The 226,609-nt window shown below is 72.2% G+C and carries 199 protein-coding genes, 1 tRNA gene and 2 pseudogenes (2 of these 202 only partly in view); 96 read left to right on the top strand and 106 right to left on the bottom strand.

Annotated features, from left to right (window positions below; translation table 11 throughout):
- The 4 genes in view from AB0I79_RS13410 to AB0I79_RS13395 are tightly spaced (at most 29 nt apart) and all read left to right on the top strand, a layout consistent with a single transcriptional unit that may run on beyond the window.
- On the top strand, positions 1-2,036 hold the 3' portion of the coding sequence (locus AB0I79_RS13410) for a family 78 glycoside hydrolase catalytic domain (protein WP_357871431.1). The gene continues 508 nt to the left of window position 1, outside the view; only the last 2,036 of its 2,544 coding nucleotides appear in the window; its start codon lies off the left edge, out of view; the stop codon is at positions 2,034-2,036.
- Complete coding sequence (locus tag AB0I79_RS13405) at positions 2,033-3,073, top strand: hypothetical protein (RefSeq protein WP_357871429.1); 1,041 nt, start codon at positions 2,033-2,035, stop codon at positions 3,071-3,073. The genes AB0I79_RS13410 and AB0I79_RS13405 overlap by 4 nt, the downstream gene beginning before the upstream one ends.
- Before the next feature lie 29 nt (positions 3,074-3,102).
- Positions 3,103-4,518: a glycoside hydrolase family 28 protein gene (locus tag AB0I79_RS13400; protein WP_357871426.1), complete on the top strand. Its 1,416-nt coding sequence runs from the start codon at positions 3,103-3,105 to the stop codon at positions 4,516-4,518.
- Positions 4,519-4,530: 12 nt separating this feature from the next.
- Positions 4,531-4,686 carry a hypothetical protein gene (locus AB0I79_RS13395; protein ID WP_357871423.1) on the top strand — a complete coding sequence of 52 codons (156 nt, stop codon included), beginning with the start codon at positions 4,531-4,533 and terminating at the stop codon, positions 4,684-4,686.
- Here the strand turns inward: AB0I79_RS13395 and AB0I79_RS13390 are convergent.
- The 3 genes from AB0I79_RS13390 to AB0I79_RS13380 form a co-directional block, all read right to left on the bottom strand.
- A complete protein-coding gene (locus AB0I79_RS13390) occupies positions 4,683-5,324 on the bottom strand; it encodes a hypothetical protein (protein ID WP_357871421.1) in 642 nt (213 codons plus the stop codon). The genes AB0I79_RS13395 and AB0I79_RS13390 overlap by 4 nt on opposite strands.
- Positions 5,325-5,414: 90 nt before the next feature.
- A complete protein-coding gene (locus tag AB0I79_RS13385) occupies positions 5,415-6,701 on the bottom strand; it encodes an ArsB/NhaD family transporter (RefSeq protein ID WP_357871418.1) in 1,287 nt (428 codons plus the stop codon).
- A gap of 145 nt (positions 6,702-6,846) precedes the next feature.
- Entirely contained in the window at positions 6,847-7,305 is a 459-nt protein-coding gene (locus AB0I79_RS13380) for a CBS domain-containing protein (RefSeq protein WP_357871415.1), read from the bottom strand.
- 165 nt (positions 7,306-7,470) lie between these two features.
- Here AB0I79_RS13380 and AB0I79_RS13375 point away from each other — a divergent pair, with 165 nt between their 5' ends.
- The 3 genes from AB0I79_RS13375 to AB0I79_RS13365 all read left to right on the top strand — a co-directional run bounded on the left by AB0I79_RS13375 (position 7,471) and on the right by AB0I79_RS13365 (position 9,957).
- Positions 7,471-8,517: a sensor histidine kinase gene (locus AB0I79_RS13375; protein WP_357871412.1), complete on the top strand. Its 1,047-nt coding sequence runs from the start codon at positions 7,471-7,473 to the stop codon at positions 8,515-8,517.
- Complete coding sequence (locus AB0I79_RS13370) at positions 8,514-9,164, top strand: response regulator transcription factor (RefSeq protein WP_357871409.1); 651 nt, start codon at positions 8,514-8,516, stop codon at positions 9,162-9,164. Before AB0I79_RS13375 ends, AB0I79_RS13370 begins: the two co-directional genes overlap by 4 nt.
- A 220-nt stretch (positions 9,165-9,384) precedes the next feature.
- On the top strand, positions 9,385-9,957 hold the full coding sequence (locus AB0I79_RS13365) for a hypothetical protein (RefSeq protein WP_357871406.1): 573 nt from the start codon (positions 9,385-9,387) through the stop codon (positions 9,955-9,957).
- Between the two features lie 53 nt (positions 9,958-10,010).
- On the opposite strand, the gene AB0I79_RS13360 is transcribed toward AB0I79_RS13365, so the two are convergent.
- The 4 genes from AB0I79_RS13360 to AB0I79_RS13345 form a co-directional block, all read right to left on the bottom strand.
- The gene (locus AB0I79_RS13360) at positions 10,011-10,808 is read right to left on the bottom strand and encodes an alpha/beta hydrolase (RefSeq protein WP_357871403.1); all 798 of its coding nucleotides are present in this window, start codon (positions 10,806-10,808) and stop codon (positions 10,011-10,013) included.
- Between the two features lie 222 nt (positions 10,809-11,030).
- Positions 11,031-12,236: an amidohydrolase family protein gene (locus tag AB0I79_RS13355; RefSeq protein ID WP_357871400.1), complete on the bottom strand. Its 1,206-nt coding sequence runs from the start codon at positions 12,234-12,236 to the stop codon at positions 11,031-11,033.
- Positions 12,233-12,655, bottom strand: a complete 423-nt coding sequence (locus tag AB0I79_RS13350) for a GAF domain-containing protein (RefSeq protein WP_357871397.1) — start codon at positions 12,653-12,655, stop codon at positions 12,233-12,235. The genes AB0I79_RS13355 and AB0I79_RS13350 overlap by 4 nt, the downstream gene beginning before the upstream one ends.
- Positions 12,652-14,028, bottom strand: coding sequence for an MFS transporter (locus AB0I79_RS13345; RefSeq protein WP_357871394.1), 1,377 nt, complete (start codon positions 14,026-14,028; stop codon positions 12,652-12,654). Before AB0I79_RS13345 ends, AB0I79_RS13350 begins: the two co-directional genes overlap by 4 nt.
- Before the next feature lie 147 nt (positions 14,029-14,175).
- On the opposite strand from AB0I79_RS13345, the gene AB0I79_RS13340 reads away from it, so the two are divergent.
- Positions 14,176-15,048: a MurR/RpiR family transcriptional regulator gene (locus AB0I79_RS13340; protein ID WP_357871391.1), complete on the top strand. Its 873-nt coding sequence runs from the start codon at positions 14,176-14,178 to the stop codon at positions 15,046-15,048.
- A 23-nt stretch (positions 15,049-15,071) separates the two neighbouring features.
- Here AB0I79_RS13340 and AB0I79_RS13335 read toward each other — a convergent pair whose 3' ends face one another.
- On the bottom strand, positions 15,072-15,788 hold the full coding sequence (locus AB0I79_RS13335) for an alpha/beta fold hydrolase (RefSeq protein ID WP_357871388.1): 717 nt from the start codon (positions 15,786-15,788) through the stop codon (positions 15,072-15,074).
- A gap of 391 nt (positions 15,789-16,179) precedes the next feature.
- Between AB0I79_RS13335 and AB0I79_RS13330 the strand changes: the two genes are divergently transcribed.
- Positions 16,180-16,758: a hypothetical protein gene (locus AB0I79_RS13330; protein ID WP_357871385.1), complete on the top strand. Its 579-nt coding sequence runs from the start codon at positions 16,180-16,182 to the stop codon at positions 16,756-16,758.
- Between the two features lie 158 nt (positions 16,759-16,916).
- Here the strand turns inward: AB0I79_RS13330 and AB0I79_RS13325 are convergent, their stop codons facing one another.
- Genes AB0I79_RS13325 through AB0I79_RS13315 form a run of 3 tightly spaced genes read right to left on the bottom strand, consistent with a single transcriptional unit; the run spans position 16,917 to position 20,166 of the window.
- On the bottom strand, positions 16,917-17,579 hold the full coding sequence (locus tag AB0I79_RS13325) for a GntR family transcriptional regulator (protein WP_357871383.1): 663 nt from the start codon (positions 17,577-17,579) through the stop codon (positions 16,917-16,919).
- Positions 17,576-18,736 carry a CoA transferase gene (locus AB0I79_RS13320; protein WP_357871380.1) on the bottom strand — a complete coding sequence of 387 codons (1,161 nt, stop codon included), beginning with the start codon at positions 18,734-18,736 and terminating at the stop codon, positions 17,576-17,578. The genes AB0I79_RS13325 and AB0I79_RS13320 overlap by 4 nt, the downstream gene beginning before the upstream one ends.
- Positions 18,733-20,166, bottom strand: coding sequence for an aldehyde dehydrogenase family protein (locus AB0I79_RS13315; RefSeq protein ID WP_357871378.1), 1,434 nt, complete (start codon positions 20,164-20,166; stop codon positions 18,733-18,735). The genes AB0I79_RS13320 and AB0I79_RS13315 overlap by 4 nt, the downstream gene beginning before the upstream one ends.
- Positions 20,167-20,231: 65 nt before the next feature.
- On the opposite strand from AB0I79_RS13315, the gene AB0I79_RS13310 reads away from it, so the two are divergent.
- Positions 20,232-21,395, top strand: a complete 1,164-nt coding sequence (locus AB0I79_RS13310) for an acyl-CoA dehydrogenase family protein (RefSeq protein WP_357871376.1) — start codon at positions 20,232-20,234, stop codon at positions 21,393-21,395.
- A gap of 4 nt (positions 21,396-21,399) precedes the next feature.
- On the opposite strand, the gene AB0I79_RS13305 is transcribed toward AB0I79_RS13310, so the two are convergent.
- Genes AB0I79_RS13305 through AB0I79_RS13290 form a run of 4 tightly spaced genes read right to left on the bottom strand, consistent with a single transcriptional unit; the run spans position 21,400 to position 24,565 of the window.
- Positions 21,400-22,464: a C45 family peptidase gene (locus tag AB0I79_RS13305; protein WP_357871374.1), complete on the bottom strand. Its 1,065-nt coding sequence runs from the start codon at positions 22,462-22,464 to the stop codon at positions 21,400-21,402.
- Positions 22,461-22,970: an FMN-binding negative transcriptional regulator gene (locus tag AB0I79_RS13300; RefSeq protein ID WP_357871655.1), complete on the bottom strand. Its 510-nt coding sequence runs from the start codon at positions 22,968-22,970 to the stop codon at positions 22,461-22,463. Before AB0I79_RS13300 ends, AB0I79_RS13305 begins: the two co-directional genes overlap by 4 nt.
- 30 nt (positions 22,971-23,000) lie before the next feature.
- Complete coding sequence (locus tag AB0I79_RS13295) at positions 23,001-24,158, bottom strand: FAD-dependent oxidoreductase (RefSeq protein WP_357871371.1); 1,158 nt, start codon at positions 24,156-24,158, stop codon at positions 23,001-23,003.
- 29 nt (positions 24,159-24,187) lie between these two features.
- A complete protein-coding gene (locus AB0I79_RS13290; RefSeq protein WP_357871368.1) occupies positions 24,188-24,565 on the bottom strand; it encodes a hypothetical protein in 378 nt (125 codons plus the stop codon).
- A gap of 161 nt (positions 24,566-24,726) precedes the next feature.
- On the opposite strand from AB0I79_RS13290, the gene sigJ reads away from it, so the two are divergent.
- Positions 24,727-25,629, top strand: a complete 903-nt coding sequence (sigJ, locus tag AB0I79_RS13285) for an RNA polymerase sigma factor SigJ (protein ID WP_357871365.1) — start codon at positions 24,727-24,729, stop codon at positions 25,627-25,629.
- A gap of 20 nt (positions 25,630-25,649) precedes the next feature.
- On the top strand, positions 25,650-26,843 hold the full coding sequence (locus tag AB0I79_RS13280; protein WP_357871362.1) for a cytochrome P450: 1,194 nt from the start codon (positions 25,650-25,652) through the stop codon (positions 26,841-26,843).
- A 60-nt stretch (positions 26,844-26,903) separates the two neighbouring features.
- Here AB0I79_RS13280 and AB0I79_RS13275 read toward each other — a convergent pair whose 3' ends face one another.
- On the bottom strand, positions 26,904-27,566 hold the full coding sequence (locus tag AB0I79_RS13275; RefSeq protein WP_357871359.1) for a lytic polysaccharide monooxygenase: 663 nt from the start codon (positions 27,564-27,566) through the stop codon (positions 26,904-26,906).
- A 297-nt stretch (positions 27,567-27,863) separates the two neighbouring features.
- On the opposite strand from AB0I79_RS13275, the gene AB0I79_RS13270 reads away from it, so the two are divergent.
- A complete protein-coding gene (locus AB0I79_RS13270) occupies positions 27,864-28,439 on the top strand; it encodes a Uma2 family endonuclease (protein WP_357871356.1) in 576 nt (191 codons plus the stop codon).
- 57 nt (positions 28,440-28,496) lie between these two features.
- On the opposite strand, the gene AB0I79_RS13265 is transcribed toward AB0I79_RS13270, so the two are convergent.
- The 3 genes from AB0I79_RS13265 to AB0I79_RS13255 are packed head-to-tail and all read right to left on the bottom strand — an operon-like array spanning position 28,497 to position 31,449.
- A complete protein-coding gene (locus AB0I79_RS13265) occupies positions 28,497-29,198 on the bottom strand; it encodes a response regulator (protein ID WP_357871353.1) in 702 nt (233 codons plus the stop codon).
- Positions 29,168-30,286 (bottom strand): hypothetical protein, encoded by a 1,119-nt coding sequence (locus AB0I79_RS13260; protein WP_357871350.1) that lies wholly within the window; start codon positions 30,284-30,286, stop codon positions 29,168-29,170. The genes AB0I79_RS13265 and AB0I79_RS13260 overlap by 31 nt, the downstream gene beginning before the upstream one ends.
- Positions 30,283-31,449 (bottom strand): hypothetical protein, encoded by a 1,167-nt coding sequence (locus tag AB0I79_RS13255; RefSeq protein ID WP_357871347.1) that lies wholly within the window; start codon positions 31,447-31,449, stop codon positions 30,283-30,285. Before AB0I79_RS13255 ends, AB0I79_RS13260 begins: the two co-directional genes overlap by 4 nt.
- A 314-nt stretch (positions 31,450-31,763) precedes the next feature.
- On the opposite strand from AB0I79_RS13255, the gene AB0I79_RS13250 reads away from it, so the two are divergent.
- The 3 genes from AB0I79_RS13250 to AB0I79_RS13240 all read left to right on the top strand — a co-directional run bounded on the left by AB0I79_RS13250 (position 31,764) and on the right by AB0I79_RS13240 (position 34,471).
- Positions 31,764-32,564 carry a SpoIIE family protein phosphatase gene (locus tag AB0I79_RS13250; protein ID WP_357871345.1) on the top strand — a complete coding sequence of 267 codons (801 nt, stop codon included), beginning with the start codon at positions 31,764-31,766 and terminating at the stop codon, positions 32,562-32,564.
- A 25-nt stretch (positions 32,565-32,589) separates the two neighbouring features.
- On the top strand, positions 32,590-33,381 hold the full coding sequence (locus tag AB0I79_RS13245; RefSeq protein WP_357871342.1) for an SAM-dependent methyltransferase: 792 nt from the start codon (positions 32,590-32,592) through the stop codon (positions 33,379-33,381).
- A gap of 100 nt (positions 33,382-33,481) precedes the next feature.
- Positions 33,482-34,471 (top strand): endonuclease/exonuclease/phosphatase family protein, encoded by a 990-nt coding sequence (locus tag AB0I79_RS13240; RefSeq protein ID WP_357871340.1) that lies wholly within the window; start codon positions 33,482-33,484, stop codon positions 34,469-34,471.
- Between the two features lie 75 nt (positions 34,472-34,546).
- Here AB0I79_RS13240 and AB0I79_RS13235 read toward each other — a convergent pair whose 3' ends face one another.
- From AB0I79_RS13235 to AB0I79_RS13225, 3 genes are all read right to left on the bottom strand, one after another.
- Entirely contained in the window at positions 34,547-36,046 is a 1,500-nt protein-coding gene (locus AB0I79_RS13235; RefSeq protein WP_357871337.1) for a glycoside hydrolase family 43 protein, read from the bottom strand.
- 2 nt (positions 36,047-36,048) lie between these two features.
- Positions 36,049-38,427 carry a glycoside hydrolase family 3 N-terminal domain-containing protein gene (locus AB0I79_RS13230; protein ID WP_357871334.1) on the bottom strand — a complete coding sequence of 793 codons (2,379 nt, stop codon included), beginning with the start codon at positions 38,425-38,427 and terminating at the stop codon, positions 36,049-36,051.
- A 255-nt stretch (positions 38,428-38,682) separates the two neighbouring features.
- A complete protein-coding gene (locus AB0I79_RS13225; protein ID WP_225272985.1) occupies positions 38,683-38,874 on the bottom strand; it encodes a hypothetical protein in 192 nt (63 codons plus the stop codon).
- A gap of 414 nt (positions 38,875-39,288) precedes the next feature.
- Here AB0I79_RS13225 and AB0I79_RS13220 point away from each other — a divergent pair, with 414 nt between their 5' ends.
- Positions 39,289-39,603 carry a hypothetical protein gene (locus AB0I79_RS13220; protein WP_357871331.1) on the top strand — a complete coding sequence of 105 codons (315 nt, stop codon included), beginning with the start codon at positions 39,289-39,291 and terminating at the stop codon, positions 39,601-39,603.
- A gap of 168 nt (positions 39,604-39,771) precedes the next feature.
- Here AB0I79_RS13220 and AB0I79_RS13215 read toward each other — a convergent pair whose 3' ends face one another.
- The 7 genes and pseudogenes from AB0I79_RS13215 to AB0I79_RS13185 all read right to left on the bottom strand — a co-directional run.
- Complete coding sequence (locus AB0I79_RS13215; protein WP_357871329.1) at positions 39,772-40,500, bottom strand: class I SAM-dependent methyltransferase; 729 nt, start codon at positions 40,498-40,500, stop codon at positions 39,772-39,774.
- Between the two features lie 38 nt (positions 40,501-40,538).
- Positions 40,539-41,561 (bottom strand): LacI family DNA-binding transcriptional regulator, encoded by a 1,023-nt coding sequence (locus AB0I79_RS13210; protein WP_357871326.1) that lies wholly within the window; start codon positions 41,559-41,561, stop codon positions 40,539-40,541.
- Between the two features lie 76 nt (positions 41,562-41,637).
- A complete protein-coding gene (locus AB0I79_RS13205) occupies positions 41,638-42,330 on the bottom strand; it encodes a cupin domain-containing protein (RefSeq protein ID WP_357871323.1) in 693 nt (230 codons plus the stop codon).
- Positions 42,327-43,229, bottom strand: a complete 903-nt coding sequence (locus AB0I79_RS13200) for a PmoA family protein (RefSeq protein WP_357871321.1) — start codon at positions 43,227-43,229, stop codon at positions 42,327-42,329. The genes AB0I79_RS13205 and AB0I79_RS13200 overlap by 4 nt, the downstream gene beginning before the upstream one ends.
- On the bottom strand, positions 43,226-44,320 hold the full coding sequence (locus AB0I79_RS13195) for a Gfo/Idh/MocA family oxidoreductase (RefSeq protein WP_357871318.1): 1,095 nt from the start codon (positions 44,318-44,320) through the stop codon (positions 43,226-43,228). Before AB0I79_RS13195 ends, AB0I79_RS13200 begins: the two co-directional genes overlap by 4 nt.
- Before the next feature lie 129 nt (positions 44,321-44,449).
- Positions 44,450-45,259 carry a substrate-binding domain-containing protein gene (locus tag AB0I79_RS13190; protein ID WP_357871652.1) on the bottom strand — a complete coding sequence of 270 codons (810 nt, stop codon included), beginning with the start codon at positions 45,257-45,259 and terminating at the stop codon, positions 44,450-44,452.
- A gap of 111 nt (positions 45,260-45,370) precedes the next feature.
- Positions 45,371-45,472, bottom strand: a pseudogene (locus tag AB0I79_RS13185) (LacI family DNA-binding transcriptional regulator); the annotation flags it as partial.
- 185 nt (positions 45,473-45,657) lie between these two features.
- On the opposite strand from AB0I79_RS13185, the gene AB0I79_RS13180 reads away from it, so the two are divergent.
- Together AB0I79_RS13180 and AB0I79_RS13175 are read left to right on the top strand one after the other, a co-directional pair.
- A complete protein-coding gene (locus tag AB0I79_RS13180; RefSeq protein ID WP_357871315.1) occupies positions 45,658-46,926 on the top strand; it encodes a serine hydrolase domain-containing protein in 1,269 nt (422 codons plus the stop codon).
- 122 nt (positions 46,927-47,048) lie between these two features.
- Positions 47,049-47,468, top strand: coding sequence for a hypothetical protein (locus AB0I79_RS13175; RefSeq protein WP_357871312.1), 420 nt, complete (start codon positions 47,049-47,051; stop codon positions 47,466-47,468).
- Positions 47,469-47,497: 29 nt separating this feature from the next.
- Here AB0I79_RS13175 and AB0I79_RS13170 read toward each other — a convergent pair whose 3' ends face one another.
- The 6 genes from AB0I79_RS13170 to AB0I79_RS13145 form a co-directional block, all read right to left on the bottom strand.
- Positions 47,498-48,475, bottom strand: a complete 978-nt coding sequence (locus AB0I79_RS13170) for an aminoglycoside phosphotransferase family protein (RefSeq protein WP_357871310.1) — start codon at positions 48,473-48,475, stop codon at positions 47,498-47,500.
- Positions 48,476-48,529: 54 nt separating this feature from the next.
- Positions 48,530-49,738, bottom strand: coding sequence for an amidohydrolase family protein (locus tag AB0I79_RS13165; RefSeq protein WP_357871308.1), 1,209 nt, complete (start codon positions 49,736-49,738; stop codon positions 48,530-48,532).
- Positions 49,739-49,872: 134 nt separating this feature from the next.
- Positions 49,873-52,767, bottom strand: a complete 2,895-nt coding sequence (locus AB0I79_RS13160) for a M36 family metallopeptidase (RefSeq protein ID WP_357871305.1) — start codon at positions 52,765-52,767, stop codon at positions 49,873-49,875.
- Positions 52,768-53,037: 270 nt separating this feature from the next.
- Positions 53,038-53,988 (bottom strand): DUF6569 family protein, encoded by a 951-nt coding sequence (locus AB0I79_RS13155; RefSeq protein WP_357871302.1) that lies wholly within the window; start codon positions 53,986-53,988, stop codon positions 53,038-53,040.
- Positions 53,988-55,277, bottom strand: a complete 1,290-nt coding sequence (locus AB0I79_RS13150) for a vWA domain-containing protein (RefSeq protein WP_357871299.1) — start codon at positions 55,275-55,277, stop codon at positions 53,988-53,990. The genes AB0I79_RS13155 and AB0I79_RS13150 overlap by 1 nt, the downstream gene beginning before the upstream one ends.
- Before the next feature lie 101 nt (positions 55,278-55,378).
- Positions 55,379-55,954 carry a TetR/AcrR family transcriptional regulator gene (locus tag AB0I79_RS13145; protein ID WP_357871296.1) on the bottom strand — a complete coding sequence of 192 codons (576 nt, stop codon included), beginning with the start codon at positions 55,952-55,954 and terminating at the stop codon, positions 55,379-55,381.
- A 99-nt stretch (positions 55,955-56,053) separates the two neighbouring features.
- On the opposite strand from AB0I79_RS13145, the gene AB0I79_RS13140 reads away from it, so the two are divergent.
- Positions 56,054-57,241: an MFS transporter gene (locus tag AB0I79_RS13140; RefSeq protein WP_357871293.1), complete on the top strand. Its 1,188-nt coding sequence runs from the start codon at positions 56,054-56,056 to the stop codon at positions 57,239-57,241.
- A gap of 66 nt (positions 57,242-57,307) precedes the next feature.
- Here the strand turns inward: AB0I79_RS13140 and AB0I79_RS13135 are convergent, their stop codons facing one another.
- The 4 genes from AB0I79_RS13135 to AB0I79_RS13120 all read right to left on the bottom strand — a co-directional run bounded on the left by AB0I79_RS13135 (position 57,308) and on the right by AB0I79_RS13120 (position 59,987).
- Positions 57,308-58,501 carry an endonuclease/exonuclease/phosphatase family protein gene (locus tag AB0I79_RS13135; protein WP_357871290.1) on the bottom strand — a complete coding sequence of 398 codons (1,194 nt, stop codon included), beginning with the start codon at positions 58,499-58,501 and terminating at the stop codon, positions 57,308-57,310.
- Between the two features lie 82 nt (positions 58,502-58,583).
- Complete coding sequence (locus AB0I79_RS13130; protein WP_357871288.1) at positions 58,584-59,105, bottom strand: NAD(P)H-dependent oxidoreductase; 522 nt, start codon at positions 59,103-59,105, stop codon at positions 58,584-58,586.
- Positions 59,102-59,236, bottom strand: a complete 135-nt coding sequence (locus AB0I79_RS13125; protein ID WP_357871285.1) for a hypothetical protein — start codon at positions 59,234-59,236, stop codon at positions 59,102-59,104. The genes AB0I79_RS13130 and AB0I79_RS13125 overlap by 4 nt, the downstream gene beginning before the upstream one ends.
- A gap of 1 nt (position 59,237) precedes the next feature.
- The gene (locus AB0I79_RS13120) at positions 59,238-59,987 is read right to left on the bottom strand and encodes an ABC transporter ATP-binding protein (RefSeq protein ID WP_357871282.1); all 750 of its coding nucleotides are present in this window, start codon (positions 59,985-59,987) and stop codon (positions 59,238-59,240) included.
- Between the two features lie 115 nt (positions 59,988-60,102).
- Between AB0I79_RS13120 and AB0I79_RS13115 the strand changes: the two genes are divergently transcribed.
- On the top strand, positions 60,103-60,432 hold the full coding sequence (locus AB0I79_RS13115) for a putative quinol monooxygenase (protein ID WP_357871279.1): 330 nt from the start codon (positions 60,103-60,105) through the stop codon (positions 60,430-60,432).
- A 52-nt stretch (positions 60,433-60,484) separates the two neighbouring features.
- Here AB0I79_RS13115 and AB0I79_RS13110 read toward each other — a convergent pair whose 3' ends face one another.
- Positions 60,485-61,507 (bottom strand): BtrH N-terminal domain-containing protein, encoded by a 1,023-nt coding sequence (locus tag AB0I79_RS13110; protein WP_357871276.1) that lies wholly within the window; start codon positions 61,505-61,507, stop codon positions 60,485-60,487.
- A gap of 339 nt (positions 61,508-61,846) precedes the next feature.
- Here AB0I79_RS13110 and AB0I79_RS13105 point away from each other — a divergent pair, with 339 nt between their 5' ends.
- The 8 genes from AB0I79_RS13105 (at position 61,847) to AB0I79_RS13070 (ending at position 70,738) form a co-directional block, all read left to right on the top strand.
- The gene (locus AB0I79_RS13105; RefSeq protein ID WP_357871274.1) at positions 61,847-63,064 is read left to right on the top strand and encodes an ROK family protein; all 1,218 of its coding nucleotides are present in this window, start codon (positions 61,847-61,849) and stop codon (positions 63,062-63,064) included.
- Positions 63,061-63,870, top strand: a complete 810-nt coding sequence (locus AB0I79_RS13100) for an ABC transporter permease (protein ID WP_357871271.1) — start codon at positions 63,061-63,063, stop codon at positions 63,868-63,870. The genes AB0I79_RS13105 and AB0I79_RS13100 overlap by 4 nt, the downstream gene beginning before the upstream one ends.
- Positions 63,867-64,646 (top strand): ABC transporter ATP-binding protein, encoded by a 780-nt coding sequence (locus tag AB0I79_RS13095; protein WP_357871268.1) that lies wholly within the window; start codon positions 63,867-63,869, stop codon positions 64,644-64,646. Before AB0I79_RS13100 ends, AB0I79_RS13095 begins: the two co-directional genes overlap by 4 nt.
- A 31-nt stretch (positions 64,647-64,677) precedes the next feature.
- Positions 64,678-65,646, top strand: coding sequence for an aliphatic sulfonate ABC transporter substrate-binding protein (locus AB0I79_RS13090; RefSeq protein WP_357871265.1), 969 nt, complete (start codon positions 64,678-64,680; stop codon positions 65,644-65,646).
- Entirely contained in the window at positions 65,643-67,109 is a 1,467-nt protein-coding gene (locus tag AB0I79_RS13085; RefSeq protein ID WP_357871262.1) for a sulfatase-like hydrolase/transferase, read from the top strand. Before AB0I79_RS13090 ends, AB0I79_RS13085 begins: the two co-directional genes overlap by 4 nt.
- A 201-nt stretch (positions 67,110-67,310) precedes the next feature.
- Entirely contained in the window at positions 67,311-68,174 is an 864-nt protein-coding gene (locus AB0I79_RS13080; RefSeq protein ID WP_357871259.1) for a hypothetical protein, read from the top strand.
- Positions 68,141-68,470 (top strand): hypothetical protein, encoded by a 330-nt coding sequence (locus AB0I79_RS13075; protein WP_357871257.1) that lies wholly within the window; start codon positions 68,141-68,143, stop codon positions 68,468-68,470. Before AB0I79_RS13080 ends, AB0I79_RS13075 begins: the two co-directional genes overlap by 34 nt.
- Before the next feature lie 282 nt (positions 68,471-68,752).
- On the top strand, positions 68,753-70,738 hold the full coding sequence (locus AB0I79_RS13070; RefSeq protein WP_357871254.1) for a glycosyl hydrolase family 28-related protein: 1,986 nt from the start codon (positions 68,753-68,755) through the stop codon (positions 70,736-70,738).
- A gap of 36 nt (positions 70,739-70,774) precedes the next feature.
- Here the strand turns inward: AB0I79_RS13070 and AB0I79_RS13065 are convergent, their stop codons facing one another.
- The 4 genes from AB0I79_RS13065 to AB0I79_RS13050 all read right to left on the bottom strand — a co-directional run bounded on the left by AB0I79_RS13065 (position 70,775) and on the right by AB0I79_RS13050 (position 74,818).
- Entirely contained in the window at positions 70,775-71,659 is an 885-nt protein-coding gene (locus AB0I79_RS13065; protein ID WP_357871252.1) for a LysR family transcriptional regulator, read from the bottom strand.
- A gap of 183 nt (positions 71,660-71,842) precedes the next feature.
- Positions 71,843-72,709 (bottom strand): fumarylacetoacetate hydrolase family protein, encoded by an 867-nt coding sequence (locus tag AB0I79_RS13060; RefSeq protein WP_357871249.1) that lies wholly within the window; start codon positions 72,707-72,709, stop codon positions 71,843-71,845.
- A 97-nt stretch (positions 72,710-72,806) separates the two neighbouring features.
- Positions 72,807-74,405: a multicopper oxidase domain-containing protein gene (locus AB0I79_RS13055; protein WP_357871246.1), complete on the bottom strand. Its 1,599-nt coding sequence runs from the start codon at positions 74,403-74,405 to the stop codon at positions 72,807-72,809.
- Complete coding sequence (locus tag AB0I79_RS13050) at positions 74,402-74,818, bottom strand: hypothetical protein (RefSeq protein ID WP_357871243.1); 417 nt, start codon at positions 74,816-74,818, stop codon at positions 74,402-74,404. Before AB0I79_RS13050 ends, AB0I79_RS13055 begins: the two co-directional genes overlap by 4 nt.
- A 152-nt stretch (positions 74,819-74,970) precedes the next feature.
- Here AB0I79_RS13050 and AB0I79_RS13045 point away from each other — a divergent pair, with 152 nt between their 5' ends.
- Both AB0I79_RS13045 and AB0I79_RS13040 read left to right on the top strand, forming a co-directional pair.
- Complete coding sequence (locus tag AB0I79_RS13045; protein ID WP_357871241.1) at positions 74,971-76,182, top strand: sensor histidine kinase; 1,212 nt, start codon at positions 74,971-74,973, stop codon at positions 76,180-76,182.
- The gene (locus tag AB0I79_RS13040) at positions 76,179-76,856 is read left to right on the top strand and encodes a response regulator transcription factor (protein ID WP_357871239.1); all 678 of its coding nucleotides are present in this window, start codon (positions 76,179-76,181) and stop codon (positions 76,854-76,856) included. The genes AB0I79_RS13045 and AB0I79_RS13040 overlap by 4 nt, the downstream gene beginning before the upstream one ends.
- A gap of 696 nt (positions 76,857-77,552) precedes the next feature.
- Here the strand turns inward: AB0I79_RS13040 and AB0I79_RS13035 are convergent.
- On the bottom strand, positions 77,553-78,746 hold the full coding sequence (locus AB0I79_RS13035) for an Ig-like domain-containing protein (protein WP_357871237.1): 1,194 nt from the start codon (positions 78,744-78,746) through the stop codon (positions 77,553-77,555).
- A 164-nt stretch (positions 78,747-78,910) separates the two neighbouring features.
- Here AB0I79_RS13035 and AB0I79_RS13030 point away from each other — a divergent pair, with 164 nt between their 5' ends.
- The 3 genes from AB0I79_RS13030 (at position 78,911) to AB0I79_RS13020 (ending at position 82,670) form a co-directional block, all read left to right on the top strand.
- The gene (locus tag AB0I79_RS13030; protein WP_357871235.1) at positions 78,911-79,564 is read left to right on the top strand and encodes a hypothetical protein; all 654 of its coding nucleotides are present in this window, start codon (positions 78,911-78,913) and stop codon (positions 79,562-79,564) included.
- Positions 79,565-79,650: 86 nt separating this feature from the next.
- On the top strand, positions 79,651-81,090 hold the full coding sequence (locus AB0I79_RS13025; RefSeq protein ID WP_357871232.1) for a cytochrome b N-terminal domain-containing protein: 1,440 nt from the start codon (positions 79,651-79,653) through the stop codon (positions 81,088-81,090).
- 68 nt (positions 81,091-81,158) lie between these two features.
- Positions 81,159-82,670: a ubiquinol-cytochrome c reductase cytochrome b subunit gene (locus AB0I79_RS13020; protein WP_357871229.1), complete on the top strand. Its 1,512-nt coding sequence runs from the start codon at positions 81,159-81,161 to the stop codon at positions 82,668-82,670.
- Between the two features lie 100 nt (positions 82,671-82,770).
- Here AB0I79_RS13020 and AB0I79_RS13015 read toward each other — a convergent pair whose 3' ends face one another.
- Entirely contained in the window at positions 82,771-83,268 is a 498-nt protein-coding gene (locus tag AB0I79_RS13015) for a hypothetical protein (protein WP_357871226.1), read from the bottom strand.
- An 83-nt stretch (positions 83,269-83,351) separates the two neighbouring features.
- Between AB0I79_RS13015 and AB0I79_RS13010 the strand changes: the two are divergent.
- From AB0I79_RS13010 to AB0I79_RS12990, 5 genes and pseudogenes are all read left to right on the top strand, one after another.
- Positions 83,352-83,591 (top strand): annotated as a pseudogene (locus AB0I79_RS13010) (LysR substrate-binding domain-containing protein); the annotation flags it as partial.
- 103 nt (positions 83,592-83,694) lie between these two features.
- Positions 83,695-83,889 (top strand): hypothetical protein, encoded by a 195-nt coding sequence (locus AB0I79_RS13005; RefSeq protein WP_357871660.1) that lies wholly within the window; start codon positions 83,695-83,697, stop codon positions 83,887-83,889.
- A 142-nt stretch (positions 83,890-84,031) separates the two neighbouring features.
- Complete coding sequence (locus AB0I79_RS13000) at positions 84,032-84,934, top strand: polysaccharide deacetylase family protein (protein ID WP_357871224.1); 903 nt, start codon at positions 84,032-84,034, stop codon at positions 84,932-84,934.
- 90 nt (positions 84,935-85,024) lie between these two features.
- Positions 85,025-85,693, top strand: a complete 669-nt coding sequence (locus AB0I79_RS12995; protein WP_357871221.1) for a hypothetical protein — start codon at positions 85,025-85,027, stop codon at positions 85,691-85,693.
- Positions 85,694-85,997: 304 nt separating this feature from the next.
- Positions 85,998-87,452, top strand: a complete 1,455-nt coding sequence (locus AB0I79_RS12990; RefSeq protein WP_357871218.1) for a PepSY domain-containing protein — start codon at positions 85,998-86,000, stop codon at positions 87,450-87,452.
- A gap of 115 nt (positions 87,453-87,567) precedes the next feature.
- Here the strand turns inward: AB0I79_RS12990 and AB0I79_RS12985 are convergent, their stop codons facing one another.
- The 6 genes from AB0I79_RS12985 to AB0I79_RS12960 form a co-directional block, all read right to left on the bottom strand.
- Positions 87,568-89,523, bottom strand: a complete 1,956-nt coding sequence (locus AB0I79_RS12985) for an endo-1,3-alpha-glucanase family glycosylhydrolase (protein WP_357871215.1) — start codon at positions 89,521-89,523, stop codon at positions 87,568-87,570.
- A gap of 233 nt (positions 89,524-89,756) precedes the next feature.
- Positions 89,757-92,519, bottom strand: coding sequence for a DUF5682 family protein (locus tag AB0I79_RS12980; RefSeq protein WP_357871212.1), 2,763 nt, complete (start codon positions 92,517-92,519; stop codon positions 89,757-89,759).
- On the bottom strand, positions 92,516-93,631 hold the full coding sequence (locus AB0I79_RS12975; RefSeq protein ID WP_357871209.1) for an AAA family ATPase: 1,116 nt from the start codon (positions 93,629-93,631) through the stop codon (positions 92,516-92,518). Before AB0I79_RS12975 ends, AB0I79_RS12980 begins: the two co-directional genes overlap by 4 nt.
- Before the next feature lie 12 nt (positions 93,632-93,643).
- The gene (locus AB0I79_RS12970) at positions 93,644-94,981 is read right to left on the bottom strand and encodes a VWA domain-containing protein (protein ID WP_357871207.1); all 1,338 of its coding nucleotides are present in this window, start codon (positions 94,979-94,981) and stop codon (positions 93,644-93,646) included.
- Positions 94,982-94,986: 5 nt separating this feature from the next.
- A complete protein-coding gene (locus tag AB0I79_RS12965; RefSeq protein WP_357871204.1) occupies positions 94,987-96,372 on the bottom strand; it encodes a hypothetical protein in 1,386 nt (461 codons plus the stop codon).
- Between the two features lie 37 nt (positions 96,373-96,409).
- Complete coding sequence (locus AB0I79_RS12960) at positions 96,410-96,901, bottom strand: hypothetical protein (protein WP_357871201.1); 492 nt, start codon at positions 96,899-96,901, stop codon at positions 96,410-96,412.
- Positions 96,902-97,108: 207 nt separating this feature from the next.
- Here AB0I79_RS12960 and AB0I79_RS12955 point away from each other — a divergent pair, with 207 nt between their 5' ends.
- Positions 97,109-97,750 (top strand): GntR family transcriptional regulator, encoded by a 642-nt coding sequence (locus AB0I79_RS12955; RefSeq protein ID WP_357871198.1) that lies wholly within the window; start codon positions 97,109-97,111, stop codon positions 97,748-97,750.
- A gap of 4 nt (positions 97,751-97,754) precedes the next feature.
- Here AB0I79_RS12955 and AB0I79_RS12950 read toward each other — a convergent pair whose 3' ends face one another.
- Positions 97,755-98,615 carry a DUF1932 domain-containing protein gene (locus tag AB0I79_RS12950; RefSeq protein WP_357871195.1) on the bottom strand — a complete coding sequence of 287 codons (861 nt, stop codon included), beginning with the start codon at positions 98,613-98,615 and terminating at the stop codon, positions 97,755-97,757.
- 140 nt (positions 98,616-98,755) lie between these two features.
- Here AB0I79_RS12950 and AB0I79_RS12945 point away from each other — a divergent pair, with 140 nt between their 5' ends.
- From AB0I79_RS12945 to AB0I79_RS12935, 3 genes are read left to right on the top strand one after another with little or no spacing between them, the layout of a single operon-like run.
- Entirely contained in the window at positions 98,756-99,487 is a 732-nt protein-coding gene (locus AB0I79_RS12945) for a PIG-L deacetylase family protein (RefSeq protein WP_357871192.1), read from the top strand.
- The gene (locus tag AB0I79_RS12940) at positions 99,484-100,176 is read left to right on the top strand and encodes a 4-carboxy-4-hydroxy-2-oxoadipate aldolase/oxaloacetate decarboxylase (protein ID WP_357871189.1); all 693 of its coding nucleotides are present in this window, start codon (positions 99,484-99,486) and stop codon (positions 100,174-100,176) included. The genes AB0I79_RS12945 and AB0I79_RS12940 overlap by 4 nt, the downstream gene beginning before the upstream one ends.
- The gene (locus tag AB0I79_RS12935; RefSeq protein WP_357871185.1) at positions 100,166-100,474 is read left to right on the top strand and encodes a PrpF domain-containing protein; all 309 of its coding nucleotides are present in this window, start codon (positions 100,166-100,168) and stop codon (positions 100,472-100,474) included. Before AB0I79_RS12940 ends, AB0I79_RS12935 begins: the two co-directional genes overlap by 11 nt.
- Here AB0I79_RS12935 and AB0I79_RS12930 read toward each other — a convergent pair.
- The 4 genes from AB0I79_RS12930 to AB0I79_RS12915 all read right to left on the bottom strand — a co-directional run bounded on the left by AB0I79_RS12930 (position 100,461) and on the right by AB0I79_RS12915 (position 103,371).
- On the bottom strand, positions 100,461-100,877 hold the full coding sequence (locus AB0I79_RS12930; RefSeq protein ID WP_357871182.1) for a cupin domain-containing protein: 417 nt from the start codon (positions 100,875-100,877) through the stop codon (positions 100,461-100,463). The two genes, AB0I79_RS12935 and AB0I79_RS12930, sit on opposite strands and share 14 nt — an antisense overlap.
- 14 nt (positions 100,878-100,891) lie before the next feature.
- Positions 100,892-101,707: a phosphoenolpyruvate hydrolase family protein gene (locus AB0I79_RS12925; RefSeq protein ID WP_357871179.1), complete on the bottom strand. Its 816-nt coding sequence runs from the start codon at positions 101,705-101,707 to the stop codon at positions 100,892-100,894.
- Positions 101,704-102,966: a Tm-1-like ATP-binding domain-containing protein gene (locus AB0I79_RS12920; RefSeq protein ID WP_357871176.1), complete on the bottom strand. Its 1,263-nt coding sequence runs from the start codon at positions 102,964-102,966 to the stop codon at positions 101,704-101,706. The genes AB0I79_RS12925 and AB0I79_RS12920 overlap by 4 nt, the downstream gene beginning before the upstream one ends.
- Before the next feature lie 66 nt (positions 102,967-103,032).
- Entirely contained in the window at positions 103,033-103,371 is a 339-nt protein-coding gene (locus AB0I79_RS12915; protein ID WP_357871649.1) for a luciferase family protein, read from the bottom strand.
- Positions 103,372-103,611: 240 nt separating this feature from the next.
- Between AB0I79_RS12915 and AB0I79_RS12910 the strand changes: the two genes are divergently transcribed.
- The gene (locus tag AB0I79_RS12910; RefSeq protein ID WP_357871174.1) at positions 103,612-105,573 is read left to right on the top strand and encodes a glycosyl hydrolase family 18 protein; all 1,962 of its coding nucleotides are present in this window, start codon (positions 103,612-103,614) and stop codon (positions 105,571-105,573) included.
- Positions 105,574-105,625: 52 nt separating this feature from the next.
- Here AB0I79_RS12910 and AB0I79_RS12905 read toward each other — a convergent pair whose 3' ends face one another.
- The 6 genes from AB0I79_RS12905 to AB0I79_RS12880 all read right to left on the bottom strand — a co-directional run bounded on the left by AB0I79_RS12905 (position 105,626) and on the right by AB0I79_RS12880 (position 111,964).
- Positions 105,626-106,471, bottom strand: a complete 846-nt coding sequence (locus AB0I79_RS12905) for an aldo/keto reductase (protein ID WP_357871171.1) — start codon at positions 106,469-106,471, stop codon at positions 105,626-105,628.
- A 148-nt stretch (positions 106,472-106,619) separates the two neighbouring features.
- The gene (locus AB0I79_RS12900; RefSeq protein WP_357871168.1) at positions 106,620-107,990 is read right to left on the bottom strand and encodes a sulfatase-like hydrolase/transferase; all 1,371 of its coding nucleotides are present in this window, start codon (positions 107,988-107,990) and stop codon (positions 106,620-106,622) included.
- Between the two features lie 13 nt (positions 107,991-108,003).
- Positions 108,004-108,813: a carbohydrate ABC transporter permease gene (locus AB0I79_RS12895; RefSeq protein WP_357871165.1), complete on the bottom strand. Its 810-nt coding sequence runs from the start codon at positions 108,811-108,813 to the stop codon at positions 108,004-108,006.
- The gene (locus AB0I79_RS12890) at positions 108,813-109,685 is read right to left on the bottom strand and encodes a sugar ABC transporter permease (protein ID WP_357871162.1); all 873 of its coding nucleotides are present in this window, start codon (positions 109,683-109,685) and stop codon (positions 108,813-108,815) included. Before AB0I79_RS12890 ends, AB0I79_RS12895 begins: the two co-directional genes overlap by 1 nt.
- On the bottom strand, positions 109,682-110,947 hold the full coding sequence (locus tag AB0I79_RS12885; RefSeq protein ID WP_357871160.1) for a sugar ABC transporter substrate-binding protein: 1,266 nt from the start codon (positions 110,945-110,947) through the stop codon (positions 109,682-109,684). The genes AB0I79_RS12890 and AB0I79_RS12885 overlap by 4 nt, the downstream gene beginning before the upstream one ends.
- Positions 110,948-110,962: 15 nt before the next feature.
- On the bottom strand, positions 110,963-111,964 hold the full coding sequence (locus tag AB0I79_RS12880) for a LacI family DNA-binding transcriptional regulator (protein ID WP_357871157.1): 1,002 nt from the start codon (positions 111,962-111,964) through the stop codon (positions 110,963-110,965).
- A gap of 348 nt (positions 111,965-112,312) precedes the next feature.
- Between AB0I79_RS12880 and AB0I79_RS12875 the strand changes: the two genes are divergently transcribed.
- Positions 112,313-113,731 carry a multicopper oxidase family protein gene (locus AB0I79_RS12875; protein ID WP_357871154.1) on the top strand — a complete coding sequence of 473 codons (1,419 nt, stop codon included), beginning with the start codon at positions 112,313-112,315 and terminating at the stop codon, positions 113,729-113,731.
- A gap of 105 nt (positions 113,732-113,836) precedes the next feature.
- Entirely contained in the window at positions 113,837-114,553 is a 717-nt protein-coding gene (locus AB0I79_RS12870) for a TetR/AcrR family transcriptional regulator (protein ID WP_357871151.1), read from the top strand.
- 111 nt (positions 114,554-114,664) lie between these two features.
- Here AB0I79_RS12870 and AB0I79_RS12865 read toward each other — a convergent pair whose 3' ends face one another.
- The gene (locus tag AB0I79_RS12865) at positions 114,665-115,309 is read right to left on the bottom strand and encodes a GPP34 family phosphoprotein (protein WP_357871148.1); all 645 of its coding nucleotides are present in this window, start codon (positions 115,307-115,309) and stop codon (positions 114,665-114,667) included.
- A 117-nt stretch (positions 115,310-115,426) separates the two neighbouring features.
- Here AB0I79_RS12865 and AB0I79_RS12860 point away from each other — a divergent pair, with 117 nt between their 5' ends.
- The 6 genes from AB0I79_RS12860 (at position 115,427) to AB0I79_RS12835 (ending at position 122,097) form a co-directional block, all read left to right on the top strand.
- Positions 115,427-116,830, top strand: a complete 1,404-nt coding sequence (locus AB0I79_RS12860) for an APC family permease (RefSeq protein ID WP_357871145.1) — start codon at positions 115,427-115,429, stop codon at positions 116,828-116,830.
- Positions 116,830-117,378 (top strand): GPP34 family phosphoprotein, encoded by a 549-nt coding sequence (locus AB0I79_RS12855; protein ID WP_357871143.1) that lies wholly within the window; start codon positions 116,830-116,832, stop codon positions 117,376-117,378. Before AB0I79_RS12860 ends, AB0I79_RS12855 begins: the two co-directional genes overlap by 1 nt.
- 97 nt (positions 117,379-117,475) lie before the next feature.
- A complete protein-coding gene (locus tag AB0I79_RS12850; protein WP_357871140.1) occupies positions 117,476-118,729 on the top strand; it encodes a lamin tail domain-containing protein in 1,254 nt (417 codons plus the stop codon).
- A 210-nt stretch (positions 118,730-118,939) separates the two neighbouring features.
- Positions 118,940-119,887 carry a hypothetical protein gene (locus tag AB0I79_RS12845; protein ID WP_357871137.1) on the top strand — a complete coding sequence of 316 codons (948 nt, stop codon included), beginning with the start codon at positions 118,940-118,942 and terminating at the stop codon, positions 119,885-119,887.
- A gap of 130 nt (positions 119,888-120,017) precedes the next feature.
- Entirely contained in the window at positions 120,018-120,608 is a 591-nt protein-coding gene (locus tag AB0I79_RS12840; protein ID WP_357871134.1) for an SRPBCC family protein, read from the top strand.
- A 157-nt stretch (positions 120,609-120,765) separates the two neighbouring features.
- Entirely contained in the window at positions 120,766-122,097 is a 1,332-nt protein-coding gene (locus AB0I79_RS12835; protein WP_357871131.1) for a glycoside hydrolase, read from the top strand.
- Between the two features lie 39 nt (positions 122,098-122,136).
- Here AB0I79_RS12835 and AB0I79_RS12830 read toward each other — a convergent pair whose 3' ends face one another.
- The 4 genes from AB0I79_RS12830 to AB0I79_RS12815 all read right to left on the bottom strand — a co-directional run bounded on the left by AB0I79_RS12830 (position 122,137) and on the right by AB0I79_RS12815 (position 126,315).
- Entirely contained in the window at positions 122,137-122,952 is an 816-nt protein-coding gene (locus AB0I79_RS12830; RefSeq protein ID WP_357871128.1) for a carbohydrate ABC transporter permease, read from the bottom strand.
- A complete protein-coding gene (locus tag AB0I79_RS12825) occupies positions 122,945-123,847 on the bottom strand; it encodes a sugar ABC transporter permease (RefSeq protein ID WP_357871125.1) in 903 nt (300 codons plus the stop codon). The genes AB0I79_RS12830 and AB0I79_RS12825 overlap by 8 nt, the downstream gene beginning before the upstream one ends.
- Before the next feature lie 14 nt (positions 123,848-123,861).
- The gene (locus AB0I79_RS12820) at positions 123,862-125,115 is read right to left on the bottom strand and encodes a sugar ABC transporter substrate-binding protein (protein ID WP_357871123.1); all 1,254 of its coding nucleotides are present in this window, start codon (positions 125,113-125,115) and stop codon (positions 123,862-123,864) included.
- An 81-nt stretch (positions 125,116-125,196) separates the two neighbouring features.
- Entirely contained in the window at positions 125,197-126,315 is a 1,119-nt protein-coding gene (locus AB0I79_RS12815; protein ID WP_357871120.1) for an ROK family transcriptional regulator, read from the bottom strand.
- Positions 126,316-126,388: 73 nt separating this feature from the next.
- Between AB0I79_RS12815 and AB0I79_RS12810 the strand changes: the two genes are divergently transcribed.
- Positions 126,389-127,636: a Gfo/Idh/MocA family oxidoreductase gene (locus AB0I79_RS12810; protein ID WP_357871117.1), complete on the top strand. Its 1,248-nt coding sequence runs from the start codon at positions 126,389-126,391 to the stop codon at positions 127,634-127,636.
- Positions 127,637-127,654: 18 nt separating this feature from the next.
- On the opposite strand, the gene AB0I79_RS12805 is transcribed toward AB0I79_RS12810, so the two are convergent.
- Complete coding sequence (locus AB0I79_RS12805) at positions 127,655-130,525, bottom strand: AAA family ATPase (RefSeq protein WP_357871114.1); 2,871 nt, start codon at positions 130,523-130,525, stop codon at positions 127,655-127,657.
- Positions 130,526-130,697: 172 nt separating this feature from the next.
- Between AB0I79_RS12805 and AB0I79_RS12800 the strand changes: the two genes are divergently transcribed.
- The gene (locus AB0I79_RS12800; RefSeq protein WP_357871112.1) at positions 130,698-131,915 is read left to right on the top strand and encodes an epoxide hydrolase; all 1,218 of its coding nucleotides are present in this window, start codon (positions 130,698-130,700) and stop codon (positions 131,913-131,915) included.
- Positions 131,916-132,043: 128 nt separating this feature from the next.
- Here AB0I79_RS12800 and AB0I79_RS12795 read toward each other — a convergent pair whose 3' ends face one another.
- On the bottom strand, positions 132,044-132,637 hold the full coding sequence (locus tag AB0I79_RS12795) for a TetR/AcrR family transcriptional regulator (protein ID WP_357871109.1): 594 nt from the start codon (positions 132,635-132,637) through the stop codon (positions 132,044-132,046).
- Positions 132,638-132,705: 68 nt separating this feature from the next.
- On the opposite strand from AB0I79_RS12795, the gene AB0I79_RS12790 reads away from it, so the two are divergent.
- On the top strand, positions 132,706-133,473 hold the full coding sequence (locus AB0I79_RS12790; RefSeq protein ID WP_357871106.1) for an alpha/beta fold hydrolase: 768 nt from the start codon (positions 132,706-132,708) through the stop codon (positions 133,471-133,473).
- Between the two features lies 1 nt (position 133,474).
- On the opposite strand, the gene AB0I79_RS12785 is transcribed toward AB0I79_RS12790, so the two are convergent.
- The 3 genes from AB0I79_RS12785 to AB0I79_RS12775 all read right to left on the bottom strand — a co-directional run bounded on the left by AB0I79_RS12785 (position 133,475) and on the right by AB0I79_RS12775 (position 136,918).
- Positions 133,475-134,581 (bottom strand): 5-methyltetrahydropteroyltriglutamate--homocysteine S-methyltransferase, encoded by a 1,107-nt coding sequence (locus tag AB0I79_RS12785; protein ID WP_357871103.1) that lies wholly within the window; start codon positions 134,579-134,581, stop codon positions 133,475-133,477.
- A 3-nt stretch (positions 134,582-134,584) separates the two neighbouring features.
- Positions 134,585-136,024 (bottom strand): long-chain fatty acid--CoA ligase, encoded by a 1,440-nt coding sequence (locus tag AB0I79_RS12780; protein ID WP_357871101.1) that lies wholly within the window; start codon positions 136,022-136,024, stop codon positions 134,585-134,587.
- Between the two features lie 87 nt (positions 136,025-136,111).
- Positions 136,112-136,918 (bottom strand): PaaX family transcriptional regulator C-terminal domain-containing protein, encoded by an 807-nt coding sequence (locus AB0I79_RS12775; protein WP_357871098.1) that lies wholly within the window; start codon positions 136,916-136,918, stop codon positions 136,112-136,114.
- A gap of 86 nt (positions 136,919-137,004) precedes the next feature.
- On the opposite strand from AB0I79_RS12775, the gene AB0I79_RS12770 reads away from it, so the two are divergent.
- The 8 genes from AB0I79_RS12770 to AB0I79_RS12735 all read left to right on the top strand — a co-directional run bounded on the left by AB0I79_RS12770 (position 137,005) and on the right by AB0I79_RS12735 (position 146,137).
- Complete coding sequence (locus AB0I79_RS12770; protein WP_357871095.1) at positions 137,005-138,198, top strand: ABC transporter substrate-binding protein; 1,194 nt, start codon at positions 137,005-137,007, stop codon at positions 138,196-138,198.
- 6 nt (positions 138,199-138,204) lie between these two features.
- Positions 138,205-138,960, top strand: a complete 756-nt coding sequence (locus tag AB0I79_RS12765; RefSeq protein ID WP_357871093.1) for an ABC transporter ATP-binding protein — start codon at positions 138,205-138,207, stop codon at positions 138,958-138,960.
- Positions 138,957-139,616 (top strand): ABC transporter ATP-binding protein, encoded by a 660-nt coding sequence (locus AB0I79_RS12760; RefSeq protein ID WP_357871090.1) that lies wholly within the window; start codon positions 138,957-138,959, stop codon positions 139,614-139,616. Before AB0I79_RS12765 ends, AB0I79_RS12760 begins: the two co-directional genes overlap by 4 nt.
- A 28-nt stretch (positions 139,617-139,644) precedes the next feature.
- Positions 139,645-140,505 (top strand): branched-chain amino acid ABC transporter permease, encoded by an 861-nt coding sequence (locus AB0I79_RS12755; protein ID WP_357871087.1) that lies wholly within the window; start codon positions 139,645-139,647, stop codon positions 140,503-140,505.
- Positions 140,502-141,482 carry a branched-chain amino acid ABC transporter permease gene (locus AB0I79_RS12750; protein WP_357871084.1) on the top strand — a complete coding sequence of 327 codons (981 nt, stop codon included), beginning with the start codon at positions 140,502-140,504 and terminating at the stop codon, positions 141,480-141,482. Before AB0I79_RS12755 ends, AB0I79_RS12750 begins: the two co-directional genes overlap by 4 nt.
- 62 nt (positions 141,483-141,544) lie before the next feature.
- Positions 141,545-144,406: an AAA family ATPase gene (locus AB0I79_RS12745; RefSeq protein WP_357871081.1), complete on the top strand. Its 2,862-nt coding sequence runs from the start codon at positions 141,545-141,547 to the stop codon at positions 144,404-144,406.
- Positions 144,407-144,584: 178 nt separating this feature from the next.
- A complete protein-coding gene (locus tag AB0I79_RS12740; RefSeq protein ID WP_357871647.1) occupies positions 144,585-145,394 on the top strand; it encodes an alpha/beta hydrolase in 810 nt (269 codons plus the stop codon).
- 233 nt (positions 145,395-145,627) lie between these two features.
- Positions 145,628-146,137 (top strand): GNAT family N-acetyltransferase, encoded by a 510-nt coding sequence (locus AB0I79_RS12735; protein WP_357871078.1) that lies wholly within the window; start codon positions 145,628-145,630, stop codon positions 146,135-146,137.
- On the opposite strand, the gene AB0I79_RS12730 is transcribed toward AB0I79_RS12735, so the two are convergent.
- A complete protein-coding gene (locus AB0I79_RS12730) occupies positions 146,134-146,802 on the bottom strand; it encodes a DNA alkylation repair protein (RefSeq protein ID WP_357871076.1) in 669 nt (222 codons plus the stop codon). The two genes, AB0I79_RS12735 and AB0I79_RS12730, sit on opposite strands and share 4 nt — an antisense overlap.
- A 248-nt stretch (positions 146,803-147,050) precedes the next feature.
- Between AB0I79_RS12730 and AB0I79_RS12725 the strand changes: the two genes are divergently transcribed.
- Complete coding sequence (locus tag AB0I79_RS12725; RefSeq protein ID WP_357871073.1) at positions 147,051-147,794, top strand: TetR/AcrR family transcriptional regulator; 744 nt, start codon at positions 147,051-147,053, stop codon at positions 147,792-147,794.
- A gap of 76 nt (positions 147,795-147,870) precedes the next feature.
- On the opposite strand, the gene AB0I79_RS12720 is transcribed toward AB0I79_RS12725, so the two are convergent.
- From AB0I79_RS12720 to AB0I79_RS12710, 3 genes are all read right to left on the bottom strand, one after another.
- Positions 147,871-148,644: a class I SAM-dependent methyltransferase gene (locus AB0I79_RS12720; RefSeq protein ID WP_357871070.1), complete on the bottom strand. Its 774-nt coding sequence runs from the start codon at positions 148,642-148,644 to the stop codon at positions 147,871-147,873.
- Positions 148,645-148,754: 110 nt separating this feature from the next.
- Positions 148,755-149,537 carry a DUF899 domain-containing protein gene (locus AB0I79_RS12715; RefSeq protein WP_357871068.1) on the bottom strand — a complete coding sequence of 261 codons (783 nt, stop codon included), beginning with the start codon at positions 149,535-149,537 and terminating at the stop codon, positions 148,755-148,757.
- A gap of 122 nt (positions 149,538-149,659) precedes the next feature.
- A complete protein-coding gene (locus AB0I79_RS12710; protein ID WP_357871065.1) occupies positions 149,660-150,838 on the bottom strand; it encodes an MFS transporter in 1,179 nt (392 codons plus the stop codon).
- 82 nt (positions 150,839-150,920) lie between these two features.
- Here AB0I79_RS12710 and AB0I79_RS12705 point away from each other — a divergent pair, with 82 nt between their 5' ends.
- Together AB0I79_RS12705 and AB0I79_RS12700 are read left to right on the top strand one after the other, a co-directional pair.
- A complete protein-coding gene (locus tag AB0I79_RS12705) occupies positions 150,921-151,514 on the top strand; it encodes a TetR/AcrR family transcriptional regulator (protein WP_357871062.1) in 594 nt (197 codons plus the stop codon).
- A 184-nt stretch (positions 151,515-151,698) separates the two neighbouring features.
- Positions 151,699-152,868, top strand: coding sequence for a hypothetical protein (locus AB0I79_RS12700; RefSeq protein ID WP_357871059.1), 1,170 nt, complete (start codon positions 151,699-151,701; stop codon positions 152,866-152,868).
- An 8-nt stretch (positions 152,869-152,876) separates the two neighbouring features.
- Here the strand turns inward: AB0I79_RS12700 and AB0I79_RS12695 are convergent, their stop codons facing one another.
- Positions 152,877-153,326 (bottom strand): Lrp/AsnC family transcriptional regulator, encoded by a 450-nt coding sequence (locus AB0I79_RS12695; RefSeq protein WP_357871056.1) that lies wholly within the window; start codon positions 153,324-153,326, stop codon positions 152,877-152,879.
- A gap of 164 nt (positions 153,327-153,490) precedes the next feature.
- Between AB0I79_RS12695 and AB0I79_RS12690 the strand changes: the two genes are divergently transcribed.
- The 3 genes from AB0I79_RS12690 to AB0I79_RS12680 all read left to right on the top strand — a co-directional run bounded on the left by AB0I79_RS12690 (position 153,491) and on the right by AB0I79_RS12680 (position 158,962).
- Positions 153,491-156,841, top strand: a complete 3,351-nt coding sequence (locus AB0I79_RS12690) for an indolepyruvate ferredoxin oxidoreductase family protein (protein ID WP_357871054.1) — start codon at positions 153,491-153,493, stop codon at positions 156,839-156,841.
- A gap of 10 nt (positions 156,842-156,851) precedes the next feature.
- Positions 156,852-157,991, top strand: a complete 1,140-nt coding sequence (locus AB0I79_RS12685) for an acyl-CoA dehydrogenase family protein (RefSeq protein ID WP_357871051.1) — start codon at positions 156,852-156,854, stop codon at positions 157,989-157,991.
- Between the two features lie 581 nt (positions 157,992-158,572).
- Positions 158,573-158,962, top strand: a complete 390-nt coding sequence (locus tag AB0I79_RS12680; protein ID WP_357871048.1) for a helix-turn-helix transcriptional regulator — start codon at positions 158,573-158,575, stop codon at positions 158,960-158,962.
- A 77-nt stretch (positions 158,963-159,039) separates the two neighbouring features.
- Here AB0I79_RS12680 and AB0I79_RS12675 read toward each other — a convergent pair whose 3' ends face one another.
- From AB0I79_RS12675 to AB0I79_RS12650, 6 genes are all read right to left on the bottom strand, one after another.
- Entirely contained in the window at positions 159,040-159,393 is a 354-nt protein-coding gene (locus AB0I79_RS12675; protein ID WP_357871046.1) for a carboxymuconolactone decarboxylase family protein, read from the bottom strand.
- Between the two features lie 222 nt (positions 159,394-159,615).
- Positions 159,616-160,086: an alpha/beta hydrolase gene (locus AB0I79_RS12670; RefSeq protein WP_357871044.1), complete on the bottom strand. Its 471-nt coding sequence runs from the start codon at positions 160,084-160,086 to the stop codon at positions 159,616-159,618.
- Between the two features lie 422 nt (positions 160,087-160,508).
- Complete coding sequence (locus tag AB0I79_RS12665; protein WP_357871041.1) at positions 160,509-161,024, bottom strand: hypothetical protein; 516 nt, start codon at positions 161,022-161,024, stop codon at positions 160,509-160,511.
- Positions 161,025-161,540: 516 nt separating this feature from the next.
- On the bottom strand, positions 161,541-161,933 hold the full coding sequence (locus tag AB0I79_RS12660) for a hypothetical protein (protein ID WP_357871039.1): 393 nt from the start codon (positions 161,931-161,933) through the stop codon (positions 161,541-161,543).
- Between the two features lie 87 nt (positions 161,934-162,020).
- Complete coding sequence (locus AB0I79_RS12655; RefSeq protein ID WP_357871036.1) at positions 162,021-162,476, bottom strand: hypothetical protein; 456 nt, start codon at positions 162,474-162,476, stop codon at positions 162,021-162,023.
- 277 nt (positions 162,477-162,753) lie between these two features.
- Positions 162,754-163,542 carry a hypothetical protein gene (locus tag AB0I79_RS12650; protein WP_357871033.1) on the bottom strand — a complete coding sequence of 263 codons (789 nt, stop codon included), beginning with the start codon at positions 163,540-163,542 and terminating at the stop codon, positions 162,754-162,756.
- Between the two features lie 176 nt (positions 163,543-163,718).
- Here AB0I79_RS12650 and AB0I79_RS12645 point away from each other — a divergent pair, with 176 nt between their 5' ends.
- Positions 163,719-164,372, top strand: a complete 654-nt coding sequence (locus tag AB0I79_RS12645; RefSeq protein WP_357871030.1) for an HNH endonuclease family protein — start codon at positions 163,719-163,721, stop codon at positions 164,370-164,372.
- A 91-nt stretch (positions 164,373-164,463) separates the two neighbouring features.
- Here the strand turns inward: AB0I79_RS12645 and AB0I79_RS12640 are convergent, their stop codons facing one another.
- On the bottom strand, positions 164,464-165,132 hold the full coding sequence (locus AB0I79_RS12640; protein ID WP_357871029.1) for a nucleoside monophosphate kinase: 669 nt from the start codon (positions 165,130-165,132) through the stop codon (positions 164,464-164,466).
- 151 nt (positions 165,133-165,283) lie between these two features.
- On the opposite strand from AB0I79_RS12640, the gene AB0I79_RS12635 reads away from it, so the two are divergent.
- From AB0I79_RS12635 to AB0I79_RS12625, 3 genes are all read left to right on the top strand, one after another.
- Positions 165,284-166,534 carry a peptidase C39 family protein gene (locus AB0I79_RS12635; RefSeq protein ID WP_357871026.1) on the top strand — a complete coding sequence of 417 codons (1,251 nt, stop codon included), beginning with the start codon at positions 165,284-165,286 and terminating at the stop codon, positions 166,532-166,534.
- The gene (locus AB0I79_RS12630) at positions 166,531-166,980 is read left to right on the top strand and encodes a hypothetical protein (protein WP_357871023.1); all 450 of its coding nucleotides are present in this window, start codon (positions 166,531-166,533) and stop codon (positions 166,978-166,980) included. The genes AB0I79_RS12635 and AB0I79_RS12630 overlap by 4 nt, the downstream gene beginning before the upstream one ends.
- A 163-nt stretch (positions 166,981-167,143) precedes the next feature.
- Entirely contained in the window at positions 167,144-171,631 is a 4,488-nt protein-coding gene (locus AB0I79_RS12625; RefSeq protein ID WP_357871020.1) for a hypothetical protein, read from the top strand.
- On the opposite strand, the gene AB0I79_RS12620 is transcribed toward AB0I79_RS12625, so the two are convergent.
- Positions 171,583-173,106, bottom strand: coding sequence for a glycoside hydrolase family 43 protein (locus tag AB0I79_RS12620; protein WP_357871017.1), 1,524 nt, complete (start codon positions 173,104-173,106; stop codon positions 171,583-171,585). The genes AB0I79_RS12625 and AB0I79_RS12620 overlap by 49 nt on opposite strands.
- 200 nt (positions 173,107-173,306) lie before the next feature.
- Here AB0I79_RS12620 and AB0I79_RS12615 point away from each other — a divergent pair, with 200 nt between their 5' ends.
- Together AB0I79_RS12615 and AB0I79_RS12610 are read left to right on the top strand one after the other, a co-directional pair.
- Positions 173,307-173,603 (top strand): hypothetical protein, encoded by a 297-nt coding sequence (locus tag AB0I79_RS12615; RefSeq protein WP_357871014.1) that lies wholly within the window; start codon positions 173,307-173,309, stop codon positions 173,601-173,603.
- Between the two features lie 157 nt (positions 173,604-173,760).
- On the top strand, positions 173,761-174,753 hold the full coding sequence (locus AB0I79_RS12610) for a DNRLRE domain-containing protein (protein WP_357871011.1): 993 nt from the start codon (positions 173,761-173,763) through the stop codon (positions 174,751-174,753).
- Positions 174,754-174,808: 55 nt separating this feature from the next.
- Here the strand turns inward: AB0I79_RS12610 and AB0I79_RS12605 are convergent, their stop codons facing one another.
- Positions 174,809-177,715 (bottom strand): endo-1,4-beta-xylanase, encoded by a 2,907-nt coding sequence (locus AB0I79_RS12605; protein ID WP_357871008.1) that lies wholly within the window; start codon positions 177,713-177,715, stop codon positions 174,809-174,811.
- Between the two features lie 241 nt (positions 177,716-177,956).
- Here AB0I79_RS12605 and AB0I79_RS12600 point away from each other — a divergent pair, with 241 nt between their 5' ends.
- The gene (locus tag AB0I79_RS12600) at positions 177,957-180,197 is read left to right on the top strand and encodes a pectinesterase family protein (RefSeq protein WP_357871005.1); all 2,241 of its coding nucleotides are present in this window, start codon (positions 177,957-177,959) and stop codon (positions 180,195-180,197) included.
- Between the two features lie 105 nt (positions 180,198-180,302).
- Here AB0I79_RS12600 and AB0I79_RS12595 read toward each other — a convergent pair whose 3' ends face one another.
- Entirely contained in the window at positions 180,303-180,521 is a 219-nt protein-coding gene (locus AB0I79_RS12595; RefSeq protein WP_357871003.1) for a hypothetical protein, read from the bottom strand.
- Positions 180,522-180,556: 35 nt separating this feature from the next.
- On the opposite strand from AB0I79_RS12595, the gene AB0I79_RS12590 reads away from it, so the two are divergent.
- Positions 180,557-181,375: a helix-turn-helix transcriptional regulator gene (locus AB0I79_RS12590; RefSeq protein ID WP_357871000.1), complete on the top strand. Its 819-nt coding sequence runs from the start codon at positions 180,557-180,559 to the stop codon at positions 181,373-181,375.
- A gap of 127 nt (positions 181,376-181,502) precedes the next feature.
- Positions 181,503-182,228 (top strand): SDR family oxidoreductase, encoded by a 726-nt coding sequence (locus AB0I79_RS12585; RefSeq protein ID WP_357870998.1) that lies wholly within the window; start codon positions 181,503-181,505, stop codon positions 182,226-182,228.
- A 3-nt stretch (positions 182,229-182,231) separates the two neighbouring features.
- Here AB0I79_RS12585 and AB0I79_RS12580 read toward each other — a convergent pair whose 3' ends face one another.
- The 3 genes from AB0I79_RS12580 to AB0I79_RS12570 all read right to left on the bottom strand — a co-directional run bounded on the left by AB0I79_RS12580 (position 182,232) and on the right by AB0I79_RS12570 (position 189,118).
- Positions 182,232-184,349 (bottom strand): ATPase, encoded by a 2,118-nt coding sequence (locus tag AB0I79_RS12580; RefSeq protein ID WP_357870996.1) that lies wholly within the window; start codon positions 184,347-184,349, stop codon positions 182,232-182,234.
- 153 nt (positions 184,350-184,502) lie between these two features.
- Positions 184,503-187,733, bottom strand: a complete 3,231-nt coding sequence (locus AB0I79_RS12575; RefSeq protein WP_357870994.1) for a hypothetical protein — start codon at positions 187,731-187,733, stop codon at positions 184,503-184,505.
- Positions 187,730-189,118 carry a glycoside hydrolase family 43 protein gene (locus AB0I79_RS12570; RefSeq protein ID WP_357870992.1) on the bottom strand — a complete coding sequence of 463 codons (1,389 nt, stop codon included), beginning with the start codon at positions 189,116-189,118 and terminating at the stop codon, positions 187,730-187,732. The genes AB0I79_RS12575 and AB0I79_RS12570 overlap by 4 nt, the downstream gene beginning before the upstream one ends.
- A 300-nt stretch (positions 189,119-189,418) precedes the next feature.
- On the opposite strand from AB0I79_RS12570, the gene AB0I79_RS12565 reads away from it, so the two are divergent.
- On the top strand, positions 189,419-190,192 hold the full coding sequence (locus AB0I79_RS12565) for a hypothetical protein (RefSeq protein ID WP_357870989.1): 774 nt from the start codon (positions 189,419-189,421) through the stop codon (positions 190,190-190,192).
- A gap of 98 nt (positions 190,193-190,290) precedes the next feature.
- Positions 190,291-191,169, top strand: a complete 879-nt coding sequence (locus AB0I79_RS12560) for a hypothetical protein (RefSeq protein ID WP_357870986.1) — start codon at positions 190,291-190,293, stop codon at positions 191,167-191,169.
- Here the strand turns inward: AB0I79_RS12560 and AB0I79_RS12555 are convergent.
- Positions 191,166-193,217: a translation factor GTPase family protein gene (locus AB0I79_RS12555; protein ID WP_357870983.1), complete on the bottom strand. Its 2,052-nt coding sequence runs from the start codon at positions 193,215-193,217 to the stop codon at positions 191,166-191,168. The two genes, AB0I79_RS12560 and AB0I79_RS12555, sit on opposite strands and share 4 nt — an antisense overlap.
- A gap of 205 nt (positions 193,218-193,422) precedes the next feature.
- Here AB0I79_RS12555 and AB0I79_RS12550 point away from each other — a divergent pair, with 205 nt between their 5' ends.
- From AB0I79_RS12550 to AB0I79_RS12540, 3 genes are all read left to right on the top strand, one after another.
- Positions 193,423-195,405 carry an amino acid transporter gene (locus tag AB0I79_RS12550; protein ID WP_357870980.1) on the top strand — a complete coding sequence of 661 codons (1,983 nt, stop codon included), beginning with the start codon at positions 193,423-193,425 and terminating at the stop codon, positions 195,403-195,405.
- A gap of 195 nt (positions 195,406-195,600) precedes the next feature.
- Positions 195,601-196,176, top strand: coding sequence for a TetR/AcrR family transcriptional regulator (locus tag AB0I79_RS12545; RefSeq protein ID WP_357870977.1), 576 nt, complete (start codon positions 195,601-195,603; stop codon positions 196,174-196,176).
- A complete protein-coding gene (locus AB0I79_RS12540) occupies positions 196,173-197,390 on the top strand; it encodes an FAD-dependent oxidoreductase (RefSeq protein WP_357870975.1) in 1,218 nt (405 codons plus the stop codon). Before AB0I79_RS12545 ends, AB0I79_RS12540 begins: the two co-directional genes overlap by 4 nt.
- Positions 197,391-197,699: 309 nt before the next feature.
- Here the strand turns inward: AB0I79_RS12540 and AB0I79_RS12535 are convergent, their stop codons facing one another.
- The 4 genes from AB0I79_RS12535 to AB0I79_RS12520 form a co-directional block, all read right to left on the bottom strand.
- The gene (locus AB0I79_RS12535) at positions 197,700-197,840 is read right to left on the bottom strand and encodes a hypothetical protein (RefSeq protein ID WP_357870972.1); all 141 of its coding nucleotides are present in this window, start codon (positions 197,838-197,840) and stop codon (positions 197,700-197,702) included.
- 50 nt (positions 197,841-197,890) lie between these two features.
- A complete protein-coding gene (locus tag AB0I79_RS12530; protein WP_357870970.1) occupies positions 197,891-200,380 on the bottom strand; it encodes a PEP/pyruvate-binding domain-containing protein in 2,490 nt (829 codons plus the stop codon).
- 12 nt (positions 200,381-200,392) lie between these two features.
- Positions 200,393-201,100: a helix-turn-helix domain-containing protein gene (locus AB0I79_RS12525; protein ID WP_357870967.1), complete on the bottom strand. Its 708-nt coding sequence runs from the start codon at positions 201,098-201,100 to the stop codon at positions 200,393-200,395.
- A gap of 93 nt (positions 201,101-201,193) precedes the next feature.
- Complete coding sequence (locus AB0I79_RS12520) at positions 201,194-206,257, bottom strand: tetratricopeptide repeat protein (RefSeq protein WP_357870964.1); 5,064 nt, start codon at positions 206,255-206,257, stop codon at positions 201,194-201,196.
- Between the two features lie 123 nt (positions 206,258-206,380).
- Here AB0I79_RS12520 and AB0I79_RS12515 point away from each other — a divergent pair, with 123 nt between their 5' ends.
- Complete coding sequence (locus AB0I79_RS12515) at positions 206,381-206,926, top strand: hypothetical protein (protein ID WP_357870961.1); 546 nt, start codon at positions 206,381-206,383, stop codon at positions 206,924-206,926.
- Here AB0I79_RS12515 and AB0I79_RS12510 read toward each other — a convergent pair.
- Entirely contained in the window at positions 206,923-207,426 is a 504-nt protein-coding gene (locus AB0I79_RS12510; RefSeq protein ID WP_357870958.1) for a DinB family protein, read from the bottom strand. The two genes, AB0I79_RS12515 and AB0I79_RS12510, sit on opposite strands and share 4 nt — an antisense overlap.
- Before the next feature lie 68 nt (positions 207,427-207,494).
- On the opposite strand from AB0I79_RS12510, the gene AB0I79_RS12505 reads away from it, so the two are divergent.
- Both AB0I79_RS12505 and AB0I79_RS12500 read left to right on the top strand, forming a co-directional pair.
- Positions 207,495-207,848, top strand: a complete 354-nt coding sequence (locus tag AB0I79_RS12505; protein ID WP_357870955.1) for a hypothetical protein — start codon at positions 207,495-207,497, stop codon at positions 207,846-207,848.
- A 79-nt stretch (positions 207,849-207,927) separates the two neighbouring features.
- Positions 207,928-208,599, top strand: a complete 672-nt coding sequence (locus tag AB0I79_RS12500; protein ID WP_357870952.1) for a DUF6766 family protein — start codon at positions 207,928-207,930, stop codon at positions 208,597-208,599.
- Here the strand turns inward: AB0I79_RS12500 and AB0I79_RS12495 are convergent.
- Positions 208,572-209,372: a pyridoxal-phosphate dependent enzyme gene (locus AB0I79_RS12495; protein WP_357870950.1), complete on the bottom strand. Its 801-nt coding sequence runs from the start codon at positions 209,370-209,372 to the stop codon at positions 208,572-208,574. The two genes, AB0I79_RS12500 and AB0I79_RS12495, sit on opposite strands and share 28 nt — an antisense overlap.
- Positions 209,373-209,415: 43 nt before the next feature.
- On the opposite strand from AB0I79_RS12495, the gene galK reads away from it, so the two are divergent.
- Positions 209,416-210,531 (top strand): galactokinase, encoded by a 1,116-nt coding sequence (gene galK / locus AB0I79_RS12490; RefSeq protein ID WP_357870947.1) that lies wholly within the window; start codon positions 209,416-209,418, stop codon positions 210,529-210,531.
- A gap of 3 nt (positions 210,532-210,534) precedes the next feature.
- Here the strand turns inward: galK and AB0I79_RS12485 are convergent, their stop codons facing one another.
- Entirely contained in the window at positions 210,535-211,320 is a 786-nt protein-coding gene (locus AB0I79_RS12485) for an enoyl-CoA hydratase-related protein (RefSeq protein ID WP_357870944.1), read from the bottom strand.
- Between the two features lie 42 nt (positions 211,321-211,362).
- Between AB0I79_RS12485 and AB0I79_RS12480 the strand changes: the two genes are divergently transcribed.
- Complete coding sequence (locus tag AB0I79_RS12480) at positions 211,363-212,127, top strand: tyrosine-protein phosphatase (RefSeq protein ID WP_357870941.1); 765 nt, start codon at positions 211,363-211,365, stop codon at positions 212,125-212,127.
- On the opposite strand, the gene AB0I79_RS12475 is transcribed toward AB0I79_RS12480, so the two are convergent.
- From AB0I79_RS12475 to AB0I79_RS12465, 3 genes are all read right to left on the bottom strand, one after another.
- On the bottom strand, positions 212,035-213,177 hold the full coding sequence (locus tag AB0I79_RS12475; protein WP_357870938.1) for a nitric oxide synthase oxygenase: 1,143 nt from the start codon (positions 213,175-213,177) through the stop codon (positions 212,035-212,037). The two genes, AB0I79_RS12480 and AB0I79_RS12475, sit on opposite strands and share 93 nt — an antisense overlap.
- A 238-nt stretch (positions 213,178-213,415) precedes the next feature.
- Positions 213,416-213,835 (bottom strand): hypothetical protein, encoded by a 420-nt coding sequence (locus tag AB0I79_RS12470; RefSeq protein ID WP_357870935.1) that lies wholly within the window; start codon positions 213,833-213,835, stop codon positions 213,416-213,418.
- 441 nt (positions 213,836-214,276) lie between these two features.
- Positions 214,277-214,348 (bottom strand) — tRNA-Asn (locus AB0I79_RS12465).
- Between the two features lie 127 nt (positions 214,349-214,475).
- Here AB0I79_RS12465 and AB0I79_RS12460 point away from each other — a divergent pair.
- On the top strand, positions 214,476-214,793 hold the full coding sequence (locus tag AB0I79_RS12460) for a YtxH domain-containing protein (RefSeq protein ID WP_357870932.1): 318 nt from the start codon (positions 214,476-214,478) through the stop codon (positions 214,791-214,793).
- 133 nt (positions 214,794-214,926) lie between these two features.
- On the opposite strand, the gene AB0I79_RS12455 is transcribed toward AB0I79_RS12460, so the two are convergent.
- From AB0I79_RS12455 to AB0I79_RS12445, 3 genes are read right to left on the bottom strand one after another with little or no spacing between them, the layout of a single operon-like run.
- Positions 214,927-215,400, bottom strand: coding sequence for a hypothetical protein (locus tag AB0I79_RS12455; RefSeq protein ID WP_357870929.1), 474 nt, complete (start codon positions 215,398-215,400; stop codon positions 214,927-214,929).
- Entirely contained in the window at positions 215,397-216,671 is a 1,275-nt protein-coding gene (locus AB0I79_RS12450; RefSeq protein WP_357870926.1) for a hypothetical protein, read from the bottom strand. The genes AB0I79_RS12455 and AB0I79_RS12450 overlap by 4 nt, the downstream gene beginning before the upstream one ends.
- Positions 216,672-216,703: 32 nt before the next feature.
- Positions 216,704-216,862, bottom strand: a complete 159-nt coding sequence (locus tag AB0I79_RS12445; protein WP_357870923.1) for a hypothetical protein — start codon at positions 216,860-216,862, stop codon at positions 216,704-216,706.
- Between the two features lie 176 nt (positions 216,863-217,038).
- Here AB0I79_RS12445 and AB0I79_RS12440 point away from each other — a divergent pair, with 176 nt between their 5' ends.
- From AB0I79_RS12440 to AB0I79_RS12410, 7 genes are all read left to right on the top strand, one after another.
- Positions 217,039-218,205 carry a hypothetical protein gene (locus tag AB0I79_RS12440; RefSeq protein WP_357870920.1) on the top strand — a complete coding sequence of 389 codons (1,167 nt, stop codon included), beginning with the start codon at positions 217,039-217,041 and terminating at the stop codon, positions 218,203-218,205.
- 224 nt (positions 218,206-218,429) lie between these two features.
- Positions 218,430-220,409: a tetratricopeptide repeat protein gene (locus AB0I79_RS12435; RefSeq protein ID WP_357870917.1), complete on the top strand. Its 1,980-nt coding sequence runs from the start codon at positions 218,430-218,432 to the stop codon at positions 220,407-220,409.
- A gap of 68 nt (positions 220,410-220,477) precedes the next feature.
- Positions 220,478-221,326 (top strand): protein phosphatase 2C domain-containing protein, encoded by an 849-nt coding sequence (locus AB0I79_RS12430; RefSeq protein WP_357870914.1) that lies wholly within the window; start codon positions 220,478-220,480, stop codon positions 221,324-221,326.
- Complete coding sequence (locus AB0I79_RS12425; RefSeq protein ID WP_357870911.1) at positions 221,319-222,605, top strand: VWA domain-containing protein; 1,287 nt, start codon at positions 221,319-221,321, stop codon at positions 222,603-222,605. Before AB0I79_RS12430 ends, AB0I79_RS12425 begins: the two co-directional genes overlap by 8 nt.
- A complete protein-coding gene (locus tag AB0I79_RS12420; RefSeq protein ID WP_357870908.1) occupies positions 222,605-223,330 on the top strand; it encodes an FHA domain-containing protein in 726 nt (241 codons plus the stop codon). Before AB0I79_RS12425 ends, AB0I79_RS12420 begins: the two co-directional genes overlap by 1 nt.
- 2 nt (positions 223,331-223,332) lie before the next feature.
- On the top strand, positions 223,333-224,703 hold the full coding sequence (locus AB0I79_RS12415) for a hypothetical protein (protein ID WP_357871645.1): 1,371 nt from the start codon (positions 223,333-223,335) through the stop codon (positions 224,701-224,703).
- Positions 224,700-225,506 (top strand): transporter substrate-binding domain-containing protein, encoded by an 807-nt coding sequence (locus tag AB0I79_RS12410; RefSeq protein WP_357870905.1) that lies wholly within the window; start codon positions 224,700-224,702, stop codon positions 225,504-225,506. Before AB0I79_RS12415 ends, AB0I79_RS12410 begins: the two co-directional genes overlap by 4 nt.
- Positions 225,507-225,627: 121 nt before the next feature.
- Here the strand turns inward: AB0I79_RS12410 and rpoD are convergent, their stop codons facing one another.
- Positions 225,628-226,609: the 3' portion of an RNA polymerase sigma factor RpoD gene (rpoD, locus tag AB0I79_RS12405; RefSeq protein ID WP_043627522.1), read on the bottom strand. The gene runs 155 nt beyond the window's last position; only the last 982 of its 1,137 coding nucleotides appear in the window; its start codon lies beyond the right edge, outside the window — the gene reads right to left on this strand; its stop codon occupies positions 225,628-225,630.

Raw genomic sequence — 226,609 nt, 5'->3', positions numbered from 1 at the left:
ACTCGGACTTCACCAAGCGGGTGGTGTACGCCACGCACGACGTGACGGCGCTGCTGCGCGAGGGCCGCAACGCCATCGGCATCGCGCTGGGCCCCGGCATCGCGCACGTGTTCCCGCACCAGGACCGCTACATGAAGTTCTTCGGCTCCAAGGCGGCCCCCAGGGCGATCGCGCAGCTCGAGGTGCGCTACGCCGACGGGACGACCGGCCGCTTCCGCACGGGTGCGGACTGGCTGGCCACCGAGGGCCCGACGACGCGCTCGCACTGGTACGGCGGCGAGGACCACGACGCCCGCCTGGAGATCCCCGGCTGGGACGCCCCCGGCACTGACCGCTCCGGGTGGCGCCCGGTGACCGTCCGGCCCGAGGGGACCGCGATGTTGCGGTCGAGGGCCTGCCCGCCGATCCGGGTCACAGAGGAGCTGCCGGCGGCGCGGAAACTGGTCGCCACCGACGGCACGGCGGTCTTCGACGTCGGCGCGGTCACGGCCGGCTGGGCGGAGCTGCGGCTCGACCTGCCGGCGGGCCGCTACCTGCGGCTGCTGCCCGGCGACCAGCTCGACGCGTTCGGCCGCGTGGTCCAGTCGAAGCCCACGACCGGCGCGCCGATCTTCAACACGTACGTCACCAAGGACGGCCCGCAGACCTGGCACCCCGCCTTCCGCTACGACGGCTTCCGCTACGTCGAGGTCCAGGGCCTGCCCGGGCACGTCGGCGCGGAGGCCCTGACGGCGCTGGTGCTGCGCGCCGGCAACGAGCACATCGGCCGGTTCGAGACCTCCGACCCGCTGCTGAACGACATCCACCGGATCATCGACCGCGCGGTGCGCGGCAACATGTACAGCGTCCTGACCGACTGCCCGCACCGGGAGAAGCTGGGCTGGCTGGAGCAGGCCCACCTGCTGTTCGACGTCGTGGCCTACAACTACGACGTGGCCGCCTACTGCCGGGAGCTGCTGGTCGGCATCGCGGAGGCGCAGACCGAGGACGGGCTCGTCCCGGACACCGCGCCCGAGTACGTGGTGTTCGACGGCGCGTTCAGGGACGACCCGAACTGGGGCGGCGCGCTGATCCGCATGCCGTGGCAGATCTACCGCTGGTACGGCGACACCACCGCCATGGAGCGGCACTACGACGCGATGGGCCGCTACCTGGACTACCTGACGGGCAAGGCCGAGGACGGCATCCTCGGGCACGGGCTCGGCGACTGGTTCGGCCTGGACACCTCGACACCGGTGCCGCTGGTGTCCACGTGGGGCTACTGGCGGGCGGCGGCCACGATGGCCAGGGTCGCGGGCGTGCTCGGCCGCGACGACGACGCCAAGCGCTACCGGGCGCTGACCGACGCGATCTCGGCCGCGTTCACCGGCGCGTTCCGCCGGGAGGACGGCGGCTTCGGCGGGCAGGCCTCGCAGGTGTTCGCGCTGGACATGGGCGTGGTCCCGGACGAGCTGGCGCCGGCCGCGCTGGACCGGCTGAGCCGGGACGTGCGCGAGGGCGCCATCACGGTCGGGGAGATCGCGCTGCCCGCCCTCTACCAGGTGCTGACCAGGGCGGGCCGGCACGAGGCGCTGTGGGGGTTCGCCACCTCGACCAGCCATCCGAGCTACGGCTACCAGGTGCGGCACGGCGCCACCGCGCTCACCGAGGCCTGGGACGGGCCGACGCGCGGCCTGTCGCAGAACCACTACATGCTGGGCGCCATCGACGCCTGGTTCTACCGGGGTCTCGGCGGCATCGGCCAGGCGCCGGGCTCGAACGGCTTCCGCAGGCTGCTCATCACGCCCGCCGCGCCGGGCGACCTGGAGTCGGTGCGGGCGGCCACGCGGACGCCTTACGGGCCGGTCGGCGTGTCGTGGCAGCGGTCGGACGGCGCGTTCGCGCTGGAGGTGGAGGTGCCGCCGGGCTCGTGGGCGGAGGTGCGGCTGCCGGACCTCGGCCTGCCCCGGCACGCGGCCCCCGAGGGGGCGGTCTCGGTCGGGGAACGGGCGTGGCAGGTGCCTGCCGGACACTGGACGTTCGGAGCGGCCACATGAGCGGCCCCGTGAGCGGCCCCGTGAGCGGCCACGTGAGCGGCCACGTGAGCGGCTACGACCCGGTGCGGATCAGAACCCCGCACAAGGCGGGCCGCCTGCTGATCGGCCCGTCCGGCGAGCCCGGCCGCTTCGACAGCCTCTTCGTGGACTGCCCGTTCGTCTGCTCCGACGCCGGCGAGTACCTGATGACGTACGTCGGCTTCGACGGCACCGGCTACCAGACCGCCCTGAGCCGGTCACCCGACCTGGAGACCTGGAGCCCGGGCGAGGTGATCTTCCCGCGCGACCCCGGCCACCCGTACCGCCGCTACAACGCCGCGCTCACCTCGATCGTCCGCGACAACCGGCTCGGCTCCCGCGGCCAGGTGACCTGGGTGGACGGGCGGGCGGTGGGCACCTACCACGCCTATCCGGAGCCCGGCATGGAGGCGGGCGCGGCGATCATCGGGTTCTGCGTCAGCGACGACCTGCGGAGCTGGACGGACACCGGCTCGGTGCTGCGCCCGCAGGACGGCGGGCAGTGGGAGCGCGGCGGCCTGTACAAGTCGTGGCTGCTGCGCCACGACGGCCTCTACTACTGCTTCTACAACGCCAAGAACCGCACCTACGACGGCTGGCGCGAGCAGATCGGCTACGCCGTCTCCCCCGACCTCGAACGCTGGGAACGTCCCCGGCGCACGCCGGTGATCCCGAACGGCGGCGCGGGCGCGTTCGACGAGCGCTTCGCCTCCGACCCGTGCGTGCTGCGCGACGGCGACTGGTGGGTGATGTTCTACTTCGGGCTCTCCTTCGACGGGCACGCCCGCGAGGGCTACGCGGTCTCGCGCGACCTGCGTACCTGGGAGAAGAGCGACGAGATCCTCGTCGACGTGGGCCCGCCCGGCTCCGCCGACGACACGTACGCGCACAAACCGGCCGTCGTGACCCGCGACGGCCGCCTGTACCACTTCTACACGGCGGTGCGGCGGGCCGAGCCGTACCGGGTCGGCGAGCACCCCATGGCCGAGCGGCGCGGAATCTCCGTGGCCCGGTCGTGACCCCCCAGCCCACGCAACGGAGGACATCCATGCAGCCCTTACCTCGCAGGAGTTTCCTGGCCCTGGCGGCGGCGGGCGCCGGCGGCGCCCTGGTGAGCGCGCCGGCGGCGTACGCGCAGGCCACCGGAGCGGCGGGCCCGGCGGTTCGGGCCGCCGCGGCGTGGGCGCGCGTGCCCGCCATCCGGCGGCGCATCCGGCCGCCCCGCTTCCCCGCCCGCACCTTCCCGATCACCGGCCACGGGGCCGTCGGCGACGGGACGGCGAAGTGCACCGAGGCGTTCAGGCTGGCCGTGGAGGCGTGCGCGGCGGCGGGCGGCGGGCGCGTGCTGGTGCCCGCCGGCACGTGGCTGACGGGCGCGATCCACCTGGCCGACAACGTCGAGCTGCACCTGGAGGAGGGCGCGACGATCCGCTTCAGCCGTGACCCGGCCGACTACCTGCCGGTGGTGTTCACGCGGTACGAGGGCATCGAGCTGATGAACTACTCCCCGTTCATCTACGCCCACGGCCGCACCAACGTGGCGATCACCGGCGCCGGCGTGATCGACGGTCAGGCCGACGCCACCCACTGGTGGGACTGGTCGAGCGACCCGGCGCCGTCGGAGGGCCCCGACAAGAAGCTGCTGGCGCAGCAGGCCGAGGCCGGCGTGCCGGTGGCGGAGCGGGTCTTCGGCGAGGGCCACCACCTGCGGCCGAACCTCATCCAGCTCTACCGCTGCCGCAACGTGCTCATCGAGGGCGTGACGGTCAGGGACTCCCCCATGTGGAACATCCACCCGGTCCTGTGCGCCAACGTCACGATCCGCGAGGTCACCGTGGACAGCCCGCACGGCCCCAACAACGACGGCTGCGACCCGGAGTCATGCGTGGACGTGCTGATCGAGCGGTGCGAGTTCAACACCGGCGACGACTGCGTGGCGATCAAGGCGGGCAAGAACGCCGACGGCCGCCGGGTGAACGAGCCGTCCATGAACGTGCTGGTCGACTCGTGCGTGATGCGCGACGGCAACGGCGGCGTGACGGTCGGCAGCGAGACGACCGGCGGCGTGCGCTGGGTGTTCGCGTGGAACTGCACGATGAGCAGCGCCCGCCTGGAGCGGGCGATCCGGATCAAGACGAACCCGGAGCGCGGCGGCTACGTCAGGGACCTGTACTTCAAGGACATCACGGTGGGGCAGGCCGCCGACTCGGTGGTGGAGGTGGCGCTCAACTACGAGAACAAGCACACCGGCCCCTACTTCCCCGACGTCGGCACGATCGACATCCGGGGCCTGCGGGCGGGGAAGGCGCCCAGGGCGTTCTACCTGATCGGCAACCCGGGCAACCCGATCGAGGGCGTGACCGTGCGCGACAGCGTGTTCGAGGAGATGGCCGAGGCCGACGTGGTGACCGAGGTGAACGGCTTCGAGCTGCGTAACGTGTGGGTGAACGGGCGGCGCGTGTAGGTCCCCGACCAGATGGCCGCCGCGGTCATCCAACCTGTCCTGGGGAACGCGCTCATCGACGGGGATCCGCAGCGGCTCGGCGGCTACTGGCCGGCCGGTCGCCTCGGGGCGGGCGACTGGCCGCCCGACCGGCCCTTCCAGCGGACCTATCCGGCGGCCGGGTCCTAGCCCTGGGGACTGGGTGACGGCGCGGCCGCGCCCAGGCCGCCGGACCTGCCCCGGCCCAGCAGCAGCGTGCCCAGCCACAGCACGGCCATGCCCAGAGCGACCAGGGCCGAGCCCCTGCCCTCCTCGAACGTGGCCACCGCCAGCAGCACCACACCCCCCGCGGTGACGGCGGCGCTGACGGGCGTGACGCGGCGCAACACGGCCAGGACGATCGCCTGCGCGAGCACCGCGGCGTAGAAGAGCTGCACCCCGGGCCCGTACACGACCGGCTCGACCCCGGGATACGCCTTGACGTCGTCCAGCAGGCCGCGCAGGGCCTCGCCGTCCACCGCGGCGAACCCGGTGTACAGGTCGATGACGAGCTGGGTGAGGTTGGCCGCCACGCTGAACAGCGCCAGGCCCGTCACCACCTGCACGGCCACCCGCGCCCCGCCCGTCACCGGCTCCGCCAGGCCGCGCATGGCCAGCGTCATCAGGCCGAACATCACGAAGGCCGCCAGCCAGACCGCGTGCGCGGCCGTCCACCAGAGCCCCGGTTCGAGGTCGCCGTGGATGGGGCGCATCAGGAACCAGCCGGCCAGCAGGGCGGCTGGTCCGGCGGTGAAGGAGATCTGGGCCAGGCGGTTCGCGGGGTTCATACTGCCACGATGCCTTCCGGTGGCCGCCCGGCTCATCGGTGATCGTCCCTGATTTCCCCCTGGCCCGGGATCAGGGACGAGCTCGGGTCGTCACAGGAAATACCGCATCCAGACGTACAGCCAGGCCAGCAGCGTGCTGAAGGCGGTGACGACGATCCCGTACCGGGTGAACTGCCAGAAGCTGATCTTGTGTCCGTTGCGGGCGGCGATGCCGAGGGCCACCACGTTGGCGCTGGCCGCGACCGCGGTGCCGTTCCCGCCGAAGTCGGCGCCCAGGGCGAAGGCCCACCACAGCGCCTGGCCGGTCTGCGGGTCGGGGGCGGCGGCGACCACGCCCTCGACGATGGGGGCGGTCGTGGCGACGTACGGGATGTTGTCGAAGAAGGCGCCCAGCACGCCCGAGCCGAACAGCAGCGCCGTCGCGGCCACGAAGTAGTCGTCGCCGAGCGTGTCCAGCGCCCACGTGCCGATCGCCGCGATCACGCCGGTGTGCACCAGGCCCGCGACCATGACGAACAGCCCCATGAAGAACACGAGCGTCGGCCACTCGACCTCGTGCAGCACCTCCGAGACGTTCGCGCGGGAGACCAGCAGCATCACGCCCGCACCCACCAGCGCCACGATCGACGGATCGACGTGCACCACGGCGTGCAGCCCGAACCCGGCCACGACCGCGGCCAGCACCACCAGGCAGCGTACGAGCAGCCGCGGGTCGGTGATGGCCCGCCGCTCCTGCAGCGCCATCACCTCGGCCACGCGGTCGGCGTTGTACTGGAAGGAGCCGGCGAACAGCCACCGGGCGCACAGCACGAACACGGCGAAGATGACGACCACGATCGGCGCCATGTGCACCAGGAAGTCGTTGAAGGTCAGCCCGGCGCGGCTGCCGATGATGATGTTCGGCGGGTCCCCGATGAGGGTGGCCGCGCCGCCGATGTTCGAGGCGAGGACCTCCGCGATCAGGTACGGCTGCGCGGCGATCCGCAGCCGGTTGCACACCACGATCGTGACCGGCGCGACCAGCATGATCGTGGTGACGTTGTCGAGGAACGGCGAGGCGATGGCGGTGATCACCATGAGCATCACCATCAGCCGGTACGGGCGGCCCTTCGACTTCTTGGCGGCCCAGATGGCGAGATAGTCGAAGACACCCGTCTGCTTGATGACGCCAACGATGATCATCATGCCGAGCAGCAGGAAGATGACGTTCCAGTCGATGCCCTCGTGCTCGGAGAAGAACACCTCGGCGCCGGGGATGAGGCCGAGCACGGCCATCAGCCCGGCGGCGATCAGCACCACCTTGACCTTGTTCGCCTTCTCCGTCGCGATGAAATAGAAGGCCACCAGGAAGATCGCCAGTGCGGCGAAGGCGCTCATCCTGCCTGCCCCGGCGGCCCGGACCGGCCTACCGCGCAGGATGAGTGCAGGGCGGGACAACAGCGGATCATGGTGACCTCCGTAGGGTGGGCATGCTTCGGCCCGGGCGGGCACGCGGCGCCCGTCCGGTTCGTGGGGAAAGGTGTCAGTCGTCCTGGCCGGAGAGCGCCAGGCAGGTCAGCAGCCGCTCCAGGGTGATCGCCCCGGCGAGCACGCCGTCGCGGCCGACGACCGCGACGATCGGGCTGCGCAGCCTGGCCATCAGGGCGGCCACTTCGAGCAGGGTCGCGTCGAGCGGCACGGTCGCCGGCGTGGCGGGCCGGCCCGGCAGGCAGTCGCCCACCGTCAGGTCGCCCAGCTCGCCCCAGAACAGGTCGGCGTGCGCCTCGTCGATCGTCCGGCAGAGCGCCGGATCCTCCTGGTACGCCCCCGGCACCGCCAGCCGCAGCACCTGCGTCCCCGGGAGCACGGCCGACGGCCGGCCCCTGCCGTCCACGACGATCAGGCCGGGCATCCGGCCCAGCGCCATGATCCGCACGGCCCTGGTGACGGGGTCGTGCGCGGTCACGGTCGGCAGGTTCACGGCGATGTTGCTGGCTTCCACGTCGCTGTCTCCCTCCGGCTCCGGTCCATCCTCCAGGCGGGCGCGGTGCGGGGGCCATCGGGTCCGGCACCCATCTGGGCAGGGATAGAACATGTAGGGACGTACTTCTTTATGGGGGTCAGACCGCATGGACAATCGCACTCTCGGACGAAGAGGCTAGAGGCGATGAACGATCGCGCGAAGGGCGGCACGGGGGACGCGCCGCCGGCCGGGACGCGTCGCGCGGGCGCGCCGCGCGGCGCGTCCCGGCCGGCGGCTCAGGGCCTGTTCCGCCGGCTGGTCGCCATCAACGGTCTGGTGTTCGCGACCGGCACGCTCGTGCTCGCGCTCTCCCCCGCCACCGTCTCCGCCCCGGTCGTGTGGGCCGAGGTGCCGGTCCTGCTGATCGGGCTGGCGGTGATGCTGGGCGCCAACGCGCTGCTGCTGCGCCGCAGCCTGGCCCCGCTGGACGCGCTGACCACGCTGATGCAGCGGGTGGACCTGCTGCGTACCGGCGACCGCCTGTCCGACAGCGGCAACAGCGACCTCACCCACCTGATCGCCACGTTCAACGCGATGCTGGACCGGCTGGAGGCCGAGCGCAGCGCCAGCAGCGCCCACGCGCTGGCCGCGCAGGAGGGCGAGCGGCAGCGCATCGCCCGCGAACTGCACGACGAGATCGGCCAGAGCCTGACCGTGGTGCTGCTGGGCCTGAAGCGGGTGGTGGACCGCGCCCCCGCCGACCTGAAGGAGGACCTGCACGGCGTGCAGGAGACCGTACGGGCCAGCCTCGACGAGGTACGCCAGGTCGCCCGCCGCCTGCGCCCCGGCGTGCTGGAGGACCTCGGGCTGCACAGCGCCCTCAGCGCCCTGGCCACGGACGTCTCCCGGATGAGCGGCATCCCGGTGACCCGCCACCTGCAACCCGACCACCCGGCCCTGGGCCCGGACGTCGAGCTCGTCCTGTACCGGATCGCGCAGGAGAGCCTGACCAACATCGCCAGGCACGCCCGTGCCACCCGCGCCGAGCTGTCGCTCGCGGACGAGGACGGCCGCCTGGTGCTGCGCATCACCGACGACGGCCGAGGCGGCGCCCTCCAGGACGGTGCCGGCATCCGGGGCATGCGCGAGCGCGCCCTGCTCATCGGCGCCCGCCTGACCGTCGACTCCCCGCCGGGCCAGGGCACCCGCGTCAGCCTCGTCATCCCTCAGGAGCGAAGGACGGCCCCGTGAACAAGACCCGGATCCTGCTGGCCGACGACCACGCGCTGGTCCGCCGGGGCCTGCGGCTGATCCTCGACGCCGAGCCCGACCTGGAGGTGGTCGCCGAGGCCGCCGACGGCGCGCAGGCCGTGGCCGCGGCCTCGGAGGAGGACGTCGACCTGGCCATCCTGGACATCGCGATGCCCCGCATGACCGGCCTCCAGGCGGCCAGGGAGATCTCCCGGCGGTCGCCCGGCATCCGCATCCTGATCCTGTCGATGTACGACAACGAGCAGTACTTCTTCGAGTCGCTCAAGGTCGGCGCGTCGGGCTACGTGCTCAAGTCGGTCGCCGACCAGGACCTGCTGGAGGCGTGCCGGGCCACGATGCGCGGCGAGCCGTTCCTCTACCCGGGCGCGATCACCGCCCTCATCCGCGACTACCTGCAGCGGGCCCGGGAGGGGGAGCGCATGCCCGAGAGCATCCTGACGCCGCGGGAGGAGGAGATCGTCAAGCTGATCGCCGAGGGCAACTCGGCGAAGGAGATCGCCGAGACGCTGGTCATCAGCGTCAAGACGGTCGATCGCCACCGGGCGAACATCCTGCAGAAGCTCGGCATGCGCGACCGCCTGGAGCTGACCCGGTACGCCATCCGCGCCGGCCTCGTCGAACCCTGACGACCCCGCCCTCCCCCTCCGAAGACGGCACCGGCCCCGCCGAATCCCGGTCACACCTGAACGCTGGAGATGGCCGCCGCGTCAGGTAGCGCTGCTGCGGCCGGCCGCCGATCCACCGCCGGCGTTGCGGCGTGACCATCCACAGCGGCATATCGCGGACGCCGCCCGCGATGCGGCCTTGATCGTCCGGTGGGCCTCGGTGTTACGTTGAGGGTGAGGCGTGCCCGACACCTGCGCGAAGGACGTGGTCACCGTGCTCTACCTCTTCGGCTTCGATCGGATCGGCGTGGCCGTGAGTGACATCTACTTCGTCGACCCCAACCCCCTCGAAGGCCAAGAGGGCGCCGAGCGCGGCGTCCGGCTGGAGCTGCGCCGGCTGGAGACCGGCGAGCTCAAGGGCTCGATCTACTCCTCCCGGCCCATCACCGTCGACCGGCCGATCTGGCGCGTCGACCTGCTCGAGTCGGTCACCGGCACGCCGGGCAGCTTCGACCGCACCCACCACCACCCCGGCGTCAAGGGGTGGGAGCCGGGGCGGCGGGTGTTCGACGAGCGGCTGTCGGAGGAGCCGCTGAAGTGGCTCGGTGAGCGGCTGGCCGATCTGGAGGGGGTGCTGGAGGAGTCCGGGGTGGGGCGCGACGAGGCCAGCCCGGCCGACGTGACCGGCCTGCGCGACCGGGCTCCGGAGATCGTCGAGACGGTCGCCCGCCTGCTCGACACCGTACGCGCCGCCGACCCGAACGGCCCGGTCGGCGCCGAATCGGCCACGAGCGTGCGGGCGAGCTGGTTGTAGCCGAGACGTCTTCGGACACGGGCTTCCCGCCGGCGTCGCACGCCCGCGGGGTGTCAGCTCGCCTTGCTGACGCGTTCGGCCAGCTCGACGACCGCGCCGACGAGCTCCCGGCCGTTCAGCAGGACCAGGTCATTGTGCCCCGCCCCGGCCACCTCCACGGTCGTCGCCCGCGCGGCGCCGGCGACCGCGCGGCTCAGGTCAGGAGGGACGATCGTGTCGCCGGTGCCGTACACGACCACGACCGGGGCCCGTACCGAGGCGATGCCGTCGGCGACGGGGAAGCGGTCGCGCAACAGCGCGCGCACCGGCAGGAACGGGTAGTTGGCCTGGCCGGCGGCGGCCAGGTCGGTGAACGGCGAGCGCAGCACCAGCCCGTCGGGCGGGTGCTCCAGCGCGAGCCTGGTCGCCACCGCCGCGCCGAGGCTCTCGCCGAAGTAGATCACCCGCGGGCTGCGGATGGCGTCGCGAGCGGCCAGGGCGTCGAGGTGGAGGCCCTCCTCGGTGGGGCTGCCGGGGTTGCCGCCGTAGCCGCGGTAGTCCATGAGCAACACCGGCAGCCCGTACGCGGCCAGCGCCCTGGCCAGCGGCGCGCGGTGCAGCCGGTTGCCCGCGTTGCCGCCGGTGACCAGCACGGTCACGTCGTGGTGGCCGGGCACGTACCAGGCGGCGAGCCGCAGCCCGTCGCGGGTCGTGAGCGTGATGTCGCGCGCCCCCGGCAGCACCGAGGCGGCCGGGGGCACGGGGGCGCTGTCGGGCAGGTAGATGAGCCGCCGCTGGAACACCCACAGCAGCCCCAGCAGCAGGATGAGCACCACGCCGACGACCAGGGCGGTGCGCGCGAGCGTCGTCACGACGACCACGGTACGCACGACGGCGCGCCGTGTCGCCCAGCACCCGGCGTCAGGCGTGCCCCCGGCACCTCAGCCGGGCACACCGCCCGACGTCACGCACGCCCGCCACGCACGAGCCGGGCGCACCGCCCGACGTCACGCGTGCCCGCCACGCACGAGCCGGGCGCACCGCCCGGCATCAGGCGCGCCCGTCGCGCATCCGCCAGGCGCACCGCCCGTCGATCACACGAGCGCGCCCGCCTGGACGACGTGACGCACGTGCCCGGGGTCGGCCAGCACGCCGATGTCCTCCAGCGGATCCCCGTCGAGCACGAGCAGGTCGGCGTGCGCGCCCACGGCCAGCGTGCCGATCTCGCCCGCCAGCCCGACCAGCTCCGCCGCCCCCGTGGTGGCCGCCCGCAGCACGTCGATCGGCCGCTGCACCTCGGCCCTGAGCCGGAACTCCTGGTTCTGGTGCCGGTGCATGCCGCCGAGCAGGTCGGTCCCGTACGCGAGCCGCACCCCGCCCCGCGCCGCCCGCTCCAGCGCGACGAGCCCCGCGCCGAGCACCTCGTCCACCTTGCGCCAGCTCCGCTCGGGCAGGCCGAACTCGCGGCCCTCCTCCTTGAGCGCCCAGTACGTCACGAGCGTCGGCACCAGGTACGCCTCGTGCCGCAGGAACAGCTCCACGCTCGTGTCGTCGATCAGGTTGCCGTGCTCGATGGAGCGCACCCCCGCCTCCAGGGCCCGGTTGACGGCGCGGGCGGTGTAGGCGTGGGCGGCGACGTACCGGTTGGCGGCCTCGGCCTCCTCGACGGCGGCGCGCAGCTCGTCCATCGAGTACTGGGTCGAGTCGATGCGGTCGGTCGGCGAGGCCACGCCGCCGGAGGCCATCACCTTGATGTGGTGGGCGCCCTTGCGCAGCTCGTCGCGGGCCGCGGCGCGGACCGCGTCCACGCCGTCGGCCACCCGGCCGACTCCGGCGCAGCACGGGTGGTCGTCCTTGAGGTGCTCACCCCTGCCGCGGAAGTCGGCGTGCCCGCCGGTCTGGCTCAGGCCCTTGCCGCAGAACAGCAGGCGCGGGCCGCGTACGAGGCCCTCCGCCTGCGCGTCGGCGAGGCCGAAGTCGGCGCCGGACGCGTCGCGGACCGTGGTGAAGCCACGGCTCAGCATGTCGCTCATGATGCGGGCGCTGTGGGCGGTCACGTACGCGGGCGACATGGAGCCGAGCGTGCCGAGGTTCGCGGTGGAGGCGGTGACGTGGACGTGCGCGTCGATCAGGCCGGGCACGACGCGGGCGCCCGCCAGGTCGAGCACCCGCGTGCCGTCGGGGGCGGTGAGCCCGGAGCCGGTCTCGGCGATGCGGCCGTCGGCACACCGCAGGTCGCTCTCGGCGTACTCACCGGTCCGCACGTCGAGCAGCAGGGCGTTCTTGAGCAGCAGGCTCATGCCGCACCGCCCCTGAGGCAGGCGGCGGCGTCCTTGGCGATGGCCTGGGCGGCGGCCACGGACGTGTCGTCGTAGGTCCCCTCGGCGTCGAGGATGTTGAGCACGCCGAGGACCTCACCGTCGTCCCCGAGTACGGGCACGTTGATGATGGACCCGCAGCCCAGGCTCTCGATCAGCTCGTGGTCGGCGAAGATCTCGCGTACGGCGGCCTTGTCCCTGCCGAAGTACGGCTGCCGCCCCTCGATGCAGGTGGCCAGCCAGTCCTGGGCCACCTCGACGGTCTTCTCGCCGCCCACCGGGTACTGCTCCGGGTGGCTGCTGTGCACGCGGCGCAGCGCCCGCCGCTCCGGCACCCAGGCGAGCACGGTGAACAACCGCACGCCCACCTCCCGGCGCACCCTCTCCTCCAGCTCGATCATCGGGTTGCCTCCTCAGTCGTCTCCGTCAGCTCTTCCAGTGATCGCCCTGCCGTGGCCAGACCGAACACGATCACGCACACCACCCCGGCCACCAGCACCGCGGTCGTCAGCCCGAACACGCCGGCGAAGCCCAGGCTCGCGGCCGACAGGCCGATGATCGTCGGGGCGAGGATGCTGCCGACCCGGCCGAACGCGCTCGACAGCCCGGTGCCGGTGGCGCGGATCCAGGTGGGGAACACCTCGGGGGTGTAGGAGTAGACGCCGGCGTACGTGCCGTTCAGGAAGAACGACAGCACCGCGCCCGCGAGCGTGATCATGACGGGCGAGTCCATCTGCGACAGCCAGAACGCGCTGACCGCCGAGCCCGCGAGGTAGAGCGCGATCGTGTTCTTGCGGTCCATCCGCTCCGACAGCCAGGCCGCGGAGAAGTATCCCGGGATCTGCGCCAGGTAGATGATGATCGAGAACTCGAAGCTCTTGGTGACCGTGATGCCGCGCTGCACGAGCAGCGTGGGGATCCAGGAGAAGAACCCGTAGTACGAGAACGTGATCACGAACCACACCAGCCAGATCACCGCCGTGCGCCTGGCCATGGCCGGGCTCCACAGGAAGCGCAGCGCGCTGAACAGGTTCACCTTCGGCGCGCCGGCGGAGGCGGGGGCGACGGCGGTCTCGGGCACCGGCGGCAGCGGCTGCCCCGTCGCCCGCTCGACGCGCCGCTCCAGGTCGGCGACCACCGCCTCGGCCTCACCCGTACGGCCCTGCTGGAGCAGGAAGCGCGGCGACTCCGGCAGCGAGCGGCGCCACCACAGCAGCATCACGATCGGCAGCGCGGTGATCACCTGGGCGATCCGCCAGCCGTCGTCGAACGTCGGCACGACGAACCGCCCGATCAGCGCCGCCATCACGAACCCGAACGAGAAGAACCCGGCCAGCGCCCCGATGAACCACCCGCGCCGCTTGGCGGGCACGAACTCCGACAGGAACGGGGCGATGATCGCGCTCTCCGCCCCGGCCCCGGCCCCGGCGAGCACCCGGGCACCGAGGAACACCTCGTAGTTCGGCGCGAACGCGGCCACCACGGAGAAGACCGCGTAGAAGGCGAGCGCGTACATCATCACCTTCTTGCGGCCGATGCGGTCGCCGAGCAGGCCCGCCACGGTCGCGCCGAACAGGAACCCGAACGGCGTCGCGGACCCGATGAAGCCGAGCTGGCCGTTGGACAGGCCCCAGGCCTCCTGCGCGCTCGGCAGCAGGAAGGCGACGACGGCCGAGTCCATGCCGTCGAAGGTGTAGCCGAGGCCGCCTATCAGGAGCAGGACGTAGTGCGGACGGCTCAGCGGGAGCCGGTCCAGACGGGCCAACAAGGTCATCGAAGCACACCTTTCACCAGGTCATGGCCCTGCAAGTCGATTGCGCAGCAACATATAGTGCAAATTGGTAAAATTGCAATGGTCTTTGCAAGTTGGCTTGGTCGCGAGCGCGTACCATGGCGACGTCCGGCCTCAGGAAGGGATCACGTGACGGAGCGCGCCACCGACAGCTTCCAGGACTGGCTGCGCGAACGCCTGCCGGAGCGCGGGCTGCGCGGCAAGGCGGCCGCCGTGCTGGAGCTCCTGCTCTCGCAGCCGCGCCGGGCCGCGTTCGGGTCCGCCGGGGAGCTGGCCCAGCTCGCGGGCGTCAACGTCGCCACCGTCACCCGTACGGCGCAGTCGCTCGGCTTCGCCGGCTGGCCCGCCCTGCAACAGGAGTTGCGCGCCCGCTACCTGTCCTCGCTCAGCGCCGGCCAGGTCGCGGCCGAGCACCGGGGCACCGGCTCGCCCTCCTCACGCTCGCTGCGCCGCGACCTCGACAGCCTGGCCCTGCTCAACCGGCGCCTGGACGAGGGCGTGCTGCTCACGATCGCCCGGGCCATGGCGGAGGCCCGCCGCACGGTGATCGTCGCCGACGGCAGTTACGCGGCCGTCGGGATCGCGCTCGCCCACAACGCCCGGCTGGCGGGCTACCCGGTGCAGGCCGTGACGGGCGGCGACGCGGAGCTGGCGAACGTGATGGCCGCGATCGGCGAGCGGGACGTGCTGATCGCGATCAGCTTCTGGCGGCTGTACGAGAGCACCGTGCTGGCCGCCAACGAGGCACGCTCGCGCGGCGTCCGCGTGTTCGCCGTCACGGACGCCGCCAGCCCCGCGCTGGCCGCCGCGGCGGAGGAGGTCGTGATGGTGCCCGCGGAGGGCGAGGCGTTCTTCCCCTCGCTGACGGCCGGCATCGCCGTGGCCCAGGCACTGGTCACCCAGCTCGCCGCCATGGACCCGGCACGCACGGGAGCCTCCATCGAGGCCGCGGAGGCGATGTGGGCCAAGTTCGGCCTCCTCCACCGCCGCCCGGTCTCCTGAGGCAGTGGTGCCCCGAACAGCCGTCAGCCTCCCGGGCTCACGGCGTCCAGGATCAGGTCGATCACCTCGGTGCGGCGCCGGGTCAGGTAGAAGTGGTCGCCGGGCAGGACGTGCAGCTTGAAGCCGGCGCGGGTCAGCTCGGCCCAGCCGCGGGCGTTCGAGGTGTCCACCTGGGGATCGCGGTCGCCGATGATGGCCGTGATGGGGCAGTCCAGCGGCTCCGCGGGGCGGCAGCGGTAGGTCTCGGCCAGGCGGTAGTCGGCGCGCACGATCGGCAGGATGTACGCGCGGATCTCCTCGTCGTCCAGCAGCTCGGGCTCGGTGCCGCCGAGCCGCCGCAGCTCGGCGGTCAGCTCCTCGTCGGTACCCAGGTGCACGATGCCGGGGCGGGGCACGTGCGCGGCCCGGCGGCCCGAGACGATCAGGTGGGCGGGGCGGACGCGCAGCGCCGTCTCGTACGCGAGCACCGAGCCCATGCTGTGCCCGAACAGCACGGTCGGGCGGTCGAGCAGCGGGCGCATGGCCTCGGCGATCAGGTCGGCCAGCACGTGCGCGTCGCCGACGGGCGCCTCGCGCGCGCGGTCGGCGCGACCCGGGTACTGCACGGCCCGCACCTCCACGCTCGGCGGGACCGACCGGTGCCAGTCCCGGTAGGCCGCGGCGGCGCCGCCGGCGTGCGGGAAGCAGAACAGCCGCATGGCGGCGTGCGGACGGGGATCGAACGTGTGGAACCAGGTCATACGGTCTCCTCGGGGGCCGGAGGCTCACGGTCGACTCCTACTGAACCAGCTCGGTTTCCGGCGCGTCACGCGGGCTCGGCCGCCGGCCCCGGCCGACACGAGCCCGCCCACCACGAGCACCGGCGACAGCAACCCCGTGACCGCGGCGCCGGTGAAGGACCCGGCCCGCTCGCGGATCCGGCCGCGACATGGTTCGGGCGTAAGCCGAAGCTCCTCCCCGGCGGCATCGCGGCGGGACCCGCACCCACGTAGGATCCGGTGGTGCCCTGCCTACACGTCGTCATCGCCGCGCCGGCGGACGCCGGGGGCACGTCCTTCACCCCACCCGAAACCACCCGGTTCGGCGGGTGCAGCGAGGTCCGTGCCAACTGACGGCGAGCCAGGAGCTCCGATGAGACCTGTGGATCGTGCCGAGTACCTGGGGTACACACCCGCCACCGAGAGCCGCCGCCTCATCGCGCACGGTCTGCCCAAGGAGCTGCCGGAGACGCTCGGTGGCCGGCACCGCTTCACCCCGCTCTCCCTGTACGTCGGCGACCGCCTGGCGGCCACGGCCTTCGCCCGGCTCGACGGGGTGGGGCTGTTCTGGCTCGACGTGTGGCTGCTGTCCCCGAAGCGCGGCGGCCGGTGGCACCTGCGTACCGGCGGCACCGTCGCGGCCGACCCGGACGACGAGAGCGTCCTGCGACCGCGCCCGGGGTGCACCGCGCTCGACGGGCACGCCCACACCGGGCAGAGCGCCCGGTTCAACGCCAGCCCGGTGCCGTGGCTGCGCCGGCCGTACCGGTGGGTCGGTTACGGGATCGTGCGGCTGTCGGCCGAGGTGGGGGTGGTGCGGCTCGGGGAGCGGGACATCATGGTCCCGGAGCACGGCCTGCAGGCGCTGGCCTGGCAGGCCGGCGGCACGGGGGTCGAGGTGGACCTGCTGGGTCACCGGGGCGAGCACCTCTCGGCCCTGACCCTGCGCTAGTTGTCAGCGACGCGCGAGACGGGCGACGCGCGGGGCGGGGTCAGCGGGGCGGGGTCAGCGGGGCGCGAGACGGGCGACGCGCGGGGCGGGGTCAGCGACGCGCGGGGCGGGCGAGGTGCACGGCGATCAGCAGCCGCCGCGCCTGGTGATCGACGATCTCAAGCATCCAGGAGCGGCTCCAGCTCGGCGACGGCGCGGTCGCGGTGGACGTTGAGCGTGGCCACGGCCTCGTCGGCGGAGCGGCGGCGCAGCGCGTCGAGTGCGGCACGGTGCTCCTTGACCACCCGCTCCCTGTTGCCCGCGTCGCCGTAGTACATCGACCGGTAGGCGTCGGTCGTGTCCCACAGTGTCCTGATCAGCCGGGCCAGGCGTGGCATGCCCGCGCAGTCGAACAGCGTCATGTGGAAGGTCCGGTTGGCCGTCGCCATGGCCGCCACGTCGCCCGCCGCGGCGGCCCGCTCGACCTCCTCCTGCGCCGCCTCGATCCGGTGGAGGTCGTCGTCGGTGAGCCTGGCCACCGCCGCGCGCACGGCCTCCTCCTCGAGCAGCTCGCGGATGCGGTAGACCTCGCGCAGGTCGTCGAGGGAGAGCATGGCGACGCAGTAGCCCTTGTGCGGCTTGTACGTGACCAGCCCCTCGCCTTCGAGCGTCTTGAGCGCCTCCCGCAGGGGGACCCGGCTGACCTGCAGCTCCTCGGCCAGCGCGTCCTGCCTGATGGGGGTGCCGGGGCGCAGCCGGCCGGTGGTGATGGCACGGCGCAGCTCACCCAGCACGAACTGCTGGGCCGTGGGCGGCCTGCGTCGTGCCTCGTCCGGACTCACCGGTCCAATATCTCACGGAGCCAGGTGTCGTCCTGCCCGAGCGCGGGCGGCGGGCGGTGGTAGGAGGGCGGGGTGGCGCTGAGGCGGATGGGGTTGGCGACCTGGCCGACGCCGTCGAGCTCGACGGCCGGCTCCAGGCCGAGGTCCTGGGCGAGGGCGAAGGCGGCGGCCAGGTCGTTGATCGGCCCGCACGGCACCCCGGCGGCGGTGAGCCTGTCGAACCACTCGTCCGCCGTGCGCCCGGCCAGGGCCGCGTTCAGGTCGGCGACCAGGGTGTCCCTGGCGGCCACCCGTTCGGCGTTGGTCGCGTGGCGGGGGTCCTGGGCGAGGTCCGGCCGGTCGAGTGCCGCGCACAGGGCCTGGAACTGGCGGTCGTTCCCGGCCGCGATGACGATCGGCCGGTCGGCGGCCCGGAACACCTCGTACGGGACGATGCTGGGGTGCCGGTTGCCCATGGCCTGAGGGACGACTCCGGCGGCGGCGTAGGCGGAGGCGTGGTTGGTCAGCGCCGACAGCAGCGACGACAGGAGCGAGACCTCCACGCGCTGCCCGGCGCCGGACGACCGCGCGGCGTCGCCCACCCGGCCGCCCTGTCCCGTGTGGTCGCGGTGGCGGAGGGCGGCCATGATGCCGAGGGCCGCGTGCAGGCCGGTGATCACGTCCACCAGCGCGACCCCGGCCTTCGTCCCCGGCCCGTCCGGCTCGCCCGTGACGCTCATCAGCCCGCCGACCGCCTGCGCGATCAGGTCGTACCCGGGCAGCCCGGCCCCGGCCCCCGACCCGAACCCGGTGATCGAGCAGTACACCAGCCCGGGGTTGAGCTCCCTCAGCGCCTCGTAGCCCAGGCCGAGCCGGTCCATCGTGCCGGGCCTGAAGTTCTCGACGAGCACGTCCGCCCGCGCGGCGAGCGCCCGTGCCACCTCCACGTCGGCCCGCAGGTCGAGGGTGATCGAGCGCTTGTTCCTGTTCACGCCCAGGAAGTACGTCGCCTCCCCGGCGGCGTACGGCGGCCCCCAGGCGCGGGTGTCGTCCCCGGTCCCCGGCCGCTCGACCTTGACCACCTCGGCCCCCAGGTCGGCGAGCAGCATCGTGCAGTAGGGCCCGGCCAGCACCCGGCTGAAGTCGGCCACCAGCAGCCCCGAGAGCGCTCCGCTCACGCCGGCGCCCCCAGGTAGACGGTGACCGTGCGGGTGTAGAACTCCCTGGCCGCCCGCCCCTGCTCCTTGGGCCCGAACCCGCTCTGCTTGGCCCCGCCGAACGGCACGTACGGGAACGTCCCCGCCGACTCCGAGTTGACGTGCAGCACCCCCACCTCCAGCCGCTCGACCGCCGACAGCGCCACCCCGAGATCCCGGGTGAAGACGGCCGCCGACAGGCCGTGTTCGCTGAGGTTGGCCAGCCCGAGCGCCTCCTCCGCGCTCGACGCCCGCACGGCGCCGACCACGGGCCCGAACAGCTCGGTACGCCAGAAGTCCACCCCGGTCCCGGGCAGGTCCAGCACGGTCGGCGGCACGAACCAGCCCTCGCGTTCCAGCGGCGAGGCGCCGGCCAGCGGCTTGGCCCCCTCGCCGACGGCCTGCCGCACCCCGGCCGACACCCGGTCCCGCGCGGCCGAGCTCACCAGCGGGCCCATCTCCACCTCCGGCGACAGCGGGTCGCCCACGACGAGCCGCGCGGCCCGCTCGGCCACCCGCTCCAGCAGCTCGTCGGCCACCTGCGTGGCCACGATGAGCCGGGAGGTGGCGGTGCACTTCTGCCCGGCCGACCGGAACGCCCCCAGGCAGACCTGCTCGGCGGCGTGGTCGAGGTCGGCGTCGGCGAGCACGACGGAGGCGTTCTTGCCGCCCATCTCGGTCTGCACCGGCTTGCCCAGCTCGCCGCATCGCGCGATGACGGCCCGCCCGACGGCCGTGGACCCGGTGAACGACACGGCGTCCACGCCCGGGTGGCCGACGATCGCCGAGCCCGCCTCGCCCTCGCCGTGGACGAGGTTGAGCACCCCGTCCGGCAGCCCGGCCTCGACCAGCGCATGCGCCAGCCGGTAGGCGAGCAGCGGCACCAGCGAGGACGGCTTCCACACCACGGTGTTGCCGTAGGTCAGGGCCGGGCCGATCTTCCAGGCGGGGATGGCGATCGGGAAGTTGAACGGGGTGATCAGCCCGGCGACGCCGATCGGCTTGCGGACGACGAGCACGTTCTCGCCGGGGCGCGGGGAGGCGAAGATCTCGCCGCTGTCCCGGTCGGCCTCGCTCGCGTAGTAGCGCAGGATGCGCGCGGCGCCCCTGACCTCGGCGACGGCCTCGGCCAGCGTCTTGCCCTCCTCGCGGGCCAGCTCCGCGCCCCACTCCACGGCGCCGGCGTCCACGAGCTCGGCGGCTCCCGCCAGCACGGCGGCGCGGGCGTGGTGCGGGGTCGCGGCCCAGCCGGGCGCGGCGGCGCGCGCCGCGACGATCGCCTCCTCCACCTCGCGCGCGGAGGCGAACCGCCCGCGCGCCACGACCTCGGCGGGCCGCGCGGGGTTGGTGTCGGCGAACTCCTCGCCCTCGCCCTCGACCCAGCGGCCATCGATGAGATTCAGAACGTCCATGGTCAACGCAGCCTAACTGTGCCATATTGGATTTTCAATATTGGATCCAAAATACGGAGAGGCCGATGATCGCACCCACCGCCCTGTTCGCCCTGGACACGCTGCTGACCGAGGAGGAACGCGAGATCAGGAGCACGGTCAGGCGCGTGTGCGACCGGGAGATCCGGCCGCACGTCGCCGGCTGGTTCGAGGCCGGCGAGCTGCCCGCGCGCGAGCTGGCCCGCACGCTCGGCTCGATCGGCGTGCTCGGCATGCACCTCGACGGCTACGGCTGCGCCGGGATGGGCGCCGTCTCGTACGGCCTGGCCTGCCTGGAGCTGGAGGCCGCCGACTCCGGGCTGCGCAGCCTCGTCTCGGTGCAGGGCTCGCTGGCCATGTACGCGATCTGGAAGTACGGCAGCGAGGAGCAGAAGCAGGAGTGGCTGCCCGCGATGGCGGCCGGCGAGCGCATCGGCTGCTTCGGCCTGACCGAGCCCGACTTCGGCTCCGACCCGGGCGGCATGCGCACCACGGCCAAGCGCGAGGGCGGCGACTGGGTACTGAACGGCACCAAGCTGTGGATCACCAACGGCTCGGTGTCGGACGTCGCGGTGGTCTGGGCGCGCACGGACGAGGGCATCCGGGGCTTCCTGGTCCCGGCCGGCACCAAGGGGTTCACCGTCAACGACGTCAAGCACAAGATCTCCCTGCGCGCGAGCGTGACCAGCGAGCTGGTGCTCGACGGCGTGCGCCTGCCGGCGCAGGCCATGCTGCCCGGCGCCAGGGGCCTGTCCGGGCCGCTCGGCTGCCTGAACGAGGCCAGGTTCGGGATCGTGTTCGGGGCGATGGGGGCCGCGCTCGACTGCCTGGAGACGGCCATCGCGTACGCCGCCGACCGCGAGGTGTTCGCCAGGCCGCTGTCGTCGTACCAGCTCACCCAGGAGAAGCTCGCGGACATGGCGCTGGAGCTGGGCAAGGGCCTGCTGCTGGCCGTGCACCTGGGCCGGCTGAAGGAGGCCGGCACGCTCACCCCCGAGCAGGTGAGCGCCGGCAAGCTGAACAACGTGCGCGAGGCGCTGGAGATCGCCAGGAAGTGCCGCACGCTGCTCGGCGCGAGCGGCATCACCCTCGAGTACCCGGTGATCAGGCACTCCGTGAACCTGGAGTCGGTGCTGACCTACGAGGGGACCTCCGAAATCCACTCGCTGGTCATCGGCAAGGCGCTGACCGGGATCGCCGCCTTCAAGTAGGCACTCAGAACGTCTGCCAGGTCGCCTCGGTGACCTGGCAGGGCCCGCCCCGGTGCACCCGCAGCCGCCCGGCCCGCAGGTCGAGCCCGATCGTCGCCACGGTCTCCCAGCGCTGGTTGATCGGCTGGGTGAGGTCGGGGTGGGCGCAGACGGGCGCGCCCTCGGGGGCGTGGCTGAGCATGGCCAGCGCCCGGCCGTTCAGCTCGGCACCGCTCAGCCCCTCGACGTTGGCCTCCAGGTGCCGCATGCGGTCGTAGGTGCCCGGCCGCTCGGTGGCGTGCCGCTCCCCCGCCGCCAGGCCGGCGTCGAGGAAGTGGTTGCAGTGCAGCAGGACGCCGTCGGGGCCCGGCGGGATGACGGCCACCCCTGCCGGGGAGATCTCGATGGAGGCCGCGTGCGACTCGGTCACCACCGTGATGACGGTGGAGGCCGACACCCGGGCCGAGCGGGCGATGTCGGCCGCCTCCTCCACGGTGGCCGCCTCGTCGAGGATGCGGCGGGCGATCAGGTGCACGGGCACGCCCAGCTCGGGGCTGTCGGACTCGTGGCGCAGGATGTTGAAGTGCACGCCGAGGCCCGCCGTGGTGGCGCCGATCTTGGCCAGCGTGCCCGCCTCGGTGAACGTGCGCACGACGCGGCCCGAGGCCTGCTCGTACTCCCACAGCACCGGCGCGTCGCGCAGGTGGTCGTGCCAGTCCCACGTCTGCACCGTGCGCGGCGGGCCGTCCTGCGGCAGCACCACCGAGGTCGAGCACTCGCCGTGCCCGACCATGTCGATGGCGGCCAGGATCTCGGTGCGGGCGTTGATCACGGCGACCTGCCACGGCTCCAGCCCGGCGCCCGCCGCGATGCCGGCGATCTCCTCGGCCAGCGCCGGCGCCCAGGCGGCGCCGGCGTCCAGCGCCCGCTCGCCCCACGCGCGCACCTGGGCGTCACCGGCTCCGGCGACCCGGAAGAGGTCGGTGTAGCCGGCGAGGTTGGCGGCGACCTGCTTGCGCAGGTGCGTGCCGAGTTCCTTGCCGCGGGCGCGGGGGTCGGTCTGGCTGGAGGTGAACGTGGGAAATGTCATGACCTGTCCATCAACTCGGCGAGTCTCGGGTTCTCAGCGCCGGCGCAGGCGCGCACGCGAGCGTACCGCTCGTCGTCGAGGTCCTGGCTCAGCTTGAACACGCTCTCCCGCGTACGGACATGTACGCGAAAGGCCACTACCCCGGGCAGCAGCGCGCGGAACCTCTCCCTGGAGGCGGGCGTCGGCTCCCAGGACGGCGAGCGCAGCGACTCCGCCGCCGCCACCGTGCGCTCGACCACCTCCAGCGCGTCGTCGATCAGCTCCACCCTGCCGGTCACGTGCACGGCCGCGTAGTCCCAGGTCGGTACGGCCGGATCCGTGCCGTACACGGTGGGCGAGACGTAACCGTGCGGCCCGGAGAAGACCACCAGCACCTCCGGCGACGACTCGAACGAGCGCCACTGCGGGTTGGCCCTGGCCAGGTGCCCGACCAGCGTGCCCGCCTCGCCCGGCAGGACGGGCGCGTGCGTGGCCACGGGCACCCCGTCCACCGTGCTGACGACCAGGGCGAGCGGTCGCCGCCCCGACCCGGCGGGTCAGACGAGGGCCGGTTCCACGGAGCGGGGGCCGCCCTTCACGTAGACCACGGAGCCCGGCTTGCGGGCCTCTCGGCGGATCCTGCCCAGCGCGAGCTTGCAGGTCGCCTCCTTGATCGCCGCGCCCGGGCGGCCGCCGATGAAGAAGTTCACCGCGGTGTCGTCCTTGCGGGCGAACTGCCGGATGCCCGTGTGCCGGCCGACGCTGACGCACGCCCCCGTGAAGCGCACGTTGATCAGCTCCGGTTCGGTGCCCGCGATGCGGCTCAGCACGGTGTCGGCGGCCTGCGCCCCGAGCGGCCCGGCGGCGTAGCAGCTCATCCGCAGCGGCCGGCCCGACGGTGCGGCGGCGTCCCCCGCCGCGACAATGCGGTCGTCGTCGATGCTGGTCAGCGTCTCGTCGGTGAGCAGGCGGCCGAGCTCGTCGGTACGCAGCCCGCTCGCGACCGCCAGTTGCGGCACGCCGAAACCGGTCGCCCAGATGGTCAGCCCGCTCGGTCGCGCCGCTCCCTCGGTGAGGACGACCGCGTCCGGCCGGACCTCGCTCACCGCGACGCCTTCGAGCACGGTCACATCGTGCCTGGACAGCCAGCTCGCGATGTACCGGCGACTCGACGCGCTGAACGTCGGCGCCAGGGCCTGACCGCACACCAGCGTGACCCTGCGCCCCTGCTCGGCCAGCTCGGCAGCCGTCTCGATGCCGGTCAACCCGCCGCCGACGACGGTGACGCGGGCATCGCGGGGCAACTCCGCCAGCCCGGCGCGCAGCCGCTGCGCCGACTCCCATTCGGCGATGTCGAACGCGAATTCGGCCACGCCGGGCACCGCCGGCGGTATCGCCCCGGTGCTGCCGACCGCGTAGATGACGTAGTCGTAGTCCAGCGCGCCCCCCGACTCCAGCCGCACCTCGCGGGCGGCGGTGTCGATGCGCGCGACGCTGTCCACGACGAGCTTGACGCCCTCGCCGAGCAGCGTGCCGTAGTCGGCCGTGGCCTCGCCGGTGCCGGCCACGTACTGGTGCAGCCGGATCCGGTCGACGAACTGCGGCCGGGGATTGACCAGCGTGATGTCGAGGTCGTCGCGCATCCGCAGGTGGTTGGCCGCGAGCGTGCCGGCGTAACCGCCGCCGACGACAACGATCTTGTGAGATGTGGACATGGTGAAGGTTCCCTTCTCGATATCAGCGATCACGAGGCCTTGAGGATGCGGCTGAGCTGGAGGAGGCTCATGCCGAACATCAGCACGCCCAGCGGGACGTGCAGGGTCGTCACGTGCGCGATGCCCAGCGCGACCTGCGCCAGCGTGGCCGCGAGGAACCCGGCCGCGTTCAGGATCGGCCTGGGCGGGCCGCCGCCCGGCCGCCACGCCAGGATCGCCGCCGCCAGGTGCACCAGGGCCACGGTGAACACGCTGTACGCCGCGGCGCTGTGCAGAACGTGCCCGCTGGGCGTGGTCAGCAGCAACCCGGCGGTGACCGGGGCGGCGAAGACGGCCAGGGTTTGCAGGGCGATCGCGACACGCAAGAACGTGAGGTTGCCCTGCTTGATGGTCGTGGGTGTGGACATGAGGTCTTCTCTTCTCCGGCTCGTGCCTTGCGCCAGGTGGCTCCGGTACGTCCGACAGCGCTGCGGCCGGGAATGTGAGGTGGCCGCCCCGGCCTCACAGTTCGCCGGGCCGTCTTGTCGAATGGGTGAAGCCCGACACGACCAAGGGAGTCAGCGACACGATGCCCACTCGACCCGATGCCGGACTGAGCGTGATCATGAGCGAGCGGCAGCACCTGATCAACCTCGGCTACCGGCTGCTCGGCTCGCTGGCCGACGCCGAGGACGTCGTCCAGGAGACCTACGCCCGCTGGTACGCGATGTCCCGCGAGGAGCAGGAGGCCATCGAGTCGCCCGGCGCCTGGCTGACGAAGGTGGCCGGCCGCCTGTGCCTCAACGTGCTCACCTCGGCCCGGGTCCGGCGCGAAACCTACGTGGGCGAGTGGCTGCCGGAGCCGCTGCCCGACCGTACGGAGTGGATGGGCGCCCGGCCGGGCGACCCGGCCGACCGGGTGACCCTCGACGAGTCGGTCAACATGGCCTTCCTCGTCGTGCTCGAATCGATGACCCCGGCGGAACGCGTCGCGTTCATCCTGCACGACGTCTTCCGCTACCCGTTCGCCGAGGTGGCCGAGATCGTCGGCCGCAGCCCGGCGGCCTGCCGCCAGCTCGCCACCTCCGCCCGTCGCCGCATCCGCGACGCGCACGCCCCCACGGCCCAGGAGACCCGGCAGGCCGGCATCGTCAGGGACTTCAAGCAGGCCTGGGAGGCCAAGGACATCAACGCCCTCGTCGCGCTCCTCGACCCCGACGCCACGGTGACCGCCGACGGCGGAGGCATCGTCAGCACCCTGCTCCACCCGGTCGAAGGCGCCGAGCAGATCGTGCGCGGGCTGACCAAGTTCACCACGCTGCTACGGGACGTGACGATCCTGGAGCGTATGGTCAACGGCCGGCCCGGCCTGATCGTCCAGCGCGACGGCGTCACCGTGACGGTGTGCGCGTTCGACATCGCGGGCGACCGGATCAAGCACATCTGGGCCGTGCGCAACCCCGACAAGCTCCGGCTCTGGACGGCGTCCTGAGCCGGTCGAAAGGACGGACAATGGCACGAACGCTGGAATCGCCGCCGCACATGCGACGCGACGGTCTCGACCCGGTCGAGGCGCTGGCCAGGGCCCGCGACGGCGAGGGGGTGGTGCGGGTCGAGACGCCGTTCGGCATGCCCGCGTACCTGGTCTGCCGCCATGAGGACGTGCGCGCGGTGCTGGCGGATCCGGCCCGGTTCAGCAGCGCGCTGACGCCGATGCCGGGCGCCGCCGCGCTGGACGCCGGCGAGCGGGAGCGGCTGCGCGCGGGCCAGCTCATCGGGTTCGACCCGCCGGAGCACACGCGGCTGCGCCGGATGCTCACCGCGGAGTTCACGGTGCGCCGGATGCGCAGGCTGGAACCGCGGATCGAGGAGATCGTGCAGGCGGCCCTGGACGATCTGGAGCGGGCGGGCAAGCCGGCCGACCTGGTGGCGCACTTCGCGTTGCCCGTGCCGTCGCTGGTGATCTGCGAGCTGCTGGGGGTGCCGTACGCCGACCGCGCCGAGTTCCACGAGCGTTCGGCCCGCATGGTGGACGCGTCGCTGCCGGCGGAGGAGCAGGCCGCGGCCCGGCGGGAGGACCGCGCCTACATGGCCGGCCTGGTCGCCCGCGCGCAGGCCGATCCCGGCGAGGACCTGCTGGGCATGCTGGTGCGCAAGCACGGCGACGACCTGTCCACCGACGAGCTGATCGGCATCGCGAGCCTGCTCCTGCTGGCCGGCCACGAGACGACCGCGAACATGCTCGCCCTGGGCACCCTGGCCCTGCTGCGGCACCCCGAGCAGCTCGCGCTGGTCCGCGACGATCCGGCGCGGGTCGAGCCCGCCGTCGAGGAGCTGCTGCGCTGGCTGTCCGTCGTACAGGCGCTGCCGCCGCGCACGACCACCACGGACGTGGAGATCGCCGGGCACACCATCCCCGCGAACTCGCTCGTCATCTGCTCCACCCCGGCCGCCAACCGCGACGGCGCCTTCATCGACGACCCCGACGCCCTCAACATCACCCGGGGAGCCGCCGGCCACCTCGCCTTCGGCCACGGCGTGCACCACTGCCTCGGGGCGCCGCTGGCGCGGATGGAGATGCGCGTCGCCTTCCCCGCCCTGCTGCGCCGCTTCCCCGGCCTCGCCCTGGCGGACCCGGACGAGCAGCCCGCGTTCCGCGCGTTCAGCATCGTGTACGGCCTGAACGCGCTCCGCGTGACCTGGTGAACGGCCGGAGCGGCCCCGCCGTGGCGCGTTGCCCGGCGGGGCCGCTCGTGGGCGGGGCGGCTAGCTAAAGTTGACGTCGCTGCAGAAGTAGTACGTCTGGTCCATGTGCGAGGCCTTCCACACCGTGAAGACCACGTGGCGGCCGGTGCGCGAGCCCTTGCTCAGGCCCGTGATCGGGTACGTGTTGGCGGGCGCGTACCTGGGCGTGGTGCGGACCAGCTCCAGGTGGTTCCAGCCGAGCCGCGTGGTCGTCGCGTCGTAACCCTGGCGGGTGATGTACACGAGGATATAGTCGGCCCCGTGGTAGGCCTGGTCGGTGAGGCGGATGTCGAACGTGCTGCCGAGGTTCGTCATCTTCCACGCGCCGGGCGTGTCCATGGAGCGGTAGCGGCCGTCCTGCGTCTGGCCGGCGCTGCAGAGCTGGCCGTTGGGGATGACGCCCTGGTGGTTGCCGCCGACGCCGTCGCGGTAGAGGCCGTTCCAGTTCCACATGGCGTTGGTGTTGTCCTGCCATGCCTGCCAGCACATGGGGTCCTGCTGCTGCATGGTGGGGTTCTGGAAGTCGCTGCCCCAGCGCAGCCAGCAGCCGTAGTTGCGGGAGGCCGGGTCGACGACCGAGCCGTGCGCCGAGGCGGTGCCGGTCAGCGGGACGGTGAAGATCATCGCCAGGGACATCAGCAGGATCAGGGCGCGCTTCGCCCGGCGGGGTGCTACTTGGGGCATGTGCGGTCTCCGTGTTTCCGGTCGGGGTTCCGGTGGTGAGGAGCGCTCCCGGTGGGGGACGGTATCTGACCGTCCGGGCGGGGCCAAGTGAGGGTGGTTGTCAGCGGCGGGCGGGACGGGGCGATGTCCCTGCTGAGCAGCGGAAAGGGCTTTCCGTGGATGGGTCACAGAGTTGAAAGTTTCAACCGGCGACCACCCCCGTCCGTTATGTAACGGCATCGAAACTTAAAGTGACGGAATTCGGGGAAGTAGCATGTGGGCGAGGGCGCGACTCCCGACAATGGGTGGGTGACAACCATGGCGACGATCGAACCGCACAGGACGAACCCGTTTCTTCCGAGCGGCCGACCGTTCACGATCGACGATCTGCTCGAGCTCCCCGACGACGGGAACCGCTACGAGCTCTTCAACGGGAGCCTACTGGTGAGCCCTTCCCCCACCATCCTGCACCAGCTGGCGATATCCAACGTGATGTTCATCCTGCAGGCCGCAGCACCGCCTGACCTGGTGACCTTGACCGCCATCAACTTGCGCGTGTCGGACAAGGATTACTACATACCCGACGTCGTCATCGTGCCGAGAAGCTCGGTGAGGATCAGGCAGCTCATGTTCACCCCGCAGGACATGCTGCTCGCGGTGGAGATAGGAAGCCCGAGCACCCGCCTGCGGGATGAAGATCTCAAAGCCAAGGTCTATGCGAAGGCCGGCATTCCCACCTACTGGCGAATCGAGCTGGACGAAGGTCCCGTTCTCTACGTTCACGAGCTCAACGGCGACACCTACGGCCCGCCGACCGCCTACAAGGCCGGCACCGTAGCGAAACTGGCCAAGCCCTTCCCTGTCAGCTTCGACCCCGCCCAGCTTCTCGAATAGACCTGGACCCCGGCTCTGCCGGCCCCCTCCTGCCGGGAGCACCGAGGTCCAGGAGCATCATTCCTGCTGGTCAGCAGGCGCCTGAGCGGCCAACGAAGTGTAGACGGTCACCTCGTCAGGGCGGACCAGGCCGTCCTGGATGGCGCAGATGAGCAGCTTCTCCTTGGTGGGCGCGGGCCTTCCGGCCGCCGCGTATTTGACCCGCGCCCGGTCTATGTACTGCCGCACCGTCCGTTCCTTGATCCCCATGCGCGCGGCCACCGACGCCTTGGACATGGACTGGAACCAGTACAGCAGCGCCGCCCGCTCCTTGTCGGACAGCTGGGGCCGGTGAGGGCCCTCGTCGGTGGCGATGGCGTGGGCCATCGGCGGCGTGACGGTGGGCCGGTCGGCGGCCACCTCCAGGATCGTCTCCACGCAGGACTCCCTGGTCGCGCGGCCCTTGCCGATGAAGGCCGAGGCGCCGGCGTCCAGCACCTTGCGGACGATCTCGGGCTCCTCGTGCTCGGAGAAGACGATCACCCGTTGCCCGCCCGCGCACAGCTCGGCGACCCGGTCCACGACCATGGTGCCGTTGAGGTTGAGGTCGAGCAGCAGCACGTCGGCGGTCGTGCCGCGGACGGACTCGATGGTGGGGCCCTGCGCGACGAGCTCGACCGGGGTGGGCGGCGCGAACCACGAGCGCACGCCGTCCACCACGACCTGGTGATCCTCCACCAGGGCGACCGTCACCGGCCCTGCCAGATGCTGTTGACCCATACCTCACCTCCAAGCCGCTGGTAGCTGACGACGACCCCGCTGGCCTCCCGGACAGGGGTGGGGCTGATGGGCAGGTCCTCGTTGTCCGCCACGACCGCCACGCTGACCATCGTGGACATGGCGGACACGGTGACCCTGGCGCGGCTCCTGGCGCCGTCCAGTGCCCTGACGGGCGCTCTGAGCAGGTCCTCGCGCACGCCGTCCGGCAGGGCGGGCAGCCGCTCGCCGAACGGCGGGGCCGTCACGAGGACCTGGCGCCGCTCGGCCGCGTCGATGCGCTCGCGCAGCACGGACACCAGCTCGTCCGGCACGTCCTCGCGCTCGGTGATGAGCCGCCGCAGGCGCATCGCGCCGGCCGTGCAGTCCTCGCGCACGCGCGGGTCGCCGGGGTCGGCGCCGTTGGCGAGCTGGGTGAGCAGCGACTCGGCGACGTCGCGGATGGCCTCGTAGCGGCGCAGGCGGTCGGCGTGGATACGCTGGGCCGACTCGCGCCAGGCGTCGTCGGCGGCGAGCCTGCGGGCCAGCAGCACGGTCTCCTCGGCGCGGGTGCGCAGCAGGTGGCAGCCCGCCATGTAGCCGAGCTGCATGGTGACGCCGCCGGCGATGACGACCAGGTACTTGGCGATGGAGACGCGGTCGAGCGCGCCCAGGACGGCCATGGCGGCCAGCATGATCCCGGCGTTCGCGGCCAGGAACACGATGATCTCGGTACGCCAGCGCGGCCGGCCCCAGGTCAGCATGACGCCGATCCAGCCGATGGAGCCCCAGCCCCAGTCGCTGATGCCGAGCAGTTCCTCGGGGCGGGAGGCCAGGATCACCGCGACGTCCACGGCGAGGGTGGCGAGGGCGAGCCCCAGGATGCGGTCCGGGCCGCGGGAGGTGTTCGACAGCGCGAGCGCGCCGACCACGAAGACGGCGGAGTAGAGCACCCAGGCGGCGAGGGCGACCCACGGCCAGCGGAAGGAGCTCCAGCCGGTGAGGGTGACGGTGAGGTCGTAGCCGAGGTGCCAGACGCCGGCGATGACGACCGCGCCGAGCGCGGTGTAGCGGGCGTAGCGGCGGGCGATCTGCTCGATCTCCTCGGTCATGGGCGCCACCACAGGCTCACCCGGGTGCCCCGGTCACCGGAGGAGATCTCCGCGCCGCCGTTCGGCAGGGAGCGCATCGTGTCGAGGATCGAGCCGCGCACGCCGAACCGGTCGGGCGGTAAGCGGTGCTGGTCGAAGCCGCGGCCGGAGTCGGCGACCTCGACCACGATCTCGCCGTCGCGCCTGCCGGAGACGAGCTCGGCCTCGCGGACGCCGGCGTGCAGGGCGACGTTCGCCAGGGCCTCGGTGACGGCGCGGGCGAAGCGCTCCGCGACGTCGCCGGGGACGGTCTCGGGGGTCAGGCGGCGGCGTACGTCGAGGCCGGCGGCCCGCCCGGCCACCTCGTCGAGCAGCGAGTCCAGGGCGATGGGAACGGAGCCGGCGTGCGGCTGGTCGCGCAGCTTCTCCAGCGCCGCCAGGTCGGTGGCGACCTGGTCGCGCAGGGTGGGCGACGGCTCGTCGTAGGTGCCGTGGCCGACCATGGTGAGCGTGTGCAGCGAGGTCTCGTGGATGCTGCCGACCTGGCGCAGCTCGTCCTCGCGGCGCAGCCGTTCCACCATGAGGGAGATCTGGGCGCGCGCGCTCTGCCGCAGGAAGGCGTCGGCCGAGGCGGCCGAGCGGCGCAGCAGCGTCATGAGCAGCACGATCGCGAGCAGCTGGACGAGGTGGATCCCGAGGGAGCCGTACGCGTCGTGGGCGGGCGAGGCCAGCCGCACGCCGGCCGCGAACGCCGCGGCCACGGCGAGCCCGACGGGGATCGCCGTCCTGGGTCGCCAGGTCACCCCGGCCATGACGACGGTCATCGTGACCAGCCCGTGCACCCAGCTCGACCCCGTGACGAGCGCCTCCACCGGCACGAGGTGGACCTGTGCCAGGCAGAGCGCGACAGTGATGGCCACATCACCGGCCACCAGCCAGTGGGGCAGCAGGTCCTTGCGCCAGAACACGCGCACGTACAGGAGCGTCGAGGCGAGGTGGATCAGCAGCATGGGTGCCAGCCACGAGGCGGAGACCGGCGCGACCGCCCCGAACAGGGCCGCCACGACCGCCACCGAGCCCACGGCGCTGCGTGCGCCCGCCCCCGTCCGCGCGACGGCCTTGGTCAGTTGCCTGGTGGCCGAGTCGTACCTCGTGTCGTATCTCGTGGAACCGGTGAGAGCCATGAGCCGTCCGCACGCGATATGGGCACAGAATGGATCTCACGATAATGGCTAAAAGAGCATGCGAAAGGGTTTCTTCCGCGCATGTCGCGGTTTTTGCGATGACGCGTGGCGTCGTGGGCCTCATTGTCGTCTTCCTCGGCTCTGCTGCGGTGGTCCCGCCCCAACCGAACCCTGTCCCGCGCCCCGCCCCGTGGCATGACGGCTGATCGGCCGTCAGGGTGCTACGACGGCCGAACGGCCGTCAGCCGCGTCCCTTCACAAGAGCGTGTACTAGGACGCGATGTGCCGCGGAGATCGCGGTGGGAGGGGACCTGATGACAGTGTTCGTGATCACGTTCCTGCTGGGCTGCCTGTCCGTGATGACGGTCAGGGGACGGCACGGGAACTGGCCGGCCGGAATGCCGGTGGCGCGACCGCGGCTGGTGGCGGTGGGGGGCACGTACGAGGGCGGGCAGGGGCGGCCGTCAGACGCGTACGTCGTCCAGGAACGGTTGATCGCGGCGGCCAGGGGTGTGGGCGGCGGGGATTCCGCCCAGGCGGCCGCCGCGCTGGCACTCGGCGCGGTCGTCGCGGCGCGCCCGCAGCACGGCGAGGAAGGGCTGGACGAGTGCGCGCGGGCGGCGCACCGCGCCGTCCGGACCGCGGCCCCGCCCGCCCCGGGCCTGACCGGTCCGACCCTGACCGGTTCGGCGGGGACCGGTTCGGCGGGGCCCGAGCCGGTCAGCACCCTGGACCTGGTCGTGCTGGAGCGGGCGGAGAACCCGCGGCTGCGCTTCGCGCACGTGGGCGACGGCGAGATCTGGCACTGCCCGAAGGGCGGGGAGCCGCGCCGGCTGACGACGCCGCACGTGTCCGGCGACGGCCCGCCGCCACGCGGGGCCGGCCTGCTCCCGGCACTGACCCCGGAGATCGGCTCGGTGGTGCTGCGCCCCGGCGACCGCGTGGCGATCGTCACCGACGGGGCGATCAAGGCGCTGGGCACGGCGCGGATGAGGGTGCTGCTCGCCGGAGGCGCGTCGCCGGCGGCCTGCCTGGACCGGATGTATGACGAGATGGCCGCCGCGGAGCCGAAGGGTGACGCGACGGTGATCATCGCCGAATTCGTGACGGCGTGACAGTCGCCTGACTTAAGATCGGCGTGTGACCGCACCGCACGGCATCAACCCGAACATCCCTCACTCCGCCCGCGTCTACGACTACTGGCTCGGCGGCAAGGACAATTTCGAGGCCGATCGCCGGGTGGCCGAGCAGACCATGGCCGCGGTGCCGGGGATCCGCGAGAGCGCCAGGAACAACCGGGCCTTCCTGGGCCGGGCGGTGCACCATCTGGCCGACCTCGGCGTGCGGCAGTTCCTCGACCTGGGCACCGGCATCCCCGGCCAGGGCAACACCCACGAGGTCGCGCAGGAGCGGGCGCCGCAGTCGCGGGTGGTCTACGTCGACAACGACCCCATCGTGATGGCACACGCCAGGGCCCTGCTGACCAGCACGCCCGAGGGCAGGACGGCCTACATCGAGGCCGACGTCCGCGAGCCGCGCTCGATCCTCGAGCACCCCGACGTGCTGGCCACCCTCGACTTCACCCAGCCGATCGCGCTGGTCATGGTCGCGATCCTCATGCACATCCCCGACGCCGACGACCCCGAGCGGCTGGTCAAGACGTACGCGCAGGCCCTGCCGCCGGGCAGCTACCTGGTGCTCAGCCATCTGACGCTCGACCTCATCCCGCGGCAGGTGGCCGACGACTACCTGGAGGCGACGCGGTCGCAGGCGATGCACCGCACGCCGCGGACCGGCGAGCAGATCGCCCGCTACTTCGAGGGGTTCGATCTGGTCGAGCCCGGCCTGGTGGCGGTCTCCAAGTGGCGCGACGAGCCGCTCTTCCCCGACGAGACGGCCTGGATGTACGCCGGGGTGGGGCGCAAGCGCTAGCCGCGAACCTGAGGGCCTTCACAGGTTGCGCGGCGCCGTCTCCTGCCGAGCCGTTTAAGGTGCAAGCTGTGTATCGGATCGGGGACGACGGGACCGCGGCGTGAGCACGGCGGTCGGCATCGAGCAGGCCGGGGCCGGCGAGCAGCGGAAACCGAAGCGGCGGCGCAGGCGATGGTTCACCTGGACGGTCGCCGTGCTGTTGGCCGTGTGGGCCGTCGTCCGGATCGGCGGCTGGGAGCAGGGCTCCTTCCCGACCCAGCTCATGACCGTGACACCGTGGGGCGCCGGGCTGGCGGCGCTGACCGCGCTGGTGTCGCTGCTGCGGCGCAACCGGTGGGCGGCGCTCGTGGCCGCGCTGGCATGCGTGGCGATGGTCGCGGTCGTGGCGCCGCGGACGATCGCCGCCGAGCAACCCGCGGCCAAGGGGCCGGCGCTCCGGGTGCTGGCGGTCAACCTGTTCGGCCGGGGTGACGCGCGGACCGTGGTGGACTACGTCCGCCGCAACGACGTCGAGGTGCTCAGCGCCCTGGAGCTGACCCATGCCGAGGCCGAGCAGCTGGACGCTGCCGGGCTGCGGCAACTCATGCCGTACCGGGTGCTGCAGCCGGAGTTCGACGTGACGGGCAGCGGCATCTACTCCAAGTATCCGGTGACGGAGCTGCCCGGCCTGTTCACGCCGATCGGGCACAACATGCCGGCCGCCGCCGTGTCGCTGCCCGGAGGCGGGAAGATCGAGTTCGTGGCCGTGCATCCCAACCCGCCCCTGGGCCGCAAGGAGGCGGAGTGGAACGCCGCCCTGCGCGCCCTCCCCTCCCCCTCCCCGTCGGTGGTGCGGGTGCTGGCCGGTGACTTCAACGCCGGCCTCGACCACCGGGCCTTCCGCGACCTGCTCGACCGCGGGTACGTGGACGCGGCCGAGCAGGTGGGCAAGGGACTGGTGCCGACGTGGCCGAACTTCCGCCCGATCCCGCCGATCATCTCCATCGACCACGTGGTGGCCGATCGGCGGGTGGCGGTGAGCCGGGTGGAGTTCCTGGACGTGCCACGCACCGACCACCGCGGCGTCTTCGCCGAGCTCCGACTGCCCTGACCCGCGTTCACCCGGCCGCGTTCACCCAGCCGCGTTCTTCCGCCGCCTGGCGGGCAAAGTACGCGGCGGGGTCCGCTAGGTGGCGGGCTCGTAGTCGAACCAGTCGAAGGCGACGCTGCCGCGCGTGACGTACATGCCGGCGACTCGCCCGGTGAAGCCGCCGGCGACCTGCGTGGCGACGTACCGGCCGTCGAGCTCGGCGAGCACCTGCCCGTCCACGGAGAAGGCGATCGTGTCGGGGCCGCCCGCGCCGACGCCGAGCGGCTCGGTGGCCGGGGCCGTCACGGAGGGCGGGAGCAGGTCCGTCGTGCGGAAGGTCAGGGTGAGCGTGACGGGCCCGGCAGGCACCGGCCGCTCGGCCACGCACTGCCGCACCGGCCCGATGCGGGCGATCACCCGGGCCGTTCCCTCGCCCACCTCCAGGTCGTAGTGGTGGGCCTCGTCCAGCCGGACCGACAGCCCGCCGGTGCCGGACCCCGGGTCGAGGCGGGCGCTGATGCGGCAGTCGGGATGCTGCTGCCGGCGGCCGATGAACGTGTACCCGGGCCGGTCGAGCGTCGGGCCGGTGGCGTGCAGGGTGAGCAGGCCCGGCCGCTCCGACAGCGACCAGGAGCCCTCGGGGCGGGTGCGGGGCGAGATCCAGTACGGGGCCAGCGTGCCGGCGTCGAAGTCGTCACGCGACGGCGCCGGCGGGAACGGGTGCCAGGCGGCGGGCGCCGGATGCCGTTCGAGCACCGGGCCCGCGACGGGCCAGCCGTCCCGCCACTCGACCGGCACCAGGAACGTCTCCCGCCCCAGCACGTGGAAGCCCGGAGTGTGCCCGCGCGGCCGGGTGCCGAGCAGCACCATCCACCACGTCCCGTCGGCGGCCTGCACGAGGTCGGCGTGGCCGGTGCACTGGATGGGCAGGTCGGTGCTGCGATGGGACAGGATCGGGTTCGCCGGCGCGGGCTCGAACGGGCCGCGCGGCGAGCGGGCGCGCGCGATCGAGACGGCGTGCCCCCGGTCGGTGCCGCCCTCGGCGATCAGCAGGTACCACCACTCGCCGATGTGGTAGAGGTGCGGCGCCTCCGGCCACTGCAGCCCGGTGCCGGACCAGGTCGGGAACGGCCCCTCCAGCACCTTGCCCGTCTCCGGGTCGATGCGCGCCAGCTTGACCCCGGACACGGCGCACCAGCACGAGCCGTCCTCGTCCCACGCCAGGTCGGGATCGACGCCCGGCAGGTCGATCCAGACCGGGTCGGACCACGGGCCCTCGGGGCGGTCGGCGCTGACGATGAAGTTGCCGCGGTCGCTCACGTTCGTGTCGACCAGGTAGAACCGGCCGTCGTGGTGGCGCAGCGTGGGCGCGAACACGCCGCCCGACGACGCGGTCCCGGGCGGGAGCCTGAGCTGCTCGGGCCGGTCGAGCGCGTTGCCGATCTGCCGCCAGTGCACCAGGTCGCGGCTGTGGAAGATCGGGATGCCGGGGAAGTACTCGAAGCTGGAGCAGGCGAGGTAGTAGTCCCCGCCGACCCGGCACACGCTGGGGTCGGGGTGGAAGCCACCGAGCACCGGGTTGTCGTAGGTCCGCACGTTCAGCCCTCCAGGAGGCGGGTTCGGGTGGTGAGGCGCCGCGCGCCACGCAGCTCGCGGGTGTCGCCGGTGAGCCGGATGACCTGGCGCAGCGGCGGCTCGTCCGCGGACGGGCCGGCGGCGAGCGTGACGATCCCCGGCTCGACGATGCGGCGCAGCTCGACGCCGGTGTAGGAGAACGCGTCCGCGGGCACGTCGAACGCCACCACGCGGCTCTCCCCCGGCGCCAGCGCCACCCGCGCGAAGCCGACGAGCTGGAGCGCGGGCCTGGCGACCTGCGCGACCGGGTCGGAGGCGTAGAGCTGCACGACCTCCTCGGCCGGCCTGTCGCCGGCGTTGCGCACGGTCACCGACACCTCGATCTCGCCGTCCACGGGGCACTCCGTGAGTCCGGTGGTCATGGCGACGTACTCGATGGCCGCGTACGACAGCCCGTGCCCGAACGCGTACGCCGGGGTCGGGTCGAGCACCGTGATGCCCTCGGCCTTCCTGCCCAGGGGCGGCTGCAGGTAGGTGGAGGGGTTGATGGCCGGCGAGGCGGGGATCTGGACGGGCAGCCGCCCCGACGGGTTCACCCGGCCGCTGAGCACGCCGGCCAGCGCCGCGCCGCCCTCGACGCCGGGGAAGAACGCCTGGATCGCCGCCGCGACCCGGTCCTTGTACACGCCCAGCGCGTACGGCCGCCCCGACACCACCACGAGCACCGTCGGCGTGCCGGTGGCCAGCACCGCCTCGACCAGGTCCGGCTGGAGGCCGGGCAGCCGCAGGTCGGCCGCGTCGCAGCCCTCGCCGGAGGTGCCGCCGCCGAACAGCCCGGCCCGGTCGCCGACGAACAGCAGCGCCAGGTCGCACCCGGCGGCCAGCTCCGCCGCCGGCCCGATGCCCGACCGGTCGTCGCCCGTCACGTCGGCCCCGGGCGCGTGGCACAGCTCCACGTGCGGGAACTCCTCCGCCAGCCGCTGCCTGACGGAGGGGATCGGCAGGCCCGTGCCGTGCTCGGGGTAGCGGTCGAGCACGTGGTTGGGGAAGGCGTAGCAGCCCAGCAGCGTGCGCGGGTCGTCGGCGCACGGCCCGATGACCGCGACGCGGAAGGTGGTGTCCGGGGGGAGGGGCAGGACGCGGGCGGTGTTGCCGAGCAGGACGATGGACCGTTCCGCGACGGTGGCGGCGAGGCGGCGGTTGCGCGGGCTGTCCAGGTCCAGCGCGTCGGCGGTGCCGGGGACCGGCGAGGGGGCCGGGCCGGCGCCGTTCCCGCCGGCCTGCGGGAGCGCCGCCGGGTCGCCGTCGAGGAGGCCGAGCTCGATCTTCTGCCGCAGCACCCGCCGCGCCGACTCGTCCACCAGCGTCTCGTCCACCCGCCCCGCGCGGACGTGGCCCACCAGGTGCTCGCCGTAGCCGTGGGTCTCGGGCAGCTCCACGTCGATGCCCGCCAGCATGGCCAGCGCTCCCGCCGCCGGCACGTCCTCGGCCACCCCGTGCATGGACGCCAGGAACGGGATCGACCAGTAGTCGGCCACCACCGTCCCCTCGAACCCCCACTCCTCGCGCAGCAGGCGGCGCAGCAGGTGCGGGTTCGCGCCGACCGGCACGCCGTCGAGGTCGGTGTAGGAGTTCATCACCGAGCGCGCCCCGCCCTCGCGCAGCGCCGTCTCGAACGGCGGCAGGATCACGTCGGCCAGCTCCCGCGGCCCGATGCTGACCGGCGCCTGGTTGCGGGCCGCGCGCGAGGCGGCGTACCCGGCGAAGTGCTTGAGCGTGGCGATGATCCCTGCGCCCTCCAGGCCGCGCACGTACGCCGCGCCGAGCTGCCCCACGAGGTACGGGTCCTCGCCCAGTGTCTCCTCGACCCGCCCCCACCGGTAGTCGCGCACCACGTCCAGGACGGGCGAGAGCCCCTGGTGCACCCCGGCCGCGCGCAGGTCGGCGCCGATCGCCGCGGCCATGCGCTCGATCAGGGCGGGGTCGAAGGTGGCCGCCCAGGCCAGCGGCGTCGGGTACGCGGTCGCCCCGTACGTGGCGAACCCGGTCAGGCACTCCTCGTGGGCGATCGCCGGGATGCCGTGCCGGTTGGCGGCCATCACCTGCTCCTGCAGCGAGCGCAGGCGGGCCGCGCCCTCGGCGGGGCTCAGCGGCGCGGTGCCGTAGACGCGGGTGAGGTGCCCGAGCCCGTAGCGCAGCCGCTCCTCCATGCCGCCGTCCACCACGAAGCGGTCCTGCAGGGGCGCGACGTTGCCGGGCTCGTCGCTCTGGATCCAGATGGATCCGAGCTGGGCCACCTTCTCCTCGAGGGTGAGCTCGGCCAGCAGGCTCTCCACCCGCTCCTCGGTCGTACGGGCGGCGTCCTGCCAGGGCGCGAGGCCCGGCACGTTGACAGATGTCATGGTTGCGACCTTCGAGAGATTCATCCCGATCATTAAGCCGGGACTTTAGGTGCCGGCCGCAAACTCGTCAAGAATATTTCGAAGCCGTACCGAAAATTTCGGTGCCACCTTTCCGGAAGACTGGACCAGATTCGTCGACCTGGGTTCTGACCAGCGATCCCCCTTCGTCGCTACCGGTGAAACTTTCAGGAAACCTGCCAGGAACGGAAGCGCCCGCCCCCTTACGGGGAGCGGGCGCCGTCGTGCTGCGGAAGGTCAGGCCACGTTGCTCTGCTCGGCCTGGCGGTTGAGCGTTTCGAGGTCGAACGCGCCGGACTTGACGGCCGCGGTGAACGCCTCCCAGTCACGGCGAGGAACTTCCAGCACCGTGTCCGGGTTGTCCGCGTGGATGACCTCCACGTGGTCGTTGATCCGCTTCGCCGCGACGCGGCTGGCGTCGTGTGACATCTGCAGCACTCCTCTCGGTGTACTTGCGGGGCTCCGCCCCGGTCACCCGTTCACAGGGGGACCGGGGCGGTTGCGGGCAGCCTCGCATCCCGGCGGGCGATCGGCCACCGGTACGTCGACCGCACCGGGTGAGGAAAACCCATCCACAGATGACGATCTTTAGACCTCGGTGGTAGAAAGGCTGACCGCCATGCCGGACACATCCGACATAGGCCGCATCCGTCACAGGGTTCGCTCCCGGCCGAGCATGGGGTCCGACGGGCCGCCGGCCGCGGCCCGGCCGGGTGCGCGGCGGCGGGCGCAATTCATCGGGACAAAGCATGGGAAGCGGGTCGGTTTCCGACTTGAGAACGATTAATGATCAGTGAATGACATCGGCACTTGACCGCGGTCGCGTGTTACAGGGTGGATGGCGTGAATCCGGATACGCGTCACGTCACCCCTGACGCCATCGGGGAGGTCCGGCGCAGCATCAGGGAAGAGCTGCTGCCGATCTTCACCGAGGTGCGCCAGATCTTCGAGGAGAACAAGGCGGTCGACTTCCCCGGCTGGGGGGCCGCGGGCGAGTGGACGGTCGGCGCGCTCTACCGGTCACTGCTCGACTCCTTCCTGCGCGACGCCGACGCCGTGCTCGCCGTGCTCGGCCGGTGGGAGGGCGAGGACCCGAAGCGCGCGGAGCAGAACTGGCGCACGGGCGAGGACCTGGCCGTCCAGCGGGCCAAGCCCTGAGCCGGCCGCTCCAGCCCGCGCCTGACCTGCCGGTGGCCGAGCTCCGGATGCCGGGAGACGTCCGGGTCAGGGGGCGTGCCGGTGCCGGTCCTCGACGGCCTGGAGTTGCTCGGCCATCGAGGCGGCGCGCGGCGCGAGCTCGACGTGCGCGAGCCGGCCCGGGGCGGGTTACCGGGCGACGGCCAGCAGGGCGAAGCGGCGGGCGGTGACCCTCAGGGGGCGGCCCCGGGCCATGTCCTCGTGGACGGCGCGCAGCCGGTCCTCGTACGCGGACACGTCGAAGCCCGGCACCTGCCAGGGGACGGCGCGCAGGAACAGCACGAGCGCGCCGATGTCGTGGAACGTGGTGGTGAAGGACGCCTCCTCGCTCCAGGTGATCTCCAGGTGGTCGAGGGCGGCCGTCGCCGAGGCGAGGTCCCAGGCGTGGTGCGGATGCGAGGGGCCGCCGAGCGCGGCATTGAGCTCCTCCAGGTCGCGCCCGGACACCTGCTGGGTGAGGTACCTGCCACCGGGGGCGAGCAGGCGGCGGACCTCGGCCGGGTCGTAGGACTCGTGGCGGTTGAGCACGAGGTCGAAGGAGGCGTCGGGGAACGGGCGCGTGTCCTCGGCGACCTCGACGCCCAGCGGCTCCAGGCGGGCCCTGGCGATCGGCAGGTTCGGCGCGTACCCCTCGGTGGCCGCCGTGCGCGGGGGCAGCGGCGCCAGGCCCGCCAGCAGCTCGCCGCCGCCCGTGCCCAGGTCGAGGAGGGAGGCGGCGTTCCGCAGGTGCTCGCGGGCCAGGCGCTCGTAGTCCCAGGGCAGCTCGCCCTCGTAGGTGACGCGGCCGCGGAGGAAGGAGAAGTCCCAGCCCTCGAAGGGGGTGGCCCGCGCCTGGTGGATCAGCTCCTCGAAGTCCATGCGCGTGATCTTGCCGCGTGGAGCCGGGAGCTCGCACCTCAATTGCGGGGCGGGGTGCTCTCCCGGAGGACGACGGTGGCCGGGAGGCGCGTCTCCTCCGGCGCGTCGTCCGACAGTGCCAGCCGCATCGCGCTCACCCCCGCCTCGCGCAGCGGCACCGCCACCGAGGTCAGCGCGGGCACGACGTCCACCGTCGAGGCGATGTCGTCGAAGCCCGCCACCCCGATGTCCCTGCCCGGCAGCACGCCGGCGTCGCGGAAGGCCGTCATCGCGCCGATCGCCATCACGTCGTTGACCGCGAACACCGCCTCCACGTCCTCGAATCCCCGCTCCACCAGCCGCCGCGCCGCCTCGTAGCCGCCCGCGCGGGTGAAGCCGGTCTCGAAGGCGAGCACGCTTCCCGCTCCGTCCAGGCCGGACAGGAAACCCTCGTGGCGGTCGCGGGAGGTGCGCAGCGAGGGCGGGGCGTGGAAGACGGCGAAGCGCCGGTAGCCCGTGCCCAGCAGGGCGCGGGCCAGGCCGGCGGAGCCGCCGTGGTTGTCGATGGTGACGGTGCCGAACGGCAGGTCGCGCTGGCTGATCAGGACGGCCCGGCCCCCGGCCGTCCGGTACGCCTCCAGCTCGTCGGCGAGCTCGTCCCTGGTGCCCGCCCCGTCGATGCGGCTGCCCGTGACGATGATGACGCGCGGGCGCTGGCCACGCAGGGTCCTGACGATCTCCAGCTCGCGCTCCGGCGAGCCGCCGGCCACCGCCATGGTGACGATGAGCCCGGCCTCCTCCGCCGCCTGGCCGACGCCGGCGGCGATGGAGGAGAAGTACGGGTCGGCCACGTCGCGCACCACCAGCGCGACGGTCCTGGTGGAGCCCTTGGCGATGGCCTGGGCCGACAGGTGCGGCTCGTAGCCGAGGCGGGCCGCCGCCGCGCGTACCCGATCGGCGTTCTCCGTCCTGACGTTGCGCGAGCTGCCGTTGAGCGCGCGGGAGGCGGTGGCGACGGACACCCCCGCCTCCCGGGCGACGTCGTGCAGGGTGGGCGCGGGCCCCTCGTCCATGGCGGTCATCTTGTCACCACGCGCAGCGGTTCGCTGCCGCGTCGTACCTGCCTTCCTCGTGGTGGGGAGCGGGCGTTGGCGAAGATCAGTGCACGACGGGGTTGGCGACGTCGTGGGCGCGCAGGTGGCCGCACATGCCCCAGCGCTCCTGCGGCGGGCTCTCCATCAGGGCGGACTCCTGGAGGTGCGTGCCGTCGCCGCGCTCCAGGGCGTCGAGGATCCCGGCGGTGCGGCGGGCCTGCTCGGCGACCGTCGACTCCCAGATCTCCCGCCAGCCCGCCACCTTCGGCCGGACCAGGGCGACCGCGCCGGCGTAGAAGCGCCGCAGCGCCTCGGGGCCGCCCTCGACCAGCCGGTGGAAGCCGTCCACGGCCAGCTCCCGCCGCCGCTCGACCGCCTGCTCGACATCGACGGCGGGCAGGCTCGCCGCGGCGGAGTAGCGGCCGGGGTCGGCCACCACCTCGGGCGGGAACGTCATGACGGCGTCCCCCGCCTCCGGCAGCCCGGCGTTCGACATCACCACCACGACCTCCAGCCCGCCGCGGTTGACCGCGCGGTGGATCGTGCCGGGCGTGAACCAGACGGTCGAGCCGGGGCCGAGCTCCGTCTCCCGCAGGCCGTTCACGTCGAGCGTCTGCAGCGTGCCGCGCCCGCCGATCACCACGTACGCCTCGGTGGAGGCCGTGTGCAGGTGCGGCGTGCCGCCTTCCAGGCCGTCGGCGCAGGCCCCGGTGTAGACGGTGAGCCGGCTGATCGACGTGCCGCCGGGGAAGCTCATCGCAGCGCGTCCCTGCCCTGCTTCGCCAGCACCGCGCAGCCGTCCTCGCCCCGGTCGCCGTCGGCGATCACGACCGCGTACCGGAAGCGGATGGTCTCGCCGCCGGGCAGCGGCACCTCCTCGCTGAAGAACGGCGCCGGGTTCAGGCAGGCGAACTGCTGCGTGCGGGCGAACCACTGCGGCGGGTGCTGCGGGTTGGCGGTGTCGTCCACGATGACGATCGTCGAGCTGTCGCCGGTCTCGTCGTGCTTGCCGCGGAAGCCGAACCACTCGGCGCGCTTGCCGCGCAGCTCGTCGCCGCCCGCCCCGTCAGGGGACTGGATGACGCCGTCGGTGAACGAGCGGGGCCCGCGCCAGAACAGGCCGCCGTAGCCGGCGTTCTCGCGGCCCTTCGTGGTCGGGGAGCCGAAGTCGATGGTGGCTCCCGACACGTTCGTCATGGCCGTCTCGAAGACCAGCGCCCAGGTCTCGCCGTCGACCAGCGTCGCGGTCAGCGCGCGCCGCTCCTCGATGACGGGCGCGCCGTCCTGGGCGGTCCAGTCGAGCGCGTGCCCGATCACGGCCCGGTCGGGCCCGGCCGTCAGGGTGGTCATCTCGCGGTGGGTGGCGCTGCCGTTGTTGTCGAGCTGGACGTACTCGCCCGCGACGTACGTGGGCCCGCCCCAGAAGTTGTGCTCGCCCACGCACGGTAGCGACCAGGCGATGCCCTTGTGCCAGACGTGGTCGTGCGGCCGGAACAGCGACACCAGCCGGCCGCCGCGGGTGCGGATCGGGTGCAGGTACGGCTTCGGCGACTCCAGCACCGGCGTGTCCGGGCGGTAGACGTAGGTGAACAGCTCGACGTCGCCCGCCGTGACGGCGATCGAGCGGCCGAGCGCGTGCGTGGCCTGCAGGGTCACTTCTCGTTCCTCCAAGGGGCGCCCGTGCCGTCCATGCGCAGGGCGAACGGGCTGTCTGCGGTGATCTGTCCGGCCTGGACGCGCTCGCCGGTGAAGGCGGAGGCGTACAGGGCGGCGATGAACTCCATCGTCCGCCGGGCGTCGGCGGTGCCGACCGGCGGCGCCTGGCCCTGGTCGAGGGCGTCGAGCACGGCCGCGAGCCAGCCGCCGTGGCCGCTGGAGGCGCTGCTGCGATCCTGGCCCCACAGCTCGGACAGGGCGTCGTGGCCGGGCGCGGGGGTGATCGTCCAGTCGTCGTCGGTGTAGCCGTACAGGTGCTCGACCTCGACCGTGGCGTGCTCGTAGTCGAAGCGCAGCTCGGAGGTCTGCCGCGGGGACAGCACCGAGTTGACCACGGTGGCGACCGCGCCGCTCTCGAACGTCACCAGCGCCATCGACACGTCCTCGGTGTCCACGTCGCGGGCCTGCCGCGCGGCCACGGCCGTGACCTCGCGCCACGGGCCGAGCACCGACAGCAGCAGGTCGAACTGGTGGATGCCGTGCCCCATCGTCGGCCCGCCGCCCTCCGACTCCCAGGTGCCGCGCCACGGGACCGCGTAGTACGCCTCGTCCCGGTACCACTGCGTGTCGCAGGTGGCCAGCAGCGCGCGGCCCAGCCTGCCCTCGCCGGCCAGCCGCCGCAGCCGTACGGCGCCCGCGCCGAAGCGGTGCTGCAGCACGGTCGCGACGCGCGCCGTGGAGCGCCCTTCCGCCTCGATCAGGGTGTCGAGCTCGGCGAGCGACAGCGTCGGCGGCTTCTCCACCAGCGCCGTCACCCCGGCCTCCAGGCACGCGAGGGCGAGCGGGGTGTGCAGCGCGGGCGGGGTGCACAGGTGCGCGACGTCGAGCTCCTGCGCGGCCAGCAGCTCCTCGGCGCTCCCGTACGCGGCCGGCACGCCGTACTTGGCGGCGAACTCGCGGGCCCGCCCGGCGTCCACGTCGGCCACGGCGACGAGCTCGGCCCGGCCGCCGGAGGCCTGCACGGCCTGGGCGTGCGCGTGGGCGATGCCGCCGGTGCCGATGATCGCGGCCCGGTATGTGCGTTGAGACAAGGTGTTCCTTCACGTCGATGGGGAGGGGGTCAGGCGCCGTCGATCCCGGCCTGGGCGGGAAAACGTATTCCGCAGTTTGCATGCCCCGTCACACGAGCGTCAAGGGTGTCGCCGAGGGAGCCGGGGCGGTTACGGGCGCCGGCGCGTGCTGTCGCGGACGATCAGGCGGCCTTCCAGAATCAGGCGCCGGGGAGCGTCCGACTTCTCCAGCGCGAAACGAATCGCCTGCACGCCCCATTGCGCGAGCGGCAGCGCCACGGTGGTCAGTCGCGGCGTCACGTCACAAGCGAGGGGAATGTCGTCGATCCCCGTCACGGAAATGTCGTCGGGCACCTTCACACCGGCTTCCCGAAAGGCCGAAAGGGCGCCTATCGCGAGCGAGTCATTGGTGGCCAGAACGGCCTGCCCGGGAGCCATTCCCCCGGCCGCCAGCCTTCGCGCCGCGTCGAATCCGCCCTGCCGGCTGACCGGGCAGCGAATGATGCGGAGATCGCGCTCGTCCACGCCTCCGGCCCGCAGGCCCTCGACGAATCCGTCCGTCCGCTCGGCCATGTTGCGCATATCAGGGCCGCCGGTCAGAATCACCGCCCGGCGGTGCCCGGTTTCCGCGACGAAAGCGCCCATCGACCGCCCGGCGCCGTGATTGTCGATGTTGATCGAATCGTAGGTCATGTCCGTATGACCGACGATCACGATCCGCCCGCCCTCCCGCTCGTACGCGGCCAGTTCCCTCGACAGCCGCTCGTCGTCGAGGTACCGGCTGGACGTCAGCACGAGCGCGCGCGGGCGCAGCGAGCGCAGCACGCGGACGGTCTCCGCCTGCCGCTCGGAGGCCGCCATGGTGGACGACACCGTGACGAACGCCCCCGCGTCGCGGGCCTCGTGCTCCATCGCGGCCACCACCATGCCCATCGACGGCGTGGTGAGGTCGTCGGCCACCAGCGCGATCGAGTCGCTGGCCCGGCGCATCGCCCTGGCCGAGGCGTCCACCGTGTACCGCAGGGCCGCCGCCGCGGCCAGCACGCGGGCCTCGTACTCCGGCGCCACCTTCCTGGAGCTGCCGCCCAGGACCCGGGAGGCGGTGGCGATCGAGACGCCGGCCGCCGCGGCCACGTCGTGCAGCGTGACCGTGGGCCTCGCCGCGTGGGGCATCCGCAGTGTCCTTCCCGAGAACGAGCCGGCCGCCGATGAGATCCGGCAATGAAGCGTACTGTCATTCCCGGCTCCGGACCCCGCGCTGTCAACAGGAGCGGCCGCACTCCGGATGACACCTGTCATACGCAGTGCATGACACGCACGACTGACCCGGAACGCCCCGTTTCCGGGAAGCTTGCGGCATGAAGATGCGAGTGTCTGGAAAGAGCACCTCCCGCCGCCTCGCGGCCGCCGCGATGACGCTCGGCGCGCTGATCGCCGCGGCCCCCGCGCCCGCCGCCGCGGACACCGGGCTCGACCGGCAGGCCCTGCGGCAGGCGCTGGATGCCGTGCACGAGGCCGGCATGTACGGCCTCTATTCCCAGGTACGCGACGGCTCGCAGACCTGGCAGGGCGCCTCCGGCGTGGCCGACGTGGCCACGAGCCGCCCCGTGAAGCCCGGCATGGCGCACCGGGTGGGCAGCATCACCAAGACGTTCACCGCGGTGGCCGTGCTCCAGCAGGTCGCCCGCGGCGCCGTCGAGCTGGACGCCCCGATCGCCCGCTACCTGCCGGACGTGGTGCCCGGCGAGCGCGGCGAGCGGATCACCGTGCGGATGTTGCTCAACCACACGAGCCACATCGCCGACCACGTCGCCCCGGCGTTCCCCTCGTTGCTGCAGGGCTCGGCGCAGAGCCTGGACGACAACCGGTTCCGCGTCTTCACCCGCCCGGAGCTGGTACGGCTCGGCCTCGACGCCGCCCCGACCGGCGAGCCGGGTGCCACGCCCGGCGTCTACTCCAACACCAACTACCTGATCGCCGGCCTGCTCCTGGAGAAGGTGACGGGCATGGGCGCCGAGGAGTACATCACCCGCAACGTCATCCGCAAGGCCGGCCTGCGGCACACGTCGTTCCCGCGCACGCCGCACATCCCCGGCCCGCACTCCAAGGCGTACGAGTCGTTGTTCGGCTGGGTCGACCCGCCCCGCGACTACAGCGTCTACAGCCCGACCTGGATCACCACGGCGGGCGCGATGGTCTCCACGATGGACGACCTCAACCGGTTCTACCGGGCGCTGCTGCGCGGCGAGCTGATCGGCGCGGCCGAGCTGGCCGAGATGAAGAAGACGGTGCCGGTGCTGGCGGGCGGCGTGCTGAACTACGGCCTCGGCCTCTACTACCTCGACCTGCCCTGCGGCCGGTTCTGGGGGCACAGCGGCAGTGTCTTCGGCATGGCCACGGAGTCGATGACCAGCGAGGACGGCGCCCGCCAGCTCTCCATGGGGGTCAACCGCACGAAGTACCAGAGCGTGGACGAGAACGGCAACGTCGTGCTGCACCCCATCGACTACGCCAGCGGCGACTACTTCCTGCTGGCGGCGTGCGGCCAGAGCACCGGAGCCCAGGCCAGGACAGCACAGCCGGCGTACGTCCCGTTCGCGGTGGACCGGGTGTCGGTCAAGCGCTGAGGTGTGTCCCTGATCACCTCCGATGTGTGGATTCCTCCACAGATGATCCCTTGCGGTCTCCGTAATGTCCCTGCTGCCGGAACAAACCCCGGCAGCACCGACAAGGGGGAGGAAACCCGATCATGCGTAAGACCCTCACGATCGCCGCTCTGGCCGGTTCGATGGCCGTCACCGGCCTGGCCCTGAGCCCGGCCGCCGCGCAGGCGGCCACGCAGACCGCCACCACCGCTTCCGCGAGCACCGTCACCCTCGTCAAGTGGGGCAAGTTCTTCTCCAGCGACGGCAAGGCCTACACCTACGGCAAGACCTGGAAGTCGGGCGGCAAGGTGTTCACGAAGTGGTACGGCGTGGACAAGGCCGGCGGCAAGAAGGCCTGGGTGTGGTTCGAGTACTACCAGAACGGCTCCTGGCACAAGTTCAACAAGGCCTGGGACGGCAAGGTCGTCGGCACCTGGGGCGGCAAGGGGATCAAGAAGGTCTACACGTTCACCTGCTGGGCCGGCAAGTTCGACAACTGCGGCAAGAAGTACCGCATCTACTAGTCGTTCCCGGGGCTGAGGCGGTGGGGGCCTCAGCCCCGTTCGTCCAGCGTGTCCAGCACCCCGGCGAGCTGCCGGGGCGCCGGCATGATGCGCAGCGCCTCGTCGATCTCGAGCTCCGCCCAGGCGCGGTGCCGCGGCTCGGCCCGGGGGTCGGTCGCGATCCGGGTCTGGAGCAGCAGGAAGTTCAGGCGGGATGCGATGAGCATCGAGAAGTCGGCCGCCGCGGCGACGCGGCCCGGCCCGCCCTCGCGCCGGTACGCCTGGTACATGCGGCTCATGGCGGCCAGGTCGGGGGCCGGGTCGCTGAACCAGTCGAACAGGGCCCTGGCCAGCTCCCGCCCCGGCTCGGCGGGGCCGAGCCCGTCCCAGTCGACGACCACCAGCGTGCCGTCGCGGCCGGCCAGCACGTTGCCGGGGTGAAGGTCGCGGTGGCAGACGATCAGCTCGCCGGGGGCCGGTGGGGTGATCGTGGCGCACAGCTCGGGCACCGCGGCCAGCCGTTCGCGCAGCAGCCCGGCCCAGGCCGCCCCTGACGCCAGCGCCGGCTCCCACGCGTGGAGGGCCGGCGGGCGGTGGAACCAGGAGGCGGGCGGCTCCCCGCCGGGCTCCGCCGTCGCGGGGGGCGCGCAGCGGTGCAGGCGGGCGAGCAGCGTGCCGAGCCGGTCCGGCGTGGCGGGCGCCGCCAGGTCGACCGGGGTCAGGTCGAGCCAGTCGTACAGGCGCAGCCACGTCCCTCCCGGCGTCCGCACCAGGTAGCGGCCGCGCAGGTCGGGATGGCCGGCGGGTGAGCGCACCCCCGCCTCGGCCGCCCGGCGCGCGAACGCGAGCTCCGCCGCGACCAGCGCCTCCGGTGGCGGCTCGCCGAAGATCTCCTTCAGCGCGTAGACGGCTCCCCCGGTCTCCACCCGCCGGATCTGCCCGAGCGCGCCCCGGCGCGGCTCGCCCACCGCGACGCCGTCACCCCACCCGAACGCCTCCCGCGCGTACGCCGTCAGCTCGTCCACCATGACGCCTCCCTCACCACAGCGTCCACCCGTGGCAGCGGAAGGGGAAGCCGACGGTCAGCGCTCGCCCTGGCGCACGCCGCGCCGCCACACGTCGGCGATGGCGCGGGTGGCGGTGATGTCGGTGGTCGGGTCCCCTTCCACGAGCAGCAGGTCGGCCCGCAGGCCGGAGGCGATCCGGCCGCGGTCGGCGAGGCCGAAGCAGCGCGCGGTGACGCCGGTCGCGGCGGCCAGCGCCTGCTCGGCCGTGAGGCCCGCCTCCGTCAGGAGCAGCAGCTCGCGGTGGAAGCCCGCCCCGTGCACCGGCCCGAACGGCGTCGCGTCCGTGCCCGCCAGCACCGGCACGCCCGCCCGCAGCAGCGCCAGCGCGGAGCGGGAGGCGTTGGCCACGCCGGCCGAGTGCATGGGGACGCCGGCGACCTGCTGGTCGAACGTGGCCTTCGACCGCTCCGACATCCGCCCGGCCACCCGGGGGTCCCGCAGCAGCTCCCCGCCGCCGGTGCCGCCGGTGACCGCCTCGATGTAGACGATCGTGCTGATCACGAAGGCGTCGTACGAGGCGATCCTGGCCGCCGTCTCCTCGGCCTCCTCCCCGGGCACGTCCGAGTAGAGGTGCGCCAGCCCGTCCACGCCCGCGTCCAGGGCGATGAGCGCCTCCCTGGCGGTCACCGTGTGGGCGATGACCTTGAGCCCGGCGGCGTGCCCGGCCTCCACGAGGGCGGCGGCGAGCTCGGGGGTGAGGACGGGGAGGTCCATGCCGGACACCGCCCCGTCGTCCACGGCGATCTTCAGGTAGTCCGCCCCCTCCGCCAGCCGGGCCTCCACGAACGCCCGGGCCTGGCCGGGGTCGGCGACCGTGTCGAGGCCCGCGCCGGAGTCGCTGCCGAGGGCCCGCAACAGGTCCGGGGTCATGAGCTGGCTGGGGTGGCCGCCCGGCGCGGTGGCGATCATGCTGGAGCTGCGCAGGTCGGCCACGTCGTCGCGCTCGGCGGCCAGCCGGCGCTGGGCGGCCAGGATGGGCGGCAGGTTGTTCATCTCCAGCTCCGTGGTGACACCGAACGTCAGCGCCTCGGCGAGGTCGCCGTCGTAGGCGTGCGTGTGGGCGTCGATGAGGCCGGGCAGCAGGGTCTTGCCGGTGCCGTCCACCTCCACGTTCACCGCGCTGCCGTCCGGCTCCGCGATGCGGTCGCCGTCGATGAGCACGTCGGTGCCGGGCACGGTCCGCTCGCCGTCGAAGACGCGGACGTTCCTGATCAGGGTGCGCATGGTTCTTCCCGTCGCTGTAGTTTGACGTCGAACTAAGTTGATTCCATCCAGAATAGTACGTCATCTAACTATCTGGCGCGCAAGAAGAGGGCCGCCGTCGCGGGGACGGCGGCCCTCAGCGAGACGTCATCGCATCAGCGGGAGAATGCCTGGAACTCCGCCGCCCTGACGTGTTCCCTGGCCGGGCTGGCCGTGGCGCAGTCCGTCGCCGAGTTCGGATCGTTGTCCTGCTCGCCGGCGTACAGCGGGTTGCCCGTGCACTGCGTGGTGAGCGCCCGCAACATCAGGTGCGTGGCGCTCGTGCTCCGCACGTCGAACGACTTGATGAGCATGTCCGCGCCGCGCGGCCGGGGCAGCGTGGTGTCGAACGCGTTCGCCTTGCTGGTGTAGATCTTCGTGAAGCTCGCCGGATCGGCGCAGTTCGCGCTGCAGGCCAGCACCTCGAAGGAGCGCAGGCTGGAGAAGCGGTTCTGCGTGCCCGGGTCCGCCGGGTCGGTGCCGGGCCGCAGCATGGCGCTGACCTGCACCCTGCGGATCCTGACCGGCTCGTCGCCCGCCAGGTCCACCACGACCGACTTGCCGGCGGGGGCGCCGGTGCGGGAGGCCCAGTTCGTGGCCTCGGTCTCGTCGATCAGCATGGCCTGGTTGACGCCGTCGCCCGTCGCGGTCGCCCCGCTCGCCGCCGAGGCGTGGTTGCGGGACAGGGCCAGCGGGAGCGGCAGCTCGACGCCGGGCAGGACCGCGTACTTCAGCCGCTTGTGGCCGAAGCCCGCGCCCGCGACGACGAAGTCGTACAGGCCGGGCGTCATCTCGACCGTGTCGCCGAGCTCGGTCGCCGGGTCGGTGTCCGCGACGGGGACGACGCGGCCCTCGTAGTCGCCCACGTACAGCCGCAGCGCCGCGCCCTTCGCCTCGCCCAGCGGCTTGAGCTGCAGGGAGCCGTTCTTGCCCGCCGGGTTGACGAAGCTCGGCGTCGCGTCGGCGTCGTTCGGGCCGTTGCTGGCCGCGTTCGCGCCCAGGCCGTGCTCGGCGAAGGCGCGCCACATGATGTCCTGGTTCGCCCCGCCGAAGCGGATCGTGTCGGCCGCCAGCAGCGCGTCACGGTGATCGACGTAGTCGACCGCGCCCGAGGCCATCAGCAGCAGGGCGTCGAACGAGAGCTGCGCCCAGCGCCGGTTGCCCGGGCACTTGTCCACGGGGGTGCTGCCCTCCGCGCACGAGCGCTGCAGCCTGGCCGAACCCTGGCCGTACCGCTTGACGAAGGCCGCCCGCACGTCGAACTGCGTGGCCGACCAGATCTCGCCGTCCGCGTGCACCTGCGTGCCGACGATGTCGTAGCCGAGGTTGCTGTAGTTGAGCGGCGACTTCGACATGTCGTAGTTCCTGATGCCGCGCGACTTGTCCCCGGTGACGTAGCCACCCGTGACGTACGGGGTGTCGCCCGCGGGGCGGTGGCCGTACTCGAAGAGCTGCTCCATGGAGAACAGGTCGGAGGTGCTCTCGTTCATGGCCCCGGCCTGGGCGCCGCTCCAGCCGGCGGTGGGGCCGCCGATCATGCGGCCGGAGATGGCGTGCGTGTACTCGTGGCCGATGACCGACATGTCGTAGTCGCCGTCCACGCAGGGCGCGTAGAACGACCCGGCGATCGGCTGCCACAGGTACATGTTGGTGATCGGCGCCGTCCCGTCGGGGCCGGTGATCTGGTTGGCGTTGTCACGTACGGTCAGGATCCGCGCCCCCGCCTGGGCGTTGCCCTGCTCGGGGTCGTTGCCGAGGCCGCCGCGCCCGCCGTTGTCGGCCTGCATGTTCCAGGCGGTCTCGGTGAAGCCGAGCCGGTAGGACCAGTCGTGCATGCGGTTGTGCATGGCGTTCAGGTTGGCGATGGCGGCTTCGAGGTCGGCCTCGCCCGGCTGGTCGAACACGGCCGGGTCGCACTTGGCCTCGTGCCAGGTGTTCTTCCAGGGGTAGGCGTAGTTCCTGCTCGGCGTGAGCACGTTGGGCCGGGTGCCGACCGTGAACGGGTCGCCGCTGGCTCGGTTCTCGAAGGTCCTGGCCGCGTTGCCGAGGCTGGTGAACGTGGGCTCGTTGGTCGCGTGGTCGACGTCCCACGCCTTGCCGGTCGCCGGGTCGCCGCCGGTGGCCTCGTCGCAGCCGGGGCCGGGCGCGTGGCACCAGGTCTGGCGGGTGTCCTTGGAGGAGTAGTCGCCGGGCGGGTTCGCCGGGAAGACGTCCCAGCGCGGGTTGTCCGGGTCCTGGTGGTGGTCGACGAGGTTCTCGCGCGTGATGATGCCGCCGCTGACCGCGTCCACGTGCGTGGTGTAACCCGCCTCGGCGCCCTGAGCCCCGCCGATCAGAACCACCTGGTACGCGCTGTGCACCCCGTCGGGCGCGGGCACGGCCACCGGCGTGGCCTGCTTGGTGACCGCCGAGGCCAGGTCGATGCCGCCGTCCCTGGCCGCGATCTCCATGGCCTGCTGGGCGCTGATCCGCGCGGCCGGCGGCGCCTCGGTGCGGCGCGACAGGGAGGACGTGACGTGCCTGACCTGCCCGCCGGACACGCCGATCGCGACGAGGCCGTCCACGCCGGCCGGCAGGTCGCCGAAGCGCTGCCGCAGCAGCACGGCGGCGCCCGTGCCGATCGGGTTGACCGCGACCGTCTCCAGCGCGTCCACGGCCTCGGCCGTCAGCCCGAAGACGGCCTCGTTGTCCTTGAGGTAGGCGCGCGCGGCCTGGACGGGGTCGCTGCCGAGGCCCTCGGCCAGCGGCTCGGCGCTGACGATGGCGGCCGGGGTGCCGAGAGCGTTCCAGCGGATCTTGCCGGTCGGGCCGGCGAGGCGCAGGTTGGCCGGGGGCTGCACCCGGCCCTGGCGGTTGTCCACATCCGGTCTGCCGGAGTTCTCCGCCTGGAAGTCGTGGATCTCCGGGGCCTGCCCGCCGGGTTCGCCCCGGGCGGCCCCGGCGAGGGGGAGGATCGACGCGGTGAGCGCCGTGACAATGAGCGTGCTGCGTAACCAGGACTTGGTCGACACGTTTTCCCTCCTGCGTGCCAGGGATGCGCAGGTTTCGCGCATCTCGCAAGAGGTAACACCGCACTCAGAGGCTGACAAGATCTTGTAAAAACGGAAATATCAGCGTATAAGCAGTTGATAAGTGCGGGACAGGCGGCCGGCGCCTCGACGAACCAGAAGAGTCGTTCTCAGCGACCATCCCTTATCTGGAATGAGGGTGTCGTCCGCCGCGCCCGGCGCAGTTCCCGCACTGATCATTAAACCGCCGCCCCCGGCGGGGCCGCAACGGATTTATCGGTCGGCGAAGACGGAGGCGTAGACGGGCCGCCCGTGCTCGGTGACCACCTGCCCCGCCAGCCCGTCGCCGGTGAGCGTGGACAGCCGCAGGTCGAGGTAGCGCTCCTCCTCGACCAGCCCCACCTCGCCACCGGGCGCGGGCAGCCAGGAGGCCACCTCGGCCAGCCGCGCCGCCCGGTCGCGCGCCAGCTCGGCGCGCAGCTCGGCCAGGCTCCCCGCCTCGTACGGCTCCGCCGCCGCCCGCTCCGGCTCGGCATGCCAGGCGGCCACGCCGTACGCGAAGCAGACCAGCGCCATCCACACCTCGGCGAAGTACGCCGGATCGGGCGCCAGCTCCAGCCCCGCGAACCGCTCACCGACGAAGAACAGCGCCCCGAGCTGCCCCGGCATCAGCTCCAGCCGGCTCTGGAACTGCGTCAGCACCGCCCGCTTGCGCGACAGGATCTGCTCCAGGTGCCCCCGCGAGGGCAACCCGTACGCGCGGTTGAGCTCGCTGATGTCCGGCCAGAGCTTGGCGTAGTCGTGGCGGCCGCGCAGCCGCATGGCCTTGCCGCGCAGCTCCAGCGGCAGCACGAAGAACCACTGGTCGCGCCCCTCCAGGTAGCCGCCCTGACCCGCCTGCACGCAGCAGGCGTCGTCGAAGCGCCTGGTCTGCCCGGCGCCCAGCAGCGCCGAGGAGCACAGGGCGTGGTTCTGGGCGGCGTCCTGGATGTAGCCGATGTGCAGCGGCACGATCGCCACGCCCTCGCGGGCGCCGTTGGTCAGCTCCACCTGCCCGTAGCCGACGACCCGCTTGAGCTTCAGCCCGGAGCGGGGCGGCACGATGCCGGGGCGGACGGGGCCGTAGACGGGCACCATCGTCAGCGCTCCGGCGCGCTGCGGGGTGCCCGCCCGGTAACCGCCCAGATCGAGCGGCGCGGGCAGGATCGTGGTCAGGCTGGTCATCACCGTCCTCCTTCCAGCCGGGTCAGCATCGCCGTACGGATCCACTCGGCGCCCGCGCCGAAGTGGGCGAACACCCACGGCAGCAGCGCGGCGAAGTCGTCCTGGTGCCAGAACGGCCGGTGCGGCAGCTCCGGCGCCGGGTCGCGCAGGGTCAGGTCGTCGCCCCGGGTGAAGGCCGCCAGGCACAGCACCACCGGCGTCGTGACACCGGCGCGCGGCAGCGTGGCCGCCACCCTCGCCAGGTCGCCGGGCAGGTGGTTCTCGTAGCCGTCGGTGACGACCACTACCAGGTCGGGGCCCGGGCCGAGCGCGTCGAGCAGGGCGCCCGCCAGGTCGGCCGAGCCCGCGGGGGCCTGCGCCGTGCCGCCGGTCTCGACGACCGTCAGCCGCTCGCAGACCTCGGACAGCACCAGCCGCAGCGCCATGGCCTGCGACATGACCGCCCATTCGCGCTCGCCGTACCCGCGCATGGAGCGGGAGGTGTCCAGCACCAGCGCCACGTTCGCGGCCAGGCGCGGCAGCCCGCGCGCCGCCTGCGCCACGTACCCCGCCAGGGCGGGGCGCAGCTCGGCGGCCGGTCCGCCCCGGTACAGGTGCACCAGCGTCGCGGCGATGTCGCCCCGGTTGGTGGGGGTGACGATCGGCGGCTGCTCGGTGACCGGGTCGAGCGGCGCCGGCGGCTCCTGCGGGGCGGGCGCGCCGTACGTGCCGGGGCCGTAGAGCGCGCGCAGCCGCACGATCGCCGCCGCCGGGTCCGCGGTGAACCGCAGCAGGCTCCTGCGCAGGTACGCCGAGCCGGCGCCGCCCTCGGAGACCAGCCGGGCGCAGGCGCGCGCGGTCGCCTTGCCGAGCGCGTGCTCCAAGCAGTCGATCAGCGCCGGGCGGCGGGCCTCGATGAGCGCGTCGGCGTCCGGGTGCTCCAGCACGAAGGTGACGATCGCCCTGGTCGTGTGCTTGTGGTTGGCACGCAGCCGCCGCAGCGCGAGCAGCGCCGTGATGGCGTACGCGGGCGGCAGCCCGAACATCAGCGCCCTGGTCACCTTGGCCAGGGTGGCCCGGGTGGCCTCGCCGAGGCCGTCCTGGGACGCGGCGAGCGTCTCCAGGAGCACCCGGGCGCGCTGCCACGGGAGCGCACCGGGCACCAGCGCGAGCAGCGCGTATCCCTCGGGGTCGCTCAGCCGGGCACTCCGGTGGAGCTCCGCGTCGTCCCAGACCGGCTCGCCGCCCCTGGAGAGCTCCAGCGGGACGTCATGAGTCCGGAAATGCGTGAGAAGAGTTGGGGTGTCCACGAAATTCGAGTTTAAGAATGATCTTCCGGAAATGACACTGATTTTTCGCCGGGTTACCGGCGCATCGCATTTCCCTTTCCCGATCCCGTGTCACCCGCATTTCACTGGGCGGCGAGCATCCGCACGGCGTAGTCGATCGTGGCGGCCAGGCGGGCGGGGTCGTGACCGGCGCGTTCCCGCACGCGCAGGCCGAGCACGGTGGTGAAGAGCAGGTCCACGGCGGCGTCGAGGTCGAGACCCGCCGGCAGCTCGCCCGTGCGGCAGCCGCGGCGCAACAACGATTCGAGGGCTCTCCTGGTGACCTCGAACGCGGCCTCGGTCCGCCGCCGCACCTCCGGGTCGGTGGCGCCGAGCTCGGTGGCGGTGTTGACGACGAGACAGCCGCGGCCGGCCTCCTCGCCGACCATGCAGGTCAGCCAGTCGCGCAGCACCTCGCGGACGGGACCGGGCCGCTCCAGCAGCTCTTCCGCCTGGGACGACTCGGTGGCCCGGTAGTGGTCGAGAGCACGCAGGAACAGCCCGCGCTTGTCATGGAAGGCTCGATAGAGGCTGCTCTGCTTGAGCTCCAGCTCGGCGCCCAGCTCCCGGACGCCGGTCGCGGTGTAACCGCGCCGCCAGAACAGCCCGGTAGCCCTGGCCACCACGTCCTGCTCGTCGAACTCCCTCGGTCGCGCCATGCCATCACCCTACCCCAGTTGTGGAGCGATCGCTCCCATACTAGGGTGAGCCGCCATACGGGAGCGATCGCTCCAAAATTGTGAACCTGAGGAGATCTCGTGACGACGACTTCCGCGGCAGAGCCGGACGCGCCGGCGAGGAGCCACTGGCCGGCGGTGGTCACGGTGACCGTGGCGACGTTCCTGGTGGTGACCGCCGAGCAACTGCCGATCGGGCTGCTGACGTCCGTCGGCTCCGCGCTGTCGGTGTCGGAGGGCACCGCCGGGCTGATGGTGACGCTGCCCAGCCTGGTCGCGGCGGTCGCGGCGCCGGTGGTGCCCGTGCTGGTCGGGCGGATGGATCGCCGGCTGCTGCTGATCGGGCTGGTCGCGCTGACCGCGCTCGCGGGGCTGGCCTCCGCCCTGGCGCCGACGTACCCGCTGCTGCTCGCCGCCCGCGCGGTGGTCGGCGTGGCGATCGGCGGCTTCTGGGCCGTCGCCGGCGGGCTGGCCGTCCGGCTGGTCCCTGCGGCGCACGTGCCGCGGGCCACGGCGGTCATCTTCGGCGGCGTAGGGGCCGCGAACGTGCTCGGCGTGCCGATCGGCGCCGTGATCGGCGAGCTCGCCGGCTGGCGGGTGGCGTTCGGCGCGCTCGGCGGGGTCGGGCTCGTCGCGCTCGTCGCACTCCTCGCGGTCCTGCCTCCCCTGACGGCCGCCCAGCCGGTCGCGCTACGGCACCTCGCCGAGCAGCTCCGCAACCCGGGCGTGCGGGCCGGGGTGGTGGCGACGTTCCTTGTCGTGATCGGCCACTTCGCCGCCTACACCTACGTCAGCCCCGTGCTGCAGGACCTGTCGGGCATCGGCGCGCAGCTCGTCGGCCCGCTGCTGTTCGCCTTCGGCCTGGCGGGCATCGCGGGCAACTTCGTGGCCGGCGCGGCGGTGGCGCGCAGGCCGCACAGGACGGTGCTCGTCATCGTCGCCGCCCTGGCCCTGACCGTGCTGCTCTTTCCGCTGGTGGGCACCGGGCCCGCCGGGGGGATCGTGCTGCTGGACGTATGGGGGCTGGCGTTCGGCGGGGTCTCGGTGAGCCTGCAGACGTGGATGATCAAGGCGGCGCCGCGGGCGGTCGAGGCGGCCTCCGCGCTGTGGGTGGCGGTGTTCAACCTCGCGATCGGGCTCGGCTCGCTGGTCGGGGGGACGATCGTCAACGCCGTCGCGCTCCGGGGTGATCTGTGGGCCGCGGGTGGCCTGCTCGCGCTGGCCGGGGTGGCGGTGTGGAGCGCCCGCCACAACCCCAGCCTGCGGTGACCGGCCTGCTCCTGGAGCGCCCATCGGGATCCCGCGGGCCTGCGGGATCCCGGCCCGTTCGCTGGGTCAGGGCGTCCTGACGTCCAGCCAGACCAGGCGGTGGTCGGAGCTCGGGAACGGGAAGACGCCGGTCAGCCGCGACAGCGGGTCGGCCGCCGGAGGCCAGAACACGCCGCCGCCCACGGTCCTCAGCCGCCTGGCCGGCAGCACGTAGTCGGCGCGCAGGTTGCCGGGCGCGGTGTCGGCGAAGTCGGCCGTGTCGTGCTTCGGGTCGCCGGTGTGCGTGGCGTTCGCGCCGCCCTGCAGCGCCGCCGCCTCGGCCGCGCCCGCGCTCGACGGGGCGGCCCTGCCGTCGATCCTCGGGTGGTCGAGGAGCTGGTGGATGGCGTCCTGGTAGCTGTCGCCGTCGCTGGGGTCGGCGTTCTGGTCGCCGGCGATCACGAAGGCCGCCCCGGCGTCGAGCCCGCCGCGCCTGCCCCGGTCGTCGTAGAGGTAGCCGCCCCCGCCGGGCCGGGTGTAGTCGGCCCAGAGCCTGATCTCGTCGTGGTTGCGGCGGCCGTTGCGGTCCTCCGCGCCGTCGAACGTGGGCGGCGTCGGATGGCTGACCAGGAAGTGCACGGTACGGTGCCCGACGCGTACGGGCAGGTCCCAGTGGCTCTTGGAGGACAGCCGCAGCACCTGCTGCTCCTCGGCCGAGTACCAGCCTGCGGGCATCGCGTTCCCCGGCATGTCCTTCCACAGGAAGTTCTGGAACGTGCGCACCCCGCGCGCGTCGATCGGGTACTTCGAGTAGACGACCATGCCGTACTGGCCGGGGAAGGCGCCGAACCCGAGCGCGTCGTCCCCGTAGCCGGGGGCGCCGGGCGTGGTCACCACGGTGCCGTCGTTGTTGAGGTCGAAGCCCGAGGCGATGCCGGTGTTGCTGGGGGCGGTGTAGCGGTACCGGTAGGTGATCGGCCGCGCGCCGCCCTGCCCGATCGACAGGTAGTTGTCCTGGAACAGGCGGGCGGCGCGGCCCGCGGCGTCGTGGTCGAACTCGTTGATGAGCAGCACGTCCGGGCGGTTGCGCTGGACGATCTCGGCGATGACCTTGGCCTGGGCGTCGCCCGGGGTGGACAGGTCGCTCACCAGCTCACCCTCGGCGGCCCGGTTGAGCGAGGCGTTGAAGGTGGCGAACCTGACCCGGCTCGTGGCGCCGGCGGGCAGCGGGGTGAGGATCGCCGCCGCCACCACGGCGGCCAGGACAAAGCGGAAGAACATCGCGTCTCCCCTCGGATGGATCTGGGCGGGATCATGGCATCCCGGGGGGCGGCGCACCACTACATCCAGGTGAAGTTTTCCCTCAGCCCAGCACTCCGCCCCCGATCGCGACCGCCGCCTGCGGCGCCACCCTGCCGGCCCAGGCCGTGACGACCTCCGCCAGGCGCGGCAGCTCGGACTCCAGCACCGCCAGGCCCGGCGTGGGCACGGTGGCGCCCAGCTCCACCAGCAGCGGGCGCAGGTGCACCTCGACCGCCAGCGCGTGCCTGGCGTCCCCCATCACGAGCAGCGGCAGCGCCGCCTTGCCCGCCAGGGCCTGCGGTGGCAGCCGGTCGAGGAACGCCTTGAGCAGGCCCGTGTAGGTGCCCTTGTAGGTGGGGCTGGCCACCACCAGCACGCTCGCCTCCGCCACCAGCTCCAGCGCCACCTCCACGCCGGCGGACGCGCCGGGTGCGAGCAGGTGCGGCCCGAGCGCCGCCAGGTCCACCACCTCGCAGGTGTCTCCTCCGTCCAGCCGCTGCCCGATCGCGCGTGCCGCCTCGACGGCCACGGTCAGCGTCCTGGAGCCCGCGCGCGGGTTGCCCACCAGCGCGACGACGCTCATCGGGCCACTCCCAGCTCGCCAGGCATCCAGCGCTCCTGCGTCCGCTCGTCCGGCACCCAGTCCTCCTCCGCCTCGTCGTCGGGCAGGTCGTACCAGTGGATGTCACCTTCGTACTCGCGCAGCCCAGCCATCTCAGGCCGCCACCTTCCGTCCCCGTGCCACCGCGATCTCCTCGCGCAGCAGTCGTCCCACGTGCCCGCGCGGGCTTCCCGTGAGGGAGCGCACGTCCACGACTTCCTTGATCCGCCCCGGCCCCGAGGTCATCACCGCGACCCGCCGCCCCACCCGGACGGCCTCCTCGACGTCGTGCGTGACGAGGAGGACGGTCGTGCCGGTGCGTTCCCAGACCCGTACGAGCTCATCCCCCACCCACTCGCGCGTGCCCCGTTCCAGCCCCGCGAACGGCTCGTCCAGCAGCAGCACCCCGGGCTCGAAGGCCAGGCTGCGGGCCAGCGCCACGAGCTCCCGCCTGCCGCCGGACAGCTCGTGCGGGTAACACTCCTCGTACCCCGACATCCCCACGATCGACAGCAGCTCACGCGCCCGCTCCCGCCTGGCCTCCGGCCTGCCCTCCAGCGCGAACGCCACGTTGCCGAGCGCGGTGCGCCACGGGAACAGGGTGTACTGCTGGACGGCCACGCACCGGCCCAGCGCGGGCCCGGTGACGGGGACGCCGTCGATGCGGATCTCGCCGCCGGTCGGCTCGGTGAGGCCGGCGATGAGGGCGAAGAGCGTGGACTTGCCGCAGCCGCTGGGGCCGACGAGCGTGAGCAGCTCGCCCGGGCGCACGTCGAGGCTCAGGCCGGACAGCGCGGTGAACGGCTCGTCGCCGTGGAACGTCTTGGTCACGTCCCTGATGCTGAGATGCGGGCCCTGGCTCATGCGTACGAAGGTACGAGCCCCCGCACCACTAAGTCAACATTTCCTACATGATAACTAGAGAATTGGCCGATAGTCTCGTCCCGTAGCGCCGCCGACCAGCCAAGGAGCGTTTCAGATGATCTTCATCACCGCGAAGTTCCGCGTCCTGCCCGAGCACGCCGACCGCTTCCCGGAGATCACCGCCGCCTTCACCTCGGCCACCCGCGCCGAGCCGGGCTGCCTGTGGTTCGACTGGTCGCGCAGCCTCGACGACCCGAACGAGTACATCCTGGTCGAGGCGTTCAGGGACGGCGAGGCGGGCGCGGCCCACGTGCAGTCGGCCCACTTCAAGCAGGCCCAGCAGGAGCTGCCGCCCTACCTCGCCGAGACGCCCCGCATCGTCAACACGACCATCGACCAGGACGGCTGGTCCGAGCTGGGCGAGATGGCCGTGCCGAAGCGCTGACCCGCCAGCCTCAGGGCCCGCGCCCTCACTTCGGCGATCAGCCGAACAAGGGTCAGGGGATCTGGGCGAGCGCCCCGGCTGCCCGCTCCTCCAGCCGCACGGCCCGCGCGACGAGCGCGGCCACCTCCGCCAGCGGCTCCCGTGCGGAGGCCGCGGCGGCCACCCGCGACCACTGCCGGCCGCACTCGCGGTAGAGCGCCGCCGCCTCGGCATGCCCGGTCTCGGCCAGGAAGTCGGCGTAGAGCGGCCTGGTGGCGCCGGGCGCGGTGTAGTCGACCTCCAGGCACTCGGCCAGCCGGTCGAGCGCCGGCCCGAGGTCGGCGAACCTGCGGGTCCAGCCCTGCCTGCCGGTGGTGTCGGCGAGCTGGGCGGCCAGCTTGCGCATGCCGGACAGCCCGAAGTTGACGTCGAAGGTGTTGCCCAGCACCGGCCCGGTCAGCCTGGCGGCGGTGTCCTTGATCGCTGCGCGCACGTCGGGCTCGCCGCCGGCGGGGCCGGTGACCTCGATGAGCAGGTGCTTGGACTTGGGGACGGCCGACCAGGCCGCCATGAAGCCGGCCAGCGGCAGCTCGCCGGGGCCGTCGTCGCGCACGCGTACGGTGTCGCCGGACAGCCCCGTCACCGCCACGTCCACGGGGTCGGGGAACGGCAGCGTCTCCCGCCAGGGCAGCAGGTGGCGGCCGACCCGGCAGATCGGCCGGCGCCCGGCGTCGAGCGCGGCCCGCAGGTTGCGCTCGGCGACCCTGGCCGAGCCCGTCCGCCGGATCTCGTGCGGGACGCCGGCCCGGGCGAGCGCGAGCGGGATCATCGGCTCGGGGTGCGCCTGGGCGACGACCGTCAGCATGGGCGGGTGGCCGGCGTACTCGAACACGAAGTACATGAACCCGATGCCGCCGCCCAGCCCGAGCAGCATGGCCTCGGACAGGCCGCCGCCCAGCACGTCACGCAGCAGCGCCGACTCGTGGTGGTGACGGCGGGCGCGGCCCGCGACGTGGCGCAGCGCGGTGGTGTAGGACTCGCCCGTCCTGGCCATGCGCTCGCGTACGCGGCGCTTGAGGTGCTTGTGATCGGTCATGGCAGTGCTCCCTGGGGCGGCCCCGTGCGCCGGACCCACGCTCCCGCACGCACGGCTCGCCGCACGTGGAAGAACCGGCACGATCGAGTCGTCGCCCCGAGGACATCGATCCCCTCTGCCTCCGCGTCGCCGCACGGCGTGGGTGTGCGGTCAGGAGGTCGGGCGCGGGACGGCGCCGGTCGTCGAAGCCTACTACCAGCACCCCGTTACGCGAACGTTACGAGTGGCGCCAATCCCCCGGCACGCCTATCCTCGCAGCTCACAGCCCTGATATCGGGACGGGTAAGTTTTTTTCCGGGTTATTGACGAAAAACACTGGGCGTCGGCAGACTCTGCGTCATGTCACAACCCCGTGGCCCCCTGTCACAACTCCGGCGCGGGCACGAAGAGCTCGTGCTGGGCCTGCTGCGCAAGCACGGCCCCCTCAGCAGGGGCGAGCTGGGCAAGCGTTGCGGGTTGTCCCGTACGACCCTCTACGACATCCTCGCCGAGCTCGTCGCCGGCGGCGCCGTGGTCACCGCCACCTCCCAGGAGGCGCCGCGCGGCCGCGGCAGGCCGGCCGAGACGCTGACCCTCAACCCCGACGCCGGCCAGGCCATCGGCATCGACTTCGCCCGCCGCGCGCTGCACGTCGCGGCCGTCAACCTGGCGCACGAGGTCGTCGGCTCTGCCAGCGAGCCGCACGACGCCGACCTGCCGTGGGAGCAGCGGGTCGAGCTGGCCGCGCGGCTCGTCGGCTCGCTCACCGGCACCGGCGCCGGCGCGCTGCGGCTGGGCGCGCTCGACGCGGTCGGCGTCGGCGTGGTCGGTGTCGTGGGGGCGCAGGCCGCGGAGGAGGACCAGAGCGCGCCGCACCCCGTGCAGGTGCTGCTTCGCGAGCGGTTCGGCGTCCCGGTGCTGCTGGACAACAACACCCGGCTGGCCGCGCTGGGCGAGGCCATCTGGGGCGCCGCCGCCGGCGGGCAGGACGTGCTGTACCTGCGCCTGTCCCACGGTGTCGGTGGCGGGCTGGTGGTCGGCGGGTCGCTGCACCGCGGCGCGTACGGGCTGTCCGGCGAGTTCGGCCACATCACGGTCGAGCCCGGCGGCGCCCCCTGCGACTGCGGCGGCACCGGCTGCCTGGAGACCGTCGCCTCGATAAGAGCCGTGCTGGACGCCTTCCGCGCCGCCGGCGGCCGGGCCGCGGACGTGCCGGAGCTGGTCAAGGCCGTCCGGGCGGGCGACCAGGCCGCGCACACCCTGCTGAGCGGCGTCGGCGCCAGGATCGGCGAGGTGCTGGCGGCCCTGTGCAACGCCATCGGCCCGAGCGTGATCGTGATCGGCGGCGAGCTGGCCGAGACGGGCGCCGCGCTGGTCGAGCCGATCGAGCGGGCGCTGCACGACCACGTCATGCCGGTCTCCCGGCACCGGGTGAGCCTGCGCCGCGCCACGCTCGGCGAGGTCGCCGGCGCCCTCGGCGGCATCGCCCTGGTGCTGCACGAATCCCCCCTGCTTTCCCGCTATCCGGGCGGCCCGGATCTCGCGGAGGACCCGATCCCCGACAAGGAGTCTCGATGACCGAGCTCACCGCGCTGGGCAAGTCGCAGGCGGCGCAGCCCGCCCGGCGCGCCCCCAGGCGCTCCCAGCGCGCCATCGCTCTCAACCTGATCGCCGTCGTCATCGGCCTGGTCGTGTGGACGTTGCTGGCCACCCTCGGCGTGCAGGGCCTGCCCGGGCCGCTCGAGGTGGCGGCCAAGGCGGGCGAGCTGATCGCCGACGGCACCCTGTTCACCGACGCGCTGGCCAGCCTGCGCAGGGTGCTCATCGGCTTCCTGCTCGGCACGCTGCTGGCCATCCCGGTCGGCTTCCTGATGGGCTGGTACGCCACCGCGCGCGGCCTGCTGGAGCCGTACGTGCAGTTCTTCCGCACGATCCCGCCGCTGGCCATCATCCCGCTGGCCATCGTGCTCATGGGCATCGACGAGCGGCCGAAGATCTTCGTGATCTTCCTGGCGGCGTTCCTGTCCAGCGTCGTCTCGACGTTCCAGGGCGTCGTGGACGTGGACAGGACCCTGATCAACGCCGCCCGCGTGCTCGGCGCCTCCGACCGCACCATCTTCCTCAAGGTCGTGGTGCCGGCCTCGACGCCGTTCATCCTGGTCGGGATGCGGGTCGGGCTCGGCTCGGCCTGGGGCACGCTGGTCGCCGCCGAGCTGATCGCCGCCCAGGAGGGCCTGGGCTTCCGCATGCAGCAGGCCCAGCTCTACTACGACCTGTCCACGATCTTCGTGGGCCTGATCACCATCGGCGTGCTCGGCCTGCTGATGGACCGCCTGCTGCTGCTCGCCGAGCGTCACCTCACCGACTGGCAGGAGCGCCGTTGAACGCCAAGATCTCGTTCAGGGACGTCGTCAAGACCTACCCCATGAAGGACGACACCTTCACCGCGCTGGACCACGTGTCGCTGGACATCGCCGACCGCGAGTTCGTCACCGTCGTGGGCCCCTCGGGCTGCGGCAAGAGCACGCTGATGAGCATGGCCGCCGGCCTGGTCGAGCCCACCTCGGGCGAGGTGCTGGTGGACGGCTCGCCGGTCGACGGGCCCGGCCCCGACCGGGGCGTGATCTTCCAGCAGTACGCGCTGTTCCCGTGGCTGACCGTGCGCAAGAACGTCGAGTTCGGGCTCAAGCTCAAGGGGCTGCCCGCCGAGGAGCGCAGGCGTCGGGCCCAGCGGGCGATCGAGCTGGTCGGGCTGGCCGACTTCGCCGACGCGCTGCCCAAGACGCTGTCCGGCGGCATGAAGCAGCGCTGCGCCATCGCCCGCGCGTACGCGGTCGACCCGCAGGTCCTGCTCATGGACGAGCCGTTCGGCGCGCTCGACGCGCTGACCCGGGTGCAGCTCCAGGACCAGCTCCTCGACACCTGGAGCAAGGACCAGCGCACGGTCATGTTCATCACGCACGACGTGGACGAGGCCGTCTACCTCGCCAACCGCGTGATCGTGATGGCCGCCAGGCCCGGCCGCCTCCACAAGGTCATCGACGTGGACCTGCCGTATCCGAGGACCGAGGAGATGCGGCTGTCGCCCGAGTTCGGGCGCATCCGCAACGAGGTCTGGCACGCCGTCTACCACCAGGCTCCGGCCGTACCCGCGGCCTAGCAACCCTCCCCCCAGAAAGGACTGATCCGCCATGCGTTCTCTTCGCCGCGTCCTGACGGCCGCCACGGCGGTGAGCCTGCTCGCACTCTCCGTGACCGCCTGCTCCGACGACGGTTCCACGGTCCGGTTCGGCTACATCAGCGACTACAACGGCGCCAGCCTGCTGGCGATCGCCCAGCAGCAGGGCCTGTGGGAGAAGCAGGGGCTCACTCCCGAGATCAAGGTCTTCACCAACGGCCCCCTCCAGATCCAGGCGCTCGGCGCGGGCGACCTCGACTTCGGCTACATCGGGCCGGGCGCCATGTGGCTGCCCGCCACCGGCAAGGCCAAGGTCGTCGCGATCAACACGCTCGCGTACGCCGACCGCGTCATCGGCCGGCCGGGCGTCAAGTCCATCGCGGACCTCAGGGGCAAGAAGGTCGGCGTGCCGGAGGGCACGTCCGGCGACATGGTGCTCAACCTGGCCCTGCAGAAGGCCGGCATGACGGTCAAGGACATCCAGAAGGTGCCCATGGACCCGGCCACGGTCGTCTCGGCCTTCGTCGCCGGGCAGATCGACGGGGCCGGCATCTGGTACCCGCTGATCGACAACATCAAGCAGAAGGTGCCGGACATGGTCGAGCTGGCCAGCACCAAGGAGTGGCCGGACAGCTCGTTCCCGACCGCCTTCGTGGGCGGCACGCAGGTGAACGAGGAGCTCACCAACAAGGTGATCAAGGTGCTGCAGGAGGCCAACGACTGGCGGGCCGCGCACTACGAGGAGTCGATCACGCAGGCGGCGTCGCTGCTCAAGCTGGACGCGGCCAAGGTCAAGGCCGACGCGGCGAACGTCACCGTGATGACGACGCAGGACCTGGTCAACAAGACCAAGGACGGCACCGTGGCCAAGTGGCTCAACAGCCTGGGCGACTTCTTCGTCAGCACCGGCAAGCTCAAGTCCCGGCCGGAGCCCGCGACGTACTACACCGGCGATCTCTACACGAAGGCCTTCACCAAGTGAACCTGCTGTTCCTGATGACCGACCAGCACCGCGTCGACACCCTGGGCTGCTACGGCAACCCGCACGTGGCCACGCCCCACCTGGACAGGCTGGCCGCCACCGGCACGCGGTTCGATCGGTTCTACACGCCAACGGCCATCTGCACGCCCGCGCGGGCCAGCCTGCTCACCGGGCAGGCCCCGTTCAGGCACCGGCTGCTGGCGAACTACGAGCGTAACGTCGGCTACCTGGAGGATCTGCGGGAGGACGCGTTCACCTTCCCCGAGGCGCTGAAGGAGCGCGGCTACAACCTCGGGCTGATCGGCAAGTGGCACGGCGGGACCAGCCGCAACGCCGCCTCCTACGGCTTCGACGGCCCCGACCTGCCCGGCTGGCACAACCCGGTCAACCACCCCGACTACCTGGCGTACCTGGAGGAGCGGGGGCTGCCGCCGTACCGGATCTCGGACCTGATCCGGGGCACCACGCCGAACGGCAACCAGGGCAACCTCCTGGCCGCGCGGCTGCACCAGCCGGTGGAGGCCACGTTCGAGCACTACCTGGCGGACCGGGCGATCGAGCACATGGAGCGGTACGCGGCGGAGGGCAGGCCGTTCTTCCTGGCCACCCACTTCTTCGGACCGCACCTGCCGTACCTGCTGCCGGACGAGTACTTCGACATGTACGACCCGAGCCTGGTCGAGCTGCCGCCGTCGATCGCGGAGACCTTCGAGGGCAAGCCGCCGGTGCAGCGCAACTACAGCGAGCACTGGACGTTCGACACGATCCCGATCGAGGTCACGCGCAAGCTGATCGCGGTCTACTGGGGTTACGTCACGCTGATCGACCAGCAGATCGGCCGCATCCTCGATCGCATGGACGAGCTGGGCCTGTCGGAGCAGACGTCGGTGTTCTTCACCTCCGACCACGGCGAGTTCACCGGCGCCCACCGGCTGCACGACAAGGGCCCGGCGATGTACGAGGACATCTACCGCATCTGCGGCATCGTCCGGATCCCCGGCGCGCCGCCGCAGGTCAGGAACGAGTTCGTGACGCTCACCGACTGCACGGCGACGATCCTGGAGCTGGCGGGCTGCGACCCGAAGCCGGCGGTGGACAGCCGCAGCCTGGTGCCGCTGGTGCGCGGCGAGCACCCCGAATGGCCGGGCGAGCTGCTCGCGGAGTTCCACGGCCACCACTTCCCCTACCCGCAGCGCATGATCCGCGACGACCGCTACAAGCTGGTCGTCAACCCGGAGTCGGTCAACGAGCTGTACGACCTGCACGCCGACCCGCACGAGCTGAGCAACCGGTACACCCATCCGGAGATGGCGCCCGTCCGGCGCCGCCTGATGCGCAGGCTGTACGACCTGCTGCGCGAGCGTGGCGACAACTTCTACCACTGGATGACCCCGATGTACGACATCGGCGCCCTCGACTACGACCCCACCCTGAGCTCCTTCGAGAAGGAAGGCACTGGATGAGGAGACCCCGCGGCGGTGAGGACATGGTGACCTGGGAGTACGCCGGCGAGGTGTTCACCGTACAGACCGGGCCCGCCTGACACGGGGACCCGGCTCCCGGTGGCTGCTGGGCCATCGGGGGCGATTCCCGTTCTGCGAAACGTGTCCCCTCCGGTACGTCGAGTGTGCTTGACTCCCGCCTGGCGACCTCTGGGAGGGTTCATGGGGGAGTTGGTGGGGATCGACCCCCGCGGCGCGCATGACCTGATCCGCCGGATGGAGGCGGTGAAGGCGTTCCTGGGCAGGACGCGGCCCGGGCTCGACGCGGCGATCGCCGAGGCGGGCCAGGACTGGGCCGGCCGCCAGGGCAGCACGGCCCTGCACCGCGCCTGGGCGTTCCTCCACGAGTCCCAGCACGACCTGAAGTGGCGCATCGACACCGTCGAGCAGCTCGTGCCGGTGCGCGAGCGCGGCATGCTCACGGCGACCTTCCCGTTCGGCGCGGAGTCCGAGGCCCGGCGCGAGGCCGAGCAGGCGGCCGCCGCCATCCGCGCGGCCCTCGACGACCCGGCGGCGGTGGAGCGGGCGGTCTCGGCCGCCGCAGGCAGCGCCGGCGACCCGGCCTACGCGGCGGCGCTGCTGACGGCCCTGAGCCCGCGGACCTTCACCCGGCTCCTGGACGGCAGCCAGAAGGAGGTCCTGGCCAGGGCCTTCGCCAGCGCCGAGCGCACCGGGCGACTCGGCGAGGAGTGGCACGACCTGGCGCGGACGGCGCCGCCGGAGGCCCTCACCGCGCTGGTCTCGCTCGCCGGGCAGTCCGGTACGTTCCTCGGCCAGGTCGCGCTCACCCTGCTCGACCGTCCGGAGCCGGGCCGGGACCTGCACGGCCTCGTTCTGGCCTACGCCGCCAACCCGCTGGCGTTCCAGCAGTTCCTGGCCGAGCATCCGCGCGAGACCGGGATCCTGCTGGCCACCGGCGACCCCGCGCTGCGGGCAGCGCTGGACGAGGCGCTCAAGCCCGGCGCCGGCGCCGACGGGCTGCGGGAGCGGGCGTGGGCGAACGTCCGGAGCCTCGGCGGCGGCTGACGATGCCGACCAAGGACCAGCTGCTCCGCGAGGCCGCCGACAAGGAGGCGCTGGCCGTCACCTTCCTGCGCTACGCCAGGACGCTGCCGGAGGCGTTGGAGGGCATCCCGGCACGGCCGGGCGACTGCGAGCCGTTCTGGCGCGGGCCGGCCGCGCAGCGGTTCGTCACCCAGGTCCGCAGGCTGCGCCGGGAGCTGGACGACCTGGAGGACGACTGCCTGGCCACCGCGGAGAGTCTGCGCCGCCGCGCCAGGCGGCTGCGTGAGCAGGCCGCCCGGGCCGCCGACCCCGCCTGAGGGGTCAGTGCGGCCGGGCGCATCGTGGCGTCCAGCACCGCCGAGTGGATCGGCCGGGTCGCCGTTCCGCGGCGAGGCCGTGTCGCCGTTCCGCGGCGAGGCGGGGTTCGACGTGCATCCGTGCGACGGGCTGCCGCTGTCGCTCGTCGCCGCAAACGACGCAAGCCACTTGCGTTCTCAACGCAAGGATTTGAGGTATCGCTGAAAGTAGTTCACAGGGCCTTGTGGAGCGGTGTGCGGGCGGCCTAAATTCGCCTCACCCCCCGAGAGAATCGAGCACGCATGCCCCGCCTCACCCTCACCGCGGCGCTCCTCGCCGCCGCGCTGGCCTGCGGCCTGCTGGCCCCGCCCGCCTCCGCCGACTCCGCCGCGCCTGTCGTGACCAGGGCGGCCCTGGATCCGGCGCTGGTCGCGGGCCGGGGCGCCACCGTGGCCTTCACCGAGCAGGAGGCGGAGAACGCCGTGACGTCCGGCACGATCATCGGGCCGGACCGCACCGCGTACACACTGCCCGCCGAAGCGTCGGGGCGCAGGGCGGTGCGGCTGGCGCCGGGGCAGCACGTCGAGTTCACGCTGCCCGCCAGGGCGAACGCGATCACCGTGCGCTACAGCATCCCCGACGCGCCCGGCGGCGGCGGCATCACCGCGCCGCTCGACGTCACCGTCAACGGCGGGCGCCGCACCACGATGACGCTGACGTCGCAGTACGCCTGGCTGTACAACCAGTACCCGTTCTCCAACGACCCCGGCGCCGGCCTGCTGCACCCCGACTGGTGGATCACCGAGTGCGCCTGCGTGCCCAGCGCGACCACGCCCCCGCCGGTGATCGCCAAGCCGTTCCGGCCGAACCACTTCTACGACGAGCAGCGCCTGCTCCTCGGCCGCGCGTACCGGGCGGGCGACCGGGTACGGCTGACCGTCCCGGCGGGCAGCAAGGCCGAGTGGACGGTCATCGACCTGCTCGACTCCGAGCTCGTCGGCCCGCCCAGGATCGAGCTGCGGGCGGCCAACGTGCTGGCGTTCGGCGCGGACCCGACCGGGCGGCGCGACTCGGCCGGGGCGATCGACCAGGCCATCGCCTACGCCAAGCGCAAGCGGCTGAAGGTGTACCTCCCGCCGGGGACGTACCAGGTGAACCGGCACATCGTCGTGGACGACGTGACGATCACCGGCGCGGGCAACTGGTACACGATCGTCAAGGGCCGCGAGGTCGCCCTCCCGAGCCCGGCGCCGGACGGCTCCGTGCACACGGGCGTCGGCTTCTACGGCAGGCCCGCCGCGGAGGGCGGCAGCCGCAACGTGCACCTGTCGGACTTCGCGATCGAGGGCGACGTACGCGAGCGCATCGACACCGACCAGGTCAACGGCGTCGGCGGCGCGATGAGCGACTCGACCATCGACGGCCTGCACATCCGGCACACCAAGGTCGGCATGTGGTTCGACGGCCCGATGACGAACCTGCGGATCACGAACAACATCATCGTCGACCAGATCGCCGACGCCATCAACTTCCACACCGGCGTCTCCGGCTCGCTCGTGGCGAACAACTTCATCCGCAACACCGGTGACGACGCCCTGGCCATGTGGTCGGAGAAGAGCGCCAACACGGGCAACACGATCGACCACAACACCGTGCAGACGCCCGTGCTGGCCAACGGCATCGCCGTCTACGGCGGCACCGACAACACGATCTCCAACAACCTGGTCGCCGACCCGATCAGGGAGGGCAGCGCGCTCCAGGTCGGCTCCCGCTTCGGCGCCGAACCGTTCGCGGGGCGGCTGGACATCACCGGCAACACCACCGTGCGGTCCGGCACGTACGAGCTGAACTGGAACATCGGGCTGGGCGCCATCTGGTTCTACGCGCTGGAGCGCGACATCTCCGCCGACATCCGGGTGACCGGCAACGACTTCCTCGACAACACCTACAACGCGATCATGCTGGTCAGCGAGTGGTCGGTGAAGGATCTGTACGCGATCACCGGCGTGCGCTTCAAGGACATCCGGGTGGACGGCACCGGCACGTCGTTGGTCAGCGCCCGGGTGAAGGGCTCGGCCACCTTCGAGAACGTCGACGCCAGGAACGTGGGCGCGGTCGGCGTCAACAACTGCGGCTCGTTCGGCTTCCCCGCCACCGGCTCGGAGTTCTCGCTCGCGGACCACGGCGGCAACGACGGCGGCTGGCTGGCCCCCTGGCTCCTGCCCAACACCATCACCTGCGACGACCGCCCACCGGTCGTCCCGCCCCCGGCCCCGTCCCCCTGGTGAACCGGCCGTGCCGCGCAGCGAGGCGCGGCGGGGCCGTCAGGGGGCGGGGAACAGGTCGCGGAAGTTGCGCACGACCGGGTTCGGGTCGCCGGTGCGCCAGGTCAGGTCCAGCGTGACGACCCTGGTCGCCGGCGACAGCGGCCGGAACACCACGTCACCCCGCCGCAACCGGGCCACCGACTCCGGCACGATCGACACCCCGATCCCCGCCGCCACCAACCCCACGATCGTCTGCATCTGCACGGCCTCCTGCACGATCACGGGCTCGAACCCGGCCGCCCTGGCCACGGCCGTGATCCGGTCGTACAGCGCGCTCCCGTACCGCCGGGGGAACATCACGAACGGCTCCCCCGCCAGCGCCGACACCGGGAGCGGCGCGCGGGCGGCGAGGGGGTGCCCGCTGGGCACGGCGGCCAGCAGCAGCTCCCGCGCCACCGTACGGGTGGACAGCACCTCGGCGGCGGGCCCGGCCAGCGGCGCGTGCAGGAGCCCCACGTCGAGCAGCCCCTGCCGCAGCTCCTCCGCCTGCTGCGCGGTGGTCAGCTCGCGCAGCTCGACCTGGACGCCCGGGTAGCGGGCGCGGAAGCGGCGCAGCACGCGCGGCAGCGTGAGGTTCGTGGCCGACCCGACGAACCCGATCGCCAGCCGCCCCGCCTCTCCCCTGCCCGCCCGCCTGGCCGCCTCGGCCGCCAGCTCGGCGTGCGCCAGGCTGGTACGCGCCTGCGCGACGAACGCCTCGCCCGCCGCGGTGAGCCGCACCTGCCTGGTGGTGCGCTCGAACAGGCGCACGCCGAGCTCCTCCTCCAGCTTGCCGATCTGCTGGCTGAACGGCGGCTGCCGGACGCCCTCGCGCAGGGCGGCCCGGCCGAAGCTGAGCTCCTCGGCCAGCGCCACGGCGTAGCGGAGCTGCTGGAGATTCATACGCCTTGTATATCAATGGCGGCCGGCTCATCTCTCGAAGCCGGGTAATGGGGGTGGTCCGGCCAAGGTGGGGCGCATGAAGGTGATGATCGCCGGACTCGCCCGTCTCACTCGTGACGTGGGCCGGGTGGTCGCCTGATCGCCTGCACCTGACACCGCCACGCGGCTTCCTGGCCCGGCCGGTCAGCCCAGGTCGGGCACGCCCCTGACCACCGTGGTCGACAGCGTGCCGATCTCGCCGATGCCGATCGTGACCGTGTCGCCGTCGTGCAGCGTGAACGGCAGGTCAGGCACCAGGCACGTGCCGGTGGCCAGCACGGCCCCGTCGGGGAAGACGTCGGCGCGATAGAGGTAGCCGGCCAGGTCGTCCAGCCGCCGGTTGAGCTGGGAGGTGCTGGCCTTGCCCGCCCACACGGTCTCGCCCGCCCTGGCGATGCTGAGCGAGATGTCCAGCGCGTACGGGTCGGCGACCTCCCACGCGGGCCTGATCGCCGGGCCGACCGCGCAACCGCCCAGGTAGATCTTGGCCTGCGGCAGGTAGAGCGGGTTGACGCCCTCGATGGTGCGCGAGCTGACGTCGTCCACGACCGTGTAGCCGACGATCTCGCCCGACGCGTTCAGCACCAGGCCGAGCTCCGGCTCGGGCACGTCGATCTCGGAGTCCTCGCGGACGGCGATGCGCCCGCCGTGCCCGGCGACCTTCCACGCCACCGACTTGAAGAACAGCTCGGGCCGCTCGGCGTCGTACACCAGCTCGTACACGTCGGCGGCCCGCTCGCTCTCCAGCACCCGCGCCTCCCGCGAGCGCCGGTACGTCACGCCGGCCGCCCACACCTCCATGCGCCCGTCCACCGGAGGCAGCAGCGGCACGGAGCCGGACGGGTGCCGCGTCCCGTCCGCCGACGCGCAGCGCTCCCGCAGCTCATCGGACGACAGGCGGAGCAGCTCTCCCACACTGGTGATCCCCGCCAGCTCCACCACCTGCTCACCGTCGTCCACACCTACCGCGTCGGCGCTGGTCAGAGGGCTGGTGAACCGTACGATCTGCATGCCTGCTCCTAGCTCCATCAGACGAGGGGGCACTTGTCATCCGATGAATGTCCCCTATGGGATCAACTTAGTAGTTCGCCGGGGTGAGCGGGAGGGCTCAGACGACCTCGAAATCGGCCATCATCGCCATGTCCTCGTGTTCGAGGTTGTGGCAGTGGAGCATGTAGCGGCCCCGGTAGCCGTCGAAGCGGGCCAGCACGTCCACGACCTCGTACGGGCGCACGTCCACGGTGTCCTTCCAGCCCGCGTCCGTGGCGGCCGGTCGCCTGCCGTTCCTGGCCAGCACCTGGAAGTGGGCCAGGTGCACGTGCACGGGGTGGTGGAAGTCGCTGGTCAGCCGCCAGATCTCGGCGGTGCCGAGCCGCGGGCGGGCCAGCGGCGCGCCGGGCCGGTAACGGTGGCCGTTGATGGTCCAGGAGTCGTTCGTCCTGCGGAAGTCGAACGTGCGGGTGGTGACCGGGCGTGGCCGTCCGGGCGGGCGGGACAGGGTGGCGGGTACGGCGGTGTCGTCGGGCGCCTTGCGGGTGACGACGAAGCGCATGACGTTGCCTGCCGGGCCGTCGGCGAGGGTGTTCAGCAGGGTGATCCTGCTGCCGGGCGGGTAGGCGGAGAAGTCCACGACGACGTCGTACCGCTCGCCGGGGGCCATGGTGATCGTGTCGTGCACGACGGGCGCGGCCAGCAGGCCCGAGTCGCTGCCGATCTGCGTGAACCGGCCGTCGGGGGACAGCCGGAGCCGGTACCTGCGGGCGTTGGAGGCGTTCACCAGGCGCAGCCGGTGCCGCGTGGCCGTCACCTCGGCCACCGGCCAGGGCGCGCCGTTGACCAGGATCACGTCGCCCTCGACGCCTTCCATGTAGTCGGCGTCGAGCGCGTACGTACCGCCGGCCGGCCCGTGCGCGCCTCCGCCGTGCCCGGCTGCGCCCCCGCCGTGCCCCGCTGCGCCTGCGCCGTGCCCCGTCGGGCCTGCGCCGTGCCCGTCCGCGTGGTGTGCGGCGTGCGGGTAGCGGAAGGAGCCGTCCTCCTCGAACGCCCGGTCGCAGATCATCAGCGGCAGCTCCCGCTCGCCCCTGGGCAGCGGCAGCGCGTCCTCCTCCTCGTCCCGGACCAGCACCATCCCGGCCAGCCCGCGCCACACCTGCGGCGCGGTGAAGTCCATCCGGTGGTCGTGGTACCAGAGCGTGGCGGCCCGCTGCTCCACCGGGTAGCGGTAGTCCCTGGCGACCTGGTGGTGGACCTCGCCCGGGTGGGCGTGCGGGGAGGAGGGGTAGCCGGCGGGCACGACGAGGTCGGTGGGGTAGCCGTCCGACTCGGGCGGGGTGACGCCGCCGTGCAGGTGGGTGGAGGTGGGCACGGGCAGCTCGTTGCGCACGCCGAGCACGGCGGGGGTGCCGCGCCGCAGCTCGAACGTGGGCCCGGGGAAGGTGCCGCCGTACCCCCACACCTCGGTACGCAGCCCGGGCAGGATCTCGGCGGTCGCCACCCGCTGCGTCACCTCGTACCGGCCGGGACTCACCGGCCGGGCCACCTCGGGGATCGGCAGCGGCACGGTGAACGGCTCGGGCAGCCGCGCCCTGCTGGCCAGCGACTCCCCCGCGCTCTCGCGCCCGCCGCCGCACCCGGCCACGGCCAGCCCGGCCCCGCCCAGCACGCCGAGGAACGCCCGCCGGGAGACTCCTCCGGACCGTGGAGTCATGCCGCACCCGCCACGCCCGCGCGGCGGAAGGCCAGCCACGTCCAGGCCGTGAAGACGGCCGACAGGCCGAAGATCGCCATCCCGAGCGGGAAGTGCCCCGCGATGATCCGGTACTGCCCCAGCACCACCTGCACCGTCTCCAGCGCCACCAGCACCGCACTGGCCAGCGCCGGCCACAGCGCTCCCCTGCCGGGCCGCCACAGCAGGACGGCCGCCAGGAGCTGCAGGTAGAGCAGGCTGTGGGTGACGCCGCCGTTGTTGCGGTGCCAGGTCAGCAGGTCGACGTCGCCGGTGACGAACAGCCCGGCCAGGGCGGCCTGCGCGAGCACGCCCGCCAGGTGCGCCGTCGCCGTCACCCGCAGCGACCACGAGATCCAGCCGGGCGGCGCCGGTGCGGAGTTCGAGGAGGTCATGCCGGGAATGCTCCTCCGGCGGGCCTCCTGGCCACATCCCACGCCGGACGGCACCACGCCGTACTCCCGGGGTCGTACGCGGCACGTTCGGAGCCGGAAACGTACGCCCCGGGGATGACGTCTCCCCGAAGGACGATCGCTACCTTGTGGGCATGGACAGCCGCAGAACGGACGCGCTCATCGCGCTGGGCAGCCTGGTGACGATCGTGCCGGCCACGTACGCGAACCTGTCGTGGACGGGCCCCTACGAGCGGCCGCTCGACCCGGCGGGGCTGATACTGATCACGATCGCGGCCCTGTCCCTGGCCTTCCGGCGCACCGCTCCGCTGGCCGCCGGGATCGTCGCGGCGGCCTGCGGCGTCGTGTACTACGCCGCCCACTACCCGGGCGTGTTCGCCGCCGCGCCGGCGCTGGCCGCGATCTACACCCTGGCCGTGCTGGGCCGGCGCGCGGACGCGATCTGGCTGGCGATCGGGCTGGCCGTGCCGGTGTACGGGCTGATGGCGCTGTCGTCCGACGACCCGGCGGCGGGCAACTGGATGACGCTGCTGAGCGGCTGGCTGGTGGCCATGGTGGTGGTCGGCGAGATGACCCGGAGCCGGCGCGCGTACCTGCACGCGGTGGAGCAGCGCGCGGAGGCGCAGGCGCAGCGGGCGAGGGCCGAGGCGCAACGGGCCGAGGCCATGACGCAGCGCGCGGAGGCCGTCGAGCAGCGGGCGCGGGAGGCCGAGCGCAGCCGGGAGGAGGCCGCGCTGCGGCGGGCGGGCGAGGAGCGGCTGTGGATCGCCCAGGAGCTGCACGACTCGCTCACCCACAGCATCTCCGTGGTCAACGTGCAGGCGGCGCTGGCCATGGAGCTGCTGGACAGGAAGCCGGAGCGGGTCAGGGAGGCGCTGGCCGCGATCAAGGAGTCGGGGCACGAGGCGATGAACGAGCTGCGCGCCACCCTGGGCGTGCTGCGGCAGGGCGAGCCGGAGGGGGCCGAGGCAGGGCTGTCGGGGCTGCCGCGCCTGGTGTCCAGGGCGGAGGGGGCGGGCCTTCGGGTGGCGCACACGGTCTCGGGCGAGCCGTACGCGCTGTCGCCCGAGACGGACAGGGCCGCGTACCGGATCGCCCAGGAGGCGCTCACCAACGTGCTGCGGCACGCGGGCGCGGCGGCGGTCACGGTGGCCGTCGAATACGATCCCTCGAAGGTCGTGCTGCGGGTGGAGAACGACGGCGAGCCGGGCACGCCGGGGCCGGGGATGGGGTTGATCGGGATGCGCGAGCGCGCGGTCGCCGTCGGCGGCTCCCTCACGGCGGGCCCCGGGGAGCGCGGCGGCTTCACGGTACGCGCGGAGCTCCCGGCCGGAGCGGTGGCATGACACCGCAACCCGTCAGGGTGCTGCTGGCCGACGACCAGCCGCTGATCCGCGCCGGTTTCAGGGCCCTGCTGGAGCTCACCGACGACATCACCGTCGTGGGCGAGGCCGGTGACGGCGCGCAGGCCGTGGAGCTGGCCAAGCGGCTGCTGCCCGACGTGGCGCTGCTCGACGTGCGCATGCCGCTGCTCGACGGCATCCAGGCCACCCGCAGGATCGGCGCCACCCCCGAGCTGAACGGCGTGCGCGTGGTGATCCTCACCAACTACGCCCTCGACGAGTACGTCTTCGCCGCGCTCAGGGCCGGCGCCAGCGGCTTCCTGCTCAAGGACATCGAGCCGGGCGACCTGCTGCAGTCGGTCAGGGTGGCGGCGCGCGGCGACGCGCTGCTGTCGCCCTCGGTGACGCGCCGCCTGATCGAGGAGTACGTCAGCACCCCGCCCCGGCCGGTCCCCGTCCCCGGGCAGGACCGGCTGACGGTCCGCGAGCGCGAGATCGTCGCCCTGGTCGCCAGGGGCCTGTCGAACGAGGAGATCGCCGAGCACCTGGTGATCAGCGCCGCCACGGCCAAGACCCACGTGAGCAGGTCGATGATCAAGCTGGGCGTGCGTGACCGGGCCCAGCTCGTGGTCTTCGCGTACGAGTCGGGCCTCGTCGTCCCCGGCACCGCCCCCTAGATGGCCAGCAGGAACTCGTAGGCGTTCAGCACCCACACCAGCAACCACAGGGCGATGGCCGGGAGCCGGTGCAGCCCCCGCCAGGCTTCTTCAGCAGGCACCCGTTATCACGTCACCTTCCCCTGTGCCCGGGAGCGCCGCCCACGCGCCCATCCGGCGAGCACAAAGCTTTTCTCCGAATTCGCCCCTCCAACGGACCCGGTTTATATGCTCAATTGAACGGGACGGCACTCCTGTTTCCCCCATGGTAAATCGCCCGGGCCGCAAAGGGAGCATTCATGGACAAAGGATTCCCCGTCCTCAGCTCCGGGCTCCACCGGGGCGAGGCGGCCGGCCGGCCCGGCCACGCGATCGCCACCTGACCCCCGCCCCCCTCGGCCTCGGCCGCTGCCGGCCGCACGGGATCGTCGATCTCCTGGGGTCGGTCAAGCTGTTCCCCGGCCCGCGTCACGTCCTCGCCATTCCGGCGGTCGCCAGGAACGCGGTCGAACCATGGCTTCGCCATGAAATATCCGGAATTCGTATTGGACGCCGCCAAAGTGCTGGAAATCGGCGATGAATGCCCGGACACAATGCTCCGGCTCCCGCTGAACCTCATGCCCGTCCACCCCGGCGGACTTCCGATGGCCGACGCGGGCCGAGCCGCGGCAGGCGACCACCGGCCCGGCGGCGCGTACCAGCCGGGCACCCGTCCGTTCACCCGTTCACGGGCTTGCCGAGCGCGCTGCCGGCCAGCCAGTCCTCCCACGACTTGGCCCACGGCGTCGGCCCGTTGCCGAACTGCAGCTTCCTCGACGTCCCGGTGACCTCGATGATGTCCCCGCGCTGGGTGAACTCGTAGAACCACTTGGCGTTGGCCGGGCTGGCGTTCACGCAGCCGTGGCTGACGTTGGAGCTGCCCTGCGCGCCGGTCGACCAGGGGGCGGCGTGGAAGAAGGTGCCGCTGTAGGTCATGCGCACGTTCCACTTGGTCTTGATGCGGTACTCGCCGGGCTCGCCGATCGTGGCGGAGTCCATGACGATGTCGGAGGCCTTCTCCTGGGCGATCATGACGCCCGAGTAGCTGTCGTCGCCGGGCTTGCCCAGGCTGACCGGGATGGTCCTGACGACCTCGCCGTTCTCGCGCACGACCGCCCGGTGGGTCCTGGCGCTGACCTTGGTGATGTGCTCGGGACCGACGGTGAAGGACAGGCTGCGGTCCTTCGTGCCCCACAGTCCGGGCCCCGCGCGCAGTCCCGCCAGGTGCGCCACGACCGTGACCCGCTCCCCCACCGGCCAGTACTCGCGCGGCCTGAACTGGACCTCGCGGTCGCTCACCCAGCTCCAGGCGCCCTCGACCGGTTGCGACATGCGCACCACCAGCGACCGCTCGATCGCGGCCCTGGCCTGCCGGGAGGTGATCGGCTGGGAGAGCAGGAGCTGGACGGGCATGCCGACGCCGACCTTCTCGCCGTCCAGGGGCGACATGCCGCTCTCCAGCACGCGTTTCGGCTTGAGCGTGGTGAAGGTGGAGGTGCCGGTCACCTGCTTGCCGTCCGTGCCCTTCGCCTCGGCGCTGACCGTGTACGCGGTGGACGGCTTCAGCGGCCACTGGGGCCGCCACTGCCCGTCGGCGCCCACGGCGCCCTTCACGGCGCGGCCCTTGGCGTCGGCGACGGCCACCTTCGTGACCTGGCCATCGGTGACCTTGACGCTGACGCCGGTGTCGGGGGCGACCTTCTTCGTGCCGTCGGCGGGCGTGATCGACAGCTTGGCCACGGGCCCCCGCTCCTGCGACGGCTCACCGGGCGCCGCGCCGCCGCCACCACCCGGGGAGGTGCATCCGGCGGTCACGGCCAGCGCCGCCGCGCAGATGGTGACGAGTGTCTTGATGGTCCGGCCGTTCCGCATCACTGATGCCTCCCGCGCCTGACAAATAGGCAATCATTCACAGTAGTCAGTTATCGGCGATCCGGCGGACTCCTTCCCGTATTGACCGAACCCATGCGAACACGGCGGCGCGGCGCGTTGCGATGATCTTGATCTGGCGTTCCGCCGCCCACAATCATGGGCCGGTGGACTACTACCTGATCTCCGCGACGGCGGGCGATCGATCGCCCGCAGGGCTCCTGGTGGAGGAGTTCGTCCTGTGCGACGACTACACGGCGGCCGGCATCGACGGCGCCGAGTGGGTGGCGGAGATCAGGGCCTGGTCCGCCTCGGCCGAGCTGAGCCGGGCCATCCGAGCCGACACCGCGCTGCGCTCGCGGGTGAAACCGGTGAGCAGGCAGGAGGCGGTCCGGGCCTTCAAGCTGCTCGGCGGCGGCGGGCTGCCGGAGGAGGCCGGGCTGCGCACGCTCTTCCAGGAGCGCCGCCCGCTGCCCACCACGGCCCCGCTCCACCTGGGCAACGGCTCCGCCAAGGCGCGCCGCTACCGCATCCTGTTCGCCGGCGAGCTGGGCGAGACCGGGCTGGCGAACGCGAGCACGGCGCTGCGCCTGGAGCCCACCGGCGACTCGCGCGTGGTCGGCACGGCCTCCGCCAGCGCCGGCGGCCACGGCTTCAGCTGGGAGCTGCGCCGGATCGGCGCGGGCATCGCCTGGTGCGTGGACGTGACCGCGCGCCTGGGCTCCGGCCCGATCACGGCCCTCGGGGCGCTGCTGCACCACCACCGGCAGGCCGTACGCGAGCAGGGCCCCATCCCCGTCACCGTGGAGCGCTTCGCCTGACGTTCCCCGGCCGGTGAGTGTCACGACTCGCCACCCCTGCCCGGTCCCTCTTGCGACGAGGCAACCGAGCCAGGTGCGGGGTGACGATGAAGGCGAGCTCACTGATCAGGGCGCTGGACGAGCGGGTCGGCGGCGCCCGGTTCCTGGACCGGGCGATGCGCAAGGCCTTCAACAACCACTGGTCGTTCCTGCTGGGCGAGATCGCCCTGTACGCGTTCGTGGTCGTGCTGGTCACCGGCGTCTTCCTGACGTTCTTCTTCAAGCCCGGCATGAAGGAGGTCGTCTACGACGGGGCGTACGTGCCGCTGCGCGGCGTCACGATGAGCGAGGCGTACGCCTCCTCCCTGGAGATCAGCTTCGACGTGCGCGGCGGCCTGCTGATGCGGCAGATGCACCACTGGTCCACGCTGATCTTCCTCGGCGGGATCGTGGTGCACCTGCTGCGCAACTTCTTCACCGGATCCTTCCGCAAGCCGCGCGAGCTGAACTGGCTGATCGGCGTGGCCCTGTTCGGCCTGGTCATGCTCAACGGGCTGTTCGGCTACTCGCTGCCCGACGACCTGCTGTCCGGGGCCGGGCTGCGGATCCTGCACGGGGTGCTGGTCTCGGTGCCGCTGGTGGGGACGTACCTGGCGATGTTCCTGTTCGGCGGCGAGTTCCCCGGCCAGGACATCATCCCCCGGCTCTACAGCCTGCACGTGCTGCTCGTCCCCGGCCTGCTGCTCCTGCTCATCCCGCTGCACGCGGTGGTGCTGACCTGGCGGCAGACGCACACGCAGTTCCGGGAGAAGGGGGTGCGCAACCACCAGGTGAGCGGGGCGCCGTTCTTCCCCGCGTTCATCGCGAAGACGGCGGCCTACCTGCTGTGGGTGGCGGGGGTGGTCGCGCTGCTGGCCACCGTCTTCCAGATCAACCCGATCTGGCTGTACGGGCCGTACGTGCCCAGCACGGTCAGCGCCGGCTCGCAGCCCGACTGGTACATGGGGTTCCTGGAGGGCGCGCTGCGGCTCATGCCGCCGTGGGAGTTCACCGTGTTCGGCCACACCGTGACCATGAGCGTGCTCATCCCCGCGCTGGTGGCGCCCGGGCTGCTGTTCACCGGGCTGGCGCTGTACCCGTTCATGGAACGGTGGATCACCCGTGACCGCGCCGTGCACAACCTGCTCGACCGGCCGCGCGACGTGCCGAGGCGGACGGGGATCGGGATCGCGGGGATCGTCTACTACGGGGTGCTCTGGACGGCCGGCGGCAACGATGTGATCGCCGCCAACTTCCACATCTCGCTGTACGCGACGACGTGGATCTTCCGGGTCGCGCTGCTGCTGGGCCCGGTGGTGGCGTTCGAGGTCACGCGGCGGCTCTGCCTGGGGTTGCAGGCCCGCGACCGGCACCTGGTCGAGCACGGCGTGGAGACCGGCCTGATCGTGCGCGGGCCCGGCGGCGAGTACACCGAGGTCGAGCGGCCGCTGACGGAGGAGGAGAGGGCGGTGATCGCCGACCCCCTGCCGAAATCCGTCGGCCGATGAGTGTCACAATTCGCCGCCCTGCGACGTCTTGGTTCTGACGAGACAACCGAGCCGTATGCGGGGTGGCAATGCAGGGCAGCTCACTGGCCAGGGCGCTGGACGACCGGGTCGGCGGCGCCGGGTTCCTGAAGAAGGCGATGCGGAAGATCTTTCCCGACCACTGGACGTTCCTGCTCGGGGAGATCGCCCTGTACGCCTTCGTGGTGATCCTTCTGACAGGCGTCTTCCTCACGCTCTTCTTCAAGCCGAGCATGCGGGAGGTCGTCTACGACGGGGCGTACGTGCCGCTGCGCGGCGTCATGATGAGCGAGGCGTACGCCTCGTCGCTGGAGATCACCTTCGAGGTGCGCGGCGGGCTGCTGATGCGGCAGATGCACCACTGGGCGACGCTGATCTTCCTGGCCGCCATCGTGGTGCACGCCCTGCGCAACTTCTTCACCGGCGCCTTCCGCAAGCCGCGCGACCTGAACTGGCTGATCGGCGTGCTGCTGTTCGTGCTGGTGATGTTCAACGGATTGTTCGGCTACTCGCTGCCGGACGACCTGCTGTCCGGGGCGGGGCTGCGGATCCTGCACGGCATCACGATCTCGATCCCGCTGGTGGGCACGTACCTGGCGATGTTCCTGTTCGGCGGCGAGTTCCCCGGCCAGGACGTCATCCCCCGGCTCTACAGCATCCACGTGCTGCTCATCCCCGCCATCCTGCTCCTGCTCATCCCGCTGCACGCGGTGGTGCTGACCTGGCGGCAGACGCACACGCAGTTCCGGGCCAAGGGGCTGAACGAGCGGGTGGTGCGCGGGGCGCCGTTCTTCCCGACGTTCCTGGCCAAGACGACGGTGTTCTTCCTGTGGGTGACCGGGGTGGTGGCGCTGCTGGCCACCCTGTTCCAGATCAACCCGATCTGGTTGTACGGGCCGTACGTGCCGGGTCACGTCAGCGCGGGCTCCCAGCCGGACTGGTACATGGGGTTCATGGAGGGCATGCTGCGGATCATGCCGCCGTGGGAGTTCACGGTGTTCGGCCAGACGGTGAGCATGAGCGTGGTGATCCCGGCGCTGGTGGCGCCCGGGCTGCTGTTCACCGGGCTGGCGGTGTACCCGTTCGTGGAACGGTGGGTGACGCGTGACCGGGCCGTGCACCACCTGCTCGACCGGCCGCGCGACGTGCCGGTGCGGGCCGGGCTCGGGGTGGCCGGGGTCGTGTACTACGGGGTGCTGTGGGCGGCCGGCGGCAACGACGTGATCGCCACCACCTTCCACATCTCGCTGTACGCGACGACGTGGATCTTCCGGGTCCTGGTCGTGGCGGGGCCGGTGCTGGGGTTCGTCGTCACGCGGCGGATCTGCCTGGGGTTGCAGGCCCGCGACCGGCACACGGTCGAGCACGGCGTGGAGACCGGGGTGATCGTGCGCGGGGCCGAGGGCGGTTACACCGAGGTGGAGCGGCCTGCCGACGAGGAGGAGACGGCGGTGCTGGTGCCCGCCGCGCGGGCCGAGCTGCCGCCGGCGGACTACGGCGACGTGCCGCCCCCGCCCAAGCGCCGGCTCCAGGACGCGTTGCAGCGTTCCTGGAACCGGTAGCCGGGAGCGCCGGTAGCGGGGCGGTGTCCGGGCCTTTCGTGGTGACCGTCCGCCCCCGCGTGCCTGTCACCCCCGCGCGAGCGTCACCCCCGCGCGAGCGTCACCCCCGCGCGGCGGGAACGGTGGCGTCCACGCCGCGCTCCAGGCGAAGCCCCCGCGTCTCCCTGAACGACGTCAGCACCACGACCAGCGACACCACCGCGATCACGATCATGTAGAAGGCCGGCGCGATCGCGCTGCCCGACGCCGGCACCAGCCCCGTCGCGACGAACGGCGCGGTGCCGCCGAACAGCGCGTACGCGGCGGTGTAGCCGCTGGCCCGCACCTTGGCGGGGTTGGTGATGCTGTAGCCGAACAGCGTGGCGATCTGCCGCCCGCAGCGCCGCACGGCCTCGCGCAGCGGCGCCGGCTCCACCTCGTCGTGCTGCTCCAGCGACCGGAACACGGGCGCGTACTCGACGATGAACGCCGACGCGCCCGTGTACTCGCCGGTGGAGAAGCCCTGGGCGCAGCGCAGCAGGAACAGCAGGATCGGCGCGGCCATGCCCCAGGAGGCGTAGGTGGGCAGGATCCCGATGAGGAACGTGGCGCCGCTCATGGTGAGCAGGGTCAGGGCCAGCATCCGGTTGCGGCCGAGGCGGTCGCCTACCGGCCGAAGGATGCACCGAGCGCGTCCCCGACGTGCTGCTGGAGCTGCACGAGCTCACCACGGCCAGCCAGCTCGCCAAGCTGCGCGCCGAGGAGCTGGACGCGGGGCTGGTGCGCCACCCCTGCGACACGGTGGGGCTGGAGTCCAGCGAGGTCGTGCACCGGCGGCTGGGCGTGGTGCTCCCCGCCGGTCACCGGGCGGCCCAGCAGGACGTGGTACGCCTGCGCACGCTCGACGGCTCGCCCCTGGTGATCTTCCCCAAGCAGATGGCGCCGCAGCTCTACGACCACGTGCTGGAGGCGTGCCGCGACAAACGGCTACCTGCCCAGCGCGATCCGGCACGCCCGCAACCCGCACTTCGTCCACGGCCTGGTCATGTCGGGGCTGGGGGCGCACCTCAACGAGGAGCCGTACGACGAGCTGCCGGCCGGCCTGGTGTGGCGGCCGATCGACGAGCCCCGGCTGACCTGGTCCACCTCCGCCGTGTGGCCGCCCGTGCAGGGCGGGGAGGTGGTGGGCGCGTTCGCCGAGGCCGCGCTGGCGGGGCTGCGCTCGGTCGGGCACGCCTGAATCCCTGTCATCCGGTTCGCATTCCGGTGCGAACCAGGAGCGGACGACGCTAGTCCAACCCTTTGGAACGATCCTGGCCTGCCTGGCGGGGGTCGTCCTTCAGGGGACATGCACCGGGGGCGGTGCTCGTACAGGGGGATTCATGGACATCGGCGCGACGTCGCGCCGGCCTGGGCCGGCCGGCGCGAGACGGGGGACCGCGGGGGCGATCGCCGCGGTCGTACTGACGGCGGGGCTGGGGGGCGCGGGCACGCTCGTCACCACCGCGGAAGCAGCCGAGGCCGCCACGGCGGCGGCCACTTCCGCGACGGTGGCGGCCACTTCCACCGCGGCGGCGGCGACCACGGCGACCACGGCGGCCACTTCCACCGCTTCCACCGCTTCCACCGCTTCGACCGCCGAGGCGGCCTTATCCGCGAGCGCCCGCGCCGCCGCCGATGCCAAACCGGTGAACTGCCGGCGCGTCAAGTGCGTGGCGCTCACCTTCGACGACGGCCCAGGCAGGTACACGGACGCGCTGCTGCGGAGCCTGGCGGCCTACCGGGCGCGGGCCACGTTCTTCGTCGTCGGGCAGAACGTCGCCGCCTACCCGGGGATCGTGCGCAGGACGTACGCGGCGGGGCACGAGATCGGCAGCCACACCTGGTCGCACCCGGACCTGACGAAGCTGCCGGCCGCGTCGGTGCGCTCGCAGTTCGCCCGTACCGACAAGGCGATCAAGAGGGCCATCGGGATCAGGCCGGAGCTCGTCCGCCCGCCGTACGGGGCGTTCAACGCGACCGTGCGGCGGCAGGCCAAGCGGCCGGTGGTCATGTGGAGCGTGGACACCCTGGACTGGCGGTTCCGCAACAGCGCCAGGGTGGCCCGCAAGGCCATCAAGTCGGTACGTCCGGGCAGCGTCATCCTGTTCCACGACATCCACCCCTCGACCGTGCGGGCCATCCCGCGGGTGCTGAAGAGCCTGTCCAAGCGCGGCTACCGGTTCGTCACCGTCAGTCAGCTCTTCAGGGGCAAGCCGCCGCGGGTGGTCTACAGCCGCGGCTAGCGGTTTCGTGAGCGGGCGCGAACTTCTCTCGCGTCCGTTGAACCCCGCACGCCGGGCCGGCGTATCCGTCCATGTGAGCGGTGATCGCGCATGAACCCCGACCGGAAAGGATGCGGCACCGGCAGCAGGGACACCGCGCAGGCCGGGCGGCCCGGCCTGCGCGGGCTGCGGGCGGCGGTGTTCGCGGTCGTGTGCGTGCTCGCCGCCCTCGGGATGCACGTGCTGGCCGGAGGGCCGATCGCCGGCCTGGGCACGGTGGTCGCGGCCACGGTCGCGACGGGTGCGGGCGCGTTCGTGCTGGCCCGGCGGCGACGATCCCCGGGGACGCTGCTCGCCGCCTCGTTCGCCGCCCAGTACGGCATGCACCAGCTCTTCACCGGCGGCGCCGGCTCCCTCACCGGCCTGCTCACCACGGTCACCGCCCCGTTCACCACGGTCACCACCCATCACCACTCCCTGGGCCCGCCCGACCACCATGGTGGCGGCCTCTACGGCGGGATGGGGATGTTGCTGGCGCATGTCCTGGTGGCCGCCGTCTCGGCGTGGTGGCTGGATCGCGGCGAGACGGCGCTGGCCACGCTGCTGCGGTTGCTGGCCTGCTCGTTCCACGACCTGTGGGTTCTGCTGGCCGCCCGCGACACTCCGCCCTCCGCCACGCTCCCCCGCCGGCTGCCGGCGACGGTGTGCGCGGGAGCCGGCGGTGTCCTGACCGCCCAGGTGCTGGCCTGGGCTCTGTGCCGGCGGGGGCCGCCCCGGTAGGTGCCAGGGAATCGACTTCTCGGCCGTTCGCGGTTCGCAGCCGCGACCCAGGTGACCGGCGCGGCGTGGCACGCGAGCGCGCCCGCCCCGGTCACGCCCGACCTTCCCATGCCCTGCACGGGACAGCCCGTGACCTCGTGACACGCGCCCGTTCGCTGTCCGCCTTCGCGCGGCACGCGCCTGTTCGCAGTCTCTGCGGCACGCGCCTGTTCGCGGGTTCGCGAGACACGCGCCTGTTCGCTTCTCGTGCGGCGGGCACGCGCCTGTCCTCGTGCATACACGCACCTCCGGAACGGAGCCCCCCATGACCTCTGTCGAAACGCGCCCGGAAGCAACCCTCCCCGCCCCCGCGAGGGCCTCGTCGTCCTCCTCGTCCCAGCGCTACCGCGCCGTGTGGCGCTGGCACTTCTACGCCGGCCTCTTCGTCGCCCCGGTGCTGCTCGTCCTGGCCGTCACCGGCGCCGTCTACCTCTTCAAGGAGCCGTTCGAGGAGTGGCGCTACCAGGACGTCCGCACGCTCGCCCAGCCCGCCGCCACGGCCCGCCCCCTGTCGGAGCAGATCGCCGCGGCCCAGCAGGCACGACCGGGCGCTGCGGTCATGTCCGTCATCCCGCCCACCTCCCCCGACCGCACGACCCGCGTCATCCTCCAGGGCGCCGACACGGGCCCCTGGGCGCAGGGCATCTCCGTGTACGTGGATCCGGGCACGGCCACCGTGGTCGGGCAGATCGACGACGGTGCCACGTTCATGCGCGTCGTCCGTACGATCCACGGCGAGCTCATGTCCGGCACGGCCGGCGACCGCGTCGTGGAGACCGCCGCCTGCTGGGCCCTGATCCTCATCGCCACCGGCACGTACCTGTGGTGGCGCGGACGGCGTACCCGCAGGAAGCCGACCCGCCCAGGACGCGGGCGGCTGCGGCGGCTGCACATCCTGACGGGGCTCGGCGGAGGTGCGGTGGTCGTCTTCCTCGTCCTGTCCGGCCTGCCGTGGTCGGGCGTGTGGGGTGACGGCCTGCAACGCCTCCAGGCCGGTACGGGCTCCACCTACCCCAGCGCCGACGACTACCCGCACACCTCAAACCCGCCTCTGTCCGGCGACCTGTCCACCAACCCGGACGCCAAGGTCCCCTGGGCGGCCGAACGCCTCCCCGTCCCGCCCTCCCAGGACGGGCACGCCGGGCACGGCACCGCGCACGGCGTCCTCCAGCCCGGCGCCCTGCCCATCGAGAACGCCCTGGCCGCCGCGAGGCCCGCGATCCGGTCGTGCCCGCCGGCCGAGTGCGACCTCAAGGTCCTGCTACCGGACGGCCCCCAAGGGGTCTACACGATCGTGACCGACCCGCGCCGCGACCCGTCGTCCGCGCAGACGCTCCACGTCGACCAGTACAGCGGCCGGGTGCTGGTCTCCTACGGCTGGGCCGAGTACGGCGTGCTGGCCAAGGCCGTCGAGCAGGGCGTCGCCCTCCACGAGGGCCGCCGGTACGGCACCGCGAACCTGATCGTGATGCTGGGAGCCTGCCTGACCATCATCACGCTGGTGGTCACCGGCGCGTGGATGTGGTGGAAGCGCCGCCCCCGAGGCCGCGCCGGCGCCCCGGCCCGCACCACGGACCGGCGCACGACGTACGGGGTGATCGCCGTGATGGCGGTGCTGGGGGTGCTGTTCCCGCTGGCGGGGCTGACCATGGTGGCGGTGCTGCTGGTGGACTGGCTCGTGGTGCGGCGGATTCCCCGGCTGGCACGCGTGTTCGGCTGACGGCGGCCAGCCGCCGGTGCGGGACCCCCGCCATGAGCCGGTCCTCAGTCCGTCCGAGGACCGGCCCACTCCGCCGGCGCTCGCTCGACGCCGCCCGGTAGGGCAGCCCGCTCCGTCAGCGCTCGCTCGACGCCGCCCGGTAGTGCAGGTCCTGCACGTACGGCGTCGCGGTGACCGGGTACGGCGAGACGACCTTCGCGACCGTGGCCGAGCTCCTGGACACGGTCGCGGACACGGCGCCGGCCTTCAGCGGGAGCGTCCTGGCGGACACCCCGGCGGGCGCGTCGTAGGTCTGCGTCGTGCCCCCGATCGTGACCGACACCTTGGCCGCCGCGGTGAGCATGCTGAGCACCTCGACCGTGTCGCGGGCCGCCGTGCTGCCGCTGCGCAGCTTCATCAGCTTGGTCTGCGCGTACGACGGCACCGCCGCCACCGGCTGGATCCGGTGCGTGAGGTAGGCCGAGTCGTTGGTGATCTTCGGGCAGCCGAGCTTGTAGCAGGTCAGGTAGTAGGCGTTGATGTCCAGGTACGTCCACCCGGCATTGCGCGACGGCGCGAACTGCGTGTTCTCCGAGTAGTCGTTCCAGGTGGTGAGCTGGACCCAGTCCGCCTTGCCGTCGATGGCGCCCTTCCAGGAGGCCCGAAGGTTCTCGGTGTTGCCTGCCTCGTCGAAGATGCCCTGGTTGGGGCGCTCGTCCTGGATCGACACCGGCTGCATCCAGATCTTGCCCATGCCGTGCGCGGTGGTGATGTTGGCGGTCAGGTTGGCGTTGGCCGCCGGGTTCCGGCCGCCCCAGTTCGCGAAGCCGTAGCTGATCGAGGCGAACGCCTCCCGGTTCTTGTTGAAGTCGAGGAAGCAGGGCACCAGGGCGACCTTGATGCCGTGCGTGGTCTCCATGGTCTTCATCCACGACGACCACCAGGCGGCGGTGCGGCCCTCGGCCTTGAAGGGCGCCACGACGAGGCGGTCGTCGGCGAGCCGGTAGACCGACTTCGACGCGGCGAGCTTGGCCATCGCGGCGGCCAGGGCGGCGCTGTCGACCGAGACCAGCCCGTTCATGTCCGGCATGAGCACGATCTTGAAGCCGGGGTCGACCGCCTCGGCGGCCTTGACGAGGTTCTGCACGCGCGTCCAGTGGGCGCTGGTCACGGAGAGGATGTCGACGGTGAAGCCGTCCAGCCCGGCCGCGATGGCCTGCTTCACCTCGGTCTTGAGGTCGGCCAGCGCGTAGTCACCGGTGATCGGCGAGCGTCCCGGCGGCCGATCGCGCAGCAGGCCGCCGTACGCGGCGTGCTTGCCGCTCTCCCCCTCGGGCTTGAGGTAGTTCCGGGCGTAGTAATCGTTTTCGGGAGCGGCGTTGTCCAGCGAGATCGGATACGGCGTGAAGTAGTGCGCGAACACCTTCTTGCCGGAGGCCCGCAGCGCCGCCGTTCCCGGCAGGGTGAAGGGCAGCGGCCCGTCGGTCTGCTCCTCGCCCGTGCCCTCGGTGTAGGTGATCGTGAGCTTCGGCCCCCGGTCGCCGGTCTCCCGCGAGGACATCAGGACCGTCGCGGTGTCGGACGTCCCCGTGAGGGCGAAGGCGTAGGTGCCGTCGCCCCCGACCGCCGCCGAGACGTCCAGCTTGGCCGTCGTGCCCGTGGTGAAGCCGGTGTGCGAGTCGAGGGCCGCCTCGCCGAGCCCGGGCCGGGTGTTCCAGGTGGTGGCGGCCTCCGTCCAGGCGCCCGTGACGGGGCGGACGGAGACGGTGGTGTCGGTCGTCCTGGCCGAGATCACGTCGAGCGTGACCTGGACGTCCTCGGCGTCCTCCGGGATGCCGGTGACCTTGAAGCGGACCAGTGCCGCCCGCTGCCCCGCCGTCGTGCTGCCGCAGCCGGAGCCGCAGACGCTCAGCCACGTCGCGGTGGCGAAGCTCTTGGCCGGCTCGGCCTGGCTGACGAACACGTCCTCGGCGGCGGCGAACGTCGCGGTGACCGGCGCGACCGCGGACGCCTGCGAGGGGGCGACGGCGGCGGTCCCCAGCGTGGCGAGGGCCGTCACCGCCGTCAGCAGCGTCCGATATCGGTTGACCATGAAACTCCCTTGGTTCCCGTGCGGCTCCGAGACGGCGGAGCCACCTTGCACGGCAAGGATGAGCCAAGATCAACCGGTTGTTCAGCACTTTGTCCCAAACCACCGTTTTGGAACGTCATCAAACTCGGTTCGTGTACGGGCGATGACTCTGTGGGTGGGCTGCGAGACCCTGACCGGGCAGCCTGATCCACCGGCCGGGCCACGGGGTACGTGACCCGGCCGATGGTGACCCCTCAGAGCAGGAGGCCCGCCACCGCGAGCACCGGCTCGGGGTGCTCCGCCAGCAGCGCGCTCACCTCCTGGTGCTCGTCCGCCACGGCGCCGGCCACGCGCCACCCGCCCTCGCACCCGAGCAGCCCCGCCACCGCGTCGCACGCGTCCGGATGGGCGGCGAGCAGCGACGCCACCGGCCCCGATACCACCGGCGCCGACGCGGCGGCGGGCTTGGGGCGGGCCGTCCACGGCGGCACCCACGAGTCGACGGCCGTCAGCGAGCCGGGGAACGTGCGCCCCGCCTCCCGGATCAGCACCGGCATCAGCTCCGCCGCCCCGTCCCGCAGCGTGGTGATCAGCTTGGGCAGCCACGGCAGCAGCACGTTGTCGGGCAGCCGCCCGAACGCCTTCGAGATCACCTCCACCACGAACCCCGACAGCCCGGGAGCGGGCTCCATGGCCTGCACGAACCCCATGATGTAGTGCGGGAACGACGGGACGACCAGCGGGTTGGCCAGCAGCTCGTCGCAGTGGGCCCGCAGGTCGGCGATCGGCAGGAGCCCGAGCTGGTGGTGGGCCGCCCACAGCAGCGCCACCTTGCCGGGCGCCTCCGGATGCGACTGCTGCACCGCCAGCTCGAGCTGGGCCCGGTCGCAGCCGAGCGCCAGCGCCAGGCTCTCCATCGTGAACAGGAAGCCCAGCATGGCCGCCACCTGCCGCACGCCCGTGTCGTCGTCCACGAAGGCCGTCGGCAGCAGCGTGCAGTAGTGCGCGTACCCGGCCGTCACGAACGACTCGCACCAGGCGGGCAGCTCGGGCTCGTTCGCCCGGTAGTAGGCGAGCAGCCGCCGGATGCGGCGCAGCACCTCGGGCGCGTCGTCCACGGTGCGCTCGGCGGCGAGCAGCTCCACCGCCCGCGCCCCCAGCTCGTCGGCGAAGCGCCGGCTGCCGAGGAACAGGATCGAGTCCTCCACCGCCGCCAGTGCGACCGCCGCCGTGGCCTTGGGGTCGTGCACCGAGCGCCGCAGCCGCTGCTCCAGCACCTGCTCGATGGTGACGCCCTCGTAGCCGAGCTCGATGATCGAGCGCTGGTACTTGCCGAACGCCAGGTCCCAGCTCTCCTGGATGGAGCGCTCGCCCAGCCTGCGCTCGCCCATGATGGGCCGCACCGCGTCGGACGGCAGCAGGTACCGCAGCATCCACAGCAGGTCGGAGCAGGGCACCAGGTCCGGCTCGGCGTTCAGGTCGAGCAGCGCCCGCTGGATGGTCCGCTTCTCCAGGTCCAGGCCGAGCGGCTTGAGCCGGTCGTAGACGTTCCTGGCCAGCGGCGGCAGCGCGTCGTAGCCGACCTCGCCGACGCGGTCGCCGCCGAGCAGGATCTCGCACAGCCGCCGGATGTCGCGCCTGCCCGGCACGGCGTCCTTCTCGATGCACGTGACGGCGGCGTCCTGGAAGTCGTACGGGGTGGGCCTGGCGCGGTTGCGCATGCCCGCCAGCAGGATCGAGGTCTCGTAGACCGCGATCGCGTCGGCCGTGCTGGCCAGGTAGCCGTTGCGGCGGGCCAGCCGGACGATGTCCACCGACCAGCCGACCAGCTCGGCGTCGTCGAGCGGGTCGAGCGCGGGCGGCCTGGACAGGAACCCGGTCAGCTTGTCGGCCACGTCCGCCCGGGGAGCGGGCGCGGGCAGCTTGGCCGCGCGCTTGCGTGCGCCCTTCTGCCCTTCGAGCTGGAACGGGGTCAGCCTGTTTCGCGTGAGCGCCTTGGTCCAGGTCGCCGCCGCGATCGACACCGAGCCCGAGGCCAGCCCGAACTGCGCCTCGATGGCCGAGTGGCTGGACGGGATGAGGCCGTACAGCCATTTCGTGCCCGTGCGCGGGCTGATCTCGAAGGGGGCCGTGGACCTCAGGCCGAACTGCTCGACGCGGCTGGCGGCGTGGAAGGCGCCGCACACGTACAGGCAGTCGGCGGGGTCGGCGCCGGACGCGGCCAGGTGCTCGCGCATCCTGGTCCACATGTAGCGCTCGCGGTCCTCGTCCACGGCCACCCGGCGGTCGTCGTCGGGGCGCAGGCGGCGGAACAGGCTGCCGATCAGCACCATGACCTGGCGGTAGGTGTCGTAGTCTGCGCCGGACAGGGGCTGCTCGACGTACTGGTCCCACCACTCCGACCAGTGGCGCACCTTGCCGTGGTGCAGCAGGTGCTCCTCCAGCTCGGCGAAGCGGGGGCGCAGGTCGCCGATCTCGACGCCGACCGCGTCGCCGTGCAGCCCGGCCCCCTCCTCCTTGGCGGCCGGAGGGCCGGCCGGCTCCTCCTTGGGCTCCCACTGGAAGACGTGGTCGGTCGAGCGGTCCACCAGCACCAGCTCGACGCCGGGGGTCTCCAGCGCGTACGAGATGGCCTGGTACTCGGCCGACGCCTCCGTGATCGGCGCCACCACGCTGAGCGGCGCCGACTCCTTGGGGAAGCCGTCGAGGTCGGTCGCGAACGCCTGCAGCGCCACCGGCAGCCGGCAGTTGCGCAGCTCGGTCAGCAGCGGCTGGAGGTCCTCGCACAGCTCCAGGTAGATGACCTTCGGCTGCTTCTCGCGCAACCTGCGCACCATCGCCAGCGCGGAGGCCGGCGAGTGGTGGCAGACCGGGAAGATCTCCAGCTCCTCGCGCAGCGCCCGGTCCACGTCGTCCACGAGGCCCGACAAAATGCCGGACACGGCGACGGGGCTGCCGGCGAACTGCTCGGCGGCGTCGAGGAGCTGCTCGCGCAGCGCGCCAAAGGGACCGTTCATGACAGGGTCGAGATGGCCTCGCGGCCGCCCTCGAGGAACTCCGGCCACTGCCCGCCGTCCTTCTTGCTGCGGGGCTCGACCACGCCGTGCCAGTACTTGTTGAGGATGGCCAGGTCCTCGGGGCTGCGCCGGGCCAGCGAGCCGACCAGCGACGAGGCCAGCGTCTGGGCGCGCAGCACCTGGTCGCCGAAGAAGTGGCTGTGCAGGATGGCGTCCTCCAGCACGCCGATCTGCTCGGCCGTGGACAGCGCCGACTCCAGCTTCTCGTCGTCGCTGGTGGCCGAGGCCGCCGCCGAGCGCAGGTCGGCGAAGCTCTGCAGCAGGATGTCGAGCAGCGTGGGCGGCAGGTCCAGCTCGATCCGATGCCTGCGCAGCAGCTCCTCGGTACGGAAGCGGACGATCTCCGCCTCGCTCTTCTTGTTCGTCACGACCGGGATGCGGACGAAGTTGAAGCGCCGCTTGAGCGCCGAGGACAGGTCGTTGACGCCCCGGTCGCGGCTGTTGGCGGTGGCGATGATGGAGAAGCCGGGCTGGGCGAAGACGATGTTGTCGTCGTCGAGCTCGGGGATGGAGACGTACTTCTCCGACAGGATCGAGATGAGCGCGTCCTGCACGTCGCTGGTGGAGCGGGTCAGCTCCTCGAAGCGGCCGATCACGCCGCGCTCCATCGCCGTCATGATCGGCGAGGGGATCATCGACTGGCGGGACTGCCCCTTGGCGATGACCATGGAGACGTTCCACGAGTACTTGATGTGGTCTTCGGTGGTGCCCGCCGTGCCCTGCACCACGAGGGTCGAGTTGCGGCAGATCGCGGCGGCCAGCAGCTCGGCCAGCCAGCTCTTGCCGGTGCCCGGGTCGCCGATCAGCAGCAGGCCCCGGTCGGAGGCCAGGGTCACGATGCTGCGCTCGACGAAGCTGCGGTCGCCGAACCACTTCTGCGGGATCTCCCGCTCGATGCCGTCGGAGCGCTCGGAGCCGAGGATGAACACCCGGATCATGCGCGGGCTGAGCCGCCACGAGAACGGCTTGGGGGAGTCGTCGATCGACTCCAGGTAGTCGAGCTCCTCCGCGTACTTCACCTCTGCGGGGGCGCGCAGCATGTCGTCACTCATTTCGCGGGTCTCCTAAGTGAGGAAGTTCTTGAGCTCGAAGACGAGCTTGTGGATGTGGCCCGAGATCACCGGGGTGCCCAGGTCCTTGAATTTCTTGCGGAACCACGGATCGACGCTCTGCACGCCCGAGCTGTTGACCGAGCCGACGGGGATGAACTTCACGCCCGAGCGGTAAACGGCCTCGATGCCCTCGTAGAGCGGCTGGGAGGCGCCGAACTCGTAGAAGTCGGAGATCCACACCATCACGGTGTTGCGCGGATCGCTGATCTTGGGGCGGGCCATGGCCATCGCCACCGGCCCGTTGTTGCCGCCGCCGAGGTTCGTCCGCATCAGCACCTCGAACGGGTCGTGCACCCAGGGCGTCAGGTCGATGGCCCGGGTGTCGTACGCGATCAGGTGCACGTCCACCTTCGGCAGGCCCGCGAAGATGGAGGCCAGGATGGTGCAGTTGACCATCGAGTCCGTCATCGAGCCCGACTGGTCGACGACCACGATGAGCCTGGCCGGCGTCGTGCGGTGGGCGGTCTGCTTGTAGTAGAGCCGGTCCACGTACAGCCGCTGGTCCTCGGCGTTCCAGTTGGTGAGGTTCTTCCAGATGGTGCGCTGGATGTCGAGGTTGCGGAAGACCCGCTTGGGCGGCACCGAACGGTCGATGACGCCGGCGCTGGTCTTCTCCACCTGCGTGCGCAGCACCTCGGCGACCTCGTCCACGTACTTGCGGATCAGCGCCTTGGCGTTGGCCAGCGCGACGCCCGACAGGTTGGACTTGTCGCGCAGGAGCTGCTCGATGAGCGACATGCTGGGCGTGAGCCGCGCGGCCAGGGCCGGGTCGGCGAGCACCTCGCGCAGGTGCATGCGCTTGATCAGGTCGCCCTCCAGGCCGGCGAGGACCTTGGCCAGCTCCTCGTTGCCCTGGCTGTGGCGCAGCCCGCCCGGCTCGCAGCCCATGCCGCGCTCGAACCAGGCGGCGTCCTGCTTCCAGCTCTCGAGCTGGGCGGCGGAGACGTTGCCCGAGCCCGTCGCGAACACGTTGAGCAGCAGCTTGGAGACCAGGGCCGCGCGGCGCACCTCGTCGCCCGCCTCGTGCTCCTTCTCGGCCATCAGGCCGTCGAACTCGGCGGCCAGCTCGGGGAAGCGCTGCACCAGGTTGTCGACCGACACCGCGGGGTCGAGCAGGGTGAGCGGCAGGCCGAGGTCACCGACGATGCCGAGGCTGGCGTTCTCCAGCGAGGGCTGCTCGTCGGTGCCGAACAGCCGGGACATCAGGCGCCAGTAGAGCACCTGGCGCCGGGTCTCGTCGGCGCTCTGCCCGGCAGTCCCGGCGCTCTGCCCGGTCGTCTCTGTGGTCATGTCGGTCATTTCCGCAGCAGCCGTCCCGCCCGCTCGCGCAGCACGGCGACCACGTCGCCGTTCTTGCTCTCGGCCTTGGCCACCTTGGGATCGGTGGGGCCGAGCGCCCAGTCGCCGTTGTGCGCGGCGACCGGCTGCTTCTTCACCGACGCCTGCACGGCGAGCGGTTGCAGCGACCACTGCCCGCCGTCCCAGCGCACCACCCCGATGCAGGCCGTGGACGCCTTGACCAGCGCCGGGGTGAGCGGGCCCGCGGACGGCAGCCGGTCGAGGTCGAGCGCCAGCTCGGCGCCGCCGAGTTTGATCGTCCGGCCGTCGGTCTTGTAACCCTCGACGAAGACGGGCTCGGCGATGCGTACGGGGTGCCGGTCGAGCGGCGTCACCGCCGGCGGCGTCGCTGCGGCGAGCTGCACCCGCGCGATCGCGAACGGGTCGGCCTCCTCCCCGGCGCGCGCCCGGTCGTCGTGCCACACCAGGTCGCCGCCGGGCAGCAGCGGCATGTCCGCGATCTCCAGGCTGCGGTGCCCGGCCAGCGCGGCCAGCAGCACGGGGTGGCCGGCGAACAGCCGCCACACGGTCGGGCCGACGATGGTGTCGACCTTGGCGGCGGCCACGCCGGTGCGGACGAGCCTGCTGGGCGCGCCGCTCCGCTCCAGGATCGCGTGGATCTGGACGCGTACGACGGTGGCGTGCTCGTGCACGTCGGCGCCCAGGATCAGCAGCCGGCCCGACACCTGCTCGGCACCGCCGCCGTGCCACGGCCCGTGCTGGGACAGCAGCATGGCCCGCGTCCACAGGTCGGCCCACCTGCGGGCGGGCAGCCGGTCCATGGTGGCCACCGGGCTGGACGCCCGAAGCTCCGTCGCCAGCCCGTCGAGCAGCACCGCCAGCCCGCGCAGCTCGGGCACCGCCAGCAGCGCCTCGATGGTCTGGTCGGCCGCGGAGACCAGGTCGTGGTCGACGCCGCGCCAGCCGACGATGGCCAGCTCGCGCAGCCAGATCCGGCAGCCGGCCAGCAGGTTGCCGGGCGCCTCCGGCTTGCCCTCGGCGGGCTCCCAGGCGGCGCGCGTGCGGCCCAGGGCCGCGTCGAGCCGGGCGAGCAGCGCGTCGTGCACCGCGCCGAACAGCGCGGCCCGGCCGCCGGCCAGCGCCGCGAGGTGCTCGTCGGCGACGGACCCGGCGGCCACCTTCTCCACGGCCTCGCCGACCCGCTCGCCGATGGGGCTGCCGGCCAGCGCGCCCGCCATGGCGGCCAGCGCCGCGGCCGGCTCCTCGCCGAGCCTGGCCAGCCCGTGGGTGAGCGCGTCGTCGAACCCCGCCACCAAGTCGAGCGCCTCGCCGGCCCCCGCGGGTTCGTCGCCGAGCAGCTCGCTCAGCTGTGCGTCGAGCATCAGCACACCGCCTTGTCTGACACGTACGTGATCGGCATCAGCGCACCGCCCCCGTCGCCGGGAACCAGTGCAGCTCGGCCAGCGGCTCGGTGCTGTCGGGCACCTCCAGGTAGGCCAGGTGGCGCAGGAACCGGCTGAACACGACGGCCGCCGGGGTGCGCTCGACGTGCCCCTTGATCTCGTGCATCAGGTGGCCGCCCTCGGGCACCTCGACCCGCAGGTAGCGGGCCACCCGGTCCAGCCCGTACTGGACGACGGCCTCGTCGGCCAGCAGGCGGATGTGTTTGCACGCGTAGCCGTGCAGCGCGCCGCACGGCCGGTTGTTGTTGGTGCTGCAGCTCAGCGCGTGGGTGCCCGCGGTGATCGACGAGACGTAGACCCGCTCGATGTCGGATCCGCTCGACACGACCCCCTGCAGCCGGCCGTCGGCCAGCTCGACGAAGGGCACCTTGGCGAGCTTGCGCGGCTCTACGGGTGATACCACCCGGACCACGCTGCGCTGCTCCCACGCGGTTTTGTCCGCGTCCACGACCTCAGAACCTCCCGCCCCGCCGGCTCGTCGGCGCAGGCGGAAGTGCCCGCGCCCGTGCGGCCGGCTGATCAATTGCTTCGGGAACTTACCGGAGGCCACCGACAGACTCGGGGCAAATGATCAAAGCGCCTGGCGGGTGAGGATGCGCACCATCCGGGAGAGATTGTCCATAATATTGTCTACCAAGACACGGAGGAGGTTCGCGTGAGCTCAGGGCCCCCGCGCGCGGAAACGCTGACCGACCGGGTCAGGGCGGCCATACTCGGCGGGGACTTCGTGCCCAACCAACGGCTGGTCGAGGCGGACGTGTGCGAGCAGTTCGGCGCGCCGCGCGCCGCCGTGCGCGAGACGTTCAAGGAGCTCGCCGGGGAGGGGCTCGTCGAGATCCTACGCAACAAGGGCGCCCGCGTCCGGGCGATCTCGAAGGCGGAGGCCATCGAGATCATCGAGGTGCGGATGGTGCTGGAGGGCCTGTCGGCCGCCAAGGCCGCCGAGCGGGTCACGCCCGAGCAGGCCGCGCGGCTCCGCGAGATCGTCGCCGGCATGCGGGTGGCTGTGGAGCGCAACGACCTGGACCGGTATTCCGAGCTGAACGCCGTGCTGCATGCCGAGGTGCGCCGGATCGCCGGGCACCGTACGTCCGCGGCCATCATCGAGCGGCTGGGGGCGCAGGTGGTGCGGCACAAGTTCCGGCTGGCGCGGCAGCCGGGGCGGGCGGCGGTGTCGCTGCCGCAGCACGAGCTGATCGTGGCGGCCATCGTGGCCCGCGACCCGGAGGCGGCCCAGACGGCCATGCAGCAGCACCTGCGCAGCGTCGCCAAGGCGCTGGAGGCCACCCCCGACTGACCTTTCACGACGGGCCGGGGACGGGCGGGACGCCGGTACGGGTGACCTCGTCGAGAGTGGCGGCCGTGGCCCGCGTCATGGTGTCCGGCACGCCGAGCGACTCCAGCATGCGCACGGCGGCCTCCATCTCGTGCACCCGCCGTACGCCGTGCTGCCCCGCGCCCTTGAGCAGCCGCACCACGAACTCCTCGTCGGCCGCCGTGACCGTCTCCAGCAGATGCCCCCAGAACCACTCCCCCAGCCCGGCCTCCTCCGCCGCGCGCTGCGACTCGATGACCAGCGCGCTCAGGCCCTTGACCAGCACGCTGCGCAGCAGCTTCCTGGCGGCGGCGTCCCCGGGCGAGCCGCCGATCGGCGTCACGGACATGCCGAGACCGCCCGCGACGGCGGCGAAGCGGCCGGCCTCGGGCCCGCTGGCCAGGATGGGGGTCGCCAGGCCGCGCAGCGGGATCGGGGCCATGATCGCGCCGTCCACGAGCGCCGCCCCGGCCGGCTCCAGCAGCTCGGCGAGCCGCCGCTTGTCGCCGGGCGCGCCGGTGGACAGGTCGGCGTAGAGCGTTCCTGGCGCGAGGTGCGGACGGGACTGCTCGCAGGCGGTGAGGCTGTCGGCGCCGGTGGTCACCGCGATGACGAGGTCCGCCATGCGCACGGCGTCGGCGTTGCACGCCACCAGCTCGCACGCGTCAGGCAGGCGCGTCTCCCCGTCCATCGGCCCGTCCATCGGCCCGTCCATCGGCCCGCCCGGCGGCCCGTCCGGCGGATACGCGGGGTCGTACACGCGCAGCGGTACCCTTCCCGCCAGTCCAGCGGCGAGAACATGACCGACCTCGCCGAAGCCGAGCAGCGCCACCCGGGGTGTCTCCATGCCGCCATCCTCTCGTCGAGGCCCTTATCGTTGACAATATTGTGCGATATTTCATGACGTCGCCACCTAACTCACCTCAGAAGCGACATTGGCAATGAAAGCGTTGACAATCTGATGGGCACGCTCCTAGCGTCAGCGGGGTGACCTCTTCTCGTACCCTGTTGGTGATCAGCGCCCACGCGGGTGACTTCGTCTGGCGCGCGGGCGGCGCGATAGCCCTCGCCACGAGCCGCGGCGAGCGCGCCAAGGTGGTGTGCCTCAGCTACGGCGAGCGCGGCGAGTCCGCGAAGGCGTGGCGCGCGGGCAGGACGCTGGAGGAGATCAAGGCGATCAGGCGCGAGGAGGCGGAGAACGCCGCGGCGGAGCTGGGCGCCGAGATCGAGTTCCTCGACGCGGGCGACTACCCCCTGGTGGAGAGCCAGGAGCTGGTGGACCGGCTGGTCCGGGTCTACCGCGACGTGGTGCCCGACGTGGTGCTGACGCACCCGCTGGCCGACCCGTACAACGGGGATCACCCGGCCGCGGCCCGCATGGCCCTGCAGGCGCGGGTGCTGGCGCAGGCCATCGGCTACGAGGCGCCCGGCGAGCCGCTCGGCGCGCCCCCGGTGTTCTTCTTCGAGCCGCACCAGCCCGAGCAGTGCGGCTTCAAGCCGGAGGTGCTGCTCGACATCACCCCCGTGTTCGGCAGGAAGCGCAAGGCGATGGAGTGCCTGCCGGCCCAGCAGCACATGTGGGACTACTACACCGACCTGGCCAAGCGCCGCGGCGTGCAGCTCAGGCGCAACGCGGGCCCGAACCTCGGCCTCGCGCACGACACGATGGGCGAGGCGTACATGCGGCTGTACCCGCAGGTCACGGACGTGCTGTCGTGAGGAACGTGGTCGTCACCGGCATCCCGCGCGCCGACCTCGGCCGTATCGACACCCTGGCCGCGTACGGCGTCGCGACCGTGCACGAGGCCCTCGGCCGCACCGGCTACCTCGGCCCCGGCCTGCGCCCCGCCTGGCCGGGCGCCAGGATCGGCGGGAACGCGGTCACCGTGCTGTCCTGGCCGGGCGACAACCTGATGATCCACGTCGCGGTCGAGCAGTGCCGCGAGGGCGACATCCTGATCGTCACCACGACGTCGCCGTCCACGGACGGCATGTTCGGCGAGCTGTTCGCGACCGCGCTGCGCCATCGCGGGGTGCGCGGCGTGGTGATCGACGCGGGCGTGCGCGACGTGGCCGAGCTGCGCGCCATGGGCTTTCCCGCCTGGAGCGCGGCCGTCAGCGCGCAGGGCACCGTGAAGGCGACCCCCGGCGCGGTGAACGTGCCGATCACGATCGGCGGGCAGCTCGTCAGGCCGGGTGACACGATCCTCGCCGACGACGACGGCGTGCTCGTCTGCCCGCGCGAGGACCTCGACCGGGCCGTCGCCGCGTCCGCCGCCCGCGCGGAGAAGGAGGCCGCCACGCGCGCGGCGTTCCTGAAGGGGGAGCTCGGCCTCGACCGGTACGGCCTGCGCGAGCGCCTGCCCGGGCTGGGCATCACCTACGAGGAGTACGACGGTGACCGATGACGGTGTGCGCTGCATGCTGACGCGCGGCGGCACCTCGAAGGGCGCGTACTTCCTGGCCGACGACCTCCCCGACGACCCGGCCGAGCGCGACGACCTGCTCCTGCGCGTCCTCGGCAGCCCCGGCCCGCGCCAGATCGACGGCATCGGCGGCGCGCACCCGCTGGCCAGGCTCATCCTGGCCCCCGACTGGCGGACCGTCACGTGGACGGAGGCCGAGCGCGCCAAGGGCCAGGCATGGGGCCTGAGGACGATCGCCTCCTTCCACACCCACGGGACGCCCCCGGTCACCCCGGCTTGACGGCCTCCCAGGTGGGATGCTCGCCGGGCGCCAACTCCAGGAAGTCGGGCAGCTCGCGCAGCGCCTCCTCGGCGCCGCCCGGCGTGTACGTGGCGATGATCCGCATGGGGCGCCACCCGGTGTTGAACGTCGAGTGCAGCGTCCCCATGGGGATGTAGACGGCGTCCCCGGCCGTGACCGCGAACTCGGGCCCGTCGCCGGCCGTCTGCCGTCCCTCCCCTTCGATGATGTAGAGCACCTCGTCGGAGAAGGGATGCTGGTGGCGGTCGTGCCCCTGGCCCGGGTTGATCACGACCTCGCCGAACGTGGACGAGGCGCCCGGCACGGTGCCGGGCGTCACGTGCCACTTGATCGAGCCCCAGCCGAACAGCATGGTCGGCACGTCGTCAGGACGGCGATGCATGGGTACTCCGTTCTCTAGAGGGCCTTGAAGGCGCGCAACTGGTCGGCGATGGCCCGCTCGGCGGGCAGGCGCTCCATGGAGGAGGCGCCGAAGAAGCCCGCGACGCCGACGGTGCGCGCCTGGATGTAGGCGACGTCGTCGGGCTCGGCGATGGGGCCGCCGTGGCACAGGACGATGACGTCGGGGTTCACGGCCACGGCGGCGTCGCGCATCTCCTGGACGCGCACGGCGGACTCGTCCAGCGTGAGGGCGGTCCTGGCACCGATGCTGCCCTTGGTCGTCAGGCCCATGTGCGGCACGATGATGTCGGCGCCCGCCCGCGCCATGGCCGTGGCCTGCTCGGGGGTGAACACGTACGGGGCGGTGAGCAGGCCGCGCTCGGCGGCCAGCCGGATCATCTCGATCTCCAGGTCGAAGCTCATGCCGGTCTCCTCCAGGTTCGCCCGGAAGACGCCGTCGATGAGGCCGACGGTGGGGAAGTTCTGGACGCCGGTGAATCCCATGGCCTTGAGCTGGTCGAGGAAGTGCGGCATGAGCCGGAACGGGTCGGTGCCGCAGACGCCGGCCAGCACGGGGGTGTCCTTGACGACCGGCAGCACCTCGCCGGCCATCTCGACCACGATCGCGTTGGCGTCCCCGTACGGCAGCAGCCCCGCCAGCGAGCCGCGCCCGGCCATCCTGAACCGGCCCGAGTTGTAGATGATGATCAGGTCCACGCCGCCGATCTCGGCCGCCTTGGCGGACAGCCCGGTGCCCGCGCCCGCCCCGATGACGAGCCGGCCGGCCTTCCGCTCGGCCCTGAGCCTGCCGAGTGCCTCGTCGCGGTTCATGCCGCCCCTTTCTGGATCAGCTCGTGCAGCCGGTCGGCGGCGGCGACCGCGAACCGGGGCTGGTTGATGTCGTCCTCGCTCTCCACCACCTGGACGTCGCCGCCCGCCACCGACTCCAGCACGGCCGCGAAGCAGGCGGCGTCGGCCTCCGGGTCGTGGAACGGGCCGCCTGCGACGTCCACGGCCGAGACGCCGCCGCGTGGCACGAACAGCGCCACCGGCCCGGTCGCCGCGGCGAGCTTCGCGCCGATCTCCCTGCCGATCGCGGCGCACTCCTGCGCCGTCGTCCGCATCAGGGTCACGGTCGGGTTGTGCACCAGCAGCCGCCGCTGCCCGAACCGCTCGGGCACGCTCTCCACCGGCCCGAAGTTCACCATGTCCACCGCGCCCAGGCTGACGACCTGCGGCACGCCGGCCGCCCCCGCGGCGGTCAGGCGCCCGGGCCCGGCCGACAGCACGCCGCCCACGAGCTCGTCGGCCAGCTCGGTGGTGGTCAGGTCGAGCACCCCGGCGAAATACCCGTCCCTGACCAGCGCCTCCATGGCGCGGCCGCCCGAGCCGGTGGCGTGGAAGACGACGACCTCGTAGCCCAGCTCCTCGAGCCGGGCCCTGGCGGCGTTCACGGCGGGCGTGGTCACGCCGAACATGGTGGCCGCGACCAGGGGCCTGTCGCCACGGGGTGCCTCGCGGCGGCGCGCGTCGCAGGCGGCGGCCATCGCGGCGATCGCCGCCGCCGCGTTGCCCAGGATCGGGCGGGAGATCGCGTTGATCCCCGCGACATCGACGACGCTGTACATGAGCGTCACGTCGCTCTGCCCCACGTAGGGCGTCACGTCGCCGCTTGCCATGGTGGAGACCAGCAGCTTGGGCACCCCGACGGGCAGCGCCGCCATGGCGGCCGCCGCGATCGAGGAGCCGCCGCTGCCGCCGAGCGCCAGCACGCCGCTCACCCGGCCGCGCTCCCACAGGTCCCGGACGATCTTCGCGGCCCCGGCGGCCATCACCCCCAGGGCAGCGCCGCGATCGCCGTCGCTCCTGAGCCGATCGAGGCTGGTGCCGCCCGCCTCCGCGACGGCCTCCGCGCCGATGTCGGGGACCGGGCCCGCGACGCCGGCAGCCGGGCCCGCGCCCGGGGCCGGATCGCCCATGACGCCCGCGTCGAGCAGCACGACCTCCTGCCCCGCCGCCGCGACGAGGTCACGGACGAAGGCGTACTCCGCGCCCTTCGTGTCGAGGGTCCCGAGCAGTAACACCGCCATGACCGACCTCCTCCGGGGTTCGCCGCCACCCAGCAACCTCCCCCACCCGGCGGGCCGTCACGCCTCTCAGGGCACGTGCGCCTTGATCGCCACACTGGTCAGCGCGAGCAGCAGCTCCAGGTCCGGCTCGGCGTCCACGTACACGGCCACCCAGGCCTGGTCCTCGCACGCCTGCACCTGCTCGCACGTGCTCAGGTAGGGCCGCAGCCGGTCGATGGCCGGGGCCGTCAGGCGCACCCGCACCTCGTCGCGGCCGGTGAGCCGGACGATCTCGGTGCCGTGCACGGCGAACGTCGTGCCGCGCCGGCCGTCGCTCACCGCCAGCGCCGGCCACGACCTCAGCTCCGCCACCGCGCGGGCGACGTACGGCCCCCGGCGTTCAGCTTCCCGCCGCCAGGCGGTCATCCCTGCCACACCCCCATGCTGAGGGATGCGCGTACGGAACGTCAGTGTCCGTTCCGCAACCGTTATCGGCGCGCACGAAGCACTACTCCGCTTTACTGGGCGATTTCACGATCTGAGCGACATGTATTGACTCGTTCCGCAGGGTGGGGATACCGTCGGCCCATAACTAAAAGGAAACTTTACTAATAGTTTCCTAGGCATCCCACCCCCCATACACCCCCCAACGGATGTCGGAGCATCATGAGACACACCATCCTGAGCAAGGTCCTCGCCGGGCTGGCGGCGCTGGCGCTGCCGCTCACCGCGGCGGTCGTCGCCCCGCCGACGGCCTCCGCCTCCTCGGCCGTGCGGATCGCCGCCGCCGACTGGGCGGCCTGGACGGCGTACGCGGCGGGAGCGCGCGTCACGTACAACGGCGTCGAGTACGAATGCCTGCAGGCCCACACCTCCCAGCCCGGCTGGGAGCCCCCGAACGTGCCGGCCCTGTGGAAGGTCGCGACCGGCGGCGGCACGGACACCACCGCGCCGACCGTGCCGGGCAACCTCCGCTCCACCAGCGTCTCCAACAGCAGCGTCACCCTCGCCTGGGACGCCTCCACCGACAACGTCGCCGTCACCGGCTACGAGATCTACCGCGGCGGCACCCTCGTCACCACCGTCACCGGCACCACCCACACCGACACCGGCCTGACCGCCAACACCGCCTACAGCTACACCGTCCGCGCCCGCGACGCCGCCGGCAACCGCTCCGCCGCCGGCAACGCCATCACCGCCACCACCACGGGCGGCGGCGGCACGGACACCACCGCGCCGACCGTGCCGGGCAACCTCCGTTCCACGGGCGTCTCGAACACCAGCGTCACCCTCGCCTGGGACGCCTCCACCGACAACGTCGCCGTCACCGGCTACGAGATCTACCGCGGCGGCACCCTCGTCACCACCGTCACCGGCACCACCCACACCGACACCGGCCTAACCGCCAACACCGCCTACAGCTACACCGTCCGCGCCCGCGACGCCGCCGGCAACCGCTCCGCCGCCGGCAACGCCATCACCGCCACGACCACGGGCGGCAACGGCGGCGGCGGGAACAAGGTGCTCGGCTACTTCGTGCAGTGGGGTGTCTACCAGCGCGGCTACCACGTCAAGAACATCGACACCAGCGGCTCGGCGGCCAAGCTCACCCACATCAACTACGCCTTCGGCAACGTGCAGAACGGCCAGTGCACGATCGGCGACAGCTACGCCGACTACGACCGCTTCTACCAGGCGGGCGAGAGCGTCGACGGCGTCGCCGACACGTGGGACGCCGGCGCGCTGCGCGGCAACTTCAACCAGCTCCGCAAGCTCAAGAAGAAGTACCCGAACCTGAAGGTGCTCTTCTCCTTCGGCGGCTGGACCTGGTCCGGCGGCTTCGGCCAGGCCGCGCAGAACCCGGCCGCGTTCGCCGAGTCCTGCTACCGGCTGGTCGAGGACCCGCGCTGGGCCGACGTGTTCGACGGCATCGACATCGACTGGGAGTACCCGAACGCCTGCGGCCTGACCTGCGACACCAGCGGCCCGGCCGCGTTCAGGAACCTGATGTCGGCGCTGCGCGCCCGCTTCGGCTCCGGCAACCTGGTCACCGCCGCGATCACCGCCGACGGCACCGACGGCGGCAAGATCGACGCGGCCGACTACGGCGGCGCGGCGCAGTACGTCGACTGGTACAACGTCATGACCTACGACTTCTTCGGCGCCTGGGCGGCCCAGGGCCCGACGGCCCCGCACTCGCCGCTCACCTCCTACAACGGCATCCCGATCGCCGGCTTCCACTCCGACAGCGCGATCCAGAAGCTCAGGAGCAAGGGCGTGCCGGCGAGCAAGCTGCTGCTCGGCATCGGCTTCTACGGCCGCGGCTGGACCGGCGTCACGCAGGCCGCGCCCGGCGGCACGGCCACGGGTCCCGCGCCGGGCACGTACGAGCAGGGCATCGAGGACTACAAGGTGCTCAAGACCCGCTGCCCGGCCACGGGCACGGTCGCGGGCACGGCGTACGCGCACTGCGGCAACCAGTGGTGGAGCTACGACACGCCGGCCACGATCGGCGGCAAGATGAGCTACTCGAAGAACCAGGGCCTCGGCGGCGCGTTCTTCTGGGAGCTCAGCGGCGACACGACGAACGGCGAGCTGATCACGGCCATGCGGAACGGCCTGGGCTAACCCGCTGAAAGACCGGGGCCGGCCCTCCGCGCCTGGGGGCCGGCCCTTCCCTTCAGCCCAGCTCGCTCAGCTGCTCGGCCGTCAGCCCCACGGTCGAGGCGCCCAGGTTCTCCTCCAGGTGCGCGATCGAGGACGTGCCGGGGATCGGCAGCACCATCGGCGACCTGGCCAGCAGCCAGGCCAGGCTGACCTGCGACGGCGTGGCGCCGAGCGCCTTGGCCACGTGCTCCACCGGGCTGCCCGGCCCCGTCAGGGCGCCCTTGGCGACGGGGCTGTAGGGGATGAAGACGATGCCCTGCTCCGTGCAGTGGTCGAGGACCGGCTCGGAGAAGCGGTTGGTGAGGTTGTAGCGGTTCTGCACGGAGACGATGCCGGTGACGCGCCGCGCCCGCTCCAGCTCCTCCACGCTCACCTCCGACAGGCCGATCTCGGCGATCTTGCCCTCGTCGCGGAGCGCGCCGAGCTCGCCGACCTGGTCCTCCAGCGGGACCTTCGGGTCGATGCGGTGGAGCTGCAGCAGGTCGAGCCGGTCCACGCCGAGCCTGCGCAGGCTCATCTCGACCTCCTGCCGCAGGTACTCGGGCCGCCCCACCGGGTGCCACTGGCTGGGCCCGGTGCGGACGAAGCCGGCCTTGGTGGCGATCAGCAGCCCCTCCGGGTACGGGTGCAGGGCCTCGCGGATGAGCTCCTCGTTGACGTACGGGCCGTACGAGTCGGCCGTGTCGATGAAGTTCACGCCCAGCTCGACGACCCGGCGCAGCACCCGGACGGCCGCGTCGCGGTCGGCGGGCGGCCCCCAGACGCCCGGCCCCGTCAGGCTCATGGCCCCGTAGCCGAGGCGGTGCACGGTCTTGCCGCCGATGGCCAGCGTGCCGGTGGACGGGAGCGAAATGGACATGCGGTTCCTCACCTCGACGTGCGACGTTCCAGGGTCCGTGATGCAACGGATACGTGGTCACTCTTCCCTACCACGTGACCCATTCATGCGTTTCGGGGCATCTGCGCCTTTGGCCTGATTCTTGGCGGAAGGGCCGTATCCCGGCCGGTCAGGAGGCGGGGCGGGGCTGGTGGCCGTACCGGACGGGCTCGGGGCCGCGGAGGCGGACCTCCGGGTCGGGCATCGCCTGCTCGCGCCCCGCCCGCACCACCGCGGGCTCGATGGCCGGCGAAGACCCCTCGGCCTCGGCGATCCGCCGCACCAGCCGCTCCCGCAGCTGCGCGGCCACCCCCACGTGCGAGGCGTACCCCGCCAGGTTCACCAGCTCGTGCGGGTCGTTCTCCAGGTCGTACAGGGCCTGCTCGCGGTAGGCGGGCGCGCCCGGGTCGTCCCAGGGGTGGGCGTCCTCGGCGACGGCGTAGTACTTCCACCGCGACGTACGGATCCCGCGCCCCACCTCCGACTCGCTCACCTGGAAGAACACCTCCTCGGGCCAGGACGCGCCCCGCGGGTCGCGCACCAGCGGCAGGAACGAGCGCCCCTGCATGTCGGAGGGCACCGGCAACCCGGCCGCCTCCAGCAGCGTGGGCGGCAGGTCGAGGGTGCTGACCGGGCGGGAGATGGCGCCGCCGCCGTCGAAGCCCGGGCCGCGCAGCGCGAGCGGCACGCGCAGGGACGCGTCGTGGCAGGAACGCTTGTACTCGCCGTTGCGCGTCTTGAAGTGGTTGCCGTGGTCGGAGGTGTACGCCACGATCGTGTCGTCCAGCAGGTCCATGCTGCGCAGCGCGTCCAGCAGCCGCCCGAGCCCTTCGTCCAGGCGCTTGACCTGCCCGAGGTAGCCGCCCATGTGCTGGTGGGCGGTGCCGCCGAGCGCGGCCAGGTCCGGCGGCATCCAGCGGCCCTGGTAGCGCTCCTCGTAGCCGTCGGGGGCCGGGTAGTTGTCCACCTCGTTCTGGTGGTGCGGCTCCAGGAACGACAGGAACAGGTAGAACGGCTCGCCGGCGTGGTCGGCCACGAAGCGGACCGCCGCGTCCACGAGCGCGTCGGAGCGGTAGCCGGGCAGCAGGACGGGCTCGTTCGCCTCGTCGTAGACGATGGTCCGGTACGCGTCGGAGGTGTGCTCCAGGGCGTTGGCGGCCAGCCACGACCGGTAGCCGCCGCGCCGGTCCTCGGGTACCGGCTCGGTGCCGGCCAGGTGCCACTTGCCGATGTAGCCGGTGGCGTAGCCGGCCGCGCCGAAGTGGTGGGCCAGCGTGCGCTCCTCGGGGGGCAGCACGCGGCCGTTGCGGTAGACGCCGGTCGTGGTCGGGTAGCGGCCCGTCTGGATCGCCGCACGGGCGGGGGCGCACACCGGCTGCGGGGTGAGCGCGACCGTGGCCTGCGTGCCGCGCCTGGCCATGGCGTCGAGGTTCGGGGTGAAGGGGCCGACGGTGTCCCACCGCTGCTGGTCGGTGAAGACGACGATCACGTTCGGGCGCAAAACGGAAGACTCCTTATTTCAGGCCGGTCAGGGCGATGCCCCGGACGAAGTATCTCTGGGTGAGGACGAACAGGACGGCGGTGGGCACGAAGAGGATCACCGAGCCGGCGGCCGTGAGGTGCCACAGCGTGAAGTACTCCTGGTTGAACAGGGTGAGCCCGACCGGGATGGTGCGCATCTCGGGCGTGGACGTGGCGACCAGCGGCCAGAGGAACTCGTTCCACTGGAAGACGAACGTGAACAGCCCGAGCACGGCCAGCGCGGGCCGCGTCTGCGGGAGGATGACGCTCCAGTAGACGCGCAGCTCGGAGGCCCCGTCGATGCGCGCCGCGTTGATCAGGTCGTCGGGGATGGGTTGGATGAACTGCCGCATGAGGAAGATGCCGAACGCGTCCATCAGGAACGGCGTGATGAGCCCCTGGTAGGTGTTCAGCCAGCCCAGGTTGGCCATGAGCACGTACAGCGGGATCATCCGCACGAAGAACGGCACCATCAGCGTGGCCAGCAGCGCCACGAACAGCGTGTTGCGCAGCGGGAAGCGGAACTTGGCGAACACGTACCCGACGAGCGGGTCGAACACCAGGTGCGCCAGCGTGATGGCCCCGGCGACGACCAGGCTGTTGACGATGAAGTCGCCGAACGGCGCCCTGGTGAACAGCTCGGCGTAGTTGCCCCACTGCGGCGACTCCGGCACGAGCACGGCCTCGGCCGACAGCGTCTCGGCCTCCGTCTGCAGGGACAGCGAGAGCATGTAGAGCAGCGGCACGACCGTGATCAGCGAGGCCAGCCCGAGCACCGTGTAGAGCAGCGGCTTGCGCAGCATCAGTACGTCACCTCCCCGCGCCGCCCGGCCCTGAGCTGGATCACGGTGAACACCACGATCACGATCAGCAGCAGCACCGACTGCGCCGAGGAGTAGCCGAAGTCCCTGGTGCGGAAGGCGACGTTGAAGATGTGGAAGACCGACAGGTCGGTGGCGTCGCCGGGGCCGCCGCCGGTGATGATGTACGCCTGCCCGAACGCCTGCAGCCCCGAGATGACCGCCATCACCGACACGAACAGCGTGGTCGGCGCGAGCAGCGGCAGCGTGATCCGCCAGAAACGGTGCCAGGCGTCCGCCCCGTCGATCTTCGCGGCCTCGTGGTACGTCTCCGGGATGCCCTGCAGCCCGGCCAGGAACAGCACCATCGTGTAGCCGACGCTCTGCCAGAGCGTGACGACGGCGATCGTGAGCAGCGGCGCGGTGTTCAGCCACTGCTGCGCGGGCAGGCCGGCCGCCATCAGCACCCGGTTCAGCACGCCGAGCTCGGGGTCGAGGATGTTGCGCCACAGCAGCCCGACGATCGCGACGGAGGTCAGGTACGGCACGAGCAGCACCACCCGGAACACCACCCGCCCCTTGAGCGGCTGGTCGATGGCCAGCGCCAGGGCCAGCCCGAGCACGATCGAGCCGATCACCACCATCACCGAGAAGCCCGCCGTGACCAGGAACGAGTGCCGCACGGCCGGGTCGGCCAGGGCCTGGGTGTAGTTGCCCAGGCCCGTCCACTGGTCGGCCATCGGCCCGGTACGGAAGCCGGTGGCCACCACGTTGCCGATCGGCAGGTAGAAGAAGGCCGCGAAGAACAGGATCGCCGGGAGGAGGAACAGGTAGGCCGTCCTGGCATGGCGGCCCTGAAGCGTGCGGGCCCTCACTTGAGGAAGCCCTCCGCCGCCTTGACGAAGGCGTCGAGCGCCTCGGCGGCCGGCTTGTTCTGGATGAGCACCTGCTGGTACATGACCTTGAGCTGCTCCTCCCACTTGCCGAGCTGCCCGGTCAGGCGCACCTCCTGGGAGGAGTCCCTGGCGGTGGGCAGCGCGTCGGCGAAGACCTTGGTGACGGGGTCGGACTGCACCTCGGGCAGGTCCACCCACGACCTGCGCGGCATGAGCATGCCGGTCTCCTTGGTGGCGGCCTGCTCGACCCGCAGGGCCGTGATGCGCTTGATGAAGTCCCACGACAGCTCGGGCCTGGTGGCCTTGGCGGGCACGAACATGCTGACGCCGGCCGCCTGGGTGGCCGCCGTCTTGTTCCTCAGCGGCGGCGCGACGCCGAGCTCGATGTCGGCGCTGGTCTTCCTGATGGGGTCGAGGTCCCACGGTCCCGTGAAGATCATCGCGGCGCGCTTGGCGGAGAACAGCTTCTGCGGGCCGGAGTAGTCGGTGCCCGCCGTCGGCACGGGGGCCACCTTGTGCTTGTGGACGAGATCGGCCTGGAACTGCAGGGCGGCGACCGCGTCCGCGCGCGGTTCCATGATCGCCTTGGTCTCCAGGTCGTACGGGGTGACGCCGGCCTGTACCATCCACGGCCACATGTAGGTGTAGTCCTGGTTGAGCGCGACGCCGTACACGCCGTCCTTGGTCAGCTTCCTGGCCGCGTCGAGGAACTCCTCCCAGGTGGTCGGCACCTCCACGCCGGCCTCGCGCAGCATGCCCTGATTGTGGACGAGGGTGTTGCAGGTCAGGTGGAGCTGGACCCCGTAGACCTTGCCCTGGTACGAGTTGCGCTCCACGGTCACCGGCTGCCAGTCGGCGGGGAAGCCCATCGCCTGGCCGTCGCGGTCGACGAAGTCCTGCAGCGAGCGCGCGTTGCCGGACACGGCGAACTCCTGCACCCACCCGCCGGGCTCCTCCACCAGGTCGGGCACGGTGCCGGAGGCGAAGTCGGCCAGCAGCCTGGTCCGCAGGTCGGGCCACTGGTACTTCTGCAGGTTGACCTTGACCTTGTTGGCCTGCTCGAACTCGGCGATCACCTTGCGGTAGGCCTGGTAGTCGTGGCCGGCGTTCCAGTAGACCGTGAAGGTGCCCGGCACGGCGCTCTGCGTGGCCGGCGCGCCCGCGCACGACGACAGGACCGGGACGGCGGCGGCGGCCCCGGCGAGGCGGAACAGGTCACGGCGTGAGGGGTGGGAGGACATCTGGGGGATTCCCTTCTAGGACGAGCCCCGCCGCACGAAGGTCCACGAGCGGACGATCTCGCGGGCGGGTGGCGGCTCCTCGGCCTGGAGGCGGTCGAAGAGCAGGCGTACGACGTCGGTGTAGTCGTGGCGGAGCGGACCGACGGTGCTGAGCTGCGGATTGCTGATGAGACCCTCGTCGATGTTGCCGACACCGACGATCGCGACGTCGCCCGGCACGCTGAGCCCGAGGTCCCTGGCGGCCCAGATCGCGCTGATCGCCGCCCGGTCGGAGGCGGCGAAGATGGCGTCGGGCCGGTCGGGCGAGCTGAGCAGCTCGGTGGCCGTCTGGTACGCGGCCACGCGATCGTCCGCGCCGCCGGTGACGACGCGCTCGGTCACGCCGTGCCGTTCCAGGGCGGTGAGGTAGCCGAGCAGCCGTCCCTCGGGTTTGTCGCTGTAGACCTCGTACCGCTGCCCCATGAACGCCACGCGCCGCCTGCCGGTGGTGAGCAGGTGCTCGACGGCCTCGGCGCACGCCTCCATCTCGGGGGTGCGGACGACGTCACAGCCCTCCAGCCCGCTGCCGTTGCTCATCACCACCATCGGCAGCCCGGTGTCGGCCAGCCCGCCGAGCAGGCCGTGCTCCAGGTTGCCGCCGGTGAGGCGGATCAGCGCGCCGTCGGCGATGCCGCCGCGCAGCACCTCGACGGCCGCCTGGGCGCGGGCCTCGTCGTAGACGGAGAGCGTGACCACCGAGTAGCCGCGCGCGTCGGCCATCTCGTGCAGGTCCGTGGCCAGCCGCGCGTCGGTGGGCACGCCACCGAACGAGCTCAGCACCAGGCAGACGCGCTGGGTGCGGCGTTTGCGCAGGCTCCTGGCCGCCTGGTTGGGGGTGTAGCCGAGCTGCCTGGCGGCGTCGAGCACCCGCTTCCTGGTCTCGGCGGCGACGGGACGGTCCTTGCCGCTGAGGACGTAGGAGACGGTCGCCACTGACACGTTCGCCAGCTCGGCCACTTGTCGCGCTGTTGGTCTCATGTTAGTCGAATAACCTAGCATTCCCTACAGGATTATGGTGGATTCTGATCGCTGGACCTCGGGATACAGGCAGGAGGAAGGGAAGTCTTCATCTGTTGGCCGCTGGCCGGTGTTAAACGATTAACACCATATTTCGCACCGGCCGCCCGATCAATAGGTGAGTTCCCGGCTCGCCGTCCCGGTGGGCCCGGCCGCCGCTTCCCCCTCCCTGCGGCCCTGGGAGTGCGCGGCTCCACGGCGCCGCCAGGACCTGGTCGATCTGCAGCGTGGCGCGCGGCATTCGTGATCACTCTCCGTTACCTTGCCAGGTGAATGGGGGGATCCGCAATGAATGGTTCGTATCGGGGCTTGTCCCGCAGGTTGTTCGTGACCGGCATGTTCGCCGCGCTGGCAGGCGCGGTTCCAGTGGCGGCAGGCCGCCCGGCGGCAGGTGCCACGGCCAGGAGGCCGCACCGGGGCGCGGTGCTGCGGGCCAAGCCCGCCAAGGTCTCGATCGGCCCGCGCACCGTCACCACCTGGACCTACGACGGCCTGCTCCCCGGCCCGCGCATCGAGGCCACGGCCGGCGGGCTCGTACGCGCCAAGCTGGTCAACGGCCTGCCCGCGGAGACCACCGTGCACTGGCACGGCATCAGGCTCGACGCCCGCATGGACGGCGCCCCCGGCTACACGCAGAAGGCGGTCCCGCCGGGCGGGACCTTCGACTACGTGTTCACCGTCCCCGACCCGGGCACGTACTTCTACCACTCGCACGTCGGCATGCAGAACGACCGCGGCCTGTACGGCCCGCTGATCGTGGCCGACCCGCACGAGCCGCTCGGCTACGACCAGGAGTTCACGGTCGTGCTCGACGACTGGGTGGACGGCGTGGGCGGCACCCCGGACGACGCGCTGCGGCGGCTGAACGCCAGCACCGCGCACGACGACACGCTGCGCAGCACCCTGCTCGGCGGCGTCGTGGGCGAGCTGCGCCATCCGTACCATCTGGTCAACGGCCGGGCGGCGGAGACGCCGGAGGTGTTCGTCAGCAAGCCGGGGCGGCTCGTCAGGTTCCGGGTGATCAACGCGGCGGCCGACACCGCGTTCCGGGTGGCGCTGGGCGGCCACCGCATGGCCGTGACGCACACCGACGGGTTCCCGTGCGCGCCGGTCGCCGTGGACACGTTCCTCATCGGCATGGGCGAGCGCTACGACTTCCTCGTCCGGCTCGACGACGGGGCGTTCCCGCTGGTGGCGGAGGCGGAGGGGAAGCGGGCGCGGGCGTTCGCGATCGTGCGCACCTCGCCCCGGGCGGCGGCGCCCCGCAGCGACGTGCGGCTGCGCGAGCTGTCCCAGCGCATGCTGCGGTACGCCGACCTCACCTCCCGGCAGGCGGACACGCTCCCGCGCCCGTCGAGGAGCGTCACCGTGACGCTCGGCATGCGACCGTCGGGCAACGAGTGGACGCTCAACGACCGCCTGGCCGCCGACCCGATGCGCCTGCAGGTGGAGCGCGGCGAGACGATCAGGATCGTGCTCGACAACCAGTCGCCCATGTGGCACCCGATGCACCTGCACGGCCACACCTTCCAGGTGCGGACGTCGTCGGGCCCGCGGGGGCCGCGCAAGGACACCGTGAACATCCTGCCGCGCGAGCGCCTGAACATCGACGTGCGCGCCGACAACCCCGGCGAGTGGATGTTCCACTGCCACAACCTCTACCACCAGGAGCAGGGGATGATGGGCACGCTCGGCTACGGCCCCGCGACGCGGAAGATGAAGCACTGAGCCAGGTGCTCACCGCAGCACGCGCAGCGGTAGGCGTAGATGGTGTCCGGTGTACGCATGTCGCGCACGCTGTACCCTAAGGTAGGGGGGAGAAAGGAGCCCCTCATGCCCGAAGACGACAAGCAGATCCCCTCGGTGTGGGCCCGCCCGCGCAAGGAGCGCCAGCAGCCGCTGCTCACCCGCGAGAGCATCGTGGCAGAGGCGGTGCGCCTGCTCGACGAGGAGGGCGCCGACAACCTCAGCATGCGCCGCCTGGGCAGCCGGCTCGGCGCCGGCGCCACCTCGCTCTACCGCCACGTGGCCAACAAGGACGAGCTGCTGGAGCTGGCGCTCGACGCCGTCCACGGCGAGCTGCCGCTGCCCGGCACCGGCGAGTGGCGGGCGACGATGAGCGAGGTGGCCCGCGCCCTGCGCGCGACGATCCTGCGCCACCCGTGGCTGGCCGCCAAGCTCGGCGAGGCGGGGCTGGCCTATCTCGGGCCCAACATGCTGCGGCAGAGCGAGTTCATGCTGGGCGTGATGGAGGACGCCGGGTTCCCGCCGGCCGAGGCCGACATGGCCGTGACCACGGTCACGGCGTACGTGGTGGGGGTCTCGACCGGCGAGGCCGCCTGGCTGTCCATGGTCGCGCGCAGCGGGCAGAGCGAGCAGGAGTGGACCGAGAGGCTGTGGCCCGCGGCCGAGCGGGCGGTCCAGGACTTCCCGCGCCTGCGTGCCCGCTACGCCGCGCAGCGCGGCGGCGACACCTCCAGCAGCAACGAGGAGACCTTCGAGTACGGGCTCCAGCGCGTCCTCGACGGCCTGCAGACCAGGCTGGGCTGATCGGGCCCGCCGGCCACGCCCGCCTGATCGGGCCTGCCGCACACGCCCGCCTGATCGGGCCTGCCACACACGCCCCCCTGATCGGGCCCGCCGGACGCGCCCGGCCGCGGGTCAGCCGGCCAGGCCACCACCCCTGACCAGCTTGCCCACGCTCTCGCCGGCGGCCTGCTCGAACGCCACCGCGACCAGGCCGCCCAGCCGGTCGCGGGCGGCCAGCTCGGCCGCCCGCCTGCGGTCCGCCTTCGGCAGCGCCTTGGCGACGAGCCGCGCGGCGTGCGCCAGCGAGACGAGCGCCACCGTGCGCCGGTCGGGCTCGGCCGCCCCCGGCTCCAGCGCGGCGAGCACGCGCCGCCGTACCGACTCGCGGGCAGCCGGGTCGGCCTCGGGGAACAGCTCCTCCTTGATCAGCTTCAGGTACGTCCGGGTCTCGGCGGTGATCGCGCCGCGCCGGGCGAGCCGCTCCAGCAGGCGCACCCGCCGCTCGGGCGTGTACATGACGGGCCACCAGTCCTCGAACGGCGGCGGCTGCTCGCGCATGGAGAGCCGGTCGAGGGTCTGGTCCAGCTCGGTGTCGCCGGCGGGAGCGGAGTCCGTCACGACGATCCGCCCGTCGCGTAATTCGATCCGGGACAGGATCATGAGCTCGGCGAGCACGCCCGCGCTGAGCGTGTAGTCAAGCAGCTCCAGGTTGACCAGCGGCTTGCCCTTCGGCGTGTAGCCGAGCAGCAGAAGTTCTTCGGCGATGAGCAGGTCCATGCCCTTCAGACTGCCGCATCGGCACGTCCGCGGCGCTCTTGCGAGGCGGCCCCGGGCTGCGAAAGGATCTCGGAATCGAACCCCCCGCCCCTTGCATGACGACTGGAGAGGCCTGTCGTGCGCACACAACAGAACATTGAGCAGTTCGGTTACCGGCAGGAGTTACGTCGCGGGGTCGGGCTGACCGACCTCGTGTTCTACGGCCTGGCGTTCATGGTGCCCATCGCACCCTTCGCGATCTTCGGCACCGTCTATGCGGAGTCCGGCGGCATGCCGGTCCTGGCGTACCTCGTCGGGATGATCGCGCTGCTGTTCACCGCCGCGTCCTACGCGCAGATGGTCAAGGCGTTCCCCCTGTCGGGCTCGGTCTACAACTACGCCGGGCGCGGCATCGCCCCGCCGGTCGGGTTCATGACCGGATGGATGATCCTGCTGGACTACATCCTCGTCCCCTGCCTGCTCTACCTCGTGGCGTCCGTGGCCATGAACGCGAGCGTGCCGGACGTGCCCGTCTGGGCCTGGCTGCTCATCTTCGTGGCCGTCAACACGGTGATCAACCTGCGCGGCATCCGGATGACGGTCAAGCTCACCCGAATCATGATCGTGTTCGAGCTGGTGGTGCTGGCGCTGTTCCTCCTGATCGGTCTCTGGGCGCTGCTCCAGGGCAGGGGCAACGGCTTCAGCCTCTCCCCGCTGTTCAACGCGGACTCCTTCTCCTGGCCGGTGGTGTTCGCGGCGGTTTCGGTGGCCGTCCTGTCCTTCCTCGGCTTCGACGGGATCAGCATGCTGGTGGAGGAGTCCACCGGCGGCTCAGCCCAGGTGGGCAGGGCCATGCGGGTGGCGCTGCTGCTGGCGGGCGTGCTGTTCATCGTGCAGGTCTGGGTCGCCGCGCTGCTCGTGCCCGACCCGGGAGGGCTGCTGAACCAGCCCAGCGACACGGCCTTCTACGACGCGGCCGCCGTGGCCGGCGGTGAATGGCTCAGGCACGTCACCTCGTTCGCCACCGCGCTGTCGTGGGGGCTGGCCAACACGATGGTCGCGCAGGTGGCGGTCTCGCGGCTGCTGTACGCGATGGCGCGCGACAGGCAACTGCCGTCGTTCCTGGCCAAGGTGTCGGTCAGGCACTCCGTGCCGGCCAACGCCATCATGCTCGTCAGCCTGCTCTCGATCGGCGTCGGCATCTGGATGTCCACCCGCGAGGACGGCGTCGCCCTGCTGTCCAGCCTGATCAACATCGGGGCCATGGTGGCGTTCATCGTGCTGCACGTGTCGGTGATCGTGCACTACTCGCTCCGCAACGGCTCGGACAAGGTGTGGTCGCATCTGGTCGCGCCGCTGGCCGGGGCCGGGATCCTGGTCTTCGTCGTGATCAACGCGAACGTGCTCGCCCAGGTGCTCGGCCTGGTCTGGCTCGGCCTCGGCGTCCTGGTGCTGATCACCCTGTACGCTCTCGGCCGCCCCCCGGCGCTGCAAGGCATGTCCGACGGGCCCGAACGCCTGAAGCGGGGCGTCCCCGACTGATGGACCGGCTGCCGCTCCACCACGACCTGTACCTGATCGCCCACGATCAGGCCGGCAGGCTGCTCATCCACCAGTCGTCGCTGGCACTCGGGCTGGCCGGCGCCGCCCTGCTCGATCTGCTGCTCGCGGGCCGGCAAGCACCGGCCGACCCCAGGTCGGAGCTCAAGCGGGCGGCGGCGGACGGCGTCTACGACCGCACCCGCGAGGGCCTGCTCGACTCGGGGGTGCTCGTCCGGGTGAGCAAGCGGCGCATGGGCGTGCTGCCGTACACGCGTTACGAGCTCGCCGACATCGCCTCGGTCGTGCGGGCCTCCTCGGGGGTGCGCTCGGCGGTCGAGGGCTGGAAACCGCCCGACGCGCGCTGCGCCGGGCTGTGCGGGCTGGTGGCGGTGCTGCGGCTGGAGTCGGAGCTCTACCTCGACCAGCCGGGGAACCGGCTGGTCGCCCGGCTGCGCGAGATCGCGGCGGCGGCGGGACCGCCTGTCGCCGAGCTGGTGGAGATCGTGGACACGCTGGTCGCCGAGGCCGCCGTCGCCGTGTACCGCTGACCGCTTTGCCGCACTACATGGACGCTGCCCCTTATGCGAGTTACGCTCCGCTGGCTACCCGTCGGGGGACCATCACCAGCTCGCATGGGGGGACTCCATGAGCTACACACTGTTACGCGGCAGCTTCGTGATCCGGTATCCGGATCTGCCGCGCCAGGGCCCCGAACCGGACGGCGACACCGTCAAGTTCCTGCCCGACTCGCCCGCCCTGGTCGAGGCGCTGCCGCGGCGCTCCGGCCGGCCGCCGAACATCAACGCCCGCGGCATCTCCGTACGGCTGGAGGCCGTCGACGCGCTGGAGACGCACTTCGCCGAGACCCACCAGGAGCTCGAAGGGGCGAACGCGGCCCGCGACGAGCTGCTGCGCCTGCTCGGCTTCACGAACGTGCGCTTCTGGGAGGACCTGCCGAACAGGGTGCGCTCGGCCGACCAGGACTCCGTCCGCGGCCACGTGCTCACCAACGGCATCGACGGCAACGGCCGGCTGATCGCGTTCGGCTACGCCGGGGATCACCAGGGGGCGGACGGCACCACCGTGTTCGTGGACGGGCCGCTGGTGGACCGTTCCGTCAACGCGCAACTGCTGGCCGCCGGGCTGGTCTACCCGGCCTTCTACGCCACGCTGCCCGCCGAGCTGCGCACGCATCTGGCGGAGGTGTCGCAGGCGGCCCGGCGCAAGGCCATCGGCCTCTGGCCCCGCTCGACCGCCGACCCCAACGGCGCGGCCACCGTACGGGATCTGAGCGGGCTGGAGCGGCTGGTGGTCTGGCCGAAGCTGTTCCGGCGCATCGTGCCGTACCTCGCGGCGGGGTTCACCGACTTCGACGGCTTCGACGCCTGGCTGCGCGCGGACCCGGTCAACCGGGACGACGAGCTGTTCCTGATCCCCCGGCTCGAACGCGGCAACCTGCACGACGTGGTCAGGGGGTCGGGGCAGCAGATCCAGCTCACGATGTGGCCCGAGGACTTCATCATCAGCCCGGACCCCGCGCCGCCGGGCGCCCCGGTGAAGCCGCCGCTCGTCGCCGCCGGGGACGTGGTCATCGTGGCCGCCCTGCCCGACCCGGCGGGCGCCGACCGCGGCAACGAGACCGTCACGCTCATGAACCTCACGCCCGGCACGTGCGATCTGAGCGGCTGGGCCCTGACGGACGCCGGCGGCGGCCGCAAGGCCCTGACCGGCACCATCGAGGGTGGCGCCGCCCTGCGGGTGAAGCTCGACTCGGCGGTGCGGCTCGGCAACGAGGGGGACACGATCATCCTGGTGGACGGCGAGGGGGCGACGATCGACCAGGTGATGTACAAGGCGGACCGGGTGAAGGCGGGCCGCACGATCTGCTTCGGCCGCTGAGGCGTCCGTGGCGGGCCGCCCGGGGCCGGGCAGGCCGCCCGGCGCTGGGCGGCCCGCCATTTCCGTGCCGGGCGAGAGCATTTGAGTGACGAGAGCGCCGGGCTCGCGTTATTTCAAATACGCTCGTCCTGACCGGAAAAGCGAGGAACTATCCACGAGTCGGGCAAACAGCATTTTGACCCATTTTCTTGGGATATTCCGGGAGGTGCTTTGGCATACGAACCGGGTTCGAACCGCTTCTGCCAGCGCTGCGGATCACACGTCGGCACCCTGGCCCAGTGTCCGCGATGCCGCGCCCAGCAAGACCCCCAGGAACAGCCCGCCGCCTCCTGGGCCCCCGGCCCGGAGCCCGCGCGGCTGCGGCGGGGGCCACCGGCCTGGCGGCGCGCCCCGGTGCTGATCAGCCTGGCCGTGGCCCTCCTCGCCTTCGTCCTGACCTGGTGGATCGTGACCGCCAACCCCTCGCAGCCGATCCAGAACACCGGCGCGGGCCAGGGCGTCGCCCCCAGCAGCCCGGAGACCGGTCCGAAGGCCGGCCCGGAGACCGACCAGAAGACCGGCTCGGAGACCGGCCCGAAGACAGGCTCTGAGACCGATCCGGAGACAGGCTCTGAGACCGGCGCGGAGACCGGCGCGGGGGACGAGCCCGAGGCCGGGGAGACCGGCGACGGCGCGGCCTCGCCCACGCCGGCGACCGGCAGCTCCTCGGGGCGGGCGGCCAGGCAGCAGGCCGAGGCGATCGAGGAGCTGCTGGCGGGCAGCAGCGACGCCCGCTCCAGCCTGCCCGACGCCATCGCCGGCGCCACCCGGTGCGACCGCGACGCCGTGGAGGCCATCCGCGAGATCACCGTCAGCCGCCGCGACCAGCTCGCCACCGCCCAGGCGCTCTCCGTGGGCGCGCTGAAGGGCGGGGCCCGGCTCAAGGACGCCCTGGTCGAGGCGCTCGACGCCTCCCACGACGCGGACGTCGCGTTCCTGGCCTGGGCCGGTCGGCAGGTGGAGTCGGGCTGCGCGGAGCCGGTCGAGGGCGACCGCGACTACCGGCGCGGCCTGGACAGGTCGGAGGCGGCGCAGAAGGCGAAAACGCGTTTCGCGGCGGCGTGGCGCCCCATCGCGGAAACGTACGGTCTCACGCTCTGGAAGCCCGGTCAGATCTGATCTCCGCCATTTCACGTGACCGGAAAATATGGTTGAGTCGGCGAAATAGCGCAATGCCGCACGATCGGCCCATGGTCACGGGTCGCTGATCGAACGTCCCCACCGGCGAAACGAAGGAGTACGCATGTTCATGCCGCGCTCTCTGTTCAGGCTGGCGGCCGGCACGGCGGCGGGTTACGTGCTCGCCGTCCGCCCGTGGCACCTGCGCTGGGGTGCCGACGACCGCGAGGTCCACGCGGACATGCCGGGCGACGACCTCGTCAGGCAGCCGCAGTACCAGGCCACCAGGGCGATCACCGTCGAGGCGTCCCCGGCCACCGTCTGGGCCTGGCTGGTCCGGCTCGGCGGCTACCAGCCCGGCTCCCCTCCCCGCCCCGCGACGAGCGGGCACGAGGAGCCACCCGCCCAGGAGGAGCGGCAGGGGCTGAAGGTCGGCGACGTGCTGCAGGGCGGGTCCGCCGGCTCCGGTTTCGTGGTGGAGCAGATCGACCCGCCGCAGACCCTGGTGCTGGCCATGCGGGGCGCCGACGCCACCACCACCTGCTCCGTCTCGCTGCGCGACCTGGAGGACGGCAGGACACGGATGATCTTCCGGGTGCGCATCCGCGCGCAGCCGGGCCTGCGCGGCACGACGTACCTCGCGATGCAGGACGTCGGCGACTTCCTCGCCGTGCGCCGGCAGATGCTGACCATCAAGGAACGCGCCGAGTCCGTCCCGTAGTCACGCGCCGGCCACGACCGCCCCCGGGCTCCGGGGGCGATCGTGGCCGATGGGCCATGGCCTGACGAATCATGGTTGACGGGAACGCCTCCGGACGCTTACGGTTCCGGCGATCGACGAAATATATCGTCACGTATCCGAAACTTTCGGAGGCGCCATGTTGCGAGGACTCGTCGCGATCGGCCTGCTGGGCTTGCCCGCGGTGCAGCCGGCACATCCCGCCGATCCCCCGGCCATCACCGTGAACGAGCGCGTCCGGCACCAGGAGATCGACGGTTTCGGCATCTCCCAGGCGTTCCGGCGCAACGAGCTGCTCGAGGCCCTGCCGGCGGACAAGCAGCGGGAGGTCCTCGACCTGTGGTTCGACCGGAACAAGGGGGCCGGGCTCAGCATCCTGCGGCTCGGCATCGGCTCCTCCCCCGCCGGCAGCCCGTACGACCACATGGTGTCGATCCAGCCCGAGAACCCCGGCGGCCCTGACGCCCCGCCGAAGTACGTCTGGGACGGCGACGACAACAGCCAGGTCTGGGTGGCCAAGGAGGCCCAGCGGTACGGGGTCAAGCGCTTCTTCGCCGACGCCTGGAGCGCCCCCGGCTACATGAAGGACAACGGCGACGACAAGAACGGCGGCACGCTCCTGCCCGAGTGGCAGCGCGCGTACGCGAACTACCTGGTCGCCTACACCAAGTTCTACGCCAGGGAAGGCATCAGGATCACCGACCTCGGGTTCACCAACGAGCCCGACTGGACGGCCACGTACGCCTCGATGCGCTTCACCCCCGAGCAGGCCGCCGAGTTCGTCAAGGTGCTCGGGCCGATCGCCAGGAACACCAGGCTGGTCTGCTGCGACTCGTTCGGCTGGAACGAGGCCAAGGCGTACACGGCGGCGATCGAGGCCGACCCCGAGGCCCGGCGCTGGGTCAAGACGCACACCGGCCACACCTACGCCAGCCCCGTGGACGGCCCGCTCCCGACGGACAGGAAGACCTGGATGTCGGAGTGGAACCCCAACGGCAACACCTGGAACGAGGCCTGGGACGACGGCAGCGGCTACGACGGCTTCACGATCGCGCAGGCCGTGCACGACGCGCTCACGCTGGGCGACGTCAGCGCCTACGTCTACTGGCTGGGCGGCTCGCGTGGCGCGACCAGGGCGCTGCTCCAGCTCGACGAGGTGGCCAGGGAGTACCACGTGTCGAAGCGGCTGTGGGCGCTGGCGGCGTACAGCAGGTTCATCCGGCCCGGCGCGGTCCGGGTGGAGGCGAGCGCGGCCGACCCGGCGCTGAAGGTCTCGGCGTTCCGCAACGCCGACGGCTCGCGCGTGATCGTGGCGCTGAACACCGGCACCGCGCCGGTCACGTGGAAGGGCGTGCACGGGCGGGCGACCGCGTACGTCACCGACAACACCAACGACCTCACCCCGTCCGCCGTGACGGGCCGCACGGTGACGCTCCAGCCGCGGGCGCTCACCACCGTCGTCATCAAGTAGCGAACGTGGGCCCGGCGAGAGGCGCAGCTCTCGCCGGGCTCAACCCTTCGTCCCGGTGTGGGCGATGCCCTGGATGAACTGCCGCTGCAGGAAGACGAAGACCGCGATCACCGGCAGCGAGGCGATCAGCGAGCCGGCCATCAGGACGGGGTAGTCGGTCTGGTACTGCCCCTGGAGCGAGGCCAGCCCGGCCGACAGCGTCATCTTCTCGGGGTCGGTGTTGACCACCAGTGGCCAGAAGAGGTCGTTCCACGCCCACAGCAGCGTGAGGACGGCCAGCGCGACCAGCCCCGGCCGGGCCAGCGGCAGCATGATCGACCAGTAGATCCGCCACGGCCCCGCGCCGTCGAGCCGCGCCGCCTCCTCGATCTCGCGCGGCAGGCCCAGGAAGAACTGCCGCAGCAGGAACACCCCGAACGCGCTGAACAGCCCCGGCACGATGATCGCCTGCATGCTGTTCAGCCAGCCCAGCGCGGACATGATCTGGTACTGCGGGATCACGAAGAGCTGCGGCGGCACCATGAGCACCGACAGGAACAGGCCGAACAGCAGGTTCCTGCCGGGGAAGCGGAGCCGGGCGAAGGCGTAGGCGGCCATCGAGCAGAACAGCACCTGCCCGGCCACCCGCCCCGCGGCCATCACCACGGTGTTGAGGAACTGCTCGCCGAACGGCAGCAGGTCGAAGACCTTCGCGTAGTTGTCCCAGCGCCCCTCGGGCAGGAACGTCGGCGGCACGGCGGTGGCGCTGCTGAGCGTCTTGAGCGAGGTGATGATCTGCCAGGCGAACGGCGCCACCATCAGCAGCGACGAGATGATCAGCACCGCGTGCACGCCCAGCGGGCGTCGCTCAGACATAGTGCACCCACCTCCGCTGGAGCCTGAACTGCAGGATCGTCAGCACCGCGATGAGCACGAGCAGCGCCATCACGATGGCGGCGGCGTAGCCACGGTCGTCGGTGACGAAGGCCCGCTCGTAGAAGAGCTGCACGACGGTCTGCAGCCGCGAGTACGCCGGGTTGGCCCGCGCCGCCTGCCCGGACCCGGTCATCACGAAGACCAGGTCGAACAGTTGCAGCGAGCCGATCACCGAGACGATCGAGATGAAGAACGCGGTCGGCGACAACATCGGCAGCGTGATCCTGAAGAACTGGCGGACGCGGCCGGCGCCGTCCATGGCCGCCGCCTCGTACAGCTCCTTGGGGATGGCCTGCATGCCGGCCAGGAAGATGATCAGGTTGTAGCCGACGCTGCTCCAGACGCCCACCACGATCAGCGCGTACAGGGCGGTGGCCGGGTCGGCGATCCAGTTGGGGCCGTCGATGCCGGCGAGCGAGAGCACCTGGTTGATCAGGCCGTAGTCGCCGTTGTAGAGCCAGCGCCAGAGCATCGCCACCGCGACCGGCATGGTCACCACGGGCAGGAAGAACGCCGTGCGGTACAGGGTCACGCCGCCCAGCCCCGGCCGGTTCAGCAGCGCGGCGAACACGATGGCCAGCGGGATGCCGAGCAGGCCCAGCACGGTGTAGGTGAGCGTGTTGAGCACCGCCTGGCCCACCTCGGGGTCGCCGAACAGGCGGGTGTAGTTCTCCAGGCCCGTCCAGGTGTGCCCGCCGAACGCGCCCCACTCGGTGAAGGAGAAGTAGGCGGTCTGCAGGACGGGCCACAGGTAGAAGATCGCCAGACCGAGCCCGGTGGGGGCGATGAACGCGTACCCCCACAGGGCCTCGGTCCACGGTTTGCGGCTCGCCACGTGTTTCCTGCGTGTCATTCCTTGGCCAGCAGGTCGTTCATCGCCGTCGCGAGGTCCGCGGCGGCCTTCTCGACCGGCACCTCACCTGTCCACGCCTTGGTGAGGTGGGTGAGCTCGGCCTCCTGCCAGGCGGCGGTGTTCTTGGAGACGGGGTACGGCACCGCGTACGCGACCGCGTCCAGGAACGTCTGCAGCTTCCACTCGGGGTGGGCCTTCACCCAGTCCTGCTGGGTGCCGTTGTAGGCCGGGATCGGGCCCTTCTTGCCGAGGAGGTCGGCGGCCTGCTTCGAGCCGAGGAACTTGACGAACTCCCACGCCTGCGCCGGGTGCTCGGTCTTGGCCGAGACCACGTTGGCGACGCCGTGGATGATCGTGGCCTGCTTCTCGCCCTTGGGCAGCGGCGCCACGTCCACCTTGTCCTTGGTGTAGTCGTTCTTGCCGAACTCGGCCACGTTCCAGGACCCGCCCCAGTACATCGCCAGCTTGCCGGCCTCGAAGAGCTGGAGCGGGGTGGTGTCGGTCATGGTCTTGAGGTCGGGCGACTGCTTGGCGGCGATGAGGTCGGTCCAGAACTTCAGGCCCGCGATCGTCTTGGGGTCGGCGTAGCCGGACTGCTTGCCGTCCGGGGAGATCACGTGGCCGCCGGCCTGGTAGATCGTGTTGTACTGGTACTCCTGGAAGCTCGTGAGCTGGGCGCCGACGGCGTAGACGCCCTTCTTGGCGTCGGTGAGCCCGGCGGCGGCCTGCTTGAAGTCCGCCCAGGTCCAGTCGTCGGCCGGGTACTTCACCTTGGCGGCGTCGAAGAGCGTCTTGTTGTACCAGACGCCGACCGTGTCCATGTCCTTGGGCAGGCCGTACAGCTTGCCCTCGTAGGTGTAGAGGTCCACCAGGGCCTTGGGGTAGACCGAGGTGTCGACCTGCTCCTCGATCGGCTTGATCACGCCGTTGGAGGCGTAGAGCTGGAAGTTGGGGCCGTTCATCCAGAAGACGTCGGGCGCCGCGCCGCCGCTGACCGCGGCCTTCATCTTCGTCCAGTAGTCGACCCAGGGGGTGAGCTGGACGTCCACGGTGATGCTCGGGTAGGTCTTGGTGAACTCCGCGGCCAGTTCCTGCATGACCGCCTGCTGGGTGGCGTCCCAGACGCCGTAGGACAGCTTCACCCTCTCCTCGGGCTGCGTGTCCGTGCCGGCCTGCTCACCGCCGCCGCACGCGGAGGCGAGCAGTGCCGCGCAGAGGAGGGCCGCACCGCTCCGTGCCGACTTCCACATCTCCCGGTCCTCTCCTAGAACGTGGGAGTAATGATGGAGTCCAGGAAAATTGTTGGCAAGAGTGGCCGTGTTACAGATGTCTCACGGGCGGCTCGCGAGCGGGGTCCGGCCGTCGAGGAGGCGCTCCTCGACGTCGTCGAGCGCGAGGCGGACGGCGCCGAGCACCACGGCCTCGTCGCCGAGCGCCGACATGCGCACCTCGGGGGTGCGGATGCACCAGCGGTCCAGCTCCCGCCTGAGCGGCTCGATGAGCACGTCGGCCGAGCGCGAGAAGCCGCCGCCGACCACCACCATCTGCGGGTCCAGCGTCAGGACCAGCGCGGACGCGCCGAGCGCCAGATCCTTGACGTAGCGGCGCACGGCCGCCAGCGCGGCCTTGTCGCCCTCCCGCGCGGCGGCGAACACGTCGCCGGCCTCGCCGCCGAGGTGCTCCTGGGCGCGGATCCAGCCGAGCACCGGCAGCGCGCCGATCTCGCCGGAGGCGTTGCCGAAGCCCCTGTGCAGCTTGCCGTCGATGACCAGGCCCGCCCCGGTCCGCAGCCCGGCCAGCAGGAACACCATGTCCTTGGCGTAGCGGGCCACGCCGCGCCAGCACTCGGCCAGCGCGGCGAGCTTGCTGTCGTTCTCGACCAGCACGGGGGCCGGGGCCAGGCGGCGCACGTGCGCGGCCAGGTCCACGCCGGTCCACTCGGGCAGCGCCTCCGACAGCATCACCTTGCCGGCCCCGTCGACCAGCCCGGTCGTGCCGACGCCCGAGGCCCACACGTCGCCGCCGGCCAGCCCGGCCCCCTCCAGGCACTCCGCGACCGCCCGGTCCACCGCCTCCAGCCGTTCGAGCCTGCCCATCGCGGGCGTGACGGTCACGCGGGCGGCGTGCAGCACGTCGCCGTCGAGGTCGGCGACCACCGCGCGGATCTTGTGCCCGCCGATGTCGACGCCGAGCACCCGGCCCGCGTCGGCCCTGAACCGGTAGCGCCTGGCCGGGCGGCCCACGCCGCCCGCGGTGGCGCCCGCCTCCGCCACCCAGCCCTTCTGCAGCAGCTCGCGCACCACGTCCTCGGTGGAGGCCCTGGACAGGCCGGTGCGCTTGGCGACCTCGGTGAGCGTGAGCGACGGCTGGCCCTGGAGCACCTTGATCACGGCCAGCGCGTTGAGCTGCCGCAGCCGCGACAGGTCGCCGCCGCTCATCTCCGCGGCCATCGGCGCCCCTTGCTGTCCGCTTTCTCAGACCGAATAATGATGGTCTCCATGATATTTCTTCGGGGAAGGTTCCATGACTGAGGTGACTCTAGCCGTCGTCGGCGGGGGCCTGCGAGGGCTGACCTACGCGCGCCACGCGCACGCCACGGGCGCGGGGCGGGTGGTGGCGGTGGCCGAGCCCGACCCGGGACGGCGGGCGGCGTTCGCGGCGGAGTTCGGGATCCGGCCGGAGCAGGCGTACGACGACTGGAAGGAGCTGGCGGCGGCCGGGCGGCTCGCGGACGCGGCGATCATCGCCACCCACGACCGGCTGCACACCGATCCCGCGGTGACGCTGGCGGATCTCGGTTACCACATTCTCCTGGAGAAGCCGATGGCGACGGACGAGGAGGAGTCCGTCATGATCGCCGATGCGGCCGAGCGCAACGGCATCATGCTCGCGGTCTGCCACGTGCTGCGGTACACGCCGTACACGCGGGTGGTGAAGGAGCTGCTGGACTCGGGGCGGATCGGGCGGCTCGTCAGCGTGCAGCACCTGGAGCCGGTGGGATGGTGGCACCAGGCGCACTCGTTCGTGCGCGGGCACTGGCGCCGCCAGGACACCTCGGCGCCGATGTTGCTGGCCAAGGCGTGCCACGACATCGACTGGCTGGTGCACCTGTTCGGCCGGCCGCCCGTCCGGGTGTCGTCGTTCGGCTCCCTGTCGCACTTCCGCGCTTCCGAACGGCCGGCCGAGGCCGCCGACCGGTGCCTCGACTGCCCGCTGGAGCCGTCATGCCCGTACTCGGCGCCGCGGCTCTACCTGGGGTGCCTCGGGGATCCCGGCAGCGAGTTCTGGCCGCTGTCGGCGGTCACGCCGGGGCGCACCGAGGAGGCGGTGCTCGACGCGCTGCGCACCGGGCCGTACGGGCGGTGCGTGTACGCGTGCGACAACGACGTGGTCGACCATCAGGAGGTGATGATGGAGTTCGACGACGGGGCGACGTGCTCGTTCACGATGAGCGCGTTCACCCCGATGGAGCACCGCCGCACCCGCCTGTTCGGCACCCACGGCCACATCGACGGCGACGGGCTGAGCCTGCGCGTGGTGGACTTCCGTACGGGCGCCGAGGAGATCGTGCACACGCAGGACCTGGCCGGGCCGTCGGCGGCGGACGGGCACGGGGGCGGCGACGAGGGGCTGACGGACGCCTTCCTCGCCGCCGTAGCCTCGGGCGACGCCTCGCTGCTGCGGTCGGACGCGGCGCAGAGCCTGATGACGCACCGCGTGGTCTGGGCCGCCGAACGCGCCCGCCACACGGCCTCCGTCGTCACGCTCTGACCGGCAACCCCGGCGTCGCTACGGACGGCGGGTCAGCGGATGGCCGCGCTGTGTGGCCGGCGGCTTCGGCGCGGCCAGCGCCGTCCGCAGATGCCGGCGGGAGCTGACCCCCAGCTTGGCGAAGACGTTGCCCAGGTGCCATTCCACCGTGCGCGGGCTGATGAACAGCCGGGCGGCGATCTCGTCGTTGGTGTGCCCCAGCCTGGCCAGCCCCGCGATCTGCGCCTCCTGGCTGGTGAGCTCCGCCGCCGTGGAGACGGTGCGCTTGCGAACGGTCTCCCCGGTCGCCAGCAGCTCCCGCCTCGCGCGCTCGGCGAAGCCGCCGGCTCCGGCGCTGCTGAACGTCTCGTGAGCCGGGCGCAGCTGGGCGCGGCTCTCCTGGCGGCGGTTGCGCCGCCGCAGCCACTCGCCGTACAGCAATCGGGCGCGGGCCAGGTGGAGCGTGACCCGGCAGCGGCCCAGATGCCCGATGGCCTCCCGGTAGAGCGCGTCGGCGTCCCGGTCGCCGCTCAGCAGCGCCCGCGAGCGGGCCGCCATGCCCAGCGCCCACTCGGTGCCGCTGACACGCGTGCGCTCGGTGAGCGACTCCAGCGCCGGCGCGGCGAGCTCCGGCTGCCCGCAGCGCACGGCGGCCTCGATGAGCTCGGCCAGCGCCCAGCCGTAGAACCCCAGATCCTCGTACTGGCAGGCACGCCTGGCGGCCGCCAGCGCGGCGTCGTAACGGCCGAGGCCGTTGTAGAGGACCGCGGTCGCGTACTCGGCCAGGCCGAGGGCGCGGCCCTCCCCTCGTGCCCCCACCTCCAGGGCGGTCGTCCTGATGTGGTCGAGCGCCTCGCCCTCCTCATCCCGCCAGGCGGCCAGCACCAGGGACGTGTACATCATGGGGGCGCCGCCGGTCGCCTCGGAGATCGCCGTGGCCTCGTCGATGAGCGCCGCCGCGGCGTCGAACTCTCCGGCGTGCAGCAGGAAACCCGCCTGGTAGGTCAGCGCCATCGGCAGGACGGACAGGGCCCCCGCCTCGCGGGCGCACGTGACGGCGCCCTCGGCCAGCTCGTGCCAGGCCTCGTCGTCCCACAACTCGGGCGCGAGAGGCTCGGGCGTCACCCGGAACGCCAGCCACAGCCAGCGCCGCTCGGCGTCCGTCACGCCGGATCTGCGCTGCTCCCGCACGACGTCCAGCGCGTGCCGGAGCGCGCGGGCGCCGGTGGCGTGACCGTCGATGATCCAGCCGGCCATGCTGTCGAGCAGGACGTCCACCATGCGCGGCGGCCCGGGCGGCGGTGGTCCGGCACGGGCCGCCTCGGCCACCTCGCGCTGCCCCGGGCCATTGCTGAGCCGGCCGGCGAAGATGGCCGCGCCGACGGCCTCCAGCAGGGTGTCACGGGCGAGGGCGGCGTCCAGCGGCGCCAGCCGGTGCGCGGCGTCGAGCAGGAGGCGGGGCGCGTCGTTCCCGCGTACCTGGGCATACACCAGCCGGGCGCGCAACCGTTCGAGCCTGGCCCTGTGCAGGTCGTCGAGCGGGCCGGCCTCGGCGGCGGCGAGCAGGGTGTCCGCCTGGGCGGGCCCGCCGGCGTCGATCGCGGCCTGGGCGGCGTCCAGCGCGCGGGCGACCCGGCGGGCGGGGTCGGGTGTCAGCTCCGCCGCGCGGCGCAGGAACGCCGCCGCCGCCGCGGCTCCTCCCCTGGCGTGTGCCCGGCCGGCCGAGCGCTCCAGGTCCTCGGCGACGCTCTCGTCGGGACGGGCGGCGGCGTGGGCACGGTGCCACGCCCGGCGGTCGGGATCGCGATCGGGATCGGTGGCCTGTGCTAGTGCCCGGTGCGCGGCCCGGCGGTCCGGGGCGGCCGCCCGCTGGTAGACGGCTGAGCGCACCAGCGGGTGGTGGAAGCGCACGCCGGCACCGAACTCGACGAGCCCCGCGGCCTCGGCCGGTACGGCGGCCTCCGCCGGTATCCCCTGGAGGCCCGCCGCGTGCCACAGCAGGCCGGCGTCGCCGGTGGGTTCGGCCGCGGCGATCAGCAGGAGCCGGCGGCTGTCCTCGGGAAGCGTGCGGAACCGCTGGTGGAAGGCGTTCTCCAGGCGGCTCGCCAGGGGCTGCCTGCCGGGGAGCCAGAAGCCACCCGCCAGCTCGGCGGGAGCGAGGGCGCGGGGCAGGTGCAGCAGGGCCATCGGGTTGCCGTGCGCCTCGGCGACGATCCGGTCGCGTACCGGCGGGTCGAGCGGCACGTGGACGGCCGAGGCCAGCAGGGCCCGGGCGTCGGCCTCGTCGAGGCCCTCGACGGTCAGCTCCGGCAGCCCGGCCAGGTCCCTCACGTCCGCGGGCTCCCGGACCGTGAAGATCAGTGCCACCTGCTCGGCCATCAGGCGCCTGGCCACGAACGCCAGCACCTGCGCGGACCCGTCGTCGAGCCACTGCGCGTCATCGACGAGGACGAGCAGCGGCCGGTCCTGGCCGGCGCGGGCCAGCAGGCCGAGCGCGGCAAGGCCCACCAGGAACCGGCTGGGCACCTCGCCCTCCCGGATCCCGAACGCGACCGACAGGGCGTCACGCTGCGGCCCCGGCAGGGCGTCGAGCCCGTCCAGCAGCGGCCCGCAGAGCTGGTGCAGGCCCGCGAACGCGAGCTCCATCTCCGACTGGATACCGGCGATGCCGGCGATCCGGAACCCGGTGGCCCGGCGCATCGTGTGCTCCAGCAGCGCGGTCTTGCCGATGCCCGCCTCGCCCCGCAGCACCAGGACCGCGCTGCTTCCCGACCGCGCCGTGGCCAGGGCCCGCTCCAGCGCGGCCAGCTCGAGGTCGCGACCTCGCAGTGCCGCTCGGGTGTCGATGGTGGCGAACACGCCCATGGGCTCGACCTTCCTGGCGCGCCGCAGAAGGCTCTGCGCGGCCACGACGGGTCATGCTCCCTTGATTTTAGTCCGATTAGAGGCGTTTCGATAGTTTCGCGAATTTGGTGCCACGGGGGCGACCCCCGGGGTTCTCCCTGGGGCGATGCCCCTCCCACCTGCGGGATCGTCATCGGGCCAGGCGGCACAGGGCCGCCTGGCGACCGAGGAGACACCCATGTCTGTCACGACCGGATCCTCCGCGATCCGCCCCTTCACGATCCCCGTCGTCCCCGAGAGCGAGCTCCAGGACCTGCGCGCGCGCATCGCTGCGACCCGCTGGCCGGAGAAGGAGACCGTCGCCGACCAGTCGCAGGGCGTGCAGCTCGCGACCATCCAGGAGCTCGCCCGCTACTGGGCCGACGAGTACGACTGGCGCAGGTGCGAGGCGAGGCTCGGCGCGCTGCCGAACTTCGTCACCGAGATCGACGGGCTGGACATCCACTTCATCCACGTCCGCTCCAAGCACGACAACGCCCTGCCGCTCATCGTCTGCCACGGGTGGCCAGGCTCGGTCATCGAACAGCTCAAGCTCATCGAGCCGCTCACCGATCCGACGGCGCACGGCGGCACCGCGGCGGACGCCTTCCACGTGGTGATCCCGTCCATGCCCGGCTACGGGTTCTCGGGCAAGCCGGCGACGACCGGCTGGGGCCCGGCGCGCATCGCCCGCGCCTACCCGGAGCTGATGAGGCGCCTGGGCTACCAGCGCTTCGTGGCCCAGGGCGGCGACTGGGGCGCGCTCGTCGTGGACCTGATGGCGGCCGCGGAGCCGGACGGGCTGCTCGGCATCCACACCAACATGCCCGGCGTCATCCCGCCCGAGATCGACAAGCTGTTCCAGGGCGACATCACCGGCGCCGGCAACGCCCTGGCGTCCCTGCCGCCCGGCCTGTCACAGGAGGAACTGCGCACCTGCGAGCAGCTCGACTTCTTCTGGAAGCACGTCGCCTACGCCCTCATGATGGCCTCGCGCCCGCAGACGCTGACGGGACTCATGGACTCGCCTGTGGGACTCGCGGCGTTCATGCTCGACCATGACGCGGCGAGCCTGGACCTGATCTCCCGGAGCTTCGCGGGCGAGGCCGTGGGCCTGACGCGCGACGACGTCCTCGACAACATCACGCACTTCTGGCTGACCAGGACGGCGATCTCCGCGGCACGGCTCTACGCGGAGAACACCGTCCCGTTCTTCGCGGTCAAGGGCGTGTCGATCCCAGTCGCCGTGAGCGTCTTCCCCGACGAGCTCTACCAGGCCCCGAAGAGCTGGACGGAGCAGGCCTATCCCCAGCTCGTCCACTACAACCGCCTGGACGAGGGCGGGCACTTCGCGGCCTGGGAGCAGCCGCGGCTGCTCACCCGCGAGCTCCGCGACGGCTTCCGATCGCTTCGGTGACCGGGCCTGCGCGCCACCGAGCGGCGACGGGAGCGGGGATCCCGCCGCCGACCGGTCGCGCCCGCTGACCGGCGGCACCTCTCGAAGCTCCGGGCTCGGGAGGTGCCGCACCCCTTCCTGCTCGCCGCCTACGCGCCGGCTCGGGCCGCTGCCAGCAGGGTGAGCGCGGCCTCGCGGGCCAGCCGCGCGGCGCCGGGCGTGCCCGGGTGCTGGTCGGCGACGACGGTGCAGCCGGTGACCAGGACGAGCCACTGGCGGGCCAGCGCCCCCGGATCGGCCGCCCCCGCCCTGGTGGCGATCTCGGCGAGCAGGCCCAGCCGGCGTTCGAGGTGACGGCCCGCCATGTCCAGCTCGGGCGCCCCGTGATGCTGGGCGGCGGCGTTGAGCAGCGCGCACCCGCGGAACCCGGGCTCGCCGTGCCACTGCGCCAGCGCGTCGAACACGGCGCCGAGCTGGTCGGCAGGCTCCTCGCCCGCCGACTCCACGGCCGCGCGCAGCCACTGCGTCACGCGTTCGCTGCGGGCCTCCAGCACCGCCTCGATCAGGCCCTCCTTGGAGCCGAAGTGCCGGTAGAGCGTCTCCTTCGACACGCCCATGGCGGCGCACAGCTCGGCCACGCCGACACCGTCGAGCCCCCGCTCGTACAGGATCGGCGTGGCTGTCTCGATGATCGCGGCCCGGGTCCGCCCGGGGTCCAGGGTGCTTCCCTTCGGTACAGGCACCCCTAGATGGTACTCATCGGTTCGATCCCTGGTATCGTACCGATCGGTTCGATCTAGGGAGGAACATCATGCGACCCGCCACCCCCGCCGTGACGTTCGAGAGCGGCGGCGTGACCCTCGCCGGGCTGCTGCACCTGCCGGCCGGGCCGGGGCCGCACCCCGTCGTGCTGCTCCTGCAGGGCTTCCCCGGCAACGAGCGCAGCCTGGACCTGGCCCAGGCGCTGCGATCGGCCGGCTACGCCGCCATCGTCTTCCACTACCGCGGCTCCTGGGGCATGGAGGGCACCTGGTCCTGGGCGAACGTGCTGGAGGACGCCGCCACCGTGGCCCGCGCCGTGCGCGCCGAGCCGTTCGCCTCGGCGCACCGGCTCGATCCGAGGCGGCTGGCACTGTTCGGGCACAGCGCCGGCGGGTTCGCCGCGCTGATGACCGCCGCCGCCGACCCGTCCGTCGCCGCCGTCGTCTCGGTCTCGGCCTTCGACTTCGGTACGGTGGCCCGCTCCCTCGGCCCGGAGTCACGTGCCCGCTACGTCGAGGCGTTCGGGGAGGACCTGCTGCCCCTGCGCGGGACGAGCGGCGAGGCGCTGGTGGCGGAGATGGAACGGGCGGGCGAGCGGTGGAGTCTGGCCGGCCTGGCGCCCCGGCTGGCCGAACGGCCGGTCCTGCTGATCGGCACCTCCGACGACCCGGTGACCCCGGCGGCCGTGCACCATCGGCCGCTGGTGACGGCGTACCCGGGGGCCGAGCATCACGAGTGGCACACCGACCACGCCCTGTCGGACCACCGGCAGCGCCTCATCGAGACCGTCCGGGGGTTCCTCGACCGCCACCTGTGAATCAGCCCCAGACCTCCCGCGCCGTCTCCACGATCAGCCGGATCTTGGCGAACTGCTGCTCCTCCGTCAGCTCGTTCCCCTCCACCGTCGAGGAGAAGCCGCACTGCGGCGACAGGCAGAGCTGGTCCAGGTCGACGAACTTGGCCGCCTCGTCGATGCGCCGCTTGAGCGCGTCCTTCGACTCCAGCTCCCCCCGCTTGGTCGTCACCAGCCCGAGCACCACCATCTTCCCCGGCGGCACGAACCGCAGCGGCTCGAAGCCGCCCGACCGCTCGTCGTCGAACTCCAGGAAGAACCCGTCCACGTTCAGCTCGTTGAACAGGGCCTCGGCGACGAAGTCGTAGCCGCCCGAGGCGACCCAGGAGGAGCGGAAGTTGCCCCGGCACATGTGCGTGGTGATCGTCATGCCCGCGGGCTTGGCCGCGAGCGCGGCGTTGATCTGCTTGATGTAGCGCAGGTGCAGGTGATCGGCGTCGTCGCCGCGCTCGGACAGCTCGGCCCGCTGCGACGGGTCGTTCAGGTAGGCCAGGCTGGTGTCGTCGAACTGCAGGTACGTGCACCCCAGCGCGCCGATCCTGCGCACCTGCTCGGCGTAGGCCGCGCTCAGGTCCCGCCAGAACTCCTCCACGTCCGGGTACACCTGAGGATCGATCGCGGCGGGCCCGCCCCGGTAGTGCACCATGCTGGGCGAGGGGATGGTCAGCTTGGGCGTGACCCCTTCCGGGGCGCTCTCGCGCAGGAACGAGAAGTCGTCGGCGAAGATCGGCTCGCTCAGCCGGATCCGGTCGTGCACGCGCAGCGCCGCGGGGGTGTACTCGAGGTCCCCCTTCTGGTTGTGGAAGCGCACCGTGATGTGCTCGTCGGCGGCCTGGCCGATGCCTTCGAGCCGGTAGATGAAGTCCATGTGCCAGGACGCCCGGCGGAACTCGCCGTCCGTGGCGCTCTGCAAGCCCGCGTCGCGCTGTTTGCGTACCACGTCCCTGATCGCCGCGTCCTCGGCCTCGCGCAGGGCGTCACCGGTGAGGGTCTGGCGGGCGCGCAGCAGCTCGGCCGGGCGGAGCAGGCTGCCGACGTGGTCGGCGCGGAAGGGCGGTGAGGTACGCATCATGGATCATCCTTCTCCGTAGAGCTTTCTCAGCGGGGCCTTGAGGAGCTTGCCCGCCGCGTTCTTAGGCAGTTCGGCCACGAATTCCAGATATTTCGGGACTTTGAAGCGGGCCAGGCGGCCGTCGAGGTGCTTCAGCAGCTCGTCGGCCAGCCCATCGGACGCCACCGTCGCACCGGGCCTGAGCACGACCAGGGCCTTGCCCACCTCGCCCCACTTCTCGTCCGGCACGCCGATCACCGCGCACTCGGCGACCGCGCCGTGCTCGTACAGGGCGCTCTCCACCTCGGCGGGATAGATGTTCTCGCCACCAGAGATGATCATGTCCTTGACGCGGTCGGAGATGCGCACGTACCCGTCCTCGTCCGCGACGCCTATGTCCCCCGAGCGGAACCACCCGTCCGCCGACAGGACCTCGGCGCTCTCCTCCGGGCGCCGCCAGTAGCCGGGCATCACGTTGGGGCCCTGCACGTACAGCTCGCCGGGCTCGCCGGGGGCGGCGGGCGAGCCGCCGGGCGCGACCAGCCGCACGTCGGAGAAGAAGCACGGCACCCCGGCCGTGCCCGCCTTGGCGGCGGAGCGGTCTGCCCCGAGGAACAGCGCTCCCGGCGCGGTCTCCGTCATGCCGTACCCCTGCATGAACGCCAGCCCGCGCTCCTGGTAGGCCTGGATCAGCGGCTCGGGCACCGGCGCTCCCCCGCACAGCAGGTGCCGCAGGCTCGACAGGTCGGCTTCCGCCCAGCGCGGCGACTGCGCGAGGAACTGGAACATCGTCGGCACGCCGGCGATCAGCGTCACCCGCTCGCGCTCGATCAGGTCGAACGCGCGCGCCACGTCGAACGACGGCTCCAGGATGGCCCGCCCGCCCTTGAGCACGGTCGGGATCAGCGCCTGGCCCATCGCCGCGATGTGGAACAGGGGCGCGCCGATCAGCGCCACCTCGTCGTGCGCCAGCGGCACGTCCACGAGCAGGTTGACCGTGTTCCAGGTGAGGTTGGCGTGGGTGAGCATGGCGCCCTTGGGCCTGCCCGTGGTGCCGGAGGTGTACATGATCAGGCACACGTCGTCCTGGCTCACGGGCTCGTCGACCGGCTCGGGCGAGCCGGACGCGAGCAGGGCCTCGTAGTCGGCGGCCCGCAGGTGGCGGCCCGGCAGCCCCTCGCCGTCCCGCTCCTCGCCCAGCACGAGCAGCGCCGGCTCTGCGTCCTCCAGGATGAAGCGCAGCTCCGGCCCGGTCAGCCGCGTGTTGAGCGGCACGAACACGGCTCCCAGCAGCCCCGCCGCGAAGAGCGTCTCCACCAGGGCGGGCTGGTTGGCCCCGAGGAACGCGACCCGGTCGCCGCGCCGCACGCCGAGCGCGCGGGCCAGCCTGTTCACACGTTCTCGCAGGTCACGGTAGGTGTAGTGACGGTCCTTGTACGACAGCGCGACCCTGTCGGGCGTCATGCGTGCCCTGCGTGCCGGCCACGAGCCAATCCCCTGATTACGCATCGGCGACTCCCGGACCCAAATTAGGCCACTATGCGATGGCTGTCACCGTTCTGCCGAACTTTCCTCGGGAACGGTGTCGAGCAACCCCGCCACGATCCGCCCCGCCTCCGGCGCGAACCGCTCGTGCAGCGTGTGGCAGACCCGCTGCGCCTTCTCCGCGGGCCAGTCGCCCGGCAGGTACCGCAGCGGCAGCCGCGGGTCGGTCCTGATGATCTGCAGCCAGCCGGTGAGCAGCATCAGCGAGCGTGCCAGGTCGTCGGGGGCCTCCGGGGCCGGGTCGGCCCGGTCCCAGCGGCGCAGGAACGCCCGGTACCGCTCGCCCAGGCCGGACAGGTCGTAGGCCTCGCCGACCAGGGCCTGCATGTCGGTGGGCCGGCGCGGCTCGGCGGCGAAGACCTTGACGTTCGCGCCCAGGTCCTCGATCACGCCCGTGGCGTCCACGTCGCCCGGAGCGATCCACAACCCGTTCTGCAACGGCCCGAACCCGGCCCAGACCAGCCGCGAGCGCAGCTCGTGCCGCTGGCGCTGCCACGACTCGGGCAGCGAGAAGCCGATCAGCGTCCACCTGTCGTCGTCGGCGTCGTTGACCACGCCGCTGTGCCAGATGCGCCGCTCGCCGTCCTTGAGGACCTCGGTGCTGGCCGGGGTGAGGCCGAAGTACATGCGCCGGCCCGAGCGCTGCCGGCGCAGCAGCCCGCGGCGCACCATCCGGGTCAGCGTCGAGCGGGTGGCCTCCTCCGAGATCCCCACCTTGCCGAAGGCCTCGATGAAACTCCGCGAGGAAACGCAGATTCCGCGGCCGTATACGTGGTCTCCAAGGAAGGTGAGAATCACCGATTGAGGCCGCATAACAGCTTGTCTCCGGAAATTAGGCATTCTATTGACAGCCGTAATGTACCTGCCTACCTTGGGGCCATCCGGCCCAGGAGGTCCTGATGCGCAGGTTTCTTCCGTCCCTGGTCTGCCTGTTGCTGGCCACGACGGCATGTAGCGGCGGCGGGGGCGGGTCGAGCGGCGGGCAGGCGGATCCCATCAAGGTGGGCCTCATCGTCTCCTTGACCGGCAACTACACGCCGCTGGGCAGCGAGGACAAGAAGGCCGTGGAGCTGGCCGTCGAGCAGGTCAACGCGCAGGGCGGCCTGCTGGGCCGCAAGGTGGAGCTGGTCACCAGGGACGACAAGACCGCCCCCGACCAGGGCATCGTGGCCTACAACCAGATCAAGGGCGAGATCGACGCGCTGATCGGGCCGGTGTTCTCCAACTCGGCGCTGGCGGTCGAGCCGCTCGCGCAGCGCGACAGGATGCCGTACCTGTCGCTGGCCCCGGCGCAGGAGCAGGTCGAGCCGATCAAGTCGTACATCTTCGTCACTCCCGCGCTGTCCAGCATGTACGCCGAGCGCTACCTGCAGTACATCCAGGCCGAGGGCATCAAGACGGTCGCCGTGGCGTGGGACTCCAAGAGCGCGTACTCGGTCTCCGGCCACGAGTCCATGGTCGAGCTGGCCCCGAAGTACGGCGTGACGATCGCCGTGGACGAGCCGTACGAGACCACCACCTCCGACTTCAGCGCCCTGTTCACGCACGTGCGCGACTCCAAGGCCGAGGCGCTGGTGTTCTGGGGCTCGGGCGCGCCCGGCGTGACGGCCGCCAAGCAGTACGTGGCCTCGGGGCTCGAGACGCCGCTGTTCCTGACCGCCTCGCAGGCCAGCAAGCTGTGGCTGGAGCCGATGGGCGCCCAGGCCGAGGGCATGACCGTGCAGAGCGCGATCGGCGTGGTCGGCGACCATCTGCCCGAGGGCAAGCAGAAGCAGGTCATCGACCAGATGGCCAAGCCGTTCCAGCAGAAGCACGGCTACCCGCCGCCGCAGTTCGCGCAGGACGGCTACAGCGCCTCGCTGCTGCTGTTCGAGGCCATCAGGAAGGCGAACAGCACCGACAAGACCAAGATCCAGCAGGCCCTGGAGACCATGGACCTGATCACCCCGAACGGCCGCTTCCGCTACTCCCCCACCGACCACTCCGGGCTGTCCCCCGAGTTCATCTCGGTCAACACGGTCAAGAACGGCCAGTTCGTCCCGACCGAATGGGCCAAGGAGCAGCTCACCAAGACCGTCAACGCGCAGGGGTAGGGGCGCGTGCTGACCGTCACCGGGGTCTCGCGCTCCTTCGGGGGCGTCTACGCCGTCCGCGACGTCTCGCTGAGCGTCGCGGACGGCGAGGTCTGCGGCGTCATCGGCCCGAACGGCGCCGGCAAGTCCACCCTGTTCAACCTGATCACCGGGCATCTGGCCGCCGACCACGGCCACATCTCCTTCCTCGGGCAGCGCGTGGACCGGCTCCCCCCGCACCGCCGCGCCCGCCTCGGCATGTCGATCGTCTTCCAGGCCGCCCGGGTCTTCCGCGGCATGACGGTCGAGGAGAACGTCAGGGTGGGCGCGCACGGGCGCACGCGGGCGGGGTTCGTCTCGGCGGCGCTGCGGCTGCCCCGGCACCGGGCCGACGAGCGCGAGATCGCCGCCGAGGCCGCCGCCGCCTTGGAGCGCGTGGGCCTGGCGGAGTGGGCGGACCGGCCCGCCGACCGGCTGCCGATCGGCCAGCAGCGGGCGCTGCAACTGGCCCGCGCCCTGTGCGCGCGGCCCCGGCTGCTGCTGCTCGACGAGCCCGCCTCCGGGCTGCGCGGCGAGGAGCGCGAGCGGCTGGCGGCGCTGGTGGAGGAGCTGCGAGCGGACGGGCTGACGATCCTGCTCATCGAGCACGACGTGGCGTTCGTGACCCGGCTGGCCGACCGCGTCGCGGTGCTCGACCTGGGCCAGGTCATCGCCGACGGCCCGCCGGCCGAGGTGCGCGCCGACCCGCTGGTGCTGGCCGCCTATCTCGGACAAGCCTCATGATCGACGTCCAGGACCTGGTGGTCTCGTACGGCACCGCGACCGCGCTCGACCACGTCACGCTCACCGTCGCCAGGGGCGAGATGGTGGCCCTGCTCGGCCCGAACGGCGCCGGCAAGTCGACGCTGGCCAACACCCTGGCCGGGCTGCTCAAGCCCACCTCGGGCACGGTCGGCGTCGGCGGGCGGCTCGCGCTCATCCCCGAGGGCCGCCAGCTCTTCCCCGACCTGACCGTCGCCGACAACCTCGCCCTCGGCGGCTGGCGCTCCGGGCAGCGCGACCCCTCGACCGTGTACGAGCTGCTGCCCCGCCTGGCCGAGCTCTCCTCGCGCAGGGCCGCGGTGCTGTCCGGCGGCGAGCAGCAGATGGTGGCCTTCGGCCGGGCCATGATGTCACGCCCCGACGCGCTCGTCGTGGACGAGCTGTCGCTCGGCCTGGCCCCCAACGTCACCGCCGACCTGGCCGCGCACCTGGCCGAGCTGAACCGGACCCAGGGGCTGACCGTGCTGCTCATCGAGCAGAACGCGCGGCTGGCCTTCGAGCTGTGCCGGCGGGCGTACGTGCTGGAGTCGGGGCGGGTGGTGACCGAGGGCGAGAGCGCCGAGCTGGCCGGCGACCCGCGGGTGGCCAGCGCGTACCTGGGCGGGGCGATCACATGAGCGGCGGCGGCGAGAGGACGGCCCGGCCGTGAGCGCATTCCTCACCTACCTCCTCAACGGGCTCGCGGTCGGCTCGGCCATCGCGCTCATCGCCAGCGGCCTGGTCGTCATCCACCGGGTCACCGGCGTGGTGAACTTCGCGCAGGGCACGTTCGCCGTGGTCGCGGGGCTGTGCACGTCCTCCCTGCTCGGGCTGGGTTTTCCGCACGGGGTCAGCGAGGTGGCCGCCGTCCTGGCCGCGGCGCTGGCGGGCCTGCTGACCGGGCTGGCCGCCGTCGGCAGGCCGGGCACCACCCCGCTGTCGTCCCTGATCGTCACGCTCGGCGTGGGCGTGCTGGCGTACGCGGTCGAGATCGTGCTCTGGGGCGACCAGCCGCGCTCGGCGCCCGGCCTGGCGGGCTCGGTGACGCTGGCGGGGGCCCGCATCCAGACCCAGCACCTGCTGGTCATCGGCGTGGCCGCGGCGACGTTCGTCCTGCTCGCGCTCTTCTTCGGCCGCACCTACCTGGGCAAGGCGCTGACCGCGTGCGCCTCCAACCCGTACGCCGCCCGCGTCGTCGGCATCGACACCCGGCGGATGGGGCTGCTGGCGTTCGCGCTGGGCGGGCTGCTCGGCGGCATCGCCGGGGTGCTGGTCACGCCGCTGCGGCCGATCTCGTTCGACACCGACGTCACGCTCATCGTGAACGGCTTCGCCGCGGCCGTCTTCGGCGCGCTCACCCGTCCCGTGATCACGCTCATCGGCGCGCTGCTGCTGGGCGTGGCCGAGACCATGGCCGCCGGGTACGGCTACGGCTCGCACCAGCTGGAGGTCGCGCTGGGTCTCATGCTCGTCGTCATGATCGTGCAGGCCGGCCGCCGCCCGGCCATCTCCCAGGAGTCCGCATGACCAGGCGGCTGAAGCTCGCGGCCGGGCTGCTGGTCGCCGTCGTGACGCTCGTCCTGCCCGCCGTGCTCGACGACAGCGCGCTGGCCGTCTACATCCTGCTCGGCCTGGCCGCCATGGTCACGGTCGGGGTGTCGCTGCTCATGGGGTACGCCGGGCAGGTGTCGCTGGGGCAGGGCGCCTTCTACGCCATCGGCGCCTACACCGCGGCCCTGCTGGCCCTGAACGGCGCTCCCCCGCTGGCGGGCCTGGTGGCCGCCCCTGTGGCGGCCGCGCTCTCGGCCCTGGTCATCGGCGTCCCGCTGCTGCGGCTGCGCGGCCACCACCTGGCCTTCGCCACGCTCGCCATGCAGCTCATCCTGCTGTCGCTGGCGGGGCAGCTCGAATTCACCGGCGGGGACATCGGGCTGCAGGGCATCCCGCAGTTCGGCGTGGGCTCGTTCGAGGCCACGAGCGCCTCGGTGTACGCCTACCTGACGTGGGCGGGGCTGGCCCTGGTGATGCTGGTCACGCACAACGTCATCACCTCCCGGCCCGGTCGCGCGCTGCGTGCCCTGGCCACCAGCGAGACGGCGGCGGCGTCCTCGGGGATCCCGGTGGGGCGGTACAAGCTGGTGGTCTTCGCGCTGTCGGCCACGTTCGCGGGGCTGGCCGGGGGGATCTACTGCTTCTACACCGGGTACCTGGCGCCGGGGTCGTTCCCCGTGCTCATCTCGATCCAGTACATCGTGATGGCGGTGGTCGGAGGGCTGGGGACGATCTGGGGCGCGGTGGTGGGGGCCACCGCGATCACGCTGCTGGTGCAGGGGCTGGACATGCTGGCGTCGCTGCCGGGGATGCCGACCTATGCGCCGAGTGTGTTGTCGTATGCGGTTTATGCGCTCGTGCTGATCGTGGTGGTGCTGTTCATGCCGCACGGGCTGGTTCCGGCCATCTCCGGCCGTCTGTCGCGAAAGCGGGCGGAGAGCCCGTATCGGTGAAATCACCGGTCTCTCCGGAACGTGCTCTTTCAGTCCTGACATCCGCGCGTAACACTGGCGTCGTGTCTTCTGACAAGCCTTTGTTACGCGGCCGGGGCGAGGAGGAACGCGCCCTGCTGCGGCTGCTCGACCGCGCCCGCGCCGGCTCCGGCGGAGCGCTGCTCCTGGTGGGCGCGCCCGGCATGGGGAAGACGGCGCTGCTCGACCTGGCCATCGCGCACGCCGTTCCCGGCTTCCGCGTCCTGCGGGTCTCGGGGGTGGAGTCGGAGTCGCGGCTGCCGTACGCCGGGCTGCACGGCCTGCTGCGTCCCGTCGCCGCGGAGGCCGCCTCCCTGCCCGGCGCCCAGGCGCACGCCCTGATGTCGGCGCTGGAGTCCGGTACGGGCGCCGGCGGGCTGACGCTGCCCGCGGCCGTGCTCGGCCTGCTGTCGGCGGTGGCCGCGGAGCGGCCGTTGCTCGCCTGCGTGGACGACATGGACCTGCTGGACGCGGACAGCAGGGAGGTGCTGTCGTTCGCGGCCAGGCGGGTGTCGGCAGAGCCGGTGGCGCTGCTGTTCACCGCGCGGGAGGGCGTGCGGGCGCCGGGCGGGCTGGAAGGCGTGCCCGTACAGGTGCTGGGCGGCTTGGACGCGGCGGCCGTGCAGGAGCTGGCCGGTGACCTGGCGGCGGGGAAGGTGGCCGAGGACCTGCTGGTGGCGCTCGACCACATCGCCCGCGGCAACCCCCTCGCGCTGGCGGAGCTGATCGGCTCGCTCACCCCCGACCAGTTCGCGGGCCTGGCCGCTCCCCCCGTGACGCTGCCCAAGGACGGACGCCTGTGGCGCGAGCACGCGAGCCGGCTCGCGGCCCTCCCTCCGGAGGTCCAGCGGCTGCTCCTGCTGATCGCCGCCGATCCCGGGCTCGACCTGCCCACCCTGATCCGCGCGGCCCGCCCCTCGTGCGCGCTCACGGTGCTGGAGCCGGCCGAGCGGGCGGGCGTCCTGCACTCCGCCGGGGACCGGTACGACTTCCGCGACCCGGCCATGCGCGGGGTCGTCTACTACGGCGCGTCCCTGTTACGCCGGCGCAGCGCCCACCGCCTGCTGGCCGGCCTGCTCGGCGACGACGAGCAGGCGGCCGAGCACGGAGCCGAGCACGGGGCCGAGCAGGCGGACGAGCACGGGGCCAAGCACGGGGCCAAGCACGGGGCCGAGCACGGGGCCGAGCACGGGGCCGAGCAGAGGGACGAGTCGCAGCGCCTGCGCCGCGCCTGGCACCGGGCCTGCGCGCTCGACGGCCCGCCCGCCTCGCTGGCCGACGACCTGGCCGCCGCCGCGCTCGACGCCCACCCCGCGCACACCCATCCCGAGCCGTACCTGGCCCTGGAACGCGCCGCCGAGCTCACCGACCCGCACGACCCGGCCAAGGCCGAGCGCCTGGCCGCCGCCGCCCGGTACGCGTGGGTGGCCGGACGCCCCCAGGTGACCCGTTCCCTGCTGGCCAGGTTGCGCAACCTCACGGCCCCCGACGAGCTGCGCGGCCACGTACAGCTCCTGCACGGCAGCCTGGAGCTGCTCGGCGGCGAGACGGGCAGCGCCCGCGAGGAGCTGCTGGCGGCGGCCACCTGGCTCCTGGAGAGCCACCGCATGCTGGGGGTGCGCGCGCTGGTGCGGGCCGCCGACGCCAGCTACCGCGCGGGCGACAACCGGGCGTTCATCGCGATAGCCCGCCAGGCGGCCGCTCTGCGCCGCCCCGACGAGACGGTGCCGACGCAGCTCATGTTCGAGTACCTCGCCGGCATGGCCTCCACGTTCAGCGGCTCCCACCAGGAGGCGGCGGCGCCGCTGCGCCGGGTGGTCGAGCTGGCCGGGTCCGTCCGCGACCCGGCCGTGCTCGTCTGGGCGTGCGTGGCCAGCATGCTGCTCGGCGAGGACGCCACCGCCCACCGGCTGTCGGCCCGCGCGGTCGAGACGGCCCGCGTACGCGGCGCGGTCTCGGCCATGCCGCAGCTCCTGGAGTACATGATCTACCCGGAGATCTGGATGGGCCGGTACGCCGCCGTCGCCACCACCGCCGCCCAGGGCCTGCGCCTGGCGCAGGAGACCGGCCAGCTCAACACGGCGGCCCAGCACCTGGCCTGGCTGGCGATCACGGCGGCCGTCGAGGGCGACCAGGAGACGTGCCGGGTGCGCGCCGACGCCGCCATCGGCCTGGCCGACGCCCACGACCTGGGCATCGCGGGCGCGGTCGGCAACTGGGCGCTGGCCTACCTGGACCTGGCCGCGGGCCGCCCCGCCGACGCGGCCAACCGGCTGCGGGCCGAGCGCCGCAACAGCAACCACGTGGTCATCCGGGTCATGGCCACGCCGCACTTCATCGAGGCGTGCGCGCGTACCGGCGACCACGAGGCGGCCGGGGCCGCGCTGCGGGTGCTGGAGCGCTGGGTCGGCAGCACGCGCAGCCCGGACCTGCGCGCGCTGGTGTCCCGCTGCCGCGCGCTGCTGGCCGGGCCCGGCGAGTCGGAGGAGCTGTTCCGGGAGGCGCTCGACCTGCACGGGCAGGGCGTGTACGAGTTCGAGGCGGCCCGTACCAGGCTCCTGTACGGCAGCGCGCTGCGGCGCGACCGGCGGCCCGGGGCGGCCAGGACGCACCTGCACTCGGCGCTGGAGACGTTCGAGCGCTACGGCGCCCGCCTGTGGACCGAGCAGGCCAGGACCGAGCTGCGGGCCTCCGGCGACCCCGTGCGCCCGGCCCTCGACGCGACCACGGGCCAGCTCACGGCCCAGCAGCTGCAGATCGCCCGCATGGTGGCCGAGGGCGCGACGAACAAGGAGGTGGCCGAGCAGCTGTTCCTGAGCCGCCGCACCGTCGAGCACCACCTCAGGAACATCTTCAGCCGCCTCGGCATCCGCTCCCGCGTCGAACTGGTAAGGCTCATGTCCTGATCGCAGGACCGGTGATTTCACCGATGCACGGCTGACTGCGCATCCGAACAATGGCGACAGACAGCAGTCACCCTCGATGAGCAGGGAGTATGACGACGTGCAGCTATCCACCCCCCGGTTCGGCGCGCGAACGTTGACCAAGCTCGCCCTCACCGTCTCACTGGTCGGCGGCGCCCTGATGGCCGCCTCCCCCGCCCAGGCCCAGGGCCCGTACGACCGCGGCCCCGACCCCACGGACGCCATCCTCGAAGCCAGCCGCGGCCCGTTCTCGACCGCGCAGACCAGCGTCTCCTCGCTGAGCGTGACCGGCTTCGGCGGCGGCACCATCTATTACCCGACCGACACCAGCCAGGGCACGTTCGGCGCGATCGCCATCTCGCCCGGGTACACGGCCAGGTGGTCCAGCCTGTCGTGGCTCGGCCCGCGGATCGCCTCGCACGGCTTCGTCGTGATCGGCATCGAGACCAACTCGCTCTACGACCAGCCCGCCAGCCGGGGCCGCCAGCTCCTGGCGGCGCTCGACTACCTGGTCGAGGACAGCTCGGCCACGGTACGCAGCCGCATCGACCCGTCGCGGCTCGCGGTCGCCGGCCACTCGATGGGCGGCGGCGGCAGCCTGGAGGCGGCCAACGACCGGCCGTCGCTGCAGGCGGCCGTGCCGCTCGCGCCCTGGAACCTGACGAAGTCGTGGTCGGGGGTGCGCGTCCCGACGATGATCATCGGGGGTGAGAGCGACTCCGTCGCCTCCGTCACCACCCATTCGGAGCCGTTCTACAACAGCATCCCGTCCTCGTCGGAGAAGGCGTACCTGGAGCTGAACAACGCCAGCCACTTCTTCCCGCAGACCACCAACACCACGATGGCCAAGTCGATGGTGGCCTGGCTGAAGCGGTTCGTCGATGACGACACCCGCTACGAGCAGTTCCTGTGCCCGCCGCCCAGCGGGCTGGCGATCGAGGAGTACCGCCACACCTGCCCCAGCTCCTGATCCGAACCCTCCCGATGGCAGCCGCGACCAGGCGGCTGCCATCGGCCTTTTCATGCTCCGGAGTTCCGGGCCTTGGCCCGCGAGCGCGGCGTCGAGGGGCGTGCCGGTCACGTCCGCGACCCGGTTCGCCATGGCCGTGAACGCGGCCCGCGTGATCACCTCCAGCACCTGGACGTGACGCCGGCCAGGAAACCGGGCGGCACCGCTGGAGGTGAACCGCATACCGTGACCCTGTGACGTTCACGACATCCCCCGCCTCCACCGCCGACGCGGACGCGGTGGGCGAGATCCACGCGGAGTCCTGGAGGGCCGCCAACGCGAGCTTCTTCGCCCCGCGGTTCTTCGCCGAGGCCCTGCGGCACCGCCGTACCAAATGGCACGGCGTGCTCGCCGCGGAGGACGGGAACACCGTCCTGCTCGCCGCCCGCGACGGCCGCCCGCTGGCCTTCTCCTACTTCGGCCCCTCATCGAGCCACCCCGACTCGGCGGAGATCTTCGGCTTCTACGGCCACCCGGACGGCTGGGGCAGCGGCATCGCGCAGGCCCTGATGACCGCGACGTTGGACCGCATCCGTTCGGCGGGCTTCAGCCACGTCCACCTGTGGACGCTGCGCGACACCCCGCAGTCGCACCGCTTCTACGCCAAGAGCGGCTTCACCCGGTCGGGCACCGTCCGTACCTACGACTACGGCGACGGCAACCCGCTCGACCAGGTCGAGTACGAGCTGACCGGCTCCCGTTAGGCGTGCTGCCTGCGTACCATCTCGTTGATCCAGATGGGCGCGAACGGAGACGTGCAGCCCGGCGACGTCGGGTAGTCCTTGAGCACCTGCAGGCGCTCGCCGATGCCGATGGCCCGGTCGCGGTGCTCGGCGTGGTCGATCCCGATCTGTGCCAGGCAGTGGTTCATCGCCCACTGCAGGCGATCGGGGGCGTCCTTCATCTCGGCCTCGATCACGTCGAGCAGCCCGGGAAGGTCGAGGCCCTCCGGCTTCTTCGTCACGCGCTCGGTCGTCAGCGCCCAGCCGGCGCTCGCGACCACCGGGTCCGGGTCGGCGGACCAGGCCAGGCGCAGCTCCTCCGCGTGCGGGCTCTTCTTCACCACGTAGTTCACGAGCCAGTCGTGCACCTTGGGCACGCGCGCCTCGCGCACCATGGTGTCCAGCTCGTCACGCGCGAACGCCTTCGGCCGGCAGATCAGGAGCGCCAGCAGTCTCGCCGCGGTGTCGCCCGTCTCCCAGAGCTGCCGCGCGAGCTCCTGCTGCGTCTTCAGCCGCTTGGCGACCGCGCGCAGCTTGCCCAGGTTCACACCGTGATCGTCACCGTGCTTCTCGTTCACCTCGCGGATCTTCGGGTCCTCGAGGGCGGCCAGCTCGGCCATCACCTCGGCCACTGTCGTCTCGGCCACCTCAGCCTCCTGTTCGTCACGCGCGAATCAGACTACGACGGAGACCGGCCTCCTGTCGTACGCGCCGGTTCGGCGGCGGGGAACGGCCGGCGCCGGCCTGACCCTCACCACCGAGGACGGGCCCGCATCGCCCCGAAGGCGGTCTCGGCGGACGGCTGGGCCGGGCCCTCCTGAACGACGTTCAACAGCCGTGAACGCCGTACAGGACAGGTGAATGCTGATCGTCAAGGAGGGAGTACGGTGTGTGGGTGCCTGTCTCAGATCCCTCCGACGGCTCGGTGTGGCTGCGCCACGAGCGGCCGCTGCGCGACCGCCAGCTCAGCCGCGACCAGATCGTCGGCGCGGCCGTGCCCGTGCTGGACACCGAGGGGCACCGCGGCCTGTCGATGCGCCGGATCGCCACCGACCTCGGCGTGACGGCCGGATCGTTGTACTGGTACGTACGCACCAAGGACGACGTGCTGGAGCTGGCGCTGGACCGGGTGCTCGGCGAGGTCAGGGCCGACCCGGACGAGCCCGACTGGCGGCGCGGGCTGGCCGGGCTGGCCCGCGACACCCGCGCGATGCTGCTGCGCCACCAGTGGGCGCTGCGGGAGCTGACCCTCAGGCCGAACCTGGGCCCCAACGCCTTCACTCTGGCCGAGACCAGCCTGCGGCTGCTGTCGCGGGCGGGGTTCACCGACGCCGACCTGGACGCCGCGATGGCGACCGTCAACGATCAGGTCGTCGGCGCGGTCATCGCCGAGGTGGCGTGGCGCGACACGCTGACCCGCATGCGCGAGAGCGGGGTCGAGTGGAGCCACCACGCCACCACCGCGTACCTGCGTGACGTCGCCGAGCGGCACCCGCTGCTGGCCCGGCGGATGGCCGCCGGCAGGAAGGTCGATGTGGAGGGGGACAGCGAGCGGCGGTTCGAGTTCGCGCTGACGTGCCTGTTGGAGGGGCTGGCGGCGACCTGTCACGCGGTGGCCGGCGCCGGCGGCGAGCCCTGACCGTCAACCCGCGGCGAGCCCTGACCGTTCAACCCGCGTCGGACACCGGCCGTCTTCCCACGGCGGGCCTTGGCCGTCAACCGATGGGCGGACCCTGGCCGTCAGCCGATGGCGGGCGCCGGCGATCAGCGTCGCCCTTGACGCAGCTCAGCACGAGGAACACGGGGAACCTGGCGGCATCCGGCCGCTTCGCCGCCCACTCGGGGGCGGGCTCGGGCTCCGCCAGCTCGTCCACCCACAGGTCGTGGTGGCGCAGCGTGTTGAGGTACGTCGAGAGCGTGCGGTGATTGGCGCCCACCCGGCGGCGCAGCGACGACAGCTCGCCGTCCGCCCGCCACCAGCCCTCGGCGTGGTAACGCGCCTCGCCCGGCCACGAGCCCGACACGCCCTGCCCGCCGGGGAAGCAGGGGTGCAGGATCGAGCAGGCGAAGACCCCGCCAGGGCGCAGGACGGCGGCGGCGGTGGCCACGGCGCCGTCCAGATCGTCGATGTCGGACAGGCCGAAGCTGCAGACCACGACATCGAACGGCCCGAAGCCCCGCAGGTCGGATGCCGCTGGACCGGCCGCGACGTCGGCGTGGAGGTAGCGGATGCCCAGCCGGGACTCGCGCTCGGCGGCCTCCGCCTTCCCGATGAGGGCGGCCGAGAGGTCGGCGCCCACCACCTCGGCGCCCCGGCGGGCCAGCGCGCGGCTGATCCTGCCGTGACCGCAGGCGATCTCCAGCACGCGTCGGCCGCCGATCGGCTCCAGCAGGTCGAGCAGGCGGCGCGAGGCCGGGTCGTCGATGTCGTCCGTCCAGCCGGCCGCGTAGAAGTCGGCGACCTCGTCGTAACGCGCAACTCCTGACATGCCTCGACCCTAAGCGCGCGACGTCCGCCGCCCGCGCGCTGTTCGTCGAGCGCGGAATCGGCTTTCGCCTCCGGGCGGAGGACCGCCTCCGGGCGGAGGACCGCAGCCGGTCAGTGGTGGTGACCGCGCCGGCCGAGGCTCTCCACGGGGGTCGCACCGGGGCGGGTCCACTGCGGCACGGGACGGCTGGTGGAGCCCCAGGATGCGTTCCCGTCCACGTCCGAGCGCCAGTACCAGCACGGGCCGCGCCCCTCGGGCCAGCCCTCGGGCTTGTCCTCCCACGCCTCGCCCCGGCCGTAGGGCGTCATGTCGAGCAGCCCCATGGACCCGTTGACGGGCTCGTTCCCGCGGCCCGTCGTGGAGTAGGTGAGGAACACGCGGTCGCCGTCGCGCAGGTAGCAGGTGAGGTAACCCATGGCGCCGCCGACCGGCCCGTCCACGCCGCGTACCGAGTACCAGGGCTGGGTGTAGCCCATGAACTCGACGTAGGAGGCCACCTCGTCCCACCGGCCCGTGGTCACGATGGCGAACGATACGCCGCGGGCGTTGAGGTAGACGGCGTCCTTCAGGTGCCAGGCCGTGGTGGTGCAGCCCTCGCACTGCCCCTGGTGCGGCGCGCCGTCGTACCACATGTGCTTGTAGATCACGAGCTCGTCGCGGCCCTGGAACAGGTCGAGGAACGGGACAGGGCCGTCGGCTCCGACGACCTCGACCGTCCCGTCGAACTCCACCATCGGCAACCGGCGGCGGGCCGCGGCGATGGCGTCACCCTCGCGGGTGTGGGCCTTCTCGCGGGCCAGGAGCTCGTCCCGGGCGGCCTGCCAGGTGGCCAGGTCGACGATGGGCGGGCGGCCGGGCAGCGTGCCGGCCGGGTCGTCCTGCTTGGTCGTCATGGTTCCTCCGTGCTGTCCGGTGCCGGGCAACGTCGTACGACGTTCACCAAGACAGACTCGCGGCCGGGCCGGAACTCATCGCGGCGGGGAACACCTTCGGCGCCGGGCTCCACGGCGGACGTTCATCCGGCGCGTCCGGCCAGCCAGAAGAGCGCGAGGGCGACCAGTACGACGCCGGCCGCCACGGCGGGCAGCCAGCCGCCGCCGTGCCCGGCGAGCACGAGCCCGCCGACCGCACCCCCGCCCGACACGCCGACGTACACGGCGCTGCTGTTGAGCGCGAGCGCCTGCGGCCCCGCGGGGCCGGCCAGGGCGAGCAGGCGGGTCTGCGCGGGCGGCGGGATCCACCAGGACACGCCTGCCCAGACGACCAGCAGGGGCAGCAGCGCCATCAGCGGCACGGGCCGCAGGAACCAGCAGGCGCTGAAGGCGGCCATCACCACCGCGAACCCCACGACCCCGGTGATCAGCGCCCGGTCGGAGCCCCACCGGTCGGCGGCCCGCCCGCCGAGCTGCCCGCCGGCGAACCCGGCGAGCCCGGCCAGCACGAACACCCACCCGAGCTCGGCCGGCCCGGCCCCCGCGAGGTCGTGCAGGAACGGCGCCAGGTAGGTCAGCACCATCATGCTGCCCAGCACGATGGCCACGATCCCGAGCAGCCCCAGCAGCACCTGGGGCCGGGCCAGCGGCGCGAGCCGGTCCCGGATCGGCATGGCGGGGACGGGCGGCGTCTCGGGCAAGGTCATCCTGATCGCCATCAGCGCGACCAGCCCCAGCGCCCCGCCGACCCCGAAGGTGGCCTGCCAGCCGAACGCGCCGCCCACCCAGGTGCCGATGGGCACGCCGAGCGCGAGTGACCCGGTCAGCCCGCCCATCACCAGCGCCAGGTAGCGGCCCTGACGCCCTTCGGGGGCCAGGGTGGTGGCGATGGCGTACGCGGCGGGCACGACGGCCGCCGCCGCGACCGCGGCCAGCACCCGCAGCCCCATGAGCACCGCGTACGAGGTGGTGAACGCCGCGGCCCAGTTGGCCACGACGAACAGCGCCAGCGCGCCGGTCATCAGCCCGCGCCGGGGCCAGGTGGCGGTCACCACGGAGGCGACGGGCGCCGCCAGCGCGAACGCCAGCGAGAAGGCGGTGACGAGCTGCCCGCCCGCGGCCTCGCTGACCCCGAGGTCCGCCGAGATGGCGGGCAGCACCCCGGCGATCACGTAGTCGTCCGTGGCGAAGGCGAACGTGGTGAACACCAGGGCGAGCAGCCACGCGGGCAGCCGGACGCGCTGCCGTACGGCGACAGGCATGGATATCCCCTCGATAAAGGTAACAAGTGTTTCCCCGTTAGGGTAACAGTCGTCACCCGAATGACGTCAAAGGGATTGCGCCATGGCCAGGACCGCCGACCCGCACCGCCGTGCGGAGCTGCTCGACCAGATCGTCGACTACCTGGCCGGCCACGGCCTCTCCACGTTGTCGATGCGCCCGCTGGCCCAGCACCTGGGCAAGTCCACGCGCGTGCTGACCCATCACTTCGCCGACAAGGAGGCCCTGCTGTCGGCGACCATGGAACGCCTGGACGAGCGGCACCGGGCCTGGCTGCGCTCGCTGCCGGGCTGGTCCGGCGCCGACAGCGTGGGCACGATCGTCCGGCGCACCTGGGACTGGCAGGCGCGGGAGGAGAACCTGCCGGTCGCCCGCCTGATCCACGAGATCGAGGGCCTGGCCGCGGCGGGCAAGCTGGCGGGGCACGTGCCCAGGCTGCTGGCGGACCGGTCGGAGTTCGTGGCGGGGCTGCTGCGCGAGCGGGGCGTCCCCGAAGCGGACGCCCTGCGCATCTCCACGCTGGCCAACTCGGCCTACACGGGGTTGCAGATCGACTATCTCACCACCGGCGACCGCGAGCGGGTGGAGGCCGCGCTGGATCAGCTCTGCGCCCTGGTGGACGAATGGGTCGCCGCCGCCGCCCGAACCGCAGGGTGACGCCGGGAGGCGCCATGGGCGAGGACTCCGCCGCGGTCCGGTAAACGCCACGGCCCGGGAAGGGCCACGGGCAAAGACTCCGCCATGGCGGCGCATGGTTGCGGTCTGACCCCACGCGCGGCCCCCGCGGCCGGTAGGAGGCTAGCCCCCGGGTCGAGCAGGCACGACGGCGCGGGGGTAGGACATGGGCGGCAGGCCCCGGATCGCGGCTCTCATCGCGCTCGCCGCGCTGGCCGGCGGCGGGGCCGCAGCTGCCACCGCCGCCGATCGTGCCCCCATGCCCCCGGACTCCCAGCCGGGGCCGGACCCGGCCGGCCCGCCGCAGGGCCCCGACCCCGCGCCCCTGCCGGAGGACCCCGTCGTGTCCCCGAGCCCCATCGGCCCCAGCCTGCGCCTCACCGCCGGCATGACCCCTGACCCCGTGATCGCCGGCACGGAGTCCGTCTACACCCTGACCGTCGCGAACACCGGCGACCAGGACGCGGACGACGTCATCGTCGCCGCCGTCCTCGACCACAACGTCACCCCCGGCGCGCTCCCCGCCGCCTGCTCGCCCACCGGCCGCACCATCACCTGCGGCGGCCCCGGCCTCACGGTCCCCGCCGGCCGCAGCACCACGTACGAGCTGCCCGTCACCACCGACCCCGCCCTCAGGAACGGCACGACCCTCACCAGCCGCGCCCGCGTCACCGCCCCCGGCGTCCCCGGCGACGCGGCCCAGCTCACCACGGAGGCCGTGACCAGGGCGGACGTCGAGCTGTCCAAGACGGCTCCACCGTCCACGGACGGCACGATCACCTACACCCTGACCGTCACCAACCACGGCCCGTCACAGGCCACGGACGTCACCATCCAGGACCCCACCCGGGCGACGATCGCCGACCGCCCCGCCGAGTGCCCCGGAGCCGGCCCGACCCTCTCCTGCCCCATCGGCCCGCTCCCCCCGAACGAGAGCAGGACGCTCACGTTCACGGTCACCCCCCGCACCACCGGCGTGGTCGAGAACTGCGCCACCGTCAGCACCGGCGACCGCGAGCAGCGCACCGCCGACAACCGCTCCTGCGCCGACACCCTGGTGGAGCCCACCCCGGCACCGTCCAGGAGCCCCAGGAAGCCCGAGCGCGCCGAAGAGCCCGAGGCCATCGCCGACGAGGGCCCGGAGCCCACCCCGGCCACCGGCAAGGCCGCCGCCGACAGGAACGACGTGCCGCCGCCCGCCCACCACACGACCCCAGAGCTGCCCCTGACCGGCACCTCCGTCTGGATGCTCGGCCTCGGCGTCGCGGTGCTGCTGGCGATCGGCCTGCTCGTACGCTACTTCTCCCGCCGCGACAAGTCAGGGCAGGAGGGCTGACGGGCCTGTCACGGCACCGGCGCGTCCCGGGTCCACGAGCCCAGCACGAGCAGCGTCTTCGTCCCGGTGACGTCCCCGGCCCTGCGCAGCCGGTCGATGACCTGCTGGAGGTGCCCGAGGTCGCGCACGCGTACGTGGATCAGCGCGTCAGGGTCCCCCGCGATCGTGAACACCTCCTGCACCTCGGGCACGTCCGTGGCGGTGCGGATGATCTCGGTGACCGGCGTGGTGCCGGGATAGCGCAGCTCGGTGAAGGCCTCGATGCCCCACCCCAGCTTGGCGTAGTCGATCTGCACGGTGAAGCCGGTGATCACGCCGAGTTCCTTGAGCCGGTCCACCCGCCGCTTGACCGCCGCCACCGACAGCCCGATACATTCGGCCATCTCGGAGAACGTCCGGCGCCCGTCCTCCCGCAGGAGCCGCAGCACTCGATGATCGATGTCGTCCAGGTCAGGCACGGAGAACACCTCCTTCAGGCGCAAATAACATCATCCACGAAGCCCATGAACTCATATTGTTTGCGTCTTCAGCCCACTTTCTCATCTAATACTTGCGCATGTCATGCCCGCGTTGCTGTGCTGGGAATCACCAAGCGAGCACGTACGACACCCAGGAGGTCCGCGTGAGCGTGAGCGAGACTCCCGCCCCCGTGTCGCTCGACGACAAGTACACCGCGCTCGACGGCCGGGTGCTCATCTCCGGCATCCAGGCCCTGGTCCGCCTGACGCTGGAGCAGCGCCGCCTGGACCGGGCGCGCGGCCTGGACACGCGCGCGTACGTCACCGGCTACCAGGGCTCGCCGCTGGCGGGCGTGGACCTGGAGATGGGCCGGGCGAAGCGGTTCCTGGACGAGGCCGGCGTGGTGTTCCAGGCCGGCCTGAACGAGGAGCTGGCGGCCACGGCGGTGGCCGGCACGCAGCTCCTGGAGCAGGTGCCGGGCAGGCGGCACGACGGCGTGGTCGGCTACTGGTACGGCAAGAACCCCGGCCTCGACCGGGCCGCCGACGCCATCAGGCACGCGAACGTGGCGGGAACGGCCCCGCTGGGCGGCGCGGTGGCCTGGATCGGCGACGACCCCGGCTGCAAGTCCTCCACGCTGCCCAGCTCGTGCGAGCCGATGTGCCAGAGCCTGTCCATGCCGCTGCTGGCGCCCGGCTCGGTGGCCGAGATCATCGAGTTCGGGCTGCACGCGGTGGCCATGTCGCGGGCGAGCGGCCTGTGGGTGGGGCTGAAGATCGTCGCGGACATCGCGGACGCCTCCGCCACCGTGGACCTGGGCCCGCTGCGCGCGGACGTCCCCGTCCCCGCCGGCGGCTCCCGGGGGCCCGCGCCGATCCTGCTCGGCCCCGCCGCCCTGGACGCCGAGCACGACATGCTCACCCGCCGCCTCGACCTGGCCCGCGAGTACGCCCGCGCGCACGGCCTGAACCGCGTCATGGCGGGCGCGGGCAACACGACCCTGGGCGTCCTCGCGTCCGGCGCCACGTACGCGGTGGTCGAACGGGCGCTGGAGGACCTGGGCCTGGACGCCGAGGAGGCCGGGCTGCGGCTGATCAGGCTCGGCATGCCGTTCCCCGTCGCGCCGGGCGAGCTGGCCGCGATGACCGCCGGCCTGGACAAGGTGCTGGTCGTCGAGGACAAGGTGCCGTTCCTGGAGGGGCACCTGAAGCAGGCCCTGTACGGCGGCGAGCGCACCCCGGCCGTCGTGGGCCGCGAGCTGCTCACCGCCCGCAGCACGCTGAGCGCCGAGGACGTGGCCACGGCCATCACCACCTGCCTCGGCCTCGAACCGCCCAGGAAGGCGGCACGGCGGCGCGGGCTGCTGCCGGTGGTGGCGGCGCGCACCCCGTACTTCTGCTCGGGCTGCCCGCACAACACCTCCACCCGCACCTCCGACGACACGCTGGTCGGCGTGGGCATCGGCTGCCACGCGATGATCGCGCTGGACGGGCACGGGCGCGGCACCCAGGTCGGCATCACCCAGATGGGCGGCGAGGGAGCCCAGTGGATCGGGCTGTCCCCGTTCACCGAGGACCGGCACTTCGTGCAGAACCTGGGCGACGGCACCTTCCACCACTCCGGCTCCCTGGCGATCAGGGCCGCCGTCGCGGCCGGGGTGTCGATGACGTACAAGCTGCTCTACAACGACGCCGTCGCCATGACCGGCGGCCAGCGCGCGGAGGGCCGCCTCGACGTGCCCGCGCTCACCCACGAGCTGGCCGTGGAGGGCGTGCGCCGGATCGTGATCACCACGCCCGAGCCCGGCACGTACCGCGGCGTGCGGCTGGCGCCGATCGCCTCCGTGCGCCACCGCGACGACCTGGCCGAGGTCGAGCGGGAGCTGGCGGCGCTCGGCGGCGTGACCGTGCTCATCCACGACGACCGCTGCGCCGCCGAGGAGCGCAGGCTGCGCAAGCGCGGCAAGCTGCCCACGCCCACGCGGAAGGTCGTGATCAACGAGCGGGTCTGCGAGGGCTGCGGCGACTGCGGCGACGTCTCGACGTGCCTGTCCGTGCAGCCGGTCGAGACCGAGTACGGCCGCAAGACCCGCATCCACCAGGCCTCCTGCAACTCGGACGAGAGCTGCCTGAAGGGCGACTGCCCGTCGTTCCTGCTGGTCGAGCCGGGCACCGTGGACAAGCGGCGCGCGGCGCCGCCGCTGCCCGCGCAGCCGCCCGAGCCGGTCCCCGCCCACGGCGACGAGGTGCTGATCAGGATGCCCGGCATCGGCGGCACCGGCGTGGTCACCGTCTCGCAGATCCTGCAGATGGCGGCCCACCTCGACGGCCTGCACGCGGCGGGCCTGGAGCAGACCGGCCTGGCGCAGAAGGGCGGGCCGGTGGTCAGCGACGTGCGGATCGGCAAGCGGGCGCCGAGCGGGTCCGTACGCGCCTCGCGGGGCAGCGCCGACGTGCTCATCGGCTTCGACGTGCTGGGGGCGGCGGCCGACACCACCCTGGACGTGGCCTCCCCCGAGCGCACGGTCGCCGTGCTGAACACCTCCGTGGTACCCACCGCCGCCATGGTCACCGGCCGGGTGCCCGTGCCGGGTCACGCCGCCGCGGTGTCGCGGGTGGAGACGGCCACCCGCGAGCAGGTCTGCGTGGACGCGCACGCGCTGGCCGAGGCGCTGTTCGGCGACCACATGCCGGCGAACCTGCTGCTGCTCGGCGCCGCGTACCAGCACGGCTGCCTGCCCGTCAGCGCCGCCTCGATCGAGCAGGCCATCACGCTCAACAGGGCCGCCGTCGAGCAGAACCTGGCCGCCTTCCGCTGGGGCCGGGCCGCCGTGTCCCATCCCGAGGCCGTACGCCGGGCCCTCCTGGGGGACACCGAGGAGGAGACCCGGAGCAGCCTGGACGACGTCATCGCCACGCGGGTGGCCGACCTGACCGGCTACCAGAACGCGACCTACGCCCGTACCTACGCCGACGACGTACAGCACGTACGGGCGCTGGCCGTCGAGCGGGCGGGCGAGGAAGCGGGCACCGCGATCGCCCTGGCCTACGCCCGCGGGCTGCACAAGCTGATGGCCTACAAGGACGAGTACGAGGTCGCCCGCCTGCACCTCGACCCCGCAGAGCAGGCCAGGCGCGAGCGCGAGTTCGGCGCGGACGCGGTCGTGTCGGTGCTGCTGCACCCGCCGGCGCTGCGCGCGATGGGCATGAAGCGCAAGATCAAGGTGCGCCGTTCGGCCGGGGTGCTGTTCCGCGGGCTGCGGGCGGCGCGGGTGCTGCGCGGGACCGCGTTCGACGTGTTCGGGCGCGCCGGGGTGCGGCGGGTCGAGCGCGAGCTGATCCCCGAGTACCGCGACCTCGTCCGTACGGCGCTCGACCGGCTCACCCCCGGCACCGCCGCCGCCGTCGAGGAGCTCGCGGGCCTGCCGGAGCTGATCCGCGGGTACGAGGACATCAAGCTCGCCCGGGTCGCCGAGTTCCGCGAACGCGCCAGGAAGGCTCTGGAAAACCTCTGAGGGAGTGAACGTGACAGTCGACCGCCTGCTGCCCGACCAGGACGCCAAGGATCTCATCGAGCTGACCAGGGAGATCGCCGACAAGGAGCTGGCGCGCCGGGTGGACGAGCACGAGCGCGCGGAGACCTACCCCGAGGGGCTGTTCGCCACGCTGGGCTCGGCCGGGCTGCTCGGGCTGGCCTACCCGGAGGAGTACGGCGGCGGCGGGCAGCCGTACGAGGTGTACCTCCAGGTGCTGGAGGAGCTGGCGATGCGCTGGGCCGCCGTCGCGGTGGCCACCAGCGTGCACACGCTCGCCTGCTTCCCCGTCTTCGCGTACGGCACGCAGGAGCAGCGCGACAGATGGCTGCCCGACATGCTGGCCGGGCACCTGATCGGCGGCTACAGCCTGTCGGAGCCGCAGGCCGGCTCCGACGCCGGGGCGCTGGCCTGCAAGGCCGAGCGGGTCGAGACCGGCTACCGGATCACCGGCAACAAGGCGTGGATCACGCACGGCGGCATCGCCGACTTCTACGCCCTGTTCGCCCGCACGGGCACCGGCTCGCGCGGGGTGTCCTGCTTCCTGGCGCCGGGGGCGGCCGACGGGCTGACGTTCGGGCGGCCCGAGGAGAAGATGGGGCTGCACGCGGTGCCGACGACGAGCGCGCACTGGGACGGCGCGCTCCTGGAGGCCGACCGGCTGATCGGCGAGGAGGGGCAGGGGCTGCAGATCGCCTTCGCCGCGCTCGACTCCGGCCGCCTCGGCATCGCCGCCTGCGCCACCGGCCTCGCCCAGGCGGCCCTGGACGAGGCCGTCGCCTACGCGAAGGAGCGGCAGACCTTCGGCAAGAAGATCATCGACCATCAGGGGCTCGGGTTCCTGCTCGCCGACATGGCGGCGGCGGTGGACAGCGCGCGGGCCACGTACCTGGACGCGGCCCGGAGGCGGGACGCGGGGCTGGGGTACAGCCGGCAGGCGAGCGTGGCCAAGCTGGTGGCGACGGATGCGGCGATGAAGGTGACTACGGATGCGGTGCAGGTGTTGGGGGGGTATGGGTATACGCGGGAGTTCCGGGTGGAGCGGTACATGCGTGAGGCCAAGATCATGCAGATCTTCGAGGGGACGAACCAGATCCAGCGGTTGGTGATCAGTCGTCACCTGGCCAAGTAGCGTCTGACCATGCGAGAGCCCCGCTTGCCTGTCCCGGGGGGCGGGGTGTCCCAAGGCTGGATTGATCACTGTTCCGTGAGCAGCATGAACCACGGCACTTCCCGCTCGGCCAGGCGCTCCAAGAGAGCATGTCGGAGGCGACTCGGCGTTTGCAGCCACCACCCCGAGGTAAAGGATTCCCTATACTCGAGGCGTGCAGGACGAGTGAAGCATCTATGTCACCGACGAGGTTGACGCCTGGATCAGCAACCTTGACCCAGAATCGCATCGGCTCGTCATCGACGCGCTCGATCGGCTCGCGGAGAACGGTCCAGCGCTGGGGCAGGCCACTCGTGGGCAAGGTGAACGGCTCGCGTATCGCCAACCTGAAGGAACTGCGCCCCCGGTCCACGCGACGTAGCGCACTTCGGCTGCTGTTCCGTCTTCGACCCAAGACGGGACGCCATCGTCCTTGTCGCCGCAGACAAGATCGAGGCGAGCCCTCGAGACCCTAACCGCTGGTACGAGGAGGCCATACCGCACGCGGAGGGGCTGTACGAAACTGACCTGAAGGAGCGTGCAGAAGCGAAAGGGCAGAACTCATGACGACATTCAAGAAGTGGGACCGCGCCAAGCATGTCGAGCAGGCCGGGGGGGAGGAGGCCCTTGCCGAGACCCGTCGCATGGTCGACGATTTCATCGATGCCTGGCAGCTTGCTCAGCGCCGCAAGAGCGCCGCTCTGACGCAGAACGAGGTGGCTGCCTTGATGGGTGTGACGAAGGCGCGTGTCTCGCAGATCGAACGTGGTGAAGTCTCGTCAGTGGATGTGATCGCCCGCTACGTGGAGGCCATCGGCGGGCATCTTGAGCTCACCGCCAGCTTCCCTGGTGGCACCTACCGGCTACACGCCGGCAGGATGAGGAAGATGTGTAAGCGTCATTTCAAGTTCCAGGGCACGCGTACCAAGCCGCGCACCACTGACGCCCGATAGCTAAAGCCTGTACGGAGTTGAGACACCGGCGATCGAAGCGCGGCCGGCCGGCGTCCTCACTTCCACTTGAACTTCACTCACGCTTTCCCTTCGCCGAGGTCCGGGAGTTTCTCCATATAGGAGACGGCCCGGCGAAGGAGCGGAATGGTGACCGACCCGCCTCCTACGAGGGCGATCTGCAGCGCCTCGAGCACCTGATCACGAGCGACCCGCTCTTCGTCACATCGTTCGAGGTGGTAGTAGACGCATTCCTCGCAGTCCTTCATCACGGACACCACGAGGCCGAGCAGTTCCTTGACCGAGACGGGCAGGGCGCCGGGCGCGTACGCTGCTCCGTCCAGCGAGAAGAAAGGATTCGAACAACGAGCCGCTGCCGCGCAGGCGCTCGTTTCCGTCGGCTCTGGCCCTGCGGAAAGCTTCCGGAGTGCCATGTGCGGCCTCGACCGTGGGTTCGCCGTCGAGCACGACGGCGTCCTCCAGCGGATTGTCCGGCGACTTGGCCGCGGTCGAGGCTCATCGCGTGTGCGGCGTCGCCGAGCAGCGCGACCCGCCCCTGTACGAGGGCCGCCGGGTCGCGTCGCCCCCGACCGCGGCGTCCGGGGCGACTCGACCGGTGGCACCCCGCGGCAGTTCATCTACCGCCCGCTCAGCCTCTATGCCGTGAAGAAGTCAACGAGTGCGCGTGCGATCTGGCCGGGCGCGTTCTCCGTGGGGATGTGTCCTGCGTCCGGGATACGTACGAGTGTGGTGTGCGGGATCTCCGGGGCGAACCGCTCGGCGTACGCCACCTTCTGAAAGCCGTCGTCCTCGCCCCAGATCAGCAGCTTGGGTGTGGTGTTCTGTCGCAGGGCGGGGACGATGCCCCGGGTGTAGCGGTTGTCGGCTGCGCCCACCATGGCCATCCAGGAGCGGCGGACCCGCGCATCGGTCCACGGGGCCAGATAGTCCGTGATCCGCTGTTCCGTGGCGGCACCGGCCAGCGCCTCCGTCACGGCTTGCCGGCGGGCGGCGAGAAGCTCGTCGGCGGTGGTAGCGGCGGCGACCACCGGGTCCCGGAACCGGGCCACGCTGGAGACCGGCCAGGAGTCGTAGGTGACCGAGTTGACCAACGCCAGCCGGAACACCTCCAGCCGATCGTGGACCAGGAGGTGCTTTCCCGTGCAGCAGGAGCACGGCCGGGCTGTCCTGCTCCACGGTCAAGTAGCTGGCCGGCTCGCCGTCGACCTGGATCTCGGTCCGCAGCACCGTCGATTCGGTGAATTCGCTCATGGCCCCACTGTGGCCGAGGCCGGCCTCCCGGCCGAGAGTCTGGAATGACACCCTGATCATGCTGGTCGCCGTCCTGGCCACCGTGCCGCGAGCCGGGGACCGCGATGCGTTGCGCCGCCCGAAGGCCTGGACGATCGGCTCGACGCCGGCCGCGGGCGGGGCACTGATCGAGCCGGCCGGGGCGCCGGAGGGCTGGTGCTCTCCGGCGCACCGACCCTGCCGCCGCTCCCGGTCGCGGCTCGCGCCGTACACGGAAGGGGCAGACTGAGGGGTGAGCTCAGCGCCTGGCGATGTTGTACTGGATGGTGTACTGCCGCGCTCCGCAGCAGCCGGGGTGACTCGGGTTGGGAGTCCGGATCCAGAGCTGCCCGAGGGTGCCGCTGCGAACTCTGACCGTCCTCATGACCGAATATGCCTTGGAGCCGCCGTCGCAGATCTTGCCGTATCTCCCTCGCTGGGCCTCCCAGTCGTTCGCGTTCGCGAAGTAGAGGTCCGGGAAGATGCATCCGCCCCTGGGGAAGCCGTTCTCGCGGATCACGATGGATCGCAGCTGTGCGGATCTGGGGGACTTGTAGGCCCAGGTACTGGTCACCTTGATCGGGTACTTCCGGCCGCGGTGGTCCTTGATCGCGACATAGGTGATCACGGACTGGACCGGCCTGACTCGCTTGACGTAGCTGATCTTCTGGTCGGGCGCGGCGTGCGCGGCAGGCGCCATGAGCAGCCCGGCTCCGAGGGTGGCGGTTAGAGCCACTCCGATCGCGGGAATCCGGAGTCGCGTGAGGGGTCGCACTGGTTCTCCTTCACCATGCAAGGCATTCATGGGCAGACGGTCATCTGACCGGTCAGAAATCCGTTGAGGAGCGTGGTCAGGCCGAAGAGCGGGCGTCGAGCCGGGTGAAGGTGGAGCCGGCCGGCCGGCCGCGGCTGCGCGGGCGCCGACACGCGGCCCTCGCATTTCCGCATCCCGGTGCCGTCCCGGCAACGACGCCAGCCGAAACGCCGAGGACGGACACAACGCTGCGATTCTCTTCCGCTTGCCGGTTATTACGATCTATTTTCCTTCCAGGCGTTTTTCAATTTTTGCGCCGACCGAACGCTATACGACCTCGGTATATCGAGAGAATATGGCCAGCATACGGGCGCTGAATCACGCTGCGTCCTGCGCACCAGGTGATGGCGGCGCGAACATGGTCGGGCCGGCGCCTGTATCAACGAGTGGAACCTGATCTCGGATTTCAGTCATCAGCAAATGATCGTCCGTCAGCGGGAGATACAACACCCGGATCGTGCTGCTCTTTCGTTTGTCCTACCAGAGGGTGGACGGTCCCGCGACGACCCAGCCGGCGTCGGTGGGCTTGACCCAAAAGCCCAAGGACACCTCGATTATCTCCGCGCGGTAGATGATCTCGACGTAGACATGGCTGCCAGTGTGGCCCCAGTGGAAGCCGCCGAGGTCGAGTTCGCGGAGCCAAGACAGGTCCCGCTCCCCCTCATCGGCGGCAAGGCTGCAACCCGCCTCGTCCGCCTCGTCGCCCGCTCCGACCGAGCCGGCCCAGAGCGACTTGAGCACATGCCGGACCGATGAGTGGTCGACGAGCTGTTCGGCCTCAGGGATTTTCCCAGCTCGGAGCAGGCTGAAGTAGCGGCCGACGACCGCTTCGACGTCGGTCCTGGAAGGGCGCTCCGTCCAGATCTTCACCCCGAGATCATAAAGGTCGGATGGATGACGCCACTCCCTCGCTCATGTCCACGGCCGGCGGCTTCAGGTTGAAGAAACCCTCACCGGTCAGGTGTCGTACATGCCGTCCCATGGTTCGTAGAAGCCGATGTTGTTCGGGTAGAACTCGGCGTGTTCTTCGCCTTCGAAGGTCTCGATGACCAGGCCGAACAGCACCCCGTCGAACGTGTGCTGGAAGGGCCGGATGGCGATGTCGTCGAAGCGAAGGCCCGGAAGCGCGTCGAGCCAGTGCTTCAGTCTCTCGTGGGCGCGGTCGACGCTTGCCCGATGGTCGTCCTCGGCGCCGGTGTGCTCGATGCGAGAGTGGAGGTGGTGGCCGGCGGCGTCGAAGGTGTGCAGAACGGCGTACCAGCGTTTGTGTGTCGGCCAGTCGTCGGTGCGGGTGTAGCCCTCGCGGAAGGCTGCGATGGCGGAGCCGAAGAACTGGCCGCCTTCCCAATGGCCGATCGTGCCGGTGTGGTAGTCGGGTTCGTAAACGATGGGGATGATCTCGGGGAGTGCCATGCACTGGAGGGTAGCCATCGGGGCCGACAACCCTTTGGGCTGTCACGATCTTGCTAACGCCGGCGCTCACGGACCGGTGGCGTGCTTGACCGCGCGAGTCCATGACGTCGCCGGAAGAGCGGCCCTCGGTTCCCACGACTCGGAGCTTGCCCCGAGCTGGAGTAGAACTGTGCCGTCCCGGTTCGGACGACCATGAAGCTGAAGGCCCGGACCATGATCTTGACAGGCATGCGTTCCAGCAGGCGGGGCGCCGGGATCGAGGGCGAGCCCAGCAGGGTCAGCCGTCGCTCGGCCCGGTGATCGAGGGCTTGTCGGTGTGCCAGGTGAGATGGACGTTCGCGGGCTCGCCGCCGGCGAACAGGATGCTGAGGTCGGCCTCGTAGACGCCGTCCTCGAGGCGGAGCGCGGGTGTCCAGATGTCGCGATTGTCCACCTCGCCGGCGGGGGCGGTGTCGTAGTTCCACGTGGCGGTCTGGCGGCCTTCCGGAGCTCTGCGGACGATCTCGAGGGAGATCGAGGCTATCCTCATGTCACGGAAAGGCGGCCGTTTCATGCTCTCATCCTTCGGCGTCAGGAATTGCGCCCATACCACCCCGCACTTGGGGTGCGGATTGTGGACCAAGGTGAAATTTCCAATGATGCCCCAGCTTCTGGCTATATCGGAGCTGGCGGAAATCTGATGGGTGCCGTTCAGATACCGGCAGCCCTGGGCGATGGGGTCGACGCCGTCGCCCGGCCTGCCCAGCACCACGACCCAGACGGACAGGGCGGCCAGCGCCGCGAAGGCGCCGCAGGCCAGGCCGACGCGGGGTCCGGTGCGCTCGATGCCCTTCAGGAGCGGCCACAGGCCGACGATCACCATCCCGGTCAGGGTCCAGCCGATGACCACCCAGGTCAGGACGGGCCCGTAGGCGTCGAGGCCGAGGCCGGAGAGGCCGAAACTGCCCACAAGGCCCAGCACGGCGGCCAGTACGGTGCCGATCGTCGCCCGAATGGCGCCGCCGCTGCGCTTCTTCGCGCCACTTCCGGGTGTTCTCTGCTCTTGGGTCGCACTGCCGCCCGTCATTTTCTGCCCCTTCTCCGCGGCTCGGACGATCCAAGGATTCCACAGAGAGCACGGCCCGAGAAATTCATTTCACCCGCGCTGACATGAGTAAAGAATTTAATTATGCAACATTTGCCGGTCAAATCATCCGAATATCCCCGCCGAATCTGGGGGACGCCGGAGGTATGGGTCCAACGATGATCTCCCTGCGGCGGGCGGCGTGCGTCGCCGTGCTCGCCCTCGTGTTCCTCCCGATCACCGCCGCCCTCACCGCGCCGCAGGCCGCGGCCGAGCCGCGCAAGCGCGCCCAGGCCGACTCCGCGGTGCTCGCCCGGCGCATGCTGGGCCAGCTCAAGGTCGCCAGGGCATTATCGATCCGCGGCTACAGCCGCAAGCGCTTCCAGTCCGCGCAGGGGCAGCGCAGGAGCAAGTGCAGCACGCGCGAGAAGGTGCTGGCCCGCGACGGCCGCAAGGTACGCAGGAACGCCGCCTGCCATCCGGTCAAGGGCACCTGGTACAGCCCTTACGACGGCAAGGTGCTGAAGAGCGAGAAGTACGTGGACGTCGATCACGTGGTGCCGCTGTCGTACGCCTGGCGTTCGGGTGCCAAGCGGTGGAGCGCGGCCAAGCGGCGCGCCTTCGCCCACGACCTCAGGCGCCCCGAGCTGATCACGGTCAGCCATTCCGCCAACATCGCCAAGGGCGGGCAGGGGCCGCAGAGCTGGCGGCCCCCGCGCCGGGCCCACTGGTGCCGGTACGCGACCTCGTGGATCACGGTGAAGCACCACTACCGGCTCTTCGTGACCCGCAGCGAGCGTACGGCCCTGCTGAACATGCTGCGCACCTGCTGAGGCCCCTGCCGGACATGTCCCGCCCCCGCTGAGGCCCCGCCGGACATGTCCCGCACCCGCTGAGACCCTGCCGGACAGGCCGCCAAGACCCCTAGCCGGACAGGCGGGCGTCCGACGGCAGGTACGGCGGAAGGTTGAAGCGGGTGCGGATGGCGCGCTGGACGGTGGTCTTGTCGGCCCGCGCGTCGATCGTCATCACGTACTCCTTCCGCCTGAACAGCTCGATCACCGGGTCGATCTTGCTGTGGTAGTCGGCCAGCCGCCGGGCCAGCGCGTCCGGGGTGTCGTCCGCCCTGGTGACCAGGTCGCCGCCGCACACGTCGCAACGGCCCTCCACCTCCGGCCGGTGGGCGATGAGGTTGTAGTCCATGCCGCATCGCGAGCACAGCCGGCGGGCCAGGACGCGGCGGCGGACCTCGTCGTCCGGCAGGTCGAGGTGGATCACGCCGTCGAGGTCGTAGCTCTCCAGGAAGAACTCCGCCTGGCGGCGGTTGCGGGGGAAGCCGTCGATGACGAAGCCGTAGTTCCAGTCGTGGAGCTGGAGGCGGTCGCTGACGACGTCCTCCACGAGGTCGTCCCCGACCAGCTCGCCCGCCGCCACCAGGCGGCGGACCTGGGCGCCGAGCTTGGTGTGGTGCTTGACGTGCCAGCGGAAGATGTCGCCGACGCTGATGTGCACCAGGTCGAGGTCGTCGGCGAGCAGGGCGCTCTGGGTGCCCTTGCCGCTGCCTTGTACACCCATGATCACGTATTTCCGCATAACCATCTCATTTCACAGCGCAAGCGGCGTAAGCCTCGTCGCCTCCCATCGAATCAGTGATGACGATCGATTACGTAGATCTCCCGATGCTTTGCCGGGGCCACCGAGCTTAGGGTCGGCCGCATCGAGCGCCTTCCTGGAAGGTGGGTTCATGCCTGCGCTGTCCATGGTCCTGTCCGCCCTGCTCCTGTTCACGTCCATGACCGACACCACCGTGGGGACGAAACCGGCGGCCCCGGCCGTCCCCGACGTCGTCTACCAGCGGGCCGACTTCTCCTCCGGCACCCCCGAGGGCACGACGGCCGGCGACGGGCTGGCGTTCGGCCAGGCCGCGGGGACGACGAGCTACACCGACGCGCTGGGCACCAAGACGTGGGAGTACGCCCGCTGGACCGGCCCCGAGCGGGACATCGGGTTCGGCGCCACCGAGCTGATCGCGTCCTGGACGGCGGACGTGCCGCAGGGGAGCTGGATCCAGGTCGAGGCCCGCGGCAGGAACGCGGAGGGCCTGACCAAGTGGTACTCGCTGGGCCGCTGGTCCTACGCCGAGGGCGACATCCTGCGCACCTCCGTGCCTGGCCAGGGTGACGCGGACGGGTCGGTGGCCGTGGACACGCTGGTCGCGGCGGCGGGCAAGCCTCTCAGCGGGTACCAGCTCCGCCTGACCCTCTACCGCACCCCCGGCTCCGCGGTGACGCCGCGCGTGCGCACGTCCGGCGTGATGAGCTCCAACGTGCCCGAGCGCAAGACCGTGCCGGTCAGCCCCGGCGGCGGCGCGTGGGGCACGGAGCTGGCCGTGCCGCGCCGCTCCCAGAACGTGCACCTGGGCCACTACCCCGAGTGGAACGGCGGCGGCGAGGCGTGGTGCAGCCCCACCTCGACCACCATGGTGCTGGGTTACTGGGACAGGTGGCCGAGCGAGCAGGACACCTCCTGGGTCGATCCCGCCGACCCGGACCCTGAGGTCGACTACGCCGCCCGCTACACCTTCGACCACGCCTACGACGGCACGGGCAACTGGCCGTTCAACACGGCCTACGCGGGGCGGTACGGCGTGGACGGGTTCGTCACCCGGCTGCGCTCGCTGACCGAGCTGGAGCTGCTGATCAAGGCGGGCGTGCCGGTCATCACCTCGCAGTCGTTCAAGAAGGGCGAGCTGCCCGGCGCCGGGTACGGCACCGACGGCCACCTGATGGCCGTCGTCGGCTTCACCGCGACCGGCGACGTGATCGCCAACGACCCGGCCTCGTCCAGCAACGCGGCCGTGCGGCGCGTCTACCCGCGCGCCGACTTCGAGGACGTGTGGCTGCGCAGCTCCAGCAGCGGCGGCGTGGCCTACGTCATCCACCCGCCGGACCACCCGCTGCCGCCGACGACTCCGGGACTGCCGGCGAACTGGTGAGCAGCGCCCTGGCGGCCCTGCGGAGGGCCGCCACGAGGCGGTCGCGGTCGCCCGCGCGGGTCGCCGGCACCACGTGGCTCGGCTCCACGCCGTGCAGCGGGATCGCGGTGATGTCGGGGCGGAAGCGGGCCACGTGCGGCGGGACGGCCGCGATGGCCACGGGCTCGCCGGTGGCGATCAGTTCGAGCTTGTCCTCGACGGACTGGATGACCGGGCCGTCGGGGGCGGGGCTGCCGTCGGGCCTGGGGCCGCCTGGCCCGACGGAGCAGGCGCCCGCCGGCGCGCGCCTGCACGCCGTCGCCGAGGAGGGCGTGCCGGTACGCGACCTCGCCGAGATCACGGGCCGGCACCTCGGGCTGCCGGTGACCTCGATCCCGATGGCGGAGGCGGGCGAGCACTTCGGCCGGCTGGGCCGTTCGTCTCGCGGGACCAGGGCCCACCAGTGACGAACGCCACTGTCATGATCTGCCCCTAAATGTGGCGATCTCTACCGAGATAGTGTCCGGTGATCTAGCAGAATGCGCCGAATCCGGCCTCGACGGTGCCACGCGGACCTGCGTAACCTGAACAACGCTGATTCGCCAAACCCCCACGCCCGTGGAGCGCCGGATGACCGAGGACGATTCGACGACGCTCGAGAGGACCCGGGTCGTACTGCCTGCCCGGCGGAACGATCCACCCCTGCTGCTGGCGTCCGAGGGCGCCAGGGTGGTGGTGGCGGGCACCGGCGCGCACCGGCCCTCGTCGCGGCTGCCCCAGGTGCCGGCCGTGCCGGCCACGGTCACCGAGCTCGGGCAGTGCCTGGTCGAGCGGGCGGGCCTGGCCCAGCAGCACCTCACCGTGCTGCTCGACCCGGCGACCCCCGCCAACCTGGGCGAGGTGCTGGAGCGGGCGGCCCGCGAGGCCACGAGCGTGCTGATGTTCCACTTCGTCGGGCACGCCCTGTTCGGCCCGGACAACGAGCTGCACCTGGCGACGCGGGCGACGGTGGACCTGGGGCAGGGGGTGCCCGGTTACCAGGCGCTGCCGTACTCGATGGTGCGCCAGATCCTCCAGTCGTCCCGGGCCGAGCACGTCGTCGTGGTGCTCGACTGCTGCTTCACCGGCGGCAACCGGCCGGTGCCCGCCAAGGCCATGGAGCAGACGTTCGACTCCTCCTGGCGCGGCGCGTACGTGCTGACCTCGGCCAGCAAGGACGAGAACTCCTGGGCGCTGCCCGGCGTCCGGCACACGGCGCTCAGCGGGGCGCTGCTCAGGCTGCTGAACGAGGGCGACCCGGCGGGGCCGGCGGCGTTCACGCTGGACCACGTGCACCACCACCTGGCGCATGCGCTGCCCGCCGCCGGGTTCCCGCGGCCCAGGCGGCAGGCGGGCGGCATGAAGGAGCTGCCGCCGCTCGCGGTCAACCCGGCCCACCAGGGCGGCCGGCGCTCCGGCCCGCCGATGAGCGCGCCGGGCGACCTGAACAGCCCCTACCGGGGGCTGGCCGCGTACGGGCGGGACCAGGCCAGGCTGTTCTTCGGCCGCGAGGAGGCGACCAGGTCGCTGGCCGCGCGGGCCCGGCAGGCGCTCAGGTCGGCGGGGCCGCCTGTGGTCATCGGGTCGCAGGCGTTCGAGGCGGGCGGCCCGCTCATCGTCACCGGGCCTTCGGGCTGCGGCAAGACGTCGCTGCTGCACGCCGGCCTGATCCCCGCCATGCAGGAGGACCTCGGCAGGAGCGTCGTGCTGACCCCCGGCGCGCTGCCGGTGGCCACGCTGGCGGGCGAGCTGGCGGCGCTGGCCGGCGGCGACCCCGAACGGCTGCGCGCGGTCATCGAGTCGGACCCCGCCGCCGCGCGGCGCGGGCTGCCCGCGCGCACGCTCGTGGTGGTGGACCAGTTCGAGGAGCTGTTCACCCTGTGCGCCGACGAGGTGGCCAGGCGGCGCTTCGTGGAGGCGCTCGTCGAGCTGTCGCGCTCGGCCGCCGTGGTGATCGCCGTGCGCGGCGACTTCTTCGCCCGCTGCGCGGCCTACCCCGGCCTGCTGGAGACGATGCGGCGGCCCGAGATCGTCGCCCCCATGACCCCGGCCGAGCTGCGCCGCGCGATCGAGGAGCCGGCCACCCGCTCCGGGCTCTCGCTCGAAGCCGGGCTCGCCGAGCTGATCCTGGAGGACCTCCAGGCCCTGTCCGGCGCCGACGACCTGCTCCCCCTGCTCTCGCACGCGCTGCTGGCCACCTGGCAGCGGCGTACGGGCGGGGTGCTCACCATGGCGGGTTACCGCTCGGCGGGCGGCGTCGCGCGGGCGGTGGCCCTGAGCGGCGAGGAGACGCTGCGGCGGCTCGGCGCGGAGTCCGAGCCGGTCGCGCGCGGGCTGCTGGTGCCGCTGGTGCACGTGGACCCGCAGGCCGGCGCCCTGCGGCGGCGCGTCCCCGTCGCCGAGCTGAGCTCCGGCTCCGCCTCCGTCGAGGGGCAGGTGCTGGCCGAGTTCGTACGGGCGCGGCTGGTCACGGTGACGGTCACCGACGGCGGCGAGCAGGCGGAGCTGGCGCACGAGGCGCTGGTGCGCGCCTGGCCCCGGCTCGGCAACTGGGCCGAGACCGCGCGGGCCGGGCTGCTCGTGCGGCGGCGGCTGGCCGAGGACGCCGAGATGTGGCAGCGCGACGGGCAGGACACCTCCTACCTCTACACCGACGACCGCCTCACCACCGCCCAGGCCGCCGTGGCCGCGCTTCCCGCCGTGAGCGTCCCCGCCGCTCCGGCTTCCAGAGCCGGGGCGCCCAGGGACGCGGGCGGCGCGATCACCCCTGTCGAGAGGGAGTTCCTCGACGCGTCCCGCCGCCGGCAGGCCCGGCGCACCCGGATCACCCGCGGCGCCATCGCCGCGCTCAGCCTGCTCCTCCTCGTGGCCGTCACCGGCGCCGTCGTGGCGCTCGTCCAGACCAGCGGGTCCACCCGCCTGGCGGGCGAGGCGGCCACCCAGCGCGACGAGGCCCTGTCCCGCCAGGTCGCCGCGGCCGCCGCCACCACCAGGGACAGCTCGCTCGGCTCGCAGCTCGCGCTGGCCGCCTACCGCCTCTCGGCCACCCCGCAGGCCCGGGGCGCCCTGCTCGGCTCGCTTGCCCGCCCGGTGGGCGCCCGGATGACCGGCCACACCGCCCCGGTCGAGCGGGTGGCCTACCGCCCCGACGGCCGCGTGGCCGTGACCGCCTCGGGCGACACCACCGCCCGGCTGTGGAACGTCACCGACGCCCTGCGCCCCAAGAGCCTGGGCGTCGTCAAGGGGCACACGGGGGGCGTGCTCGCGGTCGCGTTCAGCAAGAGCGGCAAGGTGCTCGCGACCGGGTCGGCCGACGGCACCGCCCGGCTGTGGGAGGTCTCCGACACCGCGAAGCCGCGCGCCCTGGCCACGCTCAAGGGCCACGAGGAGCAGGTCGGCTCGGTGTCGTTCAGCCCGGAGGGCAACCTGCTGGCCACCTCGTCCACCGACGGCACCATGCGGCTGTGGAACGTCCAGGACCCGGCCAAGCCCGCCCAGGTCTCCGTGGTGACGCAGGACTCCGACCCCACCAGGGCCGCCTTCAGCCCGGACGGCCGCCTGGTGGCGCTCGCCTCCACGGGCGGCACGATCAGGCTCCTCGACGTGCGCACCCCCGCCAAGCCGGCCGTCCTGGCCACGCTCACCTCGGCGGAGGGCGCGGTCAGGAGCGTGACGTTCGCGCCGAACGGCCGCTACCTGGCCTCCTCCTCCGCCACCGGCAAGGTGCAGATCTGGGACATCACCGCGACCGAGCTGGTCGGCACGGCGAGCGGGCATTCGGGCGCGGTGGACGACGTCGCGTTCAGCCCGGACGGCGCCGTCCTGGCCAGCGCCTCCGCCGACGCCACGGTCCGCCTGTGGAGCGTGGAGAACCCGCGCGAGCCCGAGGGCACCGCCACCCTGGCCGGGTTCCCCGACGCCGTGACGGGCGTGGCCTTCAGCCCGAACGGCCAGAACCTGCTCACCTCCGCCGTCGACGGCGTGGCCCGGCTGTGGAACGCCTCCAACACCTCCCGCACGTCCCCCTTCGCCCGGCTCGGCCTGCACACCGGCCAGGTCAACGGGGTCGCGATCGCCAAGGGCGGCGGCACGCTGGCCACCGCCTCCGACGACAAGACCGTCAGGCTCTGGAACATCTCGGACCCGGCGGTGGCCACGCCCGAGTCCACGCTGAGCGGGCACACCGGGCAGGTCCAGTCGGTCGCGTTCAACCCCGACGGCACCCGCCTGCTCACCGCCTCCGACGACAAGACGGCCAGGATCTGGGACGTCTCGGAGACCGCGACCCCGAAGCTGCTCGGCACGCTGACGGGCCACACGGACGGCGTGCGCTCGGCCGCGTACAGCCCTGACGGCAAGATGGCGGTGACGACCGGGCGCGACGGCCGGACGCTGCTGTGGAACGTCGCCACCCCGTCCAGCCCCAAGCAGGTCGCCACGATCGGCGCCGCCGACAGGCGGGTGAGCACGGCCGCGTTCCGGCCCGACGGCCGCGCGCTGGCGACCGGCTCCGGCACGGGGTCCGTACGGCTGTGGGACGTCTCCAAGCCGGCCGGGCCGCGCGCCCTGGCGTCGTTCGCCGCGGGCACCGGCAGCGTGCTCGACCTGCGGTTCAGCCGCGACGGCAAGACGCTGGCCACGGCGTCGAGCGACGGCACGGCCCGGCTGTGGGACGTCGCCACGCCCGCCTCCGCCAGGAAGCTGGCGGACCTGCCCGGCCACTCGGCCGCCGTGTCGGCCGTCGCGTTCAGCGCCGACGACCGCACGCTCGTCACGGCCTCCCAGGACATGACCGTCCAGGTGTGGAACGTCGTCACGCTCGCCCGTCCCACGCTCTGGGCCGTGTTCGCCGGCCGGGGCGCGGCGGGCGACGTGGAGCTGGGCCCCGACGGCACCGTGCTGGCCGCCGCGTCCGGCAGCGCCGCCCAGCTCTGGGGCCTGAACGTGGAGCAGGCGACGGCGAACGTCTGCGAGGCGTCGGGAACCTCGATCAGCAGGACGGAGTGGGCCCGGTACCTGCCCGGCCGCCCCTACTCGCCGCCCTGCGCCGCCGCCTCCGCGACACCGTCCGCCGGCTGATAGGCCGGGTCCTCGAACACGGCCTGGCAGCCCTCGCCTGCCAGGTCCTGCACCCACAGGCCGACGAACGCGCCGGTGAAGCCGAACGAGCGGATCTGCCCGTCGACGATCTCGTCGGCGTGCTCGTCCGACAGGATCGTGGCGTCCAGCTCCACGGGGATGGCGTGGCCGTCGTACGAGAAGCGCAGGATCGGCCCGTCGAGCTCCAGCTCCAGGCGGCTCGCGGTGCCGGCGGCGGTGAAGTGCACGGTGCGGGCGCCCCGGTCGCTGCCGGTCAGGACGACGCCGTCGGTGGTCAGCGCGAGGTGGTACCAGTTGCGGGAGTTGTAGTAGGCGGTGATCCCGGCGGACTGGTGCACGCTGCCCGGCTCGAACGTCACGCCCGTCCCGAAGCTGCATCTCGTGGCCGTCACCCGGCGCGCGACCAGGCTGGGGGCGCGCCGCCCGTACGGTGACTGGCCGCCGCTGACCGTCACCCTGCCGTCCTCGAACCGCACCCAGTCGGGCGAGGCCGGCCGGCGCAGGGTGCTCCATCCGCTGCCGGCGGCGGGCGACGCGTCCGGCCACGGGTGCGGCGGCAGGGCGGGAGCGGGCACCTCGACGGCGGGCACTCCCCCGGCCACCCGGGGCCAGCCGTCCTCCCACTCGACCCGCTGGATCGCGCTCTCCCTGCCCAGCACGCACCGGCCGCGCGGCGAGTAGGGCCGGGCGGCGAGGTGCGCCAGGTACCACTCGCCGCCCTGCGTCCGCACCAGGCACCCGTGCCCGGCCTTCTGCAGCTCCAGGCCGGGGTCGTGGCGCGAGGTGAGCATCGGCCCAGCCGGGTCGGCCTCGTACGGGCCCTCCAGCGAGCGGGAGCGCAGCACGCTCACGCAGTGCTCGTATCCGGTGCCGCCCTCGGCGACCATCAGGTAGTACCAGCCGTCCACCCGGTAGATGTGCGGCCCCTCGGTGATGCTCCGGTTCTCCAGGATGAGCCTCGGCGTGCCACCGCTCAGGGGTTGCAGCTCGATGCCGGAGAACCCGCGCCCCGGGCGGGAGTCGAAGACCATGTTGAGCAGGTACGTGGTGCCGTCGTCGTCGTGGAAGAGCGCCGCGTCGAACCCGCGCCCCGGCAGCCGCACCGGGTCCGACCAGGGGCCCTCGATGGCGGGCGCGGTGACGAGGTAGTTGGCGACGTCCTTGTAGCCGTGCGCGTAGGTGTCCATCACGCTGTAGACCAGGTGGAACAGGCCGTTCGCGTACGTCAGGTCGGGCGCCCACACGCCGCCCGAGTCGGGCACGCCGGACAGGTCGAGCAGCCTGCGCCCGGTGAGGACGCCGCCCTGGGAACGCCAGTTGACCAGGTCGCGTGAGTGGTGCACGAGCACGCCCGGGTACCACTCGAACGTCGAGGTGGCGAGGTAGTAGTCGTCCCCGACGCGCAGGATGGACGGGTCCGGGTGGAAGCCGGGCAGGACGGGGTTGCGGATCATCGATGCTCCATCCCAGATCTTCATGCCTGAACCCTGCCAGAGCCGCGACCGGGCGGCGCATCCCGGGTGCCCGCTCGGGCCGGCCCGGCGGAGCCGGCGCGATGAGCAGGGGTGACGCCGGGCTGCAACCGATCTGAAGCCGCGCCCTGATGGTGTGGCACGGTCAACGCGATCGACCGTCGAACGGGGAGCAGAACACGATGGGGACCAGGAGAGCACTCACGATCTTCGCAGCGGGGACGGCGCTGATCGCCGGCGCCTTCGCGGGCGCCGCCTGGGCGGGCGGCGGCCTGTCCACGCCGGCGGGCCATCACGACAGCGTGACGCCGGCCGGTTACCACGACAGCGTGACCCCCGCGGGCTACCACGACAGCGTGGCCCCGGCCGGACACGTCGACGGCGGCGTGGCCCCCGCCGGGCACATCGACGGCGGCGTCGCCCCCGCCGGGCACGACGACGGGGGCGACGCCCCTGCCGGGCACGACTGGATCGGGTGAGCACCGATCGGCCGGGTGTTCCCGCGCACCCGGCCGATCAGCACCGGCAGGCGGCACCCCGCATCAGATCTTCGCCATTACCGAAAACGATCTTTACTTCCCGTCATCTCCCGTGTGATCATCGTTTCCGTTTTGCCCAGCCAGACGGAAAGGCAGGATGAACATGCGAGAGCAGGCGTCCCGATTACGAATCATCCGTCACACCGCGCTGATCGCCGCACTGGCGCTCCCGCTCATCGCGACCCCGGCCCAGGCCGGAACCGCCGCCACCACGGTCTCCCTACCGGTACGCACCGACACCTGGATCGACGACCAGGGCGCCACGGGCCCCGACGGCGCGACCCTGTGGGCAGGCCGCTACAACACCGCCAACGAGCGCACGTACCTGGACTTCGACACCTCGTCCCTGGCAGGCAAGCAGATCACCGCCGCGACGCTGAGGCTGAGCGCCACCGCCGCCATCGGCTGCGGCGACGACGCCTCCGGCATCGTGGCCCAGCAGATCACCTCGCCGTGGAACGCCGCCACGCTGACCTGGGGCAACAAGCCGGCCTCCACGGCCACCGGGCAGGTCACCGCACGCGACCCCGCCGGCTGCGAGGAGGGCGACCCACCCTCCGGCGGCACGTGGACGTGGGACGTGACGGCCATCGCGCAGGCGTGGGCGTCCGGGCAGGCGGGCAACGGGCTGGTGCTCCGGGGGGCGGACGAGTCGCCCAGCGCCCCGCTGTACGACCGTGGCTGGCAGTCGGCGGAGGCCCCGCAGCCGCCGGTGCTGGAGGTGACGTACGAGGGCGGCACCGACCCGGGGCCGGACACCACGCCGCCGGCGGTGCTCAGCACCGATCCCTCGGCCGGCGCCGCCGGGGTTGCGCCGGACGCCCAGATCAGGGTGACGTTCAGCGAACCGGTGGACGACGTGCGCTTCCGGCTGGACAACCTGCTGATCGGCGAGCCCGAGCCCGGCTCCGCCACCTTGAGCGCCGACGGCAGGCAGCTCACGTTCACGCCCGAGTACGAGCTGTGGGGCGAGTACGGCGCCGAGGTCGAGGCCACGGACCTGGCGGGCAACACCATGACGGCCCCGTACAGCTGGGTCTTCGAGACGGTGTCGGACGCCCGGCGCGGCACTCGCGCTGACGCCTCCTGAACGCGCGCCCGGCCTGCCACGGCCACGGGAAGGACGTGGCAGGCCGGTGCGGCGCCTACCCGGCCAGCCGGAGCACGCCCCAGTGGCTGGTGTCGAGGTAGCCGCGGCCGGTCGCGTCGTTCCAGGTCACCGCGCTCGTCCTGGTCCCGCCCGTCGCGTCGTTGACCTGGACGTCGAAGCCGAGCAGCGTCCCCTCCTCCAGGGTGATGGTGGGCAGCTCGACGGCCGCCTCCACCACGTAACCGCCCGGCACCGTCACGGCCGCCGCCCGCACGTTGTCCTTGACGCCCGACGCGTCGAACGTGCCGCCCACCGTGATCCGGCCGGAGAAGCTCACCCGGTACTGGCCGTCGTCGTCCTCGTATCCCTTGGTCTTGCCGTTGCCCGGGTCCACGAAGAGCTCGACGGAGTCCTGCTCCCACGGGTTGGCGGACTCCTCGCTCAGCGCGGGGTCGGTGACCTGCGCCAGGACGTACAGGGTCGAGCCGGACCAGAGCGAGCGGACCTTGGCGGTGGCGCCCGAGTCACCCTGCATCCAGGTGGCGGTGCGGATCTCCGGGACGCCCGACCACAGCCGGTCCACGGCGCCGTCCAGGACGGGGGCCGGGCGGCGCGGGGCGCTGGCGCGCTTGACGGCGGGGACGGGGGTGAGCTCGCCCGTCCAGGTGGTGCGCGTGCCGCGGTCGTCCACCGCCACCTCGACGTCCGTGCCGCTGCCGAGCAGGGCCTCCACCCGGTAGCCGGTGGCGGTGCGGCGCACGCCGGGCGAGGTCCGGCCGAGGGCGCGCGAGCGGCCGTCCACGGTGAACGTGACCCGGTCGCCGGCGGAGACGGTCGGGTCCGTCACCTCGGCCAGCACGTACAGGCCCGCGGCGGAGGTGCGGGCCTGGAAGCCGGCCGAGACGTCGCCGACGCGGGCGAGCGGCGCGTCCGGCAGCAGGTCCCACTCCAGGTCGCGCCGGCCGTCCACCTTGACGACCGCGGCGGGCGCCTCCAGCTCGCGCACGAGCGGTTCCAGCTTGGACGGGTCCACGACGCCCCAGTACGCGGGCTTGGCCTGCAGGTCGTCGTCGAAGAGCAGCGGCGCGTTGAGCCGCGGGATCGGCCAGGAGCGCAGCCAGCTCACGTCGTCCGACTTGCCCCACACGGTGACCGAGCTCAACCGTCCGGCCTGCCGCCGGAAGACGTCGAACAACTCCTTGTACCGGTGCCCCTGCTGGACGAGCAGCTCGGGCGGGATCGTGTCGTAGGAGGAGACGAAGTCGGTGTAGATGCTCACGTCCAGCTCGGTGACCTGCTGGTCCAGGCCGAGCGTGGCGAAGCGCTCGATGGTGGCCTCGACCGCGGAGGCGGGCGGGTGCTCGATGTTGAGGTGGAGCTGGTGGCCGACGCCGTCGATCGGCACGCCCTCGTCCTTGAGCTGCTTGACCAGCTTGTACAGGGCCTCGCGCTTGCGCGGGAACTCGGTGTTGTAGTCGTTGATGAACAGCTTGGCGTCCGGGTCGGCCTCGCGGGCGACGCGGAAGGCGGTGCGGATGAAGTCGAGCCCGGCGATCTCGTACCACGGGGAGCGGCGCAGCCCGTCGGGCTGGTTCTCGTCCACGACCTCGTTGACCACGTCCCAGGCCGCGATCCGGCCCTTGTAGCGGGTGACGAGCGTGCGCACGTGCCGCTCCAGGCGCTGCAGCAGCACCTCCTTGGTGGCGTTCTCGAACACCCAGGCCGGGGTCTGGCTGTGCCAGGCGAGGGTGTGGCCGCGGACGGTCATGCCGTGCTCGGTGGCGAAGTTCACCAGGTGGTCGCCGTCGGTGAAGGTGAACTCCCCTTCGCGGGGCTCGGTGGCGTCCCACTTGAGCTCGTTGCCGGGGGTGACGCCGTTGAAGTGCTTGGCGAGCAGCTCGCCGTGCACGCCGAGCGTCTCGGGCCGGGTGAAGGCCGAGCCCATGGTGAACGGCACCTCGTCCTTCAGGGAGGGGATGCCGGTCTGGATGGGCTTGGGCTCGACGTAGGTCATCGTGAAGTCGTCGAGGTGGAAGGGGAAGGTGCCGGTGTCGGACTCGAGGTAGAGGCTGAGGAAGTCGACGTCGTGGGCGAGCGTGTACGTGCCGGAGAGCCGCACCCACTCCCCCGCGGGCACGTCCTTGGGCGCGACGACGCGCTCGTAGCTGGAGGTGCCGCCGGTGCGGCGCTCGATCGAGAGGCCGAGCTTGCCGGAGGCGGTGTCGGGGCCGAGCCTGACCCAGGCCGACAGGGCGTACTTGTCGCCCTTTCCCATGCGGCCGAGCACGTTCAGCGCGGGGCCGTCCCAGGAGGCGGAGCGGCCGGTGACGGTGAGGCCGTGGGTGCCCCCGTGGGCGGTGGTGCCGACCTGGAGGGCGGCGGCGGCGCGCGGTGACCAGTCCTGCGCGGTGCCGTCCTCGAAGTCGGTGGTGATCGGCTCGCGGGTGGGGTCACCGAGCGGGCTCAGGACGATGTCGTCCAGGTAGTACTGGGAGGTGGCGTCGGAGCTCTCGACGTAGAGCTGCACGTCGGTGGATTCGGCGGTGAACAGGTAGCTGCCCGACAGCCGCACCCAGGCGCCGTCGGTGACGGTGGCCGCCGCGACCCGCTCGTAGGTGGTCTCGCCGCCGGTCGGCGTGCGCTGCACGGTCATCGCGATCGTGCTCGCGGGCTGCCCCGCGACCAGCCTGGCGTACGCGGTGACGGTGTAGCCGACGCCCCTGACGAAGGGGCCGGGGATGGACGCGCCGTGCCAGGTGGCGGTCCTGCCGCTCACCGCGAGGCCGCCCGACCCCGCGCGGGCCGCGTCCGGCGTCACCGTGACGGAGACGCCGTCGCCGCGCGGCCCCCATCCCTGGGCGGTGCCGTCCTCGAAGTCGTACGTGAGGCCGGCCGCGTGCGCCGGGAGCACCGGCACGAGGCATAACAGGGCGGCGACCACCAGGGCTCGTAAGGTCCGCACGGTGCTCCTATGGCATCCGGAATGAAAGTTTCAGGGAAATGCCGATAAATATCAGGCGGACTGTAGAGCGGGGGCGATCACGGGTCAACAGCCCGCTTCCGCACTGCAAGCGATTGCTGGCCGATGGAGTGCAGTTTCACTGCATATCATTGACGAAGTGAGGGCAGGTGGGCGAACGTTTCATGCAACCGATTGCCGCACTCTGCCGAGGCTGCGCATGCGACTTCTGTTACTCCCCCCGATGATCGCCCTGACAGTGATCGCCACGGTGACGCCCGCGGCCCCGGCCGCGGCCAGCACCCGCGCCACCATCGTCGTGGCCGCCGACGGCTCGGGCGACCACCCGACCGTCCAGGACGCCGTGAACGCCGTGCCCCCGGGCAACACCCGGCCCGTCACCATCCTGGTCCGCAAGGGCACCTACAAGCAGCAGGTGGTCATCCCCGCCGACAAACCGCACATCACGCTGGCCGGCGACACCCGCGACCCGCGCGAGGTGGTGCTCACCTTCGACGCCTCCGCGGCCACGCAGAAGCCGGACGGCTCCGGCCCCTACGGCACCTCGGGCAGCGCCTCGTACGTGATCAGCGCCCCCGACTTCACCGCCCGCAACCTCACCTTCGAGAACTCCTACGACGAGGCCGCGAACGGCAACAGCCAGGCCGTCGCCGTCAGGACGACCGGCGACCGCCAGGTGTACGACAACGTCAGGTTCCTCGGCAACCAGGACACCCTGTACGCCAACACCGGCTCCGCCACCACCTTCGCCCGGCAGTACTTCCACAACTGCTACGTCGAGGGCGACGTCGACTTCATCTTCGGCCGCGCCACGGCCGTGTTCGACCGCTGCGTGATCAAGGCGCTGAGCCGGGGCAGCACGGACAACAACGGCTACGTCACCGCCGCCAGCACGGAGATCACCAACCCGTACGGGTTCCTGATCCACCGCAGCCACCTGGTCAGCGACGCGCCCGCCCGCACGTTCCACCTGGGCCGCCCGTGGCCGGCCGGCGGCTCCGCCACGGCGCGCGGCCAGGTGCTGGTGCGGGAGTCGTGGCTGGGCCAGCAGTTCAAGGACGCGCCCTGGACCGACATGTCAGGGCTGAACTGGCGCGAGGCCCGCCTGTCCGAGTACCGCAACCACGGCCCGGGGGCGACCGTCAACGACGACCGCCCGCAGCTCTCCGCGGAGCAGGCCAGGGCGTACACGCCGGAGAGGTACCTGGCGGGCTCGGACGGCTGGAACCCGGTGCGCCGCCCGGGACCCGCCATCAGGCCCGAGCCCGGCCGCCAGGTGCTGCCGCGCGACGACGGCTGGGCCGCGGCCACGACCGGCACGACCGGCGGCTCAGCCGCCCGCCCCGAGGACGTGCACGTCGTCTCGACCAGGGCGGAGCTGCTGGCCGCGCTGGGCGACCCGGCCGACAACACCCCGAGGATCGTCTACGTCAAGGGCGCCATCGACGCCGACACCGACGCCGCGGGCAACCCGCTGACCTGCGACGACTACGCCGTGAACGGCTACAGCCTGCCCGCCTACCTGGCCGCCTACGACCCGGCCGTCTGGGGCAGGACCAGTGTCCCCTCGGGGCCGCTGGAGGAGGCCCGCAAGGCGTCGTACGCCAAGATGGCCGAGCACGTCACGGTGACCGTCGGCGCCAACGTCACGCTGATGGGCCTGGGCAGGAACGCCGCGCTGAAGAGCTTCGGCCTGCGGATCAGCAACGCCGACAACGTCATCGTGCGCAACCTGACCATCACCGACACCGCCGACTGCTTCCCGCAGTGGGACCCGACCGACGGCGCCGAGGGCAACTGGAACGCCTCCTTCGACAACGTGGAGGTCTCCGGCTCCACCCACGTGTGGCTGGACCACAACACGCTCAACGACGGCGACAACCCCGACTCGGGCCAGCCGCTCTACTTCGGCCGCCCGTACCAGGTGCACGACGGCCTGCTCGACGTGGTCCGCGGGTCGAATCACGTGACGCTGTCGTGGAACCACCTCAGCGGCCACGACAAGGTGACGCTGATCGGCAACACCGACAGCCCGTCCCGCTACGGCGAGGAGGACAAGCTCAAGGTCACCCTGCACCACAACTACTTCGAGTCGCTCGGCCAGCGCACGCCCCGGGTCCGGTTCGGGCAGGTGCACGTGTACAACAACTACTACAAGGGCGGCCCCGGGCACGGTTACAGCATCGGCGTGGGCTTCGGCTCCAAGGTCTACGCCGAGAGCAACGCCTTCGACGGGATCGCTGCGGCGAAGGTGCTGACGGTGTTCAACGGCACGGCGATCACGGCGAAGGACAACCTCGTGGACGGCGTGGCGACCGACGTGGTGGCCGCGTACAACGAGGCCAACGGCACGGCGCTCGGCACGGAGGCGGGCTGGACCCCGACGCTGGTCCCCCGCGTGCACCCGGCCAAGGTGCTCAGGTACCTGGTGCCGGCGGGCGCGGGGGCGGGTCGCCTGCGCTGATCGGATCCCGGCGGCGGGCGGCCCCCTCACCGGCTCCCATCCGGGCCGCCCGCCCTCGGCCGTTCAGCCGGCCCCATTCAGCCAACCCCATTCAGCCGGCGTCATTCAGATGACGAAACCGTCGTGGTTGATGATGTAGAGCACGCCTCCCGCCACCATCAGCACCGCTCCTCCCACGATGGCGGCCCAGCCGCCGACCCAGGCCGCGATCATCAGCCCTACGCAGGCAATGACAATCCCGGCAAGCCTGTAGATTTCGGCATTTTTACTCATAATCAGAGATTTGCCGCTCGAAGGTGGGTGTATCCCACCCAGCTTGGGCACTCTTTCCTGTCCTCATCCTCGCCTAGCCTCGAAACATGGACACGGACAACCTGCTCGGCCAGTTCCTGCGAGCCCGCCGCGAGCTCCTCCAGCCGGAGGACCTCGGCATGCCCGCGGGCACCCGGCGGCGCGTGCTGGGCCTGCGCCGCGAGGAGGTCGCGCAGCTCGCCGGTGTCAGCACCGACTACTACGTCCGGCTGGAGCAGGGCCGCGAGCGCCACCCGTCGGCCCAGGTGGTCGACGCGCTGGCCAGGGCGCTGGAGCTGGAGGAGGACGCGGCCGCGCACCTGCACCAGCTCTCCCGCCCGGCCCCGGCCAGGCGGCGCCCGCGCCCCCGGCGTGAGCAGGTCAGCCCCAACCTGGTCCGCATGATGGCGGCCTGGCCGCACACCCCCGCCGTCGTCCTGGGCCGGTGCCTGACCGTGCTGGCCGCCAACCCGCTCGGCAAGGCGCTGTTCGACGGCCACGCCTACAGCCACGACCTGGTGCGGCTGGTGTTCCTCGACCCGGACGCCCGCGAGTTCTACCCCGACTGGGACCGGGTGGCGGTCAACACCGTCGGCGGGCTGCGCTCCGCCGCCGGCACCGACTACGACGACCCGCGGCTCATCGAGGTCGTCGGGGAGCTGTCACTGAAGAGCGAGACCTTCCGCAAGCTGTGGGCCCGCCACGACATCCGCCAGAAGACCCACGAGACCAAGCGCTTCCGCCATCCGCTGGTGGGCCCGCTGACCCTGCACTACGAGTCGCTGACCGTGAACAGCGCACCCAGCCAGCAGCTCGTCGTCTACCAGGCCGCCCCGGGCAGCCCGTCGGAAGAGGCGCTGTCGCTGCTGGGCAGCCTCACGGCCTGACCCCGAACACCTCTCGAAGCGCGCGGAGCACATTCGCCGCCGCGCCGTCCCGGCATGCTCACGACCACCTTCGACACCTGGCGCGAGCCCACGCTCAGCGCCTGCCACCCGAACAGGAGCGAACACCATGGAGAGCAAAGTCGTCCTGATCACCGGCGCGAGCAGCGGCATCGGCCGGGCCACCGCGCTGCGCCTGGCCCGCGAGGGCCACCACGTGGTGCTCGGCGCCCGCCGCGAGGACCGGCTCGCCGAGACCGCCGCGGCGATCGAGGCTGCCGGCGGCAAGGCCGACGTGCGGCGGCTCGACGTGACCGACCGCGCGGACGTGGCCGCGTTCGCCGACACCGCCGCCGAGCGGCACGGCCGGATCGACGTCCTCGTCGGCAACGCGGGCGTGATGCCGCTGTCCAGGCTGGACGCGCTGCTGGTCGACGAGTGGGACCGGATGATCGACGTCAACGTCCGCGGCCTGCTGTACGGGATCGCCGCCGCGCTGCCGCACTTCCAGCGGCAGGGTGCGGGGCACTTCATCACCGTGGCCTCCATCGGCGCCCACCAGGTGTCGCCGACGGCGGCGGTCTACTGCGGCACGAAGTACGCCGCCTGGGCGATCACCGAGGGGCTGCGCCAGGAGCTCGACCCGAGCATCCGCGTCACCACCGTCTCCCCCGGCGTCGTGGAGTCGGAGCTGGCCGAGAGCATCAGCGACCCCGTCGCGCGGGAGGCCATGCGGACCTACCGGGCGGAGAGCATCCCGCCGGACAGCATCGCCCAGGCCATCTCGTACGCGATGGGCCAGCCGGCCGGCGTGGACGTCAACGAGCTGATCATCCGCCCGGCCGGACAGCGCTGAGGGTCAGCCGAGCCCGTTGTGCAGGCCCTCGCCCTCCGGTTCGAGCGCGTACGCGATGCCCGCGTCGATGTCGCTGTCGAACCCGGTGCGGTAGGCCACCTCGAAGGCGTTGTCGCCGAGCAGGTCACGGGCTCCCGCCTCGCACGCCTTCCTGGCCGCCACCAGGGCGGGCACGCTGGCCTGCGCCTGGCCGTGGGTGCTCCAGATGCGCTGTGCCAGCCCGAGCAGCCGGGCCGCGCGGTGCGCCCGGCCGGCCGCGCCCGCCGCCAGGGCGAGCAGGTCCACCGTCAGGCCGATGCCGAAGCTGTCGTGCAGGCGCCGCTTGGTCCGCAGGGCGGCCTGCCCGTAGGTGACGGCCAGGTCGAGACGCCCGGCGCTCAGCTCGGCCTGGCCGCGCAGGAAGTCGCCGTGGGAGCGCATCGACTGCTCGCCGCACCGGTCGCACAGCGTGCGCGCGTCCTCCAGCACGGCGACGGCCTCGTCGATCCGCCCGTCCACGGTGAGGGCGTGCGCCCGGCAGTAGAGCCCGACCAGCTTGGCGATGGTGAGCGGCTCGTCGGCCCACCGGCTCAGGTACGCGGGCTCCGACTCGGCCATCGCCTGGATCAGGTTGCCGCGGATCACCCCGGCCATCGCCCTGAGCGCCCTGACACAGCTCGCCGCGTACGCGTCGCCGGCGCCCGCGGCGAGCCCGATCTGGGCGGCCCTGGCCTCGGCGGCGTCCGCGTCGCCCTGCGTGGCCGCCAGGTGGCCGTCGGACCACAGGGCCTGCACGAGCGCCGGGCCGGGCCGGGTGCCCAGGTCGAGGGCCTGCCGCAGGTAGTGGCGGCCCTCCTTGGCGTAGCCGCAGCCGTACCAGAAGAACGCCAGCGTGCCGGCCAGCTCCAGTGCGGGCAGGCCGTCCTTGGCGCCCAGCGCCACCTCCAGGGCGGCGCGCAGGTTGTCGTGCTCGCCGATCATGCGGTCGTACCAGGAGATCTGGCCGGGGCCGAGCCAGCCGGCGGCGCCCCGGGTGGCCAGCGACAGGTAGTGCTCGCGGTGGCGCTGCTTGAAGCGCTCCTCCTCGCCGAGGTGGCGCAGCCAGCTCGCGCCGTACTCGCGCAGCGTGTCGAGCATCCGGTAGCGCTCGCCCGCGCCGGTCGGCAGCCAGGTCAGGATCGACTCGTCGGACAGCGCGTCGAGCAGCAGCCCGATGTCGGCCTCCGGCAGCCGCTCGTCGGCGCAGACCTCGCGCACGGCCTCGGCGTCGAAGTCGCCGGCGAAGACCGACAGCCGCGCCCAGAGCAGCCGCTCGGCGGGCTCGCACAGCTCGTGACTCCACCCGATGGCGGTCCGCAGGGCCTGGTGCCACGGCGGGCCGGCGGTGGCGGCGGGATCGTCCTCCAGCGCCGAGAACCGGTCGTCGAGCCGGTCGGCCAGGTGCGTGACGGGCAGCTCGCGCAGCCGTGCGGCGGCCAGCTCGATGGCCAGCGGGATGCCCTCCAGCCGCCGGCACAGCCGGCCGACGGCCTCCTGGTCCTGGTCGGCGAGGTCGAACCCGGGCACGGTCTCGGCGGCGCGCTCGGCCAGCAGCGCCACCGCGTCACCGGCGGCCGGCCCCGTGGACCCGGCGGGCGGGACCGGCAGCGGATCGACCACGAACACCAGCTCGCCCGGCACCTCCAGCGGGCGGCGGCTGGTGGCCAGCACGCGCAGCCCGGGCACGGCGTCGAGCAGCGTGGTGACCGTCGCGGAGCAGGGGCCGACGAGGTGCTCGCAGGTGTCGAGGACGAGCAGGACCTCCCGGCCGAACAGGTGCTCGGCCAGCACCTCGACCATCGGCCGGGTGGTCTGGTCGGTGAGCCGGAGCGCCTCGGCGATGGCGTGCGGCAGCAGCGAGCCGTCGACCAGCGGTGACAGCTCCACGAGCCAGGCGCCACCGCCGAACTCGGGCCGCAGGTCGGCGGCGGCGCGCAGGGCCAGGCGGGACTTGCCGACGCCGCCCACGCCGGTGAGGGTCACCAGCCGGGACCGCCGGCACGCGCGGCGCACCTGGTCGAGCTCGCCGCGACGCCCGATGAGGCTGGTCAGCTCCGCCGGAAGGTTGCCTGCCTGCCACTTGCCTGCCATCGTGATCGCCACCCATCGGCTGAAGTTGTGACAGCAGCTTGCCTGACTCTGCCGCGCTCCGTCACTAAAAGTAAGAAAGTAACTACCGCTGATGGACGTGATGGTGCGCCCGAGCCGTGGGTGACGTCAAGGTGCCACCAGGCTCGGGCGCGGTCGCTCGGCGGATCAGGTTCCGTAGGCCTTGACCTCCAGCAGGCCGACGGAGCTGGTGCCGTTCCCGGTGAGCAGCACCCGCAGGCGGGTGGTGCCGGTGGCGGTGAAGGTGACGGAGTTGTAGGCGTTCTTGGTCAGCGAGTACGCCGACGCGCCCGGCACGTCCACGTACGCGCTGCCGTTCCAGTACTGCAGCTTCCACGACGCCGGCATGTCGATGCCCTGCTCGTCGTCGAAGAAGTACACCTCGGCCCGGTTGAGCGTGCGGGCCGAGGACCAGGTCAGGTCCACCCACTGCTGCCCGGTCTCCGGCCAGCAGCCCCAGCGCGGGTTGACGGTGTCGTTGGAGGAGGGCGGGTCGATGCCGTCGTTGACCGCGGCCACGCTCTCCCAGGAGGAGGTGTAGGACGCGCTCGCCGTGGCCGACGCCGCCAGGTTCGACGGCGGCTGGACGCCGCCCCGGTTGTGCACCTTGATCTCGGTGAGGCCGGTCCTGGCGCCGGAGGCGGCCGTGGTCAGCACCCGCACCCGCTGCGCGGTGACGGCGGGGAACTGCACCACGTTGTAGTTGGCGCGCGGCGCGGCCGGGGTCTTGGCCTGGGAGGGCACGCTGACCCAGGCGCTGCCGTTGTGGTACTGGACGTCGTAGGAGGCCGGGGCCCGGTAGGTGGCGCTGGCCGGACGGCTGTCCTTGAAGTAGAGCCGCACCTCGTTGAGCGTGCGGGCGGTGCCGAAGTTGAGCTCGTACCAGTCCTGGCCGGCGGTGGTGCCGCCCCAGAACGGCTCGTTGATGGGGTAGCCGTCCACGGCGCCCGCGGTGGAGCTGCCGGAGGCGGTGGTGGAGGCCGTGGCGGTGGCGCCGGCGGCGAGGTTCGTCAGGTTGGCGGTGAGGTCGACGCCGGCCTTGGCCAGCATGTCGACCATGCGGGCGCTGGTGTGGCTGACGTGGGTCGGAGCCTGCAGCCCCGCGACGGCGACGTTGTGGGTGACGGTGCCGCTGGTGGTGACGGCTCCGGTGGCCGGGTCCCAGGTGAACGGCACCAGCGTCGACACGGTGGCGGCGCGGCTGCCGTTGACGTAGATCGAGTAGCCCTCGGGCACGCCGGGGTAGCGGACGACGCCGTCGGCCGGGTCGTCCCACACGATGGTCAGGTCGGCGTTGCGGTAGCGCAGGTTGTTGACGGTGAAGTGGGACCAGCCGATGTTGATCGGCGAGAGCTCCACCTTGGCGTCGTTGCGCGGCCGCAGCCCGGCGACGTCCTCGACGACGGTCCAGTTGCTGCTGCCCAGGATGTTGTGGTGGATCCAGGAACGGTAGGTGATCGAGGAGCCGTTCCAGTCGGCCCAGAACTCGTTGGCGTCGGGCCACTGGGTGTTGCCGCCCACGTACTGCGCCCAGGCGTTCCAGTAGAGCAGCTTCTTGTACCAGGTCGGGTCGATCCACTCGTTGGGATAGTTGCGCAGCACCGAGGAGAGCAGGCGGAACTGCACGGTCGAGTTGATCGTGGAGAAGTTGTTGCTGCCGGTGCCGGAGGCCGCCTTGTCGGCCTGGTTGGCGGTGTAGAAGGGGAAGATCGGATACTGCGCCGGGTCGTCGAACAGGCGCAGCGCCTGCTTGTAGGTGGCGGTGTTGGGGATCGCGCCGACGGCGAACGGGTAGTAGTTGTTGATCTCCTTCCACGGCACCCATTCGTTGGTGGACTTCAGCCGGTGCTCGAAGAGCTGCCTGCCCGGGTTCCACAACACGTTGACGATGGCGTTCTGGATCTGGGTGGCCAGGGTGCGCAGCTCGGTGGCCTTGGCGGTGTTGCCGATGGCCTCGTACGCCTGGGCGGCGGCCAGCGCGCCGCTGTACTGGTAGGCGGCCTCGGCCCGGTCCATGCGGCCCGGCTTCCAGTGGAACGACACGGCGTCGGCGTCGTTGCCGGTCAAGGCGCCCCAGTCGTACTCGATGAGCTTGTTGTTGTCGGTGTCGTAGTGGGCGAGCTGGCCCTTGACGTCCTGCTCGGCGTAGCGGGCCAGGTTGGCGGCGATGGCCGGCTGGCCGCCGTGGATCTGGTAGCTCTTCCAGGCCGCCTCGCCGATGTACTGCGTGTAGCTGTTCGACCAGTTCTCCGGGTCGCCGGGGTTGTCGAGGAAGCGGCCGTTCTTGGAGGTCTGGCCGACGCTCAGCCAGTCGCCGTAGGCGTAGATCGGGTTGCGCAGGTACTTCAGGTCGTCGATGTGCATGGGCTGGGTCAGCGCGATCGCGTTGTTGTAGCCCAGCACGCCCTCGGTGGAGGTGGGGAACTGGAAGGTCTGCCCGGGGATGTCGGCGTCGAGGTGGTTGAAGCGCATCAGCCACCAGCGGTAGTAGATGTTCTTCTTGATCGCCGGCTCGGGCACGTCGATGTAGGGCACGTTCTCGGCCCACCAGCGGTTGTAGGCGCGCACGTGGGTGGCGAACGCGGTGGCGGCCGAGTAGCCGGCGTAGGCGTCGTACTCGGTGCGGGAGGCCGGCAGCTCGCTGGTGACGAAGCCCATGACCACCTTGACCGTCACCGTGGCGCCGGCGGCGATCGTGAGCGAGCGGTTGAGGCCGCCGCTGGAGACCGCGCAGCCGTCGCAGGTGAGCCGGGGGTAGAGGGTGGTGAGGTTGTTGTAGGCGTTCACCTGGCCGGTCAGCTCGCTGCCGCTGCCGCTGGTCGCGTACGGCGAGGTGGCCCGCAGTTGCAGCGTGGTGGAGGCGGAGCCGCCGTTGGTGATGGCCAGGTTGGCCACGGCCACGTTGTTGTCGGTGATGAACTTGGTCTGGTTGACGGTGATGGAGCCGCTGGTGTGGCGGCTCTTCCAGTGGCTGGGCGCCTGCCAGCGGGAGCCGACCTGCTCGGTGAACGTGCCGGGGGTCAGCGCCACGGTGAAGGCGTTGTTGTCGCTGATGCTCTCCCAGTACGCGGCCTGCCCGGCGAAACCGAGCGTGCCGGGCGTGTGCGTCTTCATGAACAGCGCCCGGCCGCGCGTCATGAGCCAGGTGCCCGCCGGGTCGTTGCCCGAGCGGGCCAGCAGGCGGTCCATCCAGAAGTCGGTGCCGGAGCTCTCGGCGTCGTGGATGGCCCGCATGTAGTCGCCGGTCGTGTACGTGCCCGGCGGCGCGGGGACGGCCGGGCCGCTGAAGGTGGGGTAGCCGATGGTCTGGTCGGCGTACGCGGCGGGGGCCGTCACCAGGCCAGCGACGAGGAGCAGGGCTAACAGGGCACGCCTCATGAGAAGGCTCTCCATTCGAGCACGCCGGTCGAGTGACCGGATCTGGAGGTGATGTTCAGGCGCAGGCGGGTCGTGCTGACGGGGGTGAACGTCGTGGCGTTGAAGGTGTTGGCCGCCACGCCGCATCCCGACGCGCCGGGCACGTTGACGTAGGCGCTGCCGTTCCAGTACTGCACCTGGCAGGAGGCCGGCAGGTCGATCCCCAGGTTGTCGTCGAACCAGTACACCTCGGACCGGGAGATCGTCTGGGCGGTGGGCCACTGGTACTCGATCCACTCGGTGCCCTGGTGGTTCCAGTTGCCGTAGGCGCCGTGGCTGTGGTCCTGCGAGTTGGCGGGGGTGTAGCCGTCCTTGATCGCGCCGAGGGTCTCCCACGGTGAGACGTAGGAGGTGGACGGCGTGGCGCCGGCCGCCAGGTTGCCGGGGGTGGTCGGGCCGCCGGTCTGCACGACCTTCTGCATGGTGCCGTCGGCGTTGAAGTAGAGCTTGTCGATGGTCACCGAGCGGCGGAAGTCGCCTCCGCCGGGGGCGGCGGCGTTGTGGTAGACCATGTACCACTGGCCCTTGAACTCGATGATCGCCGGGTGGTTCGTGGTGGAGCTGACCTGGTCGAGCACGACGCCGCGGTGGGTCCACGGGCCCAGCGGGTTGCTCGCGGTGGCGTAGCGGACGCACGCGTAGCCCGGCTGGGAGCAGCCCGAGTCGTTGGCGGCGTAGGCGAGGTAGTAGACGCCGTTGCGCTTGAACATCCAGGGGGCCTCCCAGAAGTTCGACACGCCGCTCGGGGTGATCACCGAGCCGACGGTCGAGGTCATGGAGGCGTTGAGCCGGACGGCGCGCAGGCCGTAGTAGGAGCCCCAGTACATGTAGACCTGGCCGTCGTCGTCGGTGAAGACGGTGGGGTCGATGTTCAGCGGGGAGGAGTTCGGGGTGCTGTCGCTGATCAGCGGGCCGCCGATGGCGTCGGTGAACGGGCCCGTGGGGCTGTTGCCGACGGCCACGCCGATGTTCATCCAGCCGGGGCCGTTGCCGTTGACCGAGGTGAACCAGTAGTAGCGGCCGTCGGCGCCGCGCTCGACCTCGCTCGCCCAGGCGTCCGCGCCCGCCCAGGAGAAGTTCGAGATCGACAGTTTCGCGCCCTGGTCGGTGAAGGTGGCGGCGTCGGTGGAGCTGAAGACGTGCCAGTCGCGCATGACGAAGTTCGTGCCGCCGGTCGGGGCCTCGTCGTGGCCGGTGTAGAGGTACAGGGTGTCGCCCACGACCAGCGCGGCCGGGTCGGCCGTGTAGATCGCGGTGGTGATCGGCGCGCCCGCCAGCGCGGGCCGGGCGTCGGTGAGCAGGAGCAGGAGTGCCGCGGCGATGGCCGCCGCCCATCGTCGTCTCATGATTTCGCCCCTAAGGAATGTGAGCGCTAACAGCGATGAGTCGGGACAACCTGAAAGGTTTTCGGGAAAGTAGACCGGCCGAGTCAGGGCTGTCAATCGTTGACTGCAACCCGGTGCATGCACTCTGAGGTGCTGGAACAGCAATCCGTGGCTGCTGATCAGCTGGCGAACAGTTGGTTACAGTTCGGTATCGACCGAAAAGGATTTCGACCGTCTCGACACGAGCTCCAGCCTGCGCGGAAAATCGCCCCGATCGTGAGATGTTCCGGGGAAGTAGCTCCTGACCGTTGAGGAACTTCCGTGGGACACGATCACGAAGGCCGGCGGGTCAGCCGGCGGCGGCTGATCACCGGAGTCGGCTCGCTCGGGCTCGGCGGCCTGTTCACCGCCGGCGCGCACGCCACGTCCGGCCCTGACCCGTACGCCAGGGCCGACGCGCTGTTCGCCAAGGCCCGGACGTGCAGGCTGACGCCGAGCACCAAGCAGGGCCCCTACTACTTCGAGACGGAGACGCTGCGCAGCGACATCCGCGAGGACCGGCAGGGCGTGCGCCTGCGCCTGGCGATCAAGCTGCGGGACGGCGAGACCTGCAGCCCCCTGGACGACGCGGTGGTCGAGATCTGGCACTGCGATGCCGGTGGGCTCTACTCGGGTGCCGAGACGGAGTCGCGCGAGGTGCTGAGCAAGGGCGGCAAGGTCCAGGTCAGACCCGGGACGACGTTCACCGACCTGAAGCCCTCCGACCGCAGCCGCTACCTGCGCGGCGCGCAGGTCACCGACTCCGACGGCATCGTCCGGTTCACCACCATCTGGCCGGGCTGGTACCCGGGCCGGACCGTGCACATCCACGTGATGGTGGTCGTGGGCGGGACGCGGGCGCTGTGCACGGAGCTGATGTTCGACGAGGCGTTCAACCGCGAAGTGCTGGCGCGGCCGCCGTACCGGGGGCACCAGACGCCGCGCGACACGTTCAACGGCAACGACCCCATCTACCAGGACGGCATGCTCGCGCACGTCACCAGGGACGGCGACGGCTACCTCGCCGCCATCGTCATGTCCGCCGACCCCGGCTAGATTCCTCACGAGAACTTCATCCTCGGCAAAGGCACGGGTAAGAGGCCCCGGCCTACGGTGTGGTCCCCAGCAAATCGGGACACATCGGAGGATTCTCAGTGGGACACGACCACGACGGCCAGCGGGTCAGCCGCCGGCGCCTGTTCGCGGGCATCAGCTCGATCGGGCTCGGCACCCTGCTGGCGGCCTGCTCCGGCTCCGGCACGTCGGCCGTCACCACGTCCACGGGCGCGACCGTCACGCCGCAGGCCACCACGGCCACGACCGGTGACCTGGCCGCGCTCTTCGAGGGCGCGGGCACCTGCAGGCTGACCGCCACGACCACGCAGGGCCCGTACTACTTCGACGCCGACAAGGTGCGCAGCGACATCCGCGAGGACCGGCAGGGCGTGCGGCTGCGGGTCGCGATCAAGGTGCAGGACAGCGAGACGTGCGAGCCGCTGAAGAACGCGGTGGTGGAGATCTGGCACTGCGACGCGGCCGGCCTGTACTCGGGCGCCGAGTCGCTGTCGACCGGCGGGGGCGGCAACCCACCCCCGAGAGGCGCGCCCACGGGTCCCCCGCCGAGCGGCGGACCCGGCGGTGGCCCCGGCGGAGGCGGCGAGGGCGACGGCTCGATGGACCTGACACCCGCGGACGACAAGCGCTACCTGCGCGGCGCGCAGGTCACCAACGCCGAGGGCATCGTCGAGTTCACCACCATCTGGCCGGGCTGGTACCGGGGCCGCACGATCCACATCCACGCCATGGTGCACGTCAGCAGCGAGCGCGTGCTGACCACGCAGATCATGTTCGACGAGGAGCTGAACAGCGTGGTCATGGCCAAGGCGCCCTACTCCGAGCGCACCGGGCGCGACACGTTCAACGACGGCGACACCATCTACCAGGACGGCATGCTGATGAAGGTCGGCCAGGAGGGCGACGGCTACGTGGGCGCCATCGTCTTCGCCGCCGACTCCGACCAGGACGGCGGCTAGACCCGCCGGACCACGTGCAGCAGGTACTCCTTCCTGTCGAGCGGGTTGTGATCGGTGCGCGGGCGCTCGGGGATCGGGCCGCGTACGGGCTCGTACCGGTCGAAGTCGCACTCCAGCACGCCCTCGCCCCTGGTCAGCCCCGGCAGCCGCTGCTCCAGCCCGTGCACCCGGGCCGCCGGGATCTCCCCCTCCACCACGGACGACAGCCGGGTGCGCGGGATCGCGCCCAGCCCTGCCAGCACGGGCAGCACCGGCCCCAGCGTGTCGGGCGGCAGCTCCAGGCGGAAGCGGTGCAGCGGCTCGTACACGGTGGTGCCCGCCCGCCGCAGCGCGGCCATCAGCACCAGCGGGACCAGGTTGCGGAAGTCGCCGGCGGTGCTCGACATGCTCTTGTCGAAGCTGCCGTGCGCGTGGCTCTGCCTGGCGTAGTAGCCGGAATGGGTCAGCGTGACCACGCAGTCCACGACCTCCCAGCCGTGCAGGCCCTGCTTGAGCGTCTCGTGCACGGTCTCCTCGATCGTGCGCATGAACGCGTACGGCAGCGAGCCCAGCTCCACCTCCAGCCGGAACAGCACCCCGCTGCCGATCTCCCCCGGCTCGACGCGCAGGCCCACCGTGGCGAGGAACGGGTTGGGGTCCACGGAGATCAGCTCGACGGCGGCGCCGGTGCCGGAGGGGCGTTCGACGCAGATCGTGGTGGTCTCGCGGAAGGTGACGTCGAGGCCGAAGTCGGTGGCGAGGGTGGCCTGGATGACCTCCTTCTGGACCTCTCCGTAGAGGGAGACCGACACCTCCTGGCGCAGGTCGTCCTGGCGCAGGCCGATCAGCGGGTCCTGCTCGGCGAGCTGGGTGAGCGCCAGGTGCAGCGCTCCCCTGTCGGCGGGCCGGCGCGGGACCACGACGGTCTCCAGGGTGGGCGGCGCGAAGTGCGCCTCCGTGCCCCGGAACGGCCGACCGGCCGCACCCCGCGCTGCGCCCGCCTCCTCGACCCCGCCCTCGGGCGGGTGGCCGAGCGTGCCGGCCTCGGGCGGGTGGCCGAGCGTGCCGGCCTCGGGCGGGTGGCCGATGGTGTCGCCGATGCGGACGTCGGCCAGGCCCCAGAGGCGGGCGATGCGGCCCGCCGTCACCTCCTGCCGCCGCGCCGCCGTGCCGCCGTCGAACACGCTGATCGCCGTGACCTTGCCCGCCCGGCCTGGGCCGAAGCTCAGCCGGTCGCGGGCGCGCAGCGTGCCGCCGAACATCCGCGCGTACGCGACCTTCTCCCCCGCCGGCCCCCGCTCGACCTTGAAGACGGTCCCCGACACCGGCCCCTCCGGGTCGCCCTGGGCGGCGGGCAGCAGCTCCTCGATGCCCGCCATCAGCGCCTCCACCCCGGCCCCCGTGATGGCCGAGCCGAAGAACACCGGGTGCGCCAGCGCCCGCCCGGTCTGGGCGGCGAGCTCGGCGCGGAGCCGGGGGTAGGTGAGGGAGGTCTCGTCGTGCACGTACGCGGCCAGCAGCCTGTCCTCCTGGGCGGCGAGCACGTCCATCAGGCTCGTCGCGAAGGCGGCCTGACCGTCGAACGCGGTGAAGGCGGCGGCGGGCGTGCCGAGGCCGGTGGTCGTGCCCATGGCGATCGCCCCGGGAGACAGCCTGGTGGTGATCTCGCGCAGCACGCCGTCGTACCGGGCGCCACGGCGGTCGATCTTGTTGACGAAGATCAGCGTGGGCAGGCCGAGGCGGCACAGCGTACGCATGAGCACGCGGGTCTGCGCCTGCACGCCCTCCACCGCGGAGACCACCAGGACGGCGCCGTCGAGCACGTTGAGCACCCGCTCGACCTCGGCGATGAAGTCGGGGTGGCCGGGCGTGTCGATCAGGTTGACCGTGGTGTCGCCGATGGCGAAGGAGACGACCGCGGATTTGATGGTGATGCCGCGCTGGCGCTCCAGCGCCAGCGAGTCGGTCTGGGTGTTGCCCTCGTCGACGCTGCCGACCTCGTCGATCACCCCGGCGGCGTGCAGCAGCCGCTCGGTCAGGCTGGTCTTACCGGCGTCTACATGCGCCAAAATCCCCAAATTGAGCATTCGCACCGAACGTCATGTCCTCTGATTGGCTGACTCCTTCTGTCTCGTGGGACACGACAGTTGCCCGCATCTTCCTGCTCCTCCAGCTCGTCCGAACTGGGGACAGGACACCAGAGCGGCTCCCGGCGTAGCAACCCATTTACCGGTCACTAAGGTGATACACCGTTCACGACGAGAGGGAGTTCCGGTGAACGGTAGCGACGGACTGGCCGTCCCCGAAGTGGTGGAGACCCCCGGCCGGACCGCGCCGCCGGCCAGCGGTGTGCTGCGGTGGCTGCTGAAGCATCAGGTGCAGCCGGTCGGCCCCGAGACGGCCGAGGGCCATGCCATGCCGCAGGCGTGGTGGAAGGTCATGTGCCTGACCGGCGTCGACTACTTCTCGACGCTGGCCTACCTGCCCGCCATCGCCGCGACGGCGGCCGGCGCGCTGTCGCCGCTGGCCACGCTGCTGATCGTGGCGCTGACGCTGCTGGGCATGCTGCCGATGTACCGGCGGGTGGCCAGGGAGAGCCCGCACGGGCAGGGGTCGGTGGCCATGCTGGAGCGGCTGCTGCCGTTCTGGCGGGGCAAGCTGTTCGTGCTGGTGCTGCTGGGGTTCGTGGCCACGTCGTGGATCATCACGATCACGCTGTCGGCGGCCGACGCGTCGGTGCACGTCGTGGAGAACCCGTTCTTCCCGAGCTTCCTGCACGGGCACGAGGTCGCGCTGACCGTGGTGCTGCTGCTGGTGCTCGGCGGGGTGTTCCTGCTCGGCTTCACCGAGGCGGTCGGGGTCGCCATCCCGCTGGTGGCGATCTTCCTCGGGCTCAACGCCGTGGTCGTCGCCGTGGGGCTCACCGAGGTGTTCTCCTCGCCCGGCGCGCTCGCCACCTGGACGGAGGCGCTGGTCGAGGGGGGCGGCGGGCTCGGCGGCGTCATCGGGCCCGCGATCCTCGCCTTCCCGCTGCTGGTGCTGGGCCTGTCCGGGTTCGAGACGGGGGTCAGCATGATGCCGCTGGTCGAGGCCGGGGGCGCCACCGCGCGGGAACGGCTGGACTCGCGCATCGCCAACACCCGCAAGCTGCTGACCGTGGCCGCCCTCATCATGAGCGTCTACCTGATCGCGACCAGCTTCGTGACCACCGTGCTCATCCCGGCCGAGGAGTTCAGGCCCGGCGGGGCGGCGAACGGCAGGGCGCTGGCGTACCTGGCGCACGAGCGGCTCGGCGAGATGTTCGGCACGGTGTACGACATCAGCACCATCCTCATCCTGTGGTTCGCCGGCGCCTCCGCGATGGCCGGTCTGATCAACATCGTGCCGCGGTACCTGCCCGGCTACGGCATGGCGCCGGAATGGGGGCGCGCCGTGCGTCCCGTGGTGCTGGTCTACACGCTCGTCTGCGTCGTGCTGACGATCGCGTTCGACGCCGACGTGGACGCCCAGGCCGGCGCGTACGCCACCGGCATCCTGGCCATGATGGTCTCCGGCGCGGCGGCGGTGACCATCTCCGCCGTCCGCAACCGGCAGCGCCGGGCCGTCACCGGGTTCACGGTCCTGACCCTCGTCCTGCTGTACGCGCTGGCCGAGAACATCAGGGAGAAGCCCGACGGCATCGCCATCTCCGCCTTCTTCATCCTCGGGATCATCGTCATCTCGCTGATCTCGCGGGTCTCGCGGACGACGGAGCTGCGGGCCGAACGGATCGAGTTCGACGAGGCCGCGCGGCGGTTCGTGACCGACTCGCTCGCCCACGACGGGCAGCTCAACCTGATCGCCAACCGCCGCCAGCGCGGCGACAAGGCCGAGTACGAGGCCAAGGAGTCCGAGCAGCGTCGCATGAACCCGGTGCCCGGCCGGGCCGACGTGCTGTTCCTGGAGATCGACGTCATCGACCCCTCGGAGTTCAGCAACGTGCTGCGGGTGCGGGGCGTGGAGGTGAGCGGGCGCCGCGTGCTGCGTGCCGAGAGCCCCGCCGCGCCGAACGCCATCGCCGCCGTCCTGCTCGCCCTGCGTGACGCCACGGGGGTGCGGCCGCACTGCTACTTCGAGTGGGCGGAGGGCGCGCCGCTGATGCACCTGTTCCGCTACCTCATCCTGGGGCGCGGCGACACGGCTCCGGTCGTACGCGAGATCGTCCGCGCCGCCGAGCCCGAACCCGGCCGCCGGCCGGGCATCCACGTCGGCGGCTGATCACCGCCCCTCACCCACCGGCCCGCGCCTCACTCCGCCGGGCCGCGCCGCCTCCCCACAGGCCGCGCATCCCCGCACCTCACCCCCACCAATCGGCGCCCCTTCGAGCACGCCGCGCATCTCCCCCCTCGTGCCGCGCTCAGGCATGAGCTAGTATTTGGACACTTGCCCAAGTCGAATGCCCAAGAGGAGAACATGGCCCACCTCTCCGCCGAGCGCGGCAAGGCCACCCGCCAGCGGCTGCTCGACGCGGCCGTCGCCCTCGTCCCCGAGGTCGGCTGGGGCGGCGTCACCACCCGGCTGGTCGCCGAACGGGCCGGGGTCGCGCCCGGCGTGGTGCACTACCACTTCGCCTCGGTCACGGACCTGCTCGTCGCCGCCGGCCTCGGCTTCACCTCCGGCCTGCTCGACCTGCTCGCCACGGAGCTGACCGCCCGGCAGGACGTCGGCGAGGCCGTCGACTGGCTGCTGGGCGAGCTGTCGCGCTACAGCGGCACCGATCCTGCCTCGCTGCTGGTGGTCGAGATGTTCCTGGCCGCCACGCGGCTGCCCGAGCTGCGCGAGGGGCTCGGCGAGCAGGTCGGCCGGTTCCGCGCCACGGTGGCGTCCTGGCTGGTCGAACGCGGTTACCGGGGAGACCCGGCCGCGGCGGCGGCGATGCTGGCGGCGTCGATGGACGGGATCATGCTGCACCGCGCCCTCGACCCCGGCCTCGACCCGGCCGCGCTGGGCGGGCTGCTGCGTGCCATGTTCGGGAAGGGAGCATCGTGAGGATCCTGATCTGCGGCGCCGGCATCGCCGGGTTGACGCTGGCCTGGCACCTCGAACGCGCCGGGTGGGAGGTGGAGCTGGTCGAGCGGGCGCCGGCGTTCCGCGACGGCGGCTACCTGATCGACTTCTACGGCCCCGGACACCAGGTCGCCGAGCGCATGGGGCTGCGGCCCCGGCTGCTGCGCGACCGTTACCCGGTCGACGAGCTCAGCTACGTCGGCCGCGACGGGCGGCAGACCAGCCACCTGAAGCTGACCTCGGCGCTGGAGAACGTGTTCAGCCTGCTGCGCGGCGACCTGGCCCGGGCCATCGCCGACGGCGTACGCGCGCCCGTCACGTACGGCACCACCGTCGACAGCGCCGAGCAGCACGCGGACGGGGTGACGGTGCGGCTGGCCGACGGCACCACCCGGGAGGTGGACCTGCTCGTGGGCGCGGACGGGGCGCGTTCCCGGGTGCGGGAGCTGACGTTCGGCGACGTCGTGCCGCGCTATCTCGGGCACCAGGTGGCGGCCTGCATCGTGACGGACCCGGAGCTGAGCCGCCGGGTCGGGACGCGCTACCAGATGCTCACCGAGCCCGGCCTGATGGCCGGCGCCTACGCGCTGCGCGACGACCGGCTCGCCCTGCTGTTCCTGCGCCGCGAGCCGGACCCCGCCCTGCCCGCCGACCCGGCCGCCACCCTGCGCCGGCACTTCGGCGGGCTCGGCTGGATCCTGCCCACGGTGCTGGAGCGTGTCCCCGGGCCTGCCGGGCTCTACTACGACCTGGTGACGCAGGTGGAGATGGAACGCTGGCACAGCGGGCGGACCGTGCTCCTGGGCGACGCCTGCCAGGCGGTGTCGCTGTTCGCCGGTCATGGGGCGAGCATGGCGATGGCGGCGGCCTGGGTGCTGGCCGACGAGCTGACCACGGCTGGTGACGCGCCGGGGCACCTGCCCGGCCCCCACGAGACACCCGGGGGCCTGGCCGGCGCCCTCGCCCGCTACCAGGCGCGGATGGCCCCGGCCGTCGCCGAGGTGCAGGGCTTCGGGCGGCGGTCCATCCAGTGGCTCGCCCCCTCGAACCGCTGGCGCGTCCTCGCCCGCGACCTGATCTTCCGGCTGGCCGCCCTGCCCGGCGGCAGCCGCCTGTTCGTCAACTCGTTCAGCCCCGGCGGCCACAACCTCATCACCTCCCGCTCAGAGGTGCTGGAGAGCGTGCGCCAGGACTGATCGCGAAGCGCGGCGCGGGCACTCCACGGGGGCAGGCCGCGCTGATCACCGCCTCCGGCCGGTAGTCCCCGCATGGTCCGCGCCGGACGGCACCGCCTTGAGAAACACCCGCCCGCAGTCCGGAGGCCGCCGTCCCACGACCCGCCGTCCAGACACCCGCCGTCCGAAGACCCGCCGTCAGGGGGCCGGTCGATGGTGGCGACGCCGAGGACGCCGTACGAGAAGCCGCCCTGCCGCGGCTCGAACCCCCGTACGGCGCCCAGCCGGCGTCCCACCTCCGCTACCAGCGACGGCGGCAGCCCGGCCCCCTCACGCCGCAGAGTCCTCCTCATCCTCGATCTCGTCCCCGCCATGGCTGCGGTCAAGCGTCTGCTTGGCGGCCCTGAACCGGGCGCAGCGCGCCTCCAGCTCCCGCTCGTCTTCCAGGATCCACTGTTCGATCATGGTCAACGAAGTGATCACACGCCGACCGGCGAGCGGGCCGACTTGACGCAGACTTTTCATCCCAGCAACTCGACCGTTCCCCGCTCGCCGTCCACCCTGATCCGATCGCCGTCGCGCACCCGCATGGTGGCGTTGCCTGTGCCGACCACGGCCGGGATGCCCAGCTCCCGGGCGACGATGGAGGCGTGCGAGAGCGGCGCCCCCATGTCGGTGACCACGGCCGCGGCGCGCGGGAACATCGGGGTCCAGCCGACGTTCGTCAGCGTCGTGACGAGGATCTCGCCCGGTTTGAGCCGCTCGCCCTCCTCCGGTCCCGAGATGACCCGGGCGGTGCCCTCCACCACGCCAGGCGCGCCGGGGAAGCCGGTTACGGTGTCGCTGACCGGCGCGGACGCGCCCCGCGCGTCGTAGATGTCGGCCCGTCTGGCGGGGTCGGCGGCCCAGCGCACCGGGTCGAAGCGGCCCACGATCAGCGCCGGGTAGGGCGGCAGCGAGGCGTACCGCTCGTACGTGGCCCGCCGCACCGGCGCCGTCTCCAGCACGGACCGGTCGCCGCGCAGCAGGGCGAGCAGCTCGGGCAGGTACAGGAAGAACACGTCGTCGCCGGCGCCGGTCAGCTCCCCGGCCCGTACGACGAACGCGCGCAGCACCCAGAACGCCCGGATGTTCTCCGACCGGGCGGTCTCCCGGTCGCGGACGACCGCGTTCCACCGCCGCACCCTCTCGCGCATCCGGGCCTGCTTGCCGGGGTAGCGCTGCGCGAAGCGCGCCCACGCCTGCTCCCTGGCCGTGCGCTGCCGCTCCAGCAGTGCCTCGGTGTCGGCCCGCGGGTCGCGCAGGCCGGCGAGCTGGGTGTCGATCCACACCGGGTCCTCGCCGGGCCGGGGGATCGAGACCTCGAACTCGTGCGGGCCGCGATGCCCATACCTGCGGGCGAACTCCTCCCTGGTGATCTCGCCGCGCGCCAGCCTGGACAGGCCCATCACCGGCCCCATGCTGGCCAGCTCGCCCTCGGCGTTGACGCCGGTGAGCATCGCCTCGGCGTCCACCTCGCCCATCATCTTGCGCAGCCGGTCGCGGGTGTAGACGAGCGCGGCGCCGCCCTGGCGGCCCGCGGCCTCCAGCATCTGGGAGGAGGTGACCAGGTGCGGCCCGATCTCCCGCTCCCACAGCCCGGCCAGCTCGGCACCCGACCCGGTCGCGGCGACGCGCTCGCGCAGTTCCTCGCACTTCCGCGGCGAGCCGGCCAGGAACTCGGGCATGTGTGCGAGATGGCGGGCGACGCGGCGCCGGATGCGGATCGCCATGGGCACGACCGTCCTGATGAGCCGCCACCGCGGCACCGGCACCAGCGGCACCTCCAGGCCGGGCGGTGTCTTGCCGAAGACCTGGTCGATCACGCCGAGCCTGCTCCTCATGCCCAGGGCGGCGGCGATGGAGTGGACGATGCTCAGGTTCATGTAGAAGCGCCCGCCGATGTTGCCCACCAGGTCGAAGCCGGGCAGCGTGGAGGCGGACATGGCCTCCTCGATGAACCTGCGCACGAACGACCACGTGATCGGGGTCATCACGTCGGGGATGGCCTCGCCCAGGTTGCCGCCGGTCCACAGGTAGTCGCCCTTGAGGCTGTCGTTCCACTCCTCCAGGCGCGGCTTCAGGCCGGTGATCGGGCGGGCCTGCACGATGGCGAACGTGCCCGCGCGCCTGGTCCACTCCACGTCCATGGGCGTGCCGTACAGCTCCTGGACGCGGGCGCCGAGCGCGGCCAGCTCCAGGGCCTGGGCGTCGTCCAGCACGGGCGTGCCGCGCAGCTCTTCGGGGACCGGCCGCTCCTCGGTGCCGCCGGCGGTGCGCACGGTCATGACGGCCTTGTCGCCGGTGCGCGACGCGGTCACCTTGCCGTCCGACACGGTGATCGTGTCGGGGGTGACCAGGCCGCCGACGACCGCCTCGCCGAGGCCCCACGAGGCGTTGATCACGGTCTCGTCGCGGGCGCCGGTGACCGGGTCGGCGGTGAACAGGATGCCCGCCGCGTCGGCGTCCACCAGCTCCTGGACCACCACGGCCAGCGCCACGTCGTCGTGCGGCACGCCGTTCCGGTCGCGGTAGGCGATCGCGCGCGGGTTCCACAGCGAGGCCCAGCAGCGCTTGACCGCGTCGAGCAGGGCGTCGCCCCTGATGTTGAGGTAGGTGTCCTGCTGCCCGGCGAACGACATCTCGGGCAGGTCCTCGGCGGTGGCGGACGAGCGCACCGCCACGGGCACGTCGTCGCCGAGCTCCGCGTACGCCCGCCGGATCTCCCCGGCGAGCTCGCCGGGCATGTCGTGCGCGGCGAACAGCGGCGGGATCCGGGCCGGGTCCTCGGCGGCGGCGCGCAGGATCTCGTCGTGGAACCCGGCCACGAACGCGCGGTAGGCCTCGGTCGTGACGTGGAAACCGCCCGGCACGGGCAGCCCCGCCCCGGCCATCCTGGCCAGGGAGGCGCCCTTGCCGCCCACGGTCGCGAGGTCGGCCGCAGAGTCGTCGAGAGGAAGTACGGCCCTCACTGCACACGCTCCTTAGAGCCCCAGGGAGGTGTCCAGCCTGCGCCGGGCCACCTCCACAGCGGCGTCGAGAAATTCGAGGGTGACCCGCGCGACCGCCTCGGCGTCGGCGGCGGACATCGGGCGGCCCGTGCTCATGGTGCGCTCGATGGTGTCGGCCACCAGCTCCGCGACCCGGTCGTCCGTCGGTACGGCGTGGTCGGGCAGAGACGTCCGCATGAGCAGGAACCCGTAGACGATCGAGCTGACCCTCACCATGTGGTCGCCCGGGTCCTCGCGGATCGCGCCGCGCCCGGCCAGCTCGGCCACGTACGGCTCGAAGACCGCCCCGATCTGCGGCCAGCTCGTGCTGCTGCGCTTCTGGCTGGTCAGCTTGCCGAGCACCTGGGAGTCGCCGGTCAGCACCGCCTGCAGCAGCGGGCTGCGCAGCAGCGCCCGCGAGAACTCGCCGAACAGCTCGCTGAGCGTGGCCGGCGCCCGATCGCGGACCTCGGTCATCATGCGGACCCGCTCGCGGCGCAGCAACGCGGCGAAGATGTCGTCGCGGGTCTTCCAGTGCAGGTAGATGGTGCCCTTGGCGACGCCGGCGCGCTGGGCGATGTCGTCGATCGTGGTCTTGTCGTAGCCCCAGCGCAGCACCAGCTCGGCGAGGGCGTCGAGGATCCGGTGCGCCCGCTCCAGCTGGCGGGCCGGGTCCCGCGGTGGCCGTCCTGCCCTCGCCATGAGTCTCACCCCATTTGTTTGACTAGATGAGAGTATTTGGTCATTTTATTAAGCGCAAGTTCACCCCGCGGTACTCCCGGGGTGAACCAGCCTTCAGGTGAGCTTGGCCATCAGCGTCTCGGCCTCGGCGGCGAACGCGGGGTCGCCGGTCTCCACGGCCGTGGCCAGCAGCCGGCGGGCCAGCTCCAGGTCGCCGCGCTCGTACCGGATCTCGCCGAGCCTGCACGCGGCCTCGGCCACCAGCTCGGGCCGCTCGCTCAGGCCCAGCGTCAGCTCGTAGTACCGCAGCGCCCCGTCACGGTCGCCCAGCCAGTAGCACAGCTCGCCGAGGTGCGCCGCCGCCATGCCCGACTCCGGATCGCCCGCGTCGATGACGCGCTGGTACCACATGAGCGCCTCGGAGAAGTTCCTGTTCCGCTTGGCCAGCGCGCCCAGGTACATCGCGCCCAGCGCGCTGACGTGCCCCTCGCCCTCGTCGACGGCCCTGCGGTACCAGGTGCGCGCCCGCTCCTCGTCCTCCTCGTGGTACGTCTGCCCGAGCGCGATCATGGCCCGGGCCGCCAGGTCGTCGTCGCCGGCCTCCAGCACCCGCAGGTACACCTGCCTGCCCTCGTCCACGTGCCCGGCGCCCACCAGGGTCTGCGCGTACACGCTGAGCGTGGTCGGCTCGCCGTTCCTGGCCGCCTCGCGCAGCGTGCGCAGCGACGCCTCGGTGTCGCCCTGGCGCTCCTGCAACATGCCCAGCAGGCCGCCGAACACGCCGGGCGCGGGGCTGTCGGCGTCACCGGCGCGCCGCTCCGCCAGGTCGTAGAACGCCTCGGCGTCGCCCGCCGAGTCGAGCAGTTCCAGCAGCCTGCCGCCGGCGACGAAGCGCACGTCGGGGTCCTCGTGCTCGTTGAGCCGCTCGTACGTGGCGCGCGCCGCCGCCGTCTCCCCCAGCTCCGCCAGCCGCCCGGCGGCCTCGATCTCGGTGTACGGGTCGGAGCCCGCCAGCTCGTAGTACCGCACCACGGCCGCCGGGTCCGCGCACCGCCCGCCGAGGTCGCGGGCCTGGGCGGCGGCGTGCTCGCCCATCAGCGACAGCACCTCCAGCGCCGGCCCGTGCTCGCCCCGGTCGCAGAGCTCCTGCGAGATGCCGTTCAGCGCCTCCAGCGCGGTCTCGGCCATGCCGCCCCCGGCCGTGCCGGTGCTGAGCGCGGCGGCGAACGAGCGGGCCGCGGCGAGCGGCCTGCCCTCCTCGTAGGCCCAGACGCCGCGCTGCACGCCGGCCTTGGCCGCCGCGTACGGGTGGCCGGACTCGATCGCCAGGCCCAGCTCCCGCTCGGCCCCGGCCGTGTCGCCCAGCTCGCGCAGGGCCGTGGCCAGGTCGAGCCGCAGGGACGCCGCCAGCTCGGGATGGCCGGCCTCGATGCCCTTGGCGTACATGCGGGCCGCCTCCCGCGTCTCCCCCTGCGCGCCGAGCGCGCCGCCCCACGCCCAGTAACCGACGGCCACGGTCTCCGGGTCGCCGCTTCCCACGGCGCGCTCCGCCTCCTCGATCGTGGCGGCGTGGTCCCGCACGTCGAGCAGGTGGAGGAGGAGCCTGCGCAGGCATTCGAGGTCGCCTGCCGCGGCCGCCTCCGTCAGCAGCCGCCGCGCCTGCCCGTCGTCGCCGCGCTCGGCGAGCAGGTCGGCGGCCAGGACGGCGGTGGCGGGCAGCCCGGCCCTGGCGGCCTCCACCGCCCCGTCGAGGTCGCCGCGGCGGTGGCGGACGACCGCGAGGTTGCGCCAGGCCGCGGCGGCCGTGGCCGGGTGGCCGGTGGCGGGCAGGAAGCACAGCTCGGAGCGGCAGTTGTCGCCTTCCTCCGCGAGCCGGGCGCCGAGGTCGATCGCGGCCTTGGCGGCGAGCTCGGGCTCGCCCTCCTCGATGACCACGCGGTAGAACGCGCTCGCGTGCGGAGCCCTGGCCATGATCTCGTGCAGCGCCTCCGCGCGGTCGGCGGGGGCCAGCCCGGCCAGCAGGCGGCGCACCTCGCGCACGTCGTCGTCGTGCAGCGCGAGCAGCAGCGCGGCCAGTTGCTCCGACCCGGTACGCGCCGCCAGCGCCGCCAGGTCGCCCGGCCTGTCGCCCTCGGCCAGCAGCACCCAGGGCAGCTCGCCGGGGGTGGCGCGGCCGAGCAGGTGACGCGCCACGGCGGCGGCGTGCGCGTCGTCCTCCTGCGCCGCGGCCCGCTCCAGCGCGAAGGTCCCCGACTCGGTGTCGCCCGCGGCCAGCAGGCAGCGGCCCGCCTCCAGCATGACCTCCGGCTCCGTCTCGGGGTCGAGCGCCGCCGCCCGCTCGTACGCAGCCCGCGCCCCCGCCAGGTCGCCGGTCTCGGCCAGCAGGCTGCCGAGCAGGCACTCTGACAGCGCGGACACCTCGGGCGGCGCGGCCAGCATGACCGCCAGCGCCCCCTCGGCGTCACCGCGCCGCCGCAACCACCGGGCCAGCGGCACCGTGACCTCCGCACTCGGCGTCATGGCGGCACCGGCCGCGCGCCCGTGCCCGCCCGCACCCGGCGATACGGCGGAGCCGGCCGCGTGCCCGCGCCCGCGCCCGCGCCCGTGCCCGCGCCCGTGCCCTTGCTCGTGCCCTTGCTCGTGCCCTTGCTCGCCCGCCGAGCCGAACGCCTCGATCAGGCGCTCGCGGGCCTCCTCCACGCGCCCGCACTCCACCAGCGACTCGGCGATCAGCATCGTCAGCTCGCCATCGGGGTCGGGCACCCGTGCCAGCACCTCCACCGCCTCGGCGTGCTCGCCCAGCTCGCGCAGGATCTCGCCGGCCGAGCGCAGCGCCACGCCGTTGAGGTGCTCGTCGTCGCCCAGCGCCCCCATGAACGCCTCGACCGCCCCGCGCCGGTCCCCCGCGTCGCCGCGCAGCGCGCCGAGCAGGCAGCCGGCCTGCTGGCGCTGACCGGCGTGACCGGCGGCGGCCACCAGCGAGAGCGCCCCGTCGGCGGCGTCGGTCCTGCCGGTGCGCTGCCAGGCGTTCGCGCACTCCATGGCGAGCAGCCCGGCCATCGCCCGCTCCTCCCCCTCGGGGAAGGCCCGCGCCGCCGCCTCGAAGTCGCGGTCGAGCACCAGCCTCCCGAACGCGCACAGCTCGCCCGCGCCCAGCTCGAACGCGGCCCGCGCCCCCGCCACGTCGTCCAGCCTGATCCGGTTGAACCCCAGCGGCAGCGCGGCGCGCTCCGGCTCCCCCTCGGCGATCAGCCGCTCGTGCAGCCGGCAGGCGGCGAGCAGGTCGCCCTGCTGCTCGTACACGCCGGTCAGCCCGGCCGCCGCCTCGAACCGCAGCCCCCGGTGCCCCGCCGCGAGTGCCGCCTCGTACGCGGCCCGCGCCTGCCCGGGATCCTCCTCGGCGACCAGCCCGCCCAGCGCCCACCCCACCCACGGGGCCAGCGCGGGATGCCCGCCCGCCAGCGCCGCCCGCAACAGCTCGGCCACGCGCGCCTGGTCGGGCAGCACGTCCTTGCAGATCACCGCCGTGTACGACAGCGCCAGCGGGTCACCGCTCCCCGCCGCCGACAGGAACATCTCGCAGACCTCGGACAGGTCGTACCCGATGGAGGCCAGCACCTGCGCGAACACGGCGGTGCCGATGGCCGCCACGGCGGGGTCGGCGTGCCCCGCCGCCTCCTGGTAGCGGGCCAGCCCCTCCTCCCTGCCCAGCCGCTGGTGGTCCAGCATCGCCGCGAGCACCGGATGCGGCTCGTCGACGGACGAGCGCAGCAGGTGCAGCAGGAACGCCGCGTTGAAGCCCTGGAGCACGTCGTCGCCCTCGGCCACGTACGCCAGCAGCTCGTCCGCCTGCTCCCGATCGCCCTCGCTCAGTTCCAGCTTGGCCAGCACCACCATGGCCCGCAGCGACTGGAAGTCCGCACCGGAGTCGACGGCCCGGCGCAGCAGCCGCCTGGCCTCGGCCAGCTCGCCCGCCTTGAGCGCTTCCATGCCGTCGTCGGTGTCCTGGAGCGCCTGCTCCTCGACGGGGTCGGCCAGCGGCTGCTGCCGGGCGGCGTGGTCGAGCAGCAGCGCGGCCTTGAACGCGGTGTCCTGGTCGTCGTGCCGGGCGGCCAGCTCCAGCAGCTCCACGATGGCCTCGCGCTCCTCGGGGTGCTGGTCGAGCAGCAGGCCGAGCAGGGTGACGCAGCCGGAGGGCCACTCGTGGTCGCCGGACTCCAGCACGGCGCGCAGCGCGGCCAGCGCCTCGGCCGGCTCGCCCGCCTCGGTGTGCATCTGGGCCAGGCACGCCTGCGCCTGCACGGCGTACTCGCGGTGGCCGCTGGCGATCACCCGGTGGAAGATCGCCTTCGTCTCCTCCTCGTCGCCGAGCTGCGCGGTCACCTTGGCCAGCTCGATGAGCGAGGGCAGCCGGAGATCCGGCCTGGGGTCCTCGGCGGCCACCCGGTAGGCGGCGGCGGAGTCCGCGTACTCGCCCAGGTCCACCAGCACCGCGCCGAGCAGCTTGTACGCCATGGCGCGGTGGTCCGGGGAGCCGACGGCGATGGCGTGCTCGCAGGCTTCGCGGGCCGCTTCGAAGTCGCCCTGCTCGGCGTGGAGCTGGTAGAGCTGGAACGCCGACAACGCCACGATCTCCGGGTCCCCGCAGGTCAGCAGGGCCCGGTAGTCGTCCTCGTCCTCGGCCTCGGCGTACAGGTCGCGGGCCGAGGACGGGTCCTGGTCGAACTCGGGCAGCTCCAGCCGCGCGGCCAGCTCGGCCACGGCGGGGCTGTTGCACCTGCGGGCCCGCTCCAGCGACTCCTGCGCGCCCTGCGCGTCGCCGAGCTGGGTCAGCACCAGCACCAGCGCCGTGTCGGCGAGCGCGGCCACCTCGAAGTCGGCGCCGTCGGAGGCGATCATCAGCACCCGGTGCGCCGCGGCCCACTCCTCGGCGCTGACCAGCATCATCCCCATGGCGATGGCCGAGCGCTGCCCGAACACCGGGTCCCCCGACTGGATCACCGACCGGTGCGCCGCCTCGGCGCCCTCCAGGTCCCCCTGCTCCTGCAGCAACCCCGCCAGCAGGTGGGACGCCTCCGGATCTCCGGTGGCCGCGATCTGCCTGAACAGCGCGGCGGCCCGGTCGAGGTCTCCCGCTTTCCAATGATCCATGGCCGCGTCGAGCTGTTCGGACGCCATTGCTCACCCCAAATGTCACCCAACAATGTGAAAAAGCTACAGATGTGTCACCGGCGTCACAGCGCATTCCGAGATCTTGGGTCCGTCCGCGGAAGGGTCGGCGAGCGCCGTAGCGTAGGGGGCATGGGCAAGGCGTTCTGGATCGATCAGGAGTTCGACAGAGACCGTGACGGGCGCTATGCCGTACACGTGCGCAAGAACCTCGACGAGTTCGAGTGGGGCGACATCGCGCCCGTGCGGTTCGCCTGCACGGCGTGGGAGCTGGCCACGCCCCCGTCGCTGACCCCGGGCTTCGTCCGGTGGGACCGGCGCATCCTGGAGGCGAGCTGTCACCGCAACACCTGGGACGGCACCCTCTACGCGCGGGTCAGGATCGCCTCCCCGCTGCCGGAGGAGCTGCGGCGTTCGCGGGCCTGGTGGCGCGACCGCGGGTGGCTGGGCTGGCAGGAGACCTTCGGCCAGTACGTCGAGCCGACCCAGCAGGACCTGGCCCGGCTGCCGTTCCTGCGGGCCTCGCTGCTGGTCGAGGCGCCGCTGCCGCTCGACGACCTGCCGCCAGAGCCCGAGGGCCCGCACATGGAGGTCGAGCAGAGCGCGCACCGCGCGGTGGCCGTGCTGGCCCGTGAGCTCAACGCCCTGGTGGCGCCGGTGCTCGACCAGTTCGGTTAGAAGCCCGTCGCCCCGTCGATCAGCTCGCGCAGGATGTCGAGGTGGCCGTTGTGGCGGGCGGTCTCCTCGGTCATGTGGCCGATGACCCACCTGAGCGTGAGGTGGTTCCCCTTGCTGTCGGCGCCCTTGGAGCGCTCGTCCAGCGCGATGTCCGCGATGAGCTCGTCCACCCTGCGGCTCTGCGCCTGGTACTCCGCCACGACCTGGGCCAGCGGGAGCGCCAGCGACGCGGTGAACTCGGTGTCGGGGTCCTCGTCGGTCCACGGCCCGCGGTCCTCGCCGCCGAGGAACATCACCTCGAACCAGTAGTGCTCGTTCCACCGCAGGTGGTTCACCAGGCCGGAGACGGTCATGAGCGGGGAGGTCGCCAGCGGCGCCCGCCTGGCGTCCTCGTCGCTCAGGCCCTCGCACTTGGCCACGACGGTCGCGCGCGCGTAGTCGAGAAAGGTGATCAGCGTGCTGCGCTCGTCCCAGGAGGTGGGCGTGTCTGTCCTCTGCATCGGACCAGCATGCCTGATTCTTCTGTGGGTAGCAGGGGCTCATGAGGATGGCGCTCATCGTGCTGACGATGGCTCTGACTACTGTCGGTTGCGCCGTGGACACGGCTTCCCCCGCGCGCGCGGCCCAGCGCTTCCACGCCGCGCTCTCCGCGCACCAGGAGGAGGCGGCGTGCGCGATGCTGGCCCGCAAGACCGCCGACAAGCTCCCCGACCCCGGCCAGAGCTGCGCCGACGCGCTGCGCGAGCTGCGGCTCGGCCCCGGCGGGCAGGTCACGTCGGTGGCCGTGTGGGGCGAGGACGCCCAGGTACGGCTCGCTGGCGACACGCTCTTCCTGCACCGCTTCAGCGACGGCTGGCGGATCAGGGCCGCGGGCTGTGAGCCGATGGGCGACCTGCCCTACGACTGCGAGGTGGACGACTGATGCGGGTGATGTTCACGCTGACCACTCTGGTGATCGTGGTCGGCCTGGCCTGGTTCTTCGCCCTGGGGTGGTCGAAACTGTGAGATGGCTGAAGGAGAACTCGCTGTCGCTGGCGTTCCTGATCATGTTCCTGCTGGCGGTGGGCGGGCAGGCCGTGGCGGGGATGTTGCAGTACAACGACCAGCAGGTGGCCAACGGTGCCGAGCCTGTCTCCCTGCCGCAGTACGTGGCCTCGTCCGCGTTCGCGGTGAACGTGGCGGAGAACTGGCAGTCGGAGTACCTGCAGTTCTTCCTGTTCATCATGCTCACCGTCTGGCTCGTCCAGAAGGGCTCCCCCGAGTCCAAGGAGCCGCACAAGGCCGGCGCCGAGTCCGACGAGGACCAGCAGATCGGGCAGTACGCCGACGCCGACTCCCCCGCCTGGGCCAGGGTCAAGGGGCTCAGGCTGTGGCTGTTCAGCAACTCGCTCGGGCTGGTGATGGGGACGATCTTCCTGCTGTCGTGGCTGGCGCAGTCGGTGGCGGGGCAGGCGGCGTACAACGCCGAGCGGCTCGGCGACCTGCGGGATCCGGTGTCGTGGGGCGCGTACGTCACCTCGCCGGAGTTCTGGGACCGCAGCCTGCAGAACTGGCAGTCGGAGCTGCTGGCCGTGCTGTCGATGGTGGTGCTGTCGATCTACCTGCGCCAGCGCGGATCACCCGAGTCGAAGCCGGTGGGGGCGGCTCACACGTCCACCGGTGTCGAGGGCTGACCGGTGACGACGGCCACGACGCGGGTGCCGGGCGCGAAGGCGCCCCGGCGGGCGAGGTCGAGGATCCCGTAGAGCATCTTCGCCACGTAGATCCGCTCCACCCCGTGCTCGGCGGCGAAGCGCTCCAGGGCGGGGGTCGATCGGGCGTACCCGCCGAAGTGGTAGTCCAGGTTGATCGCCCAGTTGGGCCACGTGCGACCGTACGCCTCCCGCTGCAACCTGGCCACCTCCCCCTCCAGGAACCCGGCCCCCTTCAGCACCGCGAACCCGAGCGCCCGCTTCCCCTCCGGCAGGCCCGCCGAGATCCCCGCCAGCGTCCCCCCGGTGCCCACGGGACAGCAGATGACGTCGTAGTCCTCCGCGATCTCCCCGGGCAGCTCCGCGCAGCCCCGCACGGCCGCCGCGTTGCTGCCGCCCTCGGGCAGGATCACCACGTCGTCGCCCCAGCGCGCCCGCAGCCCCGCCAGCACCTGCTCGGTGTGCTTGAGCCGGTAGGAGGCCCGGTCGAGGTAGGTGAGGGTCATGCCGCAGGCCGCCGCGCGGGCCAGCGTGGGGTTGAGCGGGAGGTGCTCCTCGCCGCGGATGACCCCGATCGTCTCGATGCCGTGTCGCGCCCCGGCCTCGGCCACGGCCCTGATGAGATTGGAGTGGGCGCCGCCGAACGTCAGCAGGCGGGGATGGCCCAGGTTGTGCTTGAGCTTGCGCGGCTTGTTGTCGTCGTGCAACAGGAACACCCGGACCTGACCGAGCCCTGGACTCAGGAGCTCCTCCATGGCGCTAGTCTACGGTCGGGCCTTTGTTGAGGAGTGTTCGGTTATGCGCGTTGTTGAAGCTTTTCGTGCCGCCTTCGGCGCGTCCCCTCAGACCGTCTGGCATGCTCCCGGCAGGGTCAACCTGATCGGCGAGCACACCGACTACAACGACGGCTTCGTGCTGCCGTTCGCGGTGCCGTGGGGCGTGACCGCCGCCCTCACGCCGCGCGACGACGACACGATCCGTCTCCTCTCCCTCCAGTCCGACTCGGGCCGGCCGGTCACCCTGGCGAGCCGCGAGGAGTCCCAGGGCTGGACCCGTTACGTCGTCGGCGTCCTGGCCATGCTCGGCGACCGGGTGCGGGGCGCCGACATCGCGATCGACGGCGACGTGCCCTCGGGCGCGGGCCTGAGCTCCAGCGCGGCCCTCGAGGTGTCGGTCGCCTCGGCGCTCAACGACGTGCACGCCCTCGGCATGACGCCGATGGAGCTGGCCCTGCTCGGCCAGAAGGCCGAGAACGACTTCGTCGGCATGCCCTGCGGCATCATGGACCAGGCCGCCTCGGCTCTCTGCGAGGAGGGCCACGTGCTCTTCCTCGACTGCCGCTCGCTCGGCTCCCGCAACATCCCCCTCGACCTGGCCTCCCACGGCCTGAGCATGCTGATCATCGACACGCAGGTGCACCACGAGCACGCCGGCGGCGAGTACGCCAAGCGCCGCGCCGAATGCGAGTCGGCGGCCCGCAAGCTCGGCGTCGCCGCCCTGCGCGACGTCACCGACCTGGCGGGCGCGCTCGCGCAGCTCCAGGGCGACGAGCGCAAGCGCGTGGAGCACGTCGTCACGGAGAACCACCGCGTGGAGGCCCTCGTCGGCCTGCTCCGCGCGGGCGCCGTCACGGAGATCGGCGCCCTGCTGAACGCCTCCCACCTGTCGCTGCGCGACCTGTACGAGGTGTCGTCACCCGAGCTCGACGTGGCCGTGGAGGCCGCGCTCAAGGGCGGGGCCCGCGGCGCCCGCATGACGGGCGGCGGCTTCGGCGGCTCGGCGATCGCGCTGGTGCCGCTGGAGCGCCTCGACAGCGTCAAGGAGTCGGTGTCGAACGCCTACGCCGAGCGCGGTTTCAAGGCCCCCCGCTTCCTCCCGGCCACGGCGGCCCGCGGCGCCCACCGCGTCTCCTGACCCTCACGGGAGGGGCGGGAAGTTCGGCGGGCGGCGCTCCAGGAAGCTGGCGACGCCCTCCGCGAAGTCGGGCCGCCCGAACGAGGCGAGCATCTCCTGCGTGGCGGTCTTGGCCGACTCCTCCAGCGTGGCGTCCCAGTCGTGCCACACCTGCCGCTTGATGATCGCCATGGACGCCGGCGAGCTGTGGGCCGCCAGCTCGCCGGCGTACTCCTGCGCCTCGCGCAGCAGCCTCTCCCCCGGCACGGCGCGGTTGGCCAGCCCCAGCTCGCACGCCTCCCGCCCGGTGAACACCCGCCCCGACAGCAGGACGTCCATGGCCCGCTGCTGCCCCATGATGCGCGGCAGCACCCAGGAGAGCCCGTACTCGGCGATCAGCCCGCGGCGCGCGAAGGCCGTCGTCCACTTGGCCTCCTCGGCCGTGAAGACGAGGTCGCAGACGAGCGCGTGCACCATGCCGAGCCCCGCGCAGGCCCCGTTGACCGCGGCGATGATCGGCTTGCCGATGGTCGTGGGGAAGGTGTTGGGCCGCGGGTCGGGCACCTCGTCGTACGAGCCGCTCTGGATGGCGTTCAGCGTCTTGAAGTCGGCCCCGGAGCAGAACCCCCTGCCCGCGCCCGTGACCACCACGGCACGCACGTCGGGATTCCGCTCGGCCTCCGCCAGCAGGTCGAAGTAGCGCCGCCCCATGGCACCGGTCCACGCGTTGAGCGTGTCGGGCCGGTTGAAGGTCAGGGTGAGCACGCCCTGGTCGTCGAGAGTCGAGAGCACGAGGTCCACCATGCCCATAACAGAACCATGTTCTAGGCGGGGAAGGCAAGGATGGAGGGCGTGGAACGAGACCTGGCCTGGGACGGCTGCCACAACGTCCGCGACCTGGGCGGCCTGCGAGCCGCCGGCGGCAGGCTCACCCGCTGGGGAGCGGTGGTGCGCTCCGACACGCCCGACCGGCTCACCGCGAGCGGATGGGCGGCGGCAGCGGCCCACGGCGTACGGACCATCGTGGACCTGCGCATCCCCGGCGAGCACCGCGCCGAACCCGGCCACCGCCCGCCCGGGATGACCGTCGTCAGCCTGCCGCTGGACAGCCGCGACGACCCCGAGCACGGCCGCTACAACGGCACGCCCTTCTACCTGCGTCACCACCTCGAGAGCCGGCCCGACCGCAGCGCGCGGGTGCTGCGCGCCATCGCGCAGGCGCCTCCCGGCGGGGTGCTCGTGCACTGCGTGGCCGGCCGCGACCGCACGGGCCTGATCTGCCTCCTGCTGCTCGCGCTGGCCGGGGCCGCGCCCGAGGACATCCTGGCCGACTACGAGCGCTCCGCGACCCGCCTGAGCGTCCTGTACGCCCTCCTGGGGGAGCCGGACGACGGCCTGCGCGTGCGCGCCCGCCTGGACGCCGCCGGCACCACGACCGCCGCGGTGGTCACCGAGCTGCTGGCGGGCCTGGACGTCGAGGAGCGCCTGAGGGCGGGCGGCCTGACGGCGGCCGAGCTGGACGCGCTACGCGAGCGCCTGACGGTGATGGACGAAGGCGGGGGTCAGGACGCTGGTGTCGTAGTAGCGGTGGAAGACGGGCGTGGCGCTGCCGGATAGCGGCGGCACGATCCACGACCAGTCCGCCGGGCAGACCCGCCCGGCCTTCTCCTCCTTCGACAGGTGGGTCAGGAAGCGGCGCGACTCCGTGTGGTGGTCGGTCATCGTGACCCCCGCCCGCTCGAACGAGTACAGCACCGCCACGTTCAGCTCCACCAGCGCGTGGTCGCGCCACAGGGAGCGCTCGGTGGAGGTGTCCAGGCCGAGTCGCTGCGCCACCACCGGGAGCTGGTCGTACCTGTCGGCGTCCGCGAGGTTGCGGGCGCCGATCTCGGTGCCCATGTACCAGCCGTTGAAGGGCGCGCAGGGGTAGCAGATGCCGCCGATCTCCAGGCACATGTCCGAGATGGCCGGTACGGCGTGCCAGCGCAGCCCCAGCTCCTCGAACCACGCGTAGTCGGGATGCGCCAGCGGCACCTCCAGCACGGCGTCCCCCGGCACGTTGCACAGCAGCCGGTCGCCGAACGCCGGCTGGATGACCAGCGGCAGCACGTCGAACCGCCCGCCCCGGCCCCGCCAGCCCAGCGCCGTGGCGGTCTCCGTGAGCGCGACGTTGCGCGGATCCCCCACGACGCCGTCCGGTGTGCGGTACCCGGCGTAGCGGATGAGCTGGTCGTTCAGCAGCCGGGGGCCGCGCAGCGCGGGCGTGTCGGGGGGCAGCACGGTGACGGTGGGCCTGATCTTGCCGTTCCCGGTGGCCTCGCGCAGGTGGGCCACGCATTCGACGGCGACCCCCTCGGCCGTGCTCACCTGCCTGCGGTCGCGTACCTTCAGCGAGCGCCAGTACAGCCGCCCGATGCACCGGCTGCTGTTGCGCCAGGCCACCCGGGCCCCGAACTCGAGCTCCTCGTACGTGTGCACGTAGGTCCCGTAGCGGGCCACGTCCCTGGCGATGTCGCGCAGGCGCGCGTGCAGCCCTCCCGCCGAGGGGTTCTCGGCGTGGTAGAGCCTGATGAAGCGCTCGGCCTCACGCAGGTCGGTGGTGCGCTCGAGCACCGACTGGGCGGCGAGCACGTCGAAGGGGCGAAGGTTCCTGATCCAGGTACGCACGCGGCAACCAGCACTTCTCCGTCATCGGAGCGCCCCGCCGATTCCGGGTCGGCGGCACGTCCTGGTGATGGCGCCCTCTCCTCGCCATCGACGACTTCCCGCGGCTCCGGCCCGAGGGACCGGCCCTCCCATTTTCCGTACCACGCCCCGCTTTGTCCGCCGAACCCGAAAACGTGTCACCATCGCGCTACACGGCGTGAACCGCGCCCCCGGACGACTCCGGGGACGCGGACCTTGCCTACTTGCTCCAGACGCAGGTGAGATGGATGACGCGGCTGTGGTGCCGGTGCTTGCCCGCGTGCCTCTTCTTCACCGCCTCACGAGGCAGCTTCTTCGCCGGGACGCTGATCGACAGCCGGTCCTCGGGCACGACCGTCACGCCGTCCTCGACGACGGTCTCGGCGAGCTCGGGCTCGATGTACCTCTCCTCGATGAGCTCGGCCACCTGGGCCCTGGAGAGCTTCACGACCTTGCCGTCGCTCATCCAGCACGTCAGCCTGCCGCCGTGGAACCCCGGCCCCTCGTGCGCGCCGAGCGCGACCTCGCCGGTCCTGCCGTGCACCCTGACCGGGCCGTCGTCGGCCAGCGCCGACCCTGCCATGACACCGAGCCCGAGCACTGCGGACGTGACGACGATCGCGAGACGTCGCTGCAACATGGGAACTCCCTCCCCGAGACGATTCGACAGTCCCGAGGGTCGCCCTCTGCGCCTGAAGTGAGCCTGAAGAGCGCCGAAGCCGCCTTCAGGTGCGCGCGATCAGACCGTCAGACGAATCGGGCGCTGGCGCACACGGCCGGGGTTCCGCCGAGGCCGGGCGCCTTCGCGCAGGCCTTGTACCCGTACTTGTGGATGGATCGGTGAGCGTCGGTGCAGGTCGTGTTGCTGATCATCTTCCGCCAGGTGGCGTTCGCCGGTGCGACCGAGTTCCAGTAGCTCGCCGCCGATGCGGGCGTGGTGCTCAGCAGAAGCCGGTATGCCGCAGGTATGGCGCGGGGGCAGGCAGGCGCGACACAACACCTGCACTCCCGGAACGACTCAGGCCCTCCCACCTGTTACCGGTGGAAGGGCCTGAGCTGCCAGCCTCTTGCTCGGAAGCAGCTCCCGCGATAGGACTCGAACCTATAACCTGCCGGTTAACAGCCGGCTGCTCTGCCGTTGAGCTACGCGGGATCGAACTGTTTGCGCACTTCGCCGGGGCCCTCCGGCCCCTTCGCTGCGCGCAGGAATAGATTAGCGCACTCCGGGAGTGCGTGTCGCATCGCGAGCGGGGTAGGCCCGGAGACAGCGGAGGTGCAAAATGCGTTATCGGATGACATTCGCTGTTGGTCTGGCCGTCGGCTACGTGCTCGGCAGCCGGGCGGGACGCGAACGGTACGAGCAGATCAAGCGGACGGCGCAGCGTGTCGCCGACAATCCCCGGGTGCAGGAAGCGGCCGGGGTGGTCGGGGCGCAGGCTTCGAAGTTCGCGGGGATGGCCAGATCGAGGGTGGGGGGCACGCTGCAGCAGCGGATCCCGTTCCTCCACTCCGACGGGCACCAGCCCGAGACCGGCACCGGCTGGCCCGATGAGGACGTCGCGGACCAGAAGGCCCGGGAGAGCGGCATCCCCTACTGATCGATCGACGCACACGCTGGAGCGGCATGGGCGTGACATGCCTCACACCCCCGCACGCCTGAGACCCGGGCCCATGCCGCTCACGGCCCGCCGACCTCGCCGATTCCGCCGAGCTCGCCGGGACCGGGGCTGCTCAGACGCCCATGCTCCGCCGCACGCCCTCCAGGGCTTGCTCGGCCTGCGCGCGCAGGCCCGGGTCCGCAGGGTCGAGCCCCTCGTCGAAGACGAACGTCCAGCCGAGCACCTCGCCGCCGGGCCGGCGCCGCGCCACCAGCCGCACCCCGCCCCTGCCGGGCAGGCTGACGTGCTTGTTCACCACGATCGTGGAGTTGACCCGCTCCCGCACGGTCTCGGGCAGCATGCGCGGCTCGGAGATCCGCTCGAAGTGCCGGACGCCGTCCGTGGTGAGCACCCGCACCCCCTCCTCGTCCCACGACGCCCTGTCGATCTCCTCGTACGGCACCCGGGTCCCGTCGGACAGGTAGAGCGCGAGGTTCGTGGCCACCACATGACCGTCGTCGCCCTGGGCGAAGGTCAGCACCCGCTCCCCCCGCTCGGTGTCGAGGGACTTGCGCACATCGGCGGGCAGGCGGCGGAAGATGCTCATTCCCCTACGTTATCGGCGAGCAGATCCAGGGTGAGCGCCGCGCTCCAGGAGAAGTCCCGGCAGCCCCGCCCGCTCCCGTCGAACGGGTCGAAACACTCGCGGAAGCCGGCCTGGCGGACGAGCCGCAGGGTGCCGTTGGTGAGCTGCTGGCCGAGCTGGTCGAGCGAGTGCACGGCGGCGGCGCGGCGCAGCAACCAGTTGGTGTTCACCCAGGAGGGGCCGCGCCAGTAGCGCGTACGGTCGAACTGGGAGGCGCGGATCTCGGTGCTGGGCACGGGATAGCCGGTCGCCCCCATGAACCTGGCTGACTCCAGCACCTCCACCGCGGCCTGCAGGCGGTCGGCGGGCAGCCCCGGGTCCAGCAGCGGCCCGAACGCGCCGACCGTGCACACCCGGATGAGCCGCCCGGCCCGCAGGTCCCTGGCGTAGAAGCAGCCGTCCCACAGCCGGTCGAGCATGGCCTGCCTGAGGCGTTCCGCGTGCTCGGCGTGGGGCACGGGATCCGCGCCCGCCAGCGGCGCCAGCTCGGCCATGGCCTGGCACGAGGCCAGCCAGATCCCGTTGAACATCGGGTCCTCGATCGCGAACGGATGCTCGTCGCGCAGGTAGCCGGGGCTGTATCCGGCGTCGCGGTAACGCATCGCCAGCCAGACGTAGCGGTCGTGGTCGCTGTCCGGGTGGCGCTCGTCCATCTCGACGTTGCGGTAGCCGTACCTGATCGCGGGCAGCGCGTCGAGGGGGGCGTCCCAGACCGGGCTGTCGTCCATGCCCGACTCCCAGGGGTGCACGATCGCGGCCAGCCCCGCGCCGCCGAGGTCGCGCGCGGTGGCGAGGTACTCGTGCTGGGCGGCGAGTGCCGGGTACGCCTTCCTGACGAACTCGGCGTCGCCGGTGTGCCGGTAGAGCCACCACAGCGCCAGCCCGTGCAGCGGCGGCGCGGTGAGACCCGAGGTGAGCACGTTCGGCGCGGCGTCGTGCTCCTGCGACCGCCAGACGGACGGCCCGGGGAAGTACGCCTCACGCGTGTGGAAGACGATGTGCGGCACCATCCCGGTCGCCCACTGCCCCCGCAGCAGGCTGAGCAGCTCGTCGCGGGCCCGGTCCGGCCGATGCCTGGCCAGGCCGATGACGACGAACGCGGAGTCCCAGCTCCACTGGTGGGGATAGAGCCCTGGCGCGGGCACGGTGCCGGTGCCCGTCCAGTTCGCCTCGAGCACGGCCAGCGCCTCACGCCCGAGCGCGGCATCGTCTACCGCGGGCCGCGCCTCCATCACCCAACTATGACTGGGGATCTGTCAGGAAGCTATGTCCTCTTGAGCAACTTCGACAGGAACATGACGCCGAACACCACGGCGCCGATGACGAGCCCCCACTTGAGCAGCGTGAGGGCGAAGCCCACGAGGGGGCCGAGCAGCACGAGCGCGGCGATGACGGCCGCGACGATCAGAAGTATCCGTCCCATGCATGCAACGCTAAGAGATCGTTAAGTGGTTTGCAGGCGGCCCAGGGTTCAATCAGGGACAAGTCAGGGGTCCCCCGAGCTAAAGGAACTAAAGACCGCGAACCCTCCGTTGGGCGGGTATAACGGGGGCATCGGGGGGCCTCTTCACGGGGAGCGTGATGAGCCTGGGACCACCAATGAGCAGGGAAGGCGCAGAGCATGCGCTTCGCGCCCGCGCTGACGAGCGCGACCGCATCTCCGGCGACCTGCTCGACCTCGAATCCCATACCACCTACCAGCTGATCAAGGGCGCGTCCTTACGGGGGGCCACCGAGCGCCGCTGGGCCGCGGCGCAGGAGGCGCTGACGGCGCTGTGGTCGCTGAACGACGCCTACCGCGCGGTGCTGCGCGAGGCCGAGCAGGTCAGGGCCGCCCGCGCGCGGCTGGGCGCCGACCAGCTCGCCCGGCTCACCGAGCTGCTGGGAGGCGCGTCCGTGGTGGTGCGCGCCGCGGCCAAGCCCGTCGAGCAGCGCTCGCTGCTCCCGCAGGCCGACGAGCGGCTGACGCTGGACGAGGCCGTGAACCGGATGGACACCGCCTTCCGCGAGGTCACCGGGGCGCTCAACGACATCGACGCCGTGTGGGGCTCCGTGCTGCCCCGCCTCGACGACGCCGAGGCCGACCTGCGCAGGATCAGGGAGCTGGAGCACGAGCTGGGCGAGGCCGCCGACCTGGCCGGCCAGGAGGCCGAGCTGCGGCGGATCCGCGCCGCGGTGGTCGAGGATCCGCTGGGCCCGCCCGTCGAGCAGGACCTCGACCGGCTGGCCCGCCTGCTGGCCGGCGCTCGCGCGGAGGTGGAGCTGGCGCTCGTGGTCAAGGGCGAGTACGCCAGGCGCCGCGAGAACCTGGTGGCCGAGCTCGACCGGGTGCGGGCGGCCGAGAGCGAGGCCAGGCTGGCGCACGGCGCGGTCGTCGTGAAGATCGCCCTGCCGCCGCAGGCGCAGCCGCGCAGCAGGGTCGAGGGGCTGGCCGGCGCGCTGGACGCGCTCGACGTCTCCGCCGACGCCTGGGTGCAGCGCGCCAAGCGGCTGGCCACCCTGGAGGAGAACGCCCGCAAGGCCGCCGAGCAGGCGCTGGCCACGGCGAAGGCGCTGTACGGGCTGGTCGGCCGGCGCGACGAGCTGCGCGGCCGGCTCGACGCCTGCCAGGCGATGGCGGTGCGCAAGGGGCTGGCCGAGGACCCGGCCGCCATGGAGCTGTACGAGCGGGCGCGCGCGTTGTTGTGGAGCGCGCCCTGCGACCTGACGAGGGCGGCCACGGCCGTCGAGAACTTCCAGCGCGCGATCTCCGGAGGTAAGCGATGACCCGATGCGCGCAGCCCGGCTGCACGGGGACGATCGAGGAGGGCTACTGCGACCTCTGCGGCCACGCGGCGGTCTCACCGCCCGTCCCCGCCACGACGCCTTCCGCGCCGTCGCCGGCGCCGTCGTCCGCACCGTCTTCCGCACCGTCTTCCGCACCGTCTTCAGCGCCCTCTTCCGGGGCGTTCTCCGGCCCCGTGCCGACCCGGCCCGTGGGCAGCAGACCGATGAGCGGCCCGGTCAGCAGCGGCAGGTCGCGGGCCGGCGTGCTGGCCACCGTCGCCGACCTGCCCTCGGTCCCCTACCGCGACCCGGCCACCGCCGTCATGGCCGACCCCGAGGTGCCCGAGGGCAAGCGGCACTGCGCCAACCCGGCGTGCGCCAAGCCTGTCGGCCGCTCCCGCGACGGGCGTCCGGGGCTGACGGACGGGTTCTGCCCGCACTGCCGCACGCAGTTCTCCTTCACCCCCAAGCTGGACAAGGGCGACCTGGTGGCCGGCCAGTACCGCGTGCTGGGCTGCCTGGCGCACGGCGGGCTCGGCTGGATCTACCTGGCCTCCGACGAGAACCTCGACGGCCGCTGGGTGGTACTCAAGGGCCTGCTCAACACCATGGACCCCGAGGCGATCGCGGCGGCGGAGGCCGAGCGCAAGTTCCTCACCACGCTCGACCACCCGAACATCGTCAAGATCCACAACTTCCAGCGCTCGGCCGGCCACGGCTACATCGTCATGGAGTACGTCGGCGGCCAGTCGCTGCACGAGCTGCGCCGCCAGGGCCCGCTGCCGCTGCGCGAGGCCCTCCTGTACGGCAGGGAGATCCTGCACGCGTTCGCCTACATGCACGAGAACCAGAAGGTCTACTGCGACCTCAAGCCGGCCAACGTGATCCGGGTCGGCAAGCGGCTCAAGCTCATCGACATGGGCGCGGTGCAGCCGTTCGGCTCGCCGGTGGGCTCGTCGTGGGGCACGGTCGGCTACCACGCCCCCGAGCTGGACACGATGCCGTCCTCGGTGAACACCGACCTCTACACCGTGGCCAGGACGCTGGCGGCGCTGGCGATCCCCGGATGGAGCCCGGCCAAGGGTGGCGTGGCCAACCCGCTGCCGGTCGACTGCGGGCACCCGTCGTTCACCCGGCTGCTGCACAAGGCGGCCGCGGTCAACCCGGCCGACCGGTTCCAGAGCGCCGAGGAGATGGAGGAGCAGCTCGTCGGCGTGCTGCGGGAGGTCAGCGCGCTGGAGGACGGGGTGCCGTACCCGGCGCTCTCGGCGCTGTTCGGGCCGGAGCGCAGGGCGGTCGGGACGGCGCTGGCGGAGTCGGACGAGGAGGTGTTCGGGCCGCTCGACCCGGCGGCGGTGGCGCGGGCGCTGCCGGTGCCGCTGGTGGACCCGGCCGACCCCGCGGCGGGCTCGCTGGCGGGGCTGATCGGGCGCGACGGCAAGGAGCTGATCGACCAGCTCGCCGCGATGCCCCCGACCCCCGAGACCAGGCTCATGCGGGTCAGGCTGCTGGCCGAGTCCGGCGCGGCCGAGACGACCACCGCGCTGGACGAGCTGGACCGCGAGCTGCCCGGCGACTGGCGGGTCACCTGGTACCGCGGGGTGCTGGCACTGTCCACCGGGCAGGCGGACCAGGCGGTTCAGCGGTTCGACGCGTGCCTGTCGGCGCTGCCCGGCGAGACCGCGCCCAAGCTGGCGCTGGCGTTCGCGCTGGAGTGCGCGGGCAGGCCGGCGGCCTCCTGGTACGAGCTGGTCTGGCGCACCGACCGGACCTTTGTCAGCGCGGCGTTCGGGCTGGCCAGGTCGGGCCGGATGGGCGTGCTGGACGAGGTGCCCGCCACGTCGGTCCACCGGGTGGCGGCGCAGGTCGCGCTGGCGGCCTCGGTGGTGCGGCGGCCCGATCTGGGCGCCGCGAAACCGGCCGACCTGGTGGGCGCGGTCGAGCGGGTGTCGAACCAGGCCGACCTCGACCCGCGCCGCCGCGACCTGCTCGTCGCCGAGGTGCTGGGCGGGGCGCTGGCCTGGCTGGAGAGCAACCCGCCGCCCAAGGACGTGCGGCTGGCCGACGCGCCGTTCACCGAGACGGGGCTGCGCAGGCGGCTGGAGTCCCTCTTCCGCAAGCTGGCGCTGGCGGCGGACTCCCGCAGCGAACGCCACGCGCTGATCGACAGGGCGAACGCCGTGCGACCGAGGACGTGGTTGTGACCGGAGGCGGCGCTGTGACCGGAGGCGAGGCTGTGACGCGGGGCGAGGCTGTGACCGGAGGCGAGGCTGTGACCGGGAGTGCGGGCGGGTGCCCGGTGTGCGAGGCGCCCGTGCTGGCGGGCGACACCTTCTGCGAGGCGTGCGGCCACGCCCTGGGCGCGCCGGCCTGCGCGGCCTGCGGCGCGGCGGCCGTGGACGCGGAGGGGTACTGCGAGCGGTGCGGCGCCCGCCAGCCGACCGGCAGGGACCACGCCGAGATCGTGCTCCCCGCCACCCCGCATGGTGCTGCGGCGGCGCTGACCGACAGGGGGCTGCGGCGCAGCCGTAACGAGGACGCGGTGGCGCTGCTGGAGGCGGAGGGCTCGATCGTGACCGTGGTCTGCGACGGCGTGGGCAGCTCGCCCAGGGCCGACGAGGCCGCGGCTGCGGCGACCGAGACCGCCTCGGCGGCGCTGGCCAGGGGCCTGCCGCACGAGGAGGCGTTCGAGCTGGCCGGCCGCGCCGTGAGCAAGCTGGCGACCTCGCTGGACGACGCCCCCGCCTGCACCTACCTCGCCGCCGTGGTGCGGCCGGACGGCGGGGTGACGCTCGGCTGGGCCGGCGACACGCGGGCGTACCTGCTGCCCGCCGGCACGCTGCTGACCGAGGACGACGTCGTGGAGACCGGCGAGATCACCGCGTGGCTCGGCGCCGACGCCGAGGACGCGGGCCCGCACGTCCGCACGCTCGCTCCCGGAACGCGGGGCCTGCTCCTGATCTGCAGCGACGGCCTGTGGCGCTACCTGGACGGCTACCACTTCCCCACGTCGGGGACCCCGCTGGAGATGGCCCGCGAGATGCTGCGCCACGCGCTGGCCTCCGGCGGCCAGGACAACGTGACGATCGCCTTGATCCCCCTAGGAGAAGCGCATGGGTGACCAGCCCGCTTTCACGCTGAACATCGACCAGAACAAGTACCTCCCCCTTGACGGCCGTGAGGTGCACGCTATCCTCACCATCGGCTCGACCGGGGAGGCGACCGCCCAGGCCGTGCCCGCCGAGGCGGCCGAGGTGATCATCATCGACACGTCGGGCTCGATGAGCGGCAGCAAGATCCGCGAGGCCCGGCAGGCGGCGGCCACGGCCGTGCGGACGCTGCGCGACGGCGTGCACTTCGCGGTGGTGGCGGGCACGGAGCGTGCCAAGGTCGTCTACCCGGGCGGCACCGCGAACCTGGTCAGGGCCAGCCCCGCGACCAGGGCCGAGGCCGAGCGGGCGATCGGCCGGCTGAGCGCGCACGGCGGCACCGCGATCGGCGAGTGGCTCAAGCTGGCCGGTCACCTGCTGACCCAGCACCCCTCGGCGATCAGGCACGCGATCCTCATGACCGACGGGCAGAACAACGAGCGCCCCGAGGTGTTCGCCTCCGTGCTGGCCGGCTGGAGCGGCAAGTTCGTCTGCGACAGCCTGGGCGTGGGCGACGACTGGGCGCCCGCCGAGCTGCGCAAGGTGGCCGAGGCGATGCTCGGCACGTTCGAGTTCGTACGCAACCAGGGGGATCTGCCGGAGTTCTTCCGCCGGCTCACGCAGACCTCGATGAGCAAGACCGTGGCCGAGCTGTCGCTGCGGGTGTGGGTGCCGCAGACGGCGCGGCTGAAGTTCGTCAAGCAGGTCTCCCCCACGCTCCTCGACCTGACCGGCAAGCGCACCGACGTCAACCCGCTGACCGGCGACTACCCGACCGGTTCGTGGGGCGCGGAGGAGCGCGAGTACCACGTCTGCGTCGAGGTGCCGCCCGGGCAGATCGGGCAGGAGATCAGGGCCGGCTGGGTCAAGCTGGTCCGCCCCGACACGCAGGAGGTCATGGCCAGCGGCAACGTGCTGGCCCAGTGGACCGACGACCTGGCGCAGTCCACCCGCATCAACAGGAAGGTCGCCCACTACACGGGGCAGGCCGAGCTGCACGAGCTGATCCAGGACGGGCTCAGCCTGCGCGCCATGGGCGATGTCGAGGCCGCCACCGCCCGCCTGGCCAAGGCCCGGCGGCTCGCCGAGGAGTCCGGCCGGGAGGACACGGCCAGGCTGCTGGAGAAGGTGGTGGAGCTGGATCCGGCCACGGGCACGGCACGGCTGCGCAGGAACGTGGACAAGGCCGACGAGATCGAGCTGGACGCCGGCTCCCAGCGGACGAGCCGGCTGCGCAAGGAAGGAAGCTGATGGCGACCTGCCCGCAGGGGCACCAGTCGGGCGCCGACGACTACTGCGACATCTGCGGCACCCAGCTGACCCCGGCCCCGCAACCGGCTTCACAACCGGCCCAGCAATCGGCCCAGCAATCGGCCCAGCAATCGGCCCAGCAATCGGCCCAGCAATCGGCCGCTCAGCCCGCCCCGCAGCCCGCCGCGCAGCCCCAGCCGGCCGAGGGGTGCCCGGTCTGCCAGACGCCGCGCGCCGGGCAGTTCTGCGAGGTGTGCGGCCACGACTACAGCGGCAGCGGCACCGCCCTCCACGTCTCCGTGCCGGGGACCTCGGTGGGGGCGCGGTGGGAGGCCGTGACCGCCGCCGACCGCACCTACTACGAGAAGGTGATCGCCGAGGGCGGTCCCGACGCCGCCGCGATGGCGTTCCCGCCGTACTGCCCGGAGCGGTCGTTCGCGCTCCACGGCGAGCAGGTACGCATCGGGCGGCGCAGCCGCGCCAGGAACCTGCAGCCGGAGATCGACCTGACCGGCCCGCCCGAGGACCCTGGGGTCTCGCACCTGCACGCCGTGCTGCTGGCCCAGCCGGACGGCACGTGGATGCTGGTGGACCCGGGCTCGTCGAACGGCACCCAGGTCAACGGCAAGGCGCTCAAGGTGAACGTGCCGGTCAGGGTCGGCGCGGGCGACCGCATCCACCTGGGCGCGTGGACGGTCATCACGATCAGGGAGGGCACGCCGTGACCATGGTGCGGCCCGCGCCGGCCGCTCCCGTGCCGGTCTCCCCGGTCCCCGCGCGGCGCAGCGTGCCCGGCAGGATCCGGATCATCTCCGGCGTCACGGTCGCCTCGCTGGCCCTGCTGTTCGCCGCGCTCGCGATCGGCACCTCCAGCGCCCGCGAGGGGCTGCGGGTCATCGGCCGCGACGCGGGCCCGCAGGTCGTCGCCACCGCCGGGCTGTACCTGGCGCTGAGCGACATGGACGCGCAGGTCGCCAACGTGCTGGTGATGGGTGACGCCTACGCCGAGCAGCGCCAGGCCGCGCTGGACAGGTACGACAGGCAGCGGGCCGAGGCCAACCGGACGCTGCTGCAGGCGTTCGAACTGTCGGGCGACAACGCGGCCGAGCGCAACACCGTGCAGTCGGTGCTCGACGGTCTCGGCCGCTACGAGCGGCTGGCCGGGCGGGCGCTGCTGCTGAACGAGCAGTCCAGGCACGCGCCGGGCCCGCCGCCGGAGGAGGTGGTGCGGACCTACCGCGAGGCCACCGACCTGATGCGCATGGTGCTGCTGCCGCAGGCCTACAACCTGACGCTGGAGAGCGGCACGATCGTGCGCGCCACCTACGACTCGCAGGCCGTCGTGGCGCCGCTGGTGCGGGTCGCGGTCGTGCTGGCCGGGCTGGTGGCGCTGGGCTGCCTGCTGTGGTTGCAGCTGTTCCTGGCGCGGCGCTTCCGCCGGGTGTTCGGGCCCGCGCTGCTGGTCGCGACGGTGACGACCGCGGCGGCGCTGCTCTTCGGGACGAACGCGCTCGCCCAGGACGAGGATGACCTGCGCACGGCCAAGTCGGCCGGGTTCGACTCGGTGCTGACGCTGGCCAGGGCGCGGGCGATCAGCAACAGCATGCAGGGCGACCAGAGCCGCTACCTGCTGGACAAGGAGCGGGCCGACACCTACGAGCACACGTACCTGGACCGGTCGCTGGCGGTCATGTACACGGAGGCCGGCAACCTGAGCGCCTACCACACCGCGGTGGCCGGCCACTCGACCGGTTACCTCGGCCTGCTGGGGCCCGAGCTCGTCGGCAGGCAGGGCGAGGAGGTGGCCGGGGCGTACCGGAAGTTCCAGGCGGCCGACAAGGCCTTCCGCGACCTCGTCGGGAGCGGCAGGACCAACGACGCGGTCGCCGAGCGGCTGGGGCCGGTCATGACGGCGTTCGACGCCTACGACCGGGCGCTGACGCAGCTGGCGGGCACGCACCAGAAGGTGTTCGAGCGCTCGATCAGGAGCGGCGAGGGCGCGCTGGACAACCTGTGGCGGCTGCTGCCGTTCGCCATCGGCGCGATCGGCGTGCTGATGGTCGCCGGCGTGTGGCCACGACTGAGGGAGTACCGATGAAGCGGATGCTGGCGATCGTGCTGGTCCTGGCCTCCGTGGTGGCCTCGGGGTGCGGGGTCGGCGGCCAGGAGTCGATCCTGGACCAGGACGAGCTGGTCATCGGGGTGCGGTCCGACCTGCCGTCTGTCGGGTTCCGCAAGGGCGACGGCACGTTCGAGGGCTTCGACGTCGACGTGGCCCGCTACCTGGCGGGCAAGCTGGGCAAGGACGTCTCCTTCCTCGGCGTGCTGGCCGCCGACCGGGAGAAGGTGCTCACGGACGGGCGGGCCGACCTGGTGGTGGCCACGTTCACGATCGACCAGGACCGCAAGCGCAGGGTGCTGTTCGCGGGGCCGTACCACATCTCCTACCAGGACATCCTGATCCGGCCCGAGGAGAGGATCGCGAACGTGCGCGACCTCGAGGGGCGCCGGATCTGCGAGGTGGCGGGGTCGAACGCGGCCCAGCGGGTGGTGGCGGAGCGCGGGGTGAAGGCGCAGGTCGTGCCGTTCCCCGACTACAACCGGTGCCTGGCGGCGCTGAAGAGCAAGCAGGTGGACGCGGTCACCACGAACGACATCATCCTGGCGGGCCTGGCCGCGCGTGACGGGTCGGGGCTGCGGCTGGCCAACGCGCTGTTCAACGAGCAGCGGACGGGGGTCGGCCTGGCCAGGGGCGACGTGCCCGGCTGCGAGGCGGTGAACCGGGCCATCACGCAGATGTACCAGGACGGGACCGCGCAGAAGCTGCTGCGCAAGTGGTTCGGGGAGTCGTGGCTGCGGCGCGCGATCGTCGCGGTGCCGCAGTTCGAGGGTTGCTCCTGAACGCGCGGAGGGGGCGGCCCCGGCGAGGCTGGTCCTGAGAACGAGGAGGGACGGCCCTGGCGGGGCCGATCCCGGGAACGAGGAGGGGGCGGCCCCGGCGGGGCCGTCCCCTCCTGCGCGGTCAGTCCAGGTAGTCCCGCAGCATCTGCGCGCGCGTCGGGTGGCGGAGCTTGGCCAGCGTCTTCGACTCGATCTGGCGAATGCGCTCGCGCGTGACGCCGAACTCCCTGCCCACCTCCTCCAGCGTGCGCGGATGCCCGTCGGCCAGGCCGAAGCGGAGCTGGATGATGCGCTGCTCGCGGTCGGACAGCGTGGCGAGGATGTCGTCGAGCTGATCCTGCAGCATGATGAAGGCGGCGGCCTCCATGGGCACGACAGCGTCGGCGTCCTCGATGAAGTCTCCGAGGTCGGAGTCCTCCTCACCGATCGGCGACTGCAGCGACACGGGCTCCTGGGCGATGCGCTGGATCTCCACCACCCGATCGACGGGGAGATCCATCTCCTTGGCGATCTCCTCGGGGATCGGCTCGCGGCCGAGGTCCTGGTGGAGCTGGCGCTGGACCCTGACGAGCTTGTTGATGGTCTCCACCATGTGGACCGGGATGCGGATCGTCCTGGCCTGGTCGGCGATGGCCCGGGTGATCGCCTGTCTGATCCACCAGGTCGCGTAGGTGGAGAACTTGTAGCCCTTGGTGTAGTCGAACTTCTCGACCGCCCGGATGAGCCCGAGGTTGCCCTCCTGGATCAGGTCCAGGAACAGCATGCCGCGGCCCACGTACCGCTTGGCGATCGACACCACGAGCCTGAGATTGGCTTCGATGAGCCGCTGTTTGGCCCGCGTGCCCTGCCAGACGAGCTCCCTGAACTCCGGGAAGGCCAGACGCGAGACCCCGTTGGCCAGCTTGTCCTCGGCGAACAGGCCGGCTTCGATCGACTTGGCGAGCTCCACCTCCTCCTCAGCGGTCAGCAGCGGCACACGGCCGATCTCCCGTAGATAGATACGGACCAGATCGCTGGTCGGCGCCCGCTTGCCTACGTCTTCCTCATCGGCGCGGGTGGACTCCTCGTCGCCCTGGGGCTCGAGGACCTCCACGCCGTTCTCG

The organism is Nonomuraea sp. NPDC050202 (assembly GCF_040656115.1).
In the GTDB taxonomy this organism is placed as follows: domain Bacteria; phylum Actinomycetota; class Actinomycetes; order Streptosporangiales; family Streptosporangiaceae; genus Nonomuraea.
This window is presented reverse-complemented; position numbering and strand designations above follow the sequence as displayed.

Excerpts from the sequence above, each read along its gene's own strand:
- AB0I79_RS12655 (WP_357871036.1), bottom strand. The coding sequence starts at position 162,476 with ATGGCACTCCCCGAGATCATCCCCATCGTTTACGAACCCGACTACCAC.
- AB0I79_RS13210 (WP_357871326.1), bottom strand. The coding sequence starts at position 41,561 with ATGACCGCCATGGACGAGGGGCCCGCGCCCACCCTGCACGACGTCGCC.
- AB0I79_RS12775 (WP_357871098.1), bottom strand. The coding sequence starts at position 136,918 with ATGCGGCCTCAATCGGTGATTCTCACCTTCCTTGGAGACCACGTATAC.
- AB0I79_RS13070 (WP_357871254.1), top strand. The coding sequence starts at position 68,753 with ATGCCCCGCCTCACCCTCACCGCGGCGCTCCTCGCCGCCGCGCTGGCC.
- AB0I79_RS12460 (WP_357870932.1), top strand. The coding sequence starts at position 214,476 with ATGCGTTATCGGATGACATTCGCTGTTGGTCTGGCCGTCGGCTACGTG.
- AB0I79_RS12925 (WP_357871179.1), bottom strand. The coding sequence starts at position 101,707 with ATGAACCGCGACGAGGCACTCGGCAGGCTCAGGGCCGAGCGGAAGGCC.
- AB0I79_RS12705 (WP_357871062.1), top strand. The coding sequence starts at position 150,921 with ATGGCCAGGACCGCCGACCCGCACCGCCGTGCGGAGCTGCTCGACCAG.
- AB0I79_RS13390 (WP_357871421.1), bottom strand. The coding sequence starts at position 5,324 with ATGAACCCCGCGAACCGCCTGGCCCAGATCTCCTTCACCGCCGGACCA.
- AB0I79_RS12625 (WP_357871020.1), top strand. The coding sequence starts at position 167,144 with ATGACCGAGGACGATTCGACGACGCTCGAGAGGACCCGGGTCGTACTG.
- AB0I79_RS13020 (WP_357871229.1), top strand. The coding sequence starts at position 81,159 with ATGCAGGGCAGCTCACTGGCCAGGGCGCTGGACGACCGGGTCGGCGGC.
- galK (WP_357870947.1), top strand. The coding sequence starts at position 209,416 with ATGCGCGTTGTTGAAGCTTTTCGTGCCGCCTTCGGCGCGTCCCCTCAG.
- AB0I79_RS12810 (WP_357871117.1), top strand. The coding sequence starts at position 126,389 with ATGACTGAGGTGACTCTAGCCGTCGTCGGCGGGGGCCTGCGAGGGCTG.
- AB0I79_RS13090 (WP_357871265.1), top strand. The coding sequence starts at position 64,678 with ATGCGTTCTCTTCGCCGCGTCCTGACGGCCGCCACGGCGGTGAGCCTG.
- AB0I79_RS12820 (WP_357871123.1), bottom strand. The coding sequence starts at position 125,115 with ATGTGGAAGTCGGCACGGAGCGGTGCGGCCCTCCTCTGCGCGGCACTG.
- sigJ (WP_357871365.1), top strand. The coding sequence starts at position 24,727 with ATGCCCACTCGACCCGATGCCGGACTGAGCGTGATCATGAGCGAGCGG.
- AB0I79_RS13050 (WP_357871243.1), bottom strand. The coding sequence starts at position 74,818 with ATGACCTCCTCGAACTCCGCACCGGCGCCGCCCGGCTGGATCTCGTGG.
- AB0I79_RS13315 (WP_357871378.1), bottom strand. The coding sequence starts at position 20,166 with ATGGACGTTCTGAATCTCATCGATGGCCGCTGGGTCGAGGGCGAGGGC.
- AB0I79_RS13105 (WP_357871274.1), top strand. The coding sequence starts at position 61,847 with ATGTCACAACCCCGTGGCCCCCTGTCACAACTCCGGCGCGGGCACGAA.
- AB0I79_RS12720 (WP_357871070.1), bottom strand. The coding sequence starts at position 148,644 with ATGTCAGGAGTTGCGCGTTACGACGAGGTCGCCGACTTCTACGCGGCC.
- AB0I79_RS12980 (WP_357871212.1), bottom strand. The coding sequence starts at position 92,519 with ATGAACGGTCCCTTTGGCGCGCTGCGCGAGCAGCTCCTCGACGCCGCC.
- AB0I79_RS12785 (WP_357871103.1), bottom strand. The coding sequence starts at position 134,581 with ATGATGCGTACCTCACCGCCCTTCCGCGCCGACCACGTCGGCAGCCTG.
- AB0I79_RS13265 (WP_357871353.1), bottom strand. The coding sequence starts at position 29,198 with ATGGGTCAACAGCATCTGGCAGGGCCGGTGACGGTCGCCCTGGTGGAG.
- AB0I79_RS13025 (WP_357871232.1), top strand. The coding sequence starts at position 79,651 with ATGAAGGCGAGCTCACTGATCAGGGCGCTGGACGAGCGGGTCGGCGGC.
- AB0I79_RS13350 (WP_357871397.1), bottom strand. The coding sequence starts at position 12,655 with ATGATCGAGCTGGAGGAGAGGGTGCGCCGGGAGGTGGGCGTGCGGTTG.
- AB0I79_RS13065 (WP_357871252.1), bottom strand. The coding sequence starts at position 71,659 with ATGAATCTCCAGCAGCTCCGCTACGCCGTGGCGCTGGCCGAGGAGCTC.
- AB0I79_RS12760 (WP_357871090.1), top strand. The coding sequence starts at position 138,957 with ATGATCGACGTCCAGGACCTGGTGGTCTCGTACGGCACCGCGACCGCG.
- AB0I79_RS13280 (WP_357871362.1), top strand. The coding sequence starts at position 25,650 with ATGGCACGAACGCTGGAATCGCCGCCGCACATGCGACGCGACGGTCTC.
- AB0I79_RS12545 (WP_357870977.1), top strand. The coding sequence starts at position 195,601 with ATGGCCCACCTCTCCGCCGAGCGCGGCAAGGCCACCCGCCAGCGGCTG.
- AB0I79_RS12870 (WP_357871151.1), top strand. The coding sequence starts at position 113,837 with ATGCCCGAAGACGACAAGCAGATCCCCTCGGTGTGGGCCCGCCCGCGC.
- AB0I79_RS13080 (WP_357871259.1), top strand. The coding sequence starts at position 67,311 with ATGGGGGAGTTGGTGGGGATCGACCCCCGCGGCGCGCATGACCTGATC.
- AB0I79_RS13400 (WP_357871426.1), top strand. The coding sequence starts at position 3,103 with ATGCAGCCCTTACCTCGCAGGAGTTTCCTGGCCCTGGCGGCGGCGGGC.
- AB0I79_RS13335 (WP_357871388.1), bottom strand. The coding sequence starts at position 15,788 with ATGACCTGGTTCCACACGTTCGATCCCCGTCCGCACGCCGCCATGCGG.
- AB0I79_RS12770 (WP_357871095.1), top strand. The coding sequence starts at position 137,005 with ATGCGCAGGTTTCTTCCGTCCCTGGTCTGCCTGTTGCTGGCCACGACG.
- AB0I79_RS13330 (WP_357871385.1), top strand. The coding sequence starts at position 16,180 with ATGAGACCTGTGGATCGTGCCGAGTACCTGGGGTACACACCCGCCACC.
- AB0I79_RS13295 (WP_357871371.1), bottom strand. The coding sequence starts at position 24,158 with ATGTCCACATCTCACAAGATCGTTGTCGTCGGCGGCGGTTACGCCGGC.
- AB0I79_RS12435 (WP_357870917.1), top strand. The coding sequence starts at position 218,430 with ATGAGCGGCCCGGTCAGCAGCGGCAGGTCGCGGGCCGGCGTGCTGGCC.
- AB0I79_RS12990 (WP_357871218.1), top strand. The coding sequence starts at position 85,998 with ATGACCTCTGTCGAAACGCGCCCGGAAGCAACCCTCCCCGCCCCCGCG.
- AB0I79_RS12750 (WP_357871084.1), top strand. The coding sequence starts at position 140,502 with ATGACCAGGCGGCTGAAGCTCGCGGCCGGGCTGCTGGTCGCCGTCGTG.
- AB0I79_RS13275 (WP_357871359.1), bottom strand. The coding sequence starts at position 27,566 with ATGCCCCAAGTAGCACCCCGCCGGGCGAAGCGCGCCCTGATCCTGCTG.
- AB0I79_RS12575 (WP_357870994.1), bottom strand. The coding sequence starts at position 187,733 with ATGAGGCGTGCCCTGTTAGCCCTGCTCCTCGTCGCTGGCCTGGTGACG.
- AB0I79_RS12445 (WP_357870923.1), bottom strand. The coding sequence starts at position 216,862 with ATGGGACGGATACTTCTGATCGTCGCGGCCGTCATCGCCGCGCTCGTG.
- AB0I79_RS13125 (WP_357871285.1), bottom strand. The coding sequence starts at position 59,236 with ATGGCTGGGCTGCGCGAGTACGAAGGTGACATCCACTGGTACGACCTG.
- AB0I79_RS13270 (WP_357871356.1), top strand. The coding sequence starts at position 27,864 with ATGGCGACGATCGAACCGCACAGGACGAACCCGTTTCTTCCGAGCGGC.
- AB0I79_RS12415 (WP_357871645.1), top strand. The coding sequence starts at position 223,333 with ATGGTGCGGCCCGCGCCGGCCGCTCCCGTGCCGGTCTCCCCGGTCCCC.
- AB0I79_RS13060 (WP_357871249.1), bottom strand. The coding sequence starts at position 72,709 with ATGCAGATCGTACGGTTCACCAGCCCTCTGACCAGCGCCGACGCGGTA.
- AB0I79_RS13165 (WP_357871308.1), bottom strand. The coding sequence starts at position 49,738 with ATGCGCACCCTGATCAGGAACGTCCGCGTCTTCGACGGCGAGCGGACC.
- AB0I79_RS12780 (WP_357871101.1), bottom strand. The coding sequence starts at position 136,024 with ATGACGCCCGACAGGGTCGCGCTGTCGTACAAGGACCGTCACTACACC.
- AB0I79_RS12525 (WP_357870967.1), bottom strand. The coding sequence starts at position 201,100 with ATGGCGAGGGCAGGACGGCCACCGCGGGACCCGGCCCGCCAGCTGGAG.
- AB0I79_RS12585 (WP_357870998.1), top strand. The coding sequence starts at position 181,503 with ATGGAGAGCAAAGTCGTCCTGATCACCGGCGCGAGCAGCGGCATCGGC.
- AB0I79_RS13155 (WP_357871302.1), bottom strand. The coding sequence starts at position 53,988 with ATGACCAGCCTGACCACGATCCTGCCCGCGCCGCTCGATCTGGGCGGT.
- AB0I79_RS13205 (WP_357871323.1), bottom strand. The coding sequence starts at position 42,330 with ATGAGCTTCCCCGGCGGCACGTCGATCAGCCGGCTCACCGTCTACACC.
- AB0I79_RS13045 (WP_357871241.1), top strand. The coding sequence starts at position 74,971 with ATGGACAGCCGCAGAACGGACGCGCTCATCGCGCTGGGCAGCCTGGTG.
- AB0I79_RS13395 (WP_357871423.1), top strand. The coding sequence starts at position 4,531 with ATGGCCGCCGCGGTCATCCAACCTGTCCTGGGGAACGCGCTCATCGAC.
- AB0I79_RS12920 (WP_357871176.1), bottom strand. The coding sequence starts at position 102,966 with ATGGCGGTGTTACTGCTCGGGACCCTCGACACGAAGGGCGCGGAGTAC.
- AB0I79_RS13305 (WP_357871374.1), bottom strand. The coding sequence starts at position 22,464 with ATGACATTTCCCACGTTCACCTCCAGCCAGACCGACCCCCGCGCCCGC.
- AB0I79_RS13215 (WP_357871329.1), bottom strand. The coding sequence starts at position 40,500 with ATGGACTTCGAGGAGCTGATCCACCAGGCGCGGGCCACCCCCTTCGAG.
- AB0I79_RS12600 (WP_357871005.1), top strand. The coding sequence starts at position 177,957 with ATGATCGCCCTGACAGTGATCGCCACGGTGACGCCCGCGGCCCCGGCC.
- AB0I79_RS13035 (WP_357871237.1), bottom strand. The coding sequence starts at position 78,746 with ATGCGGAACGGCCGGACCATCAAGACACTCGTCACCATCTGCGCGGCG.
- AB0I79_RS13015 (WP_357871226.1), bottom strand. The coding sequence starts at position 83,268 with ATGAGCGGCGCCACGTTCCTCATCGGGATCCTGCCCACCTACGCCTCC.
- AB0I79_RS12880 (WP_357871157.1), bottom strand. The coding sequence starts at position 111,964 with ATGAGACCAACAGCGCGACAAGTGGCCGAGCTGGCGAACGTGTCAGTG.
- AB0I79_RS13145 (WP_357871296.1), bottom strand. The coding sequence starts at position 55,954 with ATGGCGCGACCGAGGGAGTTCGACGAGCAGGACGTGGTGGCCAGGGCT.
- AB0I79_RS12485 (WP_357870944.1), bottom strand. The coding sequence starts at position 211,320 with ATGGGCATGGTGGACCTCGTGCTCTCGACTCTCGACGACCAGGGCGTG.
- AB0I79_RS13040 (WP_357871239.1), top strand. The coding sequence starts at position 76,179 with ATGACACCGCAACCCGTCAGGGTGCTGCTGGCCGACGACCAGCCGCTG.
- AB0I79_RS12680 (WP_357871048.1), top strand. The coding sequence starts at position 158,573 with ATGACGACATTCAAGAAGTGGGACCGCGCCAAGCATGTCGAGCAGGCC.
- AB0I79_RS12590 (WP_357871000.1), top strand. The coding sequence starts at position 180,557 with ATGGACACGGACAACCTGCTCGGCCAGTTCCTGCGAGCCCGCCGCGAG.
- AB0I79_RS13375 (WP_357871412.1), top strand. The coding sequence starts at position 7,471 with ATGAACGATCGCGCGAAGGGCGGCACGGGGGACGCGCCGCCGGCCGGG.
- AB0I79_RS13110 (WP_357871276.1), bottom strand. The coding sequence starts at position 61,507 with ATGACCGATCACAAGCACCTCAAGCGCCGCGTACGCGAGCGCATGGCC.
- AB0I79_RS12505 (WP_357870955.1), top strand. The coding sequence starts at position 207,495 with ATGGCTCTGACTACTGTCGGTTGCGCCGTGGACACGGCTTCCCCCGCG.
- AB0I79_RS13355 (WP_357871400.1), bottom strand. The coding sequence starts at position 12,236 with ATGAGCCTGCTGCTCAAGAACGCCCTGCTGCTCGACGTGCGGACCGGT.
- AB0I79_RS12970 (WP_357871207.1), bottom strand. The coding sequence starts at position 94,981 with ATGACCACAGAGACGACCGGGCAGAGCGCCGGGACTGCCGGGCAGAGC.
- AB0I79_RS12425 (WP_357870911.1), top strand. The coding sequence starts at position 221,319 with ATGGGTGACCAGCCCGCTTTCACGCTGAACATCGACCAGAACAAGTAC.
- AB0I79_RS12815 (WP_357871120.1), bottom strand. The coding sequence starts at position 126,315 with ATGGCCGCGGAGATGAGCGGCGGCGACCTGTCGCGGCTGCGGCAGCTC.
- AB0I79_RS13345 (WP_357871394.1), bottom strand. The coding sequence starts at position 14,028 with ATGACCTTGTTGGCCCGTCTGGACCGGCTCCCGCTGAGCCGTCCGCAC.
- AB0I79_RS13055 (WP_357871246.1), bottom strand. The coding sequence starts at position 74,405 with ATGACTCCACGGTCCGGAGGAGTCTCCCGGCGGGCGTTCCTCGGCGTG.
- AB0I79_RS12615 (WP_357871014.1), top strand. The coding sequence starts at position 173,307 with ATGGGGACCAGGAGAGCACTCACGATCTTCGCAGCGGGGACGGCGCTG.
- AB0I79_RS12620 (WP_357871017.1), bottom strand. The coding sequence starts at position 173,106 with ATGATCCGCAACCCCGTCCTGCCCGGCTTCCACCCGGACCCGTCCATC.
- AB0I79_RS13290 (WP_357871368.1), bottom strand. The coding sequence starts at position 24,565 with ATGTCCACACCCACGACCATCAAGCAGGGCAACCTCACGTTCTTGCGT.
- AB0I79_RS12410 (WP_357870905.1), top strand. The coding sequence starts at position 224,700 with ATGAAGCGGATGCTGGCGATCGTGCTGGTCCTGGCCTCCGTGGTGGCC.
- AB0I79_RS12965 (WP_357871204.1), bottom strand. The coding sequence starts at position 96,372 with ATGCTCGACGCACAGCTGAGCGAGCTGCTCGGCGACGAACCCGCGGGG.
- AB0I79_RS12455 (WP_357870929.1), bottom strand. The coding sequence starts at position 215,400 with ATGAGCATCTTCCGCCGCCTGCCCGCCGATGTGCGCAAGTCCCTCGAC.
- AB0I79_RS12930 (WP_357871182.1), bottom strand. The coding sequence starts at position 100,877 with ATGCATCGCCGTCCTGACGACGTGCCGACCATGCTGTTCGGCTGGGGC.
- AB0I79_RS12895 (WP_357871165.1), bottom strand. The coding sequence starts at position 108,813 with ATGCTGCGCAAGCCGCTGCTCTACACGGTGCTCGGGCTGGCCTCGCTG.
- AB0I79_RS12640 (WP_357871029.1), bottom strand. The coding sequence starts at position 165,132 with ATGCGGAAATACGTGATCATGGGTGTACAAGGCAGCGGCAAGGGCACC.
- AB0I79_RS12790 (WP_357871106.1), top strand. The coding sequence starts at position 132,706 with ATGCGACCCGCCACCCCCGCCGTGACGTTCGAGAGCGGCGGCGTGACC.
- AB0I79_RS13175 (WP_357871312.1), top strand. The coding sequence starts at position 47,049 with ATGCGTAAGACCCTCACGATCGCCGCTCTGGCCGGTTCGATGGCCGTC.
- AB0I79_RS13000 (WP_357871224.1), top strand. The coding sequence starts at position 84,032 with ATGGACATCGGCGCGACGTCGCGCCGGCCTGGGCCGGCCGGCGCGAGA.
- AB0I79_RS12710 (WP_357871065.1), bottom strand. The coding sequence starts at position 150,838 with ATGCCTGTCGCCGTACGGCAGCGCGTCCGGCTGCCCGCGTGGCTGCTC.
- AB0I79_RS12450 (WP_357870926.1), bottom strand. The coding sequence starts at position 216,671 with ATGGAGGCGCGGCCCGCGGTAGACGATGCCGCGCTCGGGCGTGAGGCG.
- AB0I79_RS13130 (WP_357871288.1), bottom strand. The coding sequence starts at position 59,105 with ATGAGCGTCGTCGCGCTGGTGGGCAACCCGCGCGCGGGCTCCAGGACG.
- AB0I79_RS12840 (WP_357871134.1), top strand. The coding sequence starts at position 120,018 with ATGCCGCGCTCTCTGTTCAGGCTGGCGGCCGGCACGGCGGCGGGTTAC.
- AB0I79_RS13260 (WP_357871350.1), bottom strand. The coding sequence starts at position 30,286 with ATGACCGAGGAGATCGAGCAGATCGCCCGCCGCTACGCCCGCTACACC.
- AB0I79_RS12885 (WP_357871160.1), bottom strand. The coding sequence starts at position 110,947 with ATGTCCTCCCACCCCTCACGCCGTGACCTGTTCCGCCTCGCCGGGGCC.
- AB0I79_RS13405 (WP_357871429.1), top strand. The coding sequence starts at position 2,033 with ATGAGCGGCCCCGTGAGCGGCCCCGTGAGCGGCCACGTGAGCGGCCAC.
- AB0I79_RS12510 (WP_357870958.1), bottom strand. The coding sequence starts at position 207,426 with ATGCAGAGGACAGACACGCCCACCTCCTGGGACGAGCGCAGCACGCTG.
- AB0I79_RS13100 (WP_357871271.1), top strand. The coding sequence starts at position 63,061 with ATGACCGAGCTCACCGCGCTGGGCAAGTCGCAGGCGGCGCAGCCCGCC.
- AB0I79_RS13170 (WP_357871310.1), bottom strand. The coding sequence starts at position 48,475 with ATGGTGGACGAGCTGACGGCGTACGCGCGGGAGGCGTTCGGGTGGGGT.
- AB0I79_RS12850 (WP_357871140.1), top strand. The coding sequence starts at position 117,476 with ATGAGCTACACACTGTTACGCGGCAGCTTCGTGATCCGGTATCCGGAT.
- AB0I79_RS13385 (WP_357871418.1), bottom strand. The coding sequence starts at position 6,701 with ATGAGCGCCTTCGCCGCACTGGCGATCTTCCTGGTGGCCTTCTATTTC.
- AB0I79_RS12470 (WP_357870935.1), bottom strand. The coding sequence starts at position 213,835 with ATGTTGCAGCGACGTCTCGCGATCGTCGTCACGTCCGCAGTGCTCGGG.
- AB0I79_RS12855 (WP_357871143.1), top strand. The coding sequence starts at position 116,830 with ATGGACCGGCTGCCGCTCCACCACGACCTGTACCTGATCGCCCACGAT.
- AB0I79_RS12950 (WP_357871195.1), bottom strand. The coding sequence starts at position 98,615 with ATGGAGACACCCCGGGTGGCGCTGCTCGGCTTCGGCGAGGTCGGTCAT.
- AB0I79_RS12645 (WP_357871030.1), top strand. The coding sequence starts at position 163,719 with ATGATCTCCCTGCGGCGGGCGGCGTGCGTCGCCGTGCTCGCCCTCGTG.
- AB0I79_RS12515 (WP_357870961.1), top strand. The coding sequence starts at position 206,381 with ATGGGCAAGGCGTTCTGGATCGATCAGGAGTTCGACAGAGACCGTGAC.
- AB0I79_RS12440 (WP_357870920.1), top strand. The coding sequence starts at position 217,039 with ATGAGCAGGGAAGGCGCAGAGCATGCGCTTCGCGCCCGCGCTGACGAG.
- AB0I79_RS12740 (WP_357871647.1), top strand. The coding sequence starts at position 144,585 with ATGGCCGCCTCCCCCGCCCAGGCCCAGGGCCCGTACGACCGCGGCCCC.
- AB0I79_RS12700 (WP_357871059.1), top strand. The coding sequence starts at position 151,699 with ATGGGCGGCAGGCCCCGGATCGCGGCTCTCATCGCGCTCGCCGCGCTG.
- AB0I79_RS12915 (WP_357871649.1), bottom strand. The coding sequence starts at position 103,371 with ATGACCGCCTGGCGGCGGGAAGCTGAACGCCGGGGGCCGTACGTCGCC.
- AB0I79_RS12835 (WP_357871131.1), top strand. The coding sequence starts at position 120,766 with ATGTTGCGAGGACTCGTCGCGATCGGCCTGCTGGGCTTGCCCGCGGTG.
- AB0I79_RS12865 (WP_357871148.1), bottom strand. The coding sequence starts at position 115,309 with ATGGACCTGCTCATCGCCGAAGAACTTCTGCTGCTCGGCTACACGCCG.
- AB0I79_RS12715 (WP_357871068.1), bottom strand. The coding sequence starts at position 149,537 with ATGACGACCAAGCAGGACGACCCGGCCGGCACGCTGCCCGGCCGCCCG.
- AB0I79_RS12420 (WP_357870908.1), top strand. The coding sequence starts at position 222,605 with ATGGCGACCTGCCCGCAGGGGCACCAGTCGGGCGCCGACGACTACTGC.
- AB0I79_RS12495 (WP_357870950.1), bottom strand. The coding sequence starts at position 209,372 with ATGGAGGAGCTCCTGAGTCCAGGGCTCGGTCAGGTCCGGGTGTTCCTG.
- AB0I79_RS13255 (WP_357871347.1), bottom strand. The coding sequence starts at position 31,449 with ATGGCTCTCACCGGTTCCACGAGATACGACACGAGGTACGACTCGGCC.
- AB0I79_RS13115 (WP_357871279.1), top strand. The coding sequence starts at position 60,103 with ATGATCTTCATCACCGCGAAGTTCCGCGTCCTGCCCGAGCACGCCGAC.
- AB0I79_RS12985 (WP_357871215.1), bottom strand. The coding sequence starts at position 89,523 with ATGGTCAACCGATATCGGACGCTGCTGACGGCGGTGACGGCCCTCGCC.
- AB0I79_RS12675 (WP_357871046.1), bottom strand. The coding sequence starts at position 159,393 with ATGGCACTCCGGAAGCTTTCCGCAGGGCCAGAGCCGACGGAAACGAGC.
- AB0I79_RS13225 (WP_225272985.1), bottom strand. The coding sequence starts at position 38,874 with ATGTCACACGACGCCAGCCGCGTCGCGGCGAAGCGGATCAACGACCAC.
- AB0I79_RS12910 (WP_357871174.1), top strand. The coding sequence starts at position 103,612 with ATGAGACACACCATCCTGAGCAAGGTCCTCGCCGGGCTGGCGGCGCTG.
- AB0I79_RS13005 (WP_357871660.1), top strand. The coding sequence starts at position 83,695 with ATGTCGGGGCTGGGGGCGCACCTCAACGAGGAGCCGTACGACGAGCTG.
- AB0I79_RS13310 (WP_357871376.1), top strand. The coding sequence starts at position 20,232 with ATGATCGCACCCACCGCCCTGTTCGCCCTGGACACGCTGCTGACCGAG.
- AB0I79_RS12800 (WP_357871112.1), top strand. The coding sequence starts at position 130,698 with ATGTCTGTCACGACCGGATCCTCCGCGATCCGCCCCTTCACGATCCCC.
- AB0I79_RS12520 (WP_357870964.1), bottom strand. The coding sequence starts at position 206,257 with ATGGCGTCCGAACAGCTCGACGCGGCCATGGATCATTGGAAAGCGGGA.
- AB0I79_RS12995 (WP_357871221.1), top strand. The coding sequence starts at position 85,025 with ATGAACCCCGACCGGAAAGGATGCGGCACCGGCAGCAGGGACACCGCG.
- AB0I79_RS12635 (WP_357871026.1), top strand. The coding sequence starts at position 165,284 with ATGCCTGCGCTGTCCATGGTCCTGTCCGCCCTGCTCCTGTTCACGTCC.
- AB0I79_RS12830 (WP_357871128.1), bottom strand. The coding sequence starts at position 122,952 with ATGTCTGAGCGACGCCCGCTGGGCGTGCACGCGGTGCTGATCATCTCG.
- AB0I79_RS12610 (WP_357871011.1), top strand. The coding sequence starts at position 173,761 with ATGAACATGCGAGAGCAGGCGTCCCGATTACGAATCATCCGTCACACC.
- AB0I79_RS13135 (WP_357871290.1), bottom strand. The coding sequence starts at position 58,501 with ATGTTCTTCCGCTTTGTCCTGGCCGCCGTGGTGGCGGCGGCGATCCTC.
- AB0I79_RS12570 (WP_357870992.1), bottom strand. The coding sequence starts at position 189,118 with ATGAGACGACGATGGGCGGCGGCCATCGCCGCGGCACTCCTGCTCCTG.
- AB0I79_RS12650 (WP_357871033.1), bottom strand. The coding sequence starts at position 163,542 with ATGACGGGCGGCAGTGCGACCCAAGAGCAGAGAACACCCGGAAGTGGC.
- AB0I79_RS13120 (WP_357871282.1), bottom strand. The coding sequence starts at position 59,987 with ATGAGCCAGGGCCCGCATCTCAGCATCAGGGACGTGACCAAGACGTTC.
- AB0I79_RS13180 (WP_357871315.1), top strand. The coding sequence starts at position 45,658 with ATGAAGATGCGAGTGTCTGGAAAGAGCACCTCCCGCCGCCTCGCGGCC.
- AB0I79_RS12975 (WP_357871209.1), bottom strand. The coding sequence starts at position 93,631 with ATGAGTGACGACATGCTGCGCGCCCCCGCAGAGGTGAAGTACGCGGAG.
- AB0I79_RS12905 (WP_357871171.1), bottom strand. The coding sequence starts at position 106,471 with ATGTCCATTTCGCTCCCGTCCACCGGCACGCTGGCCATCGGCGGCAAG.
- AB0I79_RS13230 (WP_357871334.1), bottom strand. The coding sequence starts at position 38,427 with ATGACATCTGTCAACGTGCCGGGCCTCGCGCCCTGGCAGGACGCCGCC.
- AB0I79_RS13250 (WP_357871345.1), top strand. The coding sequence starts at position 31,764 with ATGACAGTGTTCGTGATCACGTTCCTGCTGGGCTGCCTGTCCGTGATG.